The organism is Corynebacterium sp. KPL1986 (genome assembly GCF_000477975.1).
Taxonomy (GTDB): Bacteria; Actinomycetota; Actinomycetes; order Mycobacteriales; family Mycobacteriaceae; genus Corynebacterium; species Corynebacterium accolens.
On the sequence record NZ_KI515719.1, the window covers coordinates 284,674 to 495,257 of the forward strand.

188 protein-coding genes, 5 tRNA genes, 6 pseudogenes, 1 riboswitch and 2 other annotated features (1 of these 202 running past the window's edge) are annotated in these 210,584 nt (G+C 59.0%); of the genes and pseudogenes, 122 read left to right on the forward strand and 77 right to left on the reverse strand.

Going from position 1 to position 210,584, the window contains the following annotated elements:
* From HMPREF1287_RS01290 to HMPREF1287_RS01320, 7 genes are all read left to right on the forward strand, one after another.
* Positions 1–68, forward strand: the 3' end of a protein-coding gene (locus tag HMPREF1287_RS01290; RefSeq protein ID WP_023017758.1) for a DEAD/DEAH box helicase. It extends 2,962 nt beyond the left edge of the window; 68 of the gene's 3,030 nt are visible here — the last part of the coding sequence; its start codon lies beyond the left edge, outside the window; the stop codon is at positions 66–68.
* 4 nt (positions 69–72) lie between these two features.
* Positions 73–894 (forward strand): SWIM zinc finger family protein, encoded by an 822-nt coding sequence (locus HMPREF1287_RS01295; protein WP_023017759.1) that lies wholly within the window; start codon positions 73–75, stop codon positions 892–894.
* A gap of 2 nt (positions 895–896) precedes the next feature.
* Positions 897–2,012, forward strand: coding sequence for an exonuclease SbcCD subunit D (locus HMPREF1287_RS01300; RefSeq protein WP_023017760.1), 1,116 nt, complete (start codon positions 897–899; stop codon positions 2,010–2,012).
* A gap of 5 nt (positions 2,013–2,017) precedes the next feature.
* The gene (locus tag HMPREF1287_RS01305) at positions 2,018–4,606 is read left to right on the forward strand and encodes an AAA family ATPase (RefSeq protein ID WP_023017761.1); all 2,589 of its coding nucleotides are present in this window, start codon (positions 2,018–2,020) and stop codon (positions 4,604–4,606) included.
* Between the two features lie 5 nt (positions 4,607–4,611).
* A complete protein-coding gene (locus HMPREF1287_RS01310; protein WP_005282341.1) occupies positions 4,612–5,118 on the forward strand; it encodes a MarR family winged helix-turn-helix transcriptional regulator in 507 nt (168 codons plus the stop codon).
* Positions 5,105–5,425: a hypothetical protein gene (locus HMPREF1287_RS01315; RefSeq protein WP_023017762.1), complete on the forward strand. Its 321-nt coding sequence runs from the start codon at positions 5,105–5,107 to the stop codon at positions 5,423–5,425. Before HMPREF1287_RS01310 ends, HMPREF1287_RS01315 begins: the two co-directional genes overlap by 14 nt.
* Positions 5,426–5,497: 72 nt before the next feature.
* Positions 5,498–5,701, forward strand: coding sequence for a hypothetical protein (locus tag HMPREF1287_RS01320; protein WP_023017763.1), 204 nt, complete (start codon positions 5,498–5,500; stop codon positions 5,699–5,701).
* A 56-nt stretch (positions 5,702–5,757) separates the two neighbouring features.
* Here the strand turns inward: HMPREF1287_RS01320 and HMPREF1287_RS01325 are convergent, their stop codons facing one another.
* A complete protein-coding gene (locus HMPREF1287_RS01325; protein ID WP_023017764.1) occupies positions 5,758–6,927 on the reverse strand; it encodes an ABC transporter permease in 1,170 nt (389 codons plus the stop codon).
* Between the two features lie 3 nt (positions 6,928–6,930).
* Positions 6,931–7,830 (reverse strand): ABC transporter ATP-binding protein, encoded by a 900-nt coding sequence (locus tag HMPREF1287_RS01330; RefSeq protein ID WP_023017765.1) that lies wholly within the window; start codon positions 7,828–7,830, stop codon positions 6,931–6,933.
* Positions 7,831–8,027: 197 nt separating this feature from the next.
* On the opposite strand from HMPREF1287_RS01330, the gene HMPREF1287_RS01335 reads away from it, so the two are divergent.
* Positions 8,028–8,495 (forward strand): Panacea domain-containing protein, encoded by a 468-nt coding sequence (locus HMPREF1287_RS01335; protein ID WP_023017766.1) that lies wholly within the window; start codon positions 8,028–8,030, stop codon positions 8,493–8,495.
* Positions 8,496–8,991: 496 nt separating this feature from the next.
* Here HMPREF1287_RS01335 and HMPREF1287_RS12560 read toward each other — a convergent pair whose 3' ends face one another.
* The 6 genes from HMPREF1287_RS12560 to HMPREF1287_RS01365 all read right to left on the reverse strand — a co-directional run bounded on the left by HMPREF1287_RS12560 (position 8,992) and on the right by HMPREF1287_RS01365 (position 14,001).
* Positions 8,992–9,150, reverse strand: coding sequence for a hypothetical protein (locus HMPREF1287_RS12560; RefSeq protein WP_023017767.1), 159 nt, complete (start codon positions 9,148–9,150; stop codon positions 8,992–8,994).
* A gap of 148 nt (positions 9,151–9,298) precedes the next feature.
* A tRNA-Arg gene (locus HMPREF1287_RS01345) sits at positions 9,299–9,372 on the reverse strand.
* A gap of 53 nt (positions 9,373–9,425) precedes the next feature.
* Complete coding sequence (locus tag HMPREF1287_RS01350) at positions 9,426–10,982, reverse strand: alpha/beta fold hydrolase (protein ID WP_023017768.1); 1,557 nt, start codon at positions 10,980–10,982, stop codon at positions 9,426–9,428.
* Positions 10,983–11,093: 111 nt separating this feature from the next.
* Entirely contained in the window at positions 11,094–11,714 is a 621-nt protein-coding gene (locus tag HMPREF1287_RS01355; RefSeq protein ID WP_005282357.1) for an LUD domain-containing protein, read from the reverse strand.
* A complete protein-coding gene (locus HMPREF1287_RS01360) occupies positions 11,711–13,216 on the reverse strand; it encodes a lactate utilization protein B (protein ID WP_005282359.1) in 1,506 nt (501 codons plus the stop codon). The genes HMPREF1287_RS01355 and HMPREF1287_RS01360 overlap by 4 nt, the downstream gene beginning before the upstream one ends.
* Positions 13,216–14,001, reverse strand: a complete 786-nt coding sequence (locus tag HMPREF1287_RS01365) for a (Fe-S)-binding protein (protein WP_005280166.1) — start codon at positions 13,999–14,001, stop codon at positions 13,216–13,218. The genes HMPREF1287_RS01360 and HMPREF1287_RS01365 overlap by 1 nt, the downstream gene beginning before the upstream one ends.
* Positions 14,002–14,227: 226 nt before the next feature.
* Here HMPREF1287_RS01365 and argS point away from each other — a divergent pair, with 226 nt between their 5' ends.
* The 4 genes from argS to thrB all read left to right on the forward strand — a co-directional run bounded on the left by argS (position 14,228) and on the right by thrB (position 19,694).
* Positions 14,228–15,880, forward strand: coding sequence for an arginine--tRNA ligase (argS, locus tag HMPREF1287_RS01370; RefSeq protein ID WP_023017769.1), 1,653 nt, complete (start codon positions 14,228–14,230; stop codon positions 15,878–15,880).
* Positions 15,881–17,218 (forward strand): diaminopimelate decarboxylase, encoded by a 1,338-nt coding sequence (gene lysA / locus HMPREF1287_RS01375; RefSeq protein WP_023017770.1) that lies wholly within the window; start codon positions 15,881–15,883, stop codon positions 17,216–17,218.
* Positions 17,219–17,397: 179 nt separating this feature from the next.
* Positions 17,398–18,741: a homoserine dehydrogenase gene (locus HMPREF1287_RS01380; RefSeq protein WP_023017771.1), complete on the forward strand. Its 1,344-nt coding sequence runs from the start codon at positions 17,398–17,400 to the stop codon at positions 18,739–18,741.
* A gap of 23 nt (positions 18,742–18,764) precedes the next feature.
* Positions 18,765–19,694: a homoserine kinase gene (thrB, locus tag HMPREF1287_RS01385; RefSeq protein ID WP_005280170.1), complete on the forward strand. Its 930-nt coding sequence runs from the start codon at positions 18,765–18,767 to the stop codon at positions 19,692–19,694.
* Here the strand turns inward: thrB and HMPREF1287_RS01390 are convergent.
* The 4 genes from HMPREF1287_RS01390 to HMPREF1287_RS01405 all read right to left on the reverse strand — a co-directional run bounded on the left by HMPREF1287_RS01390 (position 19,681) and on the right by HMPREF1287_RS01405 (position 23,311).
* Entirely contained in the window at positions 19,681–20,340 is a 660-nt protein-coding gene (locus HMPREF1287_RS01390) for a metalloregulator ArsR/SmtB family transcription factor (protein ID WP_005280171.1), read from the reverse strand. The two genes, thrB and HMPREF1287_RS01390, sit on opposite strands and share 14 nt — an antisense overlap.
* A gap of 4 nt (positions 20,341–20,344) precedes the next feature.
* Positions 20,345–22,201, reverse strand: a complete 1,857-nt coding sequence (locus tag HMPREF1287_RS01395) for an ATP-binding cassette domain-containing protein (protein ID WP_005280172.1) — start codon at positions 22,199–22,201, stop codon at positions 20,345–20,347.
* Positions 22,202–22,204: 3 nt separating this feature from the next.
* Entirely contained in the window at positions 22,205–22,966 is a 762-nt protein-coding gene (gene modA / locus HMPREF1287_RS01400) for a molybdate ABC transporter substrate-binding protein (RefSeq protein WP_023017772.1), read from the reverse strand.
* 84 nt (positions 22,967–23,050) lie between these two features.
* On the reverse strand, positions 23,051–23,311 hold the full coding sequence (locus HMPREF1287_RS01405; RefSeq protein ID WP_005282371.1) for a DUF2249 domain-containing protein: 261 nt from the start codon (positions 23,309–23,311) through the stop codon (positions 23,051–23,053).
* Positions 23,312–23,381: 70 nt separating this feature from the next.
* Here HMPREF1287_RS01405 and HMPREF1287_RS01410 point away from each other — a divergent pair, with 70 nt between their 5' ends.
* Genes HMPREF1287_RS01410 through HMPREF1287_RS01420 form a run of 3 tightly spaced genes read left to right on the forward strand, consistent with a single transcriptional unit; the run spans position 23,382 to position 27,033 of the window.
* Positions 23,382–24,458, forward strand: a complete 1,077-nt coding sequence (locus tag HMPREF1287_RS01410) for a hypothetical protein (protein WP_023017773.1) — start codon at positions 23,382–23,384, stop codon at positions 24,456–24,458.
* Complete coding sequence (locus HMPREF1287_RS01415; protein ID WP_005280176.1) at positions 24,448–25,647, forward strand: hypothetical protein; 1,200 nt, start codon at positions 24,448–24,450, stop codon at positions 25,645–25,647. The genes HMPREF1287_RS01410 and HMPREF1287_RS01415 overlap by 11 nt, the downstream gene beginning before the upstream one ends.
* Positions 25,648–27,033 carry a multicopper oxidase domain-containing protein gene (locus tag HMPREF1287_RS01420; RefSeq protein WP_023017774.1) on the forward strand — a complete coding sequence of 462 codons (1,386 nt, stop codon included), beginning with the start codon at positions 25,648–25,650 and terminating at the stop codon, positions 27,031–27,033.
* 288 nt (positions 27,034–27,321) lie between these two features.
* Here the strand turns inward: HMPREF1287_RS01420 and narI are convergent, their stop codons facing one another.
* The 5 genes from narI to HMPREF1287_RS01445 are packed head-to-tail and all read right to left on the reverse strand — an operon-like array spanning position 27,322 to position 35,622.
* Positions 27,322–28,101: a respiratory nitrate reductase subunit gamma gene (gene narI / locus HMPREF1287_RS01425; protein WP_005280178.1), complete on the reverse strand. Its 780-nt coding sequence runs from the start codon at positions 28,099–28,101 to the stop codon at positions 27,322–27,324.
* Between the two features lie 10 nt (positions 28,102–28,111).
* Positions 28,112–28,939 (reverse strand): nitrate reductase molybdenum cofactor assembly chaperone, encoded by an 828-nt coding sequence (narJ, locus tag HMPREF1287_RS01430; RefSeq protein ID WP_023017775.1) that lies wholly within the window; start codon positions 28,937–28,939, stop codon positions 28,112–28,114.
* Between the two features lie 8 nt (positions 28,940–28,947).
* On the reverse strand, positions 28,948–30,540 hold the full coding sequence (narH, locus tag HMPREF1287_RS01435) for a nitrate reductase subunit beta (RefSeq protein WP_023019835.1): 1,593 nt from the start codon (positions 30,538–30,540) through the stop codon (positions 28,948–28,950).
* On the reverse strand, positions 30,540–34,277 hold the full coding sequence (locus HMPREF1287_RS01440) for a nitrate reductase subunit alpha (protein ID WP_023017777.1): 3,738 nt from the start codon (positions 34,275–34,277) through the stop codon (positions 30,540–30,542). Before HMPREF1287_RS01440 ends, narH begins: the two co-directional genes overlap by 1 nt.
* A 19-nt stretch (positions 34,278–34,296) precedes the next feature.
* On the reverse strand, positions 34,297–35,622 hold the full coding sequence (locus tag HMPREF1287_RS01445; protein ID WP_023017778.1) for a NarK/NasA family nitrate transporter: 1,326 nt from the start codon (positions 35,620–35,622) through the stop codon (positions 34,297–34,299).
* A gap of 228 nt (positions 35,623–35,850) precedes the next feature.
* Between HMPREF1287_RS01445 and HMPREF1287_RS01450 the strand changes: the two genes are divergently transcribed.
* Entirely contained in the window at positions 35,851–36,330 is a 480-nt protein-coding gene (locus HMPREF1287_RS01450; protein WP_023017779.1) for a molybdopterin-binding protein, read from the forward strand.
* 66 nt (positions 36,331–36,396) lie between these two features.
* Here the strand turns inward: HMPREF1287_RS01450 and HMPREF1287_RS01455 are convergent, their stop codons facing one another.
* The 5 genes from HMPREF1287_RS01455 to HMPREF1287_RS01475 all read right to left on the reverse strand — a co-directional run bounded on the left by HMPREF1287_RS01455 (position 36,397) and on the right by HMPREF1287_RS01475 (position 41,642).
* A complete protein-coding gene (locus HMPREF1287_RS01455) occupies positions 36,397–36,972 on the reverse strand; it encodes a molybdenum cofactor guanylyltransferase (protein ID WP_023017780.1) in 576 nt (191 codons plus the stop codon).
* Positions 36,972–37,451 carry a cyclic pyranopterin monophosphate synthase MoaC gene (gene moaC, locus HMPREF1287_RS01460; RefSeq protein ID WP_023017781.1) on the reverse strand — a complete coding sequence of 160 codons (480 nt, stop codon included), beginning with the start codon at positions 37,449–37,451 and terminating at the stop codon, positions 36,972–36,974. Before moaC ends, HMPREF1287_RS01455 begins: the two co-directional genes overlap by 1 nt.
* Positions 37,452–37,466: 15 nt before the next feature.
* The gene (locus HMPREF1287_RS01465; RefSeq protein WP_023017782.1) at positions 37,467–38,666 is read right to left on the reverse strand and encodes a molybdopterin molybdotransferase MoeA; all 1,200 of its coding nucleotides are present in this window, start codon (positions 38,664–38,666) and stop codon (positions 37,467–37,469) included.
* An 11-nt stretch (positions 38,667–38,677) separates the two neighbouring features.
* Positions 38,678–39,793 (reverse strand): GTP 3',8-cyclase MoaA, encoded by a 1,116-nt coding sequence (gene moaA, locus HMPREF1287_RS01470; RefSeq protein ID WP_005280187.1) that lies wholly within the window; start codon positions 39,791–39,793, stop codon positions 38,678–38,680.
* 61 nt (positions 39,794–39,854) lie between these two features.
* On the reverse strand, positions 39,855–41,642 hold the full coding sequence (locus tag HMPREF1287_RS01475) for a long-chain fatty-acid--CoA ligase (protein ID WP_005282405.1): 1,788 nt from the start codon (positions 41,640–41,642) through the stop codon (positions 39,855–39,857).
* A gap of 373 nt (positions 41,643–42,015) precedes the next feature.
* Here HMPREF1287_RS01475 and rho point away from each other — a divergent pair, with 373 nt between their 5' ends.
* From rho to HMPREF1287_RS01595, 25 genes are all read left to right on the forward strand, one after another.
* Positions 42,016–43,908 carry a transcription termination factor Rho gene (gene rho / locus HMPREF1287_RS01480; RefSeq protein WP_034653636.1) on the forward strand — a complete coding sequence of 631 codons (1,893 nt, stop codon included), beginning with the start codon at positions 42,016–42,018 and terminating at the stop codon, positions 43,906–43,908.
* Entirely contained in the window at positions 43,901–44,977 is a 1,077-nt protein-coding gene (gene prfA / locus HMPREF1287_RS01485; RefSeq protein WP_005282411.1) for a peptide chain release factor 1, read from the forward strand. Before rho ends, prfA begins: the two co-directional genes overlap by 8 nt.
* Positions 44,978–44,986: 9 nt before the next feature.
* Positions 44,987–45,820 (forward strand): peptide chain release factor N(5)-glutamine methyltransferase, encoded by an 834-nt coding sequence (prmC, locus tag HMPREF1287_RS01490; RefSeq protein ID WP_023017785.1) that lies wholly within the window; start codon positions 44,987–44,989, stop codon positions 45,818–45,820.
* A 32-nt stretch (positions 45,821–45,852) separates the two neighbouring features.
* On the forward strand, positions 45,853–46,521 hold the full coding sequence (locus HMPREF1287_RS01495) for an L-threonylcarbamoyladenylate synthase (protein ID WP_023017786.1): 669 nt from the start codon (positions 45,853–45,855) through the stop codon (positions 46,519–46,521).
* Between the two features lie 14 nt (positions 46,522–46,535).
* Entirely contained in the window at positions 46,536–47,711 is a 1,176-nt protein-coding gene (locus tag HMPREF1287_RS01500) for an MraY family glycosyltransferase (protein WP_023017787.1), read from the forward strand.
* Positions 47,712–47,721: 10 nt separating this feature from the next.
* Positions 47,722–48,153, forward strand: coding sequence for a hypothetical protein (locus tag HMPREF1287_RS01505; RefSeq protein WP_005280194.1), 432 nt, complete (start codon positions 47,722–47,724; stop codon positions 48,151–48,153).
* 445 nt (positions 48,154–48,598) lie between these two features.
* On the forward strand, positions 48,599–49,399 hold the full coding sequence (gene atpB / locus HMPREF1287_RS01510) for a F0F1 ATP synthase subunit A (RefSeq protein WP_005280195.1): 801 nt from the start codon (positions 48,599–48,601) through the stop codon (positions 49,397–49,399).
* A gap of 104 nt (positions 49,400–49,503) precedes the next feature.
* Positions 49,504–49,743: an ATP synthase F0 subunit C gene (locus tag HMPREF1287_RS01515; RefSeq protein WP_005280196.1), complete on the forward strand. Its 240-nt coding sequence runs from the start codon at positions 49,504–49,506 to the stop codon at positions 49,741–49,743.
* 43 nt (positions 49,744–49,786) lie between these two features.
* Entirely contained in the window at positions 49,787–50,356 is a 570-nt protein-coding gene (locus HMPREF1287_RS01520) for a F0F1 ATP synthase subunit B (RefSeq protein ID WP_005280197.1), read from the forward strand.
* A gap of 6 nt (positions 50,357–50,362) precedes the next feature.
* The gene (locus HMPREF1287_RS01525) at positions 50,363–51,178 is read left to right on the forward strand and encodes a F0F1 ATP synthase subunit delta (protein WP_023017788.1); all 816 of its coding nucleotides are present in this window, start codon (positions 50,363–50,365) and stop codon (positions 51,176–51,178) included.
* Between the two features lie 60 nt (positions 51,179–51,238).
* Positions 51,239–52,879: a F0F1 ATP synthase subunit alpha gene (atpA, locus tag HMPREF1287_RS01530; protein WP_023017789.1), complete on the forward strand. Its 1,641-nt coding sequence runs from the start codon at positions 51,239–51,241 to the stop codon at positions 52,877–52,879.
* 50 nt (positions 52,880–52,929) lie between these two features.
* A complete protein-coding gene (locus HMPREF1287_RS01535) occupies positions 52,930–53,919 on the forward strand; it encodes a F0F1 ATP synthase subunit gamma (protein ID WP_005280200.1) in 990 nt (329 codons plus the stop codon).
* Between the two features lie 3 nt (positions 53,920–53,922).
* On the forward strand, positions 53,923–55,368 hold the full coding sequence (atpD, locus tag HMPREF1287_RS01540) for a F0F1 ATP synthase subunit beta (protein ID WP_005280201.1): 1,446 nt from the start codon (positions 53,923–53,925) through the stop codon (positions 55,366–55,368).
* A 10-nt stretch (positions 55,369–55,378) separates the two neighbouring features.
* The gene (locus tag HMPREF1287_RS01545) at positions 55,379–55,753 is read left to right on the forward strand and encodes a F0F1 ATP synthase subunit epsilon (protein WP_005280202.1); all 375 of its coding nucleotides are present in this window, start codon (positions 55,379–55,381) and stop codon (positions 55,751–55,753) included.
* Between the two features lie 183 nt (positions 55,754–55,936).
* Positions 55,937–56,416: a DUF2550 domain-containing protein gene (locus tag HMPREF1287_RS01550; RefSeq protein ID WP_005280203.1), complete on the forward strand. Its 480-nt coding sequence runs from the start codon at positions 55,937–55,939 to the stop codon at positions 56,414–56,416.
* A 21-nt stretch (positions 56,417–56,437) separates the two neighbouring features.
* Complete coding sequence (nucS, locus tag HMPREF1287_RS01555) at positions 56,438–57,130, forward strand: endonuclease NucS (protein ID WP_023017790.1); 693 nt, start codon at positions 56,438–56,440, stop codon at positions 57,128–57,130.
* Positions 57,130–57,414, forward strand: coding sequence for a hypothetical protein (locus tag HMPREF1287_RS12655; RefSeq protein WP_081445490.1), 285 nt, complete (start codon positions 57,130–57,132; stop codon positions 57,412–57,414). Before nucS ends, HMPREF1287_RS12655 begins: the two co-directional genes overlap by 1 nt.
* A gap of 10 nt (positions 57,415–57,424) precedes the next feature.
* Positions 57,425–57,733: a thiamine-binding protein gene (locus tag HMPREF1287_RS01560; RefSeq protein WP_034653892.1), complete on the forward strand. Its 309-nt coding sequence runs from the start codon at positions 57,425–57,427 to the stop codon at positions 57,731–57,733.
* Positions 57,733–58,650: a tetratricopeptide repeat protein gene (locus HMPREF1287_RS01565; RefSeq protein ID WP_023017791.1), complete on the forward strand. Its 918-nt coding sequence runs from the start codon at positions 57,733–57,735 to the stop codon at positions 58,648–58,650. Before HMPREF1287_RS01560 ends, HMPREF1287_RS01565 begins: the two co-directional genes overlap by 1 nt.
* Positions 58,651–58,700: 50 nt before the next feature.
* Positions 58,701–59,519, forward strand: a complete 819-nt coding sequence (locus HMPREF1287_RS01570) for an ABC transporter ATP-binding protein (protein WP_023017792.1) — start codon at positions 58,701–58,703, stop codon at positions 59,517–59,519.
* A complete protein-coding gene (locus HMPREF1287_RS01575) occupies positions 59,519–60,346 on the forward strand; it encodes an NUDIX domain-containing protein (RefSeq protein ID WP_005280210.1) in 828 nt (275 codons plus the stop codon). Before HMPREF1287_RS01570 ends, HMPREF1287_RS01575 begins: the two co-directional genes overlap by 1 nt.
* A complete protein-coding gene (locus tag HMPREF1287_RS01580; protein WP_023017793.1) occupies positions 60,343–61,476 on the forward strand; it encodes a hypothetical protein in 1,134 nt (377 codons plus the stop codon). Before HMPREF1287_RS01575 ends, HMPREF1287_RS01580 begins: the two co-directional genes overlap by 4 nt.
* Before the next feature lie 26 nt (positions 61,477–61,502).
* On the forward strand, positions 61,503–62,285 hold the full coding sequence (locus tag HMPREF1287_RS01585) for an electron transfer flavoprotein subunit beta/FixA family protein (RefSeq protein ID WP_023017794.1): 783 nt from the start codon (positions 61,503–61,505) through the stop codon (positions 62,283–62,285).
* 8 nt (positions 62,286–62,293) lie between these two features.
* Complete coding sequence (locus tag HMPREF1287_RS01590) at positions 62,294–63,235, forward strand: electron transfer flavoprotein subunit alpha/FixB family protein (protein WP_023017795.1); 942 nt, start codon at positions 62,294–62,296, stop codon at positions 63,233–63,235.
* A complete protein-coding gene (locus HMPREF1287_RS01595; protein ID WP_023017796.1) occupies positions 63,235–64,350 on the forward strand; it encodes a cysteine desulfurase family protein in 1,116 nt (371 codons plus the stop codon). Before HMPREF1287_RS01590 ends, HMPREF1287_RS01595 begins: the two co-directional genes overlap by 1 nt.
* Here HMPREF1287_RS01595 and HMPREF1287_RS01600 read toward each other — a convergent pair.
* The gene (locus tag HMPREF1287_RS01600) at positions 64,347–65,525 is read right to left on the reverse strand and encodes an HNH endonuclease signature motif containing protein (RefSeq protein WP_023017797.1); all 1,179 of its coding nucleotides are present in this window, start codon (positions 65,523–65,525) and stop codon (positions 64,347–64,349) included. The two genes, HMPREF1287_RS01595 and HMPREF1287_RS01600, sit on opposite strands and share 4 nt — an antisense overlap.
* Before the next feature lie 206 nt (positions 65,526–65,731).
* Here HMPREF1287_RS01600 and HMPREF1287_RS01605 point away from each other — a divergent pair, with 206 nt between their 5' ends.
* Positions 65,732–66,895 (forward strand): glycoside hydrolase family 25 protein, encoded by a 1,164-nt coding sequence (locus tag HMPREF1287_RS01605; protein ID WP_034653894.1) that lies wholly within the window; start codon positions 65,732–65,734, stop codon positions 66,893–66,895.
* Here HMPREF1287_RS01605 and HMPREF1287_RS01610 read toward each other — a convergent pair.
* Positions 66,876–67,712, reverse strand: a complete 837-nt coding sequence (locus HMPREF1287_RS01610) for a spermidine synthase (RefSeq protein WP_005280219.1) — start codon at positions 67,710–67,712, stop codon at positions 66,876–66,878. The two genes, HMPREF1287_RS01605 and HMPREF1287_RS01610, sit on opposite strands and share 20 nt — an antisense overlap.
* 96 nt (positions 67,713–67,808) lie before the next feature.
* Here HMPREF1287_RS01610 and mnmA point away from each other — a divergent pair, with 96 nt between their 5' ends.
* Complete coding sequence (gene mnmA / locus HMPREF1287_RS01615) at positions 67,809–68,894, forward strand: tRNA 2-thiouridine(34) synthase MnmA (protein WP_023017799.1); 1,086 nt, start codon at positions 67,809–67,811, stop codon at positions 68,892–68,894.
* Positions 68,895–69,815, forward strand: coding sequence for a hypothetical protein (locus tag HMPREF1287_RS01620; protein ID WP_023017800.1), 921 nt, complete (start codon positions 68,895–68,897; stop codon positions 69,813–69,815). It abuts the gene before it with no gap.
* Here HMPREF1287_RS01620 and HMPREF1287_RS01625 read toward each other — a convergent pair.
* The 5 genes from HMPREF1287_RS01625 to HMPREF1287_RS01645 all read right to left on the reverse strand — a co-directional run bounded on the left by HMPREF1287_RS01625 (position 69,812) and on the right by HMPREF1287_RS01645 (position 73,515).
* A complete protein-coding gene (locus tag HMPREF1287_RS01625; protein ID WP_034653642.1) occupies positions 69,812–70,942 on the reverse strand; it encodes an AAA family ATPase in 1,131 nt (376 codons plus the stop codon). The genes HMPREF1287_RS01620 and HMPREF1287_RS01625 overlap by 4 nt on opposite strands.
* A 104-nt stretch (positions 70,943–71,046) precedes the next feature.
* The gene (locus HMPREF1287_RS01630; RefSeq protein ID WP_023017802.1) at positions 71,047–71,307 is read right to left on the reverse strand and encodes a hypothetical protein; all 261 of its coding nucleotides are present in this window, start codon (positions 71,305–71,307) and stop codon (positions 71,047–71,049) included.
* Positions 71,308–71,316: 9 nt separating this feature from the next.
* A complete protein-coding gene (locus HMPREF1287_RS01635; protein WP_023017803.1) occupies positions 71,317–72,306 on the reverse strand; it encodes a serine hydrolase in 990 nt (329 codons plus the stop codon).
* Positions 72,306–72,803, reverse strand: coding sequence for a helix-turn-helix transcriptional regulator (locus tag HMPREF1287_RS01640; protein ID WP_005280226.1), 498 nt, complete (start codon positions 72,801–72,803; stop codon positions 72,306–72,308). The genes HMPREF1287_RS01635 and HMPREF1287_RS01640 overlap by 1 nt, the downstream gene beginning before the upstream one ends.
* A 40-nt stretch (positions 72,804–72,843) precedes the next feature.
* Positions 72,844–73,515: a 3'-5' exonuclease gene (locus HMPREF1287_RS01645; protein WP_034653645.1), complete on the reverse strand. Its 672-nt coding sequence runs from the start codon at positions 73,513–73,515 to the stop codon at positions 72,844–72,846.
* A gap of 45 nt (positions 73,516–73,560) precedes the next feature.
* Between HMPREF1287_RS01645 and ligA the strand changes: the two genes are divergently transcribed.
* A complete protein-coding gene (gene ligA, locus HMPREF1287_RS01650) occupies positions 73,561–75,630 on the forward strand; it encodes an NAD-dependent DNA ligase LigA (protein ID WP_023017805.1) in 2,070 nt (689 codons plus the stop codon).
* Between the two features lie 16 nt (positions 75,631–75,646).
* On the opposite strand, the gene HMPREF1287_RS01655 is transcribed toward ligA, so the two are convergent.
* Positions 75,647–76,309: an amino acid-binding ACT gene (locus HMPREF1287_RS01655; protein WP_005280230.1), complete on the reverse strand. Its 663-nt coding sequence runs from the start codon at positions 76,307–76,309 to the stop codon at positions 75,647–75,649.
* Positions 76,310–76,508: 199 nt separating this feature from the next.
* Here HMPREF1287_RS01655 and gatC point away from each other — a divergent pair, with 199 nt between their 5' ends.
* The 3 genes from gatC (at position 76,509) to HMPREF1287_RS01670 (ending at position 78,931) form a co-directional block, all read left to right on the forward strand.
* Entirely contained in the window at positions 76,509–76,805 is a 297-nt protein-coding gene (gene gatC, locus HMPREF1287_RS01660) for an Asp-tRNA(Asn)/Glu-tRNA(Gln) amidotransferase subunit GatC (RefSeq protein ID WP_005280231.1), read from the forward strand.
* Positions 76,806–78,293, forward strand: coding sequence for an Asp-tRNA(Asn)/Glu-tRNA(Gln) amidotransferase subunit GatA (gene gatA, locus HMPREF1287_RS01665; protein WP_023017806.1), 1,488 nt, complete (start codon positions 76,806–76,808; stop codon positions 78,291–78,293).
* 104 nt (positions 78,294–78,397) lie between these two features.
* Positions 78,398–78,931 carry an META domain-containing protein gene (locus HMPREF1287_RS01670; protein ID WP_005280233.1) on the forward strand — a complete coding sequence of 178 codons (534 nt, stop codon included), beginning with the start codon at positions 78,398–78,400 and terminating at the stop codon, positions 78,929–78,931.
* A 77-nt stretch (positions 78,932–79,008) separates the two neighbouring features.
* Here the strand turns inward: HMPREF1287_RS01670 and HMPREF1287_RS01675 are convergent, their stop codons facing one another.
* Positions 79,009–79,332: a hypothetical protein gene (locus tag HMPREF1287_RS01675; RefSeq protein ID WP_023017807.1), complete on the reverse strand. Its 324-nt coding sequence runs from the start codon at positions 79,330–79,332 to the stop codon at positions 79,009–79,011.
* A 47-nt stretch (positions 79,333–79,379) separates the two neighbouring features.
* Here HMPREF1287_RS01675 and HMPREF1287_RS01680 point away from each other — a divergent pair, with 47 nt between their 5' ends.
* The 3 genes from HMPREF1287_RS01680 to HMPREF1287_RS01690 all read left to right on the forward strand — a co-directional run bounded on the left by HMPREF1287_RS01680 (position 79,380) and on the right by HMPREF1287_RS01690 (position 82,850).
* Positions 79,380–80,756, forward strand: a complete 1,377-nt coding sequence (locus tag HMPREF1287_RS01680) for a DHA2 family efflux MFS transporter permease subunit (RefSeq protein ID WP_023017808.1) — start codon at positions 79,380–79,382, stop codon at positions 80,754–80,756.
* A 24-nt stretch (positions 80,757–80,780) separates the two neighbouring features.
* The gene (locus tag HMPREF1287_RS01685) at positions 80,781–81,812 is read left to right on the forward strand and encodes an ATP-dependent 6-phosphofructokinase (RefSeq protein ID WP_023017809.1); all 1,032 of its coding nucleotides are present in this window, start codon (positions 80,781–80,783) and stop codon (positions 81,810–81,812) included.
* Positions 81,813–81,884: 72 nt separating this feature from the next.
* Positions 81,885–82,850 carry a bile acid:sodium symporter family protein gene (locus HMPREF1287_RS01690; protein WP_023017810.1) on the forward strand — a complete coding sequence of 322 codons (966 nt, stop codon included), beginning with the start codon at positions 81,885–81,887 and terminating at the stop codon, positions 82,848–82,850.
* Here the strand turns inward: HMPREF1287_RS01690 and HMPREF1287_RS01695 are convergent.
* Positions 82,847–83,632: a DUF4261 domain-containing protein gene (locus HMPREF1287_RS01695; RefSeq protein ID WP_023017811.1), complete on the reverse strand. Its 786-nt coding sequence runs from the start codon at positions 83,630–83,632 to the stop codon at positions 82,847–82,849. The two genes, HMPREF1287_RS01690 and HMPREF1287_RS01695, sit on opposite strands and share 4 nt — an antisense overlap.
* 57 nt (positions 83,633–83,689) lie before the next feature.
* On the opposite strand from HMPREF1287_RS01695, the gene gatB reads away from it, so the two are divergent.
* The 3 genes and pseudogenes from gatB (at position 83,690) to HMPREF1287_RS01710 (ending at position 88,007) form a co-directional block, all read left to right on the forward strand.
* Complete coding sequence (gene gatB / locus HMPREF1287_RS01700) at positions 83,690–85,195, forward strand: Asp-tRNA(Asn)/Glu-tRNA(Gln) amidotransferase subunit GatB (RefSeq protein ID WP_034653655.1); 1,506 nt, start codon at positions 83,690–83,692, stop codon at positions 85,193–85,195.
* 127 nt (positions 85,196–85,322) lie between these two features.
* Positions 85,323–86,374, forward strand: a pseudogene (locus HMPREF1287_RS01705) (NAD(P)-dependent alcohol dehydrogenase).
* Positions 86,375–86,576: 202 nt separating this feature from the next.
* A complete protein-coding gene (locus HMPREF1287_RS01710) occupies positions 86,577–88,007 on the forward strand; it encodes a hypothetical protein (protein ID WP_023017814.1) in 1,431 nt (476 codons plus the stop codon).
* Positions 88,008–88,121: 114 nt separating this feature from the next.
* Here the strand turns inward: HMPREF1287_RS01710 and HMPREF1287_RS01715 are convergent, their stop codons facing one another.
* Positions 88,122–88,847: a LysE/ArgO family amino acid transporter gene (locus HMPREF1287_RS01715; protein ID WP_023017815.1), complete on the reverse strand. Its 726-nt coding sequence runs from the start codon at positions 88,845–88,847 to the stop codon at positions 88,122–88,124.
* Between the two features lie 69 nt (positions 88,848–88,916).
* Between HMPREF1287_RS01715 and HMPREF1287_RS01720 the strand changes: the two genes are divergently transcribed.
* Positions 88,917–89,789 (forward strand): ArgP/LysG family DNA-binding transcriptional regulator, encoded by an 873-nt coding sequence (locus HMPREF1287_RS01720; RefSeq protein WP_023017816.1) that lies wholly within the window; start codon positions 88,917–88,919, stop codon positions 89,787–89,789.
* Here HMPREF1287_RS01720 and HMPREF1287_RS01725 read toward each other — a convergent pair.
* Positions 89,758–90,855: a glutathione S-transferase family protein gene (locus HMPREF1287_RS01725; protein ID WP_023017817.1), complete on the reverse strand. Its 1,098-nt coding sequence runs from the start codon at positions 90,853–90,855 to the stop codon at positions 89,758–89,760. The genes HMPREF1287_RS01720 and HMPREF1287_RS01725 overlap by 32 nt on opposite strands.
* 194 nt (positions 90,856–91,049) lie before the next feature.
* Here HMPREF1287_RS01725 and HMPREF1287_RS01730 point away from each other — a divergent pair, with 194 nt between their 5' ends.
* The 3 genes from HMPREF1287_RS01730 to HMPREF1287_RS01740 all read left to right on the forward strand — a co-directional run bounded on the left by HMPREF1287_RS01730 (position 91,050) and on the right by HMPREF1287_RS01740 (position 92,849).
* Positions 91,050–91,940, forward strand: a complete 891-nt coding sequence (locus tag HMPREF1287_RS01730) for a DoxX family protein (protein ID WP_023017818.1) — start codon at positions 91,050–91,052, stop codon at positions 91,938–91,940.
* Between the two features lie 146 nt (positions 91,941–92,086).
* Positions 92,087–92,542, forward strand: coding sequence for a hypothetical protein (locus HMPREF1287_RS01735; protein WP_023017819.1), 456 nt, complete (start codon positions 92,087–92,089; stop codon positions 92,540–92,542).
* Entirely contained in the window at positions 92,532–92,849 is a 318-nt protein-coding gene (locus HMPREF1287_RS01740) for a transcriptional regulator (RefSeq protein WP_005280248.1), read from the forward strand. The genes HMPREF1287_RS01735 and HMPREF1287_RS01740 overlap by 11 nt, the downstream gene beginning before the upstream one ends.
* Here HMPREF1287_RS01740 and HMPREF1287_RS01745 read toward each other — a convergent pair.
* The 3 genes from HMPREF1287_RS01745 to HMPREF1287_RS01755 form a co-directional block, all read right to left on the reverse strand.
* Positions 92,824–94,095 carry a glycosyltransferase 87 family protein gene (locus tag HMPREF1287_RS01745; protein WP_023017820.1) on the reverse strand — a complete coding sequence of 424 codons (1,272 nt, stop codon included), beginning with the start codon at positions 94,093–94,095 and terminating at the stop codon, positions 92,824–92,826. The two genes, HMPREF1287_RS01740 and HMPREF1287_RS01745, sit on opposite strands and share 26 nt — an antisense overlap.
* A gap of 78 nt (positions 94,096–94,173) precedes the next feature.
* Entirely contained in the window at positions 94,174–96,027 is a 1,854-nt protein-coding gene (gene ilvD / locus HMPREF1287_RS01750) for a dihydroxy-acid dehydratase (RefSeq protein WP_023017821.1), read from the reverse strand.
* Between the two features lie 56 nt (positions 96,028–96,083).
* Positions 96,084–96,626, reverse strand: a complete 543-nt coding sequence (locus HMPREF1287_RS01755) for a PH domain-containing protein (protein WP_005280251.1) — start codon at positions 96,624–96,626, stop codon at positions 96,084–96,086.
* A gap of 303 nt (positions 96,627–96,929) precedes the next feature.
* Between HMPREF1287_RS01755 and HMPREF1287_RS01760 the strand changes: the two genes are divergently transcribed.
* The 9 genes from HMPREF1287_RS01760 to HMPREF1287_RS01800 all read left to right on the forward strand — a co-directional run bounded on the left by HMPREF1287_RS01760 (position 96,930) and on the right by HMPREF1287_RS01800 (position 107,582).
* Positions 96,930–98,780, forward strand: coding sequence for an acetolactate synthase large subunit (locus tag HMPREF1287_RS01760; RefSeq protein WP_023017822.1), 1,851 nt, complete (start codon positions 96,930–96,932; stop codon positions 98,778–98,780).
* A 3-nt stretch (positions 98,781–98,783) separates the two neighbouring features.
* Positions 98,784–99,299: an acetolactate synthase small subunit gene (ilvN, locus tag HMPREF1287_RS01765; protein ID WP_005282517.1), complete on the forward strand. Its 516-nt coding sequence runs from the start codon at positions 98,784–98,786 to the stop codon at positions 99,297–99,299.
* 102 nt (positions 99,300–99,401) lie between these two features.
* Positions 99,402–100,415 (forward strand): ketol-acid reductoisomerase, encoded by a 1,014-nt coding sequence (gene ilvC / locus HMPREF1287_RS01770; RefSeq protein ID WP_005282520.1) that lies wholly within the window; start codon positions 99,402–99,404, stop codon positions 100,413–100,415.
* 124 nt (positions 100,416–100,539) lie between these two features.
* Positions 100,540–102,330, forward strand: a complete 1,791-nt coding sequence (locus tag HMPREF1287_RS01775; RefSeq protein WP_023017823.1) for a DUF262 domain-containing protein — start codon at positions 100,540–100,542, stop codon at positions 102,328–102,330.
* Complete coding sequence (locus HMPREF1287_RS01780; protein ID WP_023017824.1) at positions 102,314–103,225, forward strand: hypothetical protein; 912 nt, start codon at positions 102,314–102,316, stop codon at positions 103,223–103,225. Before HMPREF1287_RS01775 ends, HMPREF1287_RS01780 begins: the two co-directional genes overlap by 17 nt.
* A gap of 64 nt (positions 103,226–103,289) precedes the next feature.
* Positions 103,290–104,876: a phosphoglycerate dehydrogenase gene (gene serA / locus HMPREF1287_RS01785; RefSeq protein WP_005280258.1), complete on the forward strand. Its 1,587-nt coding sequence runs from the start codon at positions 103,290–103,292 to the stop codon at positions 104,874–104,876.
* Positions 104,877–105,009: 133 nt separating this feature from the next.
* The gene (locus HMPREF1287_RS01790; protein WP_023017825.1) at positions 105,010–106,029 is read left to right on the forward strand and encodes a 3-isopropylmalate dehydrogenase; all 1,020 of its coding nucleotides are present in this window, start codon (positions 105,010–105,012) and stop codon (positions 106,027–106,029) included.
* 115 nt (positions 106,030–106,144) lie between these two features.
* Positions 106,145–106,957 (forward strand): fumarylacetoacetate hydrolase family protein, encoded by an 813-nt coding sequence (locus HMPREF1287_RS01795; protein ID WP_023017826.1) that lies wholly within the window; start codon positions 106,145–106,147, stop codon positions 106,955–106,957.
* 106 nt (positions 106,958–107,063) lie between these two features.
* Complete coding sequence (locus HMPREF1287_RS01800) at positions 107,064–107,582, forward strand: bifunctional 2-polyprenyl-6-hydroxyphenol methylase/3-demethylubiquinol 3-O-methyltransferase UbiG (RefSeq protein ID WP_156905114.1); 519 nt, start codon at positions 107,064–107,066, stop codon at positions 107,580–107,582.
* Between the two features lie 14 nt (positions 107,583–107,596).
* Here the strand turns inward: HMPREF1287_RS01800 and HMPREF1287_RS01805 are convergent, their stop codons facing one another.
* The gene (locus HMPREF1287_RS01805) at positions 107,597–108,700 is read right to left on the reverse strand and encodes an isochorismate synthase MenF (protein WP_023017828.1); all 1,104 of its coding nucleotides are present in this window, start codon (positions 108,698–108,700) and stop codon (positions 107,597–107,599) included.
* Positions 108,701–108,872: 172 nt separating this feature from the next.
* Here HMPREF1287_RS01805 and HMPREF1287_RS01810 point away from each other — a divergent pair, with 172 nt between their 5' ends.
* A complete protein-coding gene (locus tag HMPREF1287_RS01810) occupies positions 108,873–109,886 on the forward strand; it encodes a PHB depolymerase family esterase (protein ID WP_232218802.1) in 1,014 nt (337 codons plus the stop codon).
* A 73-nt stretch (positions 109,887–109,959) separates the two neighbouring features.
* Here the strand turns inward: HMPREF1287_RS01810 and HMPREF1287_RS01815 are convergent, their stop codons facing one another.
* The 7 genes from HMPREF1287_RS01815 to HMPREF1287_RS01845 are packed head-to-tail and all read right to left on the reverse strand — an operon-like array spanning position 109,960 to position 119,673.
* Positions 109,960–111,558, reverse strand: coding sequence for a choice-of-anchor M domain-containing protein (locus HMPREF1287_RS01815; protein WP_023017830.1), 1,599 nt, complete (start codon positions 111,556–111,558; stop codon positions 109,960–109,962).
* On the reverse strand, positions 111,555–112,478 hold the full coding sequence (locus tag HMPREF1287_RS01820) for an anchored repeat-type ABC transporter permease subunit (RefSeq protein WP_023017831.1): 924 nt from the start codon (positions 112,476–112,478) through the stop codon (positions 111,555–111,557). Before HMPREF1287_RS01820 ends, HMPREF1287_RS01815 begins: the two co-directional genes overlap by 4 nt.
* Complete coding sequence (locus HMPREF1287_RS01825; protein ID WP_023017832.1) at positions 112,475–113,209, reverse strand: anchored repeat-type ABC transporter ATP-binding subunit; 735 nt, start codon at positions 113,207–113,209, stop codon at positions 112,475–112,477. The genes HMPREF1287_RS01820 and HMPREF1287_RS01825 overlap by 4 nt, the downstream gene beginning before the upstream one ends.
* On the reverse strand, positions 113,196–114,086 hold the full coding sequence (locus HMPREF1287_RS01830; protein ID WP_023017833.1) for a choice-of-anchor M domain-containing protein: 891 nt from the start codon (positions 114,084–114,086) through the stop codon (positions 113,196–113,198). The genes HMPREF1287_RS01825 and HMPREF1287_RS01830 overlap by 14 nt, the downstream gene beginning before the upstream one ends.
* Positions 114,079–115,584, reverse strand: coding sequence for an anchored repeat ABC transporter, substrate-binding protein (locus HMPREF1287_RS01835; protein ID WP_023017834.1), 1,506 nt, complete (start codon positions 115,582–115,584; stop codon positions 114,079–114,081). The genes HMPREF1287_RS01830 and HMPREF1287_RS01835 overlap by 8 nt, the downstream gene beginning before the upstream one ends.
* Positions 115,584–117,167, reverse strand: a complete 1,584-nt coding sequence (locus HMPREF1287_RS01840; protein ID WP_023017835.1) for a choice-of-anchor M domain-containing protein — start codon at positions 117,165–117,167, stop codon at positions 115,584–115,586. Before HMPREF1287_RS01840 ends, HMPREF1287_RS01835 begins: the two co-directional genes overlap by 1 nt.
* 43 nt (positions 117,168–117,210) lie before the next feature.
* Positions 117,211–119,673 carry a choice-of-anchor M domain-containing protein gene (locus HMPREF1287_RS01845; RefSeq protein WP_034653668.1) on the reverse strand — a complete coding sequence of 821 codons (2,463 nt, stop codon included), beginning with the start codon at positions 119,671–119,673 and terminating at the stop codon, positions 117,211–117,213.
* A gap of 232 nt (positions 119,674–119,905) precedes the next feature.
* Here HMPREF1287_RS01845 and gltX point away from each other — a divergent pair, with 232 nt between their 5' ends.
* The 4 genes from gltX to HMPREF1287_RS01865 all read left to right on the forward strand — a co-directional run bounded on the left by gltX (position 119,906) and on the right by HMPREF1287_RS01865 (position 122,647).
* A complete protein-coding gene (gene gltX, locus HMPREF1287_RS01850) occupies positions 119,906–121,399 on the forward strand; it encodes a glutamate--tRNA ligase (protein ID WP_084519573.1) in 1,494 nt (497 codons plus the stop codon).
* Positions 121,400–121,627: 228 nt separating this feature from the next.
* Positions 121,628–121,699, forward strand: a tRNA-Gln gene (locus tag HMPREF1287_RS01855).
* A 38-nt stretch (positions 121,700–121,737) separates the two neighbouring features.
* Positions 121,738–121,810: transfer RNA gene (locus tag HMPREF1287_RS01860), tRNA-Glu, on the forward strand.
* A gap of 764 nt (positions 121,811–122,574) precedes the next feature.
* Positions 122,575–122,647 (forward strand) — tRNA-Glu (locus HMPREF1287_RS01865).
* 316 nt (positions 122,648–122,963) lie between these two features.
* Here HMPREF1287_RS01865 and HMPREF1287_RS01870 read toward each other — a convergent pair.
* The 4 genes from HMPREF1287_RS01870 to HMPREF1287_RS01885 form a co-directional block, all read right to left on the reverse strand.
* Complete coding sequence (locus tag HMPREF1287_RS01870) at positions 122,964–125,153, reverse strand: YhgE/Pip domain-containing protein (protein WP_023017838.1); 2,190 nt, start codon at positions 125,151–125,153, stop codon at positions 122,964–122,966.
* Positions 125,150–127,822 (reverse strand): YhgE/Pip domain-containing protein, encoded by a 2,673-nt coding sequence (locus HMPREF1287_RS01875; protein WP_023017839.1) that lies wholly within the window; start codon positions 127,820–127,822, stop codon positions 125,150–125,152. Before HMPREF1287_RS01875 ends, HMPREF1287_RS01870 begins: the two co-directional genes overlap by 4 nt.
* A gap of 233 nt (positions 127,823–128,055) precedes the next feature.
* On the reverse strand, positions 128,056–128,349 hold the full coding sequence (locus HMPREF1287_RS01880; protein ID WP_005282583.1) for a hypothetical protein: 294 nt from the start codon (positions 128,347–128,349) through the stop codon (positions 128,056–128,058).
* Positions 128,350–128,567: 218 nt separating this feature from the next.
* Positions 128,568–129,251 carry an IclR family transcriptional regulator gene (locus tag HMPREF1287_RS01885; RefSeq protein ID WP_023017840.1) on the reverse strand — a complete coding sequence of 228 codons (684 nt, stop codon included), beginning with the start codon at positions 129,249–129,251 and terminating at the stop codon, positions 128,568–128,570.
* Positions 129,252–129,303: 52 nt separating this feature from the next.
* Here HMPREF1287_RS01885 and leuC point away from each other — a divergent pair, with 52 nt between their 5' ends.
* From leuC to HMPREF1287_RS01900, 3 genes are read left to right on the forward strand one after another with little or no spacing between them, the layout of a single operon-like run.
* Positions 129,304–130,725 (forward strand): 3-isopropylmalate dehydratase large subunit, encoded by a 1,422-nt coding sequence (gene leuC / locus HMPREF1287_RS01890; protein WP_023017841.1) that lies wholly within the window; start codon positions 129,304–129,306, stop codon positions 130,723–130,725.
* Positions 130,726–130,747: 22 nt separating this feature from the next.
* A complete protein-coding gene (gene leuD / locus HMPREF1287_RS01895) occupies positions 130,748–131,338 on the forward strand; it encodes a 3-isopropylmalate dehydratase small subunit (protein ID WP_005282590.1) in 591 nt (196 codons plus the stop codon).
* A 48-nt stretch (positions 131,339–131,386) separates the two neighbouring features.
* On the forward strand, positions 131,387–132,172 hold the full coding sequence (locus HMPREF1287_RS01900) for a hypothetical protein (RefSeq protein WP_023017842.1): 786 nt from the start codon (positions 131,387–131,389) through the stop codon (positions 132,170–132,172).
* 45 nt (positions 132,173–132,217) lie between these two features.
* On the opposite strand, the gene HMPREF1287_RS01905 is transcribed toward HMPREF1287_RS01900, so the two are convergent.
* Complete coding sequence (locus tag HMPREF1287_RS01905) at positions 132,218–133,216, reverse strand: bifunctional NUDIX hydrolase/histidine phosphatase family protein (protein WP_023017843.1); 999 nt, start codon at positions 133,214–133,216, stop codon at positions 132,218–132,220.
* 150 nt (positions 133,217–133,366) lie between these two features.
* On the opposite strand from HMPREF1287_RS01905, the gene HMPREF1287_RS01910 reads away from it, so the two are divergent.
* Complete coding sequence (locus HMPREF1287_RS01910) at positions 133,367–134,365, forward strand: NAD(P)H-dependent glycerol-3-phosphate dehydrogenase (protein WP_023017844.1); 999 nt, start codon at positions 133,367–133,369, stop codon at positions 134,363–134,365.
* 22 nt (positions 134,366–134,387) lie between these two features.
* Positions 134,388–135,455 carry a D-alanine--D-alanine ligase family protein gene (locus HMPREF1287_RS01915; protein ID WP_023017845.1) on the forward strand — a complete coding sequence of 356 codons (1,068 nt, stop codon included), beginning with the start codon at positions 134,388–134,390 and terminating at the stop codon, positions 135,453–135,455.
* Positions 135,456–135,470: 15 nt separating this feature from the next.
* Here HMPREF1287_RS01915 and HMPREF1287_RS01920 read toward each other — a convergent pair whose 3' ends face one another.
* Complete coding sequence (locus tag HMPREF1287_RS01920) at positions 135,471–136,370, reverse strand: DUF3515 domain-containing protein (RefSeq protein ID WP_023017846.1); 900 nt, start codon at positions 136,368–136,370, stop codon at positions 135,471–135,473.
* On the opposite strand from HMPREF1287_RS01920, the gene HMPREF1287_RS01925 reads away from it, so the two are divergent.
* Genes HMPREF1287_RS01925 through HMPREF1287_RS01960 form a run of 8 tightly spaced genes read left to right on the forward strand, consistent with a single transcriptional unit; the run spans position 136,318 to position 143,555 of the window.
* On the forward strand, positions 136,318–137,355 hold the full coding sequence (locus HMPREF1287_RS01925; RefSeq protein WP_034653673.1) for a thiamine-phosphate kinase: 1,038 nt from the start codon (positions 136,318–136,320) through the stop codon (positions 137,353–137,355). The two genes, HMPREF1287_RS01920 and HMPREF1287_RS01925, sit on opposite strands and share 53 nt — an antisense overlap.
* 2 nt (positions 137,356–137,357) lie before the next feature.
* A complete protein-coding gene (locus HMPREF1287_RS01930) occupies positions 137,358–137,996 on the forward strand; it encodes a uracil-DNA glycosylase (RefSeq protein WP_005282628.1) in 639 nt (212 codons plus the stop codon).
* 10 nt (positions 137,997–138,006) lie between these two features.
* Positions 138,007–139,359 (forward strand): DAK2 domain-containing protein, encoded by a 1,353-nt coding sequence (locus HMPREF1287_RS01935; RefSeq protein ID WP_034653677.1) that lies wholly within the window; start codon positions 138,007–138,009, stop codon positions 139,357–139,359.
* A 2-nt stretch (positions 139,360–139,361) separates the two neighbouring features.
* Complete coding sequence (locus HMPREF1287_RS01940) at positions 139,362–141,488, forward strand: ATP-dependent DNA helicase RecG (protein WP_023017849.1); 2,127 nt, start codon at positions 139,362–139,364, stop codon at positions 141,486–141,488.
* A 19-nt stretch (positions 141,489–141,507) separates the two neighbouring features.
* Positions 141,508–141,720, forward strand: coding sequence for a biotin/lipoyl-containing protein (locus HMPREF1287_RS01945; RefSeq protein WP_005282633.1), 213 nt, complete (start codon positions 141,508–141,510; stop codon positions 141,718–141,720).
* Entirely contained in the window at positions 141,721–142,323 is a 603-nt protein-coding gene (rsmD, locus tag HMPREF1287_RS01950) for a 16S rRNA (guanine(966)-N(2))-methyltransferase RsmD (protein ID WP_023017850.1), read from the forward strand.
* A 15-nt stretch (positions 142,324–142,338) separates the two neighbouring features.
* Entirely contained in the window at positions 142,339–142,812 is a 474-nt protein-coding gene (gene coaD, locus HMPREF1287_RS01955) for a pantetheine-phosphate adenylyltransferase (protein ID WP_005280301.1), read from the forward strand.
* Positions 142,809–143,555: a sulfite exporter TauE/SafE family protein gene (locus HMPREF1287_RS01960; protein WP_005280302.1), complete on the forward strand. Its 747-nt coding sequence runs from the start codon at positions 142,809–142,811 to the stop codon at positions 143,553–143,555. Before coaD ends, HMPREF1287_RS01960 begins: the two co-directional genes overlap by 4 nt.
* 28 nt (positions 143,556–143,583) lie before the next feature.
* Here the strand turns inward: HMPREF1287_RS01960 and HMPREF1287_RS01965 are convergent, their stop codons facing one another.
* The 4 genes from HMPREF1287_RS01965 to HMPREF1287_RS01980 are packed head-to-tail and all read right to left on the reverse strand — an operon-like array spanning position 143,584 to position 147,017.
* A complete protein-coding gene (locus HMPREF1287_RS01965; protein WP_005280303.1) occupies positions 143,584–144,348 on the reverse strand; it encodes an amino acid ABC transporter ATP-binding protein in 765 nt (254 codons plus the stop codon).
* Positions 144,348–145,301, reverse strand: coding sequence for an amino acid ABC transporter permease (locus tag HMPREF1287_RS01970; protein WP_005280304.1), 954 nt, complete (start codon positions 145,299–145,301; stop codon positions 144,348–144,350). Before HMPREF1287_RS01970 ends, HMPREF1287_RS01965 begins: the two co-directional genes overlap by 1 nt.
* Positions 145,294–146,181, reverse strand: coding sequence for an ABC transporter substrate-binding protein (locus HMPREF1287_RS01975; RefSeq protein WP_023017851.1), 888 nt, complete (start codon positions 146,179–146,181; stop codon positions 145,294–145,296). Before HMPREF1287_RS01975 ends, HMPREF1287_RS01970 begins: the two co-directional genes overlap by 8 nt.
* Positions 146,181–147,017: a DUF368 domain-containing protein gene (locus HMPREF1287_RS01980; RefSeq protein ID WP_023017852.1), complete on the reverse strand. Its 837-nt coding sequence runs from the start codon at positions 147,015–147,017 to the stop codon at positions 146,181–146,183. The genes HMPREF1287_RS01975 and HMPREF1287_RS01980 overlap by 1 nt, the downstream gene beginning before the upstream one ends.
* A 520-nt stretch (positions 147,018–147,537) precedes the next feature.
* Here HMPREF1287_RS01980 and HMPREF1287_RS12810 point away from each other — a divergent pair.
* Positions 147,538–147,690, forward strand: a complete 153-nt coding sequence (locus HMPREF1287_RS12810; protein ID WP_023017853.1) for a hypothetical protein — start codon at positions 147,538–147,540, stop codon at positions 147,688–147,690.
* Positions 147,691–148,881, forward strand: a pseudogene (locus tag HMPREF1287_RS01990) (IS256 family transposase); the annotation flags it as partial. It abuts the gene before it with no gap.
* 514 nt (positions 148,882–149,395) lie between these two features.
* Here HMPREF1287_RS01990 and HMPREF1287_RS12390 read toward each other — a convergent pair.
* The 10 genes and pseudogenes from HMPREF1287_RS12390 to HMPREF1287_RS12820 form a co-directional block, all read right to left on the reverse strand.
* Positions 149,396–150,347 (reverse strand): annotated as a pseudogene (locus HMPREF1287_RS12390) (IS3 family transposase); the annotation flags it as partial.
* Between the two features lie 603 nt (positions 150,348–150,950).
* Complete coding sequence (locus tag HMPREF1287_RS02005; protein WP_023017858.1) at positions 150,951–151,658, reverse strand: DUF4232 domain-containing protein; 708 nt, start codon at positions 151,656–151,658, stop codon at positions 150,951–150,953.
* A gap of 196 nt (positions 151,659–151,854) precedes the next feature.
* Positions 151,855–152,637, reverse strand: a complete 783-nt coding sequence (locus HMPREF1287_RS02010) for an ABC transporter ATP-binding protein (RefSeq protein ID WP_023017859.1) — start codon at positions 152,635–152,637, stop codon at positions 151,855–151,857.
* Complete coding sequence (locus HMPREF1287_RS02015) at positions 152,637–153,548, reverse strand: iron-siderophore ABC transporter substrate-binding protein (protein WP_023017860.1); 912 nt, start codon at positions 153,546–153,548, stop codon at positions 152,637–152,639. The genes HMPREF1287_RS02010 and HMPREF1287_RS02015 overlap by 1 nt, the downstream gene beginning before the upstream one ends.
* Positions 153,549–153,554: 6 nt before the next feature.
* A complete protein-coding gene (locus HMPREF1287_RS02020) occupies positions 153,555–154,598 on the reverse strand; it encodes an iron chelate uptake ABC transporter family permease subunit (protein ID WP_023017861.1) in 1,044 nt (347 codons plus the stop codon).
* A complete protein-coding gene (locus HMPREF1287_RS02025; protein ID WP_023017862.1) occupies positions 154,598–155,701 on the reverse strand; it encodes an iron ABC transporter permease in 1,104 nt (367 codons plus the stop codon). Before HMPREF1287_RS02025 ends, HMPREF1287_RS02020 begins: the two co-directional genes overlap by 1 nt.
* 412 nt (positions 155,702–156,113) lie before the next feature.
* Positions 156,114–156,836: pseudogene (locus HMPREF1287_RS02035) on the reverse strand (IS3 family transposase); the annotation flags it as partial.
* Positions 156,837–156,852: 16 nt separating this feature from the next.
* Positions 156,853–157,038, reverse strand: a complete 186-nt coding sequence (locus HMPREF1287_RS12660; protein WP_084519575.1) for an integrase core domain-containing protein — start codon at positions 157,036–157,038, stop codon at positions 156,853–156,855.
* 123 nt (positions 157,039–157,161) lie between these two features.
* A complete protein-coding gene (locus HMPREF1287_RS12815; RefSeq protein ID WP_330931620.1) occupies positions 157,162–157,485 on the reverse strand; it encodes a DDE-type integrase/transposase/recombinase in 324 nt (107 codons plus the stop codon).
* Positions 157,486–157,939: 454 nt separating this feature from the next.
* Positions 157,940–158,138 (reverse strand): annotated as a pseudogene (locus HMPREF1287_RS12820) (hypothetical protein).
* Here HMPREF1287_RS12820 and HMPREF1287_RS02045 point away from each other — a divergent pair.
* The 4 genes from HMPREF1287_RS02045 to HMPREF1287_RS02060 all read left to right on the forward strand — a co-directional run bounded on the left by HMPREF1287_RS02045 (position 158,091) and on the right by HMPREF1287_RS02060 (position 160,518).
* Positions 158,091–159,029: an IS3 family transposase gene (locus HMPREF1287_RS02045; RefSeq protein ID WP_023017868.1), complete on the forward strand. Its 939-nt coding sequence runs from the start codon at positions 158,091–158,093 to the stop codon at positions 159,027–159,029. The pseudogene HMPREF1287_RS12820 and the gene HMPREF1287_RS02045 sit on opposite strands and share 48 nt — an antisense overlap.
* Before the next feature lie 12 nt (positions 159,030–159,041).
* Positions 159,042–159,308: a hypothetical protein gene (locus tag HMPREF1287_RS02050; RefSeq protein WP_023017869.1), complete on the forward strand. Its 267-nt coding sequence runs from the start codon at positions 159,042–159,044 to the stop codon at positions 159,306–159,308.
* A gap of 254 nt (positions 159,309–159,562) precedes the next feature.
* Positions 159,563–160,207, forward strand: a complete 645-nt coding sequence (locus tag HMPREF1287_RS11915; protein WP_023028748.1) for a hypothetical protein — start codon at positions 159,563–159,565, stop codon at positions 160,205–160,207.
* A 17-nt stretch (positions 160,208–160,224) separates the two neighbouring features.
* Positions 160,225–160,518 carry a hypothetical protein gene (locus HMPREF1287_RS02060; RefSeq protein ID WP_023017871.1) on the forward strand — a complete coding sequence of 98 codons (294 nt, stop codon included), beginning with the start codon at positions 160,225–160,227 and terminating at the stop codon, positions 160,516–160,518.
* A 396-nt stretch (positions 160,519–160,914) separates the two neighbouring features.
* Here the strand turns inward: HMPREF1287_RS02060 and HMPREF1287_RS02065 are convergent.
* Positions 160,915–160,988, reverse strand: a tRNA-Leu gene (locus tag HMPREF1287_RS02065).
* Positions 160,989–161,132: 144 nt separating this feature from the next.
* On the opposite strand from HMPREF1287_RS02065, the gene polA reads away from it, so the two are divergent.
* Genes polA through HMPREF1287_RS02080 form a run of 3 tightly spaced genes read left to right on the forward strand, consistent with a single transcriptional unit; the run spans position 161,133 to position 165,134 of the window.
* Positions 161,133–163,781, forward strand: coding sequence for a DNA polymerase I (gene polA / locus HMPREF1287_RS02070; protein ID WP_034653693.1), 2,649 nt, complete (start codon positions 161,133–161,135; stop codon positions 163,779–163,781).
* A 4-nt stretch (positions 163,782–163,785) separates the two neighbouring features.
* On the forward strand, positions 163,786–164,724 hold the full coding sequence (locus HMPREF1287_RS02075) for a DNA glycosylase AlkZ-like family protein (protein ID WP_023017873.1): 939 nt from the start codon (positions 163,786–163,788) through the stop codon (positions 164,722–164,724).
* A 38-nt stretch (positions 164,725–164,762) separates the two neighbouring features.
* Positions 164,763–165,134 carry a hypothetical protein gene (locus HMPREF1287_RS02080; RefSeq protein ID WP_005280309.1) on the forward strand — a complete coding sequence of 124 codons (372 nt, stop codon included), beginning with the start codon at positions 164,763–164,765 and terminating at the stop codon, positions 165,132–165,134.
* Here the strand turns inward: HMPREF1287_RS02080 and HMPREF1287_RS02085 are convergent.
* Together HMPREF1287_RS02085 and HMPREF1287_RS02090 are read right to left on the reverse strand one after the other, a co-directional pair.
* Positions 165,098–165,565: an RDD family protein gene (locus tag HMPREF1287_RS02085; protein ID WP_023017874.1), complete on the reverse strand. Its 468-nt coding sequence runs from the start codon at positions 165,563–165,565 to the stop codon at positions 165,098–165,100. The two genes, HMPREF1287_RS02080 and HMPREF1287_RS02085, sit on opposite strands and share 37 nt — an antisense overlap.
* Before the next feature lie 10 nt (positions 165,566–165,575).
* The gene (locus HMPREF1287_RS02090) at positions 165,576–166,307 is read right to left on the reverse strand and encodes a class I SAM-dependent methyltransferase (protein WP_023017875.1); all 732 of its coding nucleotides are present in this window, start codon (positions 166,305–166,307) and stop codon (positions 165,576–165,578) included.
* Positions 166,308–166,556: 249 nt separating this feature from the next.
* Here HMPREF1287_RS02090 and rpsA point away from each other — a divergent pair, with 249 nt between their 5' ends.
* From rpsA to HMPREF1287_RS02125, 7 genes are all read left to right on the forward strand, one after another.
* Positions 166,557–168,020: a 30S ribosomal protein S1 gene (gene rpsA, locus HMPREF1287_RS02095; protein WP_023017876.1), complete on the forward strand. Its 1,464-nt coding sequence runs from the start codon at positions 166,557–166,559 to the stop codon at positions 168,018–168,020.
* A 313-nt stretch (positions 168,021–168,333) separates the two neighbouring features.
* Positions 168,334–170,382, forward strand: a complete 2,049-nt coding sequence (locus HMPREF1287_RS02100; RefSeq protein WP_023017877.1) for a glucose PTS transporter subunit IIA — start codon at positions 168,334–168,336, stop codon at positions 170,380–170,382.
* A 73-nt stretch (positions 170,383–170,455) separates the two neighbouring features.
* A complete protein-coding gene (gene coaE / locus HMPREF1287_RS02105) occupies positions 170,456–171,058 on the forward strand; it encodes a dephospho-CoA kinase (protein WP_023017878.1) in 603 nt (200 codons plus the stop codon).
* Positions 171,059–171,133: 75 nt separating this feature from the next.
* Complete coding sequence (locus HMPREF1287_RS02110) at positions 171,134–171,496, forward strand: DUF4259 domain-containing protein (protein ID WP_084519578.1); 363 nt, start codon at positions 171,134–171,136, stop codon at positions 171,494–171,496.
* A gap of 39 nt (positions 171,497–171,535) precedes the next feature.
* Positions 171,536–173,629: an excinuclease ABC subunit UvrB gene (gene uvrB, locus HMPREF1287_RS02115; RefSeq protein WP_023017880.1), complete on the forward strand. Its 2,094-nt coding sequence runs from the start codon at positions 171,536–171,538 to the stop codon at positions 173,627–173,629.
* A 151-nt stretch (positions 173,630–173,780) separates the two neighbouring features.
* Positions 173,781–174,233 carry a universal stress protein gene (locus HMPREF1287_RS02120; protein WP_005280318.1) on the forward strand — a complete coding sequence of 151 codons (453 nt, stop codon included), beginning with the start codon at positions 173,781–173,783 and terminating at the stop codon, positions 174,231–174,233.
* Between the two features lie 83 nt (positions 174,234–174,316).
* Entirely contained in the window at positions 174,317–174,757 is a 441-nt protein-coding gene (locus HMPREF1287_RS02125) for a universal stress protein (RefSeq protein ID WP_005282685.1), read from the forward strand.
* Between the two features lie 89 nt (positions 174,758–174,846).
* Here HMPREF1287_RS02125 and HMPREF1287_RS02130 read toward each other — a convergent pair whose 3' ends face one another.
* The 3 genes from HMPREF1287_RS02130 to HMPREF1287_RS02140 all read right to left on the reverse strand — a co-directional run bounded on the left by HMPREF1287_RS02130 (position 174,847) and on the right by HMPREF1287_RS02140 (position 178,943).
* Positions 174,847–177,105: a UvrD-helicase domain-containing protein gene (locus tag HMPREF1287_RS02130; protein WP_023017881.1), complete on the reverse strand. Its 2,259-nt coding sequence runs from the start codon at positions 177,103–177,105 to the stop codon at positions 174,847–174,849.
* A gap of 141 nt (positions 177,106–177,246) precedes the next feature.
* Complete coding sequence (locus tag HMPREF1287_RS02135) at positions 177,247–178,263, reverse strand: DoxX family protein (RefSeq protein WP_023017882.1); 1,017 nt, start codon at positions 178,261–178,263, stop codon at positions 177,247–177,249.
* A 77-nt stretch (positions 178,264–178,340) separates the two neighbouring features.
* A complete protein-coding gene (locus HMPREF1287_RS02140; RefSeq protein WP_023017883.1) occupies positions 178,341–178,943 on the reverse strand; it encodes an MBL fold metallo-hydrolase in 603 nt (200 codons plus the stop codon).
* Between the two features lie 64 nt (positions 178,944–179,007).
* Between HMPREF1287_RS02140 and uvrA the strand changes: the two genes are divergently transcribed.
* The 19 genes from uvrA to HMPREF1287_RS02235 all read left to right on the forward strand — a co-directional run bounded on the left by uvrA (position 179,008) and on the right by HMPREF1287_RS02235 (position 200,914).
* Positions 179,008–181,848 carry an excinuclease ABC subunit UvrA gene (gene uvrA, locus HMPREF1287_RS02145; RefSeq protein WP_023017884.1) on the forward strand — a complete coding sequence of 947 codons (2,841 nt, stop codon included), beginning with the start codon at positions 179,008–179,010 and terminating at the stop codon, positions 181,846–181,848.
* Positions 181,849–181,913: 65 nt separating this feature from the next.
* The gene (locus tag HMPREF1287_RS02150; RefSeq protein ID WP_023017885.1) at positions 181,914–182,768 is read left to right on the forward strand and encodes a hypothetical protein; all 855 of its coding nucleotides are present in this window, start codon (positions 181,914–181,916) and stop codon (positions 182,766–182,768) included.
* A 271-nt stretch (positions 182,769–183,039) separates the two neighbouring features.
* A complete protein-coding gene (gene infC, locus HMPREF1287_RS02155) occupies positions 183,040–183,561 on the forward strand; it encodes a translation initiation factor IF-3 (RefSeq protein ID WP_081443661.1) in 522 nt (173 codons plus the stop codon).
* A 36-nt stretch (positions 183,562–183,597) separates the two neighbouring features.
* A complete protein-coding gene (gene rpmI / locus HMPREF1287_RS02160) occupies positions 183,598–183,792 on the forward strand; it encodes a 50S ribosomal protein L35 (RefSeq protein ID WP_005280326.1) in 195 nt (64 codons plus the stop codon).
* 56 nt (positions 183,793–183,848) lie between these two features.
* Positions 183,849–184,232 (forward strand): 50S ribosomal protein L20, encoded by a 384-nt coding sequence (gene rplT / locus HMPREF1287_RS02165; protein ID WP_023017886.1) that lies wholly within the window; start codon positions 183,849–183,851, stop codon positions 184,230–184,232.
* A gap of 163 nt (positions 184,233–184,395) precedes the next feature.
* Positions 184,396–184,821, forward strand: coding sequence for a TM2 domain-containing protein (locus HMPREF1287_RS02170; protein ID WP_005280328.1), 426 nt, complete (start codon positions 184,396–184,398; stop codon positions 184,819–184,821).
* A gap of 93 nt (positions 184,822–184,914) precedes the next feature.
* A complete protein-coding gene (locus HMPREF1287_RS02175) occupies positions 184,915–185,721 on the forward strand; it encodes an RNA methyltransferase (RefSeq protein WP_023017887.1) in 807 nt (268 codons plus the stop codon).
* Positions 185,722–185,841: 120 nt separating this feature from the next.
* Positions 185,842–186,888, forward strand: coding sequence for a phenylalanine--tRNA ligase subunit alpha (pheS, locus tag HMPREF1287_RS02180; RefSeq protein ID WP_023017888.1), 1,047 nt, complete (start codon positions 185,842–185,844; stop codon positions 186,886–186,888).
* A gap of 23 nt (positions 186,889–186,911) precedes the next feature.
* Positions 186,912–189,428 (forward strand): phenylalanine--tRNA ligase subunit beta, encoded by a 2,517-nt coding sequence (pheT, locus tag HMPREF1287_RS02185; RefSeq protein WP_023017889.1) that lies wholly within the window; start codon positions 186,912–186,914, stop codon positions 189,426–189,428.
* A gap of 202 nt (positions 189,429–189,630) precedes the next feature.
* Positions 189,631–190,674 carry an N-acetyl-gamma-glutamyl-phosphate reductase gene (gene argC / locus HMPREF1287_RS02190; RefSeq protein ID WP_023017890.1) on the forward strand — a complete coding sequence of 348 codons (1,044 nt, stop codon included), beginning with the start codon at positions 189,631–189,633 and terminating at the stop codon, positions 190,672–190,674.
* A 28-nt stretch (positions 190,675–190,702) separates the two neighbouring features.
* Positions 190,703–191,872: a bifunctional glutamate N-acetyltransferase/amino-acid acetyltransferase ArgJ gene (gene argJ / locus HMPREF1287_RS02195; protein WP_023017891.1), complete on the forward strand. Its 1,170-nt coding sequence runs from the start codon at positions 190,703–190,705 to the stop codon at positions 191,870–191,872.
* Positions 191,873–191,880: 8 nt separating this feature from the next.
* A complete protein-coding gene (gene argB / locus HMPREF1287_RS02200; RefSeq protein ID WP_005282711.1) occupies positions 191,881–192,816 on the forward strand; it encodes an acetylglutamate kinase in 936 nt (311 codons plus the stop codon).
* Positions 192,813–193,991, forward strand: coding sequence for an acetylornithine transaminase (locus HMPREF1287_RS02205; RefSeq protein ID WP_023017892.1), 1,179 nt, complete (start codon positions 192,813–192,815; stop codon positions 193,989–193,991). Before argB ends, HMPREF1287_RS02205 begins: the two co-directional genes overlap by 4 nt.
* Positions 193,988–194,908, forward strand: a complete 921-nt coding sequence (argF, locus tag HMPREF1287_RS02210) for an ornithine carbamoyltransferase (protein WP_023017893.1) — start codon at positions 193,988–193,990, stop codon at positions 194,906–194,908. Before HMPREF1287_RS02205 ends, argF begins: the two co-directional genes overlap by 4 nt.
* 2 nt (positions 194,909–194,910) lie before the next feature.
* Entirely contained in the window at positions 194,911–195,393 is a 483-nt protein-coding gene (locus HMPREF1287_RS02215) for an arginine repressor (protein ID WP_023017894.1), read from the forward strand.
* Between the two features lie 78 nt (positions 195,394–195,471).
* Complete coding sequence (locus HMPREF1287_RS02220; protein WP_023017895.1) at positions 195,472–196,692, forward strand: argininosuccinate synthase; 1,221 nt, start codon at positions 195,472–195,474, stop codon at positions 196,690–196,692.
* A gap of 6 nt (positions 196,693–196,698) precedes the next feature.
* Positions 196,699–198,129, forward strand: a complete 1,431-nt coding sequence (argH, locus tag HMPREF1287_RS02225) for an argininosuccinate lyase (RefSeq protein WP_023017896.1) — start codon at positions 196,699–196,701, stop codon at positions 198,127–198,129.
* A gap of 216 nt (positions 198,130–198,345) precedes the next feature.
* Entirely contained in the window at positions 198,346–199,863 is a 1,518-nt protein-coding gene (locus tag HMPREF1287_RS02230) for an amino acid permease (protein WP_023017897.1), read from the forward strand.
* Positions 199,864–199,876: 13 nt separating this feature from the next.
* The gene (locus HMPREF1287_RS02235) at positions 199,877–200,914 is read left to right on the forward strand and encodes an ornithine cyclodeaminase (RefSeq protein ID WP_005280341.1); all 1,038 of its coding nucleotides are present in this window, start codon (positions 199,877–199,879) and stop codon (positions 200,912–200,914) included.
* 137 nt (positions 200,915–201,051) lie between these two features.
* Here HMPREF1287_RS02235 and HMPREF1287_RS02240 read toward each other — a convergent pair whose 3' ends face one another.
* The 6 genes and pseudogenes from HMPREF1287_RS02240 to thiC form a co-directional block, all read right to left on the reverse strand.
* Entirely contained in the window at positions 201,052–202,209 is a 1,158-nt protein-coding gene (locus HMPREF1287_RS02240; protein WP_023017898.1) for a ThiF family adenylyltransferase, read from the reverse strand.
* Positions 202,209–202,991, reverse strand: coding sequence for a thiazole synthase (locus HMPREF1287_RS02245; RefSeq protein WP_023017899.1), 783 nt, complete (start codon positions 202,989–202,991; stop codon positions 202,209–202,211). The genes HMPREF1287_RS02240 and HMPREF1287_RS02245 overlap by 1 nt, the downstream gene beginning before the upstream one ends.
* A 9-nt stretch (positions 202,992–203,000) precedes the next feature.
* Positions 203,001–203,204, reverse strand: a complete 204-nt coding sequence (gene thiS / locus HMPREF1287_RS02250) for a sulfur carrier protein ThiS (protein WP_023017900.1) — start codon at positions 203,202–203,204, stop codon at positions 203,001–203,003.
* 24 nt (positions 203,205–203,228) lie between these two features.
* Positions 203,229–204,350 (reverse strand): glycine oxidase ThiO, encoded by a 1,122-nt coding sequence (gene thiO / locus HMPREF1287_RS02255; protein WP_023017901.1) that lies wholly within the window; start codon positions 204,348–204,350, stop codon positions 203,229–203,231.
* Positions 204,343–205,018 (reverse strand): annotated as a pseudogene (locus HMPREF1287_RS02260) (thiamine phosphate synthase). The gene thiO and the pseudogene HMPREF1287_RS02260 overlap by 8 nt, the downstream one beginning before the upstream one ends.
* Positions 205,008–206,939 carry a phosphomethylpyrimidine synthase ThiC gene (thiC, locus tag HMPREF1287_RS02265; RefSeq protein ID WP_023017903.1) on the reverse strand — a complete coding sequence of 644 codons (1,932 nt, stop codon included), beginning with the start codon at positions 206,937–206,939 and terminating at the stop codon, positions 205,008–205,010. The pseudogene HMPREF1287_RS02260 and the gene thiC overlap by 11 nt, the downstream one beginning before the upstream one ends.
* A 1-nt stretch (position 206,940) precedes the next feature.
* Positions 206,941–207,054, reverse strand: a riboswitch (TPP riboswitch).
* Positions 207,055–207,183: 129 nt separating this feature from the next.
* Between thiC and HMPREF1287_RS02275 the strand changes: the two genes are divergently transcribed.
* Both HMPREF1287_RS02275 and tyrS read left to right on the forward strand, forming a co-directional pair.
* A complete protein-coding gene (locus HMPREF1287_RS02275; RefSeq protein WP_023017904.1) occupies positions 207,184–207,351 on the forward strand; it encodes a Trm112 family protein in 168 nt (55 codons plus the stop codon).
* Between the two features lie 54 nt (positions 207,352–207,405).
* Complete coding sequence (gene tyrS / locus HMPREF1287_RS02280) at positions 207,406–208,692, forward strand: tyrosine--tRNA ligase (RefSeq protein WP_023017905.1); 1,287 nt, start codon at positions 207,406–207,408, stop codon at positions 208,690–208,692.
* A gap of 634 nt (positions 208,693–209,326) precedes the next feature.
* Positions 209,327–210,179, forward strand: a sequence feature (16S ribosomal RNA rRNA prediction is too short).
* A gap of 60 nt (positions 210,180–210,239) precedes the next feature.
* Positions 210,240–210,584 (forward strand) — a sequence feature (16S ribosomal RNA rRNA prediction is too short).

The window sequence follows — 210,584 nt, forward strand, 5'->3', positions numbered from 1 at the left end:
AAGGCTGGCTTACGGAACTGGAGCCGGACCAGCTGGCAGAGCTCATGAGTTACCGGGGAAAGGAGTAAGCGGATGGCCGTCAAGGGCGATGACAATGTCATCTACGCAAACTTTGGTACCCGCAAGCGCGTGAGCACCCCGGATGAGGTCAACCATGTTGACCGCAGCGGGCGGCTGCTGTCCAAGACCGCCGCTCGGATTTCTTCCTTTACCAGCCATGACGCGGACCGGGGGCGGATTACCCGCGGGCGCCAGTACGCCGAGGGCGGGCACGTCGTGGGATTGGAGATCCGTAACGGTGCCATCCACGGACGCGTGGCCGGTTCCCAGAACGAGCCTTTTTCCGTGCTCATTCAGCTGCCGTACCGCGATAATGACGATATCGCGGCACTCGCCAGCCAATTCGCGCGCACGCCTAATTCCGTAGCGAATGCGCGCAAGGGCCTGCTATCTGAGGAAGCGCTGGATACCTTGTTCGCCAGCGACGCCGAAGATCTGCGTCTTTCCTGCACCTGCCCGGATTCCGCCTATGCCTGCAAGCACATCGTGGCGGTGGGAGATAGGCTCGCCACCCGCGCGGATGCGGATCCCGCCGTGATTTTCAATATGCGCGGGCTGGACTTTGCGCGCCTGGAAAAGGCCGTCATGGAGCAATCGCAGCAGGTCTCCCGCGAAAGCTTTGGGGCTAGCGATTTATCCGCGGAAGAAAAGAACGATGTGTTCTGGAATGGCCGCGAGATGCCCAAGCTGCCGCACCCCAAGGTTGCCCCAGCGTTAGAAGACTCCGATCCAGACCTCTTGCGCAAGGCCCTTCGGGCCGTATCGCATACCAATATTGATCTCTTGCGCGCCGTGTCCGACATCGAAGACCTCTACTACCACTTAACGCACTGATTATGACTGCAACGACCTTTATCCACACGTCCGACTTCCAGCTGGGCATGACCCGCTGGTTCTTGAAGGGGGAGGCACAAGGTCGTTTCAACGATGACCGCGAGTCCGCCATCATGCACCTAGGCCAGCTCGCGGAGGAGGTTGGCGCGGAGTTCATCGTCGTCGCCGGCGATGTATTTGAACACAATGCGCTCTCCCGGGAGATCTTGGCTCGCGCTACCGAGATGTTTAAGCGCTTGCCGGTGCCGGTGTATGTGCTGCCCGGAAACCACGATCCGTTGGTCGCGGACTCGGTATTTTATCGCACCAGCGCCGACAACGTGCACGTCATCGCGGATTCTGAGCCCATCGAGGTGCGCAAGGGCGTGGAAGTGGTGGGGGCGCCGTACCTGTCCAAGCGCGCCAACCACGACTTGGTACGCCAGGCCTTAGAGCCGCTCGAACCCACGGAGGGGATTCGGATTGCGGTGGGCCATGGCCAGGTGGATTCGCGTACTAGCGGGGGAGATGCCGATACCATCGACTTGGAATTCGTCGAACAGTGCTTGGAGCGCGGGGTGATTGATTACTTGGCGCTGGGCGATACCCACTCGACGGCCAGCCTGGGCACAACCGGGCGCGTCTGGTTCTCCGGCAGCCCGGAGACCACGGACTTTAAGGAGTGCTCCACCGGTGGCGGCGAGGCTGATTCCGGGAATGCGCTGGTGGTAAGGATTGAGGGGGAGGATATAGACATCGATAAGCGCAGCATCGGGCGCTGGACGTTCGAGGCCCTCGATGCCTCCGTCAATTCCACCGAGGATGTCGAGCGCTTCCTGCGCAGCCTGGAAGAGTACCCGGATAAGGTGCGCACGGCGATTAAATACAGCCTGCAGGGGACCCTCGGCATTGCGGCGCACGCCCGGCTCCAGCGTGGGCTGGATGAGCTGGAGGCGGTCTTTGCCTCGCTGCGCCCGCGCGAGCGGACCATGGACCTGTTCCTGGAGCCCAGCGAAGACGAACTAGCCAATCTGGATATTTCCGGCTATGCTGCCGACGCCCTGCAGGAGCTGCTGGATAACCGCGATGATCCGGTGGCCCGCGATGCTGCCAACCTGCTATTTCGCCTGGAGGGATAAACCACATGCGCATCCACAGCTTAGAGATTAAAAACGTCCGCGGCATCGAGCATCTGGTGTTGGATGACCTTCCAGAAACCGGGGTGGTGGTCATTCACGGCGAGAACGAGGCCGGTAAATCTACCATCGTGGAGGCCCTCGATGTGGTGTTAACGGAAAAGCACACGGCGCGCCCCAGCGGCATCCGGGACCTGCAGCCGGTGGGCAAGGATGTATCTCCGGAGGTCATTGCGGATATTTCCGTGGGGGAGTACCGCTTTCGCATTGCCAAGCGCTGGCTGCAGAAGAAGTACTGTGAACTGGCCATATCGTCCCCGCGCCACGCACAATATACAGGCCGCCAGGCCGATGACGAGCTGGAACAGATTTTAAGCGAGAACATGGATCGCCAGCTTCTCGATGTCCTCTTTATGCGCCAGGATGACTCCAATGACGCCATCTCCGCGGTGGGCATCCCGTCGCTGACGCAGGCCCTCGAGCAGGAGTCCGGCCTGGCGGAGGACGAGGTATCCGGCGATGATTCTCAGCTTTTGGGCAAGGTGGATAAGGAATATAAGCGCTACTACACCGAAAAGACGGGCAAGGCGGCCGGCGAATACAAGAAGGCCCAGGACAATGCGGAGCGTGCCGAGCAGGAGTTGGAAGAAGCAACCGCTGCGGTGCGCGGGCTCGACTCCGTTGTGGAACGCTACGAGCACTTGGAACGCCAGCAAGAAGAGGCCGAGGCGCAGCTTCCCGCGGCCCGTACGGATCTCGCTGAGAAACAGGCCGCCGCAGACGAGGCAGTAAAGGCCCAGCACCAAGTGGATGCGCACAAGGCCGAGCTCACCCGCGCCAAGGAGGATTTCCAACGCTCGAAGGATGCGCAGTCTAAGCGCCAGGAGATGGTCGAGGCGCTCGAGGCCGCTGGCACCGCAAAGTCGAGCGCCGCGGATAAGCTTGCGACCGCCCGCGAGAAGGCCGCGGAGGAAAACGAGAATAAAGAGGCGGTGGAAAAGAAGCTGGCTACCGCCAAAGAGGACTACGCCACCGCGCGCGCAACGCTCAAGCAGGCGCGGCTGCATCAGGACAAGGAGACCTTTAAGCGCCTGGATAAGCGCCTGCTCAAGGTGGAGGAATTGGCTCGTGGCGTGGAGAAGGCTCAGGCGGAGATAGCCCAGCGCGGGCGCGAGATGACCGCCGCGGATGTCGAGGAACTCCGCAAGCTTGACGCCGATCTCGCCTTGGCCAAGCGCCTGCACGATGCCACCGCCGCGAAGGTGGAGTTTTCCGGGCCCGAGGGCGCGGAGATTGGGGTGGATGGGAAGCTGGTGGACATCGGCAAGCAGCCCGCAATTGAGCTTGTCGATGGCCGCGAGATCACCATCGGCGATATCACCGCCCGCTTTGTGGCCGGTGCGTACTCTTCCGATAAAACCCAACGCGAGGTAGATCAGGCCGAGGCGCGCCTGCAGGAGCTTTTCGATGCCACCGGCGTCGAGTCCATCGCCGCCGCCGAGGCCCTGCTTAAGACGCACTCCGAGCAGAATGCTGGATTGGATGCCGCTACGCGCAAGCTCGAGGGCGAGCTAGGGCCGGATGATTTGGGCGAACTGCGCGCCCAGCACGCGGCGCTGAAGGACAAGGTCGCCGGGCTCGATGATGCCCCGGCCATGGATCTATCTGGTGCAGAAGAAGCTGAGGAAGAGGCGCGCGAGCTTGTCGATGCCCTCGACCGCGAGCTTATTCCCTTCCGCGATAGCCGCATCGCCCACGACGTGGTGCGCCTCGAAGCCGAGCTCGAGGCCGCCACCGAGAAGGCCGAGCGTGCCGAGCGCGAGTTGGCTGAAGCGCGGGAGAAAACCTCCGATGCCGGCTTGGAAGAAGAGACAGAGCGGTTGGGTGCTTTGGTAGGCAAGCTGCAGGAGCAGCTTTCTGAGATGGAGGCCGTGGACCTGGCCACCGCCCAGAGCCTGGTGGAGGGCGCGCAATCGCACCTGGATTACCTGCAGAATCAGGTGCAAGATGCGAAGGTGGAGCTCGGCAAGTTGTCTAGCGAGATTAATTATCACTCCGGCGCGGCAGAGCGCGAGCAGCAGGCGCAAGCCGAAGCAGAGATGGCCCAAGCGGTGCTAGAAAGCGTGGAAAAGCGCGCGCTTGCGGCACGCTACCTGCGCGAGCTGCTGTTCAAGCACCGCGATGCCGCGCGCCAGCGCTATGCCGAGCCCTTCGTGGCGGCGCTCGCCCAACTGGCCCGCACCATTTATGGCGGGGATATCAGCTTTGAATTGGCAGACGATCTCTCTGTTACCGCGCGCACCCGCGATAATGAAACTGTAGCTATGACCAGCCTGTCTGGCGGCGCGCGCGAGCAGCTGGCCATCCTTACCCGCTTTGCTATCGCGCGCTTGGTGGCGGGGGAGGAAACCGTGCCGGTCATCGTCGATGACGCGCTGGGCTCTACCGACGCCCACCGCCTGCAACTGATGTCCACTTTGTTCTCACAGGTGGGCCGCGAGAACCAGGTTTTGGTCTTTACCTGCATGCCGCAGCGCTATTCCCGGGTGCCTGGGCGCAGCGAGCGCGACATCGCCACGCTGAAGGAGGTAATCTAGTCCTTATGTCTGAACAAACCCGCTGGTTAAACGATGATGAACAGGAGCTATGGCGCCTATTATTGGCCGCGACCCGCAAGATAGATAGGGGCATGGACGAGACGCTCAAGGCGGGCGGGGAAATCTCCGTCTCCGAATTCGCGGTCCTGGTATCCCTCTCGGAAGCCCCAGATCAGCACCTGCGTTTGCGCGACCTGTGCACGGAGCTCGCCTGGGATCGCTCGCGCGCCTCCCACCAGGTCACTCGCATGGAAAAGCGTGGGCTCTTGGTTAAAGAAAAGACCACCGATGATGGCCGCGGGGTCAACGTGCACATTACGGAGGCCGGGCTCCACCACCTCGAGCGCGCGGCCCCCGAGCACGTGGAATCCGTCCGCCGCTTGGTCTTCGACCACCTCCACGAGGAGGACGTTCCCGCACTCAAGCGCTTTTTCCATGGGGTATTGCAGGTCAATAATATCCCCGGCTATTCGGGATTCGTCCCGGATTCTTTATTGAATGGAGGAAAATAACACCGCCATGATGGGACAAGAACTTTTCGAGCACCCGAAAAAGCAGCATAAAACATATGGCTTAACGGCTTTGGGCGAGCTGGGCCAGCGCATTGGTGATCCGGAAGCTTTTGCTGAGGACCGTGCCGATGCCGATCAGATTGCCGCGATGGAGGAAGCCTTGGAAGCCTACCCCGAGTCCGCGTTGACCTTTGATGAGGATGCCGATGCCTGGATCGTGGGCGCGGAAGAGGATATCGAGAAAATGTTCACAGACCGCGAGGCATTCCTCGAGGCTTTATTAAATGATGAAGATCCGGGGATCTAATGTCACCACGGAGACCATAAACTGTTAAGATACTTTTAGTTAATCTTCGGTGAAGCGAGAGGTTTTATCATTATGAACGAGCGCGAGGCTCAAGAACAACGCGAGGCGGCGGCCCGCCAGCAATCCGAGGGCTGGGTTTCCGTTTTTGTCCAGTGGATTCCCTGCATGCTGCTGTCCGTAGTGCTGCTCGGCGCCATGTTCTTTGGCATGTACTACATCGAGCACGGCACCTTGGATATCACCCAGCCGATCACCAACGAATTCATCGTTGAGTAATTCTGCGCAATAGAAAAATCCGGCCTCCCTTTGAAAGTGGGAGGCCGGATTTATTTTTATTTCTTGAGCACCTGGCGCCAAGTCATCTTCTTGCCGTTATTCAAGATGGCGCGGCGGTAGATGCGCGCGACAACGATGAGAATGAGCGCGGTAACTACAGCGAGGACCGCATAGCTTCCCGCCAAGCCCAGCCAGCTCATATTGCCGCCAGCAACTTGGAGGGGAGCGACCAACATAGAGACCGGCGGCACCCAGCCCATGACCTGCATCCAAGTGGCATCCAAGTTGGTCCAGCCAAACATGGGGACATACATGGTGGCAAAGACGATGAGCAGGATGGGCATCTGCGTCGATTGCAGATCCTCGGTGCGCTGCACCATGGAGCCGGCTGCGGCATAGAGGCTGCCGAAGAATAAGAGACCGAGGATTTCCCCGACGAGCAGGGCAGCGATTAGACCATAGTCGAGCTGGATTTCGCTTGCTGCTCCAGTAAATGCCAGGGAAGCCACGCCGCCGGCCAAGATGAGGAAGGTGCCGAGCAGCCCGATAATGGTATTGCCAATGACCTTGCCTGCCAAGAAATCCACCGGGCGCACCGTGGAAAGGATGATTTCGACCACGCGCGAAGACTTCTCTTCTGTAACGCGGCCACCGATGAGCCCTGCGAAGGTCATGATGGAAAAGACCACCACGATGGCGGCGATAAGGACGATGGCAACATTGCCCATCTGTTCTTCGGAGGCCTCATCTGTTTCCAGATCTACCGCGGTCACCTTGGTCGATGGGGTGGCGGCGGCCAGGTCTTGGGCATCAATATTCAGCGTATCTAGTGCCTCTGCCTGCGCCTGCGCCGCAACCACTTGATTGACCGTGGTGGAGATCGCGGTGGAGGCAGTGCCGTTGGCTAAAAGCTCCCACCCCTCGTCGTCGGCGGGCACGAGGGCGGCGTCGACGTCGCCGTCATCGATAAGCTGCACCGCGCTATCCCGGTCATCTGCGGCCTGCGTCTCCAGCCCGGAATCAGCGAATGCGTCTGCCTCCATGCCCACCACGGCGACGGAATCTGGCTCATCGTCACCACCGGAGAGCAAGTCAATGATAATGGGGGTGGCGATGGCACCAATGATGAGCAGCAGCATCATGATGACAACGGATTTGGTCTTGAGGGCAACCGCCATTTCGCGCTTGGCGACGGTCCCTATGGTCTTCATTGCCGAATACTGCATGGGCTAGGCCTCCTCGGTGGTGGTGCTGGTGACGACGTCTTGGAAAAGCTCGGTAAGGTCAGGGACCTTGAGGCCGAAGGAGTGGACGGGGCCAGCGGCCATGGCAGCGCGCAAGATGGCTTGGTCATCGGTGCCATCATCGGCCTCGAGCACCACGCCCTGGTCAGTTGCCTCAACCAAGTGAGTGCCCTCCGGGTACCACCCGCGTGCAGGGGTTTCCACCGCATAGCGCGAAGCTCCCTGGGTACGCAGCTCATCTACCGTGCCCTCTGCTACCATGCGGCCTTGCGTGACGATGCCCACGTGGTCGCACAAGCGCTGCACCAAGTCCAGTTGGTGGGAAGAAAAGATAACCGGCACCCCGCGGGCGGCGCGCTCGCGCAGCATGTCAGACATGACATTGACCGCAACGGGGTCCAAGCCGGAAAAGGGCTCATCCAGAATCAACATATCGGGGTCATGGATGAGGGAGGCGGCTAGCTGCACTCGCTGCTGGTTGCCCAAGGACAAGTCATCGAGCTTGTCGTCCTGGCGCTCTCCCAGCCCTAGCTGTTCCAGCAGCTCCGAGCCGGATTTCTGGGCGGCCTGCTTGTTCATGCCGTGCAGGGTGCCCAGGAACGTCAGCTGGCTAAGCAGCGGTTCCTTGCCGTAGAGCCCGCGCTCTTCTGGCATATAGCCAATGCGGCGGCGGTTATCGTCATTAATGGGGGAGCCATCGAAATAAACTTCGCCGGAGTCTTTCGCGAGCACGCCCAGTGCGATGCGCATGGTGGTGGACTTGCCCGCCCCATTGGAACCGACGAAGCCGAAGATTTCGCCCTCCTGCACGCTAAAGGTCATATCCCGCAGCGCGCGGACGCTGCCGAAAGATTTATTGAGATGGTCGATTTCTAAGGTGGGCAAGGGGTATCCTCCATGGCGCGCCTATACTGCATAACTTTCGTGGTTCTAGATACCTTAGTATTTCATAAACCTAACAGTTTGGCTATGGAATCCATTGAAAGCCAGGTTGCATGGGTCAAGCCCCCACCGAGTAGGTAGGAATAGAAAGTGCTCTCCACGTGCTGTAGCGTTTAAAACAAGCAGGAAGGAGGTGCACAATGAAGCAATACACTGCTCATCAAATCGCAGAATGGCTCGTAGCTTGGGCTGAAGAAACCGAAGAAGCCGAGCTCACACCGCTGAAAATTCAAAAGCTTCTTTACTACGCAAAGGGCCTTTACATGCGAGCCTCCGGAGGGGTGCCGCTCTTCAATGAACGGATGGAAGCATGGGCCCACGGACCTGTCGTTGTAGACATCTACCGCGAACTTAAAGAGTACGGTAAGAGCCCGATCGACCCCGATACTTTTATTTCTGATGACTTCAATTGGGATGATTATCGGCCTGTAGAAGATACCCTGATTGACTATGGAATAAGTATGGCCCCTATTCGGCGTGGGCTTTACGTAATAAAACCCACACGGAGTCACCTTGGAAGAAAAACTTCGTTGAAGAAAAACGGGGGCTTGAGATTTCTGATGCCGACCTCAAAGAATACTTCAACTAGGTATGGCAAAGAAGAGTAAGAGACGTGGCACGCGCCCGGTTTCGAAGAATCACAGTGGTGCAGATACAGGCGTCTTGAGCGCCATACGAGCGGCATCGAACGAATACCCGCTCCTGTCCACTAGGTTTCTGCAGAGCGGATGGGGATTCGGGCAAATGACCGATAGGATGCGCCGCGAGTTCCTCGACAAATGGCACAAACGCTCACTAATTTCTTGGAGAGATCTCGTTAATCACCACAGGCACGGGCTCGGCTCGGAATTTATCCCAAAAACGAAATCAAAGCTCAAATCCCTAGGCAGTTCCAAGAGCTAACCAAATTCCGCGTGTTCCGGCACCAAGAGAACCTTCCATTCGTTGGCTGGAAAGACGGTGGAATTTTCTACGTTCTATGGATAGAGACTAAGTATGGGGATCTTTACTCACATTAAAGCGGGGCCCGCGACACCTGCCACGCGCTGGCCCTAGCCCCGTCTCACAATTTTCGCTCGGCGTTTGTGTCCGTGATTCGCAGGCTTATTTTTTCCATACTTTCTTGTAGGTGGCACAGCCAAGTACAACCACCGCCATACCGGTGAGAATGGTGCTGGAGGTAGTGAACCCGTTGATGACGTTGATGATCAAAGATATGGCTAGTAGGGCCAGGGCGATGAAGTAGAGAGTTCGTGTGGTCATGGGTTTATCCTTCCGTTTAGAATTGGAGGGGTAGCCCGGAGGTTCAGGATGGTAAGGGCTTCCTGAACCTCCGGTGGCTACTTAATCCGCAAACGGGGCGTATATTGAAACCCTCTCGCTGGAAAAAGCGAGAGGGCTAAAAATTTTGTGTCCCCGACAGGGATCGAACCTGCGACCTTCGGTACCGGAAACCGATGCTCTAATCCGCTGAGCTACGGAGACATCGCTGGGAAAATTCCCAACGATGTGATTCTAGCGCATCGGCCGCCGCGGAACTAAATCAGGCCCGGTGCGTCAGCGGTGGTTACCTCACCGGTGCGTAGATAGTGCACGCCAATCTCATCGACGGCCTTATTACCCAGCGCAAAGTGTCCGTGGCCGGGACCGTGGACGGTGATGACCCGCGATTGCATGGGCTGGGAGAGGGCCTCATGGTACTGGTACGGGGTCTGCGGATCGCCCGTGCCTTGGATTTGCAGGGGCTTGGTGGCAAGGTGCGAGCCATCGAGTGGTGCCCCGCCGGTAACGGGTCCGCGGCCGCCACACCCGGCGCCAGATCCATACATGGAATTAACCAAGGAGAAAATATCGCCGGTGACGAAGTTGGACCACAGGTAGGTGGGGAAGAGCCACGGGTTACCGGCGACGGTGTTCTCGTTGCAGACGATGAGGTTTTGCATATTCATCATCTGGATTGTTTGCTGTTGCACCGCGCGGGCAAGCTCCGGATCATCGACGACTTCGAGGGGCTTGCTGCCGTTTAAGTACTTGGCAAACTCATCCCAGTGCGCGGGCATGGGAACTACCTCGCGGGTCTTGCCTAAGGTGATTGAGGCCCTCTGATCTGCTTGTGGGTTAAGAGCCTTGTTGGCGAGGAATTCCGCCTGTACGCGCAGCTCACCCGTGGCGGTCATGATGTCCGCGCCCGGTTGGCCGGCGAACTCGAGCCCTGGGGGAAGGTCACCGATTTTCGCATCCGGTGGCAATACGGTGGGGCGGGCACCGGCTTCCATGGCGACTTTCTGCGACCACTTTTCATAGACCTGGAGTGGGGTAGTGCCCAAATGATAGGTGGCGTCATTATCCGCGATGAACTGGAACAGATCGTGCAGCGCATTCTCATATCCCTGTTGCTGTGAGGCGAAGATGCCGTTCCATGCCAGCTGCGGGCTCATGCCGGAATCAAGCAGCACCTTGCCGGTGTGCTGCGGATACTTGGTGGCATAAGCCGAGCCAAGGTAAGTGCCGTAGGAAACGCCGGCGATGTCAATGACGTCCTCACCCAGCGCTTGGCGCACCATTTCCCAGTCTTGGGCGGTATTGGCGGTGGTCAAAGAGTTGGTATAGCCAGGGGTATTCTGCTCGCAGGCATCGCGGGTGGCCTTGCCGATCTGCGTAGTGGCCTCGATGGGATTGAAGTTCGGGGTGGTAGCGCAGTCCACCGGGGTGGAACCAGGCAGGCCGCGCGGCTGGACGCCGATCAGATCCCACTCGTTGCGAATTTCCTCGGGCCATTCGACGGCATCGTTTCCAGCCCAAGAATAAGCGTCACCGCCTGGGCCGCCTGGGTTGGTAAACAGCGCGCCGCGCCGCGCATCTGGTTGTGCCGCGGGCACGCGAACGAAACCGACGCTAATGGTGCCGGCCGCGGGATTATCGTAGTAGGTAGGCACCTCTATCCGGCCGCACTCGGCGCCATTGAGGTTGACCTGTTCGGGGCAATCCTCCCAAGTGATGTCCGGCTCCGCCGCCGCGGCGGTGGGGGCTGCCACGCCCAGTGCGAGGGCGCTGGCGCACACTACGGTTGAAATTTTTCTAGAAAAAGAAAGCATAAGCTAAAGCTCCGACTTCTATAGCGTTCGTCAGAGTCAGCTTATGCTTTTTTCAGGTTCGTGGCAGTGATTTCCACGCGGCGGGTGCCCTAACTCGGCACCCTAACCACGCTACTTCACAATAATCACAATGAGATCGCGCGGGCCGTGCACGCCCTCGACGCGCGAAAGCTCGATATCGGAGGTCGCGGAAGGACCAGAAATCCACGTTGCGGGCTTGTCGGGGTCCATCCGGGAGATGACCTCGGGGATGCCGTAGACGATTTCGTCGCGGCGGACGATGCAGATGTGGCGGTCCGGTACTAGCGTCAGTGCGCGGCGGCCGCAGCGGGAATCGGACTGCAATACGATGGTGCCGGTCTGTGCGGAAGACACGAGGGACTCGGTGACGACGGCGTCGGCATCGTCAAGCTCGCGCGGGTCCGCGTCCTCGTCGTCCGGACGCGCCTGAAGGCCGTCAAAAAGATCGGCATTCATACCCGGGGCGTAGCGGATGTCGGTGCATTTGCGGTCGGCGACGATGGTATCCAGCGTCTTTTTAAGATCGCTTTCCTCCGTGACGTGTACTTCCGCCTTGTAATCCTCAAGGCGATCGACCAGCATCTCGCGCAGCTCGTCATCGTTTAGCGTGCCTTTGCGCTGATATTCGCGCGGCACATCGACGTGATCTGCAAGCCCAGCCTGCTTCTGTGCCGAGCGAATGCGGTTTAGGATGTCTTGCTTTGCGCTCACTTGGTGGCCTCCTTACGGGCATTAGCCAGCAGCTCTTTGCCTTCTTCGGAGTCGAACCATTGGCGGAAGGATTTCTTCGGTGGAATCGCGGTATCGCGGCCATCGGACCAACCGGACATAAACAGCGGCAGCGATTCGATGGTGCCGTTGAATCCACCCATCACGCGGCCAAGTGCGACGAGGTGGGTGACCTTATCCCACATTTTGGGGTTATCCCAGAGCAGCTGCACCGTCTTGAAGAGCTTCGGCTCGATCGGAGAGGCAGCGTGGGTGACCTTTTGATGGCGGTTTTCCACGATGACATCAGAAAGCGGAATCTTCACCGGGCACACGTCATCGCAGCGCCCGCACAGCGAGCAGGCATACGGCAGGCTTGCCGATGGATCGTTGTGGTCTTTCATGCCGGTAAGCTGCGGCGTCAGCGAGATACCGATGGGGCCCGGGTACACGGAGCCGTAGGCGTGTCCGCCGGCGCGCTCGTACACGGGGCAGACGTTCAGGCAGGCCGAGCAACGGATGCACTTCAGCGCCTGGTGGCCAATAGGCGAGGACAGCGCAGCGGTGCGTCCATTATCCAGCAGAACGATGTGGAAGTTCTGCGGGCCATCGCCCTCCGTCACACCGGACCACATGGAGGTATAGGGGTTCATGCGCTCCGCGGTGGAGGAACGGGGAAGCAGCTGCAGGAAGACTTCCAGGTCCTGGAAGGTAGGCACGAGCTTTTCGATGCCCATGACGGTAATCAGCGTTTCCGGCAGCGTCAGGCACATGCGGCCATTGCCCTCAGATTCCACGACGTTTACGGTACCGGTCTCGGCCACGCCGAAGTTGGCGCCGGAAATGGCGACCTTGGCCTTCATGAACTGCTGGCGCAGGAACTTACGGGATGCCTCGGCCAATTCGGCGGGCTCAGCCTTTAGCGAGTCATCCGTATTGGGCATCTTATTGACAAAGATATCGCGTATCTCCGCGCGGTTGCGGTGGATTGCGGGCACCAAAATGTGCGATGGTTTATCGTCACCAAGCTGGACGATGAGCTCTGCCAAGTCGGTTTCCTGGGCGTGAATTCCGGCTTCTTCGAGGTGCTCGTTTAAGCCGATTTCCTGGGTAGCCATGGATTTCACCTTGACCACATCGGTCTCGCCCGTTTCACGGATGAGCCCTTCAATGATCTTGTTGGCTTCCTTGGCGTCGCGTGCCCAGTGGACGATGCCGCCGCGGTCAGACACGGCCTTTTCAAACTGCTCGAGCAGTTCCGGCATGCGGGCAGCGACGTCCTCTTTGAGGGCAGAACCGGCGTTGCGGAGCTGCTGCCAGTCATCTACTTCCTGCACGGTGTTGGCGCGCTTTTGGCGGATGGTGGTGGTCGCGTGCTGCAGGTTGTGGCGCTGGGTAGCATTATTCAGCCCAACGTGCGCGAGCGGGACGAAGGCCTTGCTACCGCGCAGGTTGCCGTAGCCTTCAGGGGCGCGTGGTGGGGTGGTATCGAGGAAAGAGGTCATTAGAGCATCGTCTCCTTGGAGTAAGCGGCGGAGTCAGGCTGCCACGGGTGTTCCTTCGTGGAGGCCAAAATCTCTGCCATGTGCAGGGCGCGAATGCCGGAGCGCTGGCGGTGCAGGGCGCCGCCGATATTCATCAGGCAGGAGGAGTCACCGGCGGTCACGTACTCGGCCTTGGTGTCTTTAATGTGGCGAGTCTTATCGGAGACCATGGCCTGGGAGACCTCCGGATTCTTCAGTGCGAAGGTGCCGCCGAAGCCGCAGCATTCCTCGCTATTGGCCAGCGGTGCCAAGTCGATGCCCTCGACTTCTTGCAAAAGCTTGTAGGGGCGGTCTTCTAGCTTAAGGAAGCGCAGGCCGTGGCAAGCGGAGTGGTAGGTCACGCGGTGCGGGAAGAAAGCGCCGACGTTGGTCACGCCCTCAATATCGACCAAAAATTCCGTGAGGTCGTAGGTCTTTCCCGCGGTCTTCTGCGCGCCATCCACATCGGCCGAAGTACCGTAGCGGTCGGCGATGCTCTCGTGGCGGTCGCGAACTGCTGCCACGCAGGAACCGGAGGCGGCCACGACGTAGTCAATGGAAGGATCTGCGAAGGCATCCGCATAAGAGCGGATCATCCCCAGAGTTTCCTTCTGGTAGCCGGTGTTGATGTGCATCTGGCCGCAGCAGGTTTGCTCTTCCGGAAGGACCACTTCGTGACCTAACCGGGAAAGGACCAATGCCGTCGCCTTTTGGACGTCCGGGAACAGGGTGTCACCAATGCAAGTAGAAAAAAGCGCAATGCGCATACGGTGCTCCTTATTAGTTTTTTAAGTCATGGAGGTGTAATTAACCCTACACATTCACCAGGTGAATCGTAGGGTGTATCACCTTGTTATCAGCATATATTTTGTAATATATATCGCAATATAGGTTTGCCTAAGAGGTCTATCAAACGGCCAATTTCGGCCCCCGGAAAAGTTAGCCAGTGCTTCTTTTCGCACGTGTCGGGGCAGTGGACTAGACTCTTGCCACATGACTCCAGCTGATTTGGCCACCTTAGTTAAAGAATCCGCCACCGAGGTCATGGCAGAACATGACCTAGACGTGTCCGTATTGCCGGACTCAGTCACGGTAGAGCGCCCCCGCAACCCAGAACACGGTGACTACGCCACCAACCTTGCTTTGCAGGTGGCCAAGAAAGCCGGCGCTAACCCGCGCGAATTTGGCGGCTGGCTAGCGGAAAAATTGGCCGAGCACGATGCGATTGCGGAGGCCGATATTGCCGGCCCTGGCTTTATTAATATCCGACTGGCCGCCGCTGCCCAGGGCGAGATCGTCGCTCAGATTCTGCAGGCGGGCGCGGACTACGGTTCCAATGGTTCCTTTGCGGGCAAGAAGATTAATTTGGAATTCGTATCCGCCAATCCCACCGGCCCGGTTCACCTGGGCAGTACGCGGTGGGCCGCCGTCGGCGATTCGCTGGGCAGGGTGCTCACTGCCTCCGGTGCCGAGGTCACCCGCGAGTACTACTTCAACGATCACGGCGGCCAGATTGACCGCTTCTCGCGCTCCCTTGTTGCCGCAGCGAAGGGCGAGCCCACGCCGGAGGACGGCTACGGCGGAGATTATATCCACGACATCGCAAGCGCGGTGGTGGAAAAGAATCCAAGCGCGCTCGGGGGCGATGCCGCGCAGGTGCAAGAAGCCTTCCGCGCCGATGGCGTGGAGATGATGTTTGCGCAGATTAAGCAATCCCTGCACGAATTTGGAGTGGACTTTGATGTCTACTTCCACGAAAACTCGCTCTTTGAATCTGGCGCAGTAGATAAGGCGCTTGAGACCCTGAAGTCTGAAGGCCACCTTTATGAGGCGGACAACGCGTGGTGGCTAAAGTCCACCGATTATGGTGATTCTAAGGATCGCGTCGTGGTGAAATCAGACGGCAATGCGGCCTATATCGCCGGCGATATCGCCTATGTGGCCGATAAATTCGACCGCGGTCACGATCTCAATATCTACATGTTGGGCGCTGACCACCACGGTTATGTCCCGCGCTTGAAGGCGGCAGCAGCCGCCCTGGGCTATGACGCCGATGGCGTCGAGGTGCTCATTGGCCAGATGGTCAACCTGCTGCGCGATGGCAAGCCGGTGCGCATGTCTAAGCGCGCGGGCACCGTGATCACCATTGAGGATTTGGTCGCCGCCATCGGTGTCGATGCATCGCGGTATTCGCTGGTGCGCTCGTCCGTGGATCAGTCCATCGATATCGACTTGGGCCTGTGGGAGTCGCAGTCCTCGGATAATCCTGTCTACTACGTGCAATACGGCCATGCGCGGCTGTGCTCGATCGGGCGCAAGGCCGCCGAGCTAGGAGTGAGCTCCGAGGGTGCGGACCTCTCCCTGCTGGAGCATGAGCGCGAAGGCGACCTCATCCGCACCCTGGGTGAGTTCCCTGCCGTAGTGGCAGATGCCGCGGAACTGCGCGAGCCGCACCGAGTGGCGCGCTATGCCGAAGAGTTGGCTGGCGTATTCCACCGTTTCTACGACACCTGCCAGGTTCTGCCCAAGGCAGGGGAGGAAGAGCAGCCCATTCACAGCGCACGCCTCGCATTGGCGGAAGCCTCCCGCGTCGTCCTGTCCAATGCATTGACCATGGTTGGCGTGAGCTCACCGGAGAAGATGTAAATGACTGATTTCAATGAGCTTCCCGCCCACGTGTGGCCGCGGAATGCGAGCCGCCAGGAAGATGGCGTCGTCACCGTGGCGGAAGTGCCCTTGCCGGATTTGGCAGAGGAGTTCCAGACTCCGCTGTACGTCTTCGATGAGGACGACTTCCGCTCGCGCTGCCAAGACATGGCCCGCGCCTTCGGTGGACCCGATCACGTGCACTATGCCTCTAAGGCATTCATTTCCAAAAAGGTCGTGCAGTGGGTCAACGAAGAGGGCCTGTGTCTCGATGCCGCCGCGCTCAATGAGCTAAAGATTGCCCTCGCCGCAGAGTTCCCAGCCGCGCGCATTACTGCGCACGGCAATAATAAGGACGAGGAATACCTGCGCCTGTGCGTGGATGCAGGCGTGGGCCACGTGGTCATTGATAATGAGCAGGAGCTCGAAGAGCTCAACCGCATCGCCGGCGAGGCTGGCGTGGTGCAGCCGGTAATGATTCGCGTTAAGCCGGGTGTGGATGCGCATACGCACGAGTTCGTTGCTACCTCGCACGAGGACCAGAAATTCGGTATTTCCCTGGCTACCGGTGCGGCTTTTGCCGCCGCGAAGCGCTGCCTTGAGGTGGAAAACCTCCACTTGAGTGGCTTGCACTGCCACGTGGGTTCTCAGGTTTTCAATGCCGAGGGTTTTAAACTCGCCGCCGAGCGCGTGCTGGAGCTCTACCGCCAAATCCACACCGAGCTGGGCGTTGACCTAGCCGAGCTGGACTTGGGCGGCGGTTTTGGTATTCCGTATATGCCCTATGAGGAAGCGCTGGATATTGACCGCGTGGCAAAGGACATGCTGCGCGCCGTGGACCAGACCGCGGAAGATCTCGATATTAAGGCGCCGTTCCTCCTCGTGGAGCCGGGGCGTTCCTTGGTAGCGGGTTCTGCCGTGACCGTCTACCGCGTGGGCACGGTCAAGGACGTGGAAACCGGCAAGGCCGATTTGCCGGTGCGCCGGTATATCTCCATTGATGGGGGAATGTCCGATAATATTCGTCCCGCGCTCTATGGTTCCGAATACGATGTGCGACTGGTGAACCGCTTTAGCGATGGCGAGATGGTGCCCTCGCGCATCGTGGGCTTCCACTGCGAATCCGGCGATATCCTGCTGGAGGAAGGCGAATTGCCCAATGATATCCAGCCGGGAGATTTGCTCGCTTTCGCGGCTACCGGCGGGTATCAGTACATGATGTCATCCCGGTATAACGGCGCGGTGCGCCCGGCTGTGGTGGCAACGCGCGTGGGAAATACCAAGCCCATGTTGCGGCGCGAAACCATTGAGGATCTTTTGTCCTTGGAAGTGGATTAAGCCCAGTACTACCCCCGTAACGCAGGGACCGCATTCGGCCCGTGCGGCGGGGGTTTTCTGTAGCTGAACGAATATTATCCCCCGCATGTCGCAATATAGACAGCTCGTTCTGTATAGTGACCTGTAGCCGCATACAGCGGGAGACATTTTCCACCACTTAATCGACATGGAGACGGACTATGGATGCTTCAAACAGTCAGCTACAGCTACATTCGCGTACCGGCAAGGGCGAAGGCGAAACCGTTGGCATTGCGCTGCTTGGATTCGGCACCGTGGGCGCGGAAGTTTTCCGCCTCTTAGATGAAAATGCGGATGCCTTTGCTCATCGCATCGGTGGGCCAGCAGAGATCCGTGGCATCGCCATCCAGAATAAGAATAAGCTGCGCCCGGGCGTGCCCAGCGAATTGTTGACCGATGATGCTAAGGCCCTGATCTCCCGCGATGATATTGACTTGGTGGTGGAGGTCATCGGCGGGATCGATTTCCCGCGCGAGCTGGTTTTGACCGCGCTTAATTCCGGCAAGTCCGTGGTGACGGCGAATAAGGCGCTGGTTGCCGCGCACGCTGATGAATTGGCCGAGGCTGCGGAACGCTCCGGGGTTGACCTCTACTTTGAAGCGGCCGTGGCTGCCGCCATTCCGGTTGTGGGCATGCTGCGCCGCTCTTTGGCTGGCGACCAGATCGAGCGCATCTCCGGCATCGTCAATGGCACGACCAACTACATCCTGGACGCCATGGAATCCACCGGTGCTTCCTATGATGAGGCCTTAGCGGAAGCCACCCGCTTGGGCTACGCCGAGGCGGATCCCACCGCGGACGTAGAGGGCCACGATGCCGCATCGAAGGCCGCCATCATGGCCTCCATCGGCTTCCACACCCGCGTGAAGTTCGAGGACGTGCACTGCGAGGGCATTACCGATATCACCGCAGACGATATCGCCGCGGCAAACGATGCCGGCTATTCCATCAAGCTGCTGGCCATTTGTGAGCGCCTGCGCCGCGAGGACGGATCCGAAGTGGTCAACGCGCGTGTGCACCCGACCTTGGTGGCCAAGGAGCACCCGCTGGCTACCGTCAGCGAGTCCTATAACGCCATTTTCGTCGAGGCAGAGGCAGCCGGCTCGCTCATGTTTTACGGCAATGGTGCCGGCGGCAACCCTACCGCTTCGGCAGTGCTTGGCGATGTCGTCGGTGCCGCCCGCAATATCGTCCACGGCGGCCGCGCGCCTGGCGAGAATACCTACGCCAACCTGCCGATTGCGGACTTCGGCGAGGTCGATACCCGCTTCCACATTGATATGGAGGTCCAAGACCGCGCCGGCGTTTTGGAAGCCATTTCCGCGCTTTTCGCACAGCATGGGGTATCCCTGCGCACCGTGCGCCAAGAAGACGGCGAGGACACCGCGCGCCTTATCGTGGTTACCCACGCAGCCAAGGAAGCAACTCTGGAAAACATCGTCTCCGCCTTGGGCGAGCTCGATGAGGTCAAAACCGTTCACTCGGTCATCCGCCTGGGCAGCTAAAACGGTTCGATATATTAGTCACCATGAGCATCGAAGTTGAAGTCGGCACCAAAGCGATAGTCACCGTCCCCGCCTCCACGGCGAATTTGGGGCCGGGATATGACACCCTGGGCATGTCACTGAGCATGTACGACACCGCCGAGGTGGAGGTCATTCCCTCCGGCCTCGAGGTGGAGATTTTTGGCGAGGGGGCAGATGACCTTCCGCGCGATGGATCGCACCTGATGGTCAAGGCCATCCGGTCCGCACTATCTGCTGCCGAAGCTACGGTGCCAGGGCTGCGCGTGGTCTCGCATAATACGATTCCCCAATCGCGCGGTCTGGGTTCTTCGGCGTCTACAGCGGTCGCCGGCGTTGCCGCGGGCAATGCCTTGGCGGGCAGCCCGCTGACCCAAGATCAGCTCGTGCAATTGTCCTCGGCGTTTGAGGGCCACCCGGATAATGCCGCGGCCTCGGTACTGGGCAGCGCCGTGGTCTCGTGGACGACGGTGCCCGTCGATGGCCGCTCCTTGCCGGAATACAAGGCCGCTACCATCAACGTGCATCCCGATATCCGGGCGACCGCGCTGGTGCCGGATTCCCATGCCTCCACCCAGGCGGTGCGCCGCGTCCTGCCCTCGCACGTGACGCATTCCGATGCCGCCTTTAACGTCTCCCGCACCGCAGTCCAGGTAGCCGCATTGCAGAACTACCCAGAGCTTTTGTGGGAAGGCACCCGCGACCGCTTGCACCAGCCGTATCGCGCCGACGTGCTTCCCGTGACCGCGGAGTGGGTGAACCGCCTGCGCAACCGCGGGTACGCCGCCTATCTTTCCGGGGCGGGGCCGACGGTGATGGTGCTGCACACGGAGGACATCGACGAGAGCATTCTTGATGATGCCCGCGAGCAGGGCCTGCGCGTCTTCGATCTCAAGGTCGCGGGCCCGGTCCGCGTGGAAGTTACACAGGCTTAATCTCGATTTGGCACACTTCGGGGCGCTGCATCGGCGTTAAGGCGATGTCCGTGTCCGTACCGCTGGCTTCTTGCAAAAAGCCAGCGTGTATGGCACAGACAAAGGGGCTCGGGGTGGTTCCGGAGGAGACGAACGGGCAGGCATTCAACTCGATTTCGGAAGGATCCGCGCCCTGCGAGGGATCAAAACCCATATCGCGCAGGGTGGCAAAAAGGGTATCGAGCGCGCCGCTCTGGATATCCGCGCCCGTGGCGCGCGCCCACTGCCGCCCCAATTCCCGTGCCTGTGGGGAAGAGAAATCATCGAGCTCTTCCTTGCCCGCGAGCATGGAGGTCAGCACGCTAATGAGGCTGACGTATTCCTCTGCGATGGCACGGTTATCCGGCACGCGGGCCTGGTACACAAGGGAAGGGCGCCCGCGCCCAGAGCTGTGTTCTGGAACGGCGGTAATGGCGCCGACCTGAATGAGCTCATCGATGTGCCCGCGCGCGGTATTGACGTGCATGCCTAAATCTTTTGCTACCTCTGCAGCGCGCGCTCCCCGTGGATAATGCTGCAGCTGCGTGAGTACCTCGCGTTGCTTAGGCGATAGCTTGAGCGCTTCCGGGAAAAGATCGGAGCTGGGGCGGGGGAGCGAATTGGGCATGCGATTAACTTCGTATCTCTGAGTGCTGATGAGGGGCTTGATTAACAGAAATCTTATCTTTAGCCACGCTATAGGATACGGTATCGCCCGTATCAATACCTAAAGCCACCTGCCTGCTTACCGGCACGGTAATGGTGTGGCCGTCCATATTCAGGCTCAACCGGGCATCCGCCATGCTGGCTGCTTCCACCGCGATGACCTTGGTGGACCAGTGATTAACCCCGGTAGCCTCGTCGGACGTCAGGTGCACGTCGCTTGGCTTAAACGTGACCGCTGCCTTATCGCCGGCGCGGAGTTCGGCGGGCCCGCCGGTGACGGTAGTGTTTCCACAGGTAACGACGGTTTCGGCAGCGGTGGCCTCTGAAACGGTGCCTTCCACGCGGTTGAGCCCTGCAATATTAGCCACAAAGCCGGTGGGTGGGACATCGAGGAGGTCTGCGGCAGGTCCGTGGGCGGTGACGCGGCCGGAATTCATGACCACCATGTCATCGGCAAGCCCGGCAATATCCAACGCATTATGGGTCACCAGCAAGGTGGTGCGGTCATGGCGGGTAGCGCGCAGGAAGCGGCGCCACTTGCTGGCGGATTCCACGTCGATGGCCGCCAAGGGCTCATCCAAAATCAGGATGGTGGGCCGCGCGGCGAGCGCGCGGACGAGGGCCACTTGGGCGGCCTGGCCGCCGGAAAGGGCGGGCACGGGGACATCGTTAAGCTCACACAAGCCCGCCGCCTCCAGCAACTCCGTGGCGCGCTGCTTATCGCGGGTGACCATCGCAATGGCCTGGTTGGCGGTGGCCCGCGGCGGCAGGCCGGGGCGCTGGGTAAGCAGGACGATCTCATCTGGGTCGGCGGTAATCTCCGCGCCGGTCAGCCGCCCGGCGATGCGCCCCATGAGTGTGGTCTTGCCCGAGCCATTGGAACCGACGATGGCCGTGATCGCGCGCGGGGTAAATTCCGTGGTCTCTCCATCCGCCGTGACGTTTAGGGTGGGGGCCTTTTCTGGGGCCGTCAGGGCGCTGAGCTTCTCATAGTCCATGCTGTGTAGCTCGCGGGCCTGCGCTCGGTAGGAACGCTGGAGGAGAGAGGGAAGCCCGGCGAGGGCGAGGCAGAGGATAGCCATCGCAATGAGGATGGCGGAGAGCACATAGGCACCATCGGTATCGACCTCGCGCTCCAAGTAAATGCCGAGCGGCATCGTGCGGGTCACGCCCGGCTGGGAGCCCGCAAAGGTCAGCGTGGTACCGAACTCGCCAAGGGAGCGCGCAAACGCAAGGCCGGCGCCGGTGGCCAGGGCGGGGGCGATGGAGGGGATGGTGATTTTTCGCAGTACCTCCCAGCGGGAAAGTCCCACGCTGGCGGCAGAGGCCAAGATCTCTTGATCCAATTGGCGCAGGGCGGAATCGACCGCCACCACGACGAAGGGCAAGGCGACGAAGCACTGCGCGGCGATGACGCCGGGAAAAGCAAAAGCAAAATGGAAGTCTATGGCGTCAAGAAACGGGGCCAAGTAGCCCCTGCGGCCAATGGCTGCGGTAAGCGCGAGGCCGCCCACCACGGGCGGCATGGCCAGGGGCAAATAAATGAACAGGCGGATAACGCCGCTGCCTCGGCCGAGCTGTTGGACCCAAAAGGCAAGACCGGTCCCCAGCACCATCGCCAGCAGCATTGATTGGAATGCCGCGGTAAGGGACAGCTTGAGCATGTCCCAAATCTCCGGTTTGGCGAGGTATTCGCCGATGCGGTTCCACGGTACGCGCAGCCCCAGGGAGGCTACGGGAACGAGGATGACAACGACCGCGATGAGGCCGATAAGGCCGATAACGAGGGGAGATTTAAGGCGTATGGGCTGGGGAGGGGTCATTTATTAATCTGCTGGGTTAAAGCCGTACTCTTCCCAGGTCTTATCAAAGTCATCGGCCAACAGGTCGAGGACTTTTTGCGCCTCTTCTGGGTGCTCAGCCTCGGCGGAAACGGCGCCCAGGATCTGGTTGGCGAACTTATCAGCATCCGGAATCTCGATGACCTCTACGTCATCGCCAGCGGCTGCAGCGTCGGTGGAGTAGACCCAGCCGGCATTGGACTCACCGGAGACAACCTTGCCCAAAACGTCAGCGACCTGCTGCTCCTGGGAGGCAGGCTTTACGTCCAGGTTGTTTTCTTCGATGATCTGGGAAGAGATATCGCCACATGGAACCTGTGGGTCACAGATGACGAAGCGGTCTTCGTTCTGCAGATCCTCGATGGAGTGGATATTGCCCGGGTTGCCCTTCGGTACAACCATCACCATGACGTTGGTGGCAAGCACCTTCGGGTCCTTGACGGTTCCGTCATTGATTGCCTTGTCCATGGTCTTCTTGGACGCGGTGAGCAGCAGGTCTGCAGGAGCGCCCTCGCTCAGCTTATTGACCAAGTCGGAAGAGCCGCCATTTTGGAACTCGAGGTCAACCGGGGTGTCGAACTCGGAAGCGCGCTTTTCCAGCTCATCGTTGATGACGCGGGTGGACGATGCAGCCAGCAAGTTCAAGCTGGTCTGCTCTGCATCGGAGGTGGTGGAGGTATCGGGAGAGCAGGCGGAGAGCGCCAGGCCGGTCGCAGCCACGGCGGCTGCGGCAAATTTCTTATTCATAGTGAATGCTCCGTGTTATGTAGACAACTATGTACGAGAGATAGAGTTATCACCACTTAGCCTATCGATTAGCACGGGAATACACTACGAAATTCGCGTGAACTTGATGTGATAGTCGTTTTCTTCTTCCTTGAGGTAAGACAGCTCAAATTCCTCCGCGCGCTCTTCCACTTCCTTGAGTAGAGGGAGTGGGTTGTGCGGGGCAATGAGGATCATGGCTTGGCCCACGTTCAGCGTGCCCAAAGCGCCGTGGATGGCGCCGTGGCGCACGGCGTGGGGGATTTCCGTGGCGTTGAGGGTGGGAATGGAGTGTTGCTGGGAGGAATCGGTGATGGGAAGTTCCATGGGGAGAGTCATCCTTTCGGAGGTGGGGTGAGAGTTTTACCTTGCCACCAATATTAGTACGATTAAAGCCGTGATAAATAATAGGCTCGCGCACCGCTTCTTCTTCCTTGCTTGCGCCGGGCTGTCCTTGCTGCTTGGGCTCGCCGCCGGGGCATCCCTGCTCGGCGTGGGATTCTCACCGGCAGCTTCTCTGGCTGCGGATCATGGCCCCTTGATGGTCTTCGGCTTTGTCGGCGGCGCCATCGGGTTGGAGCGCGCCGTCGCCGTGCGCACGCGGTGGGCATGGATAGGCCCCATCTTCCACGTCGCCGGCTTCGTGGGCATCGTGGCGGGCCTGCCGCGGCAGGTTCCGGCTTTGTGTTTTGCCGCAGGCTTCATAGTGCTGGGGTTTATCTATGCCACCATCCACCGGCGCCAGCCCGCCTTGTCCATCATCGTGCAGGCCACCGGCGTCATCGGCGGGGTAGCGGCGGCCCTGCTGTGGGCCATGGAGCCGGCCTTTTCTACTGCGATGCCGCTGTGCGTGCTCTACGTGGTAGCGACGATCATCGGCGAGCGCATGGAGCTAGCCCGCATCACCATGGCCGGCACCCAGGCAGAAAAGCGCATTACCCTGTGGGTTTTGGGGCTGGCGGCGCTCAGCGTGGTCTATATGCTCTCCCCGGCAGTGGGCTATCGCGCCATGGGCGCGGCGCTTATCGGCGTTGCGGTTTCTACCGTGCGCGTGGATGTGGCGAAGAACCTGGTGCGCTCGCGCGGGCTGCCGCGCTATTCCGCCGCCTGCATGCTCGCCGGGTATTTCTGGCTGGCCCTCGGCGGATATTTCTGGCTGCTCTACGGGGAAAGCTCCGGCTTTGCCTACGACGCCTCCGTGCACGCCATCTTCTTGGGCTTTGTCATATCCATGATTTTCGCCCATGCCCCCATCATCATTACCTCCGTCATCCGCCGCCACTTGCCCTACCATCCGGTGCTGTTCCTCCCCGTAGCGGTCCTGCACGGCGGGCTGGCGCTGCGCATTCTTGCCGATGTCTCCCGCCACACCCTTGCCTACCAGGTAGGCGGTCTGACCACCATTGCCGCCGTCTTGGTTTTCCTCGCTTGCGGCGTAACTTTGACGGTCAAGGAGGCCCACCGTGCACATTAATGACATCTCCCTGGCCGCCCGCAGCCGCTGGCACATCGTGACCGCAGCCCTTATCGGCGCGTGGGTGCTCATCGGCATCGGCATCAACGTGGCGGGTCACCTGGGCGCGCCGGTGGTGTGGTGGGATCTCATCCACCCGCTGACCATCGGCGCGCTGACTACCGCCATCGTCGTATTTTCCACCCATTTCACCGAGGCGCTTACCCGCACCGCCAATAACGGTTACCGCGGCGTGGGCGCGCGCGTGGCGCTCATCCAGGTGGGCCTTATCCTGCTCATTATCGATCGCGCGGGGTATGACTGGGGCCTGCTTGCCGATGCCGCCTCCCTCCTCATCATCGCCGCCCTTGCCTGGCAGCTCGCCTTCACTTACACGCGTTTGCGCGGATCGCTTTCCGGGTCCTTCGCGGTCACGGTGCCGTTTTACGCGGCCGCGTCCATCTTCATGATCGCCTCCGTGGTGCTCGTGATCTTAAGCGGCAATGGCGTGGGCAACTATTCCTTTTTGGTGGCCGCCCATTCGCGCGGCATGGTGTGGGGATTTGCATGGCTGACCATCGTGGGCACCATCGTGACGCTGCTTCCCACCTTGTCCAGCACCGCGATTTCGCCCACCGCGCGCACCAGGTGCACGCGCGGGCTCATCGTCCACTGCGCCGGGCTGGCACTGACCATGGTCTGCGGCGCGGTGGGGTGGACGCGCGCGGCGGGCATCGCCCAGCTGCTCGTCGTACTCGCCGCCATCATGATCATCCAACCCGTCCTGGCTACCGTGCTGGGGCGCAACCCCCGGCTGACCACTGCATCGGTTTCCGTCATCGCGGGGCTGCTATGGATGGTGGCCCTGTGTGCCGGGGATGCCGTGGCCGCAGCGCTTGGTGCCTATCCGCGCGTCATCACGCTATTTTTGGTCCCGGCCTTCATCGGTGGTGGAGTCTTGCAAATGGTCACGGGCGTATTGCACCACCTCTTGCCCACGCTGGTGGGAGGGGGTCCTGCCAAGGTGCACCACGGCCGGGCTACCGCGGACCGCGCGGGTTTTGCCCGACTCGTCCTCATCAACCTCGGCGCCTTGCTGAGCCTTGTCAATGCCCTGGCTGCCGGGCTTATCCTCATGGGGATAGGCTTAGCATTAAACGTGCTTGCCGTGGGCCGCGCCGTTTACCAACAACAGAATCTGGAGAATTAAATGCTTAGTGTTTCTTCCCCACAGCCACAGGATAAGCCGCCGGAGTCCGGTAACTCCCAGTGGGCCTCGTGGTTGCTCATCGGCATCGCGCTTGCCACGGTTATCGCACTGGCCCTAGTCAATACCACCTCTAAGGACTCCCAGCCGTCGAGCTCTGTGGCCGAAGGCGAAACCCACACCATTGACGTGGAAGTCGATGGCATGGCCTTCGTCCCCAACCACGTTGACGTGGATCCCGGCACCCACTTGGTGGTTAACTTCACCAATACCGGCGACCAAGTCCACGATCTAAAGATTGGCGATGCCGAAACCGGCCGCGTCGATCCCGGCGATACCGTGCAGCTCGATGCCGGCGTCATCGACTCGAGCATCGAAGGCTACTGCACCATCGCCGGCCACCGCCTGCAGGGCATGACCTTTGACGTCAACGTGGGCGATTCCACGCCAAGTACCGGCGGGCACGATCATCACCATCACGCCGTGGCCGGGGCGTCCAACCCGCACGTTGATGTTCCCAGCGCCGCCGAACTCGGTGCCTCCCGCGAAGGTTTTAAAGCCTATGACGCCTCCCTCGCGCCAGCGGCCAATACCACCACGCATGAAGAAACCTGGTCTATGACCGAGGAAATCGTTGAGGTAGCCCCCGGCGTCAAGCAGATGCAATGGCTCTTTAACGGCCAAGCGCCCGGGCCGACGCTGCGCGGCAAGGTGGGCGATAAGTTCAAGATCACCATCAAGAACGAGGGCAGCATGGCCCATTCCATCGACTTCCACGCCGGTGAGGTCAGCCCCGATGAAAACATGAAGTCCATCCAGCCCGGGGAAGAACTGACCTACGAGTTCACCGCAAATCGCGCCGGAATCTGGATGTACCACTGCTCAACTGCCCCGATGTCCCTGCACATCGCCAACGGCATGGCCGGCAACGTCATTATCGATCCACCAGATCTTAAGGACGTGGATGCCGAGTACAACTTCATCGCCAACGATGTCTTCCTCGGTGAGGAAAAGACCGGCGCCGACGCCCAGCGCGTGGCCGATGGCGAGTTCGACCTCATGGCCTTTAATTACTACCCCAGCCAGTACGATGTCGACCCCATCAAGGCCAAGGTGGGCGATACCGTGCGCCTGTGGATCCTGAACGTGGGCCCCGATCAGCCGCTTAGCTTCCACGTGGTGGGCGAGCAATTCGATACCGCCTACAAGGAAGGCGCCTATCTCATCAAGGACGAGGAAAAGACCGGCTCGCAGGCCTTCGACCTGCTTCCCGCGCAAGGCGGGTTTGTGGAAATGACCTTCAACGAGCCCGGAACCTATTCCTTTGTCAACCACATCATGACCAACGCGGAAAAGGGACAACACGGCAAGTTCGTCGTCACCGAATAAAGCGTTCTTAACTTCCCGTCCCCACCCCCGCCCTTCGCGCTCACCAGGGCACTGCCGAGAGGTAGTTCCACCTCTTACCGCGAGCGCGAAGGGCGGGGGTTCTTTATTGCCCACCTCCCTTGACGCTCACAGGGCGGCTGTGATTGCGGTCGTACCGCTGTGCCGGTGAGCGTGAAGGGCGAGTGGTGGGTGCATGGGAGCGCCGGAGTAGATGTAGACATAAGGAAACCGCCGCGGGCCATCCAAATATTGGACAGCGCGCGGCGGTGAAGAGGGGGAGGAAACTACCTAGGCACCGTGGCCCGGGGTTTCTCCTTCCAATTGCTTCCGGTTGGAGCGGATAGGCTCCCACGCGGTATTGGAGCGCATCGGGGTGGTGCGCTCATCGCGGGAACGGTAGACCACGTACGGGCGGGTAACGTAGCCGACCGGCGCCGAGAAGGCATGGACCAGGCGGGTAAAGGGCCACACGGCGATGATGGTGAAACCGCAGAGGACGTGGACCTTAAATTGCCACGGGGCACTGGCCATGAGATCGGGCTGGATGTTGAAGATCAACAGCTGGCGCAGCCACGGGGAAATGGTTTCGCGGTAGTCGTATCCACCGGTGCCGGCGAGGTCAAAAAGCTGCAGGGTAAAGGTGGCAAAAGAACCCGATACCAGCGCGAGGCCGAGCAGCGCGTACATGACCTTGTCCGAGGTAGAGGTGGACAAGAACACGGAGCGGTTCTTCAGCCTGCGATACAGCAATCCGGCAAAGCCCAGCAGGACTGCCAGCGCGGCGATGGATCCTGGGATGGTGGCCAGGAGGTGGTAGGCGTGGTCGCTGATGCCAACGGCCTGGGTCCAGGACTTGGGGAAAGCCAAGCCCATCAGGTGGCCGATGACGACGAAGACCATGCCCCAGTGGAAAAGCGGCGAGGATAAACGCAGCAGCTTGGATTCATAGATTTGGGAGGAGTGGGTGGTCCAGCCGAATTGGTCGGAACGCCAACGCCAGAAGATGCCCACGAAGAATGCCGCGATGGCTAACCACGGGAAGGCACCCCAGAGGAAGTTATCAAACATGATGTGGCTCCTAGACGAGGTCTGGTTGGGTAGTGGGGAAGGGAAGGTCTGCAATGCCGACCATCTCGGCGGGTGGGCCGGTGCGGATGAGATCGACGTACTTTTGCGCGGTATCAGAATCGACTTCTGGAAGGGCCTTGCACAGCGCGACGATCAAGCTGACATACGGCGAGCGCTCGTGAGCGAGGGCAGCGCGCAGCACCTCGATTCCTTCGCGGTAGCTGGCCACCAATTCGACGGCGCGCTCGTGGGTTTCCCCCTCGCTCATGGCGAGGGCTTCGAGGACCACGCAGAGGTGATCAGGTAGCTCTTCATCCGAAATTTCGAAGCCGAGCGATTCCAATTGCTGGCGGAAGGACAAGATGGCCATTCCGCGCTGGCGGGTATCGCCGACGGCGAAGTAGGACAGGTACAGCGCGCAGCGGCGGCGCTGGTCAAAGGTCTCGACGTAGTGCTCTTCCAAGCCGCGGGGGCCGATGCTGCGGGCCCATTCGGCGAAGTTGATGAAGTCGGTGGCAATGGCCAGCGGCAGGTCATCTACCTGGTCTTCGACCACTGAGAGGCGGTCAAAGATGTCTTCGCCGGGGTAATTAAGCAGCACGGACACGGCCATGGCGACGATTCGCCGCTGGTCTTCGGTGACCTCGACCGGCGTGACGAATTCGCGCGGGACTTGACCGGTGTGGGTGCGCAGCGTCTTTTCGACGTCCTTGGCACCGCCCATGGAACCGATGCCGGCGGGAGTTCCGAACCCGGCCACGGGGGCATCGCCACCCTGCTGGGCCGATTGCCGCTGCAGGGATTCCTGGCGCTTGCGGAGTTTATCGAAGATATTCACGGCTTAACCTACTTCCGCGGCGGGAACATGGCATCGGGCCGGTCGCCGCTCCAGGAGAGCAGCGAGACCTTGCCCTGTGGTTCCGCGCCGTGGGTACAGGCCTCGGGCGCGCCCATGCCCAGGTCGTGGAAGACGTCTTCGGAGGCCTTGGCCGGGTCCACATCGCCGAATGGATCCAAATCGGTAATGCCGCGCGGGGATTCCGGCGAGGCGGTGGGGATGACGTAGCGGTCATCGTATTTAGCGATGGACAACAGGCGGTACATGCCTTCCATGTCCCTGCCCGTCATGCCGACTGCCTGCGCGATCTCCTCCTGCGGCTCATTGCCCAGGTTGATATCGCGCATATACGAGCGCATGGCGACGAGCCTGCGCAGCGACTTTTCTACCGGGACGGTATCGCCGACGGTAAATAGGCCCGCCAAGTATTCCAGAGGAATGCGCATATTCGATAGCGCCGAGAAAAGGATCTTGTGGTCCTCACCGTCGTTGCCGGTAGCGGTCACCTTGTCAACGATGGGGGACAGCGGCGGGATGTACCAGACCATCGGCAGCGTGCGGTACTCCGGGTGCAGCGGCAGAGCGACGCCGTACTTGAAGATGAGGTCGTAGATCGGCGACTGCTGCGCGGCATCGATCCAGGAGTGCGGGATTCCCTCGGCCTGGGCCGCGCGGACTACCTCTGGATCGTGGGGGTCGAGCATGATCGACTTTTGTGCCTCGAAAAGGTCCTGCTCATTCTCGGTGGAGGCTGCCTCGGCGACGCGGTCGGCATCGTAGAGGATGACGCCCAAGTAGCGCAGGCGGCCCACGCAGGTCTCGGAGCACACGGTGGGCTGTCCCACCTCGAGACGCGGGTAGCACAACGTGCACTTTTCGGCCTTGCCGGTCTTGTGGTTGAAGTAGACCTTCTTATACGGGCAGCCGGATACGCACATGCGCCAGCCGCGGCAGCGGTCTTGGTCCACCAGGACGATGCCGTCTTCGGTGCGCTTGTACATCGCGCCAGAGGGGCAGGAGGATACGCAGGTCGGGTTCATGTAGTGCTCGCAAATGCGCGGCAGGTAGAACATGAACGAGTCCTCGATTTCCTTCTTGACCTCGAGGTTCATGTTGTGGAGCACGGGGTCATCGTCAAGCGTGGCAGTAGAGCCACCCAGGTTATCGTCCCAGTTGGAGGACCATTCAATCTTGCCGATGTCCCGGCCATCGATCTGGGAGACCGGCTTGGCGGTGGGCTGGGTCTTCTGACCCGCCTCGGCGCCCATCAGGTCCTCGTACTGGTAGGTCCAGGGCTCGTAGTAATCCTGGATGGTGGGCAGGTTGGGGTTGTGAAAGAGAGTGGCAAGCTTCTTGAGGCGCCCGCCGGCCTTGGGCTTGATCTTGCCGGATGCCGTGCGCTCCCAGCCGCCCTTCCACTTTTCCTGGTCCTCCCAGGTGCGCGGGTAGCCGAGGCCGGGGCGGGTTTCGACGTTATTGAACCAGATGTACTCGGTGCCTTCGCGGTTGGTCCATGCCTGCTTACAGGTAACTGAACACGTGTGGCAACCAATGCACTTGTCCAGGTTCATGATCATGGAGATTTGGGCCATGACTTTCATTAGTAGGATACCTCCTGGGAACGGCGGCGTACGCGGGTGACTTCATCGCGGTTATTGCCGGTAGGGCCGATGTAGTTGAAGTGGTAGGTCAGCTGGCCATAGCCGCCAGCGATGTGCACCGGTTTGATGGAAATGCGGGTCAGCGAGTTGTGCGTGCCGCCGCGGCGGCCGGTGTGCTCGTTGATCGGCGTGCCCACGGTGCGCTCCTGCGCGTGGTTGCACAGCATGGTTCCCTCCGGAATGCGGTGGGAGACGATGGCGCGGGCGGAGACGACGCCGTTGCGGTTATATACCTCAACCCAGTCATTGTCCGTCACACCGATTTTCTCGGCGTCCTTATTGGACATCCAGACCACCTGGCCACCGCGCGAGATGGACAGCACGTGCAGGTTGTCGAAGTACTGCGAGTGGATGGACCACTTATTGTGCGTGGTCAAGTAACGCAGCGTGACTTCAGCCTCGCCGCGGTCATTGGTCAATTCCGTGCCCGGCGCGAATTCGCCGTGCATGTGGACGTGATCCAGCGGTGGGCGGAAGATCGGCAGCGATTCGCCGTAGTCCATAAACCAGTCGTGGTCGATGTAGTACTGCATGCGGCCGGTCAGCGTGTGCCACGGCTTATCAAACTCGACGTTGATGGAAAAGGCGGTGTAGCGGCGCTTATTGCGCTTATCGGCGGTCCACTCCGGGGAGGTGATGACCTCCTTCGGGCGTTCCTTGATGTCGTCCCACGTGATGCGTACGTCTTCATCGGGAGCGCCCAGCGGGGTGAGATCCTTGCCGGTGCGCGAGGACAGGAACTCAAAGCCTTGCTTGGCTAGCTCGCCGTTGGAGACACCGGAAAGGTGCAAAATGGCGTCGATGACCTTGGTGTCCTTGGACAGGTCCACCAGCTCGCCCATCGAGGTCTCCGTGGTGCCACAGATGAGCTCGAGCTCCTTGACCTGCTTTTCCACGTTGAACTTGGTGCCGTGCACGCCAGTGCCGGCCTTGGCGGGAAGCGGGCCCAAGTGCGCCCACTTTTCGTAGACCTTGGTGTAATCGCGCTCGACCACATGAAGCTTCGGCATCGTGACTCCAGGGATAAGGCCCTGCTCTTCGGGGTCGGGGACGATGCCGTTGGGCATGCCGAGCTCGTCCGGGCTGTCGTGGTGGCTCGGCTGGGTAATGACATCGCGTTGCACGCCGAGCCACTTGGTGGCTTTATCGGAGAGCGCTGCGGCCAAGTCCCGGAAGACCTCGTAGTCCGAGCGCGCCTCCCACGGCGGGTTAATCGCCGCGTTAAACGAGTGCAGGTACGGGTGCATGTCGGTAGAGGACATATCGTGCTTTTCGTACCAGGTAGCGGCCGGGAAGATGAGGTCCGAGACCAGCGTGGTGGAGGTATTGCGGAAGTCCGTGGTCATCATCAGATCCAACTTGCCCTGCGGTGCCTTATCCACCCACTTGATGCTGCGCGGGCGGTCTTCGGGGGCTAGTTCTTCCGCGGTGGCATCCGAGTCGATGCCCAAGAGGTGGCGCAGGAAGAACTCGGTGCCTTTGGCGGACGAGCCGAGCAGGTTGGTGCGCCAGTTGAGCAGGATGCGCGGCCAGTTTTCCTCGGCGGACGGGTTGTCATAGGAGAATTCCAGGCGGCCATTTTCTAGCTCTTGGACTACGTAGTCGTTGATGTCCATGCCGGCCTCATCGGCTTCATCGGCAAGGAAGAGGGAGTTGCGGTTGAACTGCGGGTAGGCCGGCATCCAGCCGCGGCGCATGGATTCCGCCATGGTATCGGAGACCATCTTGTCCCCAATGGAGCCGTGGCTAGCAAGCGGCGAACCCAAGTGAGAGGCACGCGAATTATCGTAGCGGTACTGCTCGGTGGCGAAGTAGTAGAAGCCGGTGGAAATCATGTGGCGCGGCGGGCGCTGCCAGTCGGCGGCCATGGCCCACTGGGTCCAGCCGTTGATCGGGCGCAGTTTTTCCTGGCCCACGTAGTGCGCCCAACCGCCGCCGTTAACGCCCTGGGTGCCGCACATGGAGGTCAGCGCCAAGAAGGTGCGGTAGATATTATCGGCGTGGAAGTAGTGGTTGACGCCAGCGCCCATGATGATCTGTGAGCGGCCCTTAGAATCCGCGGCGTTTTGCGCGAATTCGCGGCCGATGCGGATGGCGGTATCGGCGGCCACGCCCGTGAGCTCTTCCTGCCAAGCGGGGGTGCCGACTTCGCTGGAGTCGTGGAAGTCCTTCGGCCAGCTACCCGGCAGGTGGAGGTCCTCGCGGTTGACGCCGTAGTGGGCGAGCATGATGTCGAAGACGGTGGTAACGAGCTTGCCGTCGACCTCGCGGACGGGGACGCCGCGGTGGACGATGCCCGCGCCAATCGGCTTATCGGTTCCCACGTCCTCAGGGTTGGTATCCAGGTCGAAGCGCGGGAAGAGCACCTCGGCGGTGTCAAAGCTATCGGTTTCTGCGATGGACATGACCGGATCGGCGTTGTCCAGCGCCAGGTTCCACTTGGCGCTTTCGTTATCCCAGCGGTCTGCCACGGTGCCGCCTGGGTCAACGATGCGCCCGTCTTCCTCCATTACCAGGCCACGGTGGGTGGCGTTGGGGGAGGAATTCAAGGTGGCATCGGCAAGCTGCGAGGCGGTGAGGAACTTGCCCGGGGTGTAGGTACCGTCGCCGTGGTCTTCCAGGGACACCAGGAAGGGCGAGTCGGTGTATTTGCGCATGTAATTCAGGAAGTACGGTTCCTGGCGGTCCACGTGGAAGGTCTTCAAGATGACGTGGCCCATGGCAAAGGCGAGGGCGGCGTCGGTGCCGGGCTCGATGCGGGCCCATTCATCGGCGAACTTGGTGTTATCGGCAAAGTCGGGCGAGACCACGACGACCTTGGTGCCCTTGTAGCGCGATTCCACCATGAAGTGGGCGTCCGGGGTGCGGGTGACCGGGATATTCGAGCCCCACATCATGAGATAGGAAGAGTTGTACCAGTCACCGGATTCGGGGACATCGGTCTGGTCGCCGAAGGTCTGCGGCGATGCCGGGGGCAGGTCGGCGTACCAGTCGTAGAAGGAGAGCGCGACGCCGCCGATGGTCTGCAGGAAGCGCATGCCGGCACCATAGGAGATCTGGGACATGGCCGGGATCACGGTAAAGCCGTTGATGCGGTCCGGTCCGTACTTGCGGATGGTGTAGACGTGCGCGGCCGAGGCGATATCGATGGCCTCTTCATAGGAGATGCGGATTAGCCCGCCCTTGCCGCGCTGGGAGATATACGCCTTGCGCTTTTCTGGGTCCTCTTGGATGGCGCGCCATGCTAGGACGGAATCGCCGTGCTTTGCCTTTTCCTCGCGGAACATATCCACCAGCACGCCGCGGGCGTACGGGTAGCGCACGCGGGTAGGAGAGTAGGTGTACCAGGAAAAGGATGCACCGCGCGGGCAGCCGCGGGGCTCGTACTCTGGCATATCATTGCCGGTGGTGGGGTAATCCACCGCCTGGGATTCCCAGGTGATGACGCCGTCTTTGACGTAGACCTTCCACGAACACGAACCGGTGCAGTTCACGCCGTGGGTGGAGCGCACCATCTTGTCGAAGGCCCAGCGATTGCGGTAAAAGACGTCTGCCTGGCGGCCGCCCTTTAAGAAAAGTTGCTGGCCAGAGTCGGTAGCTTCGCCTTTGCGCAGGTAGGCGCCAAGCTTAAAGAGTGGATTTGAGTTGCCTTGTTCGGGCGCGAAGTATGCAGTCATGGGGAATGAAAGCTCCTAATTATCCGGGGAATGGGGCGTTGGGGCGGGCGTAGTAGATCCACACCAGCACGGTGGTGATGGCGAAGTACACGGCGCAGCCCCAGAAGAACGTCGGTGCAGACATCATGGAGAGCAAGACACCTGCGACAAACGGACCGAAGGCGCCGATGGCACCGGTCCAACCGATAACGCCGCCTGCTTGGCGCTTGGGCAAAATCATGGGCATTTGCTTAAACGTGCCGGCATTGCCCAGGCCAGTGAAGAAGAAGAAAATGAGCATGGTGCCCAGGAACCACCAGACCTCATCCGGCTCGTCCGGGGTGAGGAAGAAGGTGGCCACGACGGTAAAGATGGTCATGCCCAGGCAGCCAATGAAGGTCCAGATGGCGCCGCCGAACTTATCGCACAGTGGACCCCACAGCGCGCGGACGAGCGCGCCGATGAGTGGTCCCAGGAAGGCGTAGCTCGCGCCGGCAGGCAGGTTGTCGTAGGTGCCGGCAAATTCGGAGCCTTCGCCGAAGATCTGGTTAATAAGCAGCGCGGTTTGCGCGGCGAAACCAGAAAATGCGCCGAAGGTCATGAAGTAGACGACGGTAAGAATCCAGGTGTTCTTATTGCCAAAGATGTCCATCTGCTGGCGGAAATTCGCCTTCACGGGAACGTCCTTGAGCAGGGTCCATGCAAGGAATGCGCCGACGATGGCCCACGGCACCAAGAAGATGGCGGGGTTGTGGACAAAGATTTCACCATCATCGGTGCGCTGCGGGGCAACAAAACCTACACCCAACAGGGTAAAGCCCATGAGCCATGGGGCAACCAGCTGGATAAAGGAGATACCGAAGTTACCGATGCCGGCCTGGATGCCCAGCGCGGTACCGGACAGGCGCTTGGGGAAGAAGTAGCCGGTCGAGGGCATGAAGCCGGAGAACACGCCGCCGCCGATGCCGGAGAGGAAGGCGAGGGTCATCAGCCACCAGTACGGGGTGGAGGAGTCCTGCACCGCGAAGAACCAGCCCAGCATGGGGATGATAAACAGCAGCGAGGAGCTGAAGACGAGCTTGCGCGTGCCCAGGATGGGCGGCAAGAACATGAAGATGAGGCGGAAGATGCCGCAGGCCAACCCGGGGATGGCGGTCAGCCAGTAGAGCTGGCTGCGGGATAAGTCGAAACCGATCTGGTTCAACTGTGGGGCAATTGCCGATACGAGGTACCAGGTGGCAAAGCCAATGATAAGGACGAATGTGGAGATCCACAGTGTGCGCCAGGCAATTTTAGAATCCCAGTGGTCAGAATCTTCTGGATCCCAACCCTGGATGACTTTGCCTGAGGTATCAAGAGCAGTCATGATTTCCTCACAGATAGTAGGTCGTTCAACTCTTTAATCTACCGGCGACTATGCTCAAAAAGGTAAATAAAACCGATAAAATCCGTATCTAATTACGACACACAAATGTTGCGTAAATCTTGATCGATTCCGATGTTGCTGGTTAGCCCCGTGCCTCAAGTACGTTGGTATCGAAAACGGAATAATGTGATATTAGCCACACTCCACAGTGGGGAAGGAATGAGACTCATGTCCCAAAGAAAGGCGCAGATAATCGTCAGCTCAGACCGCATCCTGGCCGGGGAAAAATCGAACTGCGCCGGGGAGAAAGCGGCAGAAATCCTGCGCGCGCACGACATCGATGTGGCACCACCCAGCATCGTGCCGGAAGGCTTTACGCCAGTCGATGACGCGCTGCGCACCGCCGTGGATACCGGCACCGATATTGTCGTGATTATCGGCGGCACCGGCATCGGGGCGACGAACCTGACCCCAGAGGTCACCGAGCGCTATATCAAGGCCCGCCTCTATGGCCTAGAGACCCAGGTGCTCCTGCGCGGGCTCGAGTCCTCGCCCAAGGCTGGCCTGTCTCGCGGGATCATCGGCATGACCGAGCACGGCGGCGGCAGCCTCATCATCAATTGCGCCTCATCCACCGGCGCCGTGGCAGATGCCCTTGGGGTTATTGCGCCGCTGCTTGCCGATGTCTTCCGCTCCCGCGGCGAATAATTCTCCTCCTCACCCCTCCCCGTAACCCTCCCTTCGTGCTCACGGGGAGGGTGGACTGTGGCTAAATTAGCCGCGCCGGTGAGCGCGAAGGGAGGGGTGCGGCGGAATAGACTGCAATTCGGCCGGGGTATCGTAATCGCGTTCGGCACCGGTGCCGGCCACCTCGACGAAATCGGCGCCGCGAACCAGCCTTCGCACGGAGACATTGCGGGTGGACTCCAACGCACCTAGGCACCCAAAGAGCGCATCGGTATGCCACAGCGAACACAGGGGTTGTAAATACCCGTCCGCGGCGCGGGTAATCGCGGCACCGGCGGTGGGCGCGGCATGCAACGCTCCGTTCAGGTGTGGGAGCAGTTGCGGGGAATCGGGAGCATCCACCGCGAAGAGTGCCAGGCGGTCACAATGCGACAAAGCGCGCGCACCTGCCTCGATGCCGGCGACGGGGCCACCAAAAAGCGGCGACTCGCAGACCTGCGGCATACCGAGGTAATGCGGGGAAATAACGATAGACGGCATGCCATAGGGAAGCTGGCGCCGCAGGCGGTCCACCAGGCGCAGGCCAAAGGCGCGTACCTGTGCCTTATCGGCCCCGCCCATGCGGCGGGATTGCCCGCCGGCTAAAATGATCGCGCCATCCATTAAGCCTCCGGGAGGGTCCTAGACCAATCGCCGGAGCGTCCGCCCGATTTCGCCACGATGCCACAGCGGCGGATAAACGTAGAGCGATCGACGCCCTTGGCCATGTCAATGAGTGCTAAGGCGGCAACGTTGACCGCGGTCAGTGCCTCCATTTCCACGCCGGTGCGGTCGGCGGTGCGAACGGTGGCGGTGATCTTCACGTGGGCATCGGCAAGCTCGAGATCCACCGCGCAGCCGTGTACTCCAATGGTGTGCGCGAGCGGCAGGAGCTCTGGGACCTTCTTCGCCGCGGAAATGCCGGCGATGCGCGCGACCGCCAGGACGTCGCCCTTGGGCACGGTGCCCTCGCGCAGCGCGGTCATGACCTCCGGGGAACAGGCGACCTCGCCCTCAGCGGTGGCCGTGCGCACGGTCGGTTGCTTCTCGGTCACATCGACCATGTAGGCGGTGCCGGCGGAATTGAGGTGGGTAAACTCCATAGAAAATTCTCCTCGTTAATACAGATAGACGGTGGTTTCTTCGCCCGCGGCGGGGGCAGGTCCATCGATGATGCAATACCCATTCGTACCTGCCAGCGAGACCACGCGGTGGCTGCCGCGGCTTAACGCGCCAGTAATCCTGGGCTTTCCCGCAAAACTTACGGTTACAGGAACGATGAAGGGGCGCGTGCTTGCGGGTGGCAGTGGCACCGCCACCTCCGCACGCACCTGCACGGTCTCGCGCGGATGTGGCTGGCCCGATAAGGCGGCGATAAGCGGGCGGGCATAAAGCTGGAAACCAACGAAAGCCGCCACCGGATTGCCCGGCAGCGCAAGCACTGGAACACCCCGCCACGTGCCGATGCCCTGCGGCGCGCCGGGCCGCTGATGAACGTGCCCGAACCACGAATTATCGCCCGCGCCCAGCACCCCGTGCACCACATCGAAGGCGCCGGCCGATACCCCGCCGGAGGTAATGATGAGATCGTGGGATGCGCTGAGCTCATCGAGCAATCTGGATAACTCCGCGGGGTCGTCGCCGACGTGGAAGTAGGACTCCGTGTGGGCGAGGGAGGCGAGCATCGGCCCATTGGAATCTGGCAGGCGCCCTGGGGAAAGCTCGTCTGGATACGAAGAAAGCTCATTGCCGGAAGAAATCACCGCAATGGGTGGGCGCCGATAGGCCTGCACCGAATAGACGCCGGTGGATATAAGCGCTGCAATAACCGCGGCATTCGCGGTGGTCCCGGCCGTAGCAACGACGGTGCCTGGCCGTATATCTTCGCCGGCGGGGCGGATATGCGTTTTTGCGGGCGCTTCGGTGATGGTGACCTCGCGCGGCAGCTCCGTAGGCCCGGGCGGGACGGTGGTGTTTTCTACTGGGACGACGAGCAGGCCAGCGGTATCACCCGCCGGCGCACCGGTCATGATGCGAACGGCCTGGCCGGCGGGAACTGCCTGAGCGGTTGCACCGGCGGGGACATCGCCTGCGACCGGCAGCGTCCACGGGCCCGCACCAGAAATATCAGTGGCGCGGACGAGGAATCCATCCATCGCGGAATTAGCAAACGGCGGGACGGGAAAGCGCGCGGTGGCATCCTCCGCTAATACTCGGCCGCGCAGCGCTGGGCCCACGGGAACGGACTCTGCGCGCGGGGCCGGCGCCAGCGCCAGAACCGCGGAAAGGTGCTCAGAAATGGAACGCGATGCGGACATAAATAATTAGATTAGCCGCCAATGGCTGACATGGGACGATCCGGCTGCAAAAAGCCTTCATCATCAATGCCGTGGCCGGGTTTCTTCGTCCACATTTCCCCGGCCCATGCCTCCATCAACTCCTCGTCGCTCGCGCCAGAGCGCATGAGATCCCGCAATTGGGTTTCGGAATTGCCAAAAAGGCAGTTGCGCACGGCGCCATCGGTGGTAAGCCGGGTGCGGTCGCAGTCGCCACAGAAGGGATGGGTTACCGAGGCGATAATGCCCAGCTTGCCGGCGGTGCCATCGGGGGCGATAGCATCCCACAACGCGGCCGGGGCCGATCCGCGCGGCTCCCGCGCCGGGCGCATGGAAAAGTGGTCCTGGAGCCTGAGCAAAATATCATCGGCGGTGACCATGTCTTCGCGGCGCCACTTTTCGCGCGGGCCGAGCGGCATCTGCTCGATAAAGCGCAGCTGGGCGCCCTGGTGCAGGGCATAGTCCGCCAGCGGGACGATATCTTCCTCGTTGACGCCGGGCATGACCACGGCATTGATCTTGACGGGATTCAATCCGGCATCGGCCGCAGCGGCGATGGCCTCGAGCACGTGGGATAGGCGGTCGCGGCGGGTGAGTGCGGCATAGCGCTGAGGATCGATGGTATCTAGCGAGATATTAATGCGGTCGAGGCCTGCTGCGGCAAGCTTTGCGGCGCGCTTTTCCAAGCCCAATCCATTGGTGGTCAGCGCCGTGGACGGTGCGATGCCTTCATCCGTGGTGAGTTCCTTGGTGGCGGCGATGATATCTGCCAAGGATTTGCGCAACAGCGGTTCGCCGCCGGTAAAGCGCACCTGGCGGATGCCGAGCTTTTCCACGCCGAGGCGGATAAGCCGGATGGTTTCTTCATCGGATAGCGTTTGCTGCGTGGGCATCCACTCTAAGCCTTCGGCCGGCATGCAGTACGTGCAGCGCAGGTTGCAGCGATCCGTAAGCGACACGCGCAGGTCGCGGGCCCTGCGGCCGTAGCGATCAACCAAGGCGCGGGTGCCGTCGCTTGCTGCGGCAGGTAAGTCCTCCGGCGGCTGCGACCGGCCCACGGTGGGCAGGGGCAGGGAGACCGCTGAAGAAGAAGGCGTTGGTGAAGTCATTGCTGCCAGTCTAAGAGTGGGGAACAAGGTACACCAAGCTACAACGCCACCTGGCCGGGGATTATTCCTCGTTTTCCCGGTTAAAATCGCTTTCGTCGATATCGTCAAGGCGCTGGGCTTCACCCGGGCCCTTGAGGCGGATGATGTTGTAATCGCCTTCGGCCAAGTGGGCGCGCAAATCCTTCTTATCGAACTTGCCCACTGACGTCTTATCGATGGATTTTACGAAGGTCCAGTACTCCGGCAGCATCCAGCTGGGCAATTCCTTGCGCAGGCTCTGGCGCAACTTTTCGGCGGTCTCGATGGTGGGCGAGGCCTGCTCGCCCAAGACGGTGACGGCAAGTGGGCGTTCCACCCATTGCTTATCGGGGTAGCCGATCACCGCGGCTTCCACCACATCGGAATTGGCCATGATGAGGTTTTCCAGCTGTACCGAATAGATCCACTCGCCGCCGGAGCGGATGACATCGCGGGCGCGATCCTCAACGGTAAGAAAGCCGTCCTTCGTCACGGAACCGACATCGCCGGTGCGCAACCAACCATCTGCGGTGAACTTGGATTCCGCGGCCTCGACCGGCTTGCCGCGGAACTCGGAGGCCACCTCGCCCGGCTCGGCGGTGGGCGAATGATAATAAGAACCGGTCACGAGGTTGCCGCGCACCTGGAGCTCACCGGCATTGCGGTCGGTCTTGGATACCACTTGGCCATCATTGACCACGCGGTACTGCAGCGAGGCGGCGATCTTTCCCTGGGAGATGCGATAGGCCCACCGGGTATCGCCGGACGCGCCCTGTGGCGGGCGGGCAACGCTGCCGACCGTCGAGGTTTCGACCATGCCCCACACGTGCACGACGTCGACGCCGTAATGCTCCTCCCACATCTTGATAAGCTGCGGCGGCACAGGGGAGCCGCCGGCGAAAATTTCCGTCAGCGTCATGCGCTCTGGCGGATTGTGCATGTAGTGCACGAAGAGCTGGATCCAGATGGTGGGCACGCCGTGGGCCACGCGCGGCGACGTGGCCGCAATGACCTTGGCAAGGGTGGGGGCGGAAACATCGGCATCGGGAAGCACGAGCGGGGTACCCGTCATGAAACACGTAAAGGGAACGCCCCAGCTCAGCACGTGATAGATGGGAATGCAGCACAGGAAGGTCTCACCGTGGGTAATGCACAGCGAATCCGAGGAACGCAGCTGCATGGCCTCGAGGTAGAGCGAGCGATGGGAGTATAAAACGCCCTTCGGTGCGCCAGTGGTGCCGGTGGAATAGCACAGTGCGGCGGCGGTGCGCTCATCGAGCTCGGGCCAATCGTAGATGGTAGAGCGGCCATCCAGCAGGGCCTCGTAGGAATAAAACTCGATGCCGCGCGGGAAATGGTGGGCAAAGCGCTGCGGCGATTGGGAACCGGTAAAAATCACCGAATGCACAGATGGCGCGCCGTGTAAAACCGTGCCTAACTGTGGGGCGAGCCGGGGATCGCACACGATGACGGAGACCTCAGCGTGGCTAATGATGTGCCGGATCTGGTCATTCATCAACTGCTTATTCAACGGGGTAAAAACCGCACCCTTGCAGGCGGAGCCAAACATGACCTCGAGGTGCTCGGCGCAATTCCACATGAAGCTGCCCACGCGCTGATCACCGGTAATGCCAAGGTCATCGTGTAAAACATGGGCAAAGGCCGCCGCGCGGGCGGCGATATCGCGGAAGGTGACCTTTTCTGCGGGGCCAAACTCGGATCCGGTGCCCTCACCGTGCCAGGTGGTAACAGTGGTATTGCCGTGCACTGACGCGCCGTATTCCAAAATACGGGTTAGAGACAGGGGAATATCCATCATCGTGGAAAGCATGCTTCCACTGTAGCGGTGTCCAAGTACTCACGGTGTAGCGAATGCGCTATACTTGCCATCGACTGATAGGAAAGCGGGAAATCTTCCCAGTCCTATGCAATCGGGCCCAGTGACAGGTCCCATCGTTAAACATTGCCCACAGTCGTTTCTTGAATTCTTCCGCCCCCGCGTACGAGCTACAAGGGGGAATTCCCATACGGTAACCGGAAGAGGCCTCATGCTTATTGCCCGGCAGGGTGCGCTAGCGCCTTGGCACGAGGGCGAAAAGATAAGAAAAATACACATCGGCTTCCAGTGCACCCGCCCAAGCTTCCCTGAAGTGGGGGAGGGCGGATCCCAACTATGGACCTGGTCAAGCAACGAAAGGATATCCGTGAGCGATACGGACAACACCGCGGCACAGGATCTCGCATCCCTGAAGCTGCCGGAATTGCGCAAAATGGCTGCCGAGCGCGGCCTTCGCGGCGTCTCTGCCCTGCGCAAAGGGGATCTCATCACCGCCATTAAGACCGGTCAGGTTCCCCCAAAGGCGAAGGCAAAAATAGAGCAGGCAGAAAAGGCCGAGAAGGCCGAGAAGGCCGAGAAATCCGCTAAGGATGCGGCGTCTGCCAAGCAGAAAGATAAGCCGTCTAAGAAGGACGATCGCGGCGAGAGCGATAACGGCAAGTCCAGCGAACAGCAGGACAACCGCGGCAAAGACCGCAAGGACAACAGCGACGACCAGCGCTATGAATCGCGGTCGCAGGCCCGCCGTGCCCGCCGCAACCGCGCCCGCCGCCAGGAGCGTCTAGAGCAGGACGATAATAACCGGGGCGAGAATAACCGGAGTGACAACAACCGGGGCGACGCGCACAACCAGAACCAGAATCGCCACCAGGATCGCCGCGATGACTCCCAGGATGGCTCCGATAATCAGGGAGACAAGCAGGGCGAGAAGAACGGCGATAATAATCACCGCAATAATCGCAATGACGATAATAATTTTGACCGCGGTAACCGCCGTGGCCGTCGCAACCGCCGGAATCGCCGGGGTGGCCGGGGTAATAATGATAACCACGGCGGCGGCAATGACCTGCAGGTGCGCGAGGGCGATGAGCTGCAGGCAGTCGGCGGCATCTTGGATGTTGTAGACAATAACGTCTCCTTCCTGCGCACCACCGGGTACCGCGCGGGCGATGCGGACGTCTTTGTTAATAAAAACATCGTGCGCCGGCTGGGCCTGCGCTCTGGCGATGCCATTACTGGTCAGGTGAAGGTGGCTGGACCTACCCACACCCACGGCAATGGCCGCAACCGCCGCAAGTACAACCAGTTGGTGCAGGTCGATACCGTCAATGGGATCGATCCAGAAGAGGCCAAGCAGCGCCCGCACTTTAATAAGCTCACGCCGCTGTATCCCAACCAGCGCCTGCGCTTGGAAACGGATCCAAAGATCCTCACCACCCGCGTCATCGACCTGATCATGCCGATTGGTAAGGGCCAGCGCGCGCTCATCGTCTCGCCGCCGAAGGCCGGTAAGACCACGATTTTGCAAAATATCGCGAATGCGATTGCTACCAATAACCCTGAGTGCTACCTCATGGTGGTGCTGGTGGATGAGCGCCCTGAAGAGGTCACGGACATGCAGCGCTCCGTGAAGGGTGAGGTCATTTCTTCGACCTTTGACCGCCCGCCATCAGAGCACACCTCCGTTTCCGAGCTGGCCATCGAACGCGCAAAGCGTCTGGTGGAGCAGGGCAAGGATGTTGTGGTGCTGCTGGATTCCATCACCCGCTTGGGCCGTGCGTACAACAACTCCTCCCCGGCATCGGGCCGCATCCTGTCTGGTGGTGTGGATTCCAATGCGCTCTACCCGCCAAAGCGCTTCTTGGGCGCTGCCCGCAATATCGAAGAGGGCGGTTCGCTCACCATCATCGCCACCGCGATGGTGGAGACCGGTTCGACCGGCGATACCGTCATCTTCGAGGAATTCAAGGGCACGGGCAACGCGGAATTGAAGCTGGACCGCGGGATCTCGGAACGCCGCGTATTCCCAGCTGTGGATGTCAACCCCTCCGGAACCCGCAAGGACGAGCTCCTGCTGGTGCCTGAAGAGGCGCGCATCATGACCAAACTGCGCCGCATCCTGTCGGCCCTGGATTCCCACCAGGCAATTGACCTGTTGATTAAGCAGCTTAAGAAGACCCGCTCGAATGGCGAGTTCCTCATGCAGGTGGCTTCTTCTGCACCGATGGCTGCGGATAAGGACGAGGAAGACTATGTCTAATCAAGTTTCCATGGTTGATGACATTGTGTCGGAATACCAGGGCATTGAAATGCAGATGGGCGACCCAGAAATCGCCGGCGATCAGCAGGCTTTTCGCAAGCTATCCAAGCGGTACGCGGAGCTGCGCCCCATCATCAAGGTCAACGAGGAGCTGACCCAGGCGCGCGAGGATCTCGCGGACGCCAAGGAGATGGCTTATGAAGACCACGACTTCCAGGAAGAAGCGGACCGCCTAGCAGCGTCGGTGGAAGAGCTGGAAGAAAAGCTGGCTGACCTGCTCGCCCCGCGCGATGAGCAGGACTCGGAAGACATCATCATGGAGATCAAGGCCGGCGCCGGCGGCGAAGAGGCCGCGCTCTTTGCCGGCGACTTGGCCCGCATGTACGAGCGTTTTGCCGATAAGATCGACTTTAAGTGGGAGGTCTTGGGCCTTAACGAGTCCGATTTGGGCGGCGTAAAGGACATGACCATTTCCTTCCGCGCTAAGTCTCCGACGCGCGATGGCGCGTGGTCCGTCTTCAAATTCGAGGGCGGCGTGCACCGCGTGCAGCGCGTGCCGGTCACGGAATCGCAGGGCCGCATCCAGACCTCCGCTGCTGGCGTGCTGGTGTACCCGGAGCCCGAAGAGGTGGAATCGGTCAATATCGATGACAAGGATATCCGCGTCGATGTGTACCGCTCCTCCGGTAAGGGTGGTCAGGGCGTGAACACCACCGACTCCGCGGTGCGCATTACCCACCTGCCCACGGGGTTGATTGTTACCTGCCAGAAGGAACGTTCGCAGATCCAGAACAAGGCCCGCGCCCTGCAGGTGCTGCAGGCTCGCCTGGACCAGATGGAGCGCGAGGCCCGCGAGGCCGAGGCTGGCGAGCAGCGCGCCTCCCAGGTGCGCACCATGGATCGCTCCGAGCGCGTGCGCACTTATAACTGGCCCGAAAACCGCATCACGGATCACCGCATTGGCTACAAGGCCAATAACCTGGATTCCGTGCTAAACGGCGATATGCAGGATCTCATCAAGGCCCTGCAGGACCAGGAGCGCGCCGAGCGCCTTGAGGCCGAGGGGTAATCGCGGTCGATGGAATCGTACGGTGAGGCGCTGCGCCATGGGGTGCAGCGCCTTCGCGCTACTGGAGTAGGAAGTCCCGAGTGGGATACGCGGATCCTCATCTCCCACCTCATTCACTGCGGGCATTTGGATATCCCGCTGCACGAGCCACCCATGCCCGGCTTCGAGGTGGCTTTTGAGGCGCTTTTGCGCAGGCGGGAACAGCGCGAGCCGCTGCAATACGTGCTGGGTACGGCGTGGTTTGGTCCCCTAGACCTAAAGGTGGGCCCAGGCGTGTTCATTCCGCGCCCGGAAACGGAGGTGATGGCGGACTGGGCGGTCCACCACGCACCAGGCCCGCGCATGGTGGATTTGTGCTCCGGCTCGGGCGCGCTGGCGCTCTACCTGCAGCATTACGTACCGCAGGCGGAGGTTAAGGCAGTAGAGCTTTCCGATGCCGCCCTCGAGTTCACCCGCGCCAATACTCTCGGCACCGGGGTAGAGGTGGTGCAGGCGGACGCGACCGACAGCCAGACTCTGGCGGACTGGAATGGCACGGTCGATCTCGTGGTGAGCAACCCGCCATACGTTCCGGAAGATCCGAACTTGCAACCGGAGGTGTATCACGATCCGCGCGTGGCCGTCTTCGGCGGCGATGACGGCATGGGAGTAATCCGCGGGTTGATTCCCACCATCGCCAGGCTTTTGCGCCCGGGCGGGGTCATGGCGATTGAACACGACGATACGACTGGCGATGCCGTGCGCGATGCGGTGCGTGACCACGGCGGCTTTTCCCATATCGCTCCGCTTAAGGACTTAACAGGCACGCCGCGCTTTATTACTGCACAGCGCGCGGTAGACTAAGGCATCACCGTCGGGCAAGAAGGGGATAGTTGATGCAAGGAAAAATTTATAATTGCGCCGATGACACCGAGCGTGAGGAAGGCGTGAGCATCGCCACCAAGGCCGCAAAGTCTGGGCGGCTCGTGGTCATGCCCACCGATACGCTGTACGGTTTGGGCTGCGATGCCTTCGATAATGACGCGGTAGCCAACCTGCTCGCCACCAAGCAGCGCGGGCCGGATATGCCGGTTCCCGTGCTCGTTGGCTCGTGGAATACCGTGCGCGGACTCGTCGCCTCGTACTCCGATTCCACCCGCGACCTCGTCGAGGCCTTTTGGCCAGGCGGGCTATCCATCGTCGTGCCGCAGGCGCCCTCCTTGCCATGGAATTTAGGCGATACCCGCGGCACCGTCATGCTGCGGATGCCCCTTCACCCGATTGCCATCGAGCTCTTGCGCGAGGTAGGACCGATGGCGGTTTCATCTGCCAATATCTCCGGACACCAACCACCAACTACGGCGCAAATGGCCAAGGACCAATTGGGCAAGGCCGTGACCGTGTACTTGGACGGGGGAGAAACGGACATCGGCAAGCCCTCCACCATCATCGATCTCTCCGGCGACCATCCATACCTGCTGCGGGAGGGTGCATTATCCGCAGAGGAGATCGGTGAGGTCCTCGGCGTCTCGGCTGATTCCCTGCGGACCCGGCCCCAAGGATAGAAGGAGCATTTCGCGTGAGCGGCACTGGCGTACCGCTGCGCGAGTTGGCCTTGGTCATCCTCGTAGCAGCGACATTTACCTACCTGACCACCGGAGTGGTGCGGTCCTTTTTGGTCCGCACGGGCCGGGTGGCAGAAATTCGCCTGCGTGATTCCCACTCCCAGCCCACGCCCCGCATGGGCGGGCTCGCCATGTTTACCGGTTTTGGCGCGGCGATATTCCTCGCAGCCCAGCTTCCAGCCTTGACTCGCGGGTTTATGCCCGTCACCCCGGAGATGAGTGCGGTGATGTGGGCGGCGCTGGCCATCGTGCTTGTCGGGGTTGCCGATGACTACCTAGAGCTCGGCGCCCTCATCAAGCTTTTCGGGCAGCTCTTTGCCGCCGCGCTCATGAGTGGCCTGGGCCTGACGTGGACGCTGCTTTTCATCCCCTTCGGTGGCGGCACCACGGTAGTGCTCGACCAGATTCAAAGCACCCTGCTTACCGCGTTTTTCACCGTTCTGCTTATCAATGCTATCAACTTCGTCGACGGCCTCGATGGCCTCGCAGCTGGCCTTGGCCTCATCGCCGGTGGCGCCATCTTGGTCTTTTCGCTCACCGTTCTGCATGACCAGGGCGGGGCGGTATCGGCGTATCCACCCGCTATCATTAGCGCCGCTCTGGTGGGGATGTGTGCGGGCTTTTTGCCCCATAACTTTGAACCCTCGCGAATCTTTATGGGCGATTCCGGCTCCATGCTTATCGGGCTCTTGCTCGCCGCGGCTTCTACTTCGGCCTCGGGCAAGATCAATATGTCTCTCTACGGCACCGTGGACATGGTGGCGCTAATGTCGCCCATCCTCGTGGTGATCGCAGCGGTGTTTATTCCAGTCTTAGACCTTGTCTGGGCGGTTATTCGCCGCCTATCCCAAGGCCGTTCGCCATTTTCTGCGGATAAGGCGCATATCCACCACCGCCTGTTGTCGTTGGGGCATACGCACCGGCGCACTGTGCTCGTGCTGTACCTCTGGGTATCCGCGGTGGCCTTCGGTGCGGTGTCCTTTTCCATCGTGCCGGCCCCGGTAGCGGTCGGCTTGTCCATCACGGCATTATTGGTTGCCTTTGGCACGACCTTGATTCCACTGCGGCAGGGCAAGATTGGCCTCCGGTCATCGGATGATTGCGTATTGCATGACTCTGCGAGCGCGTGATGTAGGGTGAATGTCCGTGAGTGACACAACGGAAAATGCTAATTTCGATGACCCGCGCGTGCCGCTGCAGCGCGCCGTAAAGAAGGGGGCTACCGCCCTCGGCATCTTTACCATCATTTCCCTCGCCGTCTGGGGAGGGGCACAAGGTGTCGCCGGGCTCTGGGGCGTTATCGTCGGCGCTGCTCTCGGCGGCGGCTTTGTCTTGTTTACCGCGCTGTCGGTCCTCTTTACCGCGAACTCGACCCCCTCTACCACTATCGCGGTGGTATTGGGCGGCTGGCTTATCAAGCTGATCGTGCTTATCGGCGTGCTGGCCATTATCCGGGACATGGATTTCTATGACACGTGGGCGCTCTTTCTTACCGTCGTCGTCGCGCTCATCGTTACCTTAGGCTCCGAAGTCTGGGCCGTGGTCACCTCTCGGGTCACCTACGTGTCCTAATTCGTGCCCACATTAGGGCTTAGCCGTCGCGCACTGGGGTGGTGCGCGACGGCCTTTTTGTGCCTGCATGCTGGCATTAATGGAAGGTGACCACCCCCGAGGAGGTGTGTTGGCTTAGGGGTGTGATCAACTGCACGTTTGTGAATTAGGCAGGAATAGCGCGGTTTTGTCTGCCAAAAGGCGGATATGGCGGTATCGGGTGTGGCTTATGGGGCCCCCACGTGCGAAAACTGTTGATCCAGCTGATACGATTTGCTTCGGGTTACCGCGGGGTTAAGTGTTGCGCTTTTATCCTGCACGGTAAATCCCTGTCTTGTTCACGCTGATGTGCGACGGAGTCCGTGTTCAAGGCAGAGAGTTTGAGACGTCCATCGCACCACAGAAGCCAGCTATTGGCTGTGTGGCCCGAACACGGGAGAGAACGCTGAGCGTTACAACATTGGCTATGAAAGGGCACTTCCATACGCCCGATCTAGGTGAAGAATTCTTCCCGGGGCAAATTGATGCCGACCATCTGTTTTTCGGTGACTTCGCCGACGGATGGTTCGCGCTTGATCGCCTGATGCTGATTCGCATTTTGATGACGCTAATTGTGGTGATCCTTTTCTGGGCTGCCTTTAAGAACCCTAAGTTGGTTCCTTCTGGCATTCAGAATGTGGGCGAGAACGCGGTCGACTTCGTCCGCGTCCACATCGCCGAGGACATTTTGGGTAAGAAGGAGGGAAAGCGATTCCTGCCAATTATCGCTAGCATCTTCTTCGCGGTTCTGTTTATGAACGTCGCGACCGTTATCCCGGGACTTAACGTCTCGCCCAACGGTCGTATTGGTATGCCAATTGTGTTGGCAGCCGTTTCGTACATCGTCATGATTTACGCCGGCGCCAAGCGCTACGGCTTTGGTAAGTTCATTCGCTCCTCCGTAGTGATTCCGAACTTGCCACCGGCATTGCACCTCTTGGTGGTACCGATTGAGTTCTTCTCTACGTTCATTCTGCGACCGGTTACCCTTGCAATTCGTCTCATGGCGAACTTCCTTGCTGGACACATCATCCTGGTTCTTCTCTTCTCTGCTACGAACTTCTTCTTCTGGCAGCTAAATGGTTGGACCGTCCTGTCTGGGCTGACCGTGGTCTTGGGCTTGGCTATGAGCCTGTTCGAGATTCTGGTTATCTTCTTGCAGGCGTACATCTTCGCTTTGTTGACGGCGGTGTACATCGAGTTGTCCTTGCACGCTGATTCGCACTAAGGACGAGGTCGACGAGCGCGACCGAGTAATCCACCTAATTACACAACACTGACATTCGGTCCGGTTCGGACTGAAGATTTTTACGAAAGGGAACGACTTTCACCATGAACGAAATCATTCTGGCACAGGATGCTGCTACGACGTTCGAAGGCTTCGGCACCATCGGCTATGGCCTGGCTGCTATCGGCCCAGGTATCGGTATCGGCATCGTTGCCGGCAAGACCGTTGAGGCTATGGCTCGCCAGCCGGAGATGGCCGGCCAGCTGCGTACCACCATGTTCCTGGGTATCGCCTTCACCGAGGCCCTGGCCCTTATCGGCCTGGTTGCCGGCTTCCTGTTCTAAAAGTACGAGTTTTCCAAACCGAAACTTTTAAGACGGGAGACCTATGAATAACGTCGTTTATATGCTTGCAGCAGAGGGCGAGGAGAACCCAGGTTCGGGTAGCTTCTCCGTTCTTCTGCCCAAGAACTATGACATTTTCTGGTCTTTGCTGTGCTTCATCGTAATTCTCTGGTTGTTCTGGAAGTTCGTGCTTCCTCGTTACACCAAGTTGCTCGAAGAGCGTGAAGACCGGATTGAGGGCGGCATGAAGCGCGCTGAGGCCCAGCAGGCCGAGGCCAAGGCTGCTCTAGAAAAGTACAATGCTCAGCTGGCTGATGCCCGCGCAGAGGCAGCCGAGATCCGCGAGCAGGCGCGCGAGCGCGGCAAGCAGATCGAGGCTGACGCGAAGAGCCAAGCAGAAGAGGAATCCCGCCGCATCGTCGCCAATGGCGAAAAGCAGTTGGAAGCTTCTCGTGCGCAGGTTGTTACTGAGCTGCGTTCCGAAATGGGACAGAACTCCATCAACCTGGCAGAAAAGATTCTGGGCGGCGAGCTTTCTGACGCCTCCAAGAAGTCCTCTACCATCGATGGCTTTTTGTCCGAGCTCGACTCTGTGGCACCGGCCGGAAAGTAGGCAACTATGAAGGCAGCTAGCCGCGAAGCACTCGCGAACTCACAATCCCGTGTGGATGAAATCCTCGCTGGCGATAAGAACGTCGCTAGTGCAGTTCAAGCGGGCCTAGACATTTTTGAGGTCGTCGACGTTTTGGATGGGGACCGCGAATTGCGCGTGTCCTTCATTGACGTCGCAGCCCCGGCTGAAGCACGCAAGTCCTTGGCCGAGAATCTCTTTGGCTCCAAGATTTCTGCCGGTGCACTGAGCATCCTGCAGGAAGCTGCGGCGAACCAATGGTCTTCGCCAAAGGACTTCGTCAACGGGCTTGTATCCTTGGGTCGCCGCGCATTGCTGCGCGCCGCCGAGGCGCAGGGCCAGTTGGGCCAGGTCGAAGACGAGCTTTTCCGCTTGGCGCAGATTCTGGACCGCGAGGGCGAGCTTACCCAGCTGCTTTCCGATCGAACTGCTGAATCCGCACGCAAGCGCGGATTGCTGGCAAACGTGCTCTACGGCAAGGTGACGATGTTTACTGAAGCGCTCGCGCTGCAGGCCATCAGCCGCCCAGAGCAGAACCCCATTGATGACGTTGCCGGATTGGCCGATGCTGCAGCAGCGCTGCAGGATCGCACCATCGCGCGCGTAGTCGCTGCGGGTGAATTGAATGAAGGCCAGCAGGCAGTACTCGCTGAGAAGCTGGGCAAAATTTATGGTCGTGCGATGTCCATTCACTCTGAGGTTGACACCAGCCTCCTCGGTGGCATGCGCATCCGCGTCGGCGATGAAATCATTGACGGCTCGACGGCAGGCAAAATTGCCCGCTTCCGTGCCCAGATGGTGTAGCCGAAACGACAGAAACGATTTAAGTAAGTGCTGGAAGATACTACCGAGAGCAGGAAGAACATGGCGGAGCTGACGATCTCCTCCGACGAGATCCGTAGTGCGATTGCGAACTACACCTCGAGCTACTCCGCGGAGGCCTCCCGTGAGGAGGTCGGCGTGGTCATTTCGGCAGCTGACGGTATTGCGCAGGTTTCTGGCCTGCCATCCGTTATGGCGAATGAGCTGCTCGAGTTCCCCGGCGGCGTAATTGGCGTCGCACAGAACCTTGATACCAATTCCATTGGTGTCGTGGTCCTGGGTAACTACGAGTCCCTCAAGGAGGGCGACGAGGTTAAGAGGACCGGAGAGGTCCTTTCCATCCCCGTGGGCGAGGACTTCCTCGGCCGCGTTATTAACCCACTGGGCCAGCCCATCGACGGCTTGGGCCCAATCGAAAGCGAAGAGGAGCGCGTCCTCGAGTTGCAGGCACCTTCGGTGCTGCAGCGCCAGCCGGTTGAAGAGCCAATGCAGACCGGCATCAAGGCTATCGATGCGATGACCCCGATCGGCCGTGGTCAGCGTCAGCTGATCATTGGTGACCGTAAGACCGGTAAGACCGCGGTTACCATCGATACCATTTTGAACCAGAAGGCTAACTGGGAGTCCGGCGACAAGGACAAGCAGGTCCGTTGTATTTACGTCGCCATCGGCCAGAAGGGCTCGACCATCGCCAGCGTGCGCCGCACCCTTGAGGAGCACGGCGCGCTGGATTACACCACCATCGTGGCGGCCCCAGCTTCTGATTCCGCCGGCTACAAGTGGCTGGCACCGTTCTCCGGTGCTGCATTGGGCCAGCAGTGGATGTACCAGGGCAACCACGTCCTGGTTATCTACGATGACCTGACCAAGCAGGCTGAGGCATACCGCGCAATTTCGCTGTTGCTGCGCCGCCCGCCGGGACGTGAGGCTTACCCAGGCGACGTCTTCTACCTGCACTCCCGCTTGCTGGAGCGCGCTGCCAAGCTTTCCGATGACATGGGTGCCGGCTCCATGACCGCACTGCCCATCATCGAGACCAAGGCTAATGACGTCAGTGCCTTCATTCCGACCAACGTCATTTCCATTACTGACGGTCAGGTCTTCTTGGAGTCCGACCTCTTCAACCAGGGTGTTCGCCCGGCTATTAACGTCGGTGTGTCCGTCTCCCGTGTTGGTGGTGCGGCACAGACCAAGGGTATGAAGAAGGTTGCCGGTAACCTCCGTCTTGACCTGGCTGCATACCGTGACCTGCAGGCATTCGCTGCCTTCGCATCCGACCTGGACGCTGCCTCCAAGGCACAGCTGGAGCGCGGCTCTCGCTTGGTCGAGCTGCTGAAGCAGTCCGAGTCCTCGCCGCAGCCGGTGGAATACCAGATGGTATCCATCTACCTCGCCGAGGCAGGCATCTTCGACGTCGTTCCCGTCGAAGACGTTCGCCGCTTCGAGGCCGAGGTGCACGAGTACCTCAACGCCAATACTCCAGAGGTCTTTGAGCAGATCGCCGGCGGCAAGGCGCTCAGCGATGAGTCCAAGGAAGCACTCGAGGCCGCAGCCAAGGAGTTCGCTCCTACGTTCCGCACCTCCGAGGGCCACAACTTGGGTACCGAAGAGCCTGTAGATCCTTTGGACGAAAATGACGTGAAAAGCACCGAGCTCAACGTCTCCCGGAAGACGGCTAAGTAGAGTTCAGCTCTCGTAATTAACCGTCTATATGAAAGAAGGGAGGAGAAACGATGGCTAATCTTCGCGAATTGCGCGACCGCATTCGGTCCGTGAACTCGACTAAGAAGATCACTAAAGCCCAGGAGCTCATTGCTACCTCGCGCATTACCAAAGCGCAGGCTCGGGTGGAAGCCTCTCAGCCGTACGCGACTGAGCTGACCAATGTCATGAACAGGTTGGCTGCAGCGTCGACGCTAGAGCACCCTATGCTGCGCGAGCGTGAAGACGGCAACGTCGCCGCGATTCTCGTAATCACCTCTGACCGAGGCATGTGCGGTGGCTACAACAACAACGTCTTCAAGAAGGCAGCCCAGCTCAAGGCCCTCCTCGAAAGCAAGGGCTACGAAGTAGTTCGCTACGTCACCGGCAGCAAGGGCATCGGCCACTACAACTTCCGCGAGGAAGAGGTAGCAGGCAGCTGGGATGGTTTCTCTCAGGATCCAACCTGGGAGGGCACCCACGATGTGCGTCGCCACATGATCGATGGCTTCGTTGCTGGTTCGAAGGGCACTACCAAGGGCCGCGAGGGCCTGCATGCGGAAGGTGAAGGCGCAGGTGTTACCGGTTTCGACCAGGTACACGTCGTCTACACCGAGTTTGAATCCATGCTGACTCAAACCGCGCGTGCGCAGCAGCTTTTGCCTGTTGAGCCGGTAGTGCAGGGCGAGGAGTACGAGATGGGTGACTCCGCACTGGAAGATCCGGAGCCGACGGAAAACATTTCCGCAGACTTCGAGTTCGAACCGGACGCGGATACCCTGATGGAAGCGCTGCTTCCGCAGTACGTCTCGCGTATCCTGTTTGCTATGTTCTTGGAGGCTTCGGCTTCCGAGTCCGCTGCACGCCGTACAGCTATGAAATCTGCTACTGACAACGCAACCGAGATGGTCAATGACCTGTCTCGCGTGGCCAACCAGGCCCGTCAGGCGCAGATTACCCAGGAAATTTCAGAGATCGTCGGTGGCGCTGGCGCGCTATCTGACAGCGCAGAAAGTGACTAGATTATGACTACAGCTCTGCAAGAGCAGAATGCACAGTCTTCGGCAGTCGCCGGTCGTGTCGTGCGCGTCATCGGTCCGGTGGTGGACGTGGAATTCCCACGCGAGGCACTTCCGGCCCTGTACAACGCACTCCACGTCGAGATTAAGCTCGAAGCTGTGGCAAAGACCGTCACCCTCGAGGTCGCTCAGCACCTCGGTGACAACCTCGTTCGTACCGTGTCCATGGCACCTACCGATGGCCTCGTCCGTGGCGCCGAGGTAGTCGACTCCGGAGAGCCTATCTCCGTTCCGGTCGGCGACGTCGTCAAGGGCCACGTCTTTAACGCCCTCGGTGACTGCCTCGATGAGCCAGGCCTCGGCCGCGATGGCGAGCAGTGGGGTATCCACCGCGAGCCACCAGCGTTCGACCAGCTCGAGGGCAAGACCGAAATCCTCGAAACCGGTATTAAGGTCATTGACCTGCTGACCCCTTACGTTAAGGGCGGCAAGATTGGCCTCTTCGGTGGTGCAGGTGTGGGTAAGACGGTCCTGATTCAGGAAATGATTACCCGTATTGCCCGCGAGTTCTCCGGTACGTCGGTCTTCGCCGGCGTCGGCGAGCGCACCCGTGAGGGCACCGACCTCTTCCTGGAAATGGAAGAGATGGGCGTTCTGCAAGATACCGCCCTTGTCTTCGGCCAGATGGACGAGCCACCAGGAGTTCGTATGCGCGTGGCTCTGTCCGGCCTGACCATGGCGGAGTACTTCCGCGATGTGCAGAACCAGGACGTGCTGCTGTTCATTGACAACATCTTCCGTTTCACCCAGGCCGGCTCCGAGGTATCCACCCTGCTGGGTCGCATGCCTTCCGCCGTGGGTTACCAGCCAACCTTGGCTGATGAGATGGGTGTGTTGCAGGAGCGCATTACCTCCACCAAGGGTCGTTCCATTACCTCTCTGCAGGCCGTTTACGTGCCTGCCGATGACTACACTGACCCGGCCCCAGCTACGACCTTCGCCCACTTGGATGCGACGACCGAGCTGGACCGTGCCATTGCTTCCAAGGGTATTTACCCGGCAGTGAACCCGCTGACCTCTACCTCTCGTATCCTCGAGCCAGGCATTGTGGGCGAGAAGCACTACGAGGTAGCACAGCGCGTCATCGGTATTCTGCAGAAGAATAAGGAACTGCAAGACATCATCGCCATCCTTGGTATGGACGAGCTGTCTGAAGAAGACAAGGTGACCGTGCAGCGTGCCCGCCGTATCGAGCGCTTCTTGGGCCAGAACTTCTTCGTTGCGCAGAAGTTCACTGGCCTGGAGGGCTCTTACGTGCCGCTGCAGGACACCATCGATGCCTTCGAGCGCATCTGCAACGGTGAGTTTGACCACTACCCAGAGCAGGCCTTCAACGGCTTGGGTGGCTTGGACGATGTCGAAGCTGCATACAAGAAGTTGAACGAGAAGTAGGGAGAGGCACATGGCTGACATCACCGCCGAATTGGTTTCCGTCGAGCGCTCATTGTGGTCTGGTCAGGCCTCCATAGTGACGGCTGAGACCACCGAGGGTGAGATCGGCGTGCTTCCCGGTCACGAGCCTGTGATCGGTCAGTTGATCGACAATGGCGTAGTGACCATCCACCCAGTTGATGGCGCGCGGCGCGTTGCCGCCGTCCAGGGTGGCTTCCTCTCCGTTACCCAGGACAAGATTACCGTCCTCGCTGATTGGGCCATCTGGTCCGATGAGGTGGATGAGGCCCAGGCGGAAGAGGACTCCTCTTCGGCTCATGAGCTCACCAAGTCCCGCGGTGAGGCTGCATTGCGTGCACTTCGCCGCGCAGCAAAGGCTGAATAAACCTTGGATTGGTAGGAGAGGGCAGCAATAGCCGCCCTTCCTGCTCTCAGAAAAGCGCACTGGAATGTATCCGGTGCGCTTTTTCACGTTTTCTTTGTCTTTTGTTATTGGCGCGGAGGCGGAATCAGGCGCTACAATCCAAATAATTGTTCTTTCACTAACCAAGGATGGCGTGTGGAGCCCATGAATTCAACGGTTATCTCGGTGGTCCTGTGGGCCTTAGCGTTGGTGGTATTGCTAGTAGTTCTGCTGGCGGCCCTGCGATTTTTTACTCTGCGCTCGCGCGGAACCGCGGTGTTGTTGCGCTCAATGCCGGCGAAGGATAGCTTTTCTTGGCGCCATGGCGTGCTGCGCTATACCGGAGAAGTTGTTGAATATTTCAAACTGCGCTCTGTATTTCCGCGCTATAACCTGTGGTTTAATCGCCTCGACATCACCATTTTGAACTCCCGTTCTTTGGATGATGACGAGGCTTCTTTCATGTCTGATGCCACCGAGGTAGTGCACTTTAGTACCGGGGATGCGGAATACGAGCTGGCTTCCGATGCCCGAGGGATCATGGCCTTCGAAGCCTGGGTCGAGGCTGCGCCGTCCAAGCGGCAACAGCGCTTTGATTACAAGCAATTGCGGGAGCGAGCCACCCGGCAGTCCAAGCGCCAATAGCAACAGGCTAGGGTAGTAGCCATGCGCTTAGTAATCGCCCGTTGTTCAGTTGATTACGTGGGACGGCTCGACGCCCACCTGCCCTTGGCGGACCGCCTGCTCATCGTCAAAGCAGACGGCTCGGTATCGGTCCATGCCGATGACCGCGCGTATAAGCCCCTCAATTGGATGACGCCGCCGTGTACGGTACAGGAATCCGTCATTGAAGACGTGGATGGCAATGACACGGGCGAGGTCTTGTGGCTAGTGGAAAACCCGAAGGGTGAGCAATTGCGCATCACTATCGCGGAAATCCACGAGGATATCTCCTACGAGATGGGCGAAGACCCCGGCCTAGTAAAGGATGGCGTGGAGGCGCACCTACAGGAGCTTTTGGCCGAAAAGATCGACACCTTGGGCTCCAATTTCACCCTTGTGCGCCGCGAGTACCCCACGGCCATTGGCCCGGTAGACATCATGGCTAAAGATGCCGATAACCGGAATGTTGCCGTGGAGGTCAAGCGGCGCGGTGGCATCGACGGCGTAGAGCAATTAACCCGCTACCTTGAGCTATTGAACCGCGATGAACTAATCGCTCCGGTATCTGGCATTTTTGCTGCGCAAGAGATTAAGCCACAGGCCCGAACGCTTGCCGAAGACCGCGGCATCCGCTGCGTGGTCTTGGATTACCAAGAGCTGCGCGGGCTCGAGTCGAAAGAATTGCGGTTGTTTTAATGCCACGGCGAAATAGGCGGAAACCACAGGAATTCCGGCCGCTGCCCAAGGACGGCTCTACCTTCCTTGGTTCGCAGACGGTCGAGGGCCCCAGCTGGACGCACGGGGAGCCGTATATCATGCGGCACATCGGTTCAGCGCGGGCGCAAAAATTCTATATTTGCCCGGGGTGTAACCAAAATATTCCGCCTGGGGTTGCCCACATCGTCGCCTGGCCGCGCGATACCGGCAGGCAGGGCGATGACCGCCGTCATTGGCACCGGCATTGCTGGGAGCGAAGGTAGACTTACGGGCATGATTGTTGCATTTTCAGTAGCACCCGCAGTGGTGGATAATGACTCCGGCGAGATGGCCGATGCCGTGGCGGAGGCGGTCCGCGTGGTGCGGGAATCCGGCCTGCCTAATGAAACCAACGCCATGTTTACCCTTGTAGAAGGCGAGTGGGACGAGGTTTTCGGCACTATTAAGAAAGCCACCGAAGCGGTGCGTGCGGTATCGCCTCGCACCTCGTTGGTTATTAAGGCCGATATCCGCGAAGGCGTGACGAATCAATTGACAGATAAAGTAGACGCCGTGAATCGTCGTTTAGCTAAGGAGGATTAATGACTTCTGCGAATAATGCTTATGTAGGCGGCACCCTCGATCTCAGCCAGGTCAAGGCCCGTGCGGAAGCCCGCCAGCAGGCACAAGAGCAGCCGCAGTCTAACGGAGTCCAGCCATTTTTTACCGTCACCGAGGCGAATTTCGAGACCGAGGTGGTGCGCCGCTCCACTGAGGTGCCGGTCGTCGTCCTCATTGGCACCTCGCGCTCTACCCAATCCGACCAGCTGAAGCAGGACCTGCAGGAATTAGCTGCGGCGGGAAACCTAAGCTTCCTCGTAGGCTACGTGGATGCGGATGCCACTCCACAGGTCGCGCAGGCCTTCGGCGTGAAGAACCTGCCCACCGTGGTAGCCATTGGCGCAGGCCAACCGCTGACCAATTTCGAGGGAGCGCAGCCGAAGGAGGCCCTCAAGCAGTGGCTGGATAGCTTGGTAGAAAACGTCGGACCGCAGCTGAAGGGGCTCGAGGCTGCACCGGCCGCAGCGGAGGAGGAAGAAGAGGACGACCCTCGCCTGCAGGAGGCAGAATCCTTCCTGAACTCCGGCGATTTCGATGGCGCGATCAAGGTCTACGAATCCATCTTGGAAGCGGAACCGGATAATACGCAGATTAAGCAGGCGCGGGACACAACGAAGCTTCTCAAGCGGCTGGATCCGGCAAACCAAACCGAGGACCCGATTGCTGCTGCGGATGGGGATAAGGGGGACATCGGCAAGCAAATGCGTGCCGCCGATGCCGAAGTCGTTGCAGGTGCCCCTGAAAAGGCCTTCGACCGCCTCATCGAGGCCATGAAGGTTACCGCCGGCGATGAGAAGGCCCAGCTCAGGGAACGCCTGCTTGAGCTCTTTGGGCTTTTTGCAGGCAATGATCCGCGCGTTCTTGAAGCGCGCACGAAGCTGGCAAGCGCGCTGTATTAAAGTCGGCGGAGCTGTGTCAATTACTGCGGGCGGTGAATAGATCAGTCACAATGGAAGGCGTGAACGACGTAACCCCAACTGATCAAGACTGGCTCATCGACTTCCGTGGCGTGGAGCTTCGCCGCGGTGGCAAGAACTTGGTAGGGCCCGTGGACTGGCAGGTCGAGCTCGATGAACGCTGGGTCATCATCGGGCCGAACGGTGCCGGAAAGACCTCCCTGGTGCGCATGGCGGCCGCGGAGGAATTTCCCTCCAAGGGCACGGCCTTTTTGATGGGCGAGCAAATTGGCAAGACCGATATGCGTGATCTGCGCGCGCTGATTGGTCTTTCCTCCGCCGCCGTGCAATCGCGCATTCCCGCGGATGAGCGGGTCTATGACCTCGTCATTTCTGCCGGTTACGCGGTCTTGGGCCGGTGGCGCGAAGAATACCAAGACATGGACTTTTCCCGCGCCGATGACATCTTGGCCCAGGTTGGCGCTAGCCACTTAAAGGAACGTACGTGGACGACGCTTTCGGAAGGCGAGAAGAAGCGCGTCATCCTCGCCCGCGCTTTGATGTCCAATCCGGAGCTGCTCATCCTGGATGAGCCTTCTGCTGGCATGGATCTCGGCGGGCGCGAAGATCTCGTGGGATACTTGGGCGATCTCGCGATGGATCCGGATGCCCCGGCCATCGTCATGATTACCCACCACGTGGAAGAAATCCCGTACGGCTTTACCCACGCGATGCTTCTGGATGAAGGAGAAGTAGTAGCGAAGGGGCTCATTAACTCCGTGCTGACCTCGGAGAACTTGTCTCAGGCCTTCCACCAGCCCATCCAAGTAGATCGCATTGGGCAGCGGTACTTTGCCCGCCGGATATCTTAATGAACAACCAGATTCATGACCGGCTCGATGCGATCGACGCCAGCGATACCACCGGGTTCAATGGTGGGCGCATGGCGGCGACCGTGCTCTTGCTTCGCGATGGCCCCGACGGGCTCGAGGTCTGGGTCCAAGAACGCGTGAGCACCATGCGTAACTACCCGGGCCATGCCGTATTCCCCGGCGGTGGGGTAGACCCGCGCGATTTCCCACCGCGTTCGTGGGATTCCGGTGACTTGTGGGCCGGAAAGTCCGTTGTGGCTATGGCTCGGCGGATGGGAGTCACCAAGTACAAGGCCCACGCCCTCGTCTTCGCCGCGGCCCGCGAGCTCTTCGAGGAATCCGGTACCTTGTTTGCGATCCGGGATGACGGCACGATTTCTAATGCGCGCCGGTATCACCGCGAGCGCAGGCTCCTAGAAAGCCACACCATCTCCTTCACCGAGTTCCTTAGCAATAACGGGATGCGCGTCGATGCCGATATGCTCCTTCCCTGGGCTCGGTGGGTGGGGCAAAGCAAAAACCATTGGTTCGATACTTTTTTCTTCGTTGGCCTGCTTCCGAGCGGGCAGGAGCCGGACGGGGACACTCACGAAGCAGATGATGCCGGGTGGTTTTCGCCGCAGCTCATCCTAGAGGGCTGGCGGGCAGGCCTCGTCCGCCTCGTAGTTCCTACATGGGCGCAAATGCAACGGTTATGCAAGTACTCCACCGTCCAGGAGGTGCTTGATGATGCCTCCTCGTCCGACCTTCGCCCCGTCATCGGCGATCCCCGCGATGACCCGCAGTACGCGGAATATTTCGCCACCACCCCTACAGAGCGCATATGAGTTTTAACTTCGATGAAGTCCGTTTCTTAAGTGAACATAACGCCGAACTGGCTAGCTTGGACTTGGATCTGAGCAAGGCTTCGCAGTTGAAGGATTTGGAAAAGCTGAAAGCAGCCTACGGCGACTATGCGCGCTGCGCCATGGAGCTACTTACTGCCCGGCGGGGAGGAAAACTGCCTGAGACCTGGCTTATGGATGCCGATTCCGCCCAGCAAGCCACCCCGCTGTCGGTTGCGCGCTATCGCTCAGAATTCCTGCAGCAGCGGGGAATGCGCACCGTGCACGATGTCACGTGCTCCATCGGTACCGAAGGCTATGGAACGAGCCTTGACTACTTCGGCTCCGATATCGATGCTTCGCGCCTTGCCATGGCCCGGCATAATTTGGCTTCTAACGCCTTGTTTCAAGCAGATGCACTCACCACGACCACCACAGCGGACGTCATTATCGCCGATCCCGCCCGCAGAAAGGCGGGGCGTCGCATCTCCCGTCCGGAGGATTTGCTGCCACCGCTACCGGACCTGATCGCCGCGCACCGGGACGCACACCTGGCCATTAAGTGCGCACCCGGCCTTGATTTTAGTGACTGGGACGGATTGGTCACCGTCAGCAGCGTCAATGGGGCAGTTAAGGAATCGTGCCTCTACACACCAGGCCTCGGAACGGGCAGGCATGCGGTGATGATTCAGGGCGAGTCAGTTGACGTCCTCACGGATGAAGAGCAGAACCTGCCTGAGGCTGGCGACATCGGCACCTTCCTCATTGATCCAGATGGGGCAGTGGTGCGCGCTGGACTCGTGCAGCACTACGCGGCGCGCGAGGGCTTGTGGCAGATTGATCCGCGAATTGCGTACCTGACGGGCGAGCGCATTCCACAGGGAACGTCGGGATTTCCATTCATAGAAAAGGTCCCCCTAAAGCGCCTAAAATCTGTACTAAAGGCCTATGATGCAGGCAGCCTAGAAATCCTTGTGCGCGGCGTCGATGTTGACCCTGACCAGCTAAGGAAACAGATGAAGTTGAAGGGATCGCGGCCTTTCGCGGTCATCATTACGCGAATTGGCTCACAGGGTATCGCTTTGCTCTGCCAACCCCGAGTATTATCGTCCGAAGAGAATTACGCAATATAAATCTATCGGAAAGGTGAGTGCCCCCAATGCCAACGATTGTGGCTCTGGTCAAGCATGTACCGGATACGTGGTCCACCAAATCTTTGGAGGATGACCACACCCTGGATCGCACCTCCGTGGACAACATCATTGATGAAATTAATGAATACTCCGTGGAACAGGCGCTACGCCTGTGCGATGAAAATCCGGATGAAAACTACCGTGTTGTCGCTTTAACGATGGGCCCCGCACAAGCAGATGAGGCCCTCCGCAAGGCGCTTGCGATGGGTGCAGATGACGCGGTCCTCGTATCCGATGACGCCCTAGCCGGCGCCGATGCACTGTCTACCGCGTGGACCCTGAACGCAGCAATTAACACGCTAGAGGATGTCCAATTGATCACCTTGGGCAATGAGGCTTCCGATGCCTCCACCGGAACGCTCGCGGGACTGCTCGCTGAATACCGCCAACTGCCCGCATTGACCGAGCTGCACCAGGTGGAGCTTTCGGGCAGCACGGTAAAAGGCAGCCGCGAAGACGCCCGCGGAACCTGGGAGCTCGAGGCAGCCCTTCCAGCGATTATTTCCGTCACCGATAAGGCGGATAAGCCGCGTTTCCCCAACTTCAAGGGACTTATGGCTGCAAAGAAGGCAGAGATCACCACTTTGAACGTGGCGGACCTAGGCATCGAAGCCATTGCGCCCACCACGACCGTTACCGAATCTTCCAAGCGCCCGCCGCGCACGGCCGGCGAGGTTATCTCGGAGCCGCAGCCGCAGGATGCTGCGAAGAAGATTGCTGACTTCCTAGCCGCAAAGAACTTGATTTAGGAGTAAAAATGTCTCACGTTTACGTACTTGTTGAACACGATGCAGACAGCATTCTCCCCGTCACCGGTGAGCTCATTACCGCCGCACGCGAATTGGGTACGGTGTCTGCGGTGGTCGTCGGCAAGCAGGCAGATGCCTTCGATGCAGAGCTAGCCGCCCTCGGCGCCGCCCAGGTGGTGCAGGCAACGGCGGAGGATTATGACCAGCGCCTGGTGACCCCTGAGGTTGATGCCTTGCACGCCCTGGGCGCAGCCAATCCGGCGCCCATCGTCCTGGCCGCCAGCCCGACGAATAACGAGATTGCGGGCCGCCTGTCTGCCCGCCTGGCTTCCGGCGCGCTCGCGAATGTGGATTCCATCAAGGCGGATGGCTCTGCAACCATGACCATTTTCGGTGGCACCTACGAGACCACCTCGCAGGCTTCCGGCAGCTGCCCGATCTATACCCTGCAGCCGGGTTCCGTTGCGGCGGAGCCCCAGCAGGTGGAATCCCAGCCGGCCCCCATGCCGTTGCCTGCGGCAACCGAGAAGGACGTCAAGGTTAATTCCTTTACTCCGGCCGAAAAGTCCGCCCGCCCCGAGCTCACCGCAGCCAAGGTCGTGGTCTCCGGCGGCCGCGGCGTGGGCGATAACTTCGCCGAGATCGTTGAGCCGCTTGCCGATGCCCTCGGTGGCGCCGTCGGTGCCACCCGCGACGCCGTCGATGAAGGCTTCTACGATGCCACCCATCAGGTGGGCCAGACTGGTGTGACCGTGTCGCCCGATCTCTACATTGGCCTGGGCATTTCCGGTGCCATTCAGCACACCTCGGGCATGCAGACCTCCGGCACCATCGTGGTGGTCAACCAGGACCAGGATGAGCCGTTCTTCCAGATCGCAGATCTCGGCGTCGTCGGTGACCTGCACGAAATCGCCCCAGCCCTGACCGAGGAATTGAAGGCGCGCCAGTAATGCCGCACTATTTCGACTACGCTGCAACCCAGCCGATGCGCCAATCCGCCATCGACGCATGGGTTGCCGCCTCCGGCTCGCTCAACTCCAGCGCCCAGTACGCCTCTGGCCGCAGGGCACGCTCCGTGCTTGACGATGCCCGCGAGAAAGTCGCCTCCCTCCTTGGGTGCGATCCCATCGAGGTCGTCTTTACCTCCTCTGGCACCGAGGCGGATAATATCGCTATCCAGGGCCTTTATGCTGTAGGCAATACCAACCGCATCATCTCGACGGATATTGAGCACCCAGCCGTGCGCGATACCGTGAGCAAGCTTGCCCAAGCCGGCGCCACCGTGGACCTGCTCCCCGTGGACCGCAGCGGGCATATCAGCGATGGGGGCGCCTTCGCGAAACCTGCCGATCTTGCCACCTGCATGTGGGCCAATAACGAAACCGGTGCGATTCAGCCGATCGAGGAGCTTGCCTCCCTCGCGCAACAATCCGGTATTCCCATGCACGTGGATGCGGTGCAGGTAGCGGGCAAGCTGCCCATCAATTTTGCGGAATTGGGCATCACGACGCTCGCCGCCAGCGCCCACAAGTTTGGCGGCCCGCGCGGTATCGGCGTGCTATTGGCCAAGCGCACCCCAGCGCCACAGCCGATTTCCTATGGCGGCGGCCAAGAGCGCGGACTTCGCCCAGGCACGGTGGACGTAGCCAGCGCCTCGGCGCTCGCCGCTGCCTTGGAGGAGTCGATCGCCGAAAGCGCTGCCGAGGGCGAGCGCATCGCTGGACTCCGGAACAAGCTGCGGGATGGGATCCTTTCTTCCATTGACAACGTCGTGGTGAATTCCACCGAGCCATGCTTGCCGTCGCACCTACATGTTTTTTTCCCCGGCACCGATGGCGACAGCCTCATTATACTGCTGGATTCGCTGCAGATTGAGGCATCGACTGGCAGCGCCTGCAGCGCAGGCGTCAACCGCATGTCCCATGTGCTTTCTGCAATGGGCGTCAGCGAGGATGAAGGAATCGGCTCCCTTCGGTTCACCTTGGGGCGCCTTACCTCCGAAGACGATGTGGATTACGTGCTCGCGCACTTGCCAGATGTCGTTGCTCGGGCCCGCACGGTTTAAGTATCAGCCCTTTCTTTGGCAGCATTGCGCCGCGCGGCGATTGCCTGGGCAACGGTGAGTGCCCAGTTCTTATTCTTCGCCGTTAGCGGCCCCTGCGGTTCATCGTATTCCCACCGCCCGTCTTGGAAGAGCCAGATAATGTCCCCGCTGTGCGGATCCATGATGTAAAAGGCGCTTTTATCCGTCTTTACATTGTGGTGATGCTGGCACAGCGAGGCCAAGTTTCCCGCCGTCGTCTTTCCTCTCTCTGAGAAATCGATCCGGTGGTCCTTCTGGCACCTGTAGGCCGGGCGGTTACACCCTGGCCAGCGGCACACACCATCGCGACCCTCCACATAGGCACCGATGAGCGGCGGCGTGGAGTAGGCCGGACTTACCCTTGTTGCCGCTTGGTCCATATCCCGTGTCGTAGTCGGGGTTAGCCGGTCAGCAGTATCTGGGTGAACCCATCCATAGCCCTGGATAAAACCGGGAGCCGCTTTTATATCGCTGGCGCGGTACATATATAGATGTACTTGCGATTTATCCTCGACGGTTCCGAGGATCAGCTGGGCCAGGGCATCGGCCTTGCTGATTCCGTGTTCTTCCGCTGTGCGCTGAACAACCTCGTCAATGAGGATGAGCGCATCTTCGTCGAACTCTACGTTTAACCCTGCTCGTCCACCCGCGGTGGGGTAGATGAAATAGGATTCATTTCGAGATTCCTCTTCCTCGGAGTCCTTGTCTCCCGTAGCGTCCGGGGATTCCATCGTGATGAGCCCATTGAGCTTTCGACGCAGGGCAGCGTTCGATGGAAAACTTTGGCCCGGCTTTGTGGGAGTGAGGTACTTTTCTAATTCTGCGTCTATGCGCCGAAGGATGCGGCTGTCTACCTCGCCAAGTTTGCTCAAGACCGCATCGATGGTGATAAGCCGAGAGAAATCGAGGAAGTAGTAGGTTTCCTGCAGCAGTTGGGTGCGTGGCAATTCCTCTAAGCGGTACAGGGCCATGGTGATATCCCTCGTGCGCCTCTCGCTTAAGCCGGTGCGACCCGCCAAGGTATGGCACGAGATATCGAAATCGTCTTCTAGGCTTGGTTTAATTTCCTTCCAGAGTAGGTAGTCGGACTTTCTATTGCAGGTGGCACTAACCGCGATGTCATCGTGTGGGTCAGTGATGAGGTAGTAGGGCTCCACGGCGATTATCCCCCGAATTTCGCACTAAGTTTCTAATTTCCATAGCTCCACCATAAGCCGCTCACTCAACCCTCGCAAGCCGAAAAGCGAAAATATGTTCTAAATAGTACATTTCCAACGAGTTTGTCTACGCGAGTGAAAAATTTGTCTCTAAGGTGCGTGTGTTGCAAATGTGGTTAGTGTGAATGATTGTTAAACTCACGCGCATGACAACTATGAGGGCACTCCGCAAGAGCATCATCGCGGTTATCGCTGCAGTTGCAGTCACGGTAAGCGGGACCGCTGCCGCACAGGCAGCATTGGGAACCAGCGCACCAAAAGGTATTGATATTGCTGCCCACCAGCACCCAGGTGGCATGCCTATTGACTGGAATAAGGTGAAGTCTGATGGCCAGTCCTTTGCCTTTGTGAAGGCAACTGAGGGTGGGGACTGGATTAACCCGCACTACGTCAAAGATATTCAAGCCGCCAATCTGCATGGCCTGAAGACCGGCGCATACCACTATGCGCGTCCAGCTGGCGATGCGAAGACGCAGGCCGCAAACTTTGCCACGCAGATTGCATTGGCGCCGAATCAGACGTTGCCGCCGGTGCTCGATATCGAGGTTTCCGAGGGCAAGTCCGCCTCCCAGTTGGAGAGCTGGATCGAGGAATTTACCAGAGAGCTCAAGCGCCTGACCAACCGCACGCCAATGATTTATACCTATAAGTACTTCTGGATCGGTGAGATGAATAACTCCCAGAAGTTCTCCAATATGCCACTGTGGTTGGCGGCATACCAGGATGAAGCGCCGGATCCAGTGGGTGGGTGGAAGAACCTGTCCTTCTGGCAGCGCTCCGGATCGGGCAAGGTTGCCGGTATTCCAACCGATGTGGATTTGAACCTCTTCAATGGCACGAAGCAGCAGCTTGATTCCTTTAGCGGCGGCAATTACGTCGATATCGGCGGCGCGCTCGATAGCCTCGTGCTTGATGATGGCGTCGATCTGAGCGCCGATAGCACTCCGCTGATTGGTGCAATCTTTGCCCTTGCGGCTGGCCTTATTGCAATGCCCCAGCTTGCCGATGCCGCCAAGGACGCCGGCCTCGATGCCCAAGCTGCTGAGGGCTTGGCAGCTTTTGTGAAGACCTTGGAAGACGAGGACGCTCTGCCTCTCAAGCAGCTTGGCAAGATGGCAGTCGGTGACTTCACCGTCGGTGACTTGGCGATGTTGCTAGAAAACGCTGGCCATGTCAATGGCGTCGACAAGGGCGAAGTCTCTGGAGCTCAGGTAGAAGAAGCCAAGGATGCGGCGAAGAAGGCCGGTGCCGATGTCCCCGACTTCGACGCTAATCAGGTGGCCGAGCTGCTCAATCGTGTGCTGAAGTAGCTCCCGCAAAGAATTTTCGGGTCCAGCTTTCATCCTTAAAGTGAGCTGGGACGGCCCCACCTAAGAGTGCCTTTGCCAGTTGAGCGGCTTGTACCGAGCCCTCAGCTGGCAGTTTCGTGTCTGAGGCCAGCAAGATGATGTTTCCATACCGGCGCCCTTTGAGCATGGGCGGGTCAGCGATTACGGCGAGGTGATCGAAGACCTCAGAAAGCCCGGCCAGCTCTTCCTTAGCCAAGTGGAGATCCGAGTGATCGCCGCAGTTCGCCACGTAGAGGCCGCCGGCAGACAGGGATGACTTAGTCGCGTGGAAAAACTCCACAGTGGTTAGGTCTTTCGGGGTTTTATCCCCAGCGAAGACATCGCGGATAATGATATCGCGGCTGGCGGGTAGAAAACTTTCGGTTTCCTTTCGGGCATCGCCGGGGCGGATCTTGACGGTGGGGGAGCGGGGGACATCGAAAAGATCGCGGACTAATTCGCCCAGTTTGGCATCGAGCTCGACTACCGTATGGCGGCTGTCCGGCCACAGGTCGGCAAAATAGCGCGGGAGTGAGCAACCTGCCCCGCCGAGGTGGGTAACGCGCAGTTTATTGGGCGAGACCGTATTTAGCTGTTCTACCGCCGCTGCGATCCAGCGCATGTACTCAAAGTCGAGTTCCTGCGGCTCGCCCAGCACGATATGGCTGCTAGGAACGCCATTGACGTTAAGGATATAGGCCCCGTCGCGGAATTCATCCGGCACAACCTCGGCGGTGCCGGTGGAGATCTCGTAGGTGCCGGTGATGCCTGACCTGTTCGCGGCTCGCTTTCTACCCATGGGGTTCAAGCTTAGGGAATGGAATCGATTTAAGCTGCGTTGGGGCAAGGGAGTACACTTTCGGGCCTGTAGTCGAGGTATTTAAAGGGGAATGCAATGCGAGTATTGGTAGCAATGTCTGGCGGCGTGGACTCATCTGTCGCCGCCGCCCGTGCGGTGGAGGCTGGCCACGATGTCGTCGGCGTGCACCTGGCGCTGCATAAGGACGCGCAGCAAACGCGCGAAAAAGCCCGCGGCTGCTGTTCGCTGGAGGACTCCGCCGATGCCCGCCGCATTTGCGATAAGTTGGGCATTCCGTTTTACGTCTGGGACTTTTCGGAGGAATTCAAGGAAGAGGTCATCACGGACTTCGTGGATTCCTATGCCCGCGGTGAAACCCCGAATCCTTGCCTGCGCTGCAATGAGAAGATTAAATTCCGCGCATTGCTGCAAAAGGGTATGGCCCTGGGCTTTGATGCCGTTGCGACCGGTCACTACGCCACGCTTGATGATGACGGTTATATGCGCCGCTCCAAGGATGAGAATAAGGATCAGTCTTACGTGCTCGGCGTCATTTCCGCCGAGGAGTTGGACCACTGCTTTTTCCCCATCGGTGATACCCCCAAGCCGCAAATCCGCGAAGAGGCTGCGGCGCACGGTTTTTCCACGGCGAAGAAGCCGGATTCCTATGACATCTGCTTCATTCCAGACGGCAATACCCAGCAGTTCCTTGGATCGCGCATCGGGCTTCGGCCCGGCATGATTGTGGACCAAGAGGGCACGGAGCTTAAGGAACATGATGGCGCGTGGAACTACACCATCGGCCAGCGCAAGGGCTTGGACATCAAGGCCCCGGCCGCTGATGGCCGCCCGCGCTACGTCACCGATATTGACGCTGCAACGGGCACGGTGACCGTCGGCGCGCGCGAGGACCTGGCGGTCACCGCCATTCGCGCCGATCGCCTGAAGTACCTGCACCCTGGCATGGATGGCGACTTCGAGTGCGAGGTGCAGGTCCGCGCGCACGGTTCCGTCGTGCCGTGCATCGCCCACGTGGACCGCGCCGCGGATTCGATGCGCCTAGAGCTCAAGGAGCCACTGTCTGGCGTTGCCCGTGGACAGGCGGCGGTGCTGTACCTGCCGTCCCCAGATGACCTCGGCGATATCGTCATTGGTTCCGGCACCATTTGCGAGACCGTGTAAATGACCGGATTCGCACTCGGGCCCATGCCCGGCACGTCCATGGCGGAGGCAGCGGACATCATCATGGGCGAGACCGAGCTTCCCGCCATCCCGCAGCTGCCGGAACGCGGGCTGGGCTCAGATTCGGTGGGGCGCACCGCCAGCATGCTCGAGGCCATCACCATCGACCGCGGCCCTCGTTCGTGGCGCATGACGGCTCGCCCCCAGCTGCTTACCCGCCGCGCGTGGGATCGCCTCGAGCGCGATCTTGACGAGGTGCAGCAGGTATGGGGAGAAAGCGTGCCCCGCGTTAAAGTCCAGGCGCTAGGGCCGTGGTCGCTGGCAGCCAGCATTGAGCTTGCCGATGGCCACCGTGTTCTTAGTGACCGCGGTGCCTTCGCCGAGCTTTCTGAAGCCCTTCTTCATGGGCTGCGCGCGCATGCAGACGATGTGGCACGCCGCTTCCACGGCGAGGTTGTGGTGCAGCTTGATGAACCTTTGCTTGTGGATATCGTGGCTGGCCGCATTCCAGGAACCACCGACTTTGATTCTATCCCCGCCGTGGCTGATGAGGTAGTGCTAGAAACTCTGCTCGGCTTTGACGCGGACTACCTGCATGCCCCGCCGCTGTGGTCCATTGCTGTTGCCGCAACGACCTTCCTCGTCGATTTCCATAGCCCTCGTTATCGCCTCGATACCCCTGAGCATTTCGATGGCTTGGGAGAGCACTTGAGCGAAGGCCATCGCATTGGTGTGGGGATTTCCGGATCGGATGCCCGTGCCGAGGCCATCGCGCTGGCCAAGCATCTCGACCGCATTGGCATGCCACGCGAACTTTTGGTCGATCGCTTTGATGTGTATCCCGTGCAGGCCTCTGCCCGAACCCTGCGTTCGGTGACGGAGACCTCGTCCATCCTTGTCCGGGACGCCGGTGACCTTTAATCTACTCGACCCAAGCTGTCGGTGGCTGTGAAATAGGCCTCCATGTAGGGAATGACGAATCTAAGCTGGCCGTGGCCGGTGGGTTCGATGAGATCGGCATCGATAAGCCGCTGGCGCGTGGCCGATAGGGACCGCACCGTGCGGTCGTGGTGTGCGGCGATAGCTTGAATTTCTGCAGTGTCGCTGTCCATGACAGCACTCATGGCTTCAAGGAAGCGGCGCTGTGCGGGTGGGAGCGTGAGGGTTGCGGGCTGGTGCACTTGTGTGCCTAGGACGGATATCGCCTCGGCCGAGATGGCTTGAACAGTGTTTTCTTCTATGCGGGTCGCGCCAGAGCGCTGTGCTTGGGCCCACGCCAGTGATCCGACGAGCTGAACCAGGTAGGGATATCCTCGGGATAGCTCCACGGCGGCGGAGACTGCATCTGCACTGAAGTCGAGGCCCGAGTGTGCGGCGGTTTCCTTAAATGCAACGGTAGCGTTGGCCGGTGACAGCGGGCCCAGCACAAACTTTTGCGCGCGGCGCAGAAAGGTTACTCCGGGCAGCTCCAGCAGCCGGTTAATGCCCTGTGGCAGGCCGGCTACGACGATGGCGACATCGAGTTCATCGCGCAATAAGTCTTGGTAAGTAACGGCCAAGGAGGCCAATTCTTGGGCATCGGCATCTTGGACTTCATCGATGGTAAGGAGCACACCTGCACCCTTGAGCTGGGCTAGTAATTCGCGTAGCCGGGTATTTAAGGTGGGCTTATAGGCTTCATCCGTGTTGTGTTCGATTCCTATGGAACCAAGGCCGCCGATTCCGATGCGGTTGACTTTGTGCTTATCTGCCGGCGCAAGCGTGTCCATGATGCGGGGGATGGTGGTCTCGACGAGTTCTTCCACCATGGCGCTGCGGCCGGAGGCGCGCAGCGTAATCCATCCGCGGGCGGCGGCGATGTCCTCCAACTCGTTGAGGAGGACCGTCTTGCCAATACCACGGGCGCCGCTAATGACGAGTGAGCGACCGGGGTGTCCAGGTGGGGCATCGAGCGCTGCGCGAAACGTATCGAGGACCGCGGTGCGGCCGACCCAAAACAGCGGTGGGACGCCAAATGTGGGGCGGAAGGGGTTCTCGTGAAAGGACATAGTCTCCATCGTAGTCCAACCGGAGATTTGGGAGACTTTTTAGCAATCGGAGATTTGGGAGACTTTTCACTCTTGTGTGGGCGCCTTGCTTGTTGCCTGCAAGGTTACGTGCGGTCCGCATGAAGGCTGGTAGCACCCCACGTTATGGCTCCCACATGGAGGGCGAAGGAGCCGACCAGTGCATACCACCAGTAAAAATGCACGGAGGTGTACCAGGGTAAGGCGTGACCTAAAAAGATGATGACGACGGCGGTCAGTGCCGCCCCAAAGACGTGAAATGCCGTCGAGCCGGGTTTCTTTAAAGCCTTCCATGCGGCCCAGAGCTCGGAGGCGATGAAAACGGCGAGGATAATGGACGTAGGCATAGTGTTTCCTTAAAGCTCAGCGAAGAGTGCTTGGCCAAGTTCTTCGGTACCGGCGAGCGAATCGTTGTTTGCAAATGCGGCTCGCTTTGTCTTTGGGTCGATGATGAGCATGGTGGAATAGCCGTAGGTTCCGCCGTTATGCCAGAAGCCGGTGCCGTCATCGTTCTTCTGCCATCCGTATGCGGGATCGCCGTGGGCCATAAACCACTCCGCGAACTTAGCCATATCGCTCGCGGTCGAGCGGATTGCCCCTGCAGGCGCCGAACCGTCCATCTCCCAAGGCTGGGCCTGCCGCCCAGTGGCGGTGCGGCCGCGCGGGGCATCGGCAGACACGGCGCCGGGGGTCATAAGGTAGGTCTCCGTTAATCCGGCTGGCTCGAATATTCGCTGTTTCAGTAACGTCTCATAAGGCGTGTTCGCCGCGGTTTCTATTACGTGCCCGAGCAGGGCGTATCCGAGGTTGGAATAGGATTCCTCCCCGCGGTTGCTGAGCTCTGCTGCGGCGGCACCATCGACGATATCTTGAGTGCTTTCGCCTGCATATGGGTTCGTGCCGGCCACTGCGGACCACAGGAAACCGAAGAAATTCCCGTCTGCTGTGGGAGGTAGGCCAGAGGTGTGATCGAGTAGTTCCTTAATCGTTATATCCGCTACGGGTGCGTTGTCTACGTCTAGAAACTCGCCCACGGTGCTATCGAGTCGCAGTGTGCCTTCTTCTACAAGCTGGTGGGTGAGTTCGCCGGTGAACATTTTGGTGACAGAACCGATCTCTACTTCTGTGTGCTCGTTGCTGCCTACACCCGCAAAGGTGGCGTTACCGTCGCGGAGTGTAAAAGCGGTGAGGTGATGAAAACCCGGCTCCGCGTTTTCTCGCAGTGTGGAGGCAAGGGCTACATCTCCTGTATCTGTTGGGGCGAGCGTGAGGCGCCGAGGACCAGCCAGTAGGAGCACGGAAGCGATAGCGATGGCGGTAACGATACTGAGGACGAGCCTGCGCATTAGTGGTCCTCGCTAGCGGTAATAATGGCGAGCAAAGGAATAACGCGGGCGGGACGAATTGAGTACTCGCCACTTGTCTTTGTAGTCCAACCTGCACTAGTTAGAGCGCTGAGGTGGTGATAGGCCGTGCCGGTGGAAGAGATAATATCCTCGTCCACGAGCTCCGCGGCGGTAGCAGGTGCCGCGAGAAGGCGTCGAAGAATCTCGCCACGTACGGGATGGGCAAGTGCGGCGAGGCGTTCGAGATTTTCTGACCACTCCTCGTCAGTTATTGCAGTAGTGGGACGCTGCCACTGATAGGCGTAGGTACGCTTGCCGAGCGCAATGTTGCCGCCGAAAATTACCGATCCATCGGGTAGTTGAGTGGAGGGAGCAAGGGCATCGACAAGCCAGTAGGTCGACTCCTCCGAGGGAGGCTGCGGTGGGGCGCTCGATTGGCCTTCGAGTTTGGCGACGCGTGCCTCGAGATCGCTAAGGCGAGATTCAACGATATTCATATTTCTAGAATTCCAAAACTCTAGAAATATGGCAAGGGGATTAGGAAATGAGCGGCCACGCCGTCGAGACATCGGAGGCATCGCGGCCCTTGCCTTCTAGGTACTTCTTGAAGGCGACGCGGTCCTCGTACCACTTGACCGCCTGGAACTCCATGAGCTCGTTTTCGTCCATCTGCGCGAGGTTAGGGTAGTGCTGGCGCACCTGCTTCCAGGCCACGCGGGCGGCAGCGAGGGCATCGGCAGTAGCCTCGTGCGCATTGCCCAATTCCACGCCGTAGTGCTCGCACACCGCGCCGAGGGTGCGCTTGCCCTTGCGCCACTTATCGCTCACGCGGTCAATGACGTACGGATCAAAGACAGGGCCTGTGACCGTGAAATCGCCGGTGAGACTGCGCAGCACGGTGAGGTCGAAGGCCGCATTATACACGATGAGCGTCAGGCCGTCGTCCCACGCTGCCTTGATGGCATCAACCGTGTCCTTGAGGACCTCCTCGTGCGGGCGGCCTTCTGCCTGGGCCCTTTCCGTTGTGATCCCATGCACGTCGGTGGCGGCTTGGGGGATCTCGATGCCAGGATCCGCAAGGTGCTCCACCTTCTGGACATCGCGACCGTCAATTCGGACTAGGGCAGAGGTAACGATGCGGGCGTCTTTGGGGTTGGCTGAGGTGGTCTCAAGGTCGAAGGCGAGCATGCGGGAGGCGTCGAAGTTCATGGTCCATACCTTAGTAGCTAGCCCGGACATGGGGGATCGCTAGACTTGGATACCGTGACTAATCCAGCTGATGTGCAACGTGAATGGAACGACCTGGCGCAGGAAGTGCGCCGCCACCGCAACCTGTATTACAACGGTGAACCGGCAATTCCCGATGCCGACTTTGATGCGCTTTTCCAGCGCCTGATGGACCTAGAAAAGCAGCATCCGGAGCTGGCGGTTCCGGATTCGCCCACCCAGCAAGTAGGTGCAACGCCGAACGCTGGCGAGGATATCGAGCACCTCGAGCGCATGATGAGCCTAGACAATGTCTTTAGCGCCGGTGAGATGCAGGACTGGCTGGATAGGACGCCCGCCAAGACTTACCTGACGGAGCTGAAGATCGATGGCCTCTCCATCGACTTGGTCTACCGCAATGGGCGCTTGGACACGGCCGCTACCCGAGGCGATGGCACCGTGGGCGAGGAGATTACCGCCAATGCGCGTGTTATTTCTGATATCCCGCACGAGCTTACGGGCACCGATGAGTACCCAGTCCCGGAACTTATTGAAATCCGCGGCGAGGTCTATATGCGCCCGGAGGACTTCGAAGAGATCAATGAGGAGCGCGCGGCAGACGGCAAGGCGCGGTTTGCCAATCCCCGCAACGCTGCGGCCGGCGGACTGCGCATGAAGGATCCCGCCGAGGTGAAAAAACGCCGCCTGCGTATGGTGTGTCACGGCCTAGGCGCGCGCGAGGGATTTTCCCCCTCCTCCCAGCACGATGCCTATAAGGCCATCGCCGCATGGGGCTTGCCCGTCTCGCCCTATACCAGGCAGGTCCACTCCGCCGCAGAAGTACAAGAGGAAGTATCTTACTGGGCCGAACACCGCCACGATGCGATTTTCGAAATGGATGGGCTCGTGGTCAAGGTGGACGATTTGGGCTCACAGCGCCAGCTCGGGGCGACCTCCCGCGCACCGCGCTGGGCCATTGCCTATAAGTACCCGCCGGAAGAGGTCACGACGAAGCTGAAAAATATCGAGGTCGGTGTCGGGCGTACGGGGCGCGTTACCCCCTTTGCCATCATGGAACCGGTCTTTGTCTCCGGCTCCACGGTATCCATGGCCACCCTGCACAACCAGTCCGAGGTCAAGCGCAAGGGCGTGCTTATCGGGGATACCATTATTATCCGCAAGGCCGGGGAAATCATTCCTGAGGTACTAGGCCCCGTGCGCGAACAGCGCGATGGCAGCGAATACGAATGGAGCTTTCCCACGCAGTGCCCAGCCTGCGGCACGACGCTCGCCCCACAAAAGGATGGCGATGCTGACTGGCGATGCCCCAATACCCAATCCTGCCCAGCCCAACTTTCCGCACGCCTGGAATACCTCGCCTCCCGCAAGGGCCTCGATATCGAGGCACTGGGGGAGAAGGGAGCCATGGACCTCATTGAGAACGGCATCCTCACCGATGAATCCGAGCTCTTTGAGCTAACGGAAGAAAAGCTGCTTGCTTCCGATGTCTATACGGCCAAGCGCGATACGAAGGATAAGCGCAGCAAAAAAGAGGGCAACGTCAAGGTCAATACCGCGGGCAAGAACCTGCTGCAGAACTTAGAAGAGGTCAAAGACCGCGACTTCTGGCGCGTGCTGGTCTCGCTATCCATTCGCCACGTGGGTCCCATCGCGGCGCGGGCACTCGCGGCGCGCTACGGCTCCATGGACAAGCTGCGCGCGGCGAAAACCGAAGAGCTTGCAGAGGTAGATGGCGTGGGCGCGGTCATTGCGGAATCCTTCCACGCCTGGTTTGAGGTGGATTGGCACCGCACCATCGTTGAGAAATGGGCGGAGGCTGGCCTCGCTATGGAGGTAGCCGCCGAGGACAGGAAAGAACAGACCCTAGAGGGCCTGACCATCGTTGTCACCGGCAGCCTCGAAGACTTCACGCGCGATTCCGCCAAGGAAGCCATCATCAGCCGCGGCGGAAAGGCAACCGGGTCCGTATCGAAGAAAACCTCCTACCTCGTCGCTGGGGCCAATGCCGGCTCCAAGGAGGACAAGGCCCGCGACCTTGGCGTGCCTATCTTGAATGAGGAGCAATTCCACACGCTCTTAAACACTGGGGAGGTGTAGACACACCGCGCCGGGCTTATTTGAGGAAGGCACCCAAAATCGTGCCGATGTGGCCGAGGTGCTCGACCTCAGAGGCCAGGTATTCCGGCCCGCCGGTGCGGCCCATGGCGATGACCATCCCGGTATCTCCCAGGGGAGCGGCGGCCAGGGCGGAATCGAGCAGCGCCCAGCTTTCTGGCACCCATTCGTCCTTATCGGGGTGCAAGGTGCGCGCGCTGTCGATGTTGAGATCGACCGGAATCGTATCGTCATCGGCAGGGGCCGCGTTTGAGGAGGCCACGCGGTGAATGGGCTCATTATTGTCAATGACGATGGCCCACGTGGAGGTCGCCGCCTTCGGGATGGCCGCGACGACTTCCTCCATCGCTGCCGTGACATTGGAGGCATTGGCGGCAACGCGCGCTAATAACTCGATCTGCCCGCGCCGGTCCACGCGGCCGCTGAAGGGCCGAATGGAATCTACTTCCACGCCATGAACAGAGGCGGCGGCGGTAATCAGGGCATCGGCCATAGCGTCTGCGGGAAGCTCAATGACAATGTCATCCATGACGGTGCCATCCGGGAAGGATTCTACGATGTCAACCGATTGGATATTTCCGTCAACCAGCCCGAAGGCCTCCGAAAGCTGGCCCAAACTACCAGGGGTATCGGGAAGCAGGACACGGATTAGGTAAGACATTAAGTCGCACGCTTTCAGTAGCTTGTAGTCCCATTTACGATACCTGGGTCACAGTGCGGCGTTCAAGGGGCAATAATTCGGGGTGACTCGGCAACCGCGCGGGTTGGTGCAGTATTATGGAGCCTTAGCAATTTACATAGTACGCGCGGGAAAATAATTTTCACCTGCGCGTCGATTATGGAAAAAGGATGGAGTTCGCGTGTCTGAGATTTCGCGTGATGAGGTAGCCCACCTTGCCAAGCTTTCCCGCCTGGCATTAAGCGATGAAGAGCTAGCCCAATTCGCAAGCCAGATTGATGAAATTGTTGATTCCGTTTCCGCAGTACGGAACGTGGACACTGAAGGCGTGGAACCGATGAGCCACCCGCACTCCGTGGATGCACCGATGCGCGAAGACGTTATCGTGCGCACCCTTACCGCCGAGCAGGCCTTGGACCAAGCGCCGGCCGTGGAAGATGAGCGATTCGTCGTGCCGCAGATTTTGGGAGGAGAGTAAATGACCAACGTTGTTGTACCTGCGGAGGGACTGACCTCTTTGACCGCCGCCGAACTGGCGGAAAAAATTCACGCGCGCGAGGTGACCTCCCGCGAGGTTACCCAGGCCTTTTTGGACCGCATTGCGGAAACCAATCCCGAACTTAACTCCTTCCTGCACGTGGGGCAGGAGGAAGCATTGGCGGCTGCCGATGCCGTGGATAAGGCCCTCGACGCCGGCGAAAAGCCCGCATCGGCATTGGCCGGCGTGCCGCTGGCCCTAAAAGACCTGCTGGTTACTACCGATGCCCCCACCACCGCCGCATCCAAGATGCTCGAGGGCTACATGTCTCCGTATGACGCGACGGTGACCAAGCGTCTGCGCGAGGCCGGCATCCCCATCCTTGGCAAGACGAACCTGGATGAGTTTGCGATGGGTTCGTCCAATGAGAACTCCGCCTTTGGCCCGGTTCACAACCCGTATGACACCGAGCGCACCCCGGGCGGTTCCGGCGGCGGTACCGCAGCGGCGCTGGCTTCGGGGCAGGCTCCTTTAGGTATTGGTACCGATACCGGCGGATCCATCCGCCAGCCGGCGGCACTGACCAATACCGTGGGCGTAAAGCCCACCTACGGCACGGTGTCTCGCTACGGCCTGATCGCGGCCGCGTCCTCTCTGGACCAGGCGGGTCCCTGTGGTCGTACCGTCCTGGATACCGCGCTCTTGCACGAGGTTATTGCCGGTCACGATGCCTTCGACGCCACATCTGTGGACAAGCCGGTTGCCCCCGTGGTGGAGGCCGCCCGTGAAGGCGCGAATGGGGACCTGAGCGGCGTCAAGGTAGGCCTTATCAAGCAATTCGAGCGCGATGGCTGGCAGGACGGCGTGATGGAGAACTACCACGCCGCCGTGGAACAGCTGCGCGAGCAGGGCGCGGAAATCGTCGAGGTGGACTGCCCGCACTTCGATGAGGCCTTGGCCGCCTACTACCTGATCATGCCGTGTGAGGTCTCGTCCAACCTGGCCCGCTTCGATGGCATGCGCTATGGCCTGCGTGCTGGCGATGACGGATCCCACTCCGCGGAGCAGGTCATGTCCCAGTCGCGCGCAGAGGGCTTCGGCCCCGAGGTCAAGCGCCGCATCATGCTGGGCACGTATGCGCTGTCCGTGGGCTACTACGATGCCTACTACCTGCAGGCGCAGCGCGTGCGCACCCTCGTGGCCCAGGACTTTGCCCGCGCCTTCGAGCAGGTTGACGTGCTGGTCTCGCCGACCACCCCGACCACCGCGTTCAAGCTGGGGGAGAAGGCCGAAGACCCCATGGCGATGTACAACTTCGACCTGTGCACCTTGCCGCTCAACCTCGCCGGCCTGTGCGGCATGTCCGTGCCTTCCGGCATGGCAGCCGATACCAACCTGCCTACCGGTTTGCAGATCATGGCACCGGCTTTCCAGGATGATCGCCTGTACAAGGTGGGTGCGGCCTACGAAGCGAAGCGCCAAAACTAGCCGCGCTATTTAAAATAGTTGTCACTGTGAAATAGCTGCGGATTAGATAACGATTCGTTTACACCCCTGTCGGATGCCCATCCGGCAGGGGTAAATTACTGGGTATGACTTTGAAAAAGATTGCAACCGCGACGATGTCCGTCTCCGCAGCTGCGCTCATGGCCATGGGCGTAGCAAACGCTGAACAGCCCGCAGCAACTCCCAAACCAGCAGAAAACCCCGCACCGGTTGAGCCCGGTACCGAGGTAGCAGACTCCACCGCCAAGAGCGACCTGGTGGAATCCCTGCCGGCAGACGCTGACAAGCTGGTGCCGAATATCGAGGGCCAGACCATCACCGGTGAGCTGCACTCCGTCAAGGAAGACGGCAAGTTCACCGTGCAGTTCGACAAGGATCAGTCCTTGGTCCTCAACGATGGCTGCAATACCTACACCACCTCCTACGATGTGGATAAGGACGGCACCATCCACGTAGGTGACTTCGCCTCCACCTTGGCGGCATGCGATGACCACACCCAGGAGCTTTCTGATTCGCTGCGTGACGTCCTCGAGTCCGAGCCTTCCTTCTACGCCCTGCCTGACGGCCAGGCCGCACTGGGCACTGAGGACAACGCCGTTGTCTTCAACGTTGTTGAGTAAATACTCACAAGATCACTCAGCACCATGATCCTCCTTGGCGGGGGACCATGGTGCTGTTGTGTATGTGGTGGGGTGGACTACTTGGCATCGGAAAGCGCGTAGGCGGCGCCCGCAGAGGCGGCCGTCACGGCGAGGACTGCTGGCCAGGAACCAATCTTCTTTGCCAATGGGTGGGAAGCGCCGAACGCGCCGACGTACAGGGCGGACAGGCCAGCGGTCGTGGCTGGGTTGGTCTTCTTTGCCCAGGAACGGCCGGCCCACAGGCCCGCAGCGCCGAGGATGACGCCGCCGAGCGGGCGAATGCCGGTCTCGCGGGCGGTGACCCAACCACCGATGAGGCCGAGGATAACGGTGGTGGCGGTGGATACGTCTTGTGGCTTTTTGATATCAATCATGGACATGGTGGCCAGTCTAGGCCTGATTTGTGTGCCCCGCTAGAATTCCTGCCATGACTGTGGAGACTAATCTGCCACCTGAGCGCCAAGCATGGCGCGCCATGTTCGCGCTATCCCTCGGCTTCTTCGTGTCCCTGTTGGATCAGTCGATGGTGGCCATCGCCCTGCCGGAGATTCAGGTGGATTTAGGCGCCACGGTCAATGAAATCTTGTGGGTCTCGGCCGCCTATTTGCTTGCCGTGGTGGTGCCGCTGCTCTTTACGGGGCGGCTTGGCGATGTCCTCGGCCAGCGCGCCCTATTTTGCATCGGCGTGGGGCTGTTTGGGATCGGCGCAGTAGCGTGCGCGCTGGCGCCGTCGATAGAAGTGCTCATCGTCGCGCGCATCGTGCAGGGCTTGGGAGCATCGCTGGAAATGCCACAGACGATGTCCGTTATTAACCGGGTCTTCGCCCGCGAGCGCCGTGGGCGTGCGCTGGGGGTGTGGGGGATTATCGGTTCGGTGGCATCCTTGGCCGGGCCGCTCCTCGGCGGATTCCTTGTGGCTTATTTTGGCTGGCAGGCGGCCTTTTGGGTGCACGTACCATTTGTCATTGCCGCCATCGTGCTGGCTCTGCTGTGGATACCGAAGCTGCCGACCACAGCCCAGGACATCGATAAGCCCTCGGCCATAGTCTCGCTCATCGCGCTCGGCTCGATCGTCTTTGGCATCCAACAAGGCCCAGAGTTGGACTGGGATTGGCGGGTATTGGTGGTGCTTGCCATCGGCATTGCCGCAAGCATTGCCTTCGTGCGCCTGCAGGCTAGCGCGCAGGATCGTGGTTCCACGCCGCTGTTTCCGGTGGAGCTCTTCCACAACCGCAACTATGCGGCCGGCTCCGTGGGCATTTTGACCATGGGCTTTATGGCGGCTTCGGTCATGTTGCCGGTGATGTTGTGGCTGCAATCGGTCAAGGGGCTATCCGCCGGTGAGGCCGGCATCATCGTGGCTCCCATGGCGCTGGTCTCAATGCTGATGTCGCCCATCGCAGGCATCCTCACGGACGCGGTGAATCCGCGCCTGATGGGGCTAGTGGGTTTTAGCCTGATGATCGCCTCGCTGTGTTTGGCCTGGTGGGTCATGCATGCCGATGCCAACCCGTGGTGGCTGGCCCCGCCCATCGCCGTTCTAGGAATTGGCCAGTCCTTTATCTGGGGCTCTAATGCGGCAACGACGCTGCGCGATATTTCACCTCATCACATGGGCGCGGCGTCGGGGGCGTATAACACCTCCCGCCAGGTGGGATCCGTGGTGGGCGTGGCCCTAGTTTCCGCCGTGATGCAAACGGGTAATCCGACCACGGCGATCATCAATTCGCTCCTTGTGATTGTCATCGCACTGGTAGTGGGACTTATCTCCTCACTGCGATACGTAGACACGCTGCATGGATAAAAATCTTGAGCTAAATTGGGGATCATGCGTCTTGCTGTACTGACTTCCGGTGGCGATTGCCCCGGCTTGAATGCTGTAATCCGTGCGGTTGTGCGAACCGCATCCAACGAATTTGGCGATACCGTCGTAGGCTACGAAGACGGGTGGGTTGGTCTTTTAGAAGATCGCCGGCGCGATCTCTACGATGATGCCAGCATCGATCGGATTCTCTTGCGCGGCGGCACCATTTTGGGCACCGGCCGGCTGCATCCCGATAAATTTAAGGCCGGTTTAGAGCAGATCAAGACGAATATGCGCGAGGCCGAGGTTGATGCCCTCGTGGCCATCGGCGGCGAAGGAACGCTCAAGGGCGCCAAGTGGCTTAACGATAACGGTATCCCCGTCGTGGGTGTGCCGAAGACCATTGATAATGACGTCAACGCCACGGACTATACTTTCGGCTTCGATACCGCGGTATCGGTGGCAACGGATGCGATCGATCGCCTGCACACGACGGCGGAGTCCCACAACCGTATCCTGATCGTGGAGGTCATGGGCCGCCACGTGGGTTGGATTGCGTTGCATGCTGGGATGGCCGGTGGCGCACACTACACCGTGATCCCAGAAGAGCCCTTCGATATTGCGGAAATTACCAAGGCGATGGAACGCCGTTTCCAGATGGGCGAGAAGTACGGCATCATTTGCGTGGCCGAAGGGTCCCTGCCCAAGGAAGGCACCATGGAGTTTGAAGCCGGCGGTGTCGACCAATTCGGCCACCAAACCTTCAATGGGATTGGCCAGGTCATTGGCGATGAAATCAATAAACGCACCGGCTATGACGTGCGTACCACCGTGTTGGGCCACATTCAGCGCGGCGGCACACCCACCGCGTATGACCGCGTCCTAGCCACCCGCTACGGCGTGCACGCTGCCCGCGCGGCGCACAATGGGGACTCGGGAATGTGCGTTGCCCTGCACGGCGAAGATATCGACCTCGTGCCATTGGAAGAGGCCGTGGGTACGCTGAAGACGGTGCCCGATGCCCGCTACCGCAATGCGCAGGCCCTCTTCGGCTAAGGCCCGTTAAACCTCCGCCGTCTCGAATATTAAGATCGCCCTCTCACATGGTGGGAGGGTATTCTTTTGTCTATGAGTACCAATAGCGCTACAGAAAAACAGGAAGAACGGCAGGCGCTCATCGCGGCGCTGGGGTTTCCCATACTCGTTATCATCGGTGGCATTATTGGCTACATCGCCCCGAATACCGCGGCATCCTTTGCCCCGCAGGTAACCCCGCTGCTGGGCATCGTCATGTTCGGCATGGGGCTTACCCTCAAGCCGGTAGATTTTGCGCTCGTGGCGCGCAGGCCGCTGCCAGTCGTGCTCGGCGTGGTGGCGCAGTTTGTCATCATGCCGCTTATCGCGCTCGCCGTGGTGGCAGTCATGGACCTGCCAGAAGCGGTTGCGGCTGGAGTGATTTTGGTCGGCTGCGCCCCAGGCGGCACGAGCTCCAACGTGGTGTCCTACCTAGCGCGCGGCGATGTGGCGCTTTCGGTGACCATGACCTCCATTTCTACGCTCTTGGCACCGATTCTCACCCCACTTTTGACTTTGTGGTTGGCGGGTGAATATATGCCGGTATCTGCGGCGTCGATGGCGTGGTCCATCGTGAAGGTGGTGCTCGTTCCGGTCATCGCGGGCATCGTCATCGGCATGCTGCTTCCACGGCTCGTGGCAAAGATTCAGGCGGCATTGCCGTGGATCTCCGTTACCGCGATTGCCTTGATTGTGTGCATCGTGGTCGGTGGCGCGCATGACAATATTGCCACCGCCGGCGCGCTCGTCTTTGCCGCAGTGGTCATTCACAATGCGTGCGGCTATGGCTTGGGCTACCTCGCGGGCCTGTTTACCCGCCAGCCGGTTCCGGTGCGCCGCACCATGGCCGTGGAGGTAGGAATGCAAAACTCCGGGCTGGCCACCAGCCTTGCCTCTTCCTACATGAGCCCACTGGCCGCCTTGCCCGGCGCCGTGTTTTCTGTGTGGCACAACCTTTCCGGCGCGATCCTGGCTGCGCTGTGCCGCTTGAGCGATGCCCGCAAGGCCAAAGCCAGCTAAAAATGAATGGTGACAGCGGGGAAGTTCTGGTCTACGAACCAGGGCTCCTCCGTGATGGTGAGTGGGGCTTGGCCTTCCTCGAAGGCTAAGGTATCGCCGCCTTTGACGGTGGCGCCTTGCAGGATGTGGTCGGCGATATTTGCCAGCTTGTAATAGAGGTCCGTGGGATCCATCGAGCTGGTGCGCGCCTGAATTTCCGGGTGACCCGCTTGGACTAGGCCCATGGAGTAGCCGCGGAGCTCGCCGCCAGATTGGGTAATCCACACCGGCGCGATGTGCATGGGGGCGAGGTTATTGCGCACGGCGTCATTAAACATCGCCGGGGAGATGGAGACGTTTCCGCGTGGGTTGTGGATGATGAGGCAGTTGGCGTGCTGGGCTACGGCGGACGTCGCTTGGGATAGCAGCTCTAGGTGCTCGCGGCGCGGCTCGCGGAATTGGTGAGAGAGGTCATGTTCCTGATTATCCGGAAGGACCGAGACCAGCACTTGGGCTCCCGCGGTGTTGAGGTCGCCGGCATCGGCGCTCAAGATGGGGTGGAGGCCGTAACTATCTGGGGTGGGTGCGGAATCGATGGTCTGGTAGTGCAGGACAAACGCGCCATCGATAGGCACTACGAGGCTGCCCGGGTTCTTGCCGGGAGTAATCTCGCCGACGCGGCCCGCAAAGATCCCGGTAACGGCCTCTTTGATCTCTTCGGTAGAGGGGGCGGTGGAAAAGACGGCGATGTTGATGAGTGGGGCATCGACAAGCGAAGTGTCTACTGTATGTGGAGTCGTCATGACAGTCACCCTAGGGGCTAGCGCACGAGAGTGCACGGACGTATTAAGATGGCACGCATGACTGCTGCGATGTATGACCTGATGGACTTCGACGAGGTCCTCGACAAGTATGAACCGGTAATGGGCATGGAAGTCCACGTGGAGCTGGATACGGAAACCAAGATGTTTTCCACTTCTGCCACGAACTTCAGCGCAGCCCCTAACTCCAATACCGATCCGGTATCGCTGGGCCTTCCCGGGGCTCTTCCCGTGGTTAATTCCAAGGGCGTGGAGGGCGCAATCAAAATCGGCCTGGCGCTCAATTGCTCCATCGCGGAATCCTCGCGCTTTGCCCGCAAGAATTACTTCTACCCGGACCAGCCAAAGAACTACCAGATCTCCCAGTACGATGAGCCGATTGCTTATGACGGCTACCTCGACGTCGTGCTGGAAGACGGCACGGAATGGCGCGTGGAAATCGAGCGCGCCCACATGGAAGAAGACACCGGTAAGCTGACCCACCTGGGCGGCGCCGATGGCCGCATCCACGGCGCTACCGCATCCCTGGTGGACTGCAACCGCGCGGGCATCCCGCTCATTGAGATCGTTACCAAGCCCATCATCGGTGCCGGCGAGCGCGCCCCCGAGGTGGCGAAGGCCTATGTATCGGCGCTGCGCGAGCTCGTCGCGGCATTGGGCGTGTCCGATGCCCGCATGGACCAAGGTTCCATGCGCGTGGACTCCAACCTTTCCTTGCGCCCTATCGGCCAAGAAGAATTCGGTACCCGTACCGAGACGAAGAACATCAACTCCATGCGCTCGGTAGAGCAGGCCGTGCGCTTTGAGATGCAGCGCCAGGCACAGGTACTGGAAGATGGCGGCAGCATCGAGCAGGAGACCCGCCACTACCAAGAAACCGATGGCTCTACCTCCAAGGGGCGCCCGAAGGAGACTGCGGAAGACTACCGCTACTTCAATGACCCGGATTTGCCGCCGGTCATCGCCCCGCGCGAGTGGGTAGAAGAGCTGCGCGCAACCCTTCCGGAGCTGCCGTGGGTCCGCCGCGCCCGCATCCAAAAGGAGTGGGGCATTAAGGACGAGGAGATGCGCGACCTAGTCAACGCGGGTGCACTGGACCTCATCGTGGAGACGGTCGAAGCCGGCGCGAAGCCGGACGAGGCTCGTTCCTGGTGGGTGTCTTATCTTGCAGGTAAGGCCAATGAGCAGGACAAGACCCTGGCCGAACTGGATATCACCCCAGCCCACATTGCCCGCGTCATCGCCTTGGTCAAGGAAGGCAAACTGACCACCAAGTTGGCGCGCCAAGCCGTCGATGGCGTGCTGGCGGGCGAGGGCGACGTTGACGAGGTCGTCGCCAAGCGCGGCCTCGAGGTCGTGCGCGATGACGGTGCCATTGAAAAGGCAGTAGATGATGCCCTTGACGCTAACCCAGACATCGTGGAGAAGTACCGCGCCGGCAATAAGAAGGTGACCGGCGCGATTGTCGGTGCCGTGATGAAGGCGACGCAGGGCAAGGCGGATCCGGGCCAGGTTAATAAGCTGATCGCGGAGAAGCTGAGCTAATACGCCACTGACCGAGCCAGTCTTCGTCCCTGCTTCCACAGGGGGTCGGAGGCTGGCTTTCGTGGTTTTAAATTGACCATAGTTTTCATTTGGGCAGGTCAGGGCGGTAAAGCGTAGACTATGTGACATGCCAATTAAATCTAAAGTTCTGCAAAAACGAGCCCAGATGCACCCTTTCGCACCGTAGAAATCGAACGCCGCGATCCGCGCGAGGATGACGTCGTCATCGATATCAAGGCGGCCGGAATTTGCCACTCGGATATTCACACCATTCGCAATGAGTGGGGCGAGGCCCACTTCCCGCTGACGGTGGGTCACGAGATCGCCGGCGTGGTCGAAGCGGTAGGGGACAAGGTCACCAAGTTTAAGGTGGGCGACCGCGTGGGTGTGGGCTGCTTGGTCAATTCCTGCGGGGTGTGCGAGCAGTGCCGCAATGGCCAGGAGCAAAACTGCCTGAACGGCTCGGTGGGAACCTATAACTCTGAAGACGTTGATGGAACCATTACCCAGGGTGGCTATGCGCAAAAGGTCGTGGTCAATGAGAATTTCGTGTTGACGATTCCAGAAGGCCTCGACTTTGATGTCGCCGCCCCGCTCTTGTGCGCTGGTATTACCACCTACTCGCCCTTGGCCCGGTGGCAGGTCAAGGAGGGCGATAAGGTAGCCATCGTTGGCCTTGGCGGATTGGGCCACATGGGCGTGCAGATCGCCGCCGCCAAGGGGGCTGAGGTCACCGTCATTTCCCGGTCCCTGCGCAAGGAACAAGAAGCCTATGAGCTCGGCGCGAAGCGGGTGCTGGCAACGGGTGAGGACCCCGAGTTCTTTGCCAACCACAAGGGCGAGTTCGATCTGATTTTGTCTACCATTTCCGCCTCCTATTCCCTCAATGACTACCTGCAGCTGTTGAAGCCGCGGGGAATCATGTCCGTGGTCGGCCTGCCCCCAGAGGAACTGGGAATCACGATGGGCAACCTCGTCGGTGGCGGCAAGGTATTGACCGGAAACAATATTGGCGGCATTGCCGAAACCCAAGAGATGCTGGACTTCTGTGCAGAACACGGCATCGGCGCGGTCATCGAAAAGGTGGGCGTTGATGACGTTGACGCAGCCTATGAGCGGGTTGTTGCCGGTGACGTAAAGTTCCGCTTCGTCATCGATACGGAAACTTTCGCGGATTAAGTATGTAAGCTACTTCATCACCAAAAGATGATGTATTGTATTTCACGCACGTGCAAGTAGGATTTCGTTATTGGCTTACGTACCATGTGCACAGGAGCACACTCCTGCGCCGCGCCTCCCTGCACGCGTCGGGGGATAAGGAGGGGGCCTGGAACGCGCGCACTGGTGTGTGAAAATTATCCGCTACAAAAGTTAGGCAACTGTGTCTTATAAAAATATTCTCGCCATGGCCATGTCCTTCGTGGGCCTGCTGGTAGGCGCAGGCTTTGCTACGGGCCAGGAGGTCGTGCAATATTTCACCGCCTTCGGCTCTTGGGGTATTGCCGGCATTATCGTCGCAGCGGCCATTATGACGCTGGCGGGCACCGTGTTCTTGCAATTGGGCAGCTATTTCCACGCCACTGAGCACAACACGGTCTTCCGCAAAGTCACCCACCCCATCGTGTCCAAGCTATTGGACGTGGCCGTTATCATCACGCTCTTTGCTATCGGCTTCGTGATGCTGGCCGGTGCAGGTTCCAATATGGAGCAGCAATTTGGCTGGCCGGCTTGGATCGGCTCGACGCTGATGCTGGGGCTCGTGATTGCCGTCGGCATGATGGACGTCGATAAGGTGTCCAAGGTCATCGGTATGCTTACCCCGTCCATCATCATCGCCGTCATCGGCGTGGCGATTTACACCATGTTCCATATGCCGGACGATATTGGCGCAGCGATGGAAGCCTCCAGCCAGATCGATACCCCGATTGGCAACTGGCTGGTCTCCGCGCTGAACTACAACGGTCTGGCTTTGATGCTGGCGGTATCCATGTCGCTGGTCATTGGCGGCGATAATATTAGCCCGCGCGAGGCCGGCTGGGGCGGCATCTTCGGCGGCATCGTCTACTCCGTCATGATGGGCCTGGCAGGTTTTGCGTTGTTGATGAACGCCGAGGAGATCGAGGGCTCCGATATCCCGATGCTCTCCTTGGTCGATAGCGTCAACCCAGTCTTGGGCGGGATCATGGCCATCGTTATTTACCTGATGATTTTCAATACCGCCATCGGTATGTTTTACGCATTGGGTAAGCGCCTCTCCGCCGGCAACGAGTCCAAGTTCCGCGTTATCTTCATCGCTGGCTGTTTCGCGGGCTTTGGCGTTTCCTTCTTCGGCTTCAAGACCTTGATGCAGTACGTCTACCCGGTCATCGGTTACATGGGCATCGCGATGGTGGCCGTCTTGGTCTTTGCATGGTTCCGCAGCCAGTCCAAGATTCAGGACGAGGCGCTGCGCCGCGAGCGCGTGCGTTCGCTGATGCACCTGAAGCTGAATCCGAACAAGGAATACGACGCAGATCGCTACGACGACGAGATTGGTCAGCACCTTGAGGATTCCAATATGGATAGCGAGGCGCTCTATGAAGAGCTCGTGACCGAGGTGACGGAAAAGCTCGACGGTGATGACGATGTGGACTTTGATAAGGAAGAATTTGAGAAGCAAAACCAGGACGATCACACCTACTACATCGAGCGCGATGGCGTAGAGCACGACCGCTCGCCGGAAGAGATTGAAAAGTGGATCGAGGAAACCGGTGCTATCGGTGATCCGGAGGAAGACGATGAGTCTTCCGAAGCGGAAAGCTCCCAGAAGTAGTCTCGCCTTCAGGCAATAAATTTCCCTCCCCAGGATTTCCTGAGGAGGGATTTTCTATGCCTTGTGCTTGCCGATGCCCCTATTAACTCTTAGGGCTGGAGCTGGGCCAGGGGATTACAGCAGGAGGAGTTTGAGGGTCAGGCCAATCATGATGACACCGATGCCAACGTTGATCAAGCGCCATACCTCGGGGCGGGAGAGGACGTGGGAGAAGCGAGCAGCGCCAAAGCCAATGACGGGGAACCACGTAAAGCTGGCGGCGATGGCACCGCCGGCGAACAGCCACCGGCCGGGGTCGCCATACTGGTTGGCGATGCCGCCGAGCATGACCAGCACATCGACATAGGCACCAGGGTTGAGCCAGGTTAACGCCAGCGCGGTAAGGAGTGGTTTGACCCAGGAGGGCGAGCGCTTGATCTCTTGGCGCTGGGTGGCAGTAGCTGTGGCGACAGAACCGTGCTCGGTGCCGACCCCACTCGTGCTGTCGCCGTCGCCGTCGAAGGTTGCTACTTCCTCGGTCGAATTCGGGGAAGTGGATTCCACGTCGATGGCCTCGCCCTTGGTTTTGAAGGCATCGCGGAAGCAGGTGAAGGTGAAAAAGGCGAGGTATGCCGCGCCGATGTACTTGAGCGCCTCAAGCGCATTGGGAAAGCGCTCGACTAGGTAGCCGACACCGGCGGTGCCGGAGGTAATGAGGATGACATCGGAAAGCGCGCACACCACGATGATGAGCCCGATGTGATCGCGGCGGATGCCGTATTTCAACAGCATCGCATTTTGGGGGCCGACGGCCACGATGAGGGACAAACCAAGCACAAAACCAGCAAGCACGATGGACATGCCTCTAGTGTGAATCCAAGCGGTAAATAAGTCCAGTTAATCTATCTTCATATGGTTTAGAATAGCTTCATGAACCCGGTACATTTGGAAACCTTGCTGGCTATCGTGGAAGAAGGAAGCTTTGAGGTCGCCGCCTCGGTCCTGGGGATTTCTCCGTCTGCGGTAAGCCAGCGCATCAAGGCGTTGGAGGCGAGCACCGGCCGCGTGCTGGTGCGGCGGGCGAATCCGGTGGGGGCGACGGAAGCCGGGGAGATCCTGGTGCAGGCGGCACGGCGTATGGCGTTGGTGCAGGCGGAAACCGATGCCCGGTTGGGCCAGCGCCTAGCGCGCGTGCCCTTGTCGGTGGCCATCAACTCCGACTCGCTCGCCACCTGGTTTACGCAGGTATTAAGCGATACCGCGCAGCGGGGAGACGTTGCCCTGCGCATCCGCATTGAGGATGAGGCCCGCACGCTCGCGATGCTGCGGCGCGGCGATGTCTTGGGTGCGGTAACGAGGGAGCATTCGCCGGTATCTGGGTGCGATTCCACGTTCTTGGGGACCATGCGCTATTTCGCCGTTGCCGCCCCGCATATCGCGGAGGGCTTTCATTCAGGGCGGTTTACCTGGGAGACGATGCCGCTGGTGGGCTATGGTCCCAATGATCAGGTGCTCGATGATGCTATGCGCGAGCGCTTTATTGATTCTCACGTCGTGCGCGCCAGGGTTTCGCAGATTCCTTCTTCGGAAGGTTACCTGGAGGCCGTGCGCGTGGGCCTGGGGTGGGGGCTATTGCCGCAGGCTCAGGCTCAGCCACTGGTGGAATCGAAAGAGCTGCTGCTTCTCGATGACCGCCAGCTCGACATCGACCTCTACTGGCAGCGTTGGCGCCTAGAATCTGAGGTCTTAAGCGATCTGACGCGGTCCGTGATTAACGCGGCTGCGGGGCTGGGAAGAGCTTAAGCTGAAAGTCTTCCGGATTCTTTACTTCCTCGCCGGAGGGAATGGGACCCGGGAGACGCACGCCGGGGGCAAAGGGTTGGCCGCCAAAGCGATCGCGGTCATGGGGCTCTGCTAACCAAGACATATCCGGTCCCACCGGAACGATGCGGGTGGGGTTGATTTCCGTGTGCGTGGCAAAGTAATGCTGCTTGATCTCGGTGAAATCGGTGGTATCACCAAAGCCCGGTAGCTGGAATAGTTCCTGCAGGTAGCCGCGCAGGTTGGGCAGTTCCCGGATCTTGTGGCGCGAGCACTTGAAGTGTGAGTAATACACCGGATCGAAGCGCACGAGGGTGGCAAACAGGCGGATATCGGTCTCGGTAATGTGTTCGCCAACCATATAGCGCTGGGTGCCCAGGCGCTCCTCGGCCCAATCGAGCGCCTCCCACAGCTGGTCATAGGCCTCTTCGTAGGCTTCTTGCGAGCCGGCAAAACCGCAGCGGTACACGCCATTATTGATGCCGTGGAAGATGTACTCGTTGAGTTCCTCCATCTCCTCGCGGTGCTGCTCAGGGAAGAGATCGGGGGCGCCTTCTGCCTGGAAGTTGGTCCACTGCTCAATAAAATCGCGCACCATAGAGGGGTAATCATTGGTGACCACCCGGCCCGTAGATTCTTCGACTAGGGCGGGCACGGTAATCCCGCGGGGATAGTCCGGAAAGCGCTCAAAGTAGGCTTCCTGCAGGCGCTTGTAGCCCAAAACCGGGTCTACTTCGCCCTCGTCTAGGTCGAATGTCCAGGAGCGAGCATCGTGTACGGGCCCGGCGAGGGCCAAGGAAATGGAGCCCTCTAAGCCCAACAGGCGGCGGGCGATGACCGCGCGGTGCGCCCACGGGCAGGCGCGGGCCGCAACCAGGCGGTAACGGCCAGCCTCCATGGGCCAATAAAAGGTACCATCGTCCTGCGCGGTTACCTCGGATACCTCTGGTGAAATGCGGTCTTCGATATAGGTGGTATCTCGAATAAACTCGCCATCTGGTGAAGCATTGCGGGCATCTCCTGCCCAGTCGGAGTTGTGTGAAGTCATCGATTCATTCCCAATTCTGGTGGATTCATAAGGCGGGGGAAGTGTCCCCGCCGGTGATTAATATTTATATGTCAACTATGTGACATTGTTGATATTACAACAAGATGGGAGCTAGGGGAAGAGGGCGTGGGAACAATTGCGGCGCGCCGTTAACGGTACCGCAAAACTGCAGGCAACTGTCTTAAATTGGTCATATGAGCGATAAGCAGCAACCGGATAAAGCCAATCCCTTAGACGAGGATCTTAACGTCCCAGCCTACGATTCCATGCGGCAGGATAACCCCGATGTCTTCGCCCGCGCAGGGCGCGCCGAACCGCAAGAAATTCGGCCGCAGAAGCAAGAGGTGGCGGAGACGGAAGTTTTGTCCAACCCTGCCGCTAATGGGACCGCACAGCAGGGAAACCAGCAATCCGCAGGTGAGGAAACCGCGGTATTGGATCCCGCAGCGGCGGCGCAGACCGAAGGTATTGCGGCAGAAGATGTTTCCCTAACCCCTGAAGAGCAGGCGGAACAAGAGCGCAAGCTTCAGCAGGAGCAGGAGGATAAGGAAGGCTACAAGCGCTATGGGCGCCGCGGCACCATTGACTTTGGCCTCTTCTTTGTCCGCTTGGCAATGAGCGCCTATCTCATTATTGCCGGCGTGGCCACCTTCTTCTCGCTGGGCGATGGCGCCGGCGTCTCCGGCTTGGAAAGTGATTACTCGCAGTACGCTTGGGCTAATTCCTTTGCCCTAGCGGTGCCGACCGTGCAGCTGATCGCCGGAGCATTCCTCCTTTTGGGCCTGATTAGCCCGCTTGCGGCCATGCTTGGCTTGGTCGTTACCGGTTTCACCGCATTGCACGAGCTGGCGGAATCGGGTGCTGGTCTGCAGGTCTTTGACTGGCCGGACTCGGTATGGCTATCGCTGGTACTTTTTGTGGTCGCGATTGGCCTGCAATTTACCGGTCCTGGTTTTATTTCCTTGGACTTTGGCCGCTCTTGGGCGCGGCGCCCACTGGGTACGTCGTGGGTCTTTGTGGTGGTCGGTATCGCCATCTTGGTTGCCGTGTGGTTCTTTGGCGCGGCAGTAAACCCCATTGCTTAGCCTGTTACTCGCTACCGTGTAAGTGAATCCCCGCCGCAGTTAATGCGGTGGGGATTTCCTTCCACCCTTGCTTTCCGCTATGGAAAGTGAAAGAATTGCCATAACGGAAAGTATGGAATCCTGGATTTTGGAGATGGTGGTAGAAGATGGAAGATGAGCTAAAGAAGTCGCTCGAATTTAATGACAGCCTGCAGGATCAAGGCGCTGAGCGAAAGCGGCTTGTGCAAAATATCCTCCTAGTGATCGCATTGGCAGCGTTCTATGTGGGAATGACCGTATTCGCAGAGATAATGCACCCCGTCGCGTTTCTGATTTTCTACTTTGTCCTTATAGGACTCATGGTGTGGGCGCTACTTCATTACCAGGGCAAGGTGCGGACCAGCTATCGCCAGGATCCGTATACCCAGCCCAAGGCCGATAAGAAATACTACGCGGGGATGGCAGTAATACTTATCCCGATCTTTGTCACCAACATGCTGCGTGAGCACATGTGGGCTCTGGTAATCTTCATCGCGGTGTGGGCAGTGGCAATGGTCTGGGTGCTGCAATCTCGAGCCTTGGACGTTGCAGCGCGGCAAGGAGAGGGCCGTAGTGCTCAGTGATATTGACCCGGTTATCTATCCGCTCAATCGCTTCAAAATCTGTGCGGTATTAAACGCGCGAGGTGCGGTGGAGGGACAGGTGCGCCGCGAAATGCGCTTCGCGGCGCTGCGGGAAGAGGTGGGGCAATCGGCCGCCACCTTATCCAAACAATTAACCGCCCTAGAAAAGGAAGGCTATATCAGCCGATTCCGCGAGTACGGGTCTTCCCGCGATAAGGACACCGTGTGGGTTATGCTCACCGCTACCGGCAAGTCTGCATTCGATGCCCACCTCGCCGCGCTTAAGTCGCTAGCAGAGCAGGAGTAGCGCTACGTGTGGTCTGCTTGCGCTGGGCGGCAATGAACGCGGCTGTATACAGCGTTACGGTAAACACGGTGAGCCAGACGAAGTCATCCATCCAGAATTTCTGGAAGTGGTTCATGGCATGGACATCGACTTGATCTCCCCACCACCACTTCGGTGGAACGGTGAGCAGCAGGGCTGCCCAGGCGATGAGGACGGCCAAGAGGCTGCGGGCAGCCCATCCGGTAGAAAGCCAGCTCCACGCGCGGTAGGCGAAGACTGGGATGATGAGCGTGAGCCAGACCCAGTGATGGGACCAAGAAACAGGGGAGATGAGCAGGACGGTGAGGGCGGTGACCAATTGGGCATCGAAAAGCAACTGCTCCGCGCATAAGCGCTTGATGAGCCATGCCGCAACGATGATGACAATAAGGGACGCCGCGATCCACGCGAGGCCTATCGTCAGGCCATTCGCCTCCATGGATTCGGTGGATGGATAGATGCGCTGAATGGCGCCCTTGATGGAGCTATTTGACTGATAGTCGGTTCCCACGCCGAAGTCACGGCCGGAGCCCATGTCGAGCAGTGTGGAGCTGAAGAACTCCACGAACGCCTCCCAGCGGAAGGCCGCGGCAAGAAGCGTGGCAGCTACGGCGGAGAAAAGCGCGGTCGCTATCTGCTTCCATTCCCTGCGTACTAGGAAGTAGAGCAACATCGCCAGAGGCGTGATCTTGATGGCGGCCGCCACGCCGATGAGGATTCCCTGCGGCAGGAATTGCTTGCGCGGAACGAGGTCGAGGATAACAAGCGCCATGACCACTATATTGATTTGGGCATAGTTGTTATTGAGGTCAACCGGCTCAAAGTGTAAGACAATGGCCCAGGTAATGGCGGTTACGGGTAAGAGGAATTCTGGCTTCTTGAGCACCGCCCTGAAAACGAAGTAAAGGCACACGAGCACAAGGAGATCCGAAAGGATAACCATGATATTGCCGGCCAGGGTGTGGTCGATGGCGTCGAAGGCCGTCAGCGGTACCATCGCCAAGGCGCCAAAGGGCGGATAAATGAAGGGCAGCTGAATATCGCCGGCGGGCATCGGCGCGCTATAGACGGAGCGGTGCTCGAGGAAGGCCTTGACGCCCTCGCGGTAGACCACCATATCGATGGGGAAGTCTGTGATGCAGGTGTCTTCAACGACCTTCCAGGCGCCGAAAAGGAACCCCAGCAGGGCCACGGTATATCGGAATAACGGGGTACGAGCGAATTTCATCGCGATACAAACTACGCGATTTTTAACTACAGAGCTCGCACCCCCACCGAGGTCACAGCGATTTAGCAGCCAATTGTGCTAGTTCACAAAGCCGTCTACCACGCGCACCGCGCCGCGGTCCGCGGAGGTCGCCATTGCGGCGTAGGCGCGCAGCGCCTTGGTAATGGGACGGTTGCGGTCCACCGGGGTCCACGGCTTTTCGCGTTGTTCTTGCGCGGCGCGGCGGCGCTCCAGAACATCATCGTCTACGTCGAGCGTGAGCTCGCGCTCATGGATATTGATGGAAATGGTATCGCCATTTTCGATGAGTCCGATAAGGCCCTGGTGGGCGGCCTCCGGGGAGATGTGGCCGATGGAGAGCCCGGAGGTGCCGCCGGAAAAGCGGCCGTCGGTAATCAAGGCGCACGCCTTGCCTAAACCTGCGCCCTTGAGGAAGGACGTCGGGTGGAGCATCTCCTGCATGCCGGGGCCGCCGGATGGGCCCTCGTAGCGAATGACGACGACATCGCCGGGTTGGACGTCTTTATTCAAGATGATGGACACGGCCTGCTCCTGGGACTCCACCACGCGGGCTGGGCCAGAGAAGGTCCACAGTTCTTCCTCCACGCCGGCCGCCTTGACGATGGCCCCGTCCGGCGCTAGGTTGCCGCGCAAGACCACCAGTCCGCCGTCGGATGAAAAGGCGTGGTCGGCATCGTGAATGCAGCCATTGACCGCGTCAGTATCCAGTTCATCCCACCGGTTGGACTGGGAGAACGGCTCCGTCGTGCGCACGCCACCGGGGGCGGCGTAGTACAGCTCGCGGGCCTGATCGGTTACGCGGGGATTGCGGATATCCCAATCATCGAGCCACTGCTCCGCATTGTCATAGAGGGCGGTGTGCACCTTGAGGTTGAGGTGGCCCGCGCGGCGCAGCTCGCCCAAGATGGCCGGAATGCCGCCGGCGCGGTGCACATCCTCAATGTGGTAGGTGCCGTTGGGCGCGACCTTGGACAGGCAAGGCACGCGGTAGGAGATGTCATTAATATCATCCAGCGTGAAGTCCACTTCGCCCTCTTGCGCTGCGGCGAGGGTGTGCAGGATGGTGTTGGTGGATCCGCCCATGGCCATATCGAGGGCCATAGCATTGCTAAAGGCTTCCTTCGTGGCGATATTGCGGGGGAGGACGGACTCGTCTTCTTCGCCGTAGTAGCGGCGGCACATATCTACGATGGTGGAACCGGCCTTTTCAAAGAGCTCACGGCGCGCGCTGTGGGTGGCCAGGGTGGTGCCATTGCCCGGAAGCGCCAAACCGAGCGCTTCGGTCAAGCAGTTCATGGAGTTGGCGGTAAACATGCCGGAGCAGGAACCGCAGGTGGGGCAGGCGGATTCTTCGATCTGGGCCAAGCCGGCATCGGAAACGCCATCGTTCGCGGATGCGGTGATTGCGGTAATCAGGTCGGTCGGTGCATGGGCAACGCCATCGACCACGACGGCCTTGCCGGCCTCCATCGGCCCGCCCGAAACGAAGATCGTGGGGATATTCAAGCGCATCGCGGCATTGAGCATGCCCGGGGTGATCTTATCGCAGTTAGAGATGCAGACGAGGGCATCGGCAGTATGCGCATTGGCCATGTACTCGATGGAATCGGAGATAATCTCGCGCGAAGGCAAAGAGTACAACATGCCGCTATGTCCCATGGCAATGCCGTCATCCACAGCAATGGTGTTGAACTCCTTGGGCACGCCACCGGCTTCGCGGACGGCATCGGCGACGATATCGCCGACGTTTTTCAGGTGCACGTGGCCGGGGACGAACTGCGTATAAGAATTTGCGATGGCGACAATCGGCTTGCCAAAGTCATTTTCCTTGGTGCCGGTAGCGCGCCACAAGGCACGCGCACCGGAGGCTTGACGTCCGACGGTAGTTACTTTAGAGCGCAGCGGGAACATGGTTTAAGTCACCATTCCTTATAGATTAATCAGATGGGGAGGAGGAGAAAGTAAATTTAATTATCTGCCGAATCTTTAAGCTCGGGGTGTTTTTCTAGGTATGCAGCATATTCCTCTTTGCTTAAGAGGATCTGCTGCCCGTCGCGGTGCACGATGACGACCTTGTCATCGGCTGCCTCGCGGCCCTGGGTGAGGGCATCGGGAATGCGTCCGCGGGATGCTTGTGCCAAGCGGGGCAGTGAGTTGAAGGTTACGCCAGGTAGGTTATGCTTCGCACCATTTTTAGTCTGTGCGAAGGCCCGGGCGCGCTGGAACCCAATCCCGGCGAAGTCATCCCACGCAATGGAGACGTTCTTGCGGAATGCATAGGAAATGGAGATGCCCTTCTCAGAGACCCTCGTGCGGGCCTTGAGGACCCACCATAGGCCGATGACGGGGATAATGAGCAGCCATCCCAGGTATTTGGGCGCCCAGCCGATGCTCAACAAGGCGATCGTGGACAGAATTAAAATGCCCAAGATGTGGTCGCGGGAAGGGGTGAAGACCTCTGCCTGGGAGGTGGACTGACGAGGTTGTTTGTCCTGTGCTGGTGGGGTCATAATCAGCCAGCCTAATTGACCATGCGGTGGGGAAGCGAACCATTTTTCCGCCGCGTTTCAACATGTGGGAAAGTTTTCCCAAAAGGGGGTAACCGCTTCCAGATATAATTCTATCGGTATATAGTTGGAAATATGATCATTATTCGACTTCAGGTGGTGCGAGCGCGGCGGTGACCGCGGCGTTTCCTGAACGTCGACGCTTTCGCCCCCGCAGACCACCGGCCCGCGGGGGCTTTAGTTGTAACTAGGGCGTTTTCCGATGATCAGTTTCCATGACAGACCAACCCAAGGAGCACATACACCGTGGTAACGACATCCTCGCCCACGCCTAGTTCCGCGGCCGCTGCGACTACCGCTGCGCCCACGGAGCGAATGAGTGGGGCTCATGCAATTGTCCGCACGCTGGAAGATCTGGGCACCGATCTCGTATTCGGTATTCCAGGCGGTGCCGTGCTTCCGCTCTACGATGCACTGCATGGTTCAACCAAGCTGCGCCATGTGCTAACCCGCCATGAACAAGGCGCCGGCCACGCCGCCGAGGGTTATGCGCAGGCCTCCGGAAAGGTGGGCGTGTGCATCGCTACCTCCGGTCCTGGTGCGACCAACCTGGTTACCGCGCTTGCCGATGCCAACCTGGACTCCGTTCCCATCGTCGCCATCACCGGCCAGGTGGGCAGCAACCTTTTGGGCACCGATGCCTTCCAAGAGGCCGATATCCGCGGTGTCACCATGCCGATTACCAAGCACAACTACATCGTGACGGATCCCGCAGAGATCCCTTCCGCTATTTCGGCCGCCTTCCACTTGGCTTCTACCGGCCGCCCCGGTCCGGTGCTCGTGGATATCCCGAAGGACGTGCAAAACGGCTTTTTGGATTACCACTTTCCGGAAACGCTTGACCTGCAAGGCTACAAGCCGGTTACCAAGCCGCACCACCGGCAGGTGGCCCAGGCCGTGGATTTGATGGCGCATGCGGAAAAGCCCGTGCTCTACGTCGGCGGCGGAGTCATGAAAGCCAACGCCTCCCAGGAGCTGCTGGAGTTTGCAGAGCTGACGAATATCCCCGTGGTTACCACCTTGATGGCCCTGGGCTCCTTTCCAGATTCCCACCCGCTGCATCTGGGAATGCCTGGCATGCACGGCACCGTCCCAGCCGTCGCGGCCATGCAGCGCGCGGACCTCATCATCGCCATTGGTGCCCGCTTCGATGACCGCGTGACCGGTGATACCTCCACTTTCGCGCCCAATGCGAAGGTTATCCACGCCGATATCGATCCGGCAGAAATTGGCAAGATCCGGGAAGTTGCGGTCCCCATCGTCGGCGATGCGCAAAAGTGCTTGACCGCGTTGAGCAAGGAGTACCGCAAGAAGGACGTGCAGCCTGCCGCCGATGTGAAACAGTGGCACGATTACCTGCGCGGTATGCAGGAGCGTTTCCCGCGCGGTTATGAGCCCACCGATGATGGCCTGTTGAACCCACAATTCGTCCTAGAAAAGCTCAGCGAGACCGTTGGGCCGGAAGCTATCTACTGTGCGGGCGTGGGTCAGCACCAGATGTGGTCCGCGCAGTTCTTGGACTTTGAGCACCCGCGTTCGTGGATCAACTCCGGCGGTGCCGGAACCATGGGCTACGCCGTTCCCGCTGCCTTGGGTGCAAAGGCGGCGCGCCCAGATAAAGAAGTCTGGGCCATCGACGGCGATGGTTGCTTCCAAATGACCAATCAGGAACTTACCACCGCAGCCTTGGAGGGCTTCCCGTTTAAGGTTGCCGTCATCAATAACGGCAACCTGGGAATGGTCCGGCAGTGGCAGACGCTGTTTTATGATCGGCACTATTCGCACACCAAGCTGCGCGAAGAAAACGCCTTCACCCCGGACTTCGTCCGCTTGGCTGAGGCTCTTGGCTGCGAAGCTATCCGGGTCACGTGCGAAGAGGATGTCGTTCCGGCCATTAAGCGCGCGCAGGCAATTAACGATAAGCCAGTTGTCATTGACTTCATCGTCGGCCAAGATGCGCAAGTCTGGCCCATGATCGGCGGCGGTGCCTCCAATGAGGAAATCCAGTACGCCCGCGGCCTGCGCCCGCTTTTTGATGAAGCTGAATCCGCCGCGGAAACCCCGGCTGAGATCGACGAAACCATCCAGGAGGCATAAACCATGACGCACAACGAGGTAACTCGCCATACCTTATCGGTATTAGTCGAGGATGTAGAAAGCATCATCGCCCGCGTGGTGGGAATGTTCAGCCGCCGTGGCTACAGCCTGGTGTCCTTGGTCTCCGCACACACGGAAACCCCAGGGATTAACCGCCTGACCATCGTCGTGGATGCCTCTGAGGTCATTATTGAGCAGGTCACCAAACAGCTCAATAAGCTCATTCCGGTCATCAAGGTCGTGGAACTCAAGGAAGATTCCACCGTCGCCCGCGCCATCATGTTGGTAAAGGTGGCGGCTGATAATTCTAACCGCGCGCAGGTGGTGGATGCGGTAAATATCTTCCGCGCCCGCGTGGTGGACGTGGCAAAGGAATCGGTCGTCGTGGAGGCTACCGGTACGCCGGGCAAGCTCGCGGCGCTACTTGAAGTGCTCGAGCCCTTCGGTATTCGCGAGCTCGTGCAATCGGGGCACGTAGCCTTGGGGCGCGGCCCGAAGGCTACGGCTCCCAAAAAGTAAATAAAATCTCACGATGTGAACACAATGTCTCGCGCAGTGGTATATACTCTGCGTTAGGACGCTTCATTACAGCTTTTCCTACCAAAGAATTGAGGATTTGAAATGGCTATTGATACCTACTACGACGACGATGCTGACCTGTCGATCATCCAGGGCCGCAAGGTAGCGGTTATCGGTTACGGCTCCCAGGGCCACGCCCACTCCCAGAACCTGCGCGATTCCGGCGTCGAGGTTGTTATCGGCCTGCGCGAGGGCTCCAAGTCTGCAGCCAAGGCAGAAGAGGCCGGCTTCGAGGTCAAGTCCGTCGCGGAGGCCTCCAAGTGGGCCGACGTCGTCATGCTCTTGGCGCCGGATACCTCCCAGAAGGAGATCTTCGAAGAGCACATCGCCCCAAACCTGGAGGACGGCAATGCATTGCTGTTCGGACACGGCCTGAATATCCACTTCAAGCTGATTGAGCCGGCTGCGTCCGTCACCGTCGGTATGGTTGCTCCCAAGGGCCCAGGCCACTTGGTCCGCCGCCAATTCGTTGACGGCAAGGGTGTTCCTTGCCTGATTGCCACTGAGCAGGATCCGAAGAACGAGGGCCATGACCTGACCCTGTCCTATGCCGCTGCCATCGGTGGCGCCCGCGCCGGCGTTATCCCCACCACCTTCGAGGCAGAGACGGTCACCGACCTCTTTGGTGAGCAGGCCGTCCTGTGCGGTGGTGTCGAGTTCCTCATCCGCAACGGTTTCGAGGTCCTCACCGAGGCCGGCTACGAGCCAGAGATGGCATATTTCGAGGTCCTGCACGAGATGAAGCTCATCGTGGACTTGATGTTCGAGGGTGGCATTGCCAACATGAACTACTCGGTCTCTGATACCGCTGAGTTCGGTGGCTACATCTCCGGTCCACGCATCATCAACGCCGATACCAAGCAGCGCATGAAGGATGTCCTGTCCGATATTCAGGACGGCACCTTCACCAAGCGCCTGCTCGCCAACGTTGAGGGCGGCAACAAGGAACTGGAAGACCTGCGCGATGAATTTGCGCAGCATGAGATCGAAAAGACCGGCACCAAGCTGCGCGATCTCATGAGCTGGGTAAAGAATCCTTTGGACGCTACTGCCTAGTCAATAGCTGAATCCAGTGCGGCCCGCGGGACATTCCCCGTGGGCCGCTTTTCTTACTTGTACCTTGGATTCCAGCGCTACGCCCGTGAGGTACCGCGAAGGTGTTGCGGGTAGTATTGGCCCTATGGGTTTTACGACGCCAAGCTATGATCTCAAGGACCTTTTTTCGCGGATTGACCGGGGCGATATCCAGCTTCCGGATTTCCAGCGCAGCTACGCCTGGGATGAAGACCGCATCCGCTCACTTATCGTTACGGTCCTGCGTGGATACCCCATCGGCGCGCTGATGGCCCTGGATACCCGCAATGAAAAGATGCGTTTCCGCCCCAGGGTGCTGGCGGGTGCGCCCGAGGTTGGCGTCGAGCCCGGGTTGCTGCTCTTGGACGGCCAACAGCGCCTTACCTCCCTGTACCACTGCTTTAATGGCGAGGGTTTTGTCAAGACCACTGACTTCCGGAAAAAGAAGGTCCACCGCCGCTTTTTCATCGACGTCCGCGCCGCGGTAAGCGGGGACTTGCTTGCCGATGACGCCATTTTCGCCGTCGACCAAAACGGCGAGATCTGCTCGCACTTCGGCCCCGACGTTGATGGGGCTATTACCTGCCGCCAGGATGGGCTGGACAATATGTGCATCCCCGTGGCCTCGCTACTCAGCGAGGAAGGCACCAGCATGCTTTTCGAGCTCGCCGCCACACACGAGCAATACAGCGCCGAACTTGCCGCGTTCAATAACCGCATCGTGCGCCCCTTAGCGGGCTACGATATCCCCATGATCCGGCTATCCCGCGAAACGGAGCGCTCCGGAATCGGTTCCATCTTTGCCCAGGCAAATTCCGCAGGCTTACAGATGGATGTCTTCGATCTCTTAACCGCCGTCTTTGCCTCCGAAGATCCGACCTTCCACCTTGCCAACGATTGGCAGCAGGTGGAAAAGGATCTGCGGGATTCTCCTGCGCTCGATGGCATCGGACGCAATGAATTCCTCTCCGCAGTGTCCCTCTTGGTCACAGGGGAGAAGGGTAATGCCGGCGGCCAGCGCGAAGACATTTTGAAGCTGTCCCTGTCCGAGTACAAGGCGGCCGCGCACGACCTGCGCATTACCTTCCACGAGGTTGCCGAATTCTTGGCGCAGCGCCGCATTTTAAGCCTCGATCAGGTTCCTTATACGGAACAGATCGTGCCGCTGGCGGTCATCATCGCGCGCCTGGCCAAGCGGCCTGGGGCCCTTTCCAGCCAGCAGGCATGGGATCGCATTGACCAGTGGTTCTGGTGTGGCGTCTTTGGCGAGCTCTACGGTTCTTCCGCGGTGCCGCTGCGCGCCGCCCGCGATGTGGATGAGGTGACCGAGTGGGTTGCCGGGGCCACCGACGATGTTCCCAAAACGGTCGCGGATGCAGGATTCCGGGAATCCCGCCTGCTCTCGGTCGATGAAAACGATGGGGTGTGGCACGGAATCTACGCCCTGCTTATGGCCCGCGGCGCGAAGGACTGGCGGACGGGCAGCGAGTTTACCCGCCACACCTTTGAAGAGTTGAAGCCCGGATTTTTCCCGGTATTCCCGCTGAATTGGTGCCAGCGCCACGGGGTGGATTCGGTCCTGGCCCATTCGGTCATGAACTACACTCCGATGGGCAAGCGCACAGAGGTCGTCCTCGATGGGTTCGCGCCGAACCGCTACCTGCCTCGCGTGCAGTCCAAGTCCATCATGGAAGACGAGGAATTTGATGCCGTCCTGGCATCGCACGACCTCGATGTCGCTAACCTAAGGGAGTCAAAGATTCAGGAATTCTTGGCTGATCGTCGCCATCGCTTCGTGGATCTAGTGGAAGAAACCTTAGGCATTCCCGTCATTCGAGATGTCGATGAAGCAAACCTGGCCGGCGGTGAAGAGGGGCCACATGCGTTTGGCCGCTAAGAGGTATCGGGCGGCTGCAGTGGTTATCGCAGCCTCCCTCGTACTTGTTGGCTGCGGTGATGCCTTGCAGGAACCCAAACTGGTCAAGCGAGGTCTGTCGGATCTCTCCGAGTCCGATGTTGAGCTTGAGCGCGCCAAGTCAGAGAATCAAAACCGCCTTATCGATCCCAAATTCGCCGGCAAACTGGACATCATCGACGATCCGAGTGGCATCGAGGCCGCGCGGGCCTTCTTCGATGATTCAGATTCCATGGTGCTCTTTGCGCCCGATGATAAATCCGTGTTGCGCGCGGCAACGTTGGCGATTAACCAGCACTTGCCGGCCGTGGAATACGATCCTTCGCGCCGCGGTGACATCCTCAACTTGGTCGGAGACTTGGAGGTAAAACGACTCGTTATCGTGGGCGATATCCCGTGGACGCAATCCAGCGGTGATTTCACTGTCATCAAGGATCCGGGAACGCATGAAGCGCTGGGGGATTTTACGGCCTTCCAGTACGAGTCCAAGGTGGTTGCCTCGCCGAACCAGGTGGTCAAGGACATCGCGCGGCTGGATAAAACACCCTACGTTGAGTTGCGTCCTGCCTGGATTCCTTATGAGGGCGAACCTGACGATGATGGCAAAAAGCTGCCGGCCGTCCCGGCACAGTCGCGGCGCGATGGCCAGATGGCGCCCAATATCGTGGCCACGGCGGATAGTCCGGTAGCCAATGTCATTACTGCCGCGGCCTATGGTGGCTCGGTATTGGTGATGCCGACGGCGGATCCGCTGGAAGATAAGCGGAGTATGGCCATGGTGGCAGGGCTCGATGAAGGCTCGCTTATCGCTTTGGGCCCGGAATTCGGTCACGTGAAAGAATTTAAGGAAAAAATACGGCAGGGCACCCCAAACTGAACTACACTTCCTTCACACGCGGTTATTGTCGCGTAATGCACAACGAAGTGAAACGAAGGATGATATGTCGAAGCCGGTAGTTCTTATCGCCGATAAATTGGCCCAATCCACTGTGACGGCTTTGGGGGATTCCGTCGAGGTGCGTTGGGTAGATGGCCCGAACCGCGAGGAATTGCTTGCCGCGGTTCCAGAGGCGGATGCGCTGCTCGTGCGCTCGGCCACCACGGTCGACGCTGAGGTTTTAGAAGCAGCACCCAAACTAAAGATTGTGGGCCGCGCAGGCGTGGGACTAGATAACGTGGATATTGACACCGCCACCAATAAGGGCGTCATGGTGGTCAACGCTCCCACCTCCAATATCCACTCTGCGTGCGAGCAGGCGATTGCCCTGCTTTTGGCCACTGCCCGCCAGATTCCTGCGGCGGATCAGTCCCTGCGCGAGGGCGAGTGGAAGCGCTCTTCCTTCAAGGGCGTCGAGGTCTACGGCAAGACTATTGGCATCGTCGGCTTCGGCCACATCGGTCAGCTTTTTGCCCAGCGGTTAAGCGCCTTTGAAACGAAGATTATTGCCCACGATCCTTATGCCAATCCGGCGCGTGCGGCAGCGCTTGGCGTGGAATTGGTTGAGCTGGAAGAGTTGATGGCGCAGGCAGATTTTGTCACCATTCACCTGCCAAAGACGCCCGAGACCGCCGGAATGTTCAACGCGGAGCTTCTGGCCAAGGCAAAGGAAGGCCAGATTCTTATCAACGCCGCCCGCGGCGGCCTCGTAGACGAGCAGGCCTTGGCGGATTCCATTACCTCCGGACACCACCGCGGTGCGGGCTTTGACGTCTACTCCACGGAGCCGTGCACGGATTCCCCGCTCTTTAAGCTGCCGCAGGTCACGGTCTCGCCGCACTTGGGCGCGTCCACCGTGGAGGCACAGGACCGCGCGGGTACCGATGTCGCCGCATCTGTGCTCAAGGCTCTGGCCGGCGAGTTCGTTCCCGATGCGGTCAACGTCTCCGGCGGCACGGTGGGAGAAGAGGTTGCCGGCTGGCTCGACCTCGCCCGCAAGCTGGGCCTTACGGCCGGACGCCTGTTGGACCAGGCTCCCGTCGCCGTGGAGATCGAGGCTTGCGGCGAGCTGTCCACTGAGGACGTGGACGTACTGGGCCTTTCCGTCGTACGCGGCCTGTTTAGCGGCGTGACCTCAGAGCCGGTTACCTTCGTCAACGCGATGAAGATTGCCGAAAGCCGCGGGGTCGAGGTTTCGGTATCCACCAACCCAGAATCCAAAGGCCACCGTTCTTCCTTGCAGGTCAAGGTCATTAGCGCAGAGGGCGTGACCTCTTCGCTTACCGGTGCTCTCATCGGCATCGACGGGACCGAAAAGTTTGTGCGCATCAATGGCCGCGGCGTGGATATGCGGGCTGAGGGCCGCAACCTCTTCTTCCGCTATGCCGATGCCCCAGGCGCGCTGGGTACCGTGGGTACCAAGCTGGGTGCAGCAGGTATCAACATCATCGCCGCGGCCTTGACGCAGGGCAAGCAGGAATCCGATGCCGTGCTCATCTTGCGCGTGGAGTCCGAGGTGCCAGATTCTCTCATCGAGGAGATCAACTCGGCCCTTGGCGCTACGTGCCAGCAATTCGATATGGATGAATAACCTCAGCGCAGGTTAGGAGAGTGGCCTAACCGCGTACGTGTGCCCGCCCATCGCGCAGATTTATGCTGCGATGGGCGGGTTTCCTTTGGTAGGCTAATGTCTAATCCACTATGTGAGAAAGGAATCTTATCTAATGAAATTAGCGGTTATTGGCGGCGACGGCATTGGGCCGGAAGTAACGGCGGAAGCCCTGAAGGTATTGCGGGCGGTGCGGAGCGATATTGAAACCACCGATTATGACCTGGGCGCGCGGCGCTACCTGCGCAATGGCGAGCTTTTAACGGACGCGGACCTGGCCAGCCTGCGCGAACACGATGCCATTTTGCTGGGCGCCATTGGTGCGCCCGGCGAGGTCCCCCCAGGTGTTCTGGAGCGCGGCCTGTTATTGAAGATGCGCTTTGCACTCGATCACCACGTGAACCTGCGCCCCTCCATCTTGTATCCCACGGCCCACTCGCCGCTGGCTAACCCGGGCGAGATTGATTTCGTCGTGGTGCGAGAAGGCACCGAGGGCCTGTACTGCGGCAATGGCGGCACGCTGCGGGAAGGTACGCCGCACGAGGTAGCCAGCGAGGTTTCGCAAAATACCCGCTTTGGGGTAGAGCGCGTGGTGCGGGAGGCTTTTGAGCGGGCATCGCAGCGCCGCAATCACCTGACCCTGGTGCACAAGACGAATGTCCTCGTCAATGCCGGCGATCTGTGGCACCGCACGGTAGAAGAAGTCTCGGCAGAATATCCGCAGGTGGAAGTGGACTACAACCACATCGATGCCGCGACCATCTACATGGTGACGGATCCGTCCCGCTACGATGTCATCGTTACCGATAACCTCTTCGGCGATATCTTAACGGACTTAGCAGGCGCTATTACCGGCGGAATTGGATTGGCTGCATCGGGCAATATCGATGCCTCGGGTAAGAACCCCTCCATGTTTGAGCCGGTGCACGGTTCGGCGCCCGATATTGCTGGACAAGGCATCGCGGATCCAACCGCGTCCATCTTGTCGGCGGCGATGCTCTTGCGGCAGCTGGGTGATGAAGGCAATGCGCAGAAGATTGAAAAGGCGGTGGCGGAGGACATCGCCAAGCGTGGCGATGCCCCAATCAAGACCGTCGAGGTGGGAGACCGCATCGCGGGGAGCCTGAAGGCTTAAGCGTAAGGAATCCTGAGTGCGAATCCGGTTCCGGCGGGGACCTAAAGGATCTTCGCAAATTAACACCGCAAACTTTGCACACATGTAAAGGCTACCGTTTAGTAGGATGGCCGTTATGCGTTTAGGACGAATTGCACACCCAGAAGGAATTTGCTTTGCCATCATTGACGGGCCGAAAGATGCCCCGATGGAGGAGCTTGTAGCTAAAGAAATCTCCGGCACGCCATTTACCCCGCCGGAGCCCACCGGCCGTGAATGGAAGCTGGGCGAGGTGCGGCTCTTGGCGCCGACCCTGCCTACCAAGGTCGTAGCGCTCGGCCGGAACTATGCCGACCACGTCGCGGAGGTCTTTAAGAAGTCCTCGGATTCGCTGCCGCCAACCATCTTCTTGAAGCCATCGACCGCGGTTATCGGCCCGAATGAGGCCATCAAGATTCCCGATTACGCCACCAACGTGGAGTTTGAGGGCGAGCTGGCCGTGGTTATTTCCAAGCCATCGAAGAATATCAAGGCTGAAAACTGGAAAGACCACGTTTTGGGCTACACCATTTGTAACGATGTTTCCTCGCGTGACCTGCAATTTAAGGATGGCCAGTGGGCGCGCGCCAAGGGTATTGATACCTTCTGCCCGCTGGGCCCGTGGATTGAAACGGACCTGGAGAGCTTGGATCTTGATGATCAGAAGATCAATGCGTACCTGACCCACGATGGTTCCCGGGAGCAGAAGCAGGATTCCAATACGGATCAGATGATCGTCAAGATGGGCGGCATCTTGGAAGAGATTTCTGCCGCCTATACCTTGCTGCCTGGCGATGTCATCACTACCGGCTCGCCTGCAGGAACCGCACCAATGGTGCCGGGCGATACCATTGAGGTTGAGATTCCAGGGGTTGGCACCCTGCGCAATACGATTGCCAGGGCGCAGTAGGTTCACTGCAATGCAGCTGCCGCTGGTGAGGTACTGGTAGAAGGAGAACGGCGTGCCGGAACATTCGCATAAGGGCCACCGCGGGTCCGCGCCCAGCGCGCAGGAGATGGAGGAGCGCTACCGCGCCACCGCGCAGGTGTGGTCAGGGAGTCCGAATGCCACGCTGGTGGACTATGTCAGCGACCTTCCGGCCGGTACCGCACTCGATATCGGCTGCGGGGAGGGCGCTGACGCCCAGTGGCTACACGAGAATGGCTGGCAGGTGCTCGGCATCGATTTTGCTCCCACGGCCGTAGCGCGGACTAGGGCGCGTGGAGTCCCCGCGGAGGTTGCCACCTTTGATGAATTTAGCCACGCCCCCTTTGATCTGGTTACAGTCCACTACGGCAGCGTCCGCGCCACCGCAGAGGAAGTAGCATTGCTAGAAAAACTCGTTGCCCCGGGTGGAACCTTGCTCTATGTTCACCACGACATGGAATCAGAAGAAATCGCCATGCCGGAATGGCTGGCGGAAAACCTGACCGAATTGACGGTGCAGACCTTGCGGCGATCGCCGCGCCATGTAGCTAGCGGCGCAGGCGCCCATCACACCAGTGATGTGGTCCTGGTAGCGAAGAGGCGCTAAGCCACACCGCGCTTTTAAAGGCTGAGCGCGCGAAGGATCGTTTGGAGCTTGGCGGTGGTTTCTTCCAGCTCGGCTTGGGCATTGGAGGCACCGACCACGCCGCCGCCAGCCCACGCGCGGGCGGAGAGGCCATCGCCGGCAACTTCTGCGCAACGGATGGCTACCATGTATTCGCCATCGCCGGAGCTATCGCACCAGCCGACGGTGCCGGCATAGAAGCCGCGGTCGGTCTCGGCGGTCTCAATAAGCGCCTGCGCCGCTTCCGTCGGCGTGCCGCAGATTGCAGGGGTGGGGTGGACTACTTCTGCCAATTCCAGGGCGGTGAGGTCTTTATCCCGCAACGTGCCGGTGACCGGCGTGCCCAAGTGCCACATCTCATTGGTGTGTATGAGCTGCGGGGTCTCGGGGATATCGAGGCTGCTGCACAGCGGCTCTAACATCCTGCGCAGGTGTTCTACCACAAAGGAATGCTCGAGCAGATCCTTGGCGGAGTGCAAGAGGTCTTGGCTGGCAATGTGGTCTGCCGCCTTATTGGCTCGACGCGGGGTGGAGCCGGCGAGTGGGAATGCAGACACGGTCGAGCCTTGGCGCTTGATGAGCACCTCCGGCGAAGACCCAACCAGCATGGACCCTAGGCGGCCTGCGGGGGAGAGATCCGCAATGAACCCGTCGCGGTTGACGGAGAGATCGATAAGGCGCGCGGCCACCAACCGGGGATCGATGGGCGCGGCAAATTCGATATCGACCGCGCGGGCGAGGACCACCTTCTCCAGCTTGGAAGTCTCGATGGTGCCGATGGCCGCCTCAACGCGGCGCAGGTGCTCCTCGGGCTCTGGGTCAAAGCCCACGACACGGGAATTGAGCGATTGGTTGCGGTAGAACGCGTGGGGTTCCAGCGGGCCGTCTTCCCGGATGATTAACTCTGGAACGGTCAAGGCGGCGGGGGTATCGGAGTCGAAGGGAATGGCGCCAACTACCATCTCAGCACCGCCGCGGCGCAAGGCGTCAACCGCGGCCTCGGCACTGGTAAAGGTTGCCCGCGCACCTTGGGTACGGACAGACCCCGTTGCTCGGGAGAGCAAGAAATCCGGGGCGGTGCTTGGTCTGTCTTCGTGCATGAGGATCTAGCTTAGTGCCTTATTAAAAGTTGGTAGAAATTGCCCTCCGCCAAGCGTGGGGGCACCACCTGGCGCAGCGCCTGTGGCTAGTGTTAATAATGTGGCAAGTGTTACTAAATTTTCCCTACGGATCGGCTATCTCCTCGCAGCGCTCATAATATTCAGCACCGGTTTGTCTGCACCAGCAGTAGCTTCGGCGCAAGAAAGGCCCGCGCCAACCGGGAAACCGGCTCCTCCTGCGCCGACAGCTGACGGCTCTCACCTTCTGCCAGAAGGCGTCGAGGAATCTACCCCGCACCAGCCTGCGCAAGCCCCTGCACCTGAACAACCTCCTGCACCGCGCGAGCCACAACCAACACCTGACCCGGCACCAGCGCCGCGCCCAGCGCCTGATGACAGCATCAATCCCCATCCGCCCATTGCCCCAGGAACCACGCAGTCGCTGGAGATGGAGCATGAAGGCAAAAAGCGCCGCTACCTCGTGCGCATCCCTGATAATTACGAACTCAATAAACCAGCACCGGTGTTATTTGGTTTTGGCGGGTGGGGTGATTCCCCGGAGGAGTTTTCTGGCTATGCGCGCATGGAAACCACCGCGGCCACCGATGATGCGATTGCGGTCTATCCTGAAGGTTTCGAACGCGCTTGGGAGCCAGCACCCTATGCGAAGACTCGCGACGGCGAGGACATCCGCTTTATCCACCGCATTCTCAATGCTGTAGATGCCGATTATCACATTGACCGAAACCGCATCTATGCCATGGGCATGTCCAATGGTGGAGGGTTTACCTCGGTCCTCGGCTGCCATGACCAAAGTACTTTTGCTGCTGTAGCGATGGTTTCTGGTGCCTTTTATAACCCGGTCGAAAGCAAGTGCCAGGACGCGCCCATGCACACGCTTATCATGCACGGCACCCACGACAAGATGATGACCTATGAAGGCGGTGACCGTCACTCTGCTGGATACCTTCCCGTGCGCACGGTCCTCGGAGGCTATTTGCAACGCAATCGGTGCGATATGACCTTTCAGGTTTCTCCCGCACCAGGCGATGCAGAGCAGTTGATGTTTAACGGTTGCCACAAGGAAGTGCAGCTGGTCAAGGTTCCGGGAGAGCATACGTGGTTCTGGCAGCCAGATACGCCGAAGGTGGTGTGGGATTTCCTTTCCACCAAGACCCGCGTTTAAGTTCCACGAATTCTGAATATGGCGAGGGTCCCGGGAGATTTCCCGGGACCCTCGTTATGTGTTCTAGCTGCTGCTAGTCGACGCGCGGAAACTGCGTTGTAGCATCCTCAGCGTGGGCATCTGCTGCCTTGGCTGATTGCTGGTCAGCAGGTTGTTCTGCGGCCTCGTCATCTAGGGTCTCCCCGCCGTCTGTGCCCTTCTTCTTGCGGAAGAACTGCACATAGACCAGCAGGCCGATACCCAAGATCAGGGCGAAGGCGCCAATGCCGGCCAAAATGCCGGCCCAGAAGCTGCTTTTGGTGAGCGAGGCGGTGTAGGCGGCATCGGCAAGCACCTCATTGTTCTCGTTATTGCCCTTGGCGGACGCCTCGGAACTTGGCTTTGCGCTCTTGGACGAGGGAGATTTGGACTTGCTGGCCTCGGACTTTTTCTTAGTCGAGTGCTTTGCTTTAGGGGTGCTTCCGCCCTTGGAACCCGAACTGGAGCTTTTGCTCGATTTCGACTTCGAGCCCGAAGATTTCGGCTTAGAACCAGACGAAGACCCGCGGGAGGCGGCACCGGATCCAGCGCCGGAACCGTGGCCTGTGGATCGGGTGGTTTTGTGCGCCGACGGTTTCGAGCCACCTGATTGCTTAGAACCGCCTGATTGTTTAGAGCCCGACTGTTGAGATCCTTGCGACTGCCCAGATTTTTGGGAACCGCCAGACTTATTATTGCCTGCAGAGTTATTGTCCTTAGAACCCTGGGACTGGTTGCCGTTCGACCCGCTGTTATTCTTTTCGTCTTTGGGCTTGGAACCCTGGTCACCTTTGTTACCGCCCTCGAGGAACTTTTGTCCCTCTTTTAGGGTGTTGTCTAGTTCCTTATCGAGTCCCTGAATGGCTTTATCGATCCCTTTGATGTCCTGGGCAAGCTTTTGGGCTCGCCTGCTCGAGTCCGAAGGTACGGTGCCTTCGGCATCATCGGCTTCGTCATAATCGAGGTCGCAGAGTTCCGAAATATCAGCATCATCGCCCACGAGGAAGCCAGCGTGCAGGTTGTGGCGTGAGCCATCAGAAAGCTCAAAGGTAAAGCTTACTGCGTAGGCACCGGGCTCGGTGAAGAGGAAAGAGGGATGCGCGTGCGTGTTTCCAGGAAAGTCCCACGCGGTACCGTCCTCTGTATCCATCCGGATTTTCGTACCATCAAGGCCGTCATTTTGAAAAGCCACGATACGCCCATTTTCTGGGCCCTTGGCGATGGCCATGCTCAGTGTGGCGGTGTCATTCTTGCCAAGATAGTCCTCAGATAGATGCTGGGTACTAAACCCGAGCCAAGGTATATTTCCCTTCTGGGTTTGTGGCAAAACCCACCCCTCACTGGGCAGCTCGCTAGATGCAGTATCCGGGATGGTCATTTTAGTCTCGTCCGACACCTGGACGACGAATTCCCCGGACTCATGCTCCTTCTCAGAGTGGTCGTCTTTGAGGACGAACTTCAGCTGACCATCATCACTCTTGAGCGCCATGTCTTGGTGGCCCTCCGTGATGCGTGCAAAATCGGATTCGGAGCAGGTCTCTTCCGCCTGCGCCACCGCAATAACGGTGGTGGGCAGGCCAACGCCGGCAATCGTTCCCACGCTTAGGAATCCGGCGGTGCCTACAGCAAGGGCGGAGCGGCACATACGTTTCATGATTCGACAGGTTCCTTTCGTGGAGTACGGTCTAGTGCGTTATCAGGGGATGCTGGTAGGCAACCACCGCGCTTTTGACGCCGCGAACTCAGCAATGGATGGATAGCCCACACCACCAAGAACACAGCGGTAAGGGTGAGCACGATAGTGGCGCCAGCTGGTAAATCGATGGCCCAGGCGAGGTAGATTCCGAAAAAGCTACTTACGGCGCCGATAAGGGCCGAAAGCCACATCATCGTGGTGAGGTTCGCAGTCAATAAGCGCGCGGTTGCGGCCGGGGTGATGAGCAAGGCTAGAACCAAGATATTGCCGATGGTGCTTACGGAAATTACTACCGCGGCGGTGACGCAAAGGTAGAGGATGATATCGAGCAGGAATACCGGCAATCCCATAGCGCGGGCGGTTTCCCTGTCTAAACAAGTGGCATTGAGCTGCGGGCCGAAGGCCACCACGACGATGAGGACCACGACGCACACGCTTGCGGCGATGATGATATCGGTGCGCGAAACACCGGTAAGAGAGCCAAAAAGGAAGCTAGTAAGAGAGGCGCTATAGCCATCGGTACGAGAAATAATCACCATACCTAGGGCAAATGCGGCGGCGAAGAAGATGCCGATAATCGAGTCAGCACGCACGTGTCGGCGTTGTGAAAAAGCTGCGATAAGGATGGCAACCACCGCGCCGGCCACCGCGCCACCGAGTAGCACTGAGGTTTGCAGAGCAAACGCAATCGCTAGGCCGGGAAAGACCGCGTGGGATACTGCGTCACCGATAAAGGCCATGCCGCGCAGAACAACATAACAACCGATGACCCCACAGACGACGGCCGCTAATAGCGAGATACCCACCGCGCGGGCCAGGAAATCCAAATGCGGGTTAGTCAGATCCCGCAGGAAGTCAAGGAAAGAGATGTCTATCATGGGGCAACTCCAATCGCGGACAGCAGGGGAGAGTTGGCTCCGACACCAAAGGTGCGAGTCCACGGTTCTGATTGATCGAGCAGTGAGGCAGCGGTGTCATCGGCAAGCACTGTGTGGTTAAAAAGCACTAAGCGGTGGCAAGAATGCGCCGCCTCAGCCAAGTTATGGGTCGACATGACGATGGATTTCCCACGCTCAGAAAGCTCTTCAAAAAGTTCCAACAAGGACTCGGTATTGGGAGCGTCAAGGCCGGTAAAAGGCTCATCCAGCAATAACACATCGGGCTGCGTTGCCAGTGCGCGGGCGATGAGCACGCGCTGGCGCTGGCCCCCGGATAGTTCCTCGATAGGGCGGGCGGCAAACTCTTCCATGTGAACCAAATTGAGCGCCTCAGCGGCGGCCGTGTGATCCTTTTTTCCTGGCCGCTTAAACCAACCAATAATGCCGGTGCGCCCGCTCAACACGGTGCGATACACATTGATGGGAAACCCCCACTCCACCTCGTGGCGTTGCGGGACATACCCCACCGATCCGTTGACCTGACAGGTTCCCGAAGAAGGAATAAGACCTAAAATCGCACGCATGAGCGTGGTTTTACCGGCGCCATTGGGCCCAAGCAGGCCAATGAATTCGCCGGAGCCTACCTCGAGGTGGGCATCAGAAATAACTTTCCGGCCCGATAAGGAGACTTGAAGATCCCGGACACTGATAAGAGGTTTAGGCACGGCCATCACCACGCTTGCGCGAACGCAGGGCTACACCGAGGCCCAGGACTAAGACGATGGCGCCGACTCCGACCAGGATGTAGACCCAGCTAGGGATGGAAGAATCCGCAGTGGTTGCTTCCTCGGCGCTCCACGAGGCATTCTGTGCCTCGTTCACGTCGGTGTTATCCCCGACGGCGAAAGTGAGGATGCCATCGGTGCTGAAGTCCTTGCCTTCATTGGTAGTGCCCTTGACGCGAATTCCTACTTGGTGCACGCCGGGCTCAGTAAAAGTCCAGTTGGCGTGGGTGTGGGTATTGAGATCTACCCAAAACTCCTTGTCGCTTTTAGCCGCAGTGGACCACAGTAGCTGCGGGGCTTCGAAACCGCCGTTTTGGAGGAACAAGGAGAAATCACCTGGACCAGAATGACCCAAGAATTCCATGGTGACGCCGCGGTCAGCGTTATCGACCAAAGAAGGCGCTTGGGTATTCCAGCCCAGCCAGGGAACGCCTACCTGCTCGGTTTGTGGGACTACCCAGACTTCCGAGCCGGAATCCGCACCGACAAAGTCGAAGTCATCGGTATCGGGCAATGGCTGCTGCGCGGCGTCGCCAACAGAGAAGACGAGATCGTCCAAGTGGCGCCACACCGGCTTATCGCCGGCATCATCGCGTGCCAGCAGCTCGGCATCGTCACCATCGAGCAGCGTTCCGACATCCACGTGGCCGGAGTCAATGACCTTCTCTTCACCTTCGGGAGCAACAGACTCATCTGCGCTGACCACCTGGGCCAGGTCCCCAGCCCAAGCGGGGGAGGTAGACAAAGCGAGGCCTGCGGTGAGCACGCATGCGGCCATGCGGGTCGTGGCGCGGTGAGCGGGGCGAGTAGCAAAGTTAAGCATGGTTTTCTCCGTTCGAAGGATTGAGACAACGCTTGAGGGAATCAGCGTTAAATTTCATGAGGTCGATATAGGTCGGGACGGTGGAATCCAAGGTGTCGCCATATATGGGGCAGAGGGCAACACCTTGTTCTTGCGCTGCTTCCTCTAGCGTTCTTGTGCTGGCTTGTTGCACTGGCTCCACGAAGACTGCAGGCAGGTTGAGGTTCTCTAGGGTGCGACGCAGGGCGATGACCTCCCGGGGGGAGGGCTCGATAGCCGGGTTCGGGGTTACAAAGCCTGCGACCGAGATGTCATATCCCTGCTCCAAATAGGCATAGCCATGGTGCGTGGTCACCAAGTGCCGGTTGTCTTTAGGAATAGAGGAAATAGCATGGTTGACATAATCATCCGTCTTTCGCAGTTGCGTCGTATATTCTGCGGCGCGCTTGCGGTAGTCGGCACCATGAGAGGGATCCGCCTGGGCCATTTCTTCAGCGATGACATCCACATAAGCGATGGCATTGTCCACGTTGTGCCATAAGTGCGGATCGACTTCACCGTGGATATGTTTTCCTAGGACCGCTTGGGGCAGGAGATAGGTATCAGAACCCGGAGTACCTAAAAAGCGGTAGGCCGGATCTGCTGGAATGGGCTGAAGCACCGAAGACGGAATAGATACCGCAGTATGTGCCGGATCAAAACGCTTATCCTGATCGCGCAAGTCGATGGCGCCGGCGGCTAGATCCGCCTCAATGTCGAGGTGCCCCGAGTCGATGGCATCCATGCCCTCGGGAGGGTTTACACCCACTGCCACGGTGAGGTGTTGTACCTCGGTGCCATCGGCCTGAAATCCGAGCTTGTAGATGCCGGGTTCAGAAAAGCCCCACGAGACGTGGGTGTGCGCATTCGCCGGAAGCGTAACTGAATCTTCCTTCTCGTCAATGCCGTCTGCACTATCAAATAGCACTTCTGGGGTGCCAAAGGTGGAGACCACATAAGCAGCGACATCGCCTGGGCCCTCGGCAGAGACCATGTGGAAGTCGACCCCAGAGGAACGCTGTTGCGCCCCACTGATGCGCAATCCGAGCCAGATGGCGTCTAGGGATACGTCTTCGACCAAGGGGACCAAGGTAGCACCACGGGTAGAGGCAGCATCAGCGACCTCGACGACGGGTGCATCGGAGGACTCACGCAGGGTATCGCTAAGCGATTGCGGCTCCAAGAGAAACCCATTGCTCAAGGACAAATCCGCGTTTGCAACGTTGCGCACAGTGCGTAAGGTGGGCTCGAAGGTATGGGGGTCTTTGCCACTGGGGATAAGCCCCGTTACCTCGGCGTCCTCTCCAGCTACATGCTCTGCTAGGTCCGCCAAAATCGGAGTCGTAGCGACAACGCTAAAGCGATCAGAGGCATCTACAGCAGCGGAGGTTGTGCAGCCCGCGGCGAGGACGGAGACACAGCCTACCGCGCCTATCGCCTGCAGGCTGCGTGCCGCAAAAGGGAAGGTACTCTTTCGCATTAATCCTCTGCCTTAGCTACGGCTAGTCGTGCGATGCCGAGGCCGAGGAAGAGCATGCCAAGCCCCAGTACTCCAATGCCAAGTGGCATAGACGGAGTCCCAGTGTTGGCTAAAGCACCGCCCTTACCCTGTGCCGCGGAAGACTGGCCCCCGCCAGTAGAGGAGCCGCCCGCACCTGCGCCTCCGGAGGAACCAGCGCCGGCGGCAACACCCGAGCCGCAGTCGCCGCCGTCAGGGTTGACCGCAGCACCCAAATCAAAGTGCCCATCGTTGTAGGCGTCAGCTGGCTTGTCTCCGCCAACGACAAAGTGCATGGTGGCCTCGCCGGCAACCTGCTTGCCCTCATTGGTCTGTGCCACCTGGCGAATGGTGACGTCATACGTTCCTTGCTCACCGAATACCCAGTTGGGGTGTACGTGGGTATTCGGCGCGATGTCGAAGGCGCCTTCTGGGGCACCATCCGTTCCACGGAACCATTCATCGCCAACGATCTTGCCCAAGCCGCCTTGGCTATAGACCATCATCGGGCCTGGCCCCTTAAGGCCGACGAGCTCCCAGGTGACATCGCCAGGGATGTGCTCGCGCATAGAAGGGCTTTGGGTATTTGCACCTAGCCACGGCACGCCTTCTACCTGTGTGGAACCGATCATCCATGCCTGTCCAGCACCTACCGGTCCGACTTCTTGTGGCAGATCCACGGAAGATTTATCCGACAAGTAGAAGGTAGCCCCATCGGCATCGCGCCATTCAGAGGGAGAGACCGTATCGTCTTTGATCTGTGGAATCATGCCTGGCTTGCAGTCAGGATCGCTTGACTGACCGCCTTGGTCGCCGGCGCCAGCAGATTCCTTAGAACCGCCGCTGCGGCCGCCTTCGTTGGCGTGGGAATCGCCCGAGTTCGAATTGCCGCTTACGGGGCTGGGGTCTCCGCCCTCGCCAACTTCCCAGGTATAGGTGACTTGATTACTGGTAGAGCCATTGGAGCTGGCTTGCACCGTCATTTCATAGGTGCCGGCCTCGCTAAAACCCCAGTTTACGTGCCGGTGGGCGGGGTTTGGTTGGTTGATTACCTCGCCGCTGGTGAGTTCAAGGGAGCCGGAATTAGTCACGGGATCCACACCACCGAAGCCCGAGGTTTCGAATACATAGACAGAACCCGGACCGGAGATATTCGTGAACTCCAGGTCGATATTGGAAAAGCCACCGTTGCGTGCAGGTTGGGTATCCCAGCCCGGCCAAATGAGGTTGGGGTCCTGAGTTTGTGGCAGGAAGTAGGTTGGTTGACCGATTTCTGGGACGTTTTCGGTGACATCTGACCAGGCGGAGTCGACGACTTTGAGCAAGACGTCATCGCCAGGGCGCTCTACGTGGGAACCGGTTACGTCTTCTTGCATGGACAAATGCAGTTGCCCATCCGGCGCGGTGACAAAGAAGGCATCGATGTGGCCGGAATCAAAGACTTCCTCGAAGGCAAAAGCTGGGGTAGACGGCGCGAAGAAGGCGATAAGGCCTGCGAAAAGCGCCGCTAATGCGCGGGTAAAGGGGCGTCGTGACCCCGCGCGAGTGGACGTGTGGTTGTGCATATGTGAAATTCCCTAATTTACTTTTGGACTGGAAGGAAAGTGCTTAAAGGCCGAAGCGCTCTTTGATGAGTTCATCGTTGCTACGGAAGAAGTCGTAGAAAGCCTTGAACGTTATTCCCAGGACCACCGGGAGAACCAATCCCCACGGGTTGAATCCGGCTTCAGCTGGCTTGCTGGGCTCGGAGGGTTTCGATGGTTTCGATGGCTTCGACGGGCTCTCCGTTGGCTTAGACGGCTTTTCCGAGGGAGCTTCGGAAGGTTCGTCGGACGAATTTTTAGCGGAGCAGGACTCTACAGCTTCATCACCAATGGCGAAGGTCAAGGTTTGTGGCTCAGAGGAAAATTCTTTGCCGTCCTTAGTGGTGGCGGAGTAGGTGGCCTCGAACGTGTACATACCTGGCTTGGTAAAGGCCCAGTGGGTATGAGTGTGGGAGGCAAACGTCGTCTCGATGGAATAATCCTTTTCTGCCGAATTGGCGAGAACCCGGAAATCACTTCCTATGTCTCCACCTATGAAGGCACCCCATTCGGCTCCTTCAGGAACGTCGGTGGGTTTGAGATTGAGGTTGATGGTCTTGTCCTTGATATTGGAATAATCCAATTTCTCGGTGTTATAACCCGGCCAGATAATGCTTTGATTCTGGGACTGTGGAAGGTGGTAGAAACGGTCGCCGTCTTTGCCGAGGAAATCAAACTTCTTGCCCTCGAGCCTCTTAGTGCGTGGCGTCAATGCGTTGTCGTGAACACCAAGGACGACATCATCGAGGGAGCGCTCGACTGACTTTTTATCGATCTGAGCGGTATCGTCTTTTAAGACAGTGCGGTAACCCTTCTCATCATCGGTGGGCAGCGCCATGATGTCTACGTGGCCACGGTCCAGTAAGTATTTTTCGCCGCAGCGCTGGTTGTTGCTTGGTTGCGAAGGCTTTGAAGGCTTGTTTTCCCGCGAAGGCTTGGCGCCTTCCGAGGAGTCGTTTTCTTGGGAAGGTGTGGACTCCTCACTAGGTGAGGTGCTGTCTTCTCTTTTGTCCGTTGAAAGCTCTCCGGTGACTTCGTAGTTCTTGTCCCATTCAAAGGACTCAGTGATGACTTTGCTGTCATATCCAGCTTTCACCGTGGGGTGAGGGAGAATTTCGACCTTGCCAAAATAGCCTTCATTGCCCCCAGTGCGCCCGTAAGGAAAGGCGGCTTCGCCGTGGCCATTGACAATAGGCGCCTCGATGTCGACCGTGGGGGCATTATCGGTCTTTTTGCTATATAAGCCGCCTACCATAAGCCCATTAAAGTCTTTATCGTCGGTATCGATAATGATTTTGGTACCGTCTTTGCCTTGCTTGCGCATCCGGATGGTATAGCCAGGCTCGCCCAGTTCCCGTTCCTCGGTGGGAGCAAGTTCGCGCGGATCGGATACTTCTTCCCATTGTTTTTCGGCAGCGGTAGCGGAATCCGTTTCGACCGCCTCGCCTGGGGTAAATTCCAGCTGTTGCGAGATCCACCAAGGCTCCTCTCCGTCTGGGGTAAAGACAGCTTGGATGTTTGAGCTTTCGGGACCCATAAACTCGTCCCACTGCGCCTGGCCGTCTTCTACGTCGAGATCGGTAAGGAAATAGCCATCGATAAACAGCGTCAGGGTACCGCTGGCGTTATTTTCGGCGTCGAAGGAGAAAGTCGTGAGTTGATCGTCGCCGTCTTTCTTGGGATTTTCCTTTTTATCGATGCTGAGGCTGTATCCGGCTTCGGAGGCGTCTCCACTCGAGTTTTCGTTGAAACGATCCTCGAGCTTGGGGGTTTCTTCTTCCTTTGGCTTTTGCCCACCTACCTGGATGGAGATCGTTTGTGGCTCATTGGCAATAAGCTCCCCATCCTTTGTCCGAGCACTGGTCCGATAGGTCAAACGGTAGCGCCCCGGTTTGGTGAACAGGGTGTAATTGTGGGTGTGGGTACCCGCGTGGAGAAAGGCCGAATGCGGGGAGTCCGGGAAAGAACCCAGCATGCGGTGAAGCCCGGTGCCATCTTCACTGTCGTCATTGGTGAATAGTTCGACATCGCCCGGCCCATCAACACTCAGGAGATCTAGATAGGCTTTGCCATCGCGGAAATCTTGGGTCGGAAGCGCAGTATCGGCGCCAAAACCCATCCAGATGGGTTCTTGGTTTGCTGATGCTTGAAAGGGAGCGGTGTAGTACAGGGTTCCTGGTTCGCCGAGATAATCTTGGGAGCCGTTTTGGGGCAGGGCATACATATAATTTTGGCGCCGATTTCCCTCCTCATCGGCTTGGTGATAGCCCTTGCCAATCCACGCCACGGTGTCATCGATAAGCGGCTTTTGCCCACCAAACTCGGAGCGAAGGGTGAAGTTATCGTCTTCCCAGAACGTCTTGGGAGAATCGACGTGGGTTTGGGTGGCGATGTGCTTTCCGTCATCTGGGCCGGCGAAAGCAGTCGCTGGCGAGATGAGAGCTACGGTGCTCAATGTGGCGATAATGCGGGTACGGGTAGAAATCACCAGCGGTTCCCTTTCTGCAGTTCTCTTCAGTTCATCTGACACTATAGAAAATGATTCTCATAGTGTGTTAGTTGATTTGAAAACGGTTACATTTAACCTGTGTAGACGTAGTGAACATCATCGCCTGCTACCCCTTTTTGTGTGGGGTAGGGAAGGATGGTGCACTAGTGGATAGTGACGTTCTTTTAGGGCATTCGGGCTGGTGTCATGTGTTTGTCCGTGCTCCACTACGATGGTCACCATGACTGAAGTTCGCGTAAGATTTTGCCCATCTCCAACCGGTACGCCGCACGTAGGTATGGTCCGAACTGCCCTGTTTAACTGGGCGTATGCACGCCATACCGGTGGCAAGCTAATTTTCCGCATCGAAGATACTGATGCGGCCCGTGACTCCGAAGAGTCCTACCAGGCGATCATTGATTCCTTGACCTGGCTCGGATTGGGCTGGGACGAGGGCGTCAATGTAGGCGGCCCGCATGAACCGTACCGGCAGTCTCAGCGCATGGATATTTATAAAGATGTGCTCAATAAGCTTATCGATGCCGGACATGTCTACCCCGCTTACTCCACCGCGGAAGAAGTAGAAGAGCGGCACAAGGCCGCCGGCCGCGATCCCAAGTTGGGCTATGACAACTACGACCGCGACCTGACGCAGGAACAGATCGATGCCTTCGAGGCCGAAGGCCGCAAGCCCGTCTGGCGCCTGCGCATGCCGGACAAGGATTGGTCCTGGACCGACCTTGTACGCGGTGAGATGTCCTTCAAGTCCGAAACGCAGCCTGACTATGTGGTGGCGCGCTCCAACGGCGCCCCGCTCTACACCCTGGTCAACCCAGTGGATGACGCGCTGATGCGCATCACTTACGTGCTGCGCGGCGAGGATCTGCTTTCATCCACCCCGCGCCAGCTGGCCATGTATGAGGTGCTGAAGGAAATTGGCATCGCGGAATTTACCCCAGAGTTTGGACACCTTCCCTTCGTGATGGGCGAGGGGAAGAAAAAGCTGTCCAAGCGCGACCCACAGTCCAACCTCTTCAACCACCGCGATAACGGCATTATCCCGGAGGGCATGCTCAACTACCTGTCACTGTTGGGTTGGTCTTTGTCCGCGGATCAGGACATCTTCAGCATGGACGAGCTAATTGAGAACTTCGATGTCAATGATGTTCTGGGCAACCCTGCGCGCTTTGATCAGAAGAAGCTCGAGGCGATCAACGCCGATCACATTCGCCTGCTCGAACCCGAGGAATTTGCCTTCCGTCTGCGCAACTACCTGACGGAGTACACGGACTTCCCGGCCGATTATGACGGCGAGAAATTCGCCTTCGCCGCGGACTTGGTGCAAACGCGCATTAAGACACTTGCCGATGCCTACGGGTTACTCAGCTTCCTTATCACCCCCGATGCTGAGCTCACCCTGGATGAAAAGGCGGCCAAGAAGAACCTGAAGGAGGACGCCGTCCAGCCGCTTGAGCTGGGCATTGACACCCTTGAAGCGGTAGAGGAATGGAAGACCGACGCTATCGAGGCAGCGCTGTCCAAGGCGCTCATCGAGGACCTAGAGCTAAAGCCGCGCAAGGCCTACGGCGCGCTGCGTGTAGCCATCTCCGGCGCTCAGGTGTCGCCGCCGCTCTTTGAGTCCATGGAGCTTCTGGGTAAGGAGTCCACCTTGGCGCGCCTGCGCGCTGCCCGCGAGGCAACTCCGTACGTTCCGGCCGCCGAGTAATACCGGAACCGTCAGAAACCTGACGGAGAAACCCCGCTAAAGCGGCGGATGAACATCGAACTTACACAGATGTCATCCGCCGCTTTATTTTATCTCTAAGAAAACGCCTAAAAATGCCGGTTGTGCTGGCGATTTGGCGCATTGGGCAACGATCATTATAGTTATAACACGTTGCAGCGAGCAAGGGAGCGCAGCCGGTAACGGTGCGGTTCCAAGCGAGTGAGCAAATGGCCTATGGTGTAATTGGCAACACAGCGGTTTCTGGTACCGCCATTCTAGGTTCGAGTCCTGGTAGGCCAGCAGTGAAAATGCTTTTAAAGCAGGCTCACTAGTTCTATGCCCCGTTCGTCTAGAGGCCTAGGACGCCGGCCTCTCACGCCGGTAACACGGGTTCGAATCCCGTACGGGGTACAAATAAAATAATTCCTCCAGCCACTGCGGTTGGAGGAATTTTTCGTATGTGCGCTTGCGGCTTAATCGGGGGTTAAACGACAAAATGTGTTGTTTTCCGGCGTGTCGGGGTAAACGACATTTTGTGTTGGTGGACTGCGTGGTTTAGGGCACGTGGCCTTTGCGTATTCCCATAGAGTGGTTGTAGGCACTGTCGAAAGTTGCTGGTCGGCCGTATTCAAGGCCGCTGGTGGCTTGTGTTTCTTGGCTGGCTAGGGTGTCCACTTTGGCATGTGGGTCTGCCCCCTGATGCGTCCACTTTCCTGGGTCGGCCTCTAGCGCGAGTGTCAGTGGCTTTACAGGCGTTCCATCGCCTTCGCTGGCGGATTGGTGCTTGTAGTCCCGTATTTTGGTGCACACCTCGCTACAGACGGGGCATCGAGGATGATTCTTACTCATCCATTCATCGTGAACCTCAGCGCTTAGCACATCAGCATGCCCCCCGGCGGTATTTCAGGTCCGAGGCTGCGTTATCCCTCCGGATAAGTGAAATAGTCCTAATATCAGCAGGCCAGACGTGCTAATCATATAACTTCACCAACACATCCTGTCGTTTAGGCCTTAATCGGGACCAAAGTGGGTCTTAACTGGGGGATTTACTGGTGCGAATTTCCTTACTATCTGCTGATTTGTATTGTGTTTACCCATCGTTTACTGTTTAACGAGTCCGCAGCAAGCAAGCTTTAAGCAATACAGCTTTTGATTTGCCTGCTACGCGCGAACGAGCCCCGTTCGTCTAGCGGCCTAGGACGCCGGCCTCTCACGCCGGTAACACGGGTTCAAATCCCGTACGGGGTACATATATTGGCTGCGAGCGTTAAAGCTCGCAGCCTTTTTCTTTTGCTATTTTCTTCTCGCGTGTCCTGGAGCGCTTAAACGGCTCTTCCTGCGCCGCATTGAGCAGCGCGCTTTGGGGAGCACGGTGGGCGAGGAAGGGGCATCGGAAAGCGCCTGCTTTAGCCGCAGCCCGCCCTTCGCGCTCACGAACTCAGCGAGGACTGGGGCGGGGTCAGCTGCCTGTGAGCGCCAAGGGAGGGGGATGGGTCCGCCACTGCAAAAACAACGCCCAGCGAGCCTCTCAGGCTGCACTGGGCGTTGTGTGTAGGTGTGGTGGCTAGGCCATGACCTTCGTCTTCTTAATCGCCTTCTGGAGGCGCTTGTGATAGTTATCCATGGCGGGGCGCAAGAACAGGCCGAGGATAAGCGCCGGGATGGCGAAGAGGAGGAGCATGCCGAGCTCGCGGAGGATATCGGCCTCATAAATGCCGGCGATGGCGCTGCGGAATGCGTCGATGCCGTAGGTGGCCGGCAGCCACGGGCTGACATTTTGGAACCACTCTGGAAGCAGCGGCAGGGGATAGGCGCCGCCGGAACCGGAGACTTGGATAACCAAGAGCAGCACCGCGAGCGCCTTGCCCGCGCTATCGAATGTGATAACCAGTGAATAGATTATCAACATAAACACCAGTGTGATTATCCACGAGGCAAAGAGCATCATGAATGGGTGCTCGGGCTCGATCTCCACGAAGAAAATCAGGCTGAGGACCACAAGGGTGGATTGGGCGATGCCGATGAGCCCGAAGGTGATGAAGCGGCCCAAGAAGACTTGGTTCCTGGTGAAGTGATCCTTCTTGTCGAGGTTTTCGTTCTTCTTCAAGTATTTGCGCTCGGCGTTGGTGTGTACCAGCACGCAGGCGAGCAGGGCGCCGACCCACAGTGAGAGCGTGAGGTAGAACGGCGTCATGCCAACACCGAAGGCGGCAACCTCGTAGATGGGCTGGCGGTCCACATTGACCGGTGAGGCGATGCGGGAGGCCAGTAGCTCGGGATCATCGCCGATGAGATCGGCGAGCTGGCTGAGATCGCCGCCGTCGCGGATCTCATCGATCTTTTGGCTGAGCTCACCAAAGCGGGCCGCCTGCTGCTGCAGGGTGCCGGATAGGCCGGCGGTCATATCGCGGGCGCGGACGAGGGCATCGTTGTCATTAGAGATGGTATTGCGGACGCCCGCGATATCGCGCTTGACCGCATCGATATCGTTGGCCACCGTGCCCACGCTATCGCCCAAGGCTGCTAACTGCGGCTTGAGGTTGGAGTTATAGGAGTTGCGGGCGTTTTGTACGGCCTGCTTGGCGCTGGCAATCGCAGCTTGGGTTTGTTGCTTGGACTCTTGGGACTTTCCGCCGTTGTCGATGTTATTGGCCGTGGAGGTCAAGGAATCGTGCAGCGCATTGCTTTGGGCGATGCTGGCATCGAGTTGCCCCATGACGGCCTTATATCCCGCTGCCACGGGGGCGGGAAGATTGACCTTATCCGCTTCCTTTTGGATGCTGTCCTTTACGCCTTGGAAAGCAGCGGTTTGCTGTCCCACGCGGTCCGCGGCAGTGCGGAAGGTCTGGGCAGTTTGCGCGGAGGTGGCGCTGGCGTTGTTGAGCAATTCCTCAATCTGCGAGGATAGGGCCTCGTAGCTCTGCGTCGTCGCGGCAAGGGACGCGTCCAAAGAACCAGTGGACTCATCCAGCGTGGATTTGAGGATGTCGATGGGGGACTCGCCGTTGTCATTCGTGGTGCTGGAAGCCTGGTTTCCCGCCTCATTCAGGATGTTATTGGCGGCTCGGGTCAGCGGAATGGTGGAATCAACCAGATTACTTAGCGCCATGACCGTGCCTGAGGCCGCATCGAGGCGCGATTGCACCGTGTTGACGCGGTGGTGCACGTTATTGAGCGCGGCTTGGGTTTCACCCTCATCCAAGTACTGGTCCAATGAGGAAATGACGCCAAGGCCCACATTGGACACGACGCGGGTGAAGGACTCGTCGATCTTTTCGATCACGCCGGTAGCGCTGCGCTGGGTAATCGTGGTCGACAGCGCGTTCTTCTTCTCATTGGTGTAAAGATTCAGCTTGCTCGGCTCGGTGCCTTCCACATAGAAGGTAAGGAGGTTGGCGCTAAAGTCCTTGGGCAAGACGATGCCGGCGTAGTACTCGCCGGACTTGGTGCCCTCAATGGCATCGTCGCTATTTGTAAGGACCCAGTTGATATCATCGTTGCGGCTGAGCTGGGATAAAACCTCATCGCCTAGGTTGAGTTTGAGCGAAGCTAGGTCGCTTTGGTGGCCTTTGTCCTCACTGGCGACGGCGATTTTGAGCTGTTTGGTATTGGCAAACGGGTCCCAGCTGGCGAGCACGTTAAAGGTGGTAAAAAGCAGCGGGATAATGGCGAGGCCGAAAATGATGACGGCGGTCATTACGTTGCCACGGATGGCCTTGAGGTCATCGCGGAGAATGGTCAGGATGTTGTTCATGACTTATCTCCCTTTCCGGATTCTTCGCCGCCGTCGGCGGGCTTATCTGCAGTATCGCCCTGCGATTGTGGGGTAGAAGATATTTCGGCGTGTTTATCCGACTGCACATCTTCTAGCCGATACTGATTGGGGTTTCGGCGTTGATGCTCAAGGTGCTGCTGGATTTCCTCATCGCTGAGGTCTGCCAGGCGGTTATCGTGCGCGATGCTTTGCTTCACGTATTCCAGCGAACAAATGGTCGCGACCGCAATCAGCGCCACGAGGCAGGCAATGCCGAAGATGATCGCCTTTTGATCCGGCATGAACCGGGAGCAAATAACGAGCACGGTAACCAAGGCCAAGCCAATGGCGATGGTCAACTTCATCAACTGAGAATAATTCTTCCGCGCGGTCATCCACTTGGTATCCAAGCTCTTTTGATATCCCTCGCGGTCCGCGGAGGCATACAACAGATCGGTGAAGCGGTAGCGGCTGCCGATGAGGTGGACCTGCTCGTTGATGACGAGCCCGCCCTTGGCCAGCTCGTCATTGACCAGCATGGTGACGTTGGACAACCCGCGCCTTAAAAAGGTGCCCATGAGGTAGGCGATAGCCGCCATGCCGGTCAGCGCGGCGATGTCGCGGATGTAATGGGTGCCGTAGAACCCACCCACGGTCTCGCGCATGGCGTCGATGCCGTAGGTAAAGGGCAAGAAGGGGTGGACGGCGCGGAAGAAGTCCGGCGTCATCTCGATGGGATACAGGCCCGATGCGCCGGGAATTTGGATGAAGGCGAGGACCACCGCGATACCGCGGCCCACGTGGCCAAATGTCGAGACCAAGCCATAGGTAATGCTGAGGTAGCACAGGCTGATGAATACGGAGGTAAGGACATAGGCGGTGGCGCTGACGTGCTCCACGCCAATGACCAAGTTACCGATGGACACGATTAGCGCCTGGGCAATGGCGAAAAAGCCGAGGAGCAAGAAGCGCGCGAAATAGGCCTTATTGATGGTCAGATCCCGGCGGCCCTGCGGGTCAACCTCGGCGCGGAAAATGATCAAAAGCATGAAGGCACCGATCCACAGCGTGAGGTTGATAAACAGCGAGGACATGCCGGAGCCGTAGTGGGTAACGGGGAAGACCGCGTGGCTTTCCATCTCTGCGGGCGAGGAGAGGAAGGAAGATACGTGGTCCGTATCAAGGCCATTGACGGACTTCAGCACGGTGTTATTAGTGGCCGTGTTGCTCAAGGCAATGACATCGGTCCGCGCGGAACGCAGGCCTTCCTCGACGCGGTCCAGGTCGACTGAGAAGCGCTTTACCACTTCTTGGGCGTGGGTCAGCTGCTCGTCGACGCCCCCGAGAAGCCCGTCCGTTTGCCCAACCAGCGCCTTCTGGCTGTTGAGCGAGGCAGATAGGCGCCCGGCCGTAGCGGAGACATTAGAAAGCGCGGAATTGAGCTTAGGCAGGCCGTTGGCCACGTCATCGCGGAGTCCATGGGAATCATCGCGCGCTTGGGAGGCCATGGAATTGAGCAATTCTGAGGTCTTATTCAGTGAATCCAGGGTGGCATTGGTATCGCTATTGAGGGAATCAAGCTCGCCTAGCACCGCGCGGTTTTGGTTATTGCGGTCGCGCAGCTCAGAGACCGACTGGTTGATCTGCTGGGATACCTCTGGGGGAAGGGCCGGAAGGGCAGCGACACCGGCTAATTGGTCGATGGCCTTATCGGCTTGACCAAGGATGCCCTGTGCGCCGTCGGTCGCGGCATCGACGCGGTTGAGAGCGCCGTTTAACTTCCCTGTGACAGAACCGATATTGGCATTGGCGTTCGCGGTGCCATCGGCAAGCGCAGTCGTGCCTTGGATATAAGCGGCGGTGGCATCGTCAGCGAAGGAGGTTACTTCCTTTTGCACCTCGTCGGTCAAGGCGGTGACCTGGTTTAAGGCCTGCTGCGCGTCATCGATCGTGGTCTGCACGGAGCCTAGGGACTTGCGCGCCTGCGCGATGGTGGGGCGGGCATCGTCGATAGTGGCCGTGACATCCGTGAGGGAATTGCGGGAATTGGCCACGGTATCGGCGGTCTCTGAGAAGGAATTCGCGGTATTGCCCGCGGTGCTATTGATCTTATCGCTGAGATCGCCGCCGGAATTCCTCAACTCGGTGGCTACAGATTTCGCGACATTTTCATTAAACGTGGCGCTAATCGTGGTTTCGAGAGTAGAAGAACCGGAGTCAGTGACTTTGGGGGCAATGGCATTGATCTTCTCATTGACCTGATACTCCAAGGTGGGTTGAGAGTACGTGCCCTCGAAGAGGCTGACAAAGTCAGAAGAAAAATCCTCCGGGACGATGATGGAGGCAAAAACATCGCCGGATTTCACCGCGTGCTCGGCTTCGCCGCGGTCCATAAACTGCCAGCCGAGTTTGTCGTTGTTGTGCAGCTTTTCCATCATCTGCCCGCCGACGTCAATATCGCCGGTGAGATCTGACGAGGCACCCTTGTCCTCATTCACCACGGCTACCTTGAGGTGTTCGGTATTGCCATAGGGATCCCAAAAACCGGAGACGTTGACCCAAGAATATAAGGCAGGGGTAATCATCAAACCGATGAGAATCACCCAGACTTGTGGCGTCCGCCACAGGCGGACGAAGTCTTGGAGAAAAAGCTTCCAACTAGTAATCACTCGAAAGACCGTAGCACCGAAACGGTGTTAACTAATAGTCAAGCAGGCAGATTCCGCGAAATTGATAGCTTGGTTACCTCTCAGTCACCGTGCTTTGCGCATCAATGCGGCTAGGGTTAATAAAAGGTTAATTCACGCTGGGCTAATGCGTAGAAAAGCACCGCGATAATCCATGCATCGAAGCGGTGGATTATCGCGGCGCTAGGGCACTGCGGGGCGCTTGGCGGCGAGGCTTAGTGCTCGTCGTAGTGATCGCCGTGAGCGGCGTGGCGGTGGCCGTCGTGGATGTAGTCAACGTGGTCACCGTGGGGGACGGCAACGTGGCCGCAGCCTTCGCCGTGGGTGTGCTCGCTGTGTGGCTCAGCCTCGACGTGCTCAGTGGTCTCGCACTCGTCCCAGTGGCCTTCGTGCTCGCGGTGGATGTGGCCATCGTGCACGAAGTCGGTGTGATCCTCGTGTGGGAAGGCAACGTGGCCGCAGCCTTCACCGTGAGTGTGCTCGTGTTCAGTGTGGGTAGCGTGAGTCATAATCATGAATCCTTTCTGCGCTTTGTGGTTGGGGAGTGTCCTTTTCGTTTTCACTCTGTTTTCATTAAATCATGTTTTCAGTACGGTTTCAATAGCGCGCGGGAGATTTTCGATATTTTTTCATTAGGTCGCGGTGGGGCGGGATGCGTGGAGGTAAAAACATGACAAACCCCTAGGCCAGCGGGTGGCCCAGGGGTAGTGGTGAGGTGGTTGTAAAGCTAGAGCAGTTCCGAAAGTTCTCGGGCGGCGGAGGTAAGCAGGTGGGCGTACTTCTTGGCGGGCGAGGGGCGGAAGCGCTCGGCGGACCCGGAGATGGACAGTGCCGCGCGAAAAACACCGGAAGAATCAAAGACGGGAGCGGAAATGGAGGCTAGGCCAGCTTCGCGCTCCTCGATGGATTCTGCATAGCCCTGGCGGCGAGCGGCTTCCACATCGGCGGCGCTGAATTGCGCGGCGTCTAGGGGAAAGTCCACATAGCCTGCGATAATGCGGGCTGCAGAGCCGGAGGTCAGCGGCAGCTGGCGGCCTACTGGGACCACGTTGTGTAGGCCGGACGTGGGTTCGCGGGTGGCAATGCAGGTGCGGGTGGTGCCCGTGAACTCATAAAGCTGAATGGACTCGCCGGTGCGGTTGAGGAGTTGGTCCATGATGGGGCCCGCAACTTCTAGTATGTGATCGCGGTTGCCGGGAAGTGCGGGGCCGGCCTTCCACTTTCCTTCAGGGGTGCGGACAAGGATGCGGTGTGCCTCTAGTGCGGTGGCCAGCCGGTGCGTCGTCGCCCGAGGTAGCCCCGTGGTTTCGCATAACTCATTAAGGGTCGATGGATGGTTCGCGGCGGCCATCATGATGGCCATTGCACGATCTAGTACCTTAATGCCGGAAACTGCGCTATACTCTCCCATATAATGAAATCTACGTCCCAAATTATGAGATTTCAAGTGTGGAGTGATGTTTATGAACCAGAAGCTGACCTTGGCTGAAAAAGTATGGCGCGACCACGTTGTCCAAGAGGGTGATGCAGGTGCACCAGACCTTATCTATATTGACTTTCAACTTTTGCACGAAGTTACCAGCCCGCAGGCCTTTGATGGGCTGCGACTGCAAGGTCGCACTATGCGGCACCCAGAATTGCACCTGGCAACCGAGGACCACAACGTGCCGACGCTGGGGATTAAATCTGGCAACCTCTTAGAGATTAAGGATGAGGTATCGCGGACCCAAGTTTCCACCTTGCGCAAGAACTGCGAAGAATTTGGCGTGCGGTTGCACGCGATGGGCGATGAGCAGCAAGGCATCGTGCACACCGTGGGCCCACAGCTGGGCATTACCCAGCCCGGCATGACGATTGTGTGCGGCGACTCGCATACCTCTACCCACGGTGCGTTCGGTTCCATCGCCATGGGCATTGGAACCTCAGAGGTAGAGCACGTCATGGCCACCCAGACGCTGTCCTTGAAGCCATTTAAGACGATGGCCATCGAAGTCACCGGGGAATTGCAGGAAGGCGTGTCCGCCAAGGACCTCATCCTTGCCATCATCGCCAAGATTGGCACCGGCGGCGGCCAAGGCTACATCATCGAATACCGCGGTGAAGCCATCCGGAAGATGTCCATGGAAGCCCGCATGACCATCTGCAATATGTCCATTGAAGCCGGCGCCCGTGCCGGTATGGTTGCGCCCGATGAGACGACGTTCGAGTACGTCAAGGGCCGCGAGTTCGCCCCTAAGGGAGCCGACTGGGATGCTGCGGTGGAGTACTGGAAGACGCTGCCTACTGACGATGGCGCCGAATTCGATCGCGTCGTAGAAATCGACGGCTCAGCACTGACACCGTTCGTTACCTGGGGAACGAACCCGGGCCAAGGCCTGCCGCTGGGCGAAACCGTACCGGATCCAGAAGACTTCGGTGATGACAATTCCAAGGCCACCGTGAAAAAGGCATTGGAGTACATGGACCTGCAACCAGGTACCCCACTGCGCGATATCAAGATCGACACCGTCTTCGTGGGATCGTGCACCAATGCCCGCATCGAGGACCTGCGCGCCGCCGCTGAGGTGGTCAAGGGCCGCACCATCGATTCCACTACGCGCATGATCGTGGTTCCTTCCTCCGCGGTGGTCAAGGCCGATGCGGAAAAGGAAGGCCTTGACCGGATTTTCCAAGACTTCGGCGCAGAGTGGCGCACGGCGGGATGCTCCATGTGTTTGGGCATGAACCCCGACCAACTGAAACCAGGGGAGCGCTCCGCATCCACGTCCAACCGTAACTTTGAAGGCCGGCAGGGCCCTGGCGGGCGAACCCACCTCGTTTCCCCACAGGTTGCTGCCGCTACCGCCGTCACCGGATACCTGTCCAGCCCGGCTGACCTGAAATAAGCACGCGAGAAAGGTTGAAACAATGGAGAAATTCATCACCCATACCGGCACCGGAGTCCCGCTGCGGGCGTCCAACGTGGATACGGATCAAATCATCCCCGCGCGCTACCTCAAATCGGTCAAGCGCACGGGCTTTGCGGAGGGGCTGTTTTCCAACTGGCGCGCCGATTCCACCTTCGTACTTAACCAGGAGCAGTTCAAGGACGGCTCCGTTCTCTTCGCTGGCCGCGACTTCGGCACCGGTTCCTCGCGCGAGCACGCAGTGTGGGCCTTGCGCGAATACGGTTTTAAGGCGGTCTTCTCTTCCCGTTTTGCGGATATCTTCCGCGGTAACTCGGGAAAGTCTGGTTTGCTTACCGGGTTGATGGAACAAGAAGACATCGAGCTTATTTGGAAGCAGCTGGAAGCGGGGGAAACCCAAGTCACGGTCGATCTGGAGGCGCGTACCGTTCAGGTTGGCGAAAACACCTACTCATTCGACATCGATGACTACACGCGCTGGCGCCTGATGGAAGGCCTTGATGACATCGGCATCACCCTGCGCGATGAAGAGGCGATCACGAGCTTCGAGAACTCCCGCGCCAGCTTTAAGCCCGCGGTTCACCCGGAATAGCGGCAGCACCGTAGCCGTGAAACGGGATTATCCACTATTGTCTGCGGTATGACTTCGCCTTATTCCGGTTCACGCGACCACGACGGATACAATCCCTATTCCCAGCAGCCCTATTCAAATGGGCAGCCGGGATATTCCGGCGAGCCGCCCGCCCCAGGCGGCATAGATACCGTCAGCATCATCGGCGATAGCTTCCGCTATTTCGGCCGCAATTGGGTGCCGTGGCTTTTTGCCCCGCTCGTGCAGATGGTCGTCCTTTTTGTCGCTTACGCCGTAATCGCCGTAGTCTTTGCCGCCGGTGGCGGATCTCTTTCCATCGAGGCGTCGACCGAGGGAGCCTTAGACGGTTCCCTTGGCGTACTGGGCGTGCTGTTACTTATTCTCGGGGTAATAGCCCTGTTAGTTATTTATCTGTGGGCAAACGCCATCTGGTACCAAGCCGCTACTAAGCAGGTCAACGGCCAGGACTTAACTTTCGGGGATTTCTTTACCGTTAAGGGCATGGGCGGCATCATGCTGGCATACCTCGTGACCAGCGTGGTCATCGGCATGGGCTTTGTCTTGCTCATAATCCCCGGACTTTTCGCCCTGTTCTTCTGGTGGTGGGTCCCAGCCGTCAAGGCAGCACGCCCTGACCTAGGCCTAGGGGCCTGCTTTAAGCTTTCCGCGGAGATCGCAAAGAGGAACATCGGCACCACCTTCCTGGTGGGCATCGTCCTCATCATCCTTTACATGGCGCTGGGCTCAACCGTGGTGGGCATCGTCGTGCTGCCGGGGCTCATGGCTTTGGCCCCCACCTTGTTCGTGCGCCGCAACCTCGGCATGCACGGCTAGGGAGGCGGGGGCTCGCTCGCCTCAAGCCAGCTAGCGCCAAGCCAGCTAGCGCACCGGCAGGGGGCTGGGAAGATAATCTGCCCCGGTTAATTCACCATTATTGAAGGACAAGACCCACACCGAGGCCTTTTTAAACTTCAATTCCTCCTGTGGCTTCTTGAGGAATTGCGGCGCCAAATCCTCGATGATGCCGGGGATGGTCTGTCCCTGGCTGATAATGACCGGCACCCCGCCGTCTTCAACTACGCGGCGGAAAGCCTTCTTGGCGGCCGCCGGGTTCTTTTCCCATGACTCGTCGCCAAAGTCCTTATTAATGGCGATGTCCTTGCCCAGTTCGTCGGCAAGCGGCGCGGCGGTTTGCTGGCACCGGTGCGGGCGAGCGGAATAGATCGCGGTGGGATGATAGGCCGCCAGCATGGGCACGAGCATTTCTGCTTGCCGACGCCCCTTCTTATCCAAAGGCCGCAGGTTGTCATCGCCCTCCCACTTCTTACGGTCGTGGGCGTGGGCATGGCGAACGTATAAGACGCGCGTTGTGGGGGCGAGCTGCAGTCGCTTTTGCGCCTTGGCGACGACGTCGTTGTCCACGTCATAGGACAAAAGCTGCTGTGCTTGGTCAATGGGGACCCAACGCAGCTCATCGGTCTCATCATTGGGGGTATAGGTGCCGCTGAGGTAGAACGCCGCCCAGTAATAGACCACCTTGGTGCGCCCCTGCACGGGGTAGGTGACCTTGCCAATCAACTTGCCCAGGCGTACGTGGAAGCCGGTTTCTTCCTCAATTTCGCGCGCCGCGGTAGTGGGTAGGGATTCGCCTGGATCCACCTTTCCCTTGGGCAGGGACCAATCGTCGTAATGCGGGCGGTGGATGAGTGCGATCTCTGGCTTCGCGGGGTCGCCGCGCCAGACTACGGCGCCGGCGGCAAGGGTAGTGCGGGGAAATTCCTTGGCAGGATCCACCGGAATTTCTTGGTGCCGGCCGGAAATGAATTTTTCGGACTTTTTATCTTTATCGGTCTCGTGCATCTTCTTCGCGCTCGGCATAGCTTTTCGTGCCTTTCTTCGGTAAGTGAAAAATTGGCGTTAACCTCATCATCATTGTTTCACGGGGGAGATCCCTGCCGCATCCTTGCCACGCCCAGAGCGATAAATGCCTTAAGGTGGAACTAATAGGAAAAACGTTTGGAGGACGCCATGGTAAAAGTAGCGGTAATGGGTGCCGGTTCCTGGGGCACCACCCTGGCCAAGGTATTTGCGGACGCAGGAAATGATGTCACCCTGTGGGCGCGCCGGACCGAGCTGGCGGACGCGATCAATAAAACGCATACCAACCCTGACTACCTGCCGGATGTCCACCTTCCGGCGGCACTGCGCGCCACGCACGATGAGGAAGAGGTGCTTTCCGGCGCGGATATCGTGGTCTTCGGTGTGCCATCGCAGTCCCTGCGCGCCAACGTGGAGCGCTGGGCGCCCGCATTGCCCGAGGATTCCACGCTGGTCTCCATTTCTAAGGGCGTAGAAACCAGCACGCTCAAGCGCATGAGCGAAGTCATCGTGGATGCAGCGGGTGTGGATCCGCAGCGCGTGGCGGTGCTTTCTGGGCCCAACCTAGCCAAAGAAGTAGCAGCGGGGCAGGTTACGGCCACGGTCATCGCCTGCACCGACGAAGAGCGCGCCAAGGCGGTACAGGCGGCCATCGCCGCGCCCTACTTGCGGCCCTATACAAATACCGATGTCATCGGCGCGGAGATCGGTGGCGCGTGCAAAAACGTCATCGCCTTGGCCTGCGGCATGGCCTCGGGTAAGGGCTTGGGCAATAACACCATGGCCACGATGATTACCCGCGGCCTGGCGGAAATTACGCGCCTGGGCACGGCCTTGGGGGCGGAGCCATTTACCTTTTCCGGCCTGGCGGGTTTGGGCGATTTGGTCGCCACGTGTAACTCCACGCTCTCGCGCAACAGGACCTTCGGTTACCGCCTCGGTCAAGGTGGCAGCCTAGAAGAAGCGAAGACGGCCACCAATGGACAGGTGGCAGAAGGCGTGTTTTCCTCTGATTCCATCTTCCGCCTAGCCCAGCAGGCTGGGGTAGAGATGCCCATTACGGAAGCCGTCTACGGCGTGTGTCATCAGGGCATGGCTGTAGACGATATGATCATTGCCCTTATGGGGCGCTCCAAGAAGTCGGAGTAGCAGAAAGGTAAAATCATCGCCCATGACTGAAAAGACCCGCGTGGCCGTCCTTTACGGTGGCCGCAGTACCGAGCACTCCGTGTCCTGCGTATCCGCAGGCGCAATTATGAAGCACCTCGACCCGGAAAAATTCCAGGTGGTGCCCATCGGCATTACGCGCGAGGGCACGTGGACACCGGGCGATACCGAGGGCTTAGAAATCGTCGATGGCGTCATGCCTGAGGTCAAGCGCGGCACGGAATTGGCGCTTTCTGCGGATCCAACGCGCAAGGGCGAAATCCGCACGATTAGTGACGGTTCGCTGTATGCCCAGGTTGACGTTATCTTTCCCATTCTCCATGGACCCTATGGTGAAGACGGCACTATGCAGGGGCTTTTCGAGCTCTCCGGAATCCCTTATGTGGGCCCCGGCGTATTGGCGTCCTCGGTGGGAATGGACAAGGAATTTACCAAGAAGATTCTATCCGCAGCGGGCCTGCCGGTGGCGCCAGAGGTCATCGTGCAGGGGCGTACGGAATTAACCGCGGAGGAAAAAGACAGCCTCGGCCTGCCGGTCTTCGTCAAGCCTGCCCGAGGGGGATCCTCGATTGGCGTATCCAAGGTAAGCGACTGGGCGGATTTCCCAGGAGCCGTGCGCATTGCATTGGAAGACGATGACAAGATTTTGGTTGAGCCAGAGATCGTCGGCCGCGAGGTAGAGGTCGGCGTCCTGCAATACCCAGATGGCGAGCTTATTGCCTCTGTGCCGGCGCTGCTTAAGGGCATCGATGACTCCGATGAAGGGTTTTATGGTTTTGAGACCAAATACCTAGATAACGTGGTCACGGCCCAAATTCCCGCGCCTTTCCCAGAAGAACTCACGGCGCAATTGCGCGATATGGCGATTCGGGCCTTTAAGGCGCTTAACTGCACCGGGCTGTCCCGCGTGGATTTCTTTGTTACCGAAGAGGGCCTGTACATCAACGAGGTCAATACCCTGCCGGGATTTACCCCGATTTCCATGTATCCGCAGGTGCTGGCGGCCTCTGGCGTGGATTATCCCTCGTTGCTTGAGGTACTCATCGCCAGCGCAGAGGCCCGCACCGCATAGGTCTGCGGCTTCCTTTTACCTTTCTGGGACGTGCTTCGCGGTGATATCGCTGAGCGCCACCAGTGCTGCCTGCGCGGAATCCTGCGGGGCGTGCAGCGCTAGGTAATTCTCGCGGCCGAGCGCAAACCAGGTTCCTGCGGTCGTGCCTTGGGCCAAGGTCGTATCCTCAAACCAGGCAATATCGTTGACCTGCTGGAGCTGCACGCCCGCCTCGTAATTTTCCGGCTGGGCGACGCCACAGCGCACGACGATGTCCTCGTGCCCCTCAGAGCTCCACACGTAGGTGTCCTTGTCGTCCACCTCGCGGCGGTGGTAGCCATCCGCAATCTCATCCGGTAGCGCCTTTTCTACCGCGGTACAGCGGTCATTTTTTGCCGCCTTTAGATCGCGCAAGGGTGCCGGGTGGGTTTCGGCCGGCTTGTTCTCCAGGGTGGCAACGGCCTCGTTGAGGTCTTGCGGCTTTTCATCATTAAAGGTCGTTACCGCCACGACCGGGAAGCGCTGGGTCGAATACCAGGTAGAGAGGTTAGAACCAGAGGTCGCATCCTTGACCTTGAACCACTGCTCACCGTCGACGTCTTGCGTCGTGGAGTAATCGGTGTACTGGAAGGGCATGGCAACACCGCAGCGCGCCGTCACCTTTTCCTGGGAGTTAGCGGCCCAGGCGGCAACGCCGGCGGGGACGGGCTCTGCAATATCGGCGCGCGGTTGGCCCATGGCTTCATCGGGAAGCGCATGCACAAAGTCCGTGCACGCCTGTGAATCGGCCTCTGGCGAATCCACCGGGGAGACCGCCACGGGGGCCTTGGCCGTGTTTGTGAATACGTATTTCGCGCCGAAAAGGACCGCTAAAACCATCACTATGGACAACCCAAGTGAAATGAAGATCGCGGTGCGGTTAAATTGGGATGTCATAGGGGTTCATTTTATCGAAAGGATGCCGGTGAACTTAAGTCAGACTCTCGCGGACGTGGGGGAGCAGGCGGTGATTCGAGAAATCACAGCGGCCGCTCCCAGCAGCTTGAATGGGGATGATGCTGCTGTGCTTTTTGCGGCGCCACCCAATTCGCGCACGGTGGCCTCTACCGATCTGATGGTAGATGGCCGGCACTTCCTGCGGGAATGGTCCACCCCGCGCGAAATTGGCAAGAAGGCCATCCTGCGCAACTTCGCCGATATCGAGGCCATGGGCGCGCGCCCAGTGGCGGCCCTTTTAGCCATCGCCGCACCGGGGGATACGTCGGTGAGCTTTGTCAGGGGCGTGGCTAAGGGCATCGCCGAGCATTGCTCTTTTTACAACGCCGAGCTGGTGGGCGGAGATATTACGAAATCGAACCTGCTGGTTATCAACATCACCGCCGTCGGCTTTTTGGGCGGTAGCCGGGCAGCGTTGACCCTTGATGCGGCGCGCGCGGGCCAGAAGGTCGTAGCCCATGGCGCGATTGGCCACGCGGCGGCAGGCTTATCTTTGCTGCAGCGCTTTGGCCGCGACCTGCCGGCAGAGCATGCGGATTTGTACCCACTTATTGATGCCCACTGCGCCCCCTGGCTCAGCCCCGGCCGCGGCGTTATCGCCCGCGCCGCCGAGGTCACCGCCATGACAGATAATTCCGATGGCCTCATTCAAGACTGCGGAACCATGGCGGAGCGCTCTGGGGTCCACATCGATTTGGATGCCGATGCCATCCAGCCCGATCCACTCCTGCACGCCGCGGCCACCGTCCTCGATTGCGATCCTTGGCAGTGGGTCCTGGCCGGCGGCGAGGACCATACCTTAATTGGAACCACCGCAAAGCAGGCGCCTTCGGGGTTCCGGGAAATTGGCACCGTCTCGCGCGGCAGCGGCGTTACAGTGGATGGTAAACAACCCCGTTATGCAGAAGGGTGGGCAGGATTTTAGATATGCACCCGACTTACCATCCCTCGTGGGAACCGGTCCTCGCGCCGGTGCTGGAGCAGCAGTGGCCACGGATATCTCAGGCGCTGGACAATCAGGATTACCTGCCGCCGGCAGAAGACGTGTGCAGGGCATTGCAGATGCCGCTTGATGATGTCCGCGTGCTCATCGTTGGCCAAGACCCCTATCCCACCCCGGGCCACGCGATGGGGATGGCCTTTTCCACCAAGCCGGGGGTCAAACCCCCGCGCTCCTTGGTCAATATTTACCGTGAGCTGTATGACGATGTGGGCGTTCGCGGGCGCGAAGACGGCGATCTGAGCGCCTGGGCCGACCAGGGGGTACTGCTTCTGAACAGGGTGCTGACCGTGGCGCCGGGGCAGGCGGGATCGCACCGGCGCATCGGCTGGGAAGAGGTGACCGAGGCCGCCATCCGCGCCCTCAACCGCACCCCGATGGTCGCGATTTTATGGGGCCGCGATGCCCAATCCTGCGAGCGCTTCCTTCCCGATGTGCCCTGCATTACCTCGCCGCACCCGTCGCCGCTTTCGGCCAGCCGGGGGTTCTTTGGTTCCCGCCCATTTTCCCGGGCAAACGCCCTTTTGCGGGACCAAGGCGCGCGGGAGATCGCGTGGGACTTGTAAACTATTGCGCATGTCATACCCCAGCACGCTGGACGCTCACGGATTGCGCAATTGGGCGCACCGCGCTGTAGGCGAGCTTTCTCATCGGCGCGCCGAAATCAATGCGCTCAACGTTTTTCCGGTGCCGGATTCTGATACCGGCTCGAATATGGCGCACACCATGGAAGCCGCCGTCGCCGAGGTGGAAAAGGGCGGAGGCGACGTTGCGGCCGCGCTTGCGATGGGGGCCGTGCGCGGGGCGCGGGGAAATTCCGGAATGGTCCTCTCGCAGGTCTTGCGCGGGGTCGCGGAGGCCACCGTGGATTCCACCATCGATGGCGCCATCTTTGCAGCTTCGCTTATGCATGCGGTAGAGCTCGTGGACCGCGCGATTGCGGAACCGGTGGAAGGAACGGTTATTACCGTACTGCGATGCGCCGCAGAAACAGCGGAAAGCACCGCGCGGCAACCCGAATCTAGTTTTCACGGCGTCGTAGCGGAGACGATTTCCGCCGCCCAGAAAGCCCTTGCGGAAACGCCCTCGCAGCTGCCAGAACTGCGTGCAGCTGGGGTGGTAGATGCAGGCGGTGCCGGCCTGGTCATCCTTTTAGAAGCCCTCCTCGCAGAAATCGAGGGCACTACCAGCCACGCAGCCGAATCCATGCCGGAGGCCGTCACCGAACTTGAGGTGGTCTTCTTTTTCGAAGGCGATAGCGCAGCATTGAAGGAGAAGATTGCCCCCCTGGGCACGAGCTTGGTCATCGCGCAAGCAAGTGACGATAGCGCTTCGATCCACATCCATTCCACCCAAGCCGGCAAGGTCATCGAAACCGCCTTTGCCGCAGGATCTGTCAGCAACCTGCGCCTTGAGGCACTTCCGGAAACCTCGGCCCCGCGCGGAGACACTGGCGCCGGTCATACGCGCACCGTCTATGCCGCGGTGCCCGCCGGCCCCATGGCCGAGCTGGTGCAGTCCGCTGGGGTTACGGTGGTCGAACCAGGAGAAACCATCCACGCGGCGGGCGAGGACATCGTTTTATCCAGCGGGCTAGAAGAACACGCAACTGCAGCGCATACCGTGGACATTTCTTCCCTTGCGGCGGGGCTGGCCGCCATCTCCGTCTATGAACCGGATAATGCGGATACCGCCGCGGTCGTAGAATCCATGCGCGATGCTGCGCAGTCGATGCGGGTGGCGCACCCGGAAGAAGAATCTGCGGCAGCCATCGCTAAGACGTGCCGCCAGTTGTTGGCCGCCGGCGGGGAACAGGTCACGGTCATTAGCCCGCTTGCCATCTCGCAAGAAGAGCTGGCGGCCGAGCTAGGCGTCGATGTAGTGGCCTTGCAAGTGCCGGATATTCCTACCGAGATCGGGGTGGAATAGCGATGCTTGGCTGGCAAGATGATCGCCCGTTGACCGATGTCTTGGATAAAAAAGACGCTACCAAGATCACCAAGGCGCTGGGATATAAGACCTGCGGGGAGCTCTTGGCGCACTATCCGCGCGATTACATCCGTCATAATCAAGACGTGGGGCTTGGCGATGCCGCCGAGGGCGATATCGTCACCATTACCGGAACCGTAACGGGAATAACGACCCGCGATACGGGCAAGACCACCATCATCAACGTCCAGCTCGATGGTCATATTATCGCCACGTTTTTTAATGCCATGTACGTCTTGCGCATGCTCCACCGTGGGCAGCGGGTTATGATGAGCGGAAAATTGAAATATTTCCGCCAGCAGCCCCAGCTACAACAGCCGGATTTCGTAGAAATCGATGCCTTCGGGCGCCCAGACGGGGAACTTGCCGCCTACCAGGCGCCTGCGGCGGGAAAGAAAAAGCCACAGAAGGCGACCGGGTCCCTGCGCAACCTGTCCCAATTCGGCCGGCTCGATAAATTATTGCTCGAGCGGGAATGGATACCGGTATATCCCGCCACGGCAAAGATCACCTCGTGGTACCTCATGGGAGCCATCCACTACGTGCTCGCGCATACCCCCACCATCCGGGAGCCTTTGGACCAGCAGATGATTATCAGCCTGGATCAAGCGGTGCGCGAAATCCATGAGCCCGGCGCGGCTGGCCCGCAACGCGCGGTTCAGCGACTCAAGTACAACGAGGCGCTTTCCATTGGGCTGGTCATGGCGCTGCGCCAGCGCGATGCGCATGCGCACACGGCGCCGGCGATGCCCGCTATTTTGGGCGGTTTCCGCGAAGAGTTATTGACCCATCTTCCCTTTGAACTCACGCAAGGCCAGCGCCGGGTCATTACTGAGATTGATGATGACCTGTCCGGTTCCTTACCCATGATGCGTCTGTTGCAGGGCGAGGTGGGCTCGGGAAAAACGATGGTCGCCACCTGCGCCATGCTGCAGGCCATCGATGCCGGAAGCCAGGCGGCGCTGCTTGCTCCCACTGAGGTCTTGGCCTCCCAGCATGCGGCCTCGATTGGTACGTCCGTGCCAGAAGGCGTCAAGGTTGTGCTCTTAACCGGATCCATGCGGACCGCCGAGAAGCGCCAAGCGCTCCTGGATATCGTCTCGGGTGAGGCGAATATCGTCATCGGCACGCATGCCATCATTCAAGAATCGGTTGAGTTCTTCGATTTGGGCTTGGTGATCGTGGATGAGCAGCACCGCTTTGGCGTAGAGCAACGCGATAGCCTGCGCTCTAAGACGCGCGAGGGGATAAGTCCCCACGTCTTGGTCATGACGGCAACCCCCATCCCGCGTACCATCGCCATGACGATTTTCGGCGATCTCGCGGTATCGATGCTCGCCGAGCTACCGGGCGGAAGAAAACCGATCCAGTCCGCCGTGGTGGCGGAGTGGCGGCCCATTTGGGTGGCGCGGGCGCTCGAGCGCATCCGTGAGGAAGTGGCGCATGGACACCAAGCCTATATCGTCTGCCCGCGCATCGAAGGCGAGGGCGGAGTGCTTGAACTGGCGGAACAGCTTGCTGCTGGCCCTTTTAAGGGGCTGCGGGTAGATATCTTGCACGGCAAGATGCCGAATAAGGATGAGGTCATGACCTCTTTTGCCCGGGGTGAAATCGATATCTTGGTATCTACCACGGTCATCGAGGTGGGCGTCGATGTTCCCAACGCCACGGTCATGCTCATCCGCGAGGCAGAAAACTTCGGCGTCTCCCAGCTACACCAATTGCGCGGACGCGTAGGACGTGGCGGCAATGCGTCCATTTGCCTGATGCATACGAAAGCGGAGGAGAACTCGGCCTCGTATCGGCGCATTACCCAGATTGCCCAGACCTCGTCTGGGTTTGACCTTGCGGAATTAGACCTTCGGCAACGCCACGAGGGCGATATTCTGGGTGCGGTGCAATCTGGTACCCACCGGACGCTGCGGTTGCTCAACCTTGCCGATGACCAAGATATTGTGGAGCGTACTCACGCGGATGCGTATGCCATGGTTCAGCGCAATCCCCAGTTGGCAGAGGAGCTGACGCGGAATTTGAGCCAAAGCGAGCAGGAATACTTGGAGAAAAACTAAGAGGGGATAGGCTATAGGTATGAAAATCTACGCCCCCTTCGCGGGCATCGTTCGCTGCCATGTCGATGTAGGTGAGAAAATTAGTACTGGTCAGGAGCTCGCTACCGTTGAGGCAACGAAGCTGGAATCGCCGGTCGTGTCCCCTGGTCCAGGGACGATTTCTCGCATTGCGGTGGCGGATTTTAGCGATGTAATTGGCGGAGACTTAATTATGGAGATTGGAGAAGCGTAAATGACGCGGATTATTGCAGGCGAAGCGCGGGGGCGGACGATTAAAGTTCCGGCAGAGGGAACCCGCCCGACCGCCGATCGCGCGAGGGAAGGCCTCTTTTCCTCGTTGAATGCCCGGTGGGGGTTCCCGGGATCCAAGGTGCTTGACCTGTTCGCTGGATCCGGCGCCTTGGGCTTGGAGGCATTAAGCCGTGGGGCAGATGAGGCAGTGTTGGTGGAGTCCAACCCTGCGGCGGTCTCTATCATCAAGCACAACATCGGCGTGGTGAAACATCCTGGTGCCCGCGTGGAGGAAAGGAAGGTATCGACGTATCTGGCCAGCGCCCCGCGCGGCTACTTTGATCTGGTTTTAGCCGATCCGCCTTATGCTTTTGACGATGTCGCCGGGCTCATCGCCGCAATAGAGCCAGTGCTTACAGATACTGCGATGGTGGTCATTGAACGCCATGTCGAATCGCCCGAGACCGACTGGCCCGAAGGTTTTGAGCCGACGGGGCAGAAATTAAAGAAGCGTACCTTCGGCATCGCGCGCATGGATATGGCAGTCTATACCCGTCCCGGTACCGACGATGCCGACGAAACCGATGACACCTTAGATAACTAGAGAAAGCGATATTTTATGACCACAGCCGTGTGCCCCGGGTCTTTTGACCCCATCACTCTTGGCCACGTCAATATTTTTGAGCGCGCCAGCCAGATGTTTGATGAGGTTACGGTGCTCGTTACTGGCAACCCAGAAAAGCCTTCAGGGTTATTTAGCGTGCACGAGCGCATGGATCTCATCCGCCAGAGCGTGGATTCGCGCATTAACGTGGACTATTGGTCCGGCCTGCTCGTGGACTATACCTCGCAGCACGGAGTAGACGTTTTGGTCAAGGGACTGCGTTCTTCCCTGGATTATGAGTACGAACTGCCGATGGCCCAGATGAACAGGCGTTTGTCCGGCATCGATACGGTCTTTTTGCTTACCGATGAAAAGTACGGCTACATCAGCTCTTCGCTGTGCAAGCAGGTCGCGCAATTCGGCGGCGAGGTCACTGGCATGCTTCCTGATCCGGTAGTACAAGCGGTGAAGGAAAAATACCGCCGATGATTTTGGCGCTGATTATTTTTGCCGTCGTTGTCGCGGGATCCACGCTGCAACGCGTCTCTGGCATGGGGCTTGGCCTTATCGGCGGGCCCATTCTCATGCTGGTGATGGGCCCGGTAGAAGGCATCCTGGTGATTAACGTCTTGGCGGCGGTCAATGCTCTGCTTACTACGGTCACTGTCCGCCGCAATGTCAGCTGGAGAATGTTCGGGCTCATTGCGCCAGTGATGATTATCGGTTCTCTGGCGGCCGCGGCGTTGATTAGCAAGATCGATACCGCAGGGCTATTGATAGTGGTGGGTGCAGCACTGCTCATCGCCTTGGCGGTGGTGACCTACGGCGCTAGGTTCGTCCCGCCGATGGAAGGCAAGGGGCCGGCCATTTCCGCGGGCATCCTTGGCGGATTTACCAATACCTTGGCCGGAGTGGCCGGCCCGGTCATTACCGTCTACGCCCAGGCGGCCAAATGGCCCCAAGCCATGTATACGGCGACCCTGCAACCGATCTTTGTGGTGGGCGGGCTCTTTTCCGTTATCACCAAGACCGCGCTCGGCGCCGCGACATTCGATGGCCTGCCCTGGGTTATTTGGCCCGCAGGCATTGCCGGCATGTTCATCGGCATCTGGCTGGGCTCGCGCATCGCGCATATCGTGTCCAGGGATATCGCGCGCGCACTGTCGCTATCGGTAGCTAGCCTCGGCGCTCTCAGTGCGCTGATTCGCGGCGTCGTCACCTACGGAGCCTAGGGCGCGGCTGGCACCGCGCGAGGCCTACCTAAAGAAGCGAGGACAAGAACTCCTTGGTGCGCGGTTGCTGTGGGTTGTCGAGCACTTCAACCGGGGTACCGGATTCGAGGACTACGCCGCCGTCCATGAAGAAAATTTTATCCGCCACCTCGCGCGCAAAGCCCATCTCGTGGGTCACCACGAGCATGGTCATGCCCTGGGCCGCGAGATCCTTCATCACGCGGAGGACCTCGCCGACGAGCTCGGGATCCAGGGCGGAAGTAGGTTCATCGAAAAGCATGAGCTTTGGATCCATCGCCACGGCGCGAGCGATGGCAACGCGCTGCTGCTGGCCACCAGAAAGCTGGACTGGGTAGTTATCGGCCTTCGCCGCCAGTCCCACCTCATCTAACAGCTCCATGGCACGCTTCCGGGCCTTATCCTCTGGCACCTTCTTGACCTGCATCGGTGCTTCAATGATGTTTTCTACCACCGTGCGGTGGGGGAAGAGGTTAAAAGACTGGAATACCATGCCAATATCGGAGCGCTGCTGCGCAGCCTGCTTTTCACTGATTTCGTAGAGGATTCCATTCTTTTCGCGGTAACCAATGAGCTCACCGTCGACATAAAGCCGGCCCGCCGTGGCTTTATCCAGGTGGTTAACGCAGCGCAGGAAGGTCGACTTACCTGAACCGGAAGGGCCTAAAAGGCAGGCTACCTCGCCGGGTTGGACCTCTAAGTCGATGCCCTTGAGCACCTCGAATTGCCCGAAGGATTTGTGCACATTCTGTGCGGAGATCATGGGAGTAGTCATTATTTTTTACCCTCCTGGATTACAGAGACGTTGCGGGGGATAGTACCTTCGGCATCGGCAAGCGCGGCAAGTTGGCGCCCAGTGAGCTCGCGGGTGGCGCCGCGCTCAAAGTGGCGCTCGAGGAAGTACTGGCCCACCATGAGCAGGGAAGTAATGACCAAGTACCACGAGGCGGCGACCATCAAGAGCGGAATGGGCTGGAAGAGGGCTGCAGAAATATCGGTGGCGCGGCCGAAGATCTCGTGGGTATAGGGGATGGCCACCACCAGTGACGAGGTCTTGAGCAGGGAAATGAACTCATTGCCTGTCGGCGGGATGATAATGCGCATCGCCTGCGGCAATACGGTGCGCCGCATGGTCATCCACCAAGACATGCCGAGGGCTTTGGAGGCTTCCTTTTGGCCTTCTGGCACCGAGGAAATGCCCGAGCGCACGATTTCGGCCATATAGGCGGCCTCATTGAGGCCCAAGCCCATGACCGCCAAGAAGAAGGCATTGGTCAACACACTTTGCAGGGAGACCTCTGCAAAGCCCAAGTTGATGGATTGATAAATCGCAGATAGCAAGCCCCAGAAAACCAGCTGGACATAAATCGGCGTGCCGCGAAAGATCCACAGGAAGATCCAGGAAATGGCGCGCAGGATGGGATTGGGCGACATGCGCATCACGGCGAGGATGGCGCCGCCTACCACGCCAATGATCATGGACAAGATGGTGATTGCAATCGTGTGCAGGGAGGCGATGGCGATGCGCTGGTCAAAGAGATACTGGAAGTACGTATCCCACCCAAAGGCCTCATTGCGCGCGGAGGCAATGACAAACCACAGACCAAGAATGAGCAGCACGACCGCGCAGAGCCACCGCCAAGGGTGGCGCAGTGGCCGGGCTTCAATCTTGGCGGGTGCTTCCTGGTGCGCAGTCGCGCTGGCTTCCTCTTTGTGCTCGTTAACCATTGATGGGCCTTTCATTAATCATCGCCTGGTCTACTAATCCATCTTCAATTCCCCAGCGGGCCAAGATCTCCGCGTACTCACCGGTATCAATGAGGTGTTGGAGGGCAGCAGCTGAGGCTTTTGCCAAGTCCGAGTCCTTCGGTACTGCGAACCCGTAAGGGGAGGCTTGGAACATATCTCCCACCGCACGCATCTTTCCCTCGGAGCGATTGACCGCCCAGGCGGTCACCGGCGAGTCCGCGGATAGGGCATCGGCGCGGCCCATAAGGACGGCGAGCGCGGCGTTATCCCCAGTGTCATAGGACAAGACGGTGAGGTCGCCGTCGCAGGCATCTTGTTTGGGGCGCACATCGTCGGTTTCGGACACGGTGGTGCGCTGAACCGCTACGGTCAGCCCGCATGGGTTAGAGGGATCGACCTTATTCGGTCCATCGACAAGCTCAGCCCATTGAATGCCCGCATAGAGGTGATCCACGAAGTCGAACTCATCGCGGCGATCGGCCGTATCCGTAAACCCGGAGGCGCCCATGTCTATCTGGCCGGATTGGACCGCTGGCAGGATCATGGAGAAATCTTGCTCCAAGGCTTGGAACTTCAGGCCCAATACCCCGGCTACGGCACGGGCGAGGTCGAGCTCTACGCCCTGCAGATCGCCGTGTGAGTCCTTGAGCTGAAATGGGGCATAGGGCGGGTTCGTTCCCGCCGTGAGCACGCCATCATCGTCGTGGTACATCGCTGCGATTTCGGGAACAACATCAGTATCTGGCTCTTCCCAGCCTTCCGGCGTGGAATCTTCCTCGTTGACAACGCACGCGCTCAAGGGCAGTACACACGCCATGATGGCGGCCGTTAGTGGTCGATGATTAATCGCCCAGGGCATTAATATTCCGCCGTCCTTTCATCGATGGCTTGTGCGTTCCTGCGGTCTACGTAGATGAAGATGGATACGATGATGGCACCGAGGATGAAGTATCCGATGATGGCGCCCGAAGAGGCGTCCTGGTCCGCACCCCAGGGCCACAGGGCGCGCAGGGATCCCAGCATGAAGCCCGCCATGGCGGCCAGGGTGGGAGCGCGGTGGGTACTCAGCAAATAGTTGAGCAATTTGATGAAGGCGGCGAGCCCGCACAGGGCACCAAGTGCAAAGACGCCCATGGTGCCCAACTCGCGGTCCGATACCGCGCCGATGATCGGCTGGTACAGCCCCATGGTCAGCAAGATGAGCGAGCCGGAAATACCCGGCAGAATTAGCGCGCATACAGCAATCGCTGCGGCAAAGAAGACCACGATAAGGCTCGGGTCATCCTGCGGCTCGGAGGTAAAGCCCGTGACGATAAAAATCACGACGGCAGCAGCGATAAACGCGATGATGGAGGAGGGGGCGGTGCGCTCCGCCTTAGACAACATGGAAAGCGGAACGATGATGGAGATGACCACCATGCCTAAAAAGAGCGCGCTGGAGGCAGAGACGTTGTTGTCGACGAAGTTGGACAGGAGCGTGGAAAAGCCGAAAACGGCGATGAGCATGCCGACGGCGACGGAGCCCAGAAAGGACCACTCGACCTTTTTAAAGTTGCCGGAGATGAGGTCATTGGCATTGCGGACGGCGCGCTCATAAATCCCCACGATGAGGGCGACAGTTCCGCCGGAGATGCCGGGAACCAGCTCGGCCATACCGATGAGGGCGCCACGAACGGCGTTCAAAATATAGTGCATAAATTAGAAATCTACCTGGGTATAAGACATGACTGCGGTTGACGGGCCACTCGGGATGCCAAAAAGCTCGTTGCTCAAGACCGTACGGCGAGGTGTAGCACCGCCCGTGGTGGCTTAAGCCTGCATATCTTTCATTACTTTAACGGTTATCTACCTTATATGAGATGGGCTTGTGCTTAAAGTCTCGAGGTAAGAAGGTATTAATTTGCAGAGATAACGCTTCTTAGCCGTTGTGTAAATATGCAATTCGCGGAAGGATATACGCTGAATCGAGGCCGTGGTAAGAGAAAGAAAGTGGCATGACGAAACCCCGCTTCCTTCGTGGATATTTTTCCGGAAGGAAGCGGGGTTGTACCGTGCCCCTGGTGAGACTCGAACTCACGCGGCCTGCCGTAATTTAATGGTCTGACCAGGGGATAATTTACGATGACCCGGTTTGTGACAACGAATTGACAACTATGATGAGAGTGTCTGATGGTTTGTGTGTGGGTACCTAACCTGCACGAGGAGATGGATCAGAATGACTAGTGTGGCACGACGAGATCCGGCTGATAAGGCCAAGATTGATGCGATTGAAAAGAAGCTGCTTGCTAACCCTGAGATCGCGAAGCTGATTGATGACCTAGGCAGGTCGACAATGGATGCCAATGACTTGGTTCGCGGCATGTTGTAGGCCTCGATTACCAGGGGACTCAACGCGGAAATGGATGCCCATTTGGGCTACGAGTCTGGCGACAGGAGCGCTAAAGCTGCTGCTGGGACAGACAATTACCGCAACGGGTCGTATCCAAAGACCGTGGATTCTAACTATGGGCCATTAACCGTTGATGTCCCGAGGGATCGGGCTGGTACATTCTTGCCGACTATGGTTCCTAAAGGTTCTAGGCGTTTGACTGATGTCGATGACATGATCGTCAGCTTGTATGCCGGTGGGATGACAATTAGGGACATCCAGCACCATATGGCAACGGCGATGCGGGTTGATATTTCCCATGAGACGATTTCCGCGGTTACTGACGCCGTGCTCGATGAGGTCATGGTCTGGCAAAACCGCCAGTTAGATGAGTTCTACCCCGTGGTTTTTCTGGATGCGCTGCGCATTAAAGTCCGGGATGGTGGCCGGGTGGTCAATAAGTCCGCGTACATGGCTATCGGCGTGGATCTCGACGGTATCAAGCATATTTTGGGGTTGTGGATTGCCAAAGAAGAAGGCGCTTCATTTTGGGCGCAGGTATGCGCCAATCTTTCTAACCGTGGGGTCAAAGATGTCTTTATCGTCTGCTGTGACGGGCTTAAAGGCCTGCCTGAAGCAGTTGAGGCAACTTGGCCGAACTCTATGGTGCAAACCTGTATCGTGTACCTGATTCGCGCCGCTAACCGGTGGGTAGCCTATGGGGATCGCTGGGGCGTATCGGCCGCGTTGAAAAAGATTTACACCGCCGCGGATGAAACAACAGCTCAGGCTGCCTTAGACGAATTTGAAGCCTCTGAATTGGGAGAAAAGTATCCACGCTCAGTCAAGGTCTGGCGAGATGCTTGGCAGCGTTTCGTACCGTTTCTCCAGTTCCCACCAGCGGCCAGAAAGGTTATCTATACGACGAATTCGATTGAATCATTCAACAATGAACTGCGTAAAGCTACCCGCAACAGGGTGCAGTTCACCAACGATGATTCAGCGCTCAAAACGCTATGGCTGATGATCTGCAATATCGAAGACAAACGAGCTGCCAAGAGGGCGAAGCAGGGAAAACGAGTCTCAGCGACAGCCGGCAGACTCATGGAAGGAGCCCGAGTTTCCGGCTGGAAACAAGCCATCAACCAAATGGCCGTGGCCTACCCCGACCGCTTCGACAATTACCTATAAACCTAGCCCCACACACAAACAACTTGACACGCTCCCTTGACGGGGCGTAGATGGTGTTGGAGCAGTCTCGGTCGTGGTACCTAGGCAACGCCACCAATCAAGACCGGTTTAACCACCGCCCCGACGTGGTGTGGCACTAGCCTCATTTCATTGAGCTGGCTACGCCTGAGCTGTCCGAGAGGTGCAATACGCACGAGGAGCTGGATAAATACTGCGGCGCTGGGGATTCCGGACGGCCTATTTTGGGGTGTAGCGTAGGCCTTACGCAGCCATCCAGAGGAATGCTGGCCGGTTGTTCCATTGCGTTTGGTATCGGCGCCGCAGTGGCAGCGTGGTCGACTCTTTGGCATTGGGGCACCACACCACCGCCGACTACCACAGGCAGTCAGCCACAACGTGGATTTACGTCCCCAAGGCCAGATATACGCTCCCAAAGCGTATATCTGACGCTAACCTAAAGGTCAGGGCGTAAAAATCCCCGATCCCAGACACACTTTCTGACCCTTAACCTGAAATACTTCAGTGACACGTACTGGCTGCCCCGATCGCTATGGTGAATTAACTGGTTTCCATGAATTCGCCCTGCAGTCGTTAACGCATGCTCCAAAGCCTCCATCGGCAGCGCGTCGGTGCGCATTGTCGATCGTGTAACGACACCAACAATTTTTCGGCTGAATACATCCACGACAAATGCGGTGTAGGCGAATCCTGACAGGGTGCGAACGTAGGTAATGTCGGCAACCCACAACCTGCCTGGCGCCTGCGCACGGAAGTCTCGCTGTACAAGGTCTGGGCGATGATCCGGTGCCTTCGGGCTAATCGTTGTCACAGGGGTTCGTCCACGTCGGCGGCCGGAAACACCTGCGAGTTTCATCAGACGTGCGGTCTTGTCGCGGCCGATATGATAGCCTTCACGGTTCATAGTGTGCCACATTTTGCGGATGCCGTAGACCGAGAAATTCTGCGCATGCACACGCTGTATTTCTGGGATGAGAAGGCTATCGCTTAAGGCTCTTGCGCTGGGAACGCGTGTGGTGGCTTTGCGGTAACCGCGTGAGGTGATGAATCCACGATCTGCTTGTTTAAGGACTCGGCAGATGTCCCCGGGCCCCAAACTGATCCTTATACGCGTCGATGTAGGAGATCATTTGGTCGTGGGTCGGTTGAGTTCCGCTGCGAAAAAAGCCGAAGCAGTCTTAAGAATCCCGTTTGCTCGTTTCAGTTCGCGGTTTTCTCGGCGCAGACGCCCCAAGCTCTTCTTCCATTGTTTCGCCGCCTGAAGCGTCAGAGTCATCACGTACTGAAGCGCTGTCACGGTACCAAGCCCGCAACGTGTGGTGAGATACCCCTAGCAGCTCACCGACCTCTGTGTAGGCACGTTGCAGTGCGCAGGACTCCAGGCGGACCATTTCGATGATCTGATGGATCGCCTTCTCCTTGAACTCGACGGAATACTTTCTAGGCATAGTTCAATCCTTCCTTAGCTGAGGTAGGAACTAAACCGAGGACGCTTCACTCGCACGCATCGAAAGAATCTTGGGTGACCTTGAAGTCTTTGAGAGGCGCTCCGCGTTCAGGCTCCTCCCGTCGACAGGAAATGAACGATGGCCGTTGGTGCTTCGCCTTTGTCAACGAATTCGCCGACTTCGGTGTCGGCGACTCTGGCGTTCGGGTCGCAGCTTTCTTCGGCCAAGGATACGGGCCAGTTGCGTGTCGATGCCGCCCTGCTCGACGTAGCTGGGCTGGTGCTGCTGCGAGTCGCGCGTGAGGAAGTGCTCGAGGTCGCTGTTGGGTTGGAGGCAGACTCGGTCGCCGTGGTCGAGTCAGGTGCCACTGCGGATTCCGACGGGGCTGCCTCGCGCCGGGTGTCGGGGAGGGAGCAGGACGCAACGAGCGCGGCTGCTGATGCCACCGCTACTGCGGCACGCGCGGTGCGTTGGGGCAGGAGGACAGGGAGAGTGGTCATGGTGTATGTCCTTCGTCCGAGGGGGCGAACTCGTGGCCGAGACTAACGAAGCGCGAAGCCGAGTTCTATCACCAGCTGGAAATTGTTAGGAGATCGAAATGATTTACGGGGAGAGCTCAGTAATGGGCTGGACAGACAAGATGTCGACCTCGCCCGCGCAGCCCTGCAGGCCCGGTACTGCGACATAGAGGCTGTCGGTGTTTTCGGGCGGATAGATCCGCAGGCCATCGGCGTCCTGAGGTTGGCAGGCCGCCGCGTCGAGCAATCCCACGTTGGTGATCTTGAGCCCCGCGCGGGCCTGGGCCCCTGGCGCCAGCGTCACGGTGGCAGCTTCGGTGCCGGTCTCACGCAGCGCGGCGGGGCCTAGTTGAGTGCCGTCGTTGCCGGTGACGGCGGAGACGCCGGGGAAGCCCGTGAGGGTGCACTCCTCGCCAGAGGTATTGGTCAGCACGATGTCGACGAGTCGGGAGCCAGCGGCTCCCTGCTCGTTGGTGATCTCGGCGGAGAGCTGGGAGGTGGCGCAGGCGCCCTCGGGCAAGGGCGGGATAGTGGAGGATGCTGGGGCTGGTGCGGTGCCGGACGCGCCGGGAGCGGCCCCGGAAGCAACGTTGTCGGCCGTGGCGGTATCGGCGGCGTCCGCACCGCCAGCACCGACAGTGCCGTCGGCGGCATCGTCACCCGCAGGGGCGTCGGCCGAGTGAACGACGGTGGTCGTGACTGCCGACGGTGCCGCAGTGTCCTCCTCGCCGGCGGAACACGCGGCGAGTGGTAGCAGCAGGCTGAGGGACAGGAGTACGCGCAGATTCTTCATGCCCACAGGATAGTTTCACAGCACGACGGGGACTAGAGATTACTGGTCACGAGTCTGTTAAGTCTTTGCTAGCAATGAGCAACGATTCGCAGAATGTGTCACACAGTGTGCAGTAGCCGTCCTGTGACTGAAAGCGTGAACATGATGAACTCCCGCCGCCTTTCCCATGATCGAAAAACGCAGGGAACGACGGGGCTTATGGGCGCTCCGGCACGATGAGCGGCCCGCCGGTGACGGGGTCCTCGATGACGCGGGAGTCCAGGCCGAAAACGTCGCGCAGGGCCTGCGGCGTGATGGTGGACTCGGGCGAGCCCAGGGCCGTGACGGAGCCGTCTTTCATAAGGACGAGGTTGTCCGAGTAGCGGGCGGCCAAGTTGAGATCGTGGAGCACCATGACGATGGTCTTGCCCTGTTCCTTATTGAGCGTGGAGACGAGCTCGAGGACGTCTGTGGAGTGCGCCAGGTCCAGATAGGTGGTGGGCTCGTCGAGGAAGACGATGTCGGTGTCCTGAGCCAGGACCATGGCTATCCATACGCGCTGGCGCTGGCCGCCGGACAGGGAGTCCACGGGGCGGTCGCGCAGCTGAAAGACGTTGGTGAGCGCCATGGCCTCGTCCACGGCGGCGGAGTGGGAGGCGGACCACTGCTGCAGCCAGGACTGGTGCGGGTGCCTGCCGCGGGCCACGAGGTCTGCGACGGTGACGCCGGCAGGGGTGATGGGGGACTGGGGGAGCAGCGACAAGCGCGTGGCTAGCTCCCGGGAGGAGTAGTCACCCAGCTTCTTCCCGTCGAGGGTGACGGAGCCCTCCGACAGTGGGAGCAAGCGGGACAGGCCGCGCAGGAGGGTCGACTTGCCGCAGCCGTTGGCGCCGATGAGCGTGGTGACCTGGCCGTCGGGGATGTCGAGCGTGACGTCGCGGCTGATGACGGTATCGCCATAACCGACGGAGACGGAGTGCGCGGAAAGTCGAGCGTTCATTACTTGATGTTGTCCTTCAGACCCTGGAGGATGATGGTGGCCGAGAGCAGGGACGCGTTCATGTACCAGGACTCGTAGTCCACGGACACGGCCTGGTTGGCCTGCACTGCCTTGAGAGATTGCCACGTGGCGGCCTGCGAGGGGTCGGCAGCGCCGGCGTTGACGCCGTAGAAGATCCAGTCGGCGTCGGCCTCGGAGAGCTGCTCGGCGGAGATGTCCTGGCCAGCCTTCTTAATCTGCTTTTGGTTGGCGGGGCGGGGCAGGCCGGCATCGGCGGCCACGGAGCCCGCCATGGAGTTGACCCCGTAGAGCTGGAACTGGTCGTCCTTGGAACGCAGGAAGGAGACGGTGGGCTTGGAGGATAAGCCCTCGCCCCAGGCTTTGGCGTTGGACTCGTACTCGGCCAGGAGGGTCTCGGCGGAGTCCTTCTTGCCCACGGCCTCGGCGATGGTGAGGAGGTCCTGCTTCCAGTTCTCGCCGCCGCCCTCACCGGTGACGACGGGCGCGATGGCCTTGAGCTGCTCCAGGATGGCCTCGTCCGTACGCAAGTTAGCGCAGATGAGGGTGGGCTTCAGGGAGGCGATGGTCTCCAGATCCGGGTTAGCACGTAGGCCGCAGTCCGCGATGGAGTCCAGATCGAAGTCGGAGCCGAAGCGGTTGCGGATGTAGTCCGGGACGACGCCCAGGTTCTTGGCCTTAGCCGCGCCCACCGGGAGAATGCGCAGCATGAGGAGGTTGTCCAGCTGGCCGGTGTTGAGCGCGATCACGCGCTGGTGCTGCTCGGCGGCGCTGGATGATGCCGCGGAGGTGGCCGCCTGCTCGCTCGGCGCAGTCTCCTGTTTGGAGCAGGCCGCAGCGAAGGCGGCGACGCCGAGGCCGGCGGTGATCTTGAGGAAGTTACGTCGTTGCATGGTTGTCTACTTTCGTGTTCGAGTTTGCTGCCAGAGCAGCCGGATGAGGAAAGGTCCGCCGATGACCGAGGTAATGATGCCCACCGGGATCTCCCAGCCGAAGGCACAGCGGGCGATGAGGTCGGACACGCACACGATGAGCGCGCCCATGGCCGCCGATGCCCCCAGGGGCGGCGCCCCGACCCGCGCCAGGCGCGCGGCGATCTGCGGGGAGACGAAGGCCACGAAGCCCACCGGGCCCACGGCGGAGACGGTCACCGCGGCCAGTAGAACTGAGACGATGAGCAGTGCCGCGTTGATCTTCTTCAAGGGGGCGCCGAGGGCTTGGGCGGAATCCTCGCCGAGCTCCAGCGCGGGCAGATCGATGGCGATGCGGGCTAGCACTAGGCCACACACCACGAGCATGCCCAGGGTGGGCCATAGGTGCTCGAAGGTGCGGCCGTTGAGCGAGCCGACCATCCACACCTTGGCCGCGGCCGCGGTGTTGAGATCTGTGGCGGCTAACATGTACGTGACCAAGGCGTGAAGGAAGGCGTTGCCGCCGATGCCCACGAGGACGAGGCGGAACATATCCACCCCGCCGCGCCGGGACAGCATCCAGATGGCCGCGCCGGTGGCGAGACCGCCGGCCATGGCGGCGAGCGGGATGCCGACGTAGGCACCGAACGCGCCGCCGGCCCCGGCAGATCCTCCGAAGACCATGATGGCCACGGCCGCCACGGTGGCGCCCTGGTTGATGCCCAGGATGTCCGGGCTGGCCAGGCCGTTGCGGGCGATGCGCTGCGTGATGGCGCCGGAGAGCCCCAGCGCGGCGCCGACGGCTAGACCCACGAGCGAGCGGGCCAGGCGCCAGTCGATGACGACGGTGCGCTCGAGCTTGTTTCCGCCGCCCGCCAGAACGCCGATGACCTCGACGGGGTTAAGGGGGAACTCGCCGATGCCGAGGCTGATGACCCACACGAGCGCGCTCGCGACCACGATGGCCGCGGTCCAGGCTTGCGTGCGCGGGTGGTAGAGGAAGCTGAACTTTCCGAGGCTGAGGTACTTCATTACAGGCTCACCACCGTTCGGTGCCGGACGAGCCAGATAAACGCCGGCCCGCCGAGCAACGCGATGACGATGCCCGCCTGGAGCTCGCCGGGGCGCATGATGAGGCGGCCCACGATGTCGGCGCCGAGCAACAGGCAGGCGCCCGCCAGCGCGGAGTAGGGGGTGACCCACTTGTAGTCCGGGCCGGTGATGCCGCGGGCGACGTGGGGCACCACGAGACCGATGAAGCCGATGGGGCCCGCGGCTGCCGTGGCCGCGCCGGCCAGCAGGGTGATGGCCACGAGGCCCAGGATATTGGCGCGGGCAACGTTGGTGCCCAGCGCCTGCGCGGCCTCCGCGCCCAGATTGAGGATGTTGAGCGTCGGGCCCAGCGCCAGCGCTAGTACCGCGCCGATGGCGAGCGGCACGAGCGCAGGGGTGATGATGTCGAAGCCGCGTCCGGTGACGGACCCCGCTTGCCAGAAGCGGAGGGTGTCGAGCGCGTTGGGATCGATGTAGACGATGGCCGACGTGGCCGCCGCGAGGACGGCGGACAGGGCGGAACCCGCGAGGACGAGGCCCAGGGTGTCGCCGCGACCGATGCCGCCGGCGGAGAGCCCGAAGACGAGCAGCGCCGCCAGGCCCGCGCCGAGGAAGGCGAGGAAAAGGTGCGACTGCATGGACGTCAGCCCGAAGAGGAAGATGCCCGCCGCGACGAAGAGTGCGGCGCCCGCATTGACGCCGAGTAGTCCAGGGTCCGCGAGCGGGTTGCGGGTCAGGCCTTGAACGAGTGTGCCGGCTAGTCCGAGCGCAGCTCCGACGACGATGGCGAGCACGGTGCGCGGGATGCGCATTGTGGCAAGGATTCCGGCGATCTCGGCGACGCTGCTGCCCACGGTGCCGGCGGCCTGGGCAGTGTCGGTGTGCCCGCGCAGGATCTCCCAGGCGGTGGGCCAGGCCTGGGTGAGCTCTGAGATGGAAGTCGCCTTGGCGCCCAGTGCCAGGCTGGCGAAGACAAGGGCGGCGAGTGCGGCCACGAGGAGGGCTAGGCCGAGGAGTCGTCTGCTGTGGCCCGCGGCGCGCGGGGTGCCCGCGGCCGGTGTCGGCAGAGTCGTCGATGTCATGTAGGTAAGGTTACCCTAATTGCTCCGATATACGTGAATTGTCTTTCCTTGCTGGAGGTTCGTCGGCTTGAGATAGGTTCACCTAATGTTGGTTAGGCTAACTTTTCTCAATTCGACAGTCTTTTGTGTCTCTGCGGACTTCCCGCACTCGTCGCTCGGCCGCGGTATTCCTGTCGCTCGCCCATGTCGGCTGGGGTGTGGCCGCATGCTCGTCGGACCCCGATTCCGGTGCGGCCGACAACTCGGTGGCGGCATCGTCGGCATCGTCGGCATCGTTGGCGCAGTCGGCATCGGCTGACGGCGACGCCGCGGCCTATCCGGTCACAGTGGCCACCAAGTTCGGTGACTTTACCGTCGAGGAGGCCCCGCGGCGCGTGGTGAACTGGCCCCCGAAAGTTGGACTGGTTTAATTCTAGGCGGTGAGGGGTTCAAGGGTCTGATTCCGATATTGCATCGGGGTCAGGCCCTTGAGTCGTTGTTGGATGCGTTCGGTGTTGTACCACTGGATGTAGTCTTCGATGGCTTGGTTAAAGTCCTCGACTGTGTCGAAGACTTCCCCGTGGTACATCTCGGTCTTTACGTGCCCGAAGAAGTTCTCCATTACTGCATTGTCGTAGCAGTTGGCTTTACGCGACATCGACTGAACACTACCGTTGTCACCGATCAGGTTACGCTAGGAGGAATGCTGGTACTGGAATCCTTGATCGGTGTGCATCATCCACCCAGGCTTCGGTGCACAGGCTGCGATCGTCTTGGACAAAGAATCGGCGGTAAACGCTGCCGTCGGCGATGTGGCCACGGTGTAAGCGACGATTGAGCGGTCGAACAAGTCCATCACCGGTGACAAATACACTTTTCGGCCTGCGACCCTGAACTCGGTGACGTCGCTGACAAAGACGGTGTTTGGCGTGTCTGGGGTGAATTTGCGGTCGAGTTTGTTGTCAGCGATGTGGCTTATAGTTCCTGCGTAGGAAATATACGGCCTGCGTTGGCGAATCTTGGCTCGAAGACCCATCTGGCGCATGAGTTTGTAGACGAGTTTGTGGTTGACCACCCAGCCCTTGTTGCGCAGGTCCAGCAACACTCGCCGGTAGCCGTAGCGATGCTTGTTAGCCTCGAAGCTTTCTAGGATTGAAGTGCCCCTTTTGTTCCTAGGCATTTGCCTTGATTTCTATTATTCCCTGTTGCGGGTTCTTCTTCCAAAATTCGGTTTCCACCTCGGCCGGGGTTCGATATCCCAGGCTTTGGTGGAGCCTTACCTCGTTCCACCATGACACCCACTCAAACGTCGCGATTTCCACTTCGACAACGTCATTCCACCTGCGAGTATGGATCAGCTCGTTCTTGTAGGAGCCGTTAACGTTTTCAGCTAGAGCATTGTCATTTCAGTCACCGACAGTCCCAGTGGAAGCGACAATCCCGTGCTGGGCGAGACGCTCGTTGTAGACAACGCTGACGTACTATAAGCCGTGATCCGAATGGTGAATAAGGCCTGTTGTTTCCCTCGCACTTACAATCGCTTGGTTGAGTGCTTGCAGTGGCAATGCCTCGGTGCGCATGGAATCTGATAACGCCCACCCAACGATCCGCCGGGAGTAAACGTCGGTGACAAACGCGGTGTACACAAAGCCTTTCTTCGTACGCACATACGTAATGTCGGCCACCCACAGCCTGTTTAAGGCCTTGGGCTTTGAACTCACGCTCGACCAAATCCGGGCGCAGATCTGGCACGTTAGGTTTGCGGGTTGTGATAGGTGATCCGCCTTTGCCTTTGCCAGAAACACCGGCCAGGCGCATCAGCCGGGCGGTTTGCTCACGACCGATGTCGATTCCGTCACGGTGAAGTGCATGCCACATTTTCCGCACGCTTAAGACACCGTAATTATCCCGATGAACAGCACTAATGCGTTCAACTAGAACAGCCGTCACGAAGGCGACGAGCACTTAGCCCACGGGCTTTGGACTGGCGATAACCACGCGAGGTGATGAACCCACCAGCCCGGTTATTCTTTTAACGCCAGTGCAGATGAACTCGGCAGAGAAATGATTCCTGTATTTATCGATGAACCGGATCATTTCTTAACGTTTTGGGCCTGGTTCCGACGCGAAAAAGCTGACGCGGCCTTCAGTAACTCGTTGGTATCTCGAAGCTGGTGATTTTCGCGGCGTAGCCTGGCATTTTCGGCAGCCAAATCTTCAGGCACTGGTTCTGGGGTGCTTCCTGCACGGCGAGCAGGCTTAAGTCCATTGACGAGCTGTGTGCCATGAAACCCTCAACTTTGGAGCTACTGCCTGGCACGCGGCCTGCATCGACATGTTTTCCGCCAAGATGCGGTCTTCCACGAGACGGACCACGCGGTCCTTTGCATCCTGGTCAAATTTTCTTGGCATGTTCCAGATTTTCCCATCTACTCAACCGGAACAAAACCTGGGACACTTCATCCAGTTTGTCTATGGCCACCGAACCGAGTACTCGGTCAAGCGGATGTGTCACGTGTTAAAGCTCAATCGCTCCTCGTTCTATAAATGGCTCAATACCCGCGAAAAGCGCAGGTTAAAGATGTGTGCTGATGCTCTTATTGGCGCAAGAATCAAGACCATCTTCGATGATGAGCATGGGCTTTATGGTGCTAAACGCATCGCTGCAAGCCTCAACAACGATTCGGGCATTCGCCCAATCAATCACAAGAAGGTCGCACGCATCATGAAATCCATGGGGCTTAAAGGCTTTTCAAAACAGCGTCGATGCATCACCACTCGGCGTAAGCCTGGCGACCGAGCCATGCCAGATTTAGTAGGCCGCAAATTCACTGCGGACAGGCCCAACCACGTGTACGTAGGCGACATTACGTACCTGCCGTGTAAGGGCGGCAAGAATATGTACCTGGCCACAGTCATCGACGCCTACTTGCGCAAGCTCGTTGGCCATGCACTCGCGGATCGCATGCGGGTATCGCTGGTTATCGAAGCTTTGTCTCATGCTAGAAAGGTCCGCGGAAGCCTTACAGGGGCAATTTTCCATTCCGATTACGGCAGTGTTTACACATCGCAGGCATTTAGGGACCACTGCGCCCAGCTTGGTGTGCGCCAATCCATGGGAGCGGTGGGTACAAGTGCCGATAACGCCCTAGCAGAATCGTTTAACGCCGCTTTCAAGCGTGAAGTCCTGCGTGATCGGAAAGTCTTCGAAAGTCCAATCAGCTGCCGCCAGGAAGTCTTCCAGTGGTGCATACGCTACAACACGCGCAGACGACACTCCTGGTGCAACTTTCAAGCCCCCGATGACTTCGAAGCACTTAATTCAGCTACATTGAGCCAAGTAGCATAGCTACCCTCCGACGTGTCTACTTTCCGGGGGCAGGCCCCCGGAGAGCGTAATGACATCACTCATATGATCAGCATTAATGGCCTACCTAATAACGAAGCTGATGTCACTGCTGTGGCGGTCGATCCAAACAATCCAAACAACCTCTACTTCAGTGTTGAAGGTGACGAGGGACTCTACAAGCTCGATCTTTCGCCTATCAAGGATGATTCCAAGGACGCTGATGAGTTCAGCAATATCATGCGAAAGCTTCCTAATGGGTTCAATCAAGACTTGAAGTAAGAATCCTTACGTATTTAGCCCCGCTGTATCACTGCAGCGGGGTTGTTTCGTTTTTTGAATTGAAACTAGAGCTTTCGTGGTCTGCGTTTGCTTGACATGTTCGCCAAGGTAGTTCGGGATGGTGGAAGGTGAACAGATATATAAGATCACATAAAGGTACCGTAACAATAATGATTATCGGTTGTATTAGAGCTTTGGGTGTGGTGCACTAGCCGAGTCCATCAAGATTCGAGAAAGGCTTAAATATGAAGGCTATGAAGGCTATGAAGGCTTTGGGTGTAGTAGCACTACTATCGATTGGCGTCACGGCGAATGGTTTGGCAGCATCGCCAGCACATGCCACACCAGCAGAAACTGACTCTTACGAGCGCATCGCTCAGACGACGATTGAACTGCGTGAGAAAGAGCACATTGATCCGAAGGCTGAGACTCCAGACCATATCGTACAGCAAGTTTTAAATGAATCCGGCTCTGCAGGGGATAAAACAGGCCTTCGAGACTCCGGGGACAATTATGGAACCAACATCGGTAGGCATGAAGCGGCAGCCTGCGCGACCAATCCTTATGATTGTAAGCGCGCGAAATCAGCAATCAGGGACGCGGAACGTATTTCCTCGCAAACGTTTCCAAACAAAGTAACGAACGATAACATTCAGGACGCTGATAGGCATTGTGTATGGCAGGCGCTGACAACGATCCGGGCTAACGCAGATTTTGCACGAAAAATTGGCGATGCCCACGAAACAGACCATCCTGGTTCTCCTGAAGCTGGGCACATGGATCAAACAAACAATGCCATTGGTCGAGACATTGGATTGCGACACGAAGGAGATGAAGCGGGCGCCATCAATGAATGTCATGCGCAGGCTAAAAACGGTGGTCTGATAAAGATAAACTGATTGGTAAGGAATTTGTTGTGAAAGAAAGAACGATCATTCCGGGAATACTTTTTGGAATTGTCGTAGGCGTCGCAACCCTTTACGGCGGAGTGGTCCTGTCCACATGGCTTCCAATACCTTTCGTCTTCTATGGGCTACCTCTTCCTTCATTGGTGGTGTTGGGTGTATTAGCCATGTCTGTCTACATGTTGAAAAAGGGTCGGCTTAGCGACCGATCATGGCGTGCTTTTGCCTTCACATTCGCTGCGGCTTTCGTCGTATCAGCGTTCTTATGGGTGAGCACCATTTCTGGCTATGGAAACTTCGCATAGCCTATAGATATGGAACCACTGTAACCGCAGAAGAACCTATTTCCACTTAAGTTTCTGCGTATTTTGGAACTGCTAAGGACTCTCTATCGCTTTCCATTCGTTCCAGAGCCATTGCCAGAGTAACCATTAAACTGGACCGAATACCGCGACCATGCTCACGCCGAGGCTAAGCTAGAGCAAGCTGATGTACCAAGTAGACGCATCGACGACGTGTTGCCAAATGAAGTGTCCCAGGATCTGTTCCGTTTAAGTAGAAGAGAAAACCTTGGAAACCTCACCGCGCCAACATTAAATGTTGTCTAGTTCGCGAACCCCACAACTCAACAAATTCGGATATGCGGGCAAAACCCCGCTTCCTCCGTGGATATTTATCCGGAAGGAAGCGGGGTTGTACTGTGCCCCTGGTGAGACTCGAACTCACACTGGACGGGTTTTGAATCCGTTGCCTCTGCCAATTGGGCTACAGGGGCAATCAAAAGCGAGCGCCTTTGACTGATGGAAATATTAGCGCAGGGTTTGGTGCAATTCCTAATTGGGGTCCACTTCCGGTAAAAAGTCCTGCTCAAGGCGGTGAAGTTGGGTGGGGTGTCGCCGTGTCCACGGTGTTGCCTAGTATGGGGCAGGTGACTTCCAATAAGACTCGCCTTTTGCTCATTGACGGCCATTCCATGGCATTTCGTGCCTTTTATGCCCTGCCGGTGGAAAACTTTTCTACCTCCGGCGGCCAGCACACCAACGCCGTGTATGGCTTTTTATCCATGCTGTCCAATATTGTCTCTGAGGAAAGGCCGGATGCTATCGCGGTTGCCTTTGACGTTGGCCGGAAGACTTTCCGCACGGAGATGTTCCCGGATTATAAGGCGCAGCGCGAGGCCGCACCGGAGGAATTTAAGGGCCAAGTAGATATCATTCGCGATACCTTAGAGACCTTGGGTATTACGACGCTCTCGCGTGAAAATTACGAGGCCGACGATATTTTGGCCACCCTTGCCACCGAGGCGCAGGACTACGAGACGCTGATCGTTACCGGTGATCGCGATTACCTGCAGCTGGTTACGGATTCGACCACGGTGCTCTATCCCATGAAAGGCGTATCCACGCTGCACCGGTTTACCCCAGAAGCCGTCGAGGATAAATACGGGCTGACCCCCGCGCAGTATCCCGACTTTGCTGCCTTGCGCGGCGATCCTTCCGATAACCTCCCCGGCATTCCCAAGGTGGGAGAAAAGACCGCCACCAAGTGGATAGTCAAGTATGGAGACTTGGCTTCGCTGGTAGAGCACGCCGAAGAAATCAATGGCGTGGTGGGAAATAACTTCCGCGAACGCATCGAGCAGGTGCAGATGAACCGGAAGCTCACCCAGATGATTACAGATATGGACTTAGACGTCGGCCCGGATGATCTGGCATTCAGGGAAGTCAAGGTTGCCGATGTTGCCGCGAAGTTCGATGAACTGGAGTTTGGCACCAACCTGCGCGATCGTGTCTTATCCGCCATCCCCAACGATGGTGCAGAGGCCGCTGAGCAAGCCGCGGATTCCCCCGATGTCGAGCTCACCATCGATGATGCCTCCCTGAGCGAGTGGCTACCTGGCCGCGAGCACGTAGCTGTGTATGTGCAGGGCGAGGGCATCCCAAGTCAGGGTGATGCTTCTGCCATCGCGTTTGTGGACCGCAACCATCATGGCCTGCAGGTGGAACTCGGGGAACTTTCCGCCGATGAGGAAAAGGCCTTGGTCCAGTGGCTAGAATCGTCGGCCCCTAAGTATTTCCACGCCGCAAAGGCCGCGTTCCACATGCTGGCAGGGCGCGGCATCGAGCTCAACGGGCTTGCGCACGATACGGCCTTGGCGGCGTATATCCTGCGCCCAGGCCAGCGTACCTACGAGCTTTCCGATGTCTACCAGCGCCACCTTCAAAAGTCCCTCGGCGCCGCCACGGAGCAGATGTCGTTGCTCGATAGTTCCTCCCTGGTGGATCAGGCGGCGGCAATCATGGAGCTGGCGGAAAAACTCACCGCGGAGCTGCAGGACATCGACTCTTTCGAGTTGTACACCGACCTGGAACTGCCGCTGGTGACCATCCTGGCGCGCATGGAGGCTACGGGTATCGCGGTCGATGTAGATATTTTGGAAACCCAAAAGGATGCCTTTGTGGAGCAGGTCGCGGAACAGGAACGCTCCGCGCGCGAGCTTGCTGGCGATGAAAAGCTCAACCTAAATTCTCCTAAGCAGCTGCAAAAGGTGCTTTTTGAGACCTTTGATATGCCCAAGACGAAAAAGACGAAAACGGGCTATTCCACGGCCGCGAAGGAAATCGAGCAGCTGGCTATCAAGCACCCGCACCCGTTCTTGGATCACCTTTTGGCTCACCGCGAGTACCAAAAGATGAAGACCACGTTGGAGGGCCTCATCAAGACCGTCCAACCGGATGGCCGCATCCACACCACCTTTAATCAGACGGTGACCTCGACGGGGCGTTTGTCTTCGACGGAACCCAATCTGCAAAACATCCCGGTGCGCACTGAGGCCGGTCGCCAGATTCGCTCGGCGTTTATCGTAGGCGAGGGATTTGAGCAGCTAATGACCGCGGACTACTCGCAGATTGAAATGCGCGTTATGGCGCACCTGTCTGCCGATCCCGGGCTGATTGAGGCCTACAAGGCCGGCGAAGATCTGCACAATTTCGTTGGTTCTAGGGTCTTCGATGTGCCCGTGGATCAGGTGACTCCTGAGCTGCGCCGCCGAGTAAAGGCCATGTCCTATGGCCTTGTCTATGGCCTGTCCGCGTTTGGACTTTCGCAGCAGCTGGGAATCCCTGCCGGTGAAGCCAAGTCCATCATGGAAAGCTACTTTGAGCGCTTTGGCGGTGTGAAGAAGTATCTGGATGATGTCGTGGAGCAAGCCCGCAAGGATGGTTATACGGCCACGCTCTTTGGCCGCCGCCGCTACCTGCCAGAGCTCAACTCCGATAACCGGCTGGCCCGTGAAAACGCGGAACGCGCTGCTCTCAATGCGCCGATCCAGGGAACGGCCGCGGATATCATCAAGGTCGCGATGATTCGCGTGGACCGTGCGTTGCGCGATATGAAATCACGTGTTTTGCTCCAGGTCCACGATGAATTGGTGGTGGAAGTCGCCCCCGGCGAGGCCGATCAAGTCCGCGAGATTCTTGAGCGCGAGATGGATTCTGCCATCGAGCTGAACGTGCCACTCGAAGTCTCTGCCGGCGCCGGCACGGATTGGGACGCCGCGGCCCACTAGTTCGATGATGACGCTTAACCGGCGCGAACGCGCCCGCATGCGCTTGGCCGCCCAGGGGCTTACGGCCCAGCGCTGGCGCACCGCTGCGGAGGCGGTTCGCGCCTTTGGCGTTACGCAAGGCCAGGACCTGCATTCGGTGCGCCGGTCCTTGGCGCTGCGCGCAACGGATGAATCGGATAAGTCCGAGATCGTGCGCGGCTATGCGATGCGCAATACGCTGTTCGCCGCCTCCGTCAAGGATATGGGCTGGATTACCGAGCTATGCGCGAAGCCTCGAAAAGGCGATGCAGCGGTACGGGAAGCCGTGCTGCAGCTTATCGATGCCCCATTAACGCGCGCAGAATTGAAAGCACGCGCCGCCCGGGCCTTGCCCGAGCTATCTTTCTGGCACGTGGTACGCATCGCCATGGAAAGCGGGCATGCGTGTTATGTAGGCGAAGAGCAGCTCATTACTCCGGTGGAGTTAGACGGCCTGGAGGCCCTATTTAACGGCGACTCGGTGGCCGCCACGACGGAATTGATGACGCGCTATTTTCGCGCCCATGGTCCGGCGACGCTGCAAGACTTTGCGTGGTGGTCCAAGCTGCCCCAAAAGCTCATTCGTCCCGCAGCGGAGAATTTGCCGGATGACCTCATCCGGATAGGTAGGGAAGGCGAGGAGCTGGTCTCTACAGAGGTGCTGGAGCTGCCAGAGGTGAGAAGGAAGAAATCGGTGCTGCTATTGGGCGCCTTTGATGAATACATTTTGGGCTACCAAGATCGACTTTTTGCCATGTCAGCGGATATGCACCACGCGCTCGTTCCCGGGAACCAGGGCATTTTCCGCCGCGCCATCGTTATTGACGGCCAAGTGCGCGGCATGTGGAATAAGCAGGGGATTGAGGACTGGGGTATTCCCGCCTACGCGTCACGCCGCGTGGAACGGCAGTGGAAAGACTGCTGAGAAGTGCGTGAAGCAGATGAGGATTTTAAAGTAGTTCCATGGAGTTTCTCGGAAAACGTATTACCTGGAAGTCCCATCCCTACGTCTTGCGCTTTTTTGAGACTACGTGGGCAGTCATGGTCGCATACCCGGCGGGACAAATTGCTGAGAGCGGTTTAAAAGAAGCAGTAAGCAGCGATAAATCTTACTTCATTTTCTATGCGGTTATAACTTTTGGGTTTTTCCTTTCTGCTGGCAACGCCGCCAGAGAAGGCGAGAACCCGTGGCGCTACCGAATACAGGCGGCCGGTGTAATGATCGCGGTAACTGTCATTGCCGTGGCCTTCCCGTATTCGTGGGTATTTGCGCTCATTACTATTGCTGCCGTGGTGTACTACCTCTGGCCGCGCATCGCGGTGGAATCCTCCTGAGGTCGCTTTTCCACTAGGCAGCCGGCCAAGAGGTCAAAGGGCGTTTGGCCGATGGCTAAAACAGAAAGGCCTAGAATCGCAACGATAATGCCGTCGATATTCCAGCCGGTAAGCGTCAGGGGTGTGAGCAGTAGCCACGAATTGCGCAGGCACGCGGTGACAAGCGGCGAGCGGGCCGGGATGATTTCGAGCTGCATCGACCATTTGCCCAGGGAGGTGGACTTCTTCGTTTCCACCCACACGCGGTAGATGTAAAAGACCACGGCGAGAGCGGCCGCCTCGTAGATCTCTTCGGGGCGGCCGGATAAGGGGGTACCGGCAAGAGCATTAATCACCCACCGCACCACGGTGACGATGGCGGCCACGAGAAAGGCGTCGATCCACCACGCCACGGCGCGGCGCAGGGCAATTCCTAGTCTTTCGGCAATCATGTTCTCTACGTTAGCTGTATGCGCGGCAGATGAAAATCATGCTGCCTGGGAAAACTTCCCCGCGCTGCGGGGACCATTGGCCCCACGTAATGTCCAAGTCTTCGGGCCATTCCGGTTCGATGATGTCCTCGATCAGAAATGGTCCGCGACCTTGGAGCGCGCGGAACCAATCGCTGATGGTGCGGTGAAATTCGGCATAGGTTAGCGTCCCGGCGGAATCGTGTTCCAGATAAGCGCGGTCGAAGTAACTTATCTCAGCGGTGAGGCTAGTGGGATCATCGGGGAAGATCCAGCGCATTGGGTGGGTCACGGAGAATACGAAGCGCCCACTTGGGCGCACAACGCGGGCAACTTCCGCGAGCGCGGCATCGAGATCGGCGAGGAAGGGGAATGCGCCGAATGCAGAGAATGCCACGTCAAAGGAGTCGGTGGCGTAGGGCAGTGCCAGCGCATCGGCTTGGGTGAGCGCCAAACCAGGTGCTGCGTGGGCGAGCATGCTGCGGGAAATATCGCAGCCGGTGGCAAAGCGGGCGCGGGTGCTGAGCCACTGGGTGCAGGCGGCAGACCCGCAGCCGATTTCGAGGACGGCGGCAGAGGAGACATCGCCAAGCAGCTGCGCATCGGCTTCGTGGAGCATCTCTGGGCACCAATAAAAAGAGGAAAGGTACTCGGGGTGCTCGGCATGGTAGTTGGCCGCATCACCGTCCCAGTGGGATTGATTGGCGTGAGAAGGCGAAGTCACTGGGGTGGGTTACCTTTCTGGTTGGCGTCCAATATTTGCCGTATAAGCTGGACAGATGTAGGCTTTTACAAGCATGTCTATGCCACGGGTTGTTGCAGGCTATTGTAGGAAAGCTTGGGGCAATCACGCGGCGGGATCGAATGTGGCCTCTATCTCCTGTATTTGTGCAGCGCAGATGGGCTTTTAATTCGAGAGACACGCAGTTGTCCACGAACGATTTCCTACATTTATTCGGAGCATTTTTACAATATGCCATCTTCTACTACCCCTCAGGTTGCGATCAACGATATCGGAACCGCAGAGGACTTCCTCGCAGCTGTAGACGCCACCATCAAGTACTTCAACGATGGTGACATTGTCGGGGGTACCGTCGTCAAGGTTGACCACGACGAGGTACTGCTGGACATCGGATACAAGACCGAAGGCGTTATCCCTTCCCGCGAGCTGTCCATCAAGCACGACGTCAATCCCGACGAAGTTGTCGAGGTCGGCGATGAGGTTGACGCGCTTGTCCTGACTAAGGAGGACAAGGAAGGCCGCCTGATCCTGTCCAAGAAGCGCGCACAGTACGAGCGCGCTTGGGGCGCCATCGAGGAGCTGCAGGCCAAGGAAGAGCCGGTTACCGGTACCGTCATCGAGGTCGTCAAGGGCGGCCTCATCCTGGACATCGGCCTGCGCGGCTTCCTGCCTGCTTCCCTCGTTGAGATGCGTCGCGTCCGCGACCTGGAGCCCTACATTGGCCAGGAGCTGGAAGCTAAGATCATCGAGCTGGACAAGCAGCGCAACAACGTTGTCCTGTCCCGCCGTGCATACCTGGAGCAGACCCAGTCCGAGGTCCGTTCCGAATTCCTGCACCAGCTGCAGAAGGGTCAGGTCCGCAAGGGCGTTGTCTCTTCCATCGTCAACTTCGGTGCCTTCGTCGATCTTGGTGGCGTCGACGGCCTGGTTCACGTGTCCGAGCTTTCCTGGAAGCACATCGACCACCCATCTGAGGTTGTCACCGTTGGTGACGAGGTAACCGTTGAGGTTCTGGACGTTGATCTGGACCGCGAGCGCGTTTCCCTGTCCCTGAAGGCAACCCAGGAAGACCCATGGCGCGTCTTCGCCCGCACCCACGCTGTGGGTCAGATCGTGCCGGGCAAGGTCACCAAGCTCGTTCCGTTCGGTGCGTTCGTTCGCGTCGAGGAAGGCATCGAGGGCCTGGTTCACATCTCCGAGCTGGCACAGCGCCACGTCGAGGTGCCGGACCAGGTTGTCACCGTTGGCCAGGAAGTTATGGTCAAGGTCATCGACATCGACCTCGAGCGTCGTCGTATCTCCTTGTCCGTCAAGCAGGCTGACGAGGACCACTCCGAAGAGTTCGATCCGTCCAAGTACGGCATGGCTGACTCCTACGACGAGCAGGGCAACTACGTGTTCCCAGAAGGCTTCGACCCGGACACCAACGAGTGGAAGGAAGGCTTCGACGAGCAGCGTCAGGCTTGGGAGGCACGCTACGCAGAGTCCGAGCGCCGCTTCAACCTGCACACCGCTCAGATCGAGCGCAACCGCGCTGCCGCCGCAGAGGCTGCAGAGTCCGCTGAAGCATCCTCCAACTACTCTTCTGACTCCACCGATGCAGCTCCGGCATCGGAGACTCAGGCAGAGTCCGGTGGATCCTTGGCTTCTGACGAGCAGCTCGCCGCACTGCGCGACAAGCTCGCCGGCAACTAAGACGCCTTTGGAGCTTAGGGTGAGATAGTCCCTAACTCCACGCAGCTGCACTAGCCGCGTCCTTCTCCTTCGGGGAGGCAGGACGGGGCTTTGTGACTTTTATGACAGTATATGCAAACGATTGCCCGGTATTTTTCGTTTGCGGGTTCTTGACCTGCGGCAAAGCAATGGCGCCTGCAAAAAAGACAACTATCCCCACTTAAGACCACTAAATTGGGCTTTTGTTTGTGTTGCCTCTCACTTATAATCCAAGTGTGACGTAATAGCCAGTTGAGTACTGACTATTGTTTTGTCTTTATGCAAGGAGTATGAAGTGGCATCTGTGAAGGACACTTCCACACACATCATCGATAGCTTGGGCGGCGCCGATAACATCACGTCGCTGACGCACTGTGCGACGCGCCTGCGTTTTCAACTCGCTGATGTGGGGAAAGTAGATCAGGAAAAGCTGGAAAGCGATACGGCCGTTCTCGGTTCCGTCACGCAGGGTACGCATGGTTACCAGGTGGTCATGGGTGGCGGCGTGGCCAACTACTACGGCGAAATCATCAAGGACCCTGGGGTAAACCCGCCGGATGAGGAGGCCTCCTCATCCAAGAAGAACTACGACGGCGTGCGCGGTAAGTACGATTGGATCGACTACTGCTTCGAGTTCCTCTCTGATACCTTCCGCCCGATTCTGTGGGCGCTGCTTGGTGCCTCCCTCATCATCACGCTGCTGGTGCTGGCGGATACCATTGGCATTCAAGACTTCCGCGCGCCGCTGGAAGAACAGCCTGAGGGCTACCGCTTGGCCCACGCGATGTTCCAATCGGTCTTCTACTTCCTGCCGGTGATGGTGGGCGCTACCGCCGCGCAGAAGCTGGGCGCGAATATGTGGGTCTCGGCCGCCATCCCGGCCGCGTTGCTCACGCCGGAATTCATGTCCCTGGGTGAACAGGGCGATACCGTGAACGTATTCGGCCTGCCGCTGGTGATTAACTCTTACGGCTCCCAGGTATTCCCACCGATCTTGGCCGCCATCGGCCTGTTCTGGGTGGAAAAGGGTTTGAAGAAGATCATTCCGAGCGCCGTACACATGGTCTTCGTGCCGTTCTTCTCGCTGCTTATCATGATTCCGGCCACGGCGTTCCTGCTCGGCCCATTCGGCATCGGTGTGGGCAACGGCATCTCCTGGGTACTGTTCCAGATCAATGACTTCTCGCCGTTCATCTTGGCCATTGTCATTCCGCTGCTGTACCCATTCCTGGTGCCCATGGGCCTGCACTGGCCGCTCAATGTGATCATGATTCAAAACATCACGACCTACGGCTACGACTTCATCCAAGGCCCGATGGGTGCGTGGAACTTTGCCTGCTTCGGCGTCACCGGCGCCGTAATGGTCATCTCCATGAAGGAGAAGAACAACTCCATGCGCCAGGTTTCCGTCGGTGCATTCGCAGCCGGCATGCTCGGCGGTATTTCGGAGCCGTCCCTCTACGGCATCTTGCTCCGCTTCCGCCGCACCTACTACCGCCTGCTGCCGGGTTGTGCCATCGGTGGCGCAGTGATGGGGCTTTTCGATGTCCGCGCTAACGCCTTCGTCTTCACCTCCATCTTGACCACCCCAGCCATGACCCCGCAGGTGGGCTACGTCATCGGCATCGCCGTGGCATTCTTCACCTCCTTCTCCCTCACGCTGCTGTTTGGTTACCGCACCGCAGAGGAAAAGCAGGCCGACCTCGAGCGTATCGCCCGCGAAAATAACGAGACCGTGGAAGAGGTTGCTAGCCGCTCCGAGTCCCGCATCATCGGCGGATCCGATGATGAGTCTGACGGTTCCGATAACGCTCAGGCTGCCGGGGTCGCGGCTGCCACCGGAATCGCCACCAAGGAAGCAGAACAGGCAATCATCAAGCTGGACTCTCCTCTGGAGGGCGAGGCAGTGGACCTGTCCGAGGTACCGGATCCCATCTTCGCTGGCGCCAAGCTTGGGCCGGGCGCTGCCGTGAAGCCAACCGGCAATACCGTCTACGCGCCTGCCGATGGCACCGTGCTCACCGTCCAAAAGTCCGGCCACGCGATCGGTCTGAACCTGGATAACGGCGTACAGCTGCTCATCCATGTTGGCCTAGACACCGTGGAACTCGGCGGCGAGGGCTTTGATGTCCACGTGGAAAAGAAGCAGCGCGTTTCCGCTGGCGATAAGCTCATCAGCTTTGACGCAGACTTCATCAAGTCCAAGGACTACAACCTGATTACCCCGGTCGTTGTTACTAACGCCAAGAAATTTGGTTCCGTGAGCGGCGCTACCGGCGCTGTCGCCCCAAGCGATGAACTCTTGCAGGTTCATCCAAAGCCGGAAGAAGAACTCGAGTCCTAAAGGCACTCTTAAATTCCGCAGCAAGGAGCCCAGGCAGTCGTGCCGGGCTCCTTTTCGCGTACCCTGGTATCTTATGAAGCTAATCGGATTAACCGGGGGAATCGGCAGCGGAAAATCTACGGTAGCGAAGCTGTGCGCCCAGCGCGGCTGGCGGGTGGTGGACGCAGATCGCATTGCCCGGGACATCGTCAAGCCTGGCCAACCGGCATTGGCCGAGCTTGCGGAGAAATTCGGCGAGGACATCCTGCAGGAAGACGGCAGCCTCGACCGCAAGAAACTCGCCCGCCGCGCTTTCGTGGACAAGGAACATACCGAGCTTCTCAATTCGATTACGCACCCGCGCATCCAAGAAGAGACCCAGCGACAATTTGCCGCCGCGCGCGAAGAAGGCGTTGACTTTACGGTCTATGACATGCCGCTACTCGTGGATAATGGGCTCGACGGGGATATGGATTTTGTCATCGTCGTTGACGTGGATCCAGAAGAGAGGGTGCGTCGTCTCGTGGAGTTCCGCGGACTCGATGAAGCAGACGCGCGCAAAAGGATTAACGCCCAGATTTCTGATGACAAGCGGCTCGCGGCAGCAAGCCATGTCATAGATAATAACGGCACGCAGGAACAACTGGCCGAGCGCGCAGCGGCGGTCTGCGATGAGATTGAGGCGGCGTCTTCTTAACCTTAACCTTTTTGGTAAGTAGCGTTAACGTCTTTTCCTATTAACGTTTACTTTTGGTCCCTACACTATTTGAGCGTGGGAACTTGGGGCACTGGACTATTCGATAATCACGCGGCGCGAGACGTACTCGATAGCCTGCGGAATGGTTCTTTTGATCTCCGGCACTTTCAGCGCTCGTGCGGCACTGGAGTGCTCGATTCCGATGAAGCCGAAGCGGTCATCGCATTAGGGGCGCTGACGAAGCTGCCTGCCGATGGCCTGCCAGACGGCGTAGCCCCGACGGATCTAGCGTCCCTGTACACGCCGCAATCTAAGGCGTGGCTGCGCCGGCGCATCAATCAAGCGATGTGCTCTGATTCCTCGTCGGTCTACGCGCTATGGGAACCGACAGGGGAGCTCGACCAGTGGTTGCACACCGCCCAGGCCGCGCTGCCGTGAAATGGCTAGCAGGAGCGTCCAAGCAGTAGAATAGCGGGCATGGCTTTTGCTGCTGAACATCCCCTTATTCCAAATTCTGAACACCGCGTCGTCGGCGAGGTAGAACGCACCCCCGGCAAGTTTCAGGTCGTTTCTGAATATGAACCCGCAGGTGACCAGCCTGCGGCCATCGAGGAACTTAATGAGCGCCTCAACCGCGACGAGCGCGACGTTGTGCTCATGGGTGCAACCGGTACGGGTAAATCCGCGACGGCCGCGTGGCTGATTGAAAAGCAGCAGCGGCCCACGCTAGTGATGGCGCCCAATAAAACCTTGGCCGCACAGCTGGCCAATGAACTGCGCCAATTATTGCCCAATAACGCGGTGGAATACTTCGTCTCCTATTACGACTACTACCAGCCAGAAGCCTATATCGCGCAGACCGATACCTATATTGAAAAAGACTCCTCCATTAATGAGGACGTCGAGCGCCTGCGCCATTCGGCCACCTCTGGATTGCTCTCGCGGCGCGATGTCGTGGTGGTCTCCTCGGTCTCGTGTATCTACGGCCTAGGCACTCCGCAATCCTATTTGGATCGCTCGGTGATTATCGCCGTCGACGAGGAGCTCGACAGGGACCGTTTCCTCCGGCTCTTGGTGGATATCCAATATGAGCGCAACGATGTGGGCTTTACCCGCGGTACCTTCCGCGTCAAGGGCGATACGGTCGATATCATTCCGGCATATGAGGAACGCGCGGTGCGCATCGAGTTCTTCGGCGATGATATTGATTCGCTGTACTATATCCACCCAGTGACAGGTGATGTTATCGAGCAGGTCGATGAAGTGCGCATTTTCCCCGCAACGCACTACGTGGCCGGCCCAGAGCGCATGGAAAAAGCCGTGGCCGATATCAAGGAAGAATTGGCTGAGCGCCTAGAAGATCTAGAAAACCGTGGCAAGCTGTTGGAAGCGCAACGGCTGCGCATGCGCACGGAATATGACCTAGAGATGATCGAGCAGGTGGGGTTCTGTTCCGGCATTGAGAACTACTCCCGCCACGTGGATGGCCGCCCGGCGGGGTCCGCGCCAGCCACGCTCTTGGACTATTTCCCAGAGGATTTTCTTACCATCATCGATGAGTCCCACGTGACCGTGCCACAGATCGGCGGCATGTACGAAGGCGATATGTCGCGCAAGCGAAACCTGGTGGAGTTTGGCTTCCGCCTTCCCTCCGCGGTGGATAACCGGCCACTGACCTTTGACGAATTCGAAGAGCGCGTTGGCCAGACGGTCTATATGTCCGCCACCCCGGGCGATTTCGAAATGACCTCCTCCGGCGGCGAGTTTGTCGAGCAGGTCATTCGCCCGACTGGCCTGGTCGATCCTAAGGTCACGGTGAAGCCCACCAAGGGCCAGATTGATGACCTCATTGATGAGGTCCGCGGCCGCATTGCCTCTCAGGAGCGCGTTCTGGTCACCACCTTGACCAAGCGCATGGCAGAAGACCTGACGGATTACCTCTTGGAACAGGGGATAAAGGTCCGCTACCTGCACTCGGATATCGATACGCTGCAGCGCGTGGAGTTGCTGCGCCAATTGCGCCAGGGCGAATTCGACGTGCTCGTGGGCATCAACCTCTTGCGCGAGGGCTTGGACTTGCCCGAGGTCTCGCTCGTGGCGATCCTCGATGCGGATAAGGAAGGCTTCTTGCGCTCGACAACATCGCTCATCCAGACCATTGGCCGCGCTGCCCGTAACGTATCGGGCGAGGTCATCATGTACGCGGATAAAATCACCGACTCGATGCAAGAAGCCATCGATGAAACGGAGCGCCGCCGCGAGAAGCAGATTGCCTATAACAAGGAACACGGCGTGGATCCGCAGCCCCTGCGCAAGAAGATCGCGGATATCTTGGACCAAGTCTATGAGAATAATGGGGAAGAGGCCGCTGAGTCGGATCCTGCAGCGGTGGTGGAAAAGCGCGATGTCTCCAGCATGGCCACCGATGAGGTTGAGGCTCTCATTAATGACCTGCAGGCACAGATGGGCGCTGCCGCACGCGAGTTGAAATTCGAGCTAGCCGGCCGGCTGCGCGATGAGATTGCTGATTTGAAGAAGGAGCTGCGCGGCCTAAAGGAAGCCGGAATTTAACGCCGCTCGCAGTGTCTCAGTAACAGGCTCCCCCTAAAAGTGCGCACTACTGCAACCATAGGCTTATTAGTTCGGCGTCCTGACTATACTGGGGGCGACTTAATCAGCCGGTTCAATGTGCCGACCTAGTAATTCACCAGCAAGGAGAATCATGCTTACGTATCACACCATCGCCGTCGGTACCGATGGCTCCGAAACTTCCCTGCGCGCCGTGCGCTCGGCTGCATCCATGGCGCGGGCATACGATGCCAAGCTCATCATCGTCTCCGCAGCCTATAACCATTCTGGCTCCATGCTCGGCGCCCCCAGCGGTGAGGGCTCCAGGCTACCGGTGGTCAGCGAGGAAATGGCCGATACCTACCTCACGAACGCGCAGCGGATTGCCGAGTCCGAAGGTGCGGAAAACATTGAAGTGGTCACCACCCCCGGTGACCCCGTCAACGCCTTAATCGAGGTCACGGAGAAATACGACGTTGAGCTACTAGTCGTGGGCAATCGCGGCGTTAATTCCGTGCGCGGGCGCGTTTTTGGCTCGGTGCCGACGGAACTTACCCATAAATCCAAGGTGGATGTCGTGGTGGTTAACACGAGTGAAAAACGTTAATCACTTTTCATTGTTAGACTTGCAGTAACGCCAAGTTGGCACACTAGAATAGTTAGGGTACACACCCACAAAGAAAGGTCATCATGAGCGACTACAGCACGATTGTTGTCGGTACTGACGGTTCCAAGTCCTCCCTCCTCGCCGTGGAGCGAGCAGCCAAGATTGCCGCTGCATTCGATGCCACGCTGATCATCGGTTGTGCTTACTACGAGAATCAAGAGCAGGCTTCGAAGACCTTGCGTCAGGATTCCGTCACTATTCTTGGTGATGAGAAAGCCGAAGCCAACCTGCAGGCAGGCAAGGAAGAAGCGGAAAAGCACGGGGTTTCCAAGGTAGAAACCGCCGTCCGCCCTGGCACGCCGGTGCAAGCCCTGATGTCCATTGTCAATGACAATGATGCAGACCTGCTCATCGTTGGTAACCGCGGCATTAATTCCCTAACCGGTCGTCTACTCGGCTCGGTGCCAGCGGATGTGGCGCGTCAGTCCGATTGTGACGTCATGATTGTTCACACCGTCAATTAATCTAGGCCTTCGCCGGACCGGCTTTCGCCTTACCCACCGCAGCGAGTCCACCTCTGGATTCGCGCGGTGGGTTTTGTGATCCCAGCGAGCTAAAGCACGCCGGACGTATCTCCCACTAGGGTTAGCGTTTGCGTGGCCCGGGTGATGCAGACGTACAGGTTCTGCAGCCCCTGCGGGGAGGCATCGACAATCTCGCGCGGGTTAAGTACGATAACGTGGTCGAACTCGAGGCCCTTGACTGCTTCGGCGTTCGTAGCATCAATGACCGCGGTCAGGCGGCCATCGTCCTCGGTGGTCACGCCGGGGGTGAAGTCGGCATCGGCAAGCCGGCGCACCGGCTCGCCATCGCGAATGGCAATGGCCGGGGTGGCATCCGGATCGATGGAGGCCAACAGACGATTGGCAAGCTCGGTAATGGGTTCTGGCGTGCGGTAATTGACGGTAAGGAGGTGGTGGCGGAAGCGCTGGGCGATGAACGGCTCTAGGGCCTCGCCCCAGTCATCCACGCCGGCCGGGGAACCGGTCTGCGAGGTATCGCCCACCAGCGTCATCCACCGCGACGGGCAGCGGCGGAAGAGCATCCGCCATTCCATCGGGGTTAGTTCCTGCGCTTCGTCCACGATGATGTGGCCAAAGGCCCACGTGTGATCCTCCCGGGCACGCTGCGCGGTGGTGCGCGTATCCCGTACCTCCTGGCGCTGCGCCAGGGTCTCCGCGTCGATCACGTCGTGCGCCGAAAGAATCTCCGCCTCAAACATGTCATCGTCGTTATCGGTGGATTCGGAGGAGGACAGGATATCCAGCGCATCTTCTGCATCCGCGATCTGCTCGCGCCACTTGGCGTCCTTGGCCGCCTTCTTCTCCTCAGGATTGGGCAGCCCGATGAGGACGGCCAACTCATCCAAAAGGGCAGCATCGGAATCGGTCCAGGTATAACCATCGGGCCGGTATAAGGCGGCCTGGGTTTCCTCATCGTAGCCGCGGGCAGCCGAGGCAATGCGTTCGCGGGAAGACAATAACGCGGCGAGTACCTCAGAGGGATCGAGCTCGGGCCAAAAATCATCGATGCATCCCACCACGGACTCATCAATGGCAAGATCGTCGTGGAATTGATCCACATCCGCGCGGCTTAGGAGGTTTTCCCCGCCCAGGGGATCCGTGCCCACCTTGGTGGCCATCTCCTGGGCCAGGTCCTCTACGAAGTGCTCGATGAACGCCTCGCGCGCCTGATTATGCGGCTTGCGTGAGCGGCGAGCGCGGGTGCGCGCCCTCTTCACCATGGACGGCGTGATGGTCAGGGTCAGGCCATCTACGGTGATGTCCCGGGGCTCACTTGGCACCTGCTGATAATCCTTGACGGCGGCGCTCAGGATTTCCGCCATGGCCGCGCTGCCCTTAATTTCGCGGCCCACAAGCCCCTCGGTATGGGTGGGAGTGATGCCGGGGAATAGCCCACCGATGGTTGAGAGCACGACGCCGGTCTCGCCGAGCTCGGGCAGCACGCGGGAAATATAGTCCAAAAAGTTGGTATTGGGTCCAACGATGAGTACACCGGTGGAAGATAGCTGCTCGCGGTGGGTGTAGAGCAGGTAGGCAACGCGGTGTAGCGCGACGGCAGTTTTACCGGTGCCGGGGCCGCCTTCTACGACCATGACGCCGCGGGTATTATCCCGGATGATTTCGTCCTGCTCGCGCTGGATGGTTTCCACGATGGACGTCATGTGCCCCGTGCGGGCGCGTTGCATGGCAAAGTACAGGGCGGACTCGCTCGCCACGCCCGTCTCTTCCTCGCGCACGCCTGGGCCGTTTAATGCCTCGTCATTGACATCAGTGACCGTGCGGCCGGACATGCGGATCTGGCGGCGAGTGTGTACGCCTTCAGGTTGTGCGGTAGTGGCGAGGTAAAAGGGGCGGGCCATGGGCGCGCGCCAATCCAGCAGCAGGGTGCGGTAGTTTTCTTCGCGCGCATCCAAACCCATGCGGCCGATATAGCGGCGATCGAGTCCTTCTTCCGTCGGGTTATCGCCGGGGGCATCGATATCGATGCGGCCAAAGACGAGCCCCATCTGTGCGACGTTGAGGCGGTCCAATTTGGCCTGGAGGCCGTGGTATTCCGTTTCGCGGCGCACTAAGGCATCGGCATCGGGAGTCGCCGGGTCGACCTCGGCTTGGACCTCATTCAGGCGCGCGTTTGCCGCGGCTACCTCGTCATCGAGGCGGTCAAAGAGGCCATCGACATAGTTCTGCTCGGCTTCGATGGCTGAAATTCCAGCGTTTTCCGCGCGGCTGGATGAAGATGCAGTGGCGGGAGAATGGGTGGCAGGAGAATTCTTCGGTGCAGAGTTCACAAGACTCCTCAGAATGAAACACGAAAATATGGGTGGGCGCGCATCCGCGTGCCGCGTAGGGGAGGTTCGAGTTTAGACCTTGCCGTGACAAAGAACAACGGCCCAGCGTAGGGCTGGGCCGTGTGCGAGGGTTAAGGCGAATTACTTAGCGCGCTTTTCAATCTTCTTGATAGCGGCGTCGATCTTCTTATTAGCCTTCTTTTGCAGCTTGTCTGCCTGCTTGGAAGCCTTCTTAGCAGCGCGCTTGGAGTCTGCCTTGTCGAGCTTCGATGCGGCGTCATCGGCGCGCTTTTGTGCCTTGTTCGCGGCCTTGACGGCACCTTTGCGGGCGGTCTTGGCGTTGGACTCAGCGGACTTCAGCCAGTCCTTCTTGTTGTCATCAACGTAGGACTTGGCGCTATCTACGGAGTCCTCGATGAAGGATTTTGCGTTGTCCAAGAAGTCGCGGCCGGAATCCTGCCAGTCATCCTTGTTGTCATCGACGTAGTCCTTGGCGTCATCGACATAGGACTTGGCGGTATCCAGGAGGCCGCGACCGGTGGACTGCCAGTCATCCTTGTTGTCATCCACATAGGCTTGAGCCTTCTGGGAGGTCTCATTGAACCAGTCGCCGGCCTTATTGGACAGCTCGCTGGCGCGAGCGGAAAGCTCCTCGCGCTTTTCCTGAGACTCAGACTTGGTGGGCAGCGCCTGCTGAATCTTCTTATTGGTGCGCTCACCGGCCTTCTGTGCGCGCCAGCGCAGGGACGGCTTGCCCTCGGTGTCCTGGGTGGTGATAAACAGCGCGCCGAGCAGGGCGGTGTTAGTAATGAAGCCGTTGCGACGGTCTTCCTTGTCCTTCTTATTATCTGCGGCCCAGAAGTTATTCTTGCCCACCAAGTTGGGCAGGGTAGCGGCAGCCAGCACGGCTGCGGAGGTGCGGGGTGCCTTGCCCAGAGCCAAGGTGGTACCTGCACCGATCTTTGCGCCGCCAAGGGCGCGGGTAGCTAGCTCCGGATCATTGGGAATGAGGTTCTTGTAACCGGAGGGGACGAACTTGCGCAGGGTCTTGAGGAAGCCTTCGGTTTCCTTGGTGTGCTCCGAGGCATTGCGCAGGTCGTCTACACCTTCCCATACAAATACCGATGCCAGCATGGGGCGGGCAAACTTGCGAATCATAGTCCTTTAAGCTCCTTAGCTCGTTGTTCTAGACCAATCGTGTGATTGACCATTATACGCTGAAATAGCCGCCTAGATCACCACCGGCGCTCCCACCAATCACCCAACTTGGGGCGTTCTTCCCCCAAGGTGGTGGGCTTGCCATGCCCCGGGCGAATGATGGCGTTATCTGGGAACTCCTCGAAGACGCGCTTGGTGACGTCCTTATATAGCCGCACAAAGTCGCCCTCAGAGGTCGTTCGACCCAATCCACCGGGGAAAACGGAGTCTCCCACAAACAGGTTGGTGACGCCGTCAACGGTGGCCACGAGCGCCACGCCGCCGGGGGTATGGCCGCGCAGGATGATGATGGGCAATTTCATGCCGGCAAACTCGATGGAATCGCCCTCGCGCAGCTCAACGTCTACGTCTTCTGGAATGGCCGGCGAATCAATGAAGGAGGCGTAGTGCTTTGCGTTGGTGGCCTGCAGGACCTCGCCGAGCGCCCGCACGTGATCCCAGTGGCGGTGCGTGGTGAGAACGGCGGTGATGTCAACGCCTGCCTCGCGGGCCATGTCGAGGATGGCGGGGGCATCATCGGCGGCATCGACAAGCAAGCCTTGGTCGCCGGCGGTGAGCAGGTAGCAGTTATTGTCCATCTCCGAAACGGAGATCTGGTGAAGATGTAGCTCGTTAGTCATACGTCCCAGCCTACGGGTACATTCAAGGGGAGATTAAAATCTATGATGTGGAGGCTGGAGCGCAGTGGCAGAACGATTGATTGTGCGAGGCGCACGGGAACACAATCTCAAGGGCGTGGATATCGATATTCCGCGCGATAAAATGGTGGTTTTTACTGGGCTTTCGGGCTCTGGTAAGTCCTCGCTGGCCTTCGATACCATCTTCGCGGAGGGCCAACGCCGCTACGTGGAATCGTTGAGCTCCTATGCCCGGATGTTTTTGGGCCAAATGGATAAACCCAACGTGGAATACATCGGCGGCCTTTCGCCGGCGGTGTCCATCGATCAGAAATCCACCAACCACAACCCGCGCTCGACCGTGGGCACGATTACGGAGATTTACGATTACCTCCGCTTGCTCTTCTCGCGCGCCGGCACCCCGCACTGCCCCAAGTGCGATGCCGTCATCGAGCGCCAGACGCCGCAGCAGATTGTTGATGCCGTACTGGAGCAGGAAGAAAAGCTGAAGTTCCAGGTGCTTGCCCCGGTGGCCCGCAAGCGCAAAGGTGAATTTGTTGACCTCTTCCAAGATCTTTCGGCGCAGGGTTACTCCCGCGTGCGCGTGGATGGTGAGACCCATCAATTAAGTGATCCGCCGAAGTTGAAGAAGCAGGTTAAGCACACCATCGAGGTGGTGGTGGACCGGCTGCAGGTTAAGGCATCGCAGAAGCAGCGCCTGACCGATTCCGTGGAAACGGCTTTGCGGCTTGCCGATGGCCTCGTCACCATCGAGTTCGTTGATAAAGAAGAACTCACGCATACCTATTCCGAGAAGGCGGCCTGCCCCAATGGCCATACCCTTACCATCGAGGAATACGAACCGCGCGCGTTTTCCTTTAACGCGCCCTTTGGTTCCTGCCCGGTCTGCGATGGCTTGGGCACGAAGCTCGAAGTGGATGTAGACCTGCTCATCCCGGATCCGGATGCCCCGGCCGTTGATGCCGTGCAGCCGTGGCATTCCAGCCCGAACTCCCGGTACTTCGTCAAACTCGTGGAAGGTTTGGGCAAGGCCCTGGGCTTTGACCCGCAGACCCCCGTCAGCGAGCTGACCAAGGAGCAGCGCGATGCGTTGATTTACGGCACCGAAACCGAGGTGCGGGTGCGCTATAAGAACCGCTATGGCCGCCAGCGCAATTGGACCGCGCCCTTTGAGGGTGCCGTCGGATTCCTGCACCGCAAATTGGATACGACGGATTCGCAGTCCCAAAAGGATCGGCTGCTGCAATACACCCGCCGGGTGCCGTGTAGCACCTGTAAGGGAACGCGCCTGAAGTCGGAAATCCTCGCCGTGCGCCTGGCGTCGACCACGCATGGCGAACAGTCCATCGCGGGGCTTAGCGCCCTGTCCATCGAGGATGCCTCGGAGTTTTTGGATTCGCTGGTCTTAGGACACCGCGAGGAAATCATTGCCGGGGCGGTGTTGAAGGAGACCCAAGCCCGCCTGCGCTTCTTATTGGATGTGGGCCTTAACTACCTCACCCTGGACCGCGGCGCCTCGACCCTGTCTGGCGGCGAGGCCCAGCGCATCCGCCTGGCCACGCAGATTGGATCTGGGCTCGCCGGGGTGCTGTACGTCTTGGATGAGCCGTCCATCGGTTTGCACCAGCGCGATAATCACCGCCTGATTTCGACTTTGCAGCGCCTGCGCGATATCGGCAATACGCTCATCGTGGTCGAACACGATGAGGACACCATTCGCTCGTCCGATTGGCTCGTGGATGTGGGCCCGCGCGCCGGCGAATACGGCGGCGAAGTGGTCTACCAAGGCGAGCCCGCCGGCGTGGAGCAGGTAAAGGAGTCCTTAACGGGGCAGTACCTATCCGGTTCCAAGGTCCTGGCCGTTCCGGATCACCGCCGCGAGATCGATAAGGACCGCACCCTGAAGGTGGTTGGTGCCCGGGAAAATAACCTCAAGGGAATCAACGTTGAGATTCCGCTCGGCGTGCTGGTGTGCATTACCGGTGTATCCGGCTCCGGCAAGTCCACCGTGGTCAATGAAATCCTGGCCAAGACCTTGGCCAATAACTTGAACCGCGCCCGGCAGGTTCCTGGGCGCGCCAAGCGCGTGGAGGGCATTGAGCACCTGGATAAATTGGTGCAGGTGGATCAGAGCCCGATTGGCCGCACCCCGCGGTCCAACCCGGCTACCTATACCGGCGTCTTTGATAAGATTCGCAACCTTTTTGCGGAGACCCAAGAAGCAAAGGTGCGCGGCTACAAGGCCGGCCGTTTTTCCTTCAACGTCAAAGGCGGGCGCTGCGAGGCCTGCCAGGGCGATGGCACCATCAAGATTGAGATGAATTTCTTGCCGGATGTTTATGTCCCGTGTGAGGTCTGCGAGGGCGCGCGCTATAACCGCGAGACCCTGGAGGTCCACTACAAGGGCAAAAACATCGCGGAAGTGCTGGACATGCCGATTTCTGAGGCCGCGGACTTCTTTGAGCCCATCACCTCCATCCACCGTTACTTGGCCACGCTTGTCGATGTTGGCCTAGGCTACGTCCGCCTCGGCCAAGCCGCCACCACGTTGTCCGGCGGCGAGGCCCAGCGCGTGAAGCTTGCCTCGGAGCTGCAAAAGCGCACCAATGGCCGCACCATCTATATCTTGGATGAGCCGACGACTGGTCTGCACTTTGAAGATATTCGCCGGTTGATGCTGGTTATCCAAGGCTTGGTAGATAAGGGCAATTCCGTGCTCATCATTGAGCACAACCTCGATGTCATCAAGGCAGCGGACTGGATTGTGGATATGGGGCCCGAAGGCGGTGCCGGCGGCGGCACCGTGGTCGCGCAGGGTACTCCGGAAAAGGTTGCACAAGTGGAAGGTTCCTATACCGGCGGCTACCTCAAGGAAATGCTGCCTTAAAAATAAGGGCGATAGTTTCTGTGAAAAATTGTCCTCTTTTTAAATCATGGACTAGTCTGTGAGGAATGAACCTGCGGCAGAGATTAGGAGCGATACTGGCCACGGTATCGCTTGCTGCCGTGTCGGCGTGCTCGTCGCCTGAGCAGGCGCCGGATACGGCGGGGGAAGGGGCATCGGCAAGCGCTAGCGATAATGCCGATGCCGCAATCGCCAAAGATCTAGACCGCGCAGTTGACGCAGTGTCCAAGGACTACGATGCCAAGGTTGGCGTGGCCATCTCCGCCGGCGAAGAAAAAATCTCCGCGGGAGACAAAGGTGAGAGCCCAGCATGGTCCACCATCAAAGTGCCCATCGCCATTACGGCGCTGCAAGACGGCGCCGATCCATCCTTGGTGGATTTGGCCATAAAGGAATCCGACAATGACGCCGCCTACGCATTGTGGTCGCAGGTGCAGTGGGAGGAAGGCGAGGCCTCAGAGGCGGTGGAAAAGCTCTTGCGCGAGTACGGCTCGAAAGCCTCCATCGAGGAAGGTTCTTTCGGGTATGCCACCTGGCCATTGCAGGAGCAGGCAAATTTCGGTGCGCAATTGCCCTGCATTAAGGAAGCCGAATACGTCCATGAAGTATTAAATGACATCGTGGAATGGCAAAACGTTGGCCTCTCCAAACACACAAGCACCCGGGCAAAAAGCGGCTGGGGACTCGATGAAAATAGCGATGACTACACCTTCCGGCAATTCGGCGTGCATGAAAAGGACGGCAAAAGGGTAGGGGTAGCCCTAAGCGTCATCGTCGAGGGCGAGGACTACGAGAATGGCTCCGCCGCGATCGATGACCTTGCCGATGACGTCCTCAAGGCTATCGACAAAGCCATCGCGGATGAAAAATTAGAGCCCGATTCCTCCTGTAAGGATAGCTAGTTCGCCGCGGTTTGCCTTAAGTAGTGGCGGCTGCTACTGTCATATCCACTACCGCCCAAGGTACCTTTTGCAGGAACCTGGGTCACAAGCGGAGATTCTCCCACCCGATGCCGCGAACTTCAGGTTCGTTGGATAACGGTAAAGGTAACCAGGCATTCGTGTCTGGCTCTGTGAGATCTCCCGGCTGTCTATGGCAGACCGGGTTAAATTCGTTTGTGGGCCACGGTAGGTGAACTCATTACCCATAACCCCCTAATCGAGGAGAACCACAATCAGCGCTGAAGCTCGCATTAATGAGCGTATCCGAGTACCCGAGGTCCGTCTTGTTGGCCCCGGTGGTGAACAGGTGGGTATCGTCCGTACCGATGATGCCCGCAAGCTTGCCTATGAAGCTGACCTGGATTTGGTCGAGGTAGCTCCTAAGGCTAAGCCCCCAGTTGCCAAAATCATGGACTACGGCAAGTTCAAGTATGAGCAAGCCCAGAAGGCTCGCGAATCTCGTAAGAACCAGCAGCAGACCGTGGTGAAGGAACAGAAGTTCCGTCCGAAGATCGACGATCACGATTATGAGACCAAGAAGAGTAACGTAGTTCGCTTCCTGGAAAAGGGATCCAAGGTCAAGGTGACCATCATGTTCCGCGGCCGTGAGCAATCGCGACCGGAGCTGGGTTTCCGGCTTTTGGAGCGGTTGGCCGATGACGTCGCCGAGGTTGGCGTAGTTGAGTCCCGCCCCAAGCAGGATGGTCGCAATATGACCATGGTTTTGGGTCCGGTTCGTAAGGGCAAAAAGTAAACCGTATTCCACGTAGGATTTAAGGACTTAATACTCATGAAGCAGAAGACCCACAAGGGCACCGCAAAGCGCATCAAGGTGACCGGTTCCGGCAAGCTGCGCCGCGAGCAGGCAAACCGTCGCCACTTGCTGGAGGGCAAGCCTTCCAAGCGTACCCGTCGCCTCAAGGGCACCGAGTCCGTCTCCCAGGCAGACACCAAGCGCGTCAAGCGCCTGCTCGGTCGCGCTTAATAGCGCCCAATCAACCCACATCCACCATCTCAACCAGAATTTAAGGAAGTATTACTGTGGCACGAGTAAAGCGCTCAGTTAACGCAAAGAAGAAGCGTCGCGCGATCCTGAAGTCCGCCAAGGGCTACCGTGGTCAGCGTTCCCGCCTGTACCGTAAGGCTAAGGAGCAGTGGCTGCACTCTATGACTTACGCTTACCGCGATCGTCGCGCGCGTAAGTCCGAGTTCCGCAAGCTGTGGATCCAGCGCATCAACGCTGCTGCCCGCATGAACGACATCACTTACAACCGCCTCATCCACGGCCTGCGCTTGGCTGAGATCGAGGTAGACCGCAAGATCCTCGCCGAGCTTGCCGTCAACGACTTCGAGGCTTTCTCCGCACTGTGCGAGACCGCTAAGGCCGCCCTGCCTGAGGACGTCAACGCACCGAAGGCTGCGTAAGCCTCTCCAGCTACATAGCTGATTGCCCACTCCACACCGCTCGACACGGTGAGGGGTGGGTTCTGTGCTATCTCACTGCCTCAAGCCTGCTAATAACCTGTCCGATGTGTGTGCTAAATTAATGGGGCTATAAACCCAGCATTTGCAAGGAGAACTCCGCGCCATGACGAGCCCATATAACCGCGAGCAACCAGAAGGCAACCCTTATTCGAGTCAATTTCCTGGCCAGGATCGGCCGTATTACTCCCAGGAATTCCACTCTGGTGGCTATCCGCAGCAGGGCTACCCGCAGCAGGGCTATCCTCAGCAACAATATGCGGCGGCAGGTAACCAAAAGTCCTGGGTAGCTGCGTTGCTTCTGTGCTTCTTCTTGGGCAGTGTCGGCGCGCATAACTTCTACACTGGCCGCACAACTTATGGGGTCGTGCAGTTGTCGCTGAATATTCTTGGCTGGTTTACCTTCTGGTTCCTATTGGGCTTCCTTTTCTGGACCGTTTTAGGAATCTGGGTGTTCATTGAGTTCTTCATGATTCTCCTTGGCGTGGGCGATTACGACAAGGACGCACGCGGAGTCCCGTTAAAGAAGTAATTTTTTGCCATGGCCCTGCCGGATTTCTGGCAGGGCTTTGTCATGCCTATGGCGTGAAACGAGCGGTTCAGCGCCCAAGGTAGGGTAGGGCCTATGAATTTAGACTTTGACTCCGCCTTTACTGAACGCACTCCGCGCATCGTCAACGCGGCGAAATTGCACCGGGCTGCTAATCGTAAGAAGGCCAAGCAGTTCATTATCGAGGGCGAAAATGCGGTGGATGCTGCGGTGTCTACGGGTGCGGCGACGGACGTATTCGTGACGGAGAAGGCTGCCGAGCGCTTTGCGGACATCGTTACGGCCTGTGGGTATATGAATGTCTACGTCCACCCCATTACGGACAAGGCCGCCAAGCACCTGGCCGATACCGCGACGACGACGGGAATTTTCGCTCTGTGCAGTTCCTCCGTCTTGTGGTCTGCGGGAAAGATCCTCAACGGGAAGCCGAAGTTGATTTCGGTACCGGTTCTTACCTCTGAGCCCGGAAACGCGGGGACGTTGATTCGGACTTCGGATGCGATGGGCGCCGATGGCGTGATCTTCGCGGGCGAGACCGTGGATCCTCTAGGTAGCAAGGTTGCTCGCGCTTCGGCCGGCTCCTTATTCCACGTCCCCGTCGCGCGCGATCCAAATATCAAGGACGTATTGGGGCAGCTGCGCAAGTCTGGCATGCAAATCGTCGCCACAGCCGCGGATGGGGAAGTAGAGCTTGCCGATGCCGACCTCTCCCAACCCACCGCCTGGCTCTTCGGCAATGAGGCCCACGGGCTGGGCGAGCTGCTTGAAGAGGCCGATATGCGGGTACGCATCCCGCTGCGGGGGCGCGCGGAGTCACTCAACCTTGCCACCGCGGCCAGCATCTGCTTGTACGAATCCGCGAAGGCGCAGGACCAGAACTAGGCCGCAATCGCGTTGCTCCGCGGTAGCGAATGAAAAGGGGGTCCCTGGGGCTGTCCGTGTCCTAGTGACAGAGTAAGATTGCACGCGTTAGTTTTCGCGCGAGAAGAAGGTACGAAGTACGTGTCCGATACACCGCAGATCGAATTGACCGAACAGGCCCTGGGGGCCGCGGCCGATAAGGCTATCGCAGCCTTCGAAGCAGCAGAGACCCTGGAGGATCTCGCCGCTGCCCGCCGCGAGCACTTAGGCGATAACGGGTATATCCCGCAAGCCCGTCAATCCCTCGGCCAAATACCTAAGGAGCAACGCAAAGCCGCCGGCAAGGCCGTCAACATGGCCCGCGGCAAGATGGAAAAGCGTTTTGCGCAGGTCAAGGAGGAATTGGAGCAGCAGGCCCGCGAGGCCCAGCTCAAGGCCGAAACCGTCGACGTCACCATTCCTACGACCCGGGCGCAAACGGGTGCGCTGCACCCCATTACCTCCTTATCCGAGCGCATTGCCGATATTTTCGTTGGCATGGGGTGGGAAATCGCCGATGGCCCAGAGATTGAGGCCGAGTACTTTAATTTCGATGCCCTGAACTTCAAGCCGGATCACCCAGCGCGCACCCTGCAGGATACGTTCCACGTGGGCAAGGAAGGCTCCAAGCAGGTGCTGCGCACGCACACCTCGCCTGTGCAGGTGCGCACGATGCTCGAGCGCGATGTGCCCCTGTACATCGCCTGCCCAGGGCGCGTTTTTCGCACGGACGAGCTGGACGCCACCCACACCCCAGTCTTCCACCAGGTGGAGGGCCTAGCCGTGGATAAGGGCCTGACCATGGCTCATTTGCGCGGAACGCTCGAGCACCTAGCCAAGGTGCTCTTCGGACCCGAAACCACGACGCGCATGCGCGTGAATTACTTCCCGTTCACGGAGCCTTCCGCGGAGGTGGACGTCTGGTTCCCCAATAAAAAGGGCGGCGCCGGCTGGATCGAATGGGGCGGTTGCGGAATGGTCAACCCCAACGTGCTGCGCGCGGTAGGCGTTGACCCGGAAGAATACACGGGCTTCGCGTTCGGCATGGGCCTTGAGCGCACCCTGCAATTCCGCAATGGACTGACCGATATGCGCGACATGGTTGAAGGCGATGTCCGCTTCACCCTGCCCTTTGGCGTACAGGCTTAAAACCCAGAAAGGATAGATACATCATGCTTATTTCCCAAGACTGGGTTACCCGTATCCTTGGCGCCTCCAATCCGAATTGGAGCGTGTCCGCTGCCGATATGGACTCCGGTTTCGTCCGCGTGGGGTTTGAAACCGAAGGATATGAGCCGATCCCTGAGACCACTGGCCCGTTGGTTATCGGCCAGGTCGTAGAAATCGAAGAGCTCACGCAGTTCAAAAAGCCCATTCGGTACTGCCAGGTCAACGTTGGCCAGGCAAATGGCACCGGTGAATTGCAGGGCATTATCTGCGGTGCGCGTAACTTCCGCTTGCACGATTACGTTGTAGTCTCCCTGCCCGGCGCAGAGCTGCCCGGTGGGTTCAAAATCGCGGCGCGCGAAACCTATGATCACATCTCCAATGGCATGATGTGCTCCGCTGCTGAGCTGGGCCTTGGCGCGCAGGCAAACGGCATCATCGTGCTGGGTGAGGAAGTCGCGGATATGGTAGGCGAAGATGCCCGTCCAGTCATCGGCCTGTCCGATACCGACTTTGACGTCAACATCACCCCGGACCGCGGATACGCGCTATCTGCGCGTGGCTTAAGCCGCGAAATCGCCTCTTCCTTTGACTTGGAGTTTAAGGACGTCGCCGATGCTCCAGCGGTGGCCGGGATCGATACCTCTGCGGTTCCAGAGGCAGAAGGCTCGCTTATCAACATCGATCTGCGCGAGGAGACCAAGGCGCAGCGATTTGGCGTGCGCAAGGTAAGCGGCATCGATCCGCAGGCGCGCACCCCATTTTGGATGGAGCGCGAACTCATGCTGTGCGGCCAGCGCAGCGTCAATGTGGCAACGGACGTGACCAACTACGTCATGTTGCTTTTGGGCACCCCGATGCATGCCTTTGATGCCAATGAAGTCGCGGGCGATCTCACGGTGCGCAATGCACAAGAGGGCGAGAAGTTTGAGACCCTTGATCACGTCACGCGCGAGCTCTCTGGTGAGGACGTGGTCATCTGCGATGACAACGGCATCCAATCTTTGGCCGGTGTTATGGGCGGCACGCACTCAGAGATTTCTGATCAGACCACGGATGTCTACTTCGAATCCGCTATCTGGGATCCCATTACCGTCGCCCGTACCTCTCGCCGCCACAAGCTTTCCTCTGAGGCATCCCGCCGATTTGAGCGCGGCGTCGATCCAGCCATCGTTGAGGTGGCCCTCGACATTGCGTGTGCATTGTTGCACTCCATCGCGGGCGGAACGGTGGAAAAGGGACGTACCCTCGTCGGAGAGGTAGCCGAGCCCCAAGCCATTCGCTTGTGTGCGGAAAAGCCGAGTGAATACGCCGGCGTCGAATACTCCCGCGAGACCGTTATCTCTCGCCTTAAAGAGGTGGGCTGCACGGTCGAGGAAGGTTCGGATTCGGTTCTGCAGGTCACGCCCGCGACGTGGCGGACCGATATTTCCATGGATGTTGACCTCATCGAGGAGGTCCTGCGCCTGGAAGGCCTGGAAGATATCCCCACCGTTCTGCCCACCCCGGCAGGCGGTCGCGGTTTGACCCCAGCGCAAAAGCGCCGCCGCGCCATCGGCCACGGTTTGGCTTATGCCGGCTATGCAGAGGTTTTGCCCACGCCGTTTATCGCAAACGACACCTTTGATGTGTGGGGCCTTGCGGCTGACGATGCCCGCCGCAACACCGTCGCCGTGCAGAATCCCTTGGAATCTGACAAAGCCATCTTGGCCACGACCTTGCTTCCCGCAACGCTTGAGGCTTTGGGCCGCAACGTAGCTCGCGGCCGCAAAGATCTGGCGCTCTATGGCTTGCAACAGGTGGCCTTCAAGCGCGCAGAATCTTCACCCATGCCGTCTGTTGCGCAGCGCCCTGGCGATGAAGTGGTAGAAGAACTCCTGCGCACGCTTCCTGAACAGCCCTTGCACGTGGCAACCGTTGCAACCGGCAAGATGGAGCACGAGGGCCCGTGGGGCGAAGGCCGCGATTACACTTACGCGGACGCGATTGAATCCGCGCGTTTGGTGGCCCGCGCCGCTGGCCTGGATATCGAGGTTGAAGCCGCGGACCACCTGCCATGGCACCCAGGCCGGTGCGCCGCCATCAAGGTGGCAGGAACAGATGACATCGTGGGCTATGCCGGTGAATTGCATCCGCAGGTGCTCGAAGCCCTCAACCTGCCACCGCGCACGTGCGCGATGGAGCTTGATATCACCGCGCTGCCGCTGACCGAGCGCTTCCCAGCGCCGGTATTGTCGGCATTCCCAGCCTTGCACCAGGACATCGCGCTGGTGGTGGATGAAGATATTCCAGCGGAAAAGGTGCGCGCAACGGTGGAAGAGGGCGCAGGAGACCTCATCGAGTCGGTCGACCTGTTTGATATCTTCCGCGGTGAGCAATTGGGTGAGGGCAAGAAGTCCTTGGCCTTCCAGCTGCAATTCCGCGCTGCGGACCGTACCTTGACCGATGAAGAGGTCAACGAGCACCGCACGACGGCAGCCGAATTGGCCAAGCAGCGCTTCGGTGCAGAAATGCGAGCATAGGACGGGCCAGAAGCCTAGCCTTTTGCATTAAATGGCGAAGAACCAGACTTTGGTGGCACATAAGCCACTCGGGTCTTGGGTCTTCGCCGTTCTGCTTTTTCATGCAGATTTTTAATTATTTTCATGCCCTATGAGCTGCGAAAAGTAATCCAGTTCACTGAATAACATACAGTGGAGCGTATTTCTTGCTATAGTTCCTCCTATGACGATTTCAGTAGCAGTGGCAGGGGCCACAGGGTACGCCGGCGGAGAGATACTGCGCCTGCTGCTATCCCACCCTGCCTATCACTCCGGTGACCTGCGCATTGGTGCCTTGACGGGAAATTCCCAAGTGGGCCAGCGCGTCGCAGAAATTATGCCGCACCTCCCGCAGCTGGCGGATCGCGTCATTGCTGACACCACGCCCGAGGAACTTGCGGGACATGACGTCGTCTTCTTGGGCTTGCCGCACGGACACTCGGCGCGGCTGGCGGAGCAATTGGGCGGTGAGGTCACCATCATCGATTGCGCCGCTGACTTTCGGCTCCGCAAGGAGAGTGATTGGGCTGCCTATTACGGCGGGAATTATGCGGGGCAGTGGCCGTACGGCATCCCGGAGATCCCTGATAATAGGTCGAACCTCAAAGGTACAAACCGGGTAGCCGTGCCTGGTTGTTTCCCCACGGCCATTACCTTGGGGGCGTTGCCCGCCATTGCCCGCGAGCTCGTTGACCCCGCCCTGTCCGTGATCGCTATTACCGGCGTCTCCGGAGCGGGAAAGAAGGCATCCGTCGCGCAATTGGGCGCGGAGACCATGGGAAACGTTAAGGCATATAAACCAGGCGGCACTCACCGGCATACCCCGGAAATCGTGCAGAACCTGCAACCATTTTCTCGCGACGAGGTATCCGTGAGTTTCACCCCGGTGCTTGTACCCATGCCCCGTGGGATTCTGGCGACGATTACGGCGGAGCTGAAAGGGGGAATCGGCAAGCAGCAGGTGCGCACCGCCTTCGAAGAATTTTATGCAGATGAGCCTTTCTGCCTCGTGCTGCCAGAAGGCCAGCAACCGGAAACCCAGAACGTGGTGGGTACGAACATGGTGCATATCCAAGTCCACGTCGATGACAATTCCCACCGCCTCATCATCACCGCGGCGCTCGACAATTTATGCAAGGGTACCGCCGGTGCCGCCGTGCAATGCATGAACCTTGCATTGGGATGGACAGAAACTTTGGGATTGCCCCAAGCCGCAGTCGCCCCGTAGGGCTGCGCATTAAGAAGAGGAGAATATGATGACTACACCAGGAATCACCGGACCCGCCGGATTTAGCGCCGGCGCCGTAAAGGCCGGAATCAAGCCCTCCGGCAAGTCGGACTTGGCATTGATTATCAATGAAGGCCCGCGCTCGGACGCGGCGGCAGTGTTCACGCGCAACCGCGTGGTGGCGTCCCCCGTTAAGGTCTCCCGCGAGGCGGTAGCGGATGGCCAGTTGCGCGCCGTAGTCATCAACTCCGGCAATGCCAATGCGTGCAATGGCGCGCAAGGCGATGTCGATGCACGCACAATGGTCGATGCCGTATCCCATGGCACGGAAATCGCCGTGAAGGATATTGCCATCTGTTCTACCGGGCTCATCGGCGAGCCGCTGCCTATGGACAATGCACTTGCAGGCATCGCGGACGTCGTCAATCACGTGGGAACGACCCCACAGCACGGCAATGACGCCGCCACTGCGATTATGACCACGGACACCGTCCCTAAGGAATCCGCTTTTGCTGGCGATGGATGGTCCGTGGGCGCTATGGGCAAGGGCGTTGGCATGATGGCGCCGTCGCTTGCCACGATGCTGGTCTGCATTACTACCGATGCCGTCGTTGACGCGGCAGTCTTGCAAAGCTCGCTGGAAAAAGCCTGCGCACAGACCTTTAATACCTTGGACGTGGATGGTTCGACCTCCACCAATGACACCGTGATCATTATGTCTTCAGGGGCCTCCGGCGTGCAGCCCAGCGAAGAGGAGTTGGACCAGGCAATCCTAGAGGTCTGCGCGGATATTGCGGATCAGCTCCAAGCCGATGCTGAGGGAGTGACAAAGCGCGTAAAGATCACCGTCGAAGGCACGGAATCTGATGAGCAAGCGCTCAATGCCGCTCGCACCCTGGGCCGGGACAATTTATTCAAGTGCGCCATGTTTGGCTCCGATCCCAACTGGGGCAGGGTACTGGCCGCCGTCGGCATGGCGGATGCAGACATGGACCCAGACAATATTTCCGTCTATTTCAATGACCAGCCGGTATGCGAATACTCGACGGGCGCGCCCGGGGCCCGCGATGTGGACTTGAGCGGGGCGGATATTGATGTCCGCGTGGATCTCGGCACCGGCGGTGAGGGTACAGCGTTCGTCCGCACCACGGACTTGTCCTACTCCTACGTTGAGATTAACTCGGCGTATAGCTCCTAGGAGGAGAAATGTTTCCCGGACTGAATAATCAAGAACGCGCTACGGTGCTGGCTGAAGCTTTGCCATGGCTGCAGCACTTCCGCGATAAAATCGTCGTCGTCAAGTATGGCGGAAACGCCATGGTGGATGAGGAGCTCAAGGAAGCCTTTGCTGCGGATATGGTGTTTCTGCGCACCATTGGAGCAAAGCCCGTTGTCGTCCACGGCGGCGGACCGCAGATCAATTCCATGCTGGATAAGCTCGGCATAGAAGGCGAGTTTAAGGGCGGTTTCCGCGTCACCTCGCCCGAAATCATGGACGTGGTGCGCATGGTGCTATTTGGCCAAGTCGGCCGCGGTCTGGTGAACCTCATTAACTCGCACGGGCCCTACGCCGTGGGCACAAGTGGCGAAGACGCTGGGCTTTTCCGCGCTACCAAGCGGTTTGTGGAGGTAGAAGGAGAGGCAACCGATATCGGGATGGTGGGCGATATCGTGGAGGTCAATCCGGCAGCCGTCAATGACATCATCGAAGCCGGCCGCATCCCGGTGGTCTCAACCATCGCACCTGGAGCCGATGGCGAGGTGTATAACATCAACGCCGATAGCGCCGCGGGTGCGCTAGCGAGCGCGTTGGGAGCAGAGCGCCTGGTCATCTTGACCAACGTGGAAGGCCTTTATACCGACTGGCCAAATAAGGATTCGCTAGTCTCCAAAATCGAAAGCGATGAGCTTACCGGGCTGCTTCCCGGCCTGAGCTCCGGCATGATTCCCAAAATGGAATCCTGCCTCAATGCCGTGCAGGGCGGGGTATCCGCCGCGCACGTCATCGACGGCCGAATAGGCCATTCTGTGCTCCTTGAGCTTTTAACTCCGGGTGGCATTGGAACGATGGTCCTGCCCGATGATTACGAAAAGCACGATTATCCCGAAGGCACAGTGTTCAGGAAGGACGATATCGCATGAGCACGCAAGAAACATTAACCGGTCGGTGGTCAGAAACGCTGGCTAATACCTATGGCCAGCCGCCACTCGGCCTGGTGTCCGGGGAGGGCGCCACCCTTACTGATGAAAACGGGAAGAACTACATTGACCTGCTGGCCGGTATCGCCGTGAATTCCTTGGGCTATGGCAATGCGGAGGTAGCAGATGCTGTTGCCAAGCAAAGCCGCACCCTTGTGCATACCTCCAATCTTTTTGCCACCCAACCCGTGCTAGACGCCGGGGCAAAGCTGATTGAACGGGTGGGCGATAGTGAGGCGCGCGTATTTTTCTGCAACTCCGGATCGGAGGCAAACGAGGCGGCATTCAAGCTCGCGCGGCTGACCGGTAGGCGGCGCATCCTTGCTGCGCACCATGGTTTTCACGGCCGCACGATGGGCTCTTTGGCCATGACTGGGCAGCCTGATAAGCAAAAGGCATTCCGCCCACTGCCTAGTGGCGTGGAATTTTACCCTTACGGCGATATCGACTACCTGCGCCAGTTGGTGGAGCAAGACGCCGCGGATACCGCCGCCATCATCTTCGAGCCCATTCAGGGCGAGACCGGAGTCATTCCTGCCCCTGCCGGTTTTATGCAGGACGTTTCTGAGTTATGCGATGAGCACGGGATCTTGCTCATCGTCGATGAGGTCCAGGCTGGGGCCGGGCGGACGGGGCAGTTCTTTGCCCACGAGTTTGAGGGAATTTCCCCCGATGTCATCACCATGGCCAAGGGGTTGGGTGCCGGACTGCCCATCGGCGCCACCATCACCCGTGGGCGCGCCAAGGACTTATTCCAGCCAGGTTCCCACGGGACCACCTTTGGCGGAAACCCCGTGGCGTGTGCGGCGGCCAATGTTGTACTCGATGCCCTGGATCAGGAGTTCTTGAATGAGGTCTCCGCCAAAGGCGAGTACTTGGCGCAGCAAGTCAAGGAGATTCCCGGGGTCAGCGAGGTGCGCGGGCGCGGTCTCATGCTCGGAGTTGTATTAAATGCACCGGTTGCTCGCGAGGCCGTCAAGCGCGGATTCGAGCAGGGGATTATTCTCAACGCCCCGAGCGAGAACGTCCTGCGCCTTACCCCGCCGCTGATCATATCGCAGCAAGAAATTGATGCTGCCCTGGAAAAATTACGCACCATTGTGGAGGAATTAGTATGAACTTGCGCCATTTTCTAGCCGATGATGACCTGAGCCCAGAGGAACAAAAGGAAGTCCTCGATTTGGCGGTCCAGCTCAAGGCCGACCCGTTCGCGCGGCGCCCATTGGAGGGGCCAAAGACGGTAGCCGTCCTTTTTGATAAGACATCCACGCGCACCCGCTTTTCCTTTGAAACCGGAATCGCGCACATGGGCGGCAGCGCCATTACCGTTGATTCTTCTGGCACTCATATGAGTAAGGGCGAGTCCTATCAGGATACGGGCGCGGTCTTGTCCCGCTACGTAGAGGCCATTGTCTGGCGCACTTATGCCCACGACAACCTGGAACAGATGGCGGAGACTTCGACGGCGCCGCTGGTCAATGCGCTTTCTGATGACCTGCATCCCTGCCAAATCCTGGCCGATCTCCTGACCTGCCGGGAAAACCTAGGTGACCTTACAGGCCGCAAGGCGGTTTATCTTGGGGACGGCAATAATAATATGGCCAATTCTTATATGATTGGCTTTGCTACCGCAGGCATGGATATTTCCATCGTTTCACCGGAAGGGTTCCAACCGCGTCCCGAATTTGTCGAGCGCGCACGGCAGCGCGGCAATGTGACGGTGACCGATGATGTGGAAGAAGTGTCAGGCGCTGATGTGGTAATAACGGATACCTGGGTATCTATGGGACAGGAAAACGATGGGCAGGACAGGCGGACCCCGTTCCTGCCGTATCAGGTCTCTAAAGACGTGATGGCTAAGGCTAAAATGGACGCGGTATTCCTTCACTGCCTGCCGGCCTATCGTGGAAACGAGGTGACCGCAGAGGTTATCGATGGACCGCAGTCCCGGGTATTTGATGAAGCGGAAAACCGCCTGCATGCCCAAAAGGCATTGCTGGTGTGGTTGCTCGATATCAATAAGGAGAATAGCTAGCCATGAGTACCCCGAGCACTCGTACTGCCCGGCAGGCAAAGATTTTGGAAATCCTGGACCGCAATCGCGTCACGAGCCAGGTGCAATTATCGGAGCTCTTGCTATCAGAAGGCATCGATATTACGCAGGCTACGCTCTCGCGGGATCTTGATGAGCTGGGGGCGAAGAAGGTCAAGCGAGATGGCGGGCGCTCGTACTATATGGTCGCCGGCGAGTTGGAGCAATTCGAAGACCAGGTGGGCGGTCCGCGCGAGAAGCTGCGGCGCATGTTGGATGAATTGGTGGTCTCCCACGATTCCTCGATGAATATTGCGATGCTGCGCACACCAGCGGGCGCGGCGCAATACCTCGCCAGCTTTATCGACCGAGTGGGTCTGCATGACGTGGTGGGGTGCATCGCTGGTGATGACACCATCTTTGTGCTGGCGCGCGAGGGAGTTACCGGCGCAGAATTGGCGGAGACGCTGACCTCGCAGAGGATTTAATAAATTGTGGCATTCTCACACCCGCTCGTATATTATTTAACTAACCGAATTGTTTTCAATTAATTAAGGAGTCTTAGCATGTCTGCACGCGTAGTCTTGGCCTATTCCGGTGGCCTCGATACCTCGGTAGCCATTCCATACCTGGCAAAGATGACCGGCGGCGATGTCGTTGCCGTTTCCCTCGACTTGGGTCAGGGCGGCGAGGATATGGAGTCCGTACGCCAGCGTGCGCTCGATTGCGGTGCGGTGGAATCCATCGTTATCGACGCCAAAGATGAGTTTGCGGAGCAATACTGCGTGCCCACCATTAAGGCGAATGGCATGTACATGAAGCAGTACCCGCTGGTATCTGCCATTTCCCGTCCGCTTATTACCAAGCATCTCGTAAAGGCCGCGCAGGAGCACGGCGGAACGCACGTTTCTCACGGTTGCACCGGTAAGGGCAATGACCAGGTGCGTTTTGAGGTGTCCTTCCGCGCCCAGGATCCATCGCTAGAGATCGTCGCCCCAGCGCGTGATTATGCATGGACCCGCGATAAGGCCATCGATTTTGCCGAAGAGATTAACCTGCCCATTGAGCAATCGGCGGCCTCGCCATTTTCCATCGACCAGAACCTGTGGGGCCGTGCGGTAGAAACCGGCTTCCTGGAGGATCTGTGGAACCCGCCGACAAAGGATCTCTACGCATATACGGAAGACCCAGGCCTGGGCAACGCCCCAGATGAGATCATTATTTCCTTTGAGAAGGGTGTTCCGGTTGCTGTCGATGGCAAGAAGTTGACCCCGCTGCAGGTCATCGAAGAAGTCAACCGCCGCGCTGGCGCCCAGGGCATCGGCCGCCTGGACATGGTAGAGGACCGGTTGGTGGGCATTAAGTCCCGCGAGGTCTACGAGGCACCGGGCGCCATGGTGCTCATCCAGGCGCACGAAGCGCTGGAGGATGTCACGGTAGAACGCGAGCTGGCACGCTACAAGCGCCTGACGGATGCGCGGTGGTCCGAGGAGGTCTACGACGGCCTGTGGCACTCGCCGCTCAAGCGATCCCTGGATGCTTTCATCGAGGAATCCCAGGAGAACGTCACCGGCGATATCCGCCTGAGCTTGCACGCAGGTACCGCGACCGTGACCGGCCGCCGCTCCGGCCAGTCGCTGTACTCCTTCGATCTGGCTACCTACGACACCGGCGATACCTTCGACCAGACCGCGGCAAAGGGCTTTGTCCAGTTGCACGGCTTGTCCACCCAGATTTCCAACCAGCGTGACCGCGAGGGTGGTTTCCCCACCAGCGCAGAGAAATAGGCACCGATGGAACCACACAAGACTAACGAAGGCGCACTCTGGGGCGGCCGCTTCTCCGGCGGCCCTTCCGAGGCGATGTTCGCCCTTTCGGTTTCCACCCATTTTGACTGGGTACTTGCCCCTTACGACGTGCTCGCCTCGAAGGCGCACGCCAAGGTGCTGCACAAGGCAGGGCTGCTTTCCGATGCCGACCTCGACACCATGCTGACCGGGCTCACCGAGCTCGGGGAGAAGGTTGCTTCGGGCGAATTTGTCCCAGCACCCACCGATGAAGATGTGCACGGCGCCATGGAGCGTGGCCTCATCGACATCGTCGGGCCCGAAGTAGGCGGCCGCCTGCGCGCGGGACGTTCCCGCAACGATCAGGTCGCCACGCTCTTTCGCATGTGGGTGCGCGATGCCATCCGCGATACGACCCTGCATGTCTCCGAGCTTGTCGATGACCTAGCGGATCAAGCCGCAGCGCACCCCAAGGCCATCATGCCGGGTAAAACTCACTCCCAGGCCGCGCAGCCCATCCTGCTTGCGCACGAGTTGCTGGGCCACGCCCAACCACTGCTGCGCGATATTCAGCGCCTGCAGGACTTGGATAAGCGGCTAGCCGTATCCCCGTATGGCTCGGGTGCACTCGCAGGTTCCTCCCTGCAGCTTGATCCAGAGGCCATCGCGGCGGAACTCGGCTTCGATTCAGCCGCTGAAAACTCCTTGGATGGCACCGCTTCACGCGATTTCGCTTCGGAGACGGCCTTTGTCTTGGCACAGATTGCCGTTGACATGTCCAGGCTGGCAGAAGAGATCATCTACTGGTGCACCCCGGAATACGGCTACGTCACCTTGGACGACGCATGGTCCACGGGCTCATCCATCATGCCGCAAAAGAAGAACCCGGATATCCCGGAACTTACCCGCGGCAAGACTGGGCGCCTGATTGGCAACCTCACTGGCTTGCTATCCACGCTGAAGGCACAGCCGCTGGCCTATAACCGCGACCTACAAGAGGACAAAGAACCGATCGTGGATTCGGTAGCACAGCTCAACTTGCTGCTGCCGTCGATGACCGGGCTCGTGTCCACCTTGTCCTTCAATGAGGACAGGATGCGCGAGTTGGCGCCACGCGGATTCACCCTGGCCACCGACCTAGCCGAGTGGATGGTGCGCCAAGGCGTGCCCTTCCGCGAAGCACACGAAGCTTCCGGCGCGTGCGTACGCATCGCCGAAGAGCGGGGAGTGGACCTGGTGGACCTCACTGATGAGGAACTCAAGGGCGTCGACAAGCGACTGACCCCAGAGGTGCGCAAGGTTCTGACCATCGACGGTGCCGTTGCTTCCCGCACAACAAAAGGCGGAACCGCCGGCGTCCGCGTTGCTGAGCAGCGCGAAACCGTCCGCGAAAATGCCGCCGCGGCGCGCGAGTGGGCGCAGAAGCCGTTGCGCTAACTGGCGAAATCCCCCTTCTTACCGCATGGTCTATGGCCATGCGGTTCTTTTATATTTCCAACGGGGGTAGGAGATCGACTCATTCCCAAGGTACTAACCGTGTTGTTGAACAAATTGGGGGTAGTGGTGACATGGGTTACATAGTGTTGTGTTAATGTCTTTTCGAGGAATGAGACCTAGTACACGCATTCCTGCCAATGAAAGGACGATCTCTAAATGACTGAAAATTCTCCGCCGTCTAGTACTGGGCCGCACGAGAATGAGAAGGCGGTTTTCGCATCGGAAGATCATGGCCTTCAAAAGGGGATGGGCAATCGCCAGCTACAGATGATTGCCATCGGTTCCGCGATTGGTACCGGTCTTCTTTTGGGTACTGGTAGCCGCCTGCAAACCGCCGGCCCGTTCCTAGCGGTGCTTTACCTCATCTGTGGTTTCTTCGGCTACATAATCCTGCGATCCCTTGGCGAGCTCATCGTCTACCGCCCAAGCTCCGGCTCTTTCGTCTCCTATGCTCGAGAGTTCTACGGCGAGAAGGCTGCGTTTGTTACCGGCTGGCTGTACTGGGGAAACTGGGCCATGACTCTGGTCGCGGATGGTACTGCGGTGGCCATCTACATCAAGTGGTTTAGCCAGTACACAACATGGCTTGACTCGGTACCGCAGTGGACGCTTGCCCTCGTCGTCATCTGCAGCATCTTGGTATTCAACATGCTTTCGGTGAAGATCTTCGGTGAGCTCGAATACTGGTTCTCACTGATTAAGATCGTCGCTCTGATTATCTTTATGCTCGTGGCCATCGGTGTTCTAATCTTTGGTCATCCGAGTGGAGACCCGACTGGCTTCAGCCTGATTTCTAGTACCGGTGGCTGGTTGCCTAATGGCTTGCTACCTGCCGTGATTGTCATCCAGGGTGTTGTCTTTGCTTATGCAGGTATCGAGCTGGTGGGTACCACCTCCGGTGAAACCAAGGACGTAGAAAAGCACATCCCGCGCGCGGTAAACAACGTCCTCCTGCGTATTTTGGTCTTCTACTTTGGCTCTGTTCTGCTGTTGACCCTAGTGCTGCCGTACACCAACTACGTGGCAGAAGTGTCGCCCTTTGTGACCTTCTTTGAGTCCCTTGGCGTTGGCGTGGCCGCTCCAATCTTCCAGCTGGTGGTTATTACAGCCGCTATTTCCTCGCTTAATGCTGGCCTGTATTCCACCGGCCGCATTATGTACAACATGTCTACCTCTGGCTCGGGCCCGAAGTTCGGTGCCCGTATGTCCAAGTCGGGCGTGCCCTATGGCGGCATCGTGATGGCAGCCCTGGTGGGCTTGGCAGGTGTCTTCCTCAACTATGTCGTGCCTGAGATGGCATTCGAAATCGTCCTCAACCTGGCTGCGTTGGGCACTCTAGCCTCGTGGGCTGCGGTTGCTCTATCTCACCTGAGGTTTATCCAACTATCCAAGAGTGGGCGTTATACTCGTCCTGGGTACCGCTCACCATTTGGTCAAGGCGGAGACTGGGCGGTACTGATCTTCATTGGCCTGGTAATTATCCTGATGGCCTTTGATTATCCGATCGGAACCTATGCGCTTGCATCGACCGTGCTGCTCATTCCGGTCTTTGTGGCAATGTGGTTTGCATGGCGCGAGCGTATCCGCACTATTGCGGAGGAGAGGAAGGCAAAGCACCTGCCAACCTCGAGCTTCCCTGCCGCACCACAAACAGACCTTCACTCCAAGAACTAAGAAAGGAATTCTTATGAACCACGCTGTTAAGTTTGTAGACGTCGAAAATATGGCGCGCTGGATTCAGCGCGAAGGCGTAGAGAACATCATTACTGGAATGGTGGATTACCTCGAGGCTGACTACCGCGAATGGGAGCGCTTTGACAAGATTCCGCGCGTTGCCTCCCACACCCCGTTCGGCGTCATCGAGCTGATGCCTACCTCTAACGGTAAGGAGTACTCCTTCAAGTACGTTAATGGTCACCCGTCCAACCCTGCTCGCGGTTACCAGACCGTTACCGCATTTGGTGTTATCGCTGACGTCGACAATGGTTACCCGACCTTCGAAGCAGAGATGACCCTCCTTACCGCGCTGCGCACCGCCGCCACCTCCGCCATGGTGGGCAAGCACCTTGCGCGCAAGGATTCCAAGCGCATGGCGATGATTGGTGCTGGCTCGCAGTCCGAGTTCCAGGCACTGGGCTTCCGTGGCGTCATGGGCATCGAAGACATCACCATCTACGATATCGACCCTGAAGCAGTGGAAAAGTTCAAGCGTAACTTGGAGCCACTTGGCTTTAATATCACCGCCTGCTCTAGCGTCGACGAGGCAGTACTGGGCGCAGATATCATTACCACCTGCACCGCCGACAAGGCTCAGAACCAGATTCTTGCTGATCGCCACGTTGCCCCAGGCGTACACCTCAACGCAGTCGGCGGTGACTGCCCAGGCAAGACCGAGCTCGAGAGCTCCATCCTGGACAAGTCCAAGGTCTTCGTGGAATTCCCTGAGCAGACCCGCATCGAGGGCGAAATCCAGCAGAAGCCGGAAGACTTCCCGGTCGTGGAGTTCTACCAGGTGCTCACCGGTCAGGCCACCGGCCGCGACGATGATGAGCAGATCACGCTTTTCGATGATGTCGGATTCGCCATCAATGACTTCTCCGCGCTGCGTTACCTGCGCGATTCCGTCAAGGGCACCGACTTGGAGTCCGAGATTGACATCATTGCCAACCCGGACGATCCTAAGGATCTGTTCTCCTTGGTTGCTAACGTTCCGTCCCTGCTTTAAGGCACGGGTGGGGCAGAGGGATCCAACTTCTCCCTCTGCCTCGCTAAGGTGAGAACCACTATCCCTAGAAGTTGTAAGAGGTCCTTGTCTTCCTGCAAGACAAGGACCCTTTGTCATATTCGGATGTTTTGCACTAGTTAGTGATCCGGCATCCCGTGGAATGTTGCGGGCTGGCTCTTTATGCCACCTGCAACGTTGTGCAGCATAATGCCACGCTGTTCGGCTTCCTCAGCGAAGGCCGAGATGAAGCTGGCCGATCGCTTGCCGGAGGCGCAGTACACCCAGGCGTCGCTAAGCCCCGCGCCCTGCAGGGAATCGAGCAGGGAGCGCGCTGCCTCTGGATCTTCCTGCCACACGGTGGTCGGTAAGTGGTAATGCTTCGCGGTGGCGTCAAAAAAGAAATCATCAATGGCGGCCTCCCCGGCTTCGCGTACATCGATGGCCACGGCGCCGGCGCGCAGATCGTCGAACATCGCCGCGGTATCTTCGGCCCCCGGTAAGGCACAGGCAGCGCCACCGTAGTTGTGCTGCAGCTGTGTGGTTAGCTCACGTGCCGGGTCGTGGGGCACGCGGAAGTGAGTGATGGAGGAAGTCAGGGCATCGTAGATGCTCAACAGACCTACCCGGTCGCGGTTCATGCCGGTGGCGAACTGGATTAGCTCGGTCGACATCAGGCCCGCGACCACGCTTGTGGTCACGCCCAGCACGCCGGCGGTGGCGCAATCCGGCACGGAATCGGGATCGGGTTGCAGGGGATAGAGGTCCCGCATGCCCACGCCCGATTCGGCACCGGGTCCAGACCACCACACTGCGCAGTCGCCGCGAAATCGCAGCACCGAGCCCCATACCAGCGGGGTACCCGTGATCTCCGCAGCATCAGCGGCTAGGAATTTGGTGGCAAACGTATCGGAACCATCCACCAGGATGTCCACTCCACGGAGATAATCCACGGCGTTGTCGGCGGTAAGGCGGTCGCGAATCGCATGCACCACGATGCCGGGCTGCAGCTGTTCGAGCTTTTCGGCGGCGACGTCCACCTTGGATCTACCCACATCCTGGGTGCCGAATAGGATCTGGCGGTGGATATTGGTCAGATCCACCGTGTCGTCGTCGATAACAGAAATCTCGCCCACACCGGCGGCAGCCAGTTGCTGCATCAGGGGGCATCCCAATCCGCCAGCGCCGATGACAAATACGTGGGTGCCGTGCAGCGCTTCCTGCTGGGCGATGCCAAAACCGGGCAACAGGGTCTGGCGGGCCACTCTATGCAGCTCTTCGCGGGGCAGTTGGCTCATTACAGGACCTTATCTTCCCAGCTCGCCAACCCTTCAAACGATGACGAGGCCACGGCATGCTGCCTTTTCGGAATGCGCCCAGCTTGGCGGGCCAACCGGCCGCCTTCCACGGCGTATTTCATTGCAGTCGCCATCGCCAGGGGATCCTGGCAGCGGTTGATGGCACTGGCTAAAAGCACGCCATCGCAGCCCAGCTCCATGGCCAGTGCAGCATCGGAGGCCGTGCCCACACCGGCATCTAGCAGCACGGGAACCTGGGTGCGCGAACAGATCAGCTCAATATTGTGCGGGTTCAGGATGCCTAGACCCGTACCAATCGGCGAGCCCAAAGGCATCACCGCATCCACGCCCACGTCTTCTAGCCGCTTGGCGATGACCGGATCGTCACTCGTGTATGCCAGCACCACGAATCGTTCAGCAACCAGCATCTCGCACGCATCCACGAGCTCCACCACGTCCGGTAGAAGCGTGCGATCATCCGCGATCACTTCTACCTTCACCCAATTGGTGCCCAGCGCCTCGCGGGCTAACTTGGCGGTGGTCACGGCATCGCGGGCGGTGCGGCATCCCGCAGTGTTGGGTAGCACGTCAATGCTTAACCGCTGTAAGAGCTCGAAGATGGACTCGCCACCGGGGCTCTTAGCGCTGTGCCGGCGCATGGCGACGGTGGTGAGCTCCGTACCGCTGGCAACCAGGGATTGCTCCAGCATGTCCTGGCTGCTGGCCCCGCCGGTTCCCATTACTAGATGCGAATCGAATTGTTTATTTGCAATAGTAAGCATCGGAGATTCCTAACCGCCCTGTACGGCGATGAGGATATCGAGCTCATCGCCGTTGGCGACTTCATAAGACCAGTTGCTGGCTGGAACGACATCGCCATTGACGGCTACGGCCACGCCCTTTGGCGAGGCATCGCCAGTCTCTGCTTCTACGATGGCGCTCACGGTGATCGGCCCATCGCTGTTGCGGGGTTCTCCATTAACCGTGTATTCCATGGTGCTTATTCCTTTCTTTTGTGGCTATCGGGCGTGGCGTAGCGGATCGCAGGCCGAAATGTCTATCCCCGGGGACGTGCCCAATCCCAACTGGGCACCCACCTTAGCCCCCAGGGCGGACAGGAGGATTCCGTGGCGGAAGTACCCGGTGGAGATCACTAGCCCGTCGCGTACTTTGCCCAGGTAGGGCAAATCATCGGGGGTGCCTGGCCGGGCTCCAACGATCGCTTCGATGAACTCGCAATCCTCCAGTCCCGGAACCACGCGGATGGCATCGCGAAGGAGCGTGTGCACACCGTCCACAGACGGGCCCTTGCGGTTGTCTTCGCGGCTGGTGGCACCGATAGCGATGGTGCCGTCGGTGCGGGGAATAACATACACCGGCCGATCCTCCACGAATGCGCGCACCACCCGGGTGATTGGCGCTAGCTCTTCTGGTACCCGCAGCCGCAGCATGTCACCCAACACCGGCCGTAGTGCTAGGGGATTGGCGCCCTCGAACCAGCCATCCACGTCCTTGGCGCCCAGCCCGTTGCAGAGGTAGATCATGTTGGCAGTGACCATGGGGGCATCGGCAAGCTGCACATTTTGGCCGTCGATGCGCGTTGCTGCCGTGGACAGAAAGCGAACCCCGGCGTGCTGCAGATATTCCAGCAGGCACGCGCTGAACATGCGCGGGTTGATTTGATGGTCGCCCGGGATTTCCACCGCGGCCGCCAGTTGGGGGCTGAGCCCAGGCTCTAGCTTTCGTGCTTGCCGAAGTGGCAGCGCGTGGGCATCCATGCCGTGTTTCTGCTGTAGCGCCAGCAGCTCGCGGATGTGCACGCCATCGGCGCGGTCGGCGCCCACCACCAGGGTGGATTCACGGCGATGCCCGGTCGGTGCGGTGGTTTTCGCACTCAACCTGGCCAGAAGATCAGGGAACATCTCGCCCGAAGCAACCATCAGCGGGTACAACGGCTCTTGCCGGTATTGCACCTCCGCCACCGGAGCCAGCATGCCGCCGGCCACGAAAGTGGCACCGCTAATGGGGTGGGGATCGATCACCACGATTTCCGGTGGGTCGACACCCGCATCCACCAGCTCGAATGCGGTGGTAAGCCCGATGATTCCCGCGCCAATGATCGCGTGCTCGGCATTATGCATGTGAACCTGTGGCTGCATTCGCGCGGTCGAAAGCTCGGACAACTGTGGTCGCTAGCGCAGCCGGATCGTGGGAATCCATGAAGGCGCGCACAATCGCGACACCAGCCACACCGGTTTCGGCCAGCGCTTCGGCGTCGGCAGCCTGGACGTCTCCAATCGCCACCACCGGAACGGCCGAAGCTGCCACGAGCGGGGGGATAGCCTTCCAACCCCAGCGGGGCTCGAGCAGAGGTTTTCGTGGGCGTGGGTCGGAACGGCCCGGCACCGATGTAGTCGATTACATCGGCGTACTCGTTGGCACCCTGCACGAGCTCGAGGGTGCCGGTGGTCAACCCGATGATCGCATCCTCGCCAAGAACCTGCCGTGCCAGGCGCGGATCCAGGTCGTTCTGGCCGATGTGTACGCCGTGGATATTGTGGTTACCCATCAGCGCGGCGGCCACGTCGACTCGGTCATCGATAAGCACCCGCGTTGCTGGATTGGCCTCTTCGACCGCCGCCGCCACGTCGATAGCAAGCGCGGTCAGATCGCGCACGCTAATGGGCTTGCTGCGAACTTGAATCACGCCCGCGCCACCGGCTGCTGCCGCTGCGGCAACCTGCACGCCCTTCTCCTGCGGTACACCCGTCACGTGGTAACACCGCAGATCCAGTTGCTTAGCGCGCACTGTGTCCCGCTGCTTCCTTTTCCAGATCCTCGGCTACTTCTTTGGCCTCGCTGCGGTTCAGATACAGCTTGGAACCCGCGCGGCGGAATTCCTCGGCCATTTCTTCTTCGCCTTCGACATTTGTGACACCCTCTTCGTCCACGCTCTGGCGGCCGAAGCCAGGCAAGCCGAGGTCCTTGACTAGCGATTGCTCTCGGTCAGTGGCCAGCGCCTCGTCGATCTTCTCGCCGAATGCGTCGCGGATATCCTGGCTGATGCGCATGGAGCAGAACTTCGGTCCACACATCGAGCAGAAATGGGCGGTCTTCGCCGGCTCCGCGGGCAGGGTTTCGTCGTGGTAGGCCTGGGCGGTATCCGGGTCCAGGGACAGGGCGAACTGGTCGTGCCAACGGAATTCGAACCGCGCCTTGCTCATCGCATCGTCCCACTCGTGGGCGCCAGGGTGGCCCTTTGCGACGTCCGCCGCGTGGGCGGAGACCTTGTAGGTGATTACACCAGTCTTCACATCGTCCTTATTCGGTAGGCCGAGGTGCTCCTTCGGGGTGACGTAGCACAGCATTGCGGTACCACCCATCGCGATATTGGCCGCACCGATGGCGGAAGTGATGTGATCGTAACCGGGAGCGATGTCGGTAACCAGCGGTCCCAGGGTGTAGAACGGAGCTCCGCCGCACCATTCCTGCTCCTTTTCGTTATTGACCTGCACCATGTTGAGCGGAACGTGGCCTGGGCCTTCGACCATGACTTGAACGTCGTACTCCCAGGCACGGTGGGTCAGCTCACCGATGGTCTTTAGCTCGGCGAACTGGGCTGCGTCGTTGGCATCGGCGATGGAGCCGGGGCGCAGGCCATCGCCAAGCGAGAACGCGACGTCGTACTTGGCGAAGATCTCGCACAGCTCGTCGAAGTTCTCGTACAGGAAGGATTCCTTGTGGTGGGCCAGGCACCAACCAGCCATGATGGAACCGCCGCGGGAGACGATGCCGGTCACGCGCTTGGTGGTTAGCGGCACGAAGGGCAGGCGCACGCCGGCGTGGATCGTCATGTAGTCCACGCCCTGCTCGCACTGCTCGATCACAGTATCGCGGAAGATTTCCCAGGTCAGGTCCTCGGCCACGCCGTCGACCTTCTCAAGGGCCTGGTAGATCGGCACGGTACCGATCGGCACCGGAGAGTTGCGCATGATCCACTCGCGGGTGGTGTGAATGTCGTTGCCCGTGGATAGATCCATCACGGTATCTGCGCCCCAGCGGGTAGCCCAGCGCAGCTTGTCCACCTCTTCGCGGATAGAGGAGGTCACGGCGGAGTTGCCGATATTGGCGTTGATCTTCGTGTTGAAGGCAGTGCCGATGATCATCGGCTCTGACTCCGGGTGGTTGATGTTGTTCGGGATGATTGCCTTACCGGAGGCAACCTGCTCGCGCACCTTTTCTACATCGCAGTGCTCGCGCAGTGCGACGTATTCCATCTCCGGAGTGATAATACCCTGGCGGGCGTAGTGCATCTGGGTTACGCGCTTGCCTTCCTTGGCTCGCAGCGTCTCGCGGCTTATACCCTTCCACTCATCGCTGGCCTCGCCACGCTTGAGGGCGCGGTTACCGTCGTCCAACAGGTTGCGGCGCCGGCCCTCGTAGGCCTCCACATCGCCGCGAGCTTCGATCCAATCGCTGCGCAGAGCCTCTAGCCCCTCGGTCGGCTCGGCCCACGGGCCACGTGTGCGGTAGAGCTTCTGCGGCGCGTTCGGGCCGGTAGGGGAATCGTCCAGCTGAACCTCGGTCTCCGGCACCTGAAGGGTGAAGGTCTTGCCGAAGGATTCCACCTGCTTTTCGATGGGGGCGAAGCTGTGCTTCGGGTGGATTTCCGCACCGTACTCGTCGTTCGGAATGGTGGTACGGGTGTGTTGGGTAGACGTATCCGTCATAGTTGACTCTCCTCATTCTTCCTTCGCTGGTTCTAACCAGGCAGGTTCTAGCGGTACTCACGCGGGCATACAGCGCGATCTCAGCTCGATACCTCGAGCGCCCGTGTTCGGTTGCGCCTTCCACTGTAACGCACACCACGCGAGGGTGAAGTTATGGGTTAGGCGATTGACCGAGGGGACATCGGCAAGCAACATCAGGGAGTCACTAAATAGCTTGTCTGGGGTACGGGTTAGACTAAGCAGCATGATCGATCAGAAGCTCCTAGAGATCCTCGTGTGCCCCATCGACAAGCAGCCGCTGGAGGATCACGGCGACTATTTGGTGAACCCAAGGCTGAACAAGGCCTATCCGGTGCAGGATGGTATTCCGGTCATGCTGGTCGACGAAGCCAAGGACTGGCCCATTAAGTAGAGCGCCGCGCTCTGGAAAGACAACACGTAATAGGGAACAAGGGAGCACCTACGTATGAGCAACACCACGAACATTATCGATGAACTGCAATGGCGCGGGCTGATCAACCAGTCCACAGACCTGGAGGCATTGAAGGAAGCCGCAGAGAGCCCGATCAGCTTGTACTGCGGTTTTGACCCGACGGGAAGCTCGCTGCACGCTGGCCACCTCGTGCCGCTGATTATGCTGAAGCGCTTCCAACGCTTCGGCCACCGTCCCATCGCGCTGGCCGGTGGCGCGACGGGAATGATCGGTGACCCGCGGGATGTCGGAGAGCGCTCCATGCTCTCGGAAGAGCAGATCGCAGAGAATATGCAGGCAATCAAGGACCAACTTGAGGCCTTCGTGGACTTCACTGAGGCGGGCGAGTCCGCAATCCCGGCGGTTATGGTGAACAACGCGGACTGGACTAGCCAGATCAACGTCATCGAGTACCTACGCGATATCGGTAAGAACTTTTCGCTGAATACCATGCTGGACCGCGATACGGTCAAGCGCCGCCTGGAATCCGACGGTATTTCCTACACCGAGTTTTCCTACATGCTGCTGCAGGCAAACGACTTTGTGCACCTGCACAAAGAGTACGACTGTGTGCTGCAAATTGGCGGTGGCGACCAGTGGGGAAACATCGTTTCCGGCGTCGATCTGAATCGTCGCGTGAATGGTGCGAAGGTCCACGGCCTGACGGTGCCGTTGGTGACAGATGCCGAGGGCAATAAGTTTGGTAAGTCCACCGGCGGCGGCAAACTGTGGCTGGATCCTCAGCTGACCAGCCCGTACTCCTGGTACCAGTACTTCATTAATGCTGGCGACGCAGTGGTTATCGATTACCTGCGTTGGTTTACCTTCCTCACCCAGGACGAGATCGCGGAGCTGGCACGCAAGGTAGAGGAGGAACCCCACAAGCGTGAGGCGCAACGCGTATTGGCACGGGAGATGACCACCCTGGTGCACGGCGAGCAGGCTACCGAAGCAGTGGAGCTGGCTTCCCAGGCGCTGTTTGGTAAGGCAGAGTTGCAGGATTTGGACGAGGCCACGTTGTCTTCCGCATTGCAGGAAACCGAGATTGCCGAGGTCGGCGCAGAGGCAACGATTCTGGATCTGCTGGTTGAGGCGGGACTGGAAAAATCAAAGGGTGCTGCGCGCCGCACCGTGGGCGAGGGCGGCGCTTACGTGAATAACCAGCGCATCGAGGACATCGAGTGGTCGCCGAATTCCAACGATCTGCTACATGGTTCGTGGCTCGTGTTGCGTAAAGGCAAGAAGCGTTTCGCCGGAGCACGGGTTGTGAATCCTTCCTAGGAGCGTCAGCTTAGCTGTTAACTGATCCCTTGGTAATCGCGTTTTGTGCTTTTACCTGGGGATTTGTGTGTTTTTCGGGGTTGGGTGTAACTTTATCGAAGTCGCCGAGAGGTAGCCGGTTGGTTACTTTTGAGTGACTTTTTGTACTGACTTGACTCGGGGATTTGACTTGGTTCAGGTTGTTGGGTAAGTTGGTGCGAGCCGCCGATGAGAGGTTAACGTTTGGTTAATTTTGTTGTGGTGTGTGGATGTTGTTTGAGAACTCAATAGTGTGCCAATGTACTTATTTTTATTTTTGTGTGCATGGTTGTGTGTTGATTGGTCTGTTGGCCGGCGAACCTAATGGTGGTTTGTTGGTTGGTGTGTGCCGGTAAGGTGTTGGAATACGCATCTTTTTGAATACTGTTTAGTGTTTCGGCTGCATTGATGGATTGGTTGGCATGTGATTGTGTTCAACTTTTTGTCTCCCTTTTTTGTGCCCCGTCGGGTTGGGGGAGGCAGTTTATTTTTTCTTTGTAGTAATTTTTGGACGCCAGCATGGGCCTGCTTTTGTGGGTTGTGGTGGTTTGTTATTTTGGTTAGGTTTGGGCTTTTCACGGCCTTTTCAGTGTTGTGCTGAAATTCTTTTTGTGGAGAGTTTGATCCTGGCTCAGGACGAACGCTGGCGGCGTGCTTAACACATGCAAGTCGAACGGAAAGGCCCTGCTTGCAGGGTACTCGAGTGGCGAACGGGTGAGTAACACGTGGGTGATCTGCCCTGCACTTCGGGATAAGCTTGGGAAACTGGGTCTAATACCGGATAGGAACCATCTTTAGTGTGGTGGTTGGAAAGTTTTTTCGGTGTAGGATGAGCTCGCGGCCTATCAGCTTGTTGGTGGGGTAATGGCCTACCAAGGCGGCGACGGGTAGCCGGCCTGAGAGGGTGTACGGCCACATTGGGACTGAGATACGGCCCAGACTCCTACGGGAGGCAGCAGTGGGGAATATTGCACAATGGGCGCAAGCCTGATGCAGCGACGCCGCGTGGGGGATGAAGGCCTTCGGGTTGTAAACTCCTTTCGCTAGGGACGAAGCTTTTTGTGACGGTACCTAGATAAGAAGCACCGGCTAACTACGTGCCAGCAGCCGCGGTAATACGTAGGGTGCGAGCGTTGTCCGGAATTACTGGGCGTAAAGGGCTCGTAGGTGGTTTGTCGCGTCGTCTGTGAAATTCTGGGGCTTAACTCCGGGCGTGCAGGCGATACGGGCATAACTTGAGTGCTGTAGGGGTAACTGGAATTCCTGGTGTAGCGGTGAAATGCGCAGATATCAGGAGGAACACCGATGGCGAAGGCAGGTTACTGGGCAGTTACTGACGCTGAGGAGCGAAAGCATGGGTAGCGAACAGGATTAGATACCCTGGTAGTCCATGCCGTAAACGGTGGGCGCTAGGTGTGAGGGTCTTTCTACGACTTTCGTGCCGTAGCTAACGCATTAAGCGCCCCGCCTGGGGAGTACGGCCGCAAGGCTAAAACTCAAAGGAATTGACGGGGGCCCGCACAAGCGGCGGAGCATGTGGATTAATTCGATGCAACGCGAAGAACCTTACCTGGGCTTGACATACACCAGATTGGGCTAGAGATAGTTCGTCCCTTTGTGGTTGGTGTACAGGTGGTGCATGGTTGTCGTCAGCTCGTGTCGTGAGATGTTGGGTTAAGTCCCGCAACGAGCGCAACCCTTGTCTTATGTTGCCAGCATTTGGTTGGGGACTCATGAGAGACTGCCGGGGTTAACTCGGAGGAAGGTGGGGATGACGTCAAATCATCATGCCCCTTATGTCCAGGGCTTCACACATGCTACAATGGTCGGTACAACGCGCTGCGACACTGTGAGGTGGAGCGAATCGCTGAAAG

Coding starts and splice junctions, on each gene's coding strand:
- HMPREF1287_RS01295 (WP_023017759.1), top strand. CDS start 73: ATGGCCGTCAAGGGCGATGACAATGTCATCTACGCAAACTTTGGTACC.
- HMPREF1287_RS01300 (WP_023017760.1), top strand. CDS start 897: ATGACTGCAACGACCTTTATCCACACGTCCGACTTCCAGCTGGGCATG.
- HMPREF1287_RS01305 (WP_023017761.1), top strand. CDS start 2,018: ATGCGCATCCACAGCTTAGAGATTAAAAACGTCCGCGGCATCGAGCAT.
- HMPREF1287_RS01310 (WP_005282341.1), top strand. CDS start 4,612: ATGTCTGAACAAACCCGCTGGTTAAACGATGATGAACAGGAGCTATGG.
- HMPREF1287_RS01315 (WP_023017762.1), top strand. CDS start 5,105: ATGGAGGAAAATAACACCGCCATGATGGGACAAGAACTTTTCGAGCAC.
- HMPREF1287_RS01320 (WP_023017763.1), top strand. CDS start 5,498: ATGAACGAGCGCGAGGCTCAAGAACAACGCGAGGCGGCGGCCCGCCAG.
- HMPREF1287_RS01325 (WP_023017764.1), bottom strand. CDS start 6,927: ATGCAGTATTCGGCAATGAAGACCATAGGGACCGTCGCCAAGCGCGAA.
- HMPREF1287_RS01335 (WP_023017766.1), top strand. CDS start 8,028: ATGAAGCAATACACTGCTCATCAAATCGCAGAATGGCTCGTAGCTTGG.
- HMPREF1287_RS12560 (WP_023017767.1), bottom strand. CDS start 9,150: ATGACCACACGAACTCTCTACTTCATCGCCCTGGCCCTACTAGCCATA.
- HMPREF1287_RS01350 (WP_023017768.1), bottom strand. CDS start 10,982: ATGCTTTCTTTTTCTAGAAAAATTTCAACCGTAGTGTGCGCCAGCGCC.
- HMPREF1287_RS01360 (WP_005282359.1), bottom strand. CDS start 13,216: ATGACCTCTTTCCTCGATACCACCCCACCACGCGCCCCTGAAGGCTAC.
- HMPREF1287_RS01365 (WP_005280166.1), bottom strand. CDS start 14,001: ATGCGCATTGCGCTTTTTTCTACTTGCATTGGTGACACCCTGTTCCCG.
- argS (WP_023017769.1), top strand. CDS start 14,228: ATGACTCCAGCTGATTTGGCCACCTTAGTTAAAGAATCCGCCACCGAG.
- lysA (WP_023017770.1), top strand. CDS start 15,881: ATGACTGATTTCAATGAGCTTCCCGCCCACGTGTGGCCGCGGAATGCG.
- HMPREF1287_RS01380 (WP_023017771.1), top strand. CDS start 17,398: ATGGATGCTTCAAACAGTCAGCTACAGCTACATTCGCGTACCGGCAAG.
- thrB (WP_005280170.1), top strand. CDS start 18,765: ATGAGCATCGAAGTTGAAGTCGGCACCAAAGCGATAGTCACCGTCCCC.
- HMPREF1287_RS01390 (WP_005280171.1), bottom strand. CDS start 20,340: ATGCCCAATTCGCTCCCCCGCCCCAGCTCCGATCTTTTCCCGGAAGCG.
- HMPREF1287_RS01395 (WP_005280172.1), bottom strand. CDS start 22,201: ATGACCCCTCCCCAGCCCATACGCCTTAAATCTCCCCTCGTTATCGGC.
- modA (WP_023017772.1), bottom strand. CDS start 22,966: ATGAATAAGAAATTTGCCGCAGCCGCCGTGGCTGCGACCGGCCTGGCG.
- HMPREF1287_RS01405 (WP_005282371.1), bottom strand. CDS start 23,311: ATGGAACTTCCCATCACCGATTCCTCCCAGCAACACTCCATTCCCACC.
- HMPREF1287_RS01420 (WP_023017774.1), top strand. CDS start 25,648: ATGCTTAGTGTTTCTTCCCCACAGCCACAGGATAAGCCGCCGGAGTCC.
- narI (WP_005280178.1), bottom strand. CDS start 28,101: ATGTTTGATAACTTCCTCTGGGGTGCCTTCCCGTGGTTAGCCATCGCG.
- narH (WP_023019835.1), bottom strand. CDS start 30,540: ATGAAAGTCATGGCCCAAATCTCCATGATCATGAACCTGGACAAGTGC.
- HMPREF1287_RS01440 (WP_023017777.1), bottom strand. CDS start 34,277: ATGACTGCATACTTCGCGCCCGAACAAGGCAACTCAAATCCACTCTTT.
- HMPREF1287_RS01445 (WP_023017778.1), bottom strand. CDS start 35,622: ATGACTGCTCTTGATACCTCAGGCAAAGTCATCCAGGGTTGGGATCCA.
- HMPREF1287_RS01450 (WP_023017779.1), top strand. CDS start 35,851: ATGTCCCAAAGAAAGGCGCAGATAATCGTCAGCTCAGACCGCATCCTG.
- HMPREF1287_RS01455 (WP_023017780.1), bottom strand. CDS start 36,972: ATGGATGGCGCGATCATTTTAGCCGGCGGGCAATCCCGCCGCATGGGC.
- moaC (WP_023017781.1), bottom strand. CDS start 37,451: ATGGAGTTTACCCACCTCAATTCCGCCGGCACCGCCTACATGGTCGAT.
- HMPREF1287_RS01465 (WP_023017782.1), bottom strand. CDS start 38,666: ATGTCCGCATCGCGTTCCATTTCTGAGCACCTTTCCGCGGTTCTGGCG.
- moaA (WP_005280187.1), bottom strand. CDS start 39,793: ATGACTTCACCAACGCCTTCTTCTTCAGCGGTCTCCCTGCCCCTGCCC.
- HMPREF1287_RS01475 (WP_005282405.1), bottom strand. CDS start 41,642: ATGCTTTCCACGATGATGGATATTCCCCTGTCTCTAACCCGTATTTTG.
- prfA (WP_005282411.1), top strand. CDS start 43,901: ATGTCTAATCAAGTTTCCATGGTTGATGACATTGTGTCGGAATACCAG.
- prmC (WP_023017785.1), top strand. CDS start 44,987: ATGGAATCGTACGGTGAGGCGCTGCGCCATGGGGTGCAGCGCCTTCGC.
- HMPREF1287_RS01495 (WP_023017786.1), top strand. CDS start 45,853: ATGCAAGGAAAAATTTATAATTGCGCCGATGACACCGAGCGTGAGGAA.
- HMPREF1287_RS01505 (WP_005280194.1), top strand. CDS start 47,722: ATGTCCGTGAGTGACACAACGGAAAATGCTAATTTCGATGACCCGCGC.
- atpB (WP_005280195.1), top strand. CDS start 48,599: ATGAAAGGGCACTTCCATACGCCCGATCTAGGTGAAGAATTCTTCCCG.
- HMPREF1287_RS01515 (WP_005280196.1), top strand. CDS start 49,504: ATGAACGAAATCATTCTGGCACAGGATGCTGCTACGACGTTCGAAGGC.
- HMPREF1287_RS01520 (WP_005280197.1), top strand. CDS start 49,787: ATGAATAACGTCGTTTATATGCTTGCAGCAGAGGGCGAGGAGAACCCA.
- HMPREF1287_RS01525 (WP_023017788.1), top strand. CDS start 50,363: ATGAAGGCAGCTAGCCGCGAAGCACTCGCGAACTCACAATCCCGTGTG.
- atpA (WP_023017789.1), top strand. CDS start 51,239: ATGGCGGAGCTGACGATCTCCTCCGACGAGATCCGTAGTGCGATTGCG.
- HMPREF1287_RS01535 (WP_005280200.1), top strand. CDS start 52,930: ATGGCTAATCTTCGCGAATTGCGCGACCGCATTCGGTCCGTGAACTCG.
- atpD (WP_005280201.1), top strand. CDS start 53,923: ATGACTACAGCTCTGCAAGAGCAGAATGCACAGTCTTCGGCAGTCGCC.
- HMPREF1287_RS01545 (WP_005280202.1), top strand. CDS start 55,379: ATGGCTGACATCACCGCCGAATTGGTTTCCGTCGAGCGCTCATTGTGG.
- HMPREF1287_RS01550 (WP_005280203.1), top strand. CDS start 55,937: ATGAATTCAACGGTTATCTCGGTGGTCCTGTGGGCCTTAGCGTTGGTG.
- nucS (WP_023017790.1), top strand. CDS start 56,438: ATGCGCTTAGTAATCGCCCGTTGTTCAGTTGATTACGTGGGACGGCTC.
- HMPREF1287_RS12655 (WP_081445490.1), top strand. CDS start 57,130: ATGCCACGGCGAAATAGGCGGAAACCACAGGAATTCCGGCCGCTGCCC.
- HMPREF1287_RS01560 (WP_034653892.1), top strand. CDS start 57,425: ATGATTGTTGCATTTTCAGTAGCACCCGCAGTGGTGGATAATGACTCC.
- HMPREF1287_RS01565 (WP_023017791.1), top strand. CDS start 57,733: ATGACTTCTGCGAATAATGCTTATGTAGGCGGCACCCTCGATCTCAGC.
- HMPREF1287_RS01570 (WP_023017792.1), top strand. CDS start 58,701: ATGGAAGGCGTGAACGACGTAACCCCAACTGATCAAGACTGGCTCATC.
- HMPREF1287_RS01575 (WP_005280210.1), top strand. CDS start 59,519: ATGAACAACCAGATTCATGACCGGCTCGATGCGATCGACGCCAGCGAT.
- HMPREF1287_RS01580 (WP_023017793.1), top strand. CDS start 60,343: ATGAGTTTTAACTTCGATGAAGTCCGTTTCTTAAGTGAACATAACGCC.
- HMPREF1287_RS01585 (WP_023017794.1), top strand. CDS start 61,503: ATGCCAACGATTGTGGCTCTGGTCAAGCATGTACCGGATACGTGGTCC.
- HMPREF1287_RS01590 (WP_023017795.1), top strand. CDS start 62,294: ATGTCTCACGTTTACGTACTTGTTGAACACGATGCAGACAGCATTCTC.
- HMPREF1287_RS01595 (WP_023017796.1), top strand. CDS start 63,235: ATGCCGCACTATTTCGACTACGCTGCAACCCAGCCGATGCGCCAATCC.
- HMPREF1287_RS01605 (WP_034653894.1), top strand. CDS start 65,732: ATGACAACTATGAGGGCACTCCGCAAGAGCATCATCGCGGTTATCGCT.
- HMPREF1287_RS01610 (WP_005280219.1), bottom strand. CDS start 67,712: ATGGGTAGAAAGCGAGCCGCGAACAGGTCAGGCATCACCGGCACCTAC.
- mnmA (WP_023017799.1), top strand. CDS start 67,809: ATGCGAGTATTGGTAGCAATGTCTGGCGGCGTGGACTCATCTGTCGCC.
- HMPREF1287_RS01620 (WP_023017800.1), top strand. CDS start 68,895: ATGACCGGATTCGCACTCGGGCCCATGCCCGGCACGTCCATGGCGGAG.
- HMPREF1287_RS01625 (WP_034653642.1), bottom strand. CDS start 70,942: ATGTCCTTTCACGAGAACCCCTTCCGCCCCACATTTGGCGTCCCACCG.
- HMPREF1287_RS01630 (WP_023017802.1), bottom strand. CDS start 71,307: ATGCCTACGTCCATTATCCTCGCCGTTTTCATCGCCTCCGAGCTCTGG.
- HMPREF1287_RS01635 (WP_023017803.1), bottom strand. CDS start 72,306: ATGCGCAGGCTCGTCCTCAGTATCGTTACCGCCATCGCTATCGCTTCC.
- HMPREF1287_RS01640 (WP_005280226.1), bottom strand. CDS start 72,803: ATGAATATCGTTGAATCTCGCCTTAGCGATCTCGAGGCACGCGTCGCC.
- HMPREF1287_RS01645 (WP_034653645.1), bottom strand. CDS start 73,515: ATGAACTTCGACGCCTCCCGCATGCTCGCCTTCGACCTTGAGACCACC.
- HMPREF1287_RS01655 (WP_005280230.1), bottom strand. CDS start 76,309: ATGTCTTACCTAATCCGTGTCCTGCTTCCCGATACCCCTGGTAGTTTG.
- gatA (WP_023017806.1), top strand. CDS start 76,806: ATGACCAACGTTGTTGTACCTGCGGAGGGACTGACCTCTTTGACCGCC.
- HMPREF1287_RS01670 (WP_005280233.1), top strand. CDS start 78,398: ATGACTTTGAAAAAGATTGCAACCGCGACGATGTCCGTCTCCGCAGCT.
- HMPREF1287_RS01675 (WP_023017807.1), bottom strand. CDS start 79,332: ATGTCCATGATTGATATCAAAAAGCCACAAGACGTATCCACCGCCACC.
- HMPREF1287_RS01680 (WP_023017808.1), top strand. CDS start 79,380: ATGACTGTGGAGACTAATCTGCCACCTGAGCGCCAAGCATGGCGCGCC.
- HMPREF1287_RS01685 (WP_023017809.1), top strand. CDS start 80,781: ATGCGTCTTGCTGTACTGACTTCCGGTGGCGATTGCCCCGGCTTGAAT.
- HMPREF1287_RS01690 (WP_023017810.1), top strand. CDS start 81,885: ATGAGTACCAATAGCGCTACAGAAAAACAGGAAGAACGGCAGGCGCTC.
- HMPREF1287_RS01695 (WP_023017811.1), bottom strand. CDS start 83,632: ATGACGACTCCACATACAGTAGACACTTCGCTTGTCGATGCCCCACTC.
- gatB (WP_034653655.1), top strand. CDS start 83,690: ATGACTGCTGCGATGTATGACCTGATGGACTTCGACGAGGTCCTCGAC.
- HMPREF1287_RS01715 (WP_023017815.1), bottom strand. CDS start 88,847: ATGTCCATCGTGCTTGCTGGTTTTGTGCTTGGTTTGTCCCTCATCGTG.
- HMPREF1287_RS01720 (WP_023017816.1), top strand. CDS start 88,917: ATGAACCCGGTACATTTGGAAACCTTGCTGGCTATCGTGGAAGAAGGA.
- HMPREF1287_RS01725 (WP_023017817.1), bottom strand. CDS start 90,855: ATGACTTCACACAACTCCGACTGGGCAGGAGATGCCCGCAATGCTTCA.
- HMPREF1287_RS01730 (WP_023017818.1), top strand. CDS start 91,050: ATGAGCGATAAGCAGCAACCGGATAAAGCCAATCCCTTAGACGAGGAT.
- HMPREF1287_RS01735 (WP_023017819.1), top strand. CDS start 92,087: ATGGAAGATGAGCTAAAGAAGTCGCTCGAATTTAATGACAGCCTGCAG.
- HMPREF1287_RS01745 (WP_023017820.1), bottom strand. CDS start 94,095: ATGAAATTCGCTCGTACCCCGTTATTCCGATATACCGTGGCCCTGCTG.
- ilvD (WP_023017821.1), bottom strand. CDS start 96,027: ATGTTCCCGCTGCGCTCTAAAGTAACTACCGTCGGACGTCAAGCCTCC.
- HMPREF1287_RS01755 (WP_005280251.1), bottom strand. CDS start 96,626: ATGACCCCACCAGCACAGGACAAACAACCTCGTCAGTCCACCTCCCAG.
- ilvN (WP_005282517.1), top strand. CDS start 98,784: ATGACGCACAACGAGGTAACTCGCCATACCTTATCGGTATTAGTCGAG.
- ilvC (WP_005282520.1), top strand. CDS start 99,402: ATGGCTATTGATACCTACTACGACGACGATGCTGACCTGTCGATCATC.
- HMPREF1287_RS01775 (WP_023017823.1), top strand. CDS start 100,540: ATGGGTTTTACGACGCCAAGCTATGATCTCAAGGACCTTTTTTCGCGG.
- HMPREF1287_RS01780 (WP_023017824.1), top strand. CDS start 102,314: ATGCGTTTGGCCGCTAAGAGGTATCGGGCGGCTGCAGTGGTTATCGCA.
- serA (WP_005280258.1), top strand. CDS start 103,290: ATGTCGAAGCCGGTAGTTCTTATCGCCGATAAATTGGCCCAATCCACT.
- HMPREF1287_RS01790 (WP_023017825.1), top strand. CDS start 105,010: ATGAAATTAGCGGTTATTGGCGGCGACGGCATTGGGCCGGAAGTAACG.
- HMPREF1287_RS01795 (WP_023017826.1), top strand. CDS start 106,145: ATGCGTTTAGGACGAATTGCACACCCAGAAGGAATTTGCTTTGCCATC.
- HMPREF1287_RS01800 (WP_156905114.1), top strand. CDS start 107,064: ATGGAGGAGCGCTACCGCGCCACCGCGCAGGTGTGGTCAGGGAGTCCG.
- HMPREF1287_RS01805 (WP_023017828.1), bottom strand. CDS start 108,700: ATGCACGAAGACAGACCAAGCACCGCCCCGGATTTCTTGCTCTCCCGA.
- HMPREF1287_RS01815 (WP_023017830.1), bottom strand. CDS start 111,558: ATGAAACGTATGTGCCGCTCCGCCCTTGCTGTAGGCACCGCCGGATTC.
- HMPREF1287_RS01820 (WP_023017831.1), bottom strand. CDS start 112,478: ATGATAGACATCTCTTTCCTTGACTTCCTGCGGGATCTGACTAACCCG.
- HMPREF1287_RS01825 (WP_023017832.1), bottom strand. CDS start 113,209: ATGGCCGTGCCTAAACCTCTTATCAGTGTCCGGGATCTTCAAGTCTCC.
- HMPREF1287_RS01830 (WP_023017833.1), bottom strand. CDS start 114,086: ATGCTTAACTTTGCTACTCGCCCCGCTCACCGCGCCACGACCCGCATG.
- HMPREF1287_RS01835 (WP_023017834.1), bottom strand. CDS start 115,584: ATGCGAAAGAGTACCTTCCCTTTTGCGGCACGCAGCCTGCAGGCGATA.
- HMPREF1287_RS01840 (WP_023017835.1), bottom strand. CDS start 117,167: ATGCACAACCACACGTCCACTCGCGCGGGGTCACGACGCCCCTTTACC.
- gltX (WP_084519573.1), top strand. CDS start 119,906: ATGGTCACCATGACTGAAGTTCGCGTAAGATTTTGCCCATCTCCAACC.
- HMPREF1287_RS01870 (WP_023017838.1), bottom strand. CDS start 125,153: ATGAACAACATCCTGACCATTCTCCGCGATGACCTCAAGGCCATCCGT.
- HMPREF1287_RS01880 (WP_005282583.1), bottom strand. CDS start 128,349: ATGACTCACGCTACCCACACTGAACACGAGCACACTCACGGTGAAGGC.
- HMPREF1287_RS01885 (WP_023017840.1), bottom strand. CDS start 129,251: ATGGGAGAGTATAGCGCAGTTTCCGGCATTAAGGTACTAGATCGTGCA.
- leuC (WP_023017841.1), top strand. CDS start 129,304: ATGAACCAGAAGCTGACCTTGGCTGAAAAAGTATGGCGCGACCACGTT.
- leuD (WP_005282590.1), top strand. CDS start 130,748: ATGGAGAAATTCATCACCCATACCGGCACCGGAGTCCCGCTGCGGGCG.
- HMPREF1287_RS01900 (WP_023017842.1), top strand. CDS start 131,387: ATGACTTCGCCTTATTCCGGTTCACGCGACCACGACGGATACAATCCC.
- HMPREF1287_RS01905 (WP_023017843.1), bottom strand. CDS start 133,216: ATGCCGAGCGCGAAGAAGATGCACGAGACCGATAAAGATAAAAAGTCC.
- HMPREF1287_RS01910 (WP_023017844.1), top strand. CDS start 133,367: ATGGTAAAAGTAGCGGTAATGGGTGCCGGTTCCTGGGGCACCACCCTG.
- HMPREF1287_RS01915 (WP_023017845.1), top strand. CDS start 134,388: ATGACTGAAAAGACCCGCGTGGCCGTCCTTTACGGTGGCCGCAGTACC.
- HMPREF1287_RS01925 (WP_034653673.1), top strand. CDS start 136,318: ATGGACAACCCAAGTGAAATGAAGATCGCGGTGCGGTTAAATTGGGAT.
- HMPREF1287_RS01920 (WP_023017846.1), bottom strand. CDS start 136,370: ATGACATCCCAATTTAACCGCACCGCGATCTTCATTTCACTTGGGTTG.
- HMPREF1287_RS01930 (WP_005282628.1), top strand. CDS start 137,358: ATGCACCCGACTTACCATCCCTCGTGGGAACCGGTCCTCGCGCCGGTG.
- HMPREF1287_RS01935 (WP_034653677.1), top strand. CDS start 138,007: ATGTCATACCCCAGCACGCTGGACGCTCACGGATTGCGCAATTGGGCG.
- HMPREF1287_RS01940 (WP_023017849.1), top strand. CDS start 139,362: ATGCTTGGCTGGCAAGATGATCGCCCGTTGACCGATGTCTTGGATAAA.
- HMPREF1287_RS01945 (WP_005282633.1), top strand. CDS start 141,508: ATGAAAATCTACGCCCCCTTCGCGGGCATCGTTCGCTGCCATGTCGAT.
- rsmD (WP_023017850.1), top strand. CDS start 141,721: ATGACGCGGATTATTGCAGGCGAAGCGCGGGGGCGGACGATTAAAGTT.
- coaD (WP_005280301.1), top strand. CDS start 142,339: ATGACCACAGCCGTGTGCCCCGGGTCTTTTGACCCCATCACTCTTGGC.
- HMPREF1287_RS01960 (WP_005280302.1), top strand. CDS start 142,809: ATGATTTTGGCGCTGATTATTTTTGCCGTCGTTGTCGCGGGATCCACG.
- HMPREF1287_RS01965 (WP_005280303.1), bottom strand. CDS start 144,348: ATGACTACTCCCATGATCTCCGCACAGAATGTGCACAAATCCTTCGGG.
- HMPREF1287_RS01970 (WP_005280304.1), bottom strand. CDS start 145,301: ATGGTTAACGAGCACAAAGAGGAAGCCAGCGCGACTGCGCACCAGGAA.
- HMPREF1287_RS01975 (WP_023017851.1), bottom strand. CDS start 146,181: ATGCCCTGGGCGATTAATCATCGACCACTAACGGCCGCCATCATGGCG.
- HMPREF1287_RS01980 (WP_023017852.1), bottom strand. CDS start 147,017: ATGCACTATATTTTGAACGCCGTTCGTGGCGCCCTCATCGGTATGGCC.
- HMPREF1287_RS12810 (WP_023017853.1), top strand. CDS start 147,538: ATGACTAGTGTGGCACGACGAGATCCGGCTGATAAGGCCAAGATTGAT.
- HMPREF1287_RS02005 (WP_023017858.1), bottom strand. CDS start 151,658: ATGAAGAATCTGCGCGTACTCCTGTCCCTCAGCCTGCTGCTACCACTC.
- HMPREF1287_RS02010 (WP_023017859.1), bottom strand. CDS start 152,637: ATGAACGCTCGACTTTCCGCGCACTCCGTCTCCGTCGGTTATGGCGAT.
- HMPREF1287_RS02015 (WP_023017860.1), bottom strand. CDS start 153,548: ATGCAACGACGTAACTTCCTCAAGATCACCGCCGGCCTCGGCGTCGCC.
- HMPREF1287_RS02020 (WP_023017861.1), bottom strand. CDS start 154,598: ATGAAGTACCTCAGCCTCGGAAAGTTCAGCTTCCTCTACCACCCGCGC.
- HMPREF1287_RS02025 (WP_023017862.1), bottom strand. CDS start 155,701: ATGACATCGACGACTCTGCCGACACCGGCCGCGGGCACCCCGCGCGCC.
- HMPREF1287_RS02045 (WP_023017868.1), top strand. CDS start 158,091: ATGTTCCAGATTTTCCCATCTACTCAACCGGAACAAAACCTGGGACAC.
- HMPREF1287_RS11915 (WP_023028748.1), top strand. CDS start 159,563: ATGAAGGCTATGAAGGCTTTGGGTGTAGTAGCACTACTATCGATTGGC.
- polA (WP_034653693.1), top strand. CDS start 161,133: ATGGGGCAGGTGACTTCCAATAAGACTCGCCTTTTGCTCATTGACGGC.
- HMPREF1287_RS02075 (WP_023017873.1), top strand. CDS start 163,786: ATGATGACGCTTAACCGGCGCGAACGCGCCCGCATGCGCTTGGCCGCC.
- HMPREF1287_RS02080 (WP_005280309.1), top strand. CDS start 164,763: ATGGAGTTTCTCGGAAAACGTATTACCTGGAAGTCCCATCCCTACGTC.
- HMPREF1287_RS02085 (WP_023017874.1), bottom strand. CDS start 165,565: ATGATTGCCGAAAGACTAGGAATTGCCCTGCGCCGCGCCGTGGCGTGG.
- rpsA (WP_023017876.1), top strand. CDS start 166,557: ATGCCATCTTCTACTACCCCTCAGGTTGCGATCAACGATATCGGAACC.
- coaE (WP_023017878.1), top strand. CDS start 170,456: ATGAAGCTAATCGGATTAACCGGGGGAATCGGCAGCGGAAAATCTACG.
- uvrB (WP_023017880.1), top strand. CDS start 171,536: ATGGCTTTTGCTGCTGAACATCCCCTTATTCCAAATTCTGAACACCGC.
- HMPREF1287_RS02120 (WP_005280318.1), top strand. CDS start 173,781: ATGCTTACGTATCACACCATCGCCGTCGGTACCGATGGCTCCGAAACT.
- HMPREF1287_RS02125 (WP_005282685.1), top strand. CDS start 174,317: ATGAGCGACTACAGCACGATTGTTGTCGGTACTGACGGTTCCAAGTCC.
- HMPREF1287_RS02135 (WP_023017882.1), bottom strand. CDS start 178,263: ATGATTCGCAAGTTTGCCCGCCCCATGCTGGCATCGGTATTTGTATGG.
- HMPREF1287_RS02140 (WP_023017883.1), bottom strand. CDS start 178,943: ATGACTAACGAGCTACATCTTCACCAGATCTCCGTTTCGGAGATGGAC.
- HMPREF1287_RS02150 (WP_023017885.1), top strand. CDS start 181,914: ATGAACCTGCGGCAGAGATTAGGAGCGATACTGGCCACGGTATCGCTT.
- rpmI (WP_005280326.1), top strand. CDS start 183,598: ATGAAGCAGAAGACCCACAAGGGCACCGCAAAGCGCATCAAGGTGACC.
- HMPREF1287_RS02170 (WP_005280328.1), top strand. CDS start 184,396: ATGACGAGCCCATATAACCGCGAGCAACCAGAAGGCAACCCTTATTCG.
- HMPREF1287_RS02175 (WP_023017887.1), top strand. CDS start 184,915: ATGAATTTAGACTTTGACTCCGCCTTTACTGAACGCACTCCGCGCATC.
- pheT (WP_023017889.1), top strand. CDS start 186,912: ATGCTTATTTCCCAAGACTGGGTTACCCGTATCCTTGGCGCCTCCAAT.
- argC (WP_023017890.1), top strand. CDS start 189,631: ATGACGATTTCAGTAGCAGTGGCAGGGGCCACAGGGTACGCCGGCGGA.
- argJ (WP_023017891.1), top strand. CDS start 190,703: ATGACTACACCAGGAATCACCGGACCCGCCGGATTTAGCGCCGGCGCC.
- argB (WP_005282711.1), top strand. CDS start 191,881: ATGTTTCCCGGACTGAATAATCAAGAACGCGCTACGGTGCTGGCTGAA.
- HMPREF1287_RS02205 (WP_023017892.1), top strand. CDS start 192,813: ATGAGCACGCAAGAAACATTAACCGGTCGGTGGTCAGAAACGCTGGCT.
- argF (WP_023017893.1), top strand. CDS start 193,988: ATGAACTTGCGCCATTTTCTAGCCGATGATGACCTGAGCCCAGAGGAA.
- HMPREF1287_RS02215 (WP_023017894.1), top strand. CDS start 194,911: ATGAGTACCCCGAGCACTCGTACTGCCCGGCAGGCAAAGATTTTGGAA.
- HMPREF1287_RS02220 (WP_023017895.1), top strand. CDS start 195,472: ATGTCTGCACGCGTAGTCTTGGCCTATTCCGGTGGCCTCGATACCTCG.
- argH (WP_023017896.1), top strand. CDS start 196,699: ATGGAACCACACAAGACTAACGAAGGCGCACTCTGGGGCGGCCGCTTC.
- HMPREF1287_RS02230 (WP_023017897.1), top strand. CDS start 198,346: ATGACTGAAAATTCTCCGCCGTCTAGTACTGGGCCGCACGAGAATGAG.
- HMPREF1287_RS02235 (WP_005280341.1), top strand. CDS start 199,877: ATGAACCACGCTGTTAAGTTTGTAGACGTCGAAAATATGGCGCGCTGG.
- HMPREF1287_RS02240 (WP_023017898.1), bottom strand. CDS start 202,209: ATGAGCCAACTGCCCCGCGAAGAGCTGCATAGAGTGGCCCGCCAGACC.
- HMPREF1287_RS02245 (WP_023017899.1), bottom strand. CDS start 202,991: ATGCTTACTATTGCAAATAAACAATTCGATTCGCATCTAGTAATGGGA.
- thiS (WP_023017900.1), bottom strand. CDS start 203,204: ATGGAATACACGGTTAATGGAGAACCCCGCAACAGCGATGGGCCGATC.
- thiO (WP_023017901.1), bottom strand. CDS start 204,350: ATGCATAATGCCGAGCACGCGATCATTGGCGCGGGAATCATCGGGCTT.
- thiC (WP_023017903.1), bottom strand. CDS start 206,939: ATGACGGATACGTCTACCCAACACACCCGTACCACCATTCCGAACGAC.
- HMPREF1287_RS02275 (WP_023017904.1), top strand. CDS start 207,184: ATGATCGATCAGAAGCTCCTAGAGATCCTCGTGTGCCCCATCGACAAG.
- tyrS (WP_023017905.1), top strand. CDS start 207,406: ATGAGCAACACCACGAACATTATCGATGAACTGCAATGGCGCGGGCTG.